206 protein-coding genes, 10 pseudogenes and 1 other annotated feature (1 of these 217 cut by a window edge) are annotated in these 228352 nt (G+C 67.0%); of the genes and pseudogenes, 121 read left to right on the top strand and 95 right to left on the bottom strand.

All coding sequences use genetic code 11. The annotated features are described in order from the left end of the window. From AC1HFH_RS12765 to AC1HFH_RS12775, 3 genes are all read right to left on the bottom strand, one after another. Positions 1-252, bottom strand: partial view of a hypothetical protein gene (locus AC1HFH_RS12765; RefSeq protein ID WP_480247657.1) — the start only. The gene continues 384 nt to the left of window position 1, outside the view; 252 of the gene's 636 nt are visible here — the first part of the coding sequence; it begins with the start codon at positions 250-252; the stop codon falls past the left edge of the window. Positions 253-290: 38 nt separating this feature from the next. Further along, the gene (locus tag AC1HFH_RS12770; protein ID WP_480247658.1) at positions 291-1277 is read right to left on the bottom strand and encodes a DUF2637 domain-containing protein; all 987 of its coding nucleotides are present in this window, start codon (positions 1275-1277) and stop codon (positions 291-293) included. 114 nt (positions 1278-1391) lie between these two features. After that, complete coding sequence (locus tag AC1HFH_RS12775) at positions 1392-1601, bottom strand: hypothetical protein (protein ID WP_480247659.1); 210 nt, start codon at positions 1599-1601, stop codon at positions 1392-1394. 123 nt (positions 1602-1724) lie between these two features. Between AC1HFH_RS12775 and AC1HFH_RS12780 the strand changes: the two genes are divergently transcribed. Then, complete coding sequence (locus tag AC1HFH_RS12780) at positions 1725-2042, top strand: hypothetical protein (protein WP_480247660.1); 318 nt, start codon at positions 1725-1727, stop codon at positions 2040-2042. Beyond that, on the top strand, positions 2035-6456 hold the full coding sequence (gene eccCb, locus AC1HFH_RS12785; RefSeq protein WP_480247661.1) for a type VII secretion protein EccCb: 4422 nt from the start codon (positions 2035-2037) through the stop codon (positions 6454-6456). The genes AC1HFH_RS12780 and eccCb overlap by 8 nt, the downstream gene beginning before the upstream one ends. A 125-nt stretch (positions 6457-6581) precedes the next feature. Here the strand turns inward: eccCb and AC1HFH_RS12790 are convergent, their stop codons facing one another. Continuing rightward, entirely contained in the window at positions 6582-7502 is a 921-nt protein-coding gene (locus tag AC1HFH_RS12790) for an IS3 family transposase (RefSeq protein ID WP_480247840.1), read from the bottom strand. Beyond that, positions 7410-7538 (bottom strand) — a sequence feature (AL1L pseudoknot). (Overlaps the previous gene by 93 nt.) A 76-nt stretch (positions 7539-7614) precedes the next feature. Here AC1HFH_RS12790 and AC1HFH_RS12795 point away from each other — a divergent pair. Beyond that, entirely contained in the window at positions 7615-8355 is a 741-nt protein-coding gene (locus tag AC1HFH_RS12795) for an IS30 family transposase (RefSeq protein ID WP_480247662.1), read from the top strand. A 231-nt stretch (positions 8356-8586) separates the two neighbouring features. Here AC1HFH_RS12795 and AC1HFH_RS12800 read toward each other — a convergent pair. From AC1HFH_RS12800 to AC1HFH_RS12820, 5 genes and pseudogenes are all read right to left on the bottom strand, one after another. Further along, positions 8587-9084, bottom strand: a pseudogene (locus AC1HFH_RS12800) (IS701 family transposase); the annotation flags it as partial. A gap of 84 nt (positions 9085-9168) precedes the next feature. Then, complete coding sequence (locus AC1HFH_RS12805) at positions 9169-15357, bottom strand: hypothetical protein (RefSeq protein WP_480247663.1); 6189 nt, start codon at positions 15355-15357, stop codon at positions 9169-9171. 376 nt (positions 15358-15733) lie between these two features. Beyond that, positions 15734-17023 (bottom strand): annotated as a pseudogene (locus tag AC1HFH_RS12810) (IS1380 family transposase); the annotation flags it as partial. Between the two features lie 522 nt (positions 17024-17545). Further along, positions 17546-17701 (bottom strand): hypothetical protein, encoded by a 156-nt coding sequence (locus tag AC1HFH_RS12815; RefSeq protein ID WP_480247664.1) that lies wholly within the window; start codon positions 17699-17701, stop codon positions 17546-17548. A 210-nt stretch (positions 17702-17911) separates the two neighbouring features. After that, positions 17912-19189: pseudogene (locus AC1HFH_RS12820) on the bottom strand (IS256 family transposase); the annotation flags it as partial. 67 nt (positions 19190-19256) lie between these two features. On the opposite strand from AC1HFH_RS12820, the pseudogene AC1HFH_RS12825 reads away from it, so the two are divergent. Continuing rightward, positions 19257-19549, top strand: a pseudogene (locus AC1HFH_RS12825) (transposase); the annotation flags it as partial. A 17-nt stretch (positions 19550-19566) separates the two neighbouring features. Here the strand turns inward: AC1HFH_RS12825 and AC1HFH_RS12830 are convergent. Continuing rightward, positions 19567-19860, bottom strand: a complete 294-nt coding sequence (locus tag AC1HFH_RS12830; protein WP_480247665.1) for a transposase — start codon at positions 19858-19860, stop codon at positions 19567-19569. Between the two features lie 178 nt (positions 19861-20038). On the opposite strand from AC1HFH_RS12830, the pseudogene AC1HFH_RS12835 reads away from it, so the two are divergent. From AC1HFH_RS12835 to AC1HFH_RS12845, 3 genes and pseudogenes are all read left to right on the top strand, one after another. Continuing rightward, positions 20039-21526 (top strand): annotated as a pseudogene (locus tag AC1HFH_RS12835) (aldehyde dehydrogenase). Then, positions 21514-21930: pseudogene (locus tag AC1HFH_RS12840) on the top strand (SDR family NAD(P)-dependent oxidoreductase); the annotation flags it as partial. The pseudogenes AC1HFH_RS12835 and AC1HFH_RS12840, both read left to right, overlap by 13 nt. Before the next feature lie 97 nt (positions 21931-22027). Next, a complete protein-coding gene (locus AC1HFH_RS12845) occupies positions 22028-22270 on the top strand; it encodes an SDR family NAD(P)-dependent oxidoreductase (protein WP_480247666.1) in 243 nt (80 codons plus the stop codon). 58 nt (positions 22271-22328) lie between these two features. Here the strand turns inward: AC1HFH_RS12845 and AC1HFH_RS12850 are convergent, their stop codons facing one another. After that, positions 22329-22955: a TetR/AcrR family transcriptional regulator gene (locus AC1HFH_RS12850; RefSeq protein ID WP_480247667.1), complete on the bottom strand. Its 627-nt coding sequence runs from the start codon at positions 22953-22955 to the stop codon at positions 22329-22331. A gap of 184 nt (positions 22956-23139) precedes the next feature. On the opposite strand from AC1HFH_RS12850, the gene AC1HFH_RS12855 reads away from it, so the two are divergent. Both AC1HFH_RS12855 and AC1HFH_RS12860 read left to right on the top strand, forming a co-directional pair. Continuing rightward, entirely contained in the window at positions 23140-24225 is a 1086-nt protein-coding gene (locus tag AC1HFH_RS12855) for an NAD(P)H-dependent flavin oxidoreductase (RefSeq protein WP_480247668.1), read from the top strand. A 29-nt stretch (positions 24226-24254) separates the two neighbouring features. Beyond that, complete coding sequence (locus tag AC1HFH_RS12860; RefSeq protein WP_480247669.1) at positions 24255-25157, top strand: HpcH/HpaI aldolase/citrate lyase family protein; 903 nt, start codon at positions 24255-24257, stop codon at positions 25155-25157. A 79-nt stretch (positions 25158-25236) separates the two neighbouring features. Here AC1HFH_RS12860 and AC1HFH_RS12865 read toward each other — a convergent pair whose 3' ends face one another. Further along, the gene (locus tag AC1HFH_RS12865) at positions 25237-26397 is read right to left on the bottom strand and encodes a lactonase family protein (RefSeq protein ID WP_480247670.1); all 1161 of its coding nucleotides are present in this window, start codon (positions 26395-26397) and stop codon (positions 25237-25239) included. Positions 26398-26623: 226 nt separating this feature from the next. Here AC1HFH_RS12865 and AC1HFH_RS12870 point away from each other — a divergent pair, with 226 nt between their 5' ends. Then, on the top strand, positions 26624-27832 hold the full coding sequence (locus AC1HFH_RS12870) for a lactonase family protein (protein WP_480247671.1): 1209 nt from the start codon (positions 26624-26626) through the stop codon (positions 27830-27832). A 67-nt stretch (positions 27833-27899) separates the two neighbouring features. Here the strand turns inward: AC1HFH_RS12870 and AC1HFH_RS12875 are convergent, their stop codons facing one another. The 3 genes from AC1HFH_RS12875 to AC1HFH_RS12885 all read right to left on the bottom strand — a co-directional run bounded on the left by AC1HFH_RS12875 (position 27900) and on the right by AC1HFH_RS12885 (position 31331). Next, positions 27900-28199: a hypothetical protein gene (locus tag AC1HFH_RS12875; protein ID WP_480247672.1), complete on the bottom strand. Its 300-nt coding sequence runs from the start codon at positions 28197-28199 to the stop codon at positions 27900-27902. A gap of 139 nt (positions 28200-28338) precedes the next feature. Beyond that, on the bottom strand, positions 28339-29535 hold the full coding sequence (locus tag AC1HFH_RS12880) for a CaiB/BaiF CoA transferase family protein (protein ID WP_480247673.1): 1197 nt from the start codon (positions 29533-29535) through the stop codon (positions 28339-28341). Between the two features lie 365 nt (positions 29536-29900). Then, positions 29901-31331 carry an aldehyde dehydrogenase gene (locus tag AC1HFH_RS12885; RefSeq protein ID WP_480247674.1) on the bottom strand — a complete coding sequence of 477 codons (1431 nt, stop codon included), beginning with the start codon at positions 31329-31331 and terminating at the stop codon, positions 29901-29903. Between the two features lie 234 nt (positions 31332-31565). On the opposite strand from AC1HFH_RS12885, the gene AC1HFH_RS12890 reads away from it, so the two are divergent. Continuing rightward, the gene (locus AC1HFH_RS12890) at positions 31566-33026 is read left to right on the top strand and encodes an aldehyde dehydrogenase family protein (protein WP_480242996.1); all 1461 of its coding nucleotides are present in this window, start codon (positions 31566-31568) and stop codon (positions 33024-33026) included. A 115-nt stretch (positions 33027-33141) separates the two neighbouring features. Here the strand turns inward: AC1HFH_RS12890 and AC1HFH_RS12895 are convergent, their stop codons facing one another. From AC1HFH_RS12895 to AC1HFH_RS12905, 3 genes are all read right to left on the bottom strand, one after another. Then, the gene (locus AC1HFH_RS12895; protein WP_480242997.1) at positions 33142-34239 is read right to left on the bottom strand and encodes a lactonase family protein; all 1098 of its coding nucleotides are present in this window, start codon (positions 34237-34239) and stop codon (positions 33142-33144) included. Positions 34240-34339: 100 nt separating this feature from the next. Beyond that, entirely contained in the window at positions 34340-35164 is an 825-nt protein-coding gene (locus tag AC1HFH_RS12900; protein ID WP_480242998.1) for an acyl-CoA thioesterase domain-containing protein, read from the bottom strand. 23 nt (positions 35165-35187) lie between these two features. Beyond that, positions 35188-37242 carry an acetate--CoA ligase family protein gene (locus tag AC1HFH_RS12905; RefSeq protein ID WP_480242999.1) on the bottom strand — a complete coding sequence of 685 codons (2055 nt, stop codon included), beginning with the start codon at positions 37240-37242 and terminating at the stop codon, positions 35188-35190. Positions 37243-37300: 58 nt separating this feature from the next. Between AC1HFH_RS12905 and AC1HFH_RS12910 the strand changes: the two genes are divergently transcribed. The 4 genes from AC1HFH_RS12910 (at position 37301) to AC1HFH_RS12925 (ending at position 40073) form a co-directional block, all read left to right on the top strand. Further along, positions 37301-38497 carry a CaiB/BaiF CoA transferase family protein gene (locus AC1HFH_RS12910; protein ID WP_480247841.1) on the top strand — a complete coding sequence of 399 codons (1197 nt, stop codon included), beginning with the start codon at positions 37301-37303 and terminating at the stop codon, positions 38495-38497. A gap of 104 nt (positions 38498-38601) precedes the next feature. Beyond that, a complete protein-coding gene (locus tag AC1HFH_RS12915; protein ID WP_480243000.1) occupies positions 38602-39081 on the top strand; it encodes a MaoC family dehydratase in 480 nt (159 codons plus the stop codon). Positions 39082-39164: 83 nt separating this feature from the next. After that, complete coding sequence (locus AC1HFH_RS12920; protein WP_480243001.1) at positions 39165-39512, top strand: hypothetical protein; 348 nt, start codon at positions 39165-39167, stop codon at positions 39510-39512. Between the two features lie 279 nt (positions 39513-39791). Continuing rightward, positions 39792-40073: an AMP-binding enzyme gene (locus AC1HFH_RS12925; RefSeq protein WP_480243002.1), complete on the top strand. Its 282-nt coding sequence runs from the start codon at positions 39792-39794 to the stop codon at positions 40071-40073. Positions 40074-40228: 155 nt separating this feature from the next. Here AC1HFH_RS12925 and AC1HFH_RS12930 read toward each other — a convergent pair whose 3' ends face one another. The 5 genes from AC1HFH_RS12930 to AC1HFH_RS12950 form a co-directional block, all read right to left on the bottom strand. After that, positions 40229-41425 carry an acyl-CoA dehydrogenase family protein gene (locus tag AC1HFH_RS12930; RefSeq protein ID WP_480243003.1) on the bottom strand — a complete coding sequence of 399 codons (1197 nt, stop codon included), beginning with the start codon at positions 41423-41425 and terminating at the stop codon, positions 40229-40231. 20 nt (positions 41426-41445) lie between these two features. Beyond that, complete coding sequence (locus AC1HFH_RS12935; protein WP_480243004.1) at positions 41446-41898, bottom strand: MaoC family dehydratase; 453 nt, start codon at positions 41896-41898, stop codon at positions 41446-41448. Next, positions 41895-43109, bottom strand: a complete 1215-nt coding sequence (locus AC1HFH_RS12940) for an acetyl-CoA C-acetyltransferase (RefSeq protein WP_480243005.1) — start codon at positions 43107-43109, stop codon at positions 41895-41897. The genes AC1HFH_RS12935 and AC1HFH_RS12940 overlap by 4 nt, the downstream gene beginning before the upstream one ends. Positions 43110-43141: 32 nt before the next feature. Continuing rightward, entirely contained in the window at positions 43142-44302 is a 1161-nt protein-coding gene (locus tag AC1HFH_RS12945; RefSeq protein ID WP_480243006.1) for an acyl-CoA dehydrogenase family protein, read from the bottom strand. A gap of 86 nt (positions 44303-44388) precedes the next feature. Further along, complete coding sequence (locus tag AC1HFH_RS12950) at positions 44389-45015, bottom strand: GntR family transcriptional regulator (RefSeq protein ID WP_480243007.1); 627 nt, start codon at positions 45013-45015, stop codon at positions 44389-44391. Between the two features lie 270 nt (positions 45016-45285). Between AC1HFH_RS12950 and AC1HFH_RS12955 the strand changes: the two genes are divergently transcribed. From AC1HFH_RS12955 to AC1HFH_RS12965, 3 genes are read left to right on the top strand one after another with little or no spacing between them, the layout of a single operon-like run. Next, positions 45286-46761, top strand: coding sequence for an aldehyde dehydrogenase family protein (locus tag AC1HFH_RS12955; RefSeq protein WP_480243008.1), 1476 nt, complete (start codon positions 45286-45288; stop codon positions 46759-46761). Positions 46762-46813: 52 nt separating this feature from the next. After that, complete coding sequence (locus AC1HFH_RS12960; RefSeq protein WP_480243009.1) at positions 46814-47692, top strand: SDR family NAD(P)-dependent oxidoreductase; 879 nt, start codon at positions 46814-46816, stop codon at positions 47690-47692. Then, a complete protein-coding gene (locus AC1HFH_RS12965; protein ID WP_480243010.1) occupies positions 47689-49449 on the top strand; it encodes a class I adenylate-forming enzyme family protein in 1761 nt (586 codons plus the stop codon). The genes AC1HFH_RS12960 and AC1HFH_RS12965 overlap by 4 nt, the downstream gene beginning before the upstream one ends. On the opposite strand, the gene AC1HFH_RS12970 is transcribed toward AC1HFH_RS12965, so the two are convergent. Next, positions 49434-50075 carry a TetR/AcrR family transcriptional regulator gene (locus tag AC1HFH_RS12970; protein ID WP_480243011.1) on the bottom strand — a complete coding sequence of 214 codons (642 nt, stop codon included), beginning with the start codon at positions 50073-50075 and terminating at the stop codon, positions 49434-49436. The two genes, AC1HFH_RS12965 and AC1HFH_RS12970, sit on opposite strands and share 16 nt — an antisense overlap. Positions 50076-50373: 298 nt before the next feature. Here AC1HFH_RS12970 and AC1HFH_RS12975 point away from each other — a divergent pair, with 298 nt between their 5' ends. The 8 genes and pseudogenes from AC1HFH_RS12975 to AC1HFH_RS13010 all read left to right on the top strand — a co-directional run bounded on the left by AC1HFH_RS12975 (position 50374) and on the right by AC1HFH_RS13010 (position 61612). After that, complete coding sequence (locus tag AC1HFH_RS12975; RefSeq protein WP_480243012.1) at positions 50374-50598, top strand: hypothetical protein; 225 nt, start codon at positions 50374-50376, stop codon at positions 50596-50598. Positions 50599-50638: 40 nt separating this feature from the next. Beyond that, the gene (locus AC1HFH_RS12980) at positions 50639-52699 is read left to right on the top strand and encodes a hydantoinase/oxoprolinase family protein (RefSeq protein ID WP_480243013.1); all 2061 of its coding nucleotides are present in this window, start codon (positions 50639-50641) and stop codon (positions 52697-52699) included. After that, entirely contained in the window at positions 52696-54663 is a 1968-nt protein-coding gene (locus AC1HFH_RS12985; protein WP_480243014.1) for a hydantoinase B/oxoprolinase family protein, read from the top strand. The genes AC1HFH_RS12980 and AC1HFH_RS12985 overlap by 4 nt, the downstream gene beginning before the upstream one ends. Before the next feature lie 203 nt (positions 54664-54866). Continuing rightward, positions 54867-56072, top strand: a complete 1206-nt coding sequence (locus AC1HFH_RS12990; RefSeq protein WP_480243015.1) for a CaiB/BaiF CoA transferase family protein — start codon at positions 54867-54869, stop codon at positions 56070-56072. Between the two features lie 395 nt (positions 56073-56467). Further along, positions 56468-57820, top strand: coding sequence for a helix-turn-helix domain-containing protein (locus AC1HFH_RS12995; protein WP_480243016.1), 1353 nt, complete (start codon positions 56468-56470; stop codon positions 57818-57820). A gap of 118 nt (positions 57821-57938) precedes the next feature. Then, positions 57939-59459 carry an aldehyde dehydrogenase family protein gene (locus AC1HFH_RS13000; RefSeq protein ID WP_480243017.1) on the top strand — a complete coding sequence of 507 codons (1521 nt, stop codon included), beginning with the start codon at positions 57939-57941 and terminating at the stop codon, positions 59457-59459. A gap of 254 nt (positions 59460-59713) precedes the next feature. Next, a complete protein-coding gene (locus tag AC1HFH_RS13005; protein WP_480243018.1) occupies positions 59714-60058 on the top strand; it encodes a hypothetical protein in 345 nt (114 codons plus the stop codon). Positions 60059-60699: 641 nt separating this feature from the next. Next, a pseudogene (locus AC1HFH_RS13010) lies at positions 60700-61612 on the top strand (IS982 family transposase). 100 nt (positions 61613-61712) lie between these two features. On the opposite strand, the gene AC1HFH_RS13015 reads toward AC1HFH_RS13010, so the two are convergent. Continuing rightward, entirely contained in the window at positions 61713-62615 is a 903-nt protein-coding gene (locus tag AC1HFH_RS13015; protein WP_480243019.1) for a LysR family transcriptional regulator, read from the bottom strand. Positions 62616-62656: 41 nt separating this feature from the next. Between AC1HFH_RS13015 and AC1HFH_RS13020 the strand changes: the two genes are divergently transcribed. Continuing rightward, positions 62657-63481 carry a GntR family transcriptional regulator gene (locus AC1HFH_RS13020; protein WP_480243020.1) on the top strand — a complete coding sequence of 275 codons (825 nt, stop codon included), beginning with the start codon at positions 62657-62659 and terminating at the stop codon, positions 63479-63481. Positions 63482-63785: 304 nt separating this feature from the next. On the opposite strand, the pseudogene AC1HFH_RS13025 reads toward AC1HFH_RS13020, so the two are convergent. Further along, positions 63786-63956: pseudogene (locus AC1HFH_RS13025) on the bottom strand (IS3 family transposase); the annotation flags it as partial. Between the two features lie 263 nt (positions 63957-64219). Here AC1HFH_RS13025 and AC1HFH_RS13030 point away from each other — a divergent pair. Beyond that, a complete protein-coding gene (locus AC1HFH_RS13030; protein WP_480243021.1) occupies positions 64220-64591 on the top strand; it encodes a nuclear transport factor 2-like protein in 372 nt (123 codons plus the stop codon). Positions 64592-64702: 111 nt separating this feature from the next. Here the strand turns inward: AC1HFH_RS13030 and AC1HFH_RS13035 are convergent, their stop codons facing one another. The 5 genes from AC1HFH_RS13035 to AC1HFH_RS13055 form a co-directional block, all read right to left on the bottom strand. Beyond that, on the bottom strand, positions 64703-65317 hold the full coding sequence (locus AC1HFH_RS13035) for a GntR family transcriptional regulator (protein WP_480243022.1): 615 nt from the start codon (positions 65315-65317) through the stop codon (positions 64703-64705). Between the two features lie 389 nt (positions 65318-65706). Further along, the gene (locus AC1HFH_RS13040) at positions 65707-66159 is read right to left on the bottom strand and encodes a MaoC family dehydratase (protein ID WP_480243023.1); all 453 of its coding nucleotides are present in this window, start codon (positions 66157-66159) and stop codon (positions 65707-65709) included. Between the two features lie 12 nt (positions 66160-66171). Further along, positions 66172-67065, bottom strand: a complete 894-nt coding sequence (locus AC1HFH_RS13045) for an HTD2 family dehydratase (RefSeq protein WP_480243024.1) — start codon at positions 67063-67065, stop codon at positions 66172-66174. After that, on the bottom strand, positions 67062-67808 hold the full coding sequence (fabG, locus tag AC1HFH_RS13050; protein WP_480243025.1) for a 3-oxoacyl-ACP reductase FabG: 747 nt from the start codon (positions 67806-67808) through the stop codon (positions 67062-67064). The genes AC1HFH_RS13045 and fabG overlap by 4 nt, the downstream gene beginning before the upstream one ends. Continuing rightward, positions 67805-68674 carry an HpcH/HpaI aldolase/citrate lyase family protein gene (locus AC1HFH_RS13055; RefSeq protein ID WP_480243026.1) on the bottom strand — a complete coding sequence of 290 codons (870 nt, stop codon included), beginning with the start codon at positions 68672-68674 and terminating at the stop codon, positions 67805-67807. The genes fabG and AC1HFH_RS13055 overlap by 4 nt, the downstream gene beginning before the upstream one ends. 278 nt (positions 68675-68952) lie before the next feature. Here AC1HFH_RS13055 and AC1HFH_RS13060 point away from each other — a divergent pair, with 278 nt between their 5' ends. Both AC1HFH_RS13060 and AC1HFH_RS13065 read left to right on the top strand, forming a co-directional pair. Then, positions 68953-70452 (top strand): aldehyde dehydrogenase, encoded by a 1500-nt coding sequence (locus tag AC1HFH_RS13060; RefSeq protein WP_480243027.1) that lies wholly within the window; start codon positions 68953-68955, stop codon positions 70450-70452. A gap of 48 nt (positions 70453-70500) precedes the next feature. Continuing rightward, positions 70501-71394 carry an HpcH/HpaI aldolase/citrate lyase family protein gene (locus AC1HFH_RS13065; protein ID WP_480243028.1) on the top strand — a complete coding sequence of 298 codons (894 nt, stop codon included), beginning with the start codon at positions 70501-70503 and terminating at the stop codon, positions 71392-71394. A gap of 55 nt (positions 71395-71449) precedes the next feature. Here AC1HFH_RS13065 and AC1HFH_RS13070 read toward each other — a convergent pair whose 3' ends face one another. Then, positions 71450-71677, bottom strand: a complete 228-nt coding sequence (locus AC1HFH_RS13070) for a hypothetical protein (RefSeq protein ID WP_480243029.1) — start codon at positions 71675-71677, stop codon at positions 71450-71452. Between the two features lie 33 nt (positions 71678-71710). Beyond that, positions 71711-72913, bottom strand: coding sequence for an acyl-CoA dehydrogenase family protein (locus AC1HFH_RS13075; RefSeq protein WP_480243030.1), 1203 nt, complete (start codon positions 72911-72913; stop codon positions 71711-71713). A gap of 135 nt (positions 72914-73048) precedes the next feature. Here AC1HFH_RS13075 and AC1HFH_RS13080 point away from each other — a divergent pair, with 135 nt between their 5' ends. The 12 genes from AC1HFH_RS13080 (at position 73049) to AC1HFH_RS13135 (ending at position 86674) form a co-directional block, all read left to right on the top strand. Beyond that, on the top strand, positions 73049-73510 hold the full coding sequence (locus AC1HFH_RS13080; RefSeq protein ID WP_480243031.1) for a MaoC family dehydratase: 462 nt from the start codon (positions 73049-73051) through the stop codon (positions 73508-73510). Positions 73511-73537: 27 nt separating this feature from the next. Beyond that, positions 73538-75478: an AMP-binding protein gene (locus tag AC1HFH_RS13085; RefSeq protein WP_480243032.1), complete on the top strand. Its 1941-nt coding sequence runs from the start codon at positions 73538-73540 to the stop codon at positions 75476-75478. Then, a complete protein-coding gene (locus AC1HFH_RS13090) occupies positions 75475-76650 on the top strand; it encodes an acyl-CoA dehydrogenase family protein (RefSeq protein WP_480243033.1) in 1176 nt (391 codons plus the stop codon). The genes AC1HFH_RS13085 and AC1HFH_RS13090 overlap by 4 nt, the downstream gene beginning before the upstream one ends. A gap of 19 nt (positions 76651-76669) precedes the next feature. Further along, on the top strand, positions 76670-77830 hold the full coding sequence (locus AC1HFH_RS13095; protein WP_480247842.1) for a CaiB/BaiF CoA transferase family protein: 1161 nt from the start codon (positions 76670-76672) through the stop codon (positions 77828-77830). 56 nt (positions 77831-77886) lie between these two features. Continuing rightward, positions 77887-78678, top strand: coding sequence for an enoyl-CoA hydratase/isomerase family protein (locus AC1HFH_RS13100; RefSeq protein WP_480243034.1), 792 nt, complete (start codon positions 77887-77889; stop codon positions 78676-78678). A 155-nt stretch (positions 78679-78833) separates the two neighbouring features. Continuing rightward, the gene (locus tag AC1HFH_RS13105) at positions 78834-79970 is read left to right on the top strand and encodes a CaiB/BaiF CoA transferase family protein (RefSeq protein WP_480243035.1); all 1137 of its coding nucleotides are present in this window, start codon (positions 78834-78836) and stop codon (positions 79968-79970) included. 12 nt (positions 79971-79982) lie between these two features. After that, the gene (locus tag AC1HFH_RS13110) at positions 79983-80426 is read left to right on the top strand and encodes a GntR family transcriptional regulator (protein ID WP_480243036.1); all 444 of its coding nucleotides are present in this window, start codon (positions 79983-79985) and stop codon (positions 80424-80426) included. A gap of 99 nt (positions 80427-80525) precedes the next feature. Then, entirely contained in the window at positions 80526-81674 is a 1149-nt protein-coding gene (locus tag AC1HFH_RS13115) for an acyl-CoA dehydrogenase family protein (RefSeq protein ID WP_480243037.1), read from the top strand. 29 nt (positions 81675-81703) lie between these two features. Beyond that, complete coding sequence (locus tag AC1HFH_RS13120) at positions 81704-82924, top strand: acetyl-CoA C-acetyltransferase (protein ID WP_480243038.1); 1221 nt, start codon at positions 81704-81706, stop codon at positions 82922-82924. Positions 82925-83119: 195 nt separating this feature from the next. Next, the gene (locus AC1HFH_RS13125; RefSeq protein WP_480243039.1) at positions 83120-84112 is read left to right on the top strand and encodes a quinone oxidoreductase family protein; all 993 of its coding nucleotides are present in this window, start codon (positions 83120-83122) and stop codon (positions 84110-84112) included. Positions 84113-84242: 130 nt separating this feature from the next. Beyond that, the gene (locus AC1HFH_RS13130; RefSeq protein ID WP_480243040.1) at positions 84243-85388 is read left to right on the top strand and encodes a low temperature requirement protein A; all 1146 of its coding nucleotides are present in this window, start codon (positions 84243-84245) and stop codon (positions 85386-85388) included. A gap of 77 nt (positions 85389-85465) precedes the next feature. Continuing rightward, on the top strand, positions 85466-86674 hold the full coding sequence (locus AC1HFH_RS13135) for an MFS transporter (RefSeq protein WP_480243041.1): 1209 nt from the start codon (positions 85466-85468) through the stop codon (positions 86672-86674). 249 nt (positions 86675-86923) lie between these two features. On the opposite strand, the gene AC1HFH_RS13140 is transcribed toward AC1HFH_RS13135, so the two are convergent. Next, positions 86924-87397, bottom strand: coding sequence for a hypothetical protein (locus AC1HFH_RS13140; RefSeq protein ID WP_480243042.1), 474 nt, complete (start codon positions 87395-87397; stop codon positions 86924-86926). Between the two features lie 7 nt (positions 87398-87404). Further along, positions 87405-88712, bottom strand: a complete 1308-nt coding sequence (locus AC1HFH_RS13145; protein WP_480243043.1) for an NsdA family TPR-like regulatory protein — start codon at positions 88710-88712, stop codon at positions 87405-87407. Positions 88713-88995: 283 nt separating this feature from the next. Between AC1HFH_RS13145 and AC1HFH_RS13150 the strand changes: the two genes are divergently transcribed. The 4 genes and pseudogenes from AC1HFH_RS13150 to AC1HFH_RS13165 all read left to right on the top strand — a co-directional run bounded on the left by AC1HFH_RS13150 (position 88996) and on the right by AC1HFH_RS13165 (position 91330). Then, positions 88996-89259 carry a hypothetical protein gene (locus tag AC1HFH_RS13150; RefSeq protein WP_480243044.1) on the top strand — a complete coding sequence of 88 codons (264 nt, stop codon included), beginning with the start codon at positions 88996-88998 and terminating at the stop codon, positions 89257-89259. Positions 89260-89365: 106 nt separating this feature from the next. Continuing rightward, positions 89366-89554: a hypothetical protein gene (locus AC1HFH_RS13155; protein WP_480243045.1), complete on the top strand. Its 189-nt coding sequence runs from the start codon at positions 89366-89368 to the stop codon at positions 89552-89554. A gap of 612 nt (positions 89555-90166) precedes the next feature. Continuing rightward, positions 90167-90310 (top strand): annotated as a pseudogene (locus tag AC1HFH_RS13160) (IS701 family transposase); the annotation flags it as partial. A 390-nt stretch (positions 90311-90700) separates the two neighbouring features. Next, positions 90701-91330 carry a hypothetical protein gene (locus AC1HFH_RS13165; protein WP_480243046.1) on the top strand — a complete coding sequence of 210 codons (630 nt, stop codon included), beginning with the start codon at positions 90701-90703 and terminating at the stop codon, positions 91328-91330. A gap of 213 nt (positions 91331-91543) precedes the next feature. Here the strand turns inward: AC1HFH_RS13165 and AC1HFH_RS13170 are convergent, their stop codons facing one another. From AC1HFH_RS13170 to AC1HFH_RS13190, 5 genes are read right to left on the bottom strand one after another with little or no spacing between them, the layout of a single operon-like run. Beyond that, on the bottom strand, positions 91544-93019 hold the full coding sequence (locus AC1HFH_RS13170) for an aldehyde dehydrogenase family protein (protein WP_480243047.1): 1476 nt from the start codon (positions 93017-93019) through the stop codon (positions 91544-91546). Positions 93020-93045: 26 nt separating this feature from the next. Then, positions 93046-94062: an alcohol dehydrogenase catalytic domain-containing protein gene (locus AC1HFH_RS13175; protein WP_480243048.1), complete on the bottom strand. Its 1017-nt coding sequence runs from the start codon at positions 94060-94062 to the stop codon at positions 93046-93048. Positions 94063-94088: 26 nt separating this feature from the next. Then, the gene (locus AC1HFH_RS13180) at positions 94089-96050 is read right to left on the bottom strand and encodes a hydantoinase B/oxoprolinase family protein (protein ID WP_480243049.1); all 1962 of its coding nucleotides are present in this window, start codon (positions 96048-96050) and stop codon (positions 94089-94091) included. Position 96051: 1 nt separating this feature from the next. Then, complete coding sequence (locus AC1HFH_RS13185; protein ID WP_480243050.1) at positions 96052-98094, bottom strand: hydantoinase/oxoprolinase family protein; 2043 nt, start codon at positions 98092-98094, stop codon at positions 96052-96054. Positions 98095-98109: 15 nt separating this feature from the next. Next, positions 98110-98316, bottom strand: coding sequence for a hypothetical protein (locus tag AC1HFH_RS13190; RefSeq protein WP_480243051.1), 207 nt, complete (start codon positions 98314-98316; stop codon positions 98110-98112). A 179-nt stretch (positions 98317-98495) separates the two neighbouring features. Here AC1HFH_RS13190 and AC1HFH_RS13195 point away from each other — a divergent pair, with 179 nt between their 5' ends. Next, a complete protein-coding gene (locus tag AC1HFH_RS13195; protein WP_480243052.1) occupies positions 98496-99485 on the top strand; it encodes an AraC family transcriptional regulator in 990 nt (329 codons plus the stop codon). 56 nt (positions 99486-99541) lie between these two features. Here the strand turns inward: AC1HFH_RS13195 and AC1HFH_RS13200 are convergent, their stop codons facing one another. From AC1HFH_RS13200 to dctP, 3 genes are read right to left on the bottom strand one after another with little or no spacing between them, the layout of a single operon-like run. After that, complete coding sequence (locus AC1HFH_RS13200) at positions 99542-100825, bottom strand: TRAP transporter large permease (protein WP_480243053.1); 1284 nt, start codon at positions 100823-100825, stop codon at positions 99542-99544. Beyond that, the gene (locus AC1HFH_RS13205; protein WP_480243054.1) at positions 100822-101487 is read right to left on the bottom strand and encodes a TRAP transporter small permease; all 666 of its coding nucleotides are present in this window, start codon (positions 101485-101487) and stop codon (positions 100822-100824) included. Before AC1HFH_RS13205 ends, AC1HFH_RS13200 begins: the two co-directional genes overlap by 4 nt. Beyond that, positions 101484-102530 (bottom strand): TRAP transporter substrate-binding protein DctP, encoded by a 1047-nt coding sequence (dctP, locus tag AC1HFH_RS13210; RefSeq protein ID WP_480243055.1) that lies wholly within the window; start codon positions 102528-102530, stop codon positions 101484-101486. Before dctP ends, AC1HFH_RS13205 begins: the two co-directional genes overlap by 4 nt. 570 nt (positions 102531-103100) lie before the next feature. On the opposite strand from dctP, the gene AC1HFH_RS13215 reads away from it, so the two are divergent. The 3 genes from AC1HFH_RS13215 (at position 103101) to AC1HFH_RS13225 (ending at position 105897) form a co-directional block, all read left to right on the top strand. After that, positions 103101-103775 carry an MspA family porin gene (locus AC1HFH_RS13215; protein WP_480243056.1) on the top strand — a complete coding sequence of 225 codons (675 nt, stop codon included), beginning with the start codon at positions 103101-103103 and terminating at the stop codon, positions 103773-103775. 65 nt (positions 103776-103840) lie between these two features. Beyond that, positions 103841-104515 carry an MspA family porin gene (locus AC1HFH_RS13220; RefSeq protein WP_480243057.1) on the top strand — a complete coding sequence of 225 codons (675 nt, stop codon included), beginning with the start codon at positions 103841-103843 and terminating at the stop codon, positions 104513-104515. A gap of 197 nt (positions 104516-104712) precedes the next feature. Further along, on the top strand, positions 104713-105897 hold the full coding sequence (locus AC1HFH_RS13225) for a lactonase family protein (RefSeq protein ID WP_480243058.1): 1185 nt from the start codon (positions 104713-104715) through the stop codon (positions 105895-105897). Between the two features lie 114 nt (positions 105898-106011). Here AC1HFH_RS13225 and AC1HFH_RS13230 read toward each other — a convergent pair whose 3' ends face one another. The 3 genes from AC1HFH_RS13230 to AC1HFH_RS13240 all read right to left on the bottom strand — a co-directional run bounded on the left by AC1HFH_RS13230 (position 106012) and on the right by AC1HFH_RS13240 (position 109943). Next, a complete protein-coding gene (locus AC1HFH_RS13230) occupies positions 106012-107295 on the bottom strand; it encodes an MFS transporter (RefSeq protein ID WP_480243059.1) in 1284 nt (427 codons plus the stop codon). 254 nt (positions 107296-107549) lie between these two features. Further along, entirely contained in the window at positions 107550-108503 is a 954-nt protein-coding gene (locus AC1HFH_RS13235) for a LysR family transcriptional regulator (protein ID WP_480243060.1), read from the bottom strand. A gap of 87 nt (positions 108504-108590) precedes the next feature. Then, positions 108591-109943 carry a phenylacetate--CoA ligase family protein gene (locus AC1HFH_RS13240; protein WP_480243061.1) on the bottom strand — a complete coding sequence of 451 codons (1353 nt, stop codon included), beginning with the start codon at positions 109941-109943 and terminating at the stop codon, positions 108591-108593. A 319-nt stretch (positions 109944-110262) separates the two neighbouring features. Between AC1HFH_RS13240 and AC1HFH_RS13245 the strand changes: the two genes are divergently transcribed. The 7 genes from AC1HFH_RS13245 to AC1HFH_RS13275 all read left to right on the top strand — a co-directional run bounded on the left by AC1HFH_RS13245 (position 110263) and on the right by AC1HFH_RS13275 (position 116365). Next, complete coding sequence (locus AC1HFH_RS13245) at positions 110263-111420, top strand: acyl-CoA dehydrogenase family protein (protein ID WP_480243062.1); 1158 nt, start codon at positions 110263-110265, stop codon at positions 111418-111420. Between the two features lie 36 nt (positions 111421-111456). Then, positions 111457-111960, top strand: a complete 504-nt coding sequence (locus AC1HFH_RS13250; protein ID WP_480243063.1) for a MaoC family dehydratase — start codon at positions 111457-111459, stop codon at positions 111958-111960. Positions 111961-111964: 4 nt separating this feature from the next. Beyond that, positions 111965-113170: a thiolase family protein gene (locus AC1HFH_RS13255; protein WP_480243064.1), complete on the top strand. Its 1206-nt coding sequence runs from the start codon at positions 111965-111967 to the stop codon at positions 113168-113170. Positions 113171-113188: 18 nt separating this feature from the next. Next, positions 113189-113608, top strand: a complete 420-nt coding sequence (locus AC1HFH_RS13260) for a Zn-ribbon domain-containing OB-fold protein (RefSeq protein ID WP_480243065.1) — start codon at positions 113189-113191, stop codon at positions 113606-113608. Positions 113609-113617: 9 nt separating this feature from the next. Then, complete coding sequence (locus AC1HFH_RS13265) at positions 113618-114796, top strand: CaiB/BaiF CoA transferase family protein (RefSeq protein ID WP_480243066.1); 1179 nt, start codon at positions 113618-113620, stop codon at positions 114794-114796. Continuing rightward, entirely contained in the window at positions 114789-115943 is a 1155-nt protein-coding gene (locus tag AC1HFH_RS13270; protein WP_480243067.1) for a CaiB/BaiF CoA transferase family protein, read from the top strand. The genes AC1HFH_RS13265 and AC1HFH_RS13270 overlap by 8 nt, the downstream gene beginning before the upstream one ends. A gap of 140 nt (positions 115944-116083) precedes the next feature. Then, the gene (locus tag AC1HFH_RS13275; protein ID WP_480243068.1) at positions 116084-116365 is read left to right on the top strand and encodes a hypothetical protein; all 282 of its coding nucleotides are present in this window, start codon (positions 116084-116086) and stop codon (positions 116363-116365) included. Positions 116366-116467: 102 nt separating this feature from the next. Here the strand turns inward: AC1HFH_RS13275 and AC1HFH_RS13280 are convergent, their stop codons facing one another. Then, positions 116468-117697, bottom strand: a complete 1230-nt coding sequence (locus tag AC1HFH_RS13280; RefSeq protein WP_480243069.1) for a CaiB/BaiF CoA transferase family protein — start codon at positions 117695-117697, stop codon at positions 116468-116470. Between the two features lie 331 nt (positions 117698-118028). Between AC1HFH_RS13280 and AC1HFH_RS13285 the strand changes: the two genes are divergently transcribed. Continuing rightward, complete coding sequence (locus AC1HFH_RS13285; RefSeq protein ID WP_480243070.1) at positions 118029-118244, top strand: dienelactone hydrolase family protein; 216 nt, start codon at positions 118029-118031, stop codon at positions 118242-118244. Then, a complete protein-coding gene (locus AC1HFH_RS13290) occupies positions 118241-118435 on the top strand; it encodes a hypothetical protein (RefSeq protein ID WP_480243071.1) in 195 nt (64 codons plus the stop codon). The genes AC1HFH_RS13285 and AC1HFH_RS13290 overlap by 4 nt, the downstream gene beginning before the upstream one ends. Before the next feature lie 90 nt (positions 118436-118525). On the opposite strand, the gene AC1HFH_RS13295 is transcribed toward AC1HFH_RS13290, so the two are convergent. Together AC1HFH_RS13295 and AC1HFH_RS13300 are read right to left on the bottom strand one after the other, a co-directional pair. Next, on the bottom strand, positions 118526-119632 hold the full coding sequence (locus tag AC1HFH_RS13295; protein ID WP_480243072.1) for a lactonase family protein: 1107 nt from the start codon (positions 119630-119632) through the stop codon (positions 118526-118528). Between the two features lie 50 nt (positions 119633-119682). After that, positions 119683-119976: a putative quinol monooxygenase gene (locus AC1HFH_RS13300; protein ID WP_480243073.1), complete on the bottom strand. Its 294-nt coding sequence runs from the start codon at positions 119974-119976 to the stop codon at positions 119683-119685. Between the two features lie 417 nt (positions 119977-120393). Here AC1HFH_RS13300 and AC1HFH_RS13305 point away from each other — a divergent pair, with 417 nt between their 5' ends. From AC1HFH_RS13305 to AC1HFH_RS13320, 4 genes are all read left to right on the top strand, one after another. Further along, positions 120394-121947, top strand: coding sequence for an aldehyde dehydrogenase family protein (locus AC1HFH_RS13305; RefSeq protein WP_480243074.1), 1554 nt, complete (start codon positions 120394-120396; stop codon positions 121945-121947). A 66-nt stretch (positions 121948-122013) separates the two neighbouring features. Further along, positions 122014-122169: a hypothetical protein gene (locus tag AC1HFH_RS13310; protein WP_480243075.1), complete on the top strand. Its 156-nt coding sequence runs from the start codon at positions 122014-122016 to the stop codon at positions 122167-122169. Between the two features lie 8 nt (positions 122170-122177). Further along, positions 122178-123662 carry an aldehyde dehydrogenase family protein gene (locus tag AC1HFH_RS13315; protein WP_480243076.1) on the top strand — a complete coding sequence of 495 codons (1485 nt, stop codon included), beginning with the start codon at positions 122178-122180 and terminating at the stop codon, positions 123660-123662. Between the two features lie 61 nt (positions 123663-123723). Next, complete coding sequence (locus AC1HFH_RS13320) at positions 123724-124164, top strand: nuclear transport factor 2 family protein (protein WP_480243077.1); 441 nt, start codon at positions 123724-123726, stop codon at positions 124162-124164. Positions 124165-124330: 166 nt separating this feature from the next. Here AC1HFH_RS13320 and AC1HFH_RS13325 read toward each other — a convergent pair whose 3' ends face one another. The 6 genes from AC1HFH_RS13325 to AC1HFH_RS13350 form a co-directional block, all read right to left on the bottom strand. Continuing rightward, the gene (locus AC1HFH_RS13325) at positions 124331-125230 is read right to left on the bottom strand and encodes an SDR family NAD(P)-dependent oxidoreductase (protein ID WP_480243078.1); all 900 of its coding nucleotides are present in this window, start codon (positions 125228-125230) and stop codon (positions 124331-124333) included. A gap of 395 nt (positions 125231-125625) precedes the next feature. Then, positions 125626-126450: an acyl-CoA thioesterase domain-containing protein gene (locus AC1HFH_RS13330; RefSeq protein WP_480243079.1), complete on the bottom strand. Its 825-nt coding sequence runs from the start codon at positions 126448-126450 to the stop codon at positions 125626-125628. Between the two features lie 63 nt (positions 126451-126513). Further along, positions 126514-127608 (bottom strand): Zn-dependent alcohol dehydrogenase, encoded by a 1095-nt coding sequence (locus AC1HFH_RS13335; RefSeq protein ID WP_480243080.1) that lies wholly within the window; start codon positions 127606-127608, stop codon positions 126514-126516. Between the two features lie 2 nt (positions 127609-127610). Beyond that, positions 127611-129179: a class I adenylate-forming enzyme family protein gene (locus tag AC1HFH_RS13340; RefSeq protein ID WP_480243081.1), complete on the bottom strand. Its 1569-nt coding sequence runs from the start codon at positions 129177-129179 to the stop codon at positions 127611-127613. A 51-nt stretch (positions 129180-129230) separates the two neighbouring features. Continuing rightward, positions 129231-130415, bottom strand: a complete 1185-nt coding sequence (locus tag AC1HFH_RS13345) for a CaiB/BaiF CoA transferase family protein (RefSeq protein WP_480243082.1) — start codon at positions 130413-130415, stop codon at positions 129231-129233. Continuing rightward, the gene (locus AC1HFH_RS13350; RefSeq protein WP_480243083.1) at positions 130412-131863 is read right to left on the bottom strand and encodes an aldehyde dehydrogenase family protein; all 1452 of its coding nucleotides are present in this window, start codon (positions 131861-131863) and stop codon (positions 130412-130414) included. The genes AC1HFH_RS13345 and AC1HFH_RS13350 overlap by 4 nt, the downstream gene beginning before the upstream one ends. Before the next feature lie 242 nt (positions 131864-132105). Here AC1HFH_RS13350 and AC1HFH_RS13355 point away from each other — a divergent pair, with 242 nt between their 5' ends. Both AC1HFH_RS13355 and AC1HFH_RS13360 read left to right on the top strand, forming a co-directional pair. Next, a complete protein-coding gene (locus tag AC1HFH_RS13355; RefSeq protein ID WP_480243084.1) occupies positions 132106-132762 on the top strand; it encodes a TetR/AcrR family transcriptional regulator in 657 nt (218 codons plus the stop codon). 213 nt (positions 132763-132975) lie between these two features. Next, positions 132976-133818, top strand: a complete 843-nt coding sequence (locus AC1HFH_RS13360) for an N-acyl homoserine lactonase family protein (protein WP_480243085.1) — start codon at positions 132976-132978, stop codon at positions 133816-133818. A gap of 464 nt (positions 133819-134282) precedes the next feature. On the opposite strand, the gene AC1HFH_RS13365 is transcribed toward AC1HFH_RS13360, so the two are convergent. Genes AC1HFH_RS13365 through AC1HFH_RS13375 form a run of 3 tightly spaced genes read right to left on the bottom strand, consistent with a single transcriptional unit; the run spans position 134283 to position 137752 of the window. After that, positions 134283-134810, bottom strand: coding sequence for a cupin domain-containing protein (locus AC1HFH_RS13365; RefSeq protein WP_480243086.1), 528 nt, complete (start codon positions 134808-134810; stop codon positions 134283-134285). A 42-nt stretch (positions 134811-134852) separates the two neighbouring features. Beyond that, positions 134853-136247, bottom strand: coding sequence for an MmgE/PrpD family protein (locus AC1HFH_RS13370; protein WP_480243087.1), 1395 nt, complete (start codon positions 136245-136247; stop codon positions 134853-134855). A gap of 23 nt (positions 136248-136270) precedes the next feature. Continuing rightward, positions 136271-137752: an aldehyde dehydrogenase gene (locus AC1HFH_RS13375; protein WP_480243088.1), complete on the bottom strand. Its 1482-nt coding sequence runs from the start codon at positions 137750-137752 to the stop codon at positions 136271-136273. 276 nt (positions 137753-138028) lie between these two features. Here AC1HFH_RS13375 and AC1HFH_RS13380 point away from each other — a divergent pair, with 276 nt between their 5' ends. Together AC1HFH_RS13380 and AC1HFH_RS13385 are read left to right on the top strand one after the other, a co-directional pair. Then, entirely contained in the window at positions 138029-139201 is a 1173-nt protein-coding gene (locus AC1HFH_RS13380) for a CaiB/BaiF CoA transferase family protein (RefSeq protein WP_480243089.1), read from the top strand. Positions 139202-139271: 70 nt separating this feature from the next. Then, positions 139272-139829, top strand: a complete 558-nt coding sequence (locus AC1HFH_RS13385) for a hypothetical protein (RefSeq protein WP_480243090.1) — start codon at positions 139272-139274, stop codon at positions 139827-139829. Between the two features lie 61 nt (positions 139830-139890). On the opposite strand, the gene AC1HFH_RS13390 is transcribed toward AC1HFH_RS13385, so the two are convergent. The 4 genes from AC1HFH_RS13390 to AC1HFH_RS13405 form a co-directional block, all read right to left on the bottom strand. Further along, on the bottom strand, positions 139891-141105 hold the full coding sequence (locus tag AC1HFH_RS13390) for a CoA transferase (RefSeq protein ID WP_480243091.1): 1215 nt from the start codon (positions 141103-141105) through the stop codon (positions 139891-139893). Between the two features lie 180 nt (positions 141106-141285). Next, complete coding sequence (locus AC1HFH_RS13395; protein WP_480243092.1) at positions 141286-142476, bottom strand: PucR family transcriptional regulator; 1191 nt, start codon at positions 142474-142476, stop codon at positions 141286-141288. A gap of 146 nt (positions 142477-142622) precedes the next feature. Further along, positions 142623-142823, bottom strand: a complete 201-nt coding sequence (locus AC1HFH_RS13400) for a hypothetical protein (RefSeq protein WP_480243093.1) — start codon at positions 142821-142823, stop codon at positions 142623-142625. 119 nt (positions 142824-142942) lie between these two features. After that, on the bottom strand, positions 142943-143824 hold the full coding sequence (locus AC1HFH_RS13405) for a helix-turn-helix domain-containing protein (RefSeq protein ID WP_480243094.1): 882 nt from the start codon (positions 143822-143824) through the stop codon (positions 142943-142945). Positions 143825-144016: 192 nt separating this feature from the next. Between AC1HFH_RS13405 and AC1HFH_RS13410 the strand changes: the two genes are divergently transcribed. Then, positions 144017-145627 (top strand): helix-turn-helix domain-containing protein, encoded by a 1611-nt coding sequence (locus AC1HFH_RS13410; RefSeq protein WP_480243095.1) that lies wholly within the window; start codon positions 144017-144019, stop codon positions 145625-145627. Between the two features lie 61 nt (positions 145628-145688). Here AC1HFH_RS13410 and AC1HFH_RS13415 read toward each other — a convergent pair whose 3' ends face one another. Further along, positions 145689-147131 carry an MmgE/PrpD family protein gene (locus AC1HFH_RS13415; protein WP_480243096.1) on the bottom strand — a complete coding sequence of 481 codons (1443 nt, stop codon included), beginning with the start codon at positions 147129-147131 and terminating at the stop codon, positions 145689-145691. A 225-nt stretch (positions 147132-147356) separates the two neighbouring features. Here AC1HFH_RS13415 and AC1HFH_RS13420 point away from each other — a divergent pair, with 225 nt between their 5' ends. Then, positions 147357-148496, top strand: coding sequence for an IS110 family RNA-guided transposase (locus AC1HFH_RS13420; RefSeq protein WP_480243097.1), 1140 nt, complete (start codon positions 147357-147359; stop codon positions 148494-148496). Between the two features lie 112 nt (positions 148497-148608). On the opposite strand, the gene AC1HFH_RS13425 is transcribed toward AC1HFH_RS13420, so the two are convergent. Continuing rightward, complete coding sequence (locus AC1HFH_RS13425; RefSeq protein ID WP_480243098.1) at positions 148609-149670, bottom strand: helix-turn-helix transcriptional regulator; 1062 nt, start codon at positions 149668-149670, stop codon at positions 148609-148611. A gap of 514 nt (positions 149671-150184) precedes the next feature. On the opposite strand from AC1HFH_RS13425, the gene AC1HFH_RS13430 reads away from it, so the two are divergent. The 6 genes from AC1HFH_RS13430 (at position 150185) to AC1HFH_RS13455 (ending at position 158191) form a co-directional block, all read left to right on the top strand. Then, entirely contained in the window at positions 150185-151207 is a 1023-nt protein-coding gene (locus tag AC1HFH_RS13430; protein ID WP_480243099.1) for an ABC transporter permease, read from the top strand. A gap of 44 nt (positions 151208-151251) precedes the next feature. Next, positions 151252-152325: a sugar ABC transporter substrate-binding protein gene (locus AC1HFH_RS13435; protein ID WP_480243100.1), complete on the top strand. Its 1074-nt coding sequence runs from the start codon at positions 151252-151254 to the stop codon at positions 152323-152325. A 3-nt stretch (positions 152326-152328) separates the two neighbouring features. Continuing rightward, entirely contained in the window at positions 152329-154491 is a 2163-nt protein-coding gene (locus AC1HFH_RS13440; RefSeq protein WP_480243101.1) for an ABC transporter permease, read from the top strand. After that, positions 154488-155591, top strand: coding sequence for an SMP-30/gluconolactonase/LRE family protein (locus AC1HFH_RS13445; protein ID WP_480243102.1), 1104 nt, complete (start codon positions 154488-154490; stop codon positions 155589-155591). The genes AC1HFH_RS13440 and AC1HFH_RS13445 overlap by 4 nt, the downstream gene beginning before the upstream one ends. Further along, positions 155588-157093, top strand: coding sequence for a sugar ABC transporter ATP-binding protein (locus tag AC1HFH_RS13450; RefSeq protein WP_480243103.1), 1506 nt, complete (start codon positions 155588-155590; stop codon positions 157091-157093). Before AC1HFH_RS13445 ends, AC1HFH_RS13450 begins: the two co-directional genes overlap by 4 nt. Positions 157094-157267: 174 nt before the next feature. Then, positions 157268-158191 carry an alpha/beta hydrolase gene (locus AC1HFH_RS13455; RefSeq protein ID WP_480243104.1) on the top strand — a complete coding sequence of 308 codons (924 nt, stop codon included), beginning with the start codon at positions 157268-157270 and terminating at the stop codon, positions 158189-158191. Positions 158192-158349: 158 nt separating this feature from the next. Here AC1HFH_RS13455 and AC1HFH_RS13460 read toward each other — a convergent pair whose 3' ends face one another. The 4 genes from AC1HFH_RS13460 to AC1HFH_RS13475 form a co-directional block, all read right to left on the bottom strand. Continuing rightward, on the bottom strand, positions 158350-158778 hold the full coding sequence (locus AC1HFH_RS13460; RefSeq protein ID WP_480243105.1) for an ester cyclase: 429 nt from the start codon (positions 158776-158778) through the stop codon (positions 158350-158352). A 98-nt stretch (positions 158779-158876) separates the two neighbouring features. Next, positions 158877-159104 (bottom strand): WhiB family transcriptional regulator, encoded by a 228-nt coding sequence (locus AC1HFH_RS13465; RefSeq protein WP_480247843.1) that lies wholly within the window; start codon positions 159102-159104, stop codon positions 158877-158879. Positions 159105-159200: 96 nt separating this feature from the next. After that, positions 159201-159407, bottom strand: coding sequence for a hypothetical protein (locus AC1HFH_RS13470; protein ID WP_480243106.1), 207 nt, complete (start codon positions 159405-159407; stop codon positions 159201-159203). 23 nt (positions 159408-159430) lie between these two features. Next, positions 159431-160549, bottom strand: coding sequence for an NDMA-dependent alcohol dehydrogenase (locus AC1HFH_RS13475; RefSeq protein WP_480243107.1), 1119 nt, complete (start codon positions 160547-160549; stop codon positions 159431-159433). A gap of 281 nt (positions 160550-160830) precedes the next feature. Between AC1HFH_RS13475 and AC1HFH_RS13480 the strand changes: the two genes are divergently transcribed. Beyond that, complete coding sequence (locus AC1HFH_RS13480; protein ID WP_480247844.1) at positions 160831-161547, top strand: GntR family transcriptional regulator; 717 nt, start codon at positions 160831-160833, stop codon at positions 161545-161547. A 4-nt stretch (positions 161548-161551) separates the two neighbouring features. Here AC1HFH_RS13480 and AC1HFH_RS13485 read toward each other — a convergent pair whose 3' ends face one another. Continuing rightward, positions 161552-162721: a lactonase family protein gene (locus AC1HFH_RS13485; protein WP_480243108.1), complete on the bottom strand. Its 1170-nt coding sequence runs from the start codon at positions 162719-162721 to the stop codon at positions 161552-161554. A gap of 311 nt (positions 162722-163032) precedes the next feature. Between AC1HFH_RS13485 and AC1HFH_RS13490 the strand changes: the two genes are divergently transcribed. The 4 genes from AC1HFH_RS13490 to AC1HFH_RS13505 all read left to right on the top strand — a co-directional run bounded on the left by AC1HFH_RS13490 (position 163033) and on the right by AC1HFH_RS13505 (position 167339). Then, positions 163033-164169, top strand: coding sequence for a lactonase family protein (locus AC1HFH_RS13490; RefSeq protein ID WP_480243109.1), 1137 nt, complete (start codon positions 163033-163035; stop codon positions 164167-164169). A gap of 80 nt (positions 164170-164249) precedes the next feature. Next, complete coding sequence (locus tag AC1HFH_RS13495; RefSeq protein ID WP_480243110.1) at positions 164250-166520, top strand: sensor histidine kinase; 2271 nt, start codon at positions 164250-164252, stop codon at positions 166518-166520. A gap of 16 nt (positions 166521-166536) precedes the next feature. Further along, on the top strand, positions 166537-166959 hold the full coding sequence (locus tag AC1HFH_RS13500) for a roadblock/LC7 domain-containing protein (protein WP_480243111.1): 423 nt from the start codon (positions 166537-166539) through the stop codon (positions 166957-166959). Continuing rightward, the gene (locus tag AC1HFH_RS13505; RefSeq protein ID WP_480243112.1) at positions 166956-167339 is read left to right on the top strand and encodes a DUF742 domain-containing protein; all 384 of its coding nucleotides are present in this window, start codon (positions 166956-166958) and stop codon (positions 167337-167339) included. The genes AC1HFH_RS13500 and AC1HFH_RS13505 overlap by 4 nt, the downstream gene beginning before the upstream one ends. 15 nt (positions 167340-167354) lie before the next feature. Here AC1HFH_RS13505 and AC1HFH_RS13510 read toward each other — a convergent pair whose 3' ends face one another. Next, on the bottom strand, positions 167355-167996 hold the full coding sequence (locus AC1HFH_RS13510; protein ID WP_480243113.1) for a PaaI family thioesterase: 642 nt from the start codon (positions 167994-167996) through the stop codon (positions 167355-167357). 121 nt (positions 167997-168117) lie between these two features. Here AC1HFH_RS13510 and AC1HFH_RS13515 point away from each other — a divergent pair, with 121 nt between their 5' ends. From AC1HFH_RS13515 to AC1HFH_RS13550, 8 genes are all read left to right on the top strand, one after another. After that, the gene (locus tag AC1HFH_RS13515; RefSeq protein ID WP_480243114.1) at positions 168118-169440 is read left to right on the top strand and encodes an MFS transporter; all 1323 of its coding nucleotides are present in this window, start codon (positions 168118-168120) and stop codon (positions 169438-169440) included. 209 nt (positions 169441-169649) lie between these two features. After that, the gene (locus AC1HFH_RS13520) at positions 169650-170585 is read left to right on the top strand and encodes an alpha/beta hydrolase (RefSeq protein ID WP_480243115.1); all 936 of its coding nucleotides are present in this window, start codon (positions 169650-169652) and stop codon (positions 170583-170585) included. A 144-nt stretch (positions 170586-170729) separates the two neighbouring features. Further along, positions 170730-171839 (top strand): LuxR C-terminal-related transcriptional regulator, encoded by a 1110-nt coding sequence (locus AC1HFH_RS13525; RefSeq protein ID WP_480243116.1) that lies wholly within the window; start codon positions 170730-170732, stop codon positions 171837-171839. A 143-nt stretch (positions 171840-171982) separates the two neighbouring features. Continuing rightward, a complete protein-coding gene (locus AC1HFH_RS13530) occupies positions 171983-174049 on the top strand; it encodes a hydantoinase/oxoprolinase family protein (protein ID WP_480243117.1) in 2067 nt (688 codons plus the stop codon). 10 nt (positions 174050-174059) lie between these two features. Beyond that, the gene (locus AC1HFH_RS13535; protein ID WP_480243118.1) at positions 174060-175982 is read left to right on the top strand and encodes a hydantoinase B/oxoprolinase family protein; all 1923 of its coding nucleotides are present in this window, start codon (positions 174060-174062) and stop codon (positions 175980-175982) included. Between the two features lie 14 nt (positions 175983-175996). Continuing rightward, entirely contained in the window at positions 175997-176257 is a 261-nt protein-coding gene (locus tag AC1HFH_RS13540) for a hypothetical protein (RefSeq protein ID WP_480243119.1), read from the top strand. A gap of 96 nt (positions 176258-176353) precedes the next feature. Then, a complete protein-coding gene (locus tag AC1HFH_RS13545; RefSeq protein WP_480243120.1) occupies positions 176354-177121 on the top strand; it encodes an SDR family NAD(P)-dependent oxidoreductase in 768 nt (255 codons plus the stop codon). Between the two features lie 41 nt (positions 177122-177162). Next, positions 177163-178623, top strand: a complete 1461-nt coding sequence (locus tag AC1HFH_RS13550) for an aldehyde dehydrogenase family protein (RefSeq protein WP_480243121.1) — start codon at positions 177163-177165, stop codon at positions 178621-178623. Positions 178624-178982: 359 nt separating this feature from the next. Here the strand turns inward: AC1HFH_RS13550 and AC1HFH_RS13555 are convergent, their stop codons facing one another. Both AC1HFH_RS13555 and AC1HFH_RS13560 read right to left on the bottom strand, forming a co-directional pair. Then, on the bottom strand, positions 178983-179300 hold the full coding sequence (locus AC1HFH_RS13555) for a DUF1330 domain-containing protein (protein WP_480243122.1): 318 nt from the start codon (positions 179298-179300) through the stop codon (positions 178983-178985). 34 nt (positions 179301-179334) lie between these two features. Then, entirely contained in the window at positions 179335-179919 is a 585-nt protein-coding gene (locus AC1HFH_RS13560) for a carboxymuconolactone decarboxylase family protein (RefSeq protein ID WP_480243123.1), read from the bottom strand. Between the two features lie 137 nt (positions 179920-180056). Between AC1HFH_RS13560 and AC1HFH_RS13565 the strand changes: the two genes are divergently transcribed. After that, positions 180057-180365: a winged helix-turn-helix transcriptional regulator gene (locus AC1HFH_RS13565; RefSeq protein ID WP_480243124.1), complete on the top strand. Its 309-nt coding sequence runs from the start codon at positions 180057-180059 to the stop codon at positions 180363-180365. A 34-nt stretch (positions 180366-180399) separates the two neighbouring features. Here the strand turns inward: AC1HFH_RS13565 and AC1HFH_RS13570 are convergent, their stop codons facing one another. Continuing rightward, the gene (locus AC1HFH_RS13570; RefSeq protein ID WP_480243125.1) at positions 180400-181263 is read right to left on the bottom strand and encodes a LysR family transcriptional regulator; all 864 of its coding nucleotides are present in this window, start codon (positions 181261-181263) and stop codon (positions 180400-180402) included. Positions 181264-181405: 142 nt separating this feature from the next. Between AC1HFH_RS13570 and AC1HFH_RS13575 the strand changes: the two genes are divergently transcribed. After that, positions 181406-182308: an MBL fold metallo-hydrolase gene (locus AC1HFH_RS13575; protein WP_480243126.1), complete on the top strand. Its 903-nt coding sequence runs from the start codon at positions 181406-181408 to the stop codon at positions 182306-182308. Positions 182309-182601: 293 nt separating this feature from the next. Continuing rightward, complete coding sequence (locus AC1HFH_RS13580; RefSeq protein WP_480243127.1) at positions 182602-183372, top strand: HEAT repeat domain-containing protein; 771 nt, start codon at positions 182602-182604, stop codon at positions 183370-183372. Here AC1HFH_RS13580 and AC1HFH_RS13585 read toward each other — a convergent pair. The 3 genes from AC1HFH_RS13585 to AC1HFH_RS13595 are packed head-to-tail and all read right to left on the bottom strand — an operon-like array spanning position 183353 to position 185942. Beyond that, a complete protein-coding gene (locus tag AC1HFH_RS13585) occupies positions 183353-184291 on the bottom strand; it encodes a saccharopine dehydrogenase (protein WP_480243128.1) in 939 nt (312 codons plus the stop codon). The genes AC1HFH_RS13580 and AC1HFH_RS13585 overlap by 20 nt on opposite strands. Further along, a complete protein-coding gene (locus tag AC1HFH_RS13590) occupies positions 184288-185046 on the bottom strand; it encodes an ABC transporter permease (RefSeq protein ID WP_480243129.1) in 759 nt (252 codons plus the stop codon). The genes AC1HFH_RS13585 and AC1HFH_RS13590 overlap by 4 nt, the downstream gene beginning before the upstream one ends. Then, positions 185043-185942 carry an ABC transporter substrate-binding protein gene (locus AC1HFH_RS13595; protein WP_480243130.1) on the bottom strand — a complete coding sequence of 300 codons (900 nt, stop codon included), beginning with the start codon at positions 185940-185942 and terminating at the stop codon, positions 185043-185045. Before AC1HFH_RS13595 ends, AC1HFH_RS13590 begins: the two co-directional genes overlap by 4 nt. Before the next feature lie 104 nt (positions 185943-186046). On the opposite strand from AC1HFH_RS13595, the gene AC1HFH_RS13600 reads away from it, so the two are divergent. The 5 genes from AC1HFH_RS13600 (at position 186047) to AC1HFH_RS13620 (ending at position 189813) form a co-directional block, all read left to right on the top strand. Then, positions 186047-186856, top strand: coding sequence for a class I SAM-dependent methyltransferase (locus AC1HFH_RS13600; protein WP_480243131.1), 810 nt, complete (start codon positions 186047-186049; stop codon positions 186854-186856). 8 nt (positions 186857-186864) lie between these two features. Then, positions 186865-187434, top strand: a complete 570-nt coding sequence (locus tag AC1HFH_RS13605) for an ATP-binding cassette domain-containing protein (RefSeq protein ID WP_480243132.1) — start codon at positions 186865-186867, stop codon at positions 187432-187434. 3 nt (positions 187435-187437) lie between these two features. Then, complete coding sequence (locus AC1HFH_RS13610) at positions 187438-188112, top strand: GntR family transcriptional regulator (RefSeq protein WP_480243133.1); 675 nt, start codon at positions 187438-187440, stop codon at positions 188110-188112. Between the two features lie 114 nt (positions 188113-188226). Next, positions 188227-188952, top strand: coding sequence for a DUF1361 domain-containing protein (locus tag AC1HFH_RS13615; RefSeq protein WP_480243134.1), 726 nt, complete (start codon positions 188227-188229; stop codon positions 188950-188952). A 345-nt stretch (positions 188953-189297) separates the two neighbouring features. After that, complete coding sequence (locus tag AC1HFH_RS13620; RefSeq protein ID WP_480243135.1) at positions 189298-189813, top strand: hypothetical protein; 516 nt, start codon at positions 189298-189300, stop codon at positions 189811-189813. Positions 189814-190043: 230 nt separating this feature from the next. Here the strand turns inward: AC1HFH_RS13620 and AC1HFH_RS13625 are convergent, their stop codons facing one another. Together AC1HFH_RS13625 and AC1HFH_RS13630 are read right to left on the bottom strand one after the other, a co-directional pair. Further along, on the bottom strand, positions 190044-190244 hold the full coding sequence (locus AC1HFH_RS13625; protein WP_480243136.1) for a hypothetical protein: 201 nt from the start codon (positions 190242-190244) through the stop codon (positions 190044-190046). A gap of 210 nt (positions 190245-190454) precedes the next feature. Continuing rightward, complete coding sequence (locus tag AC1HFH_RS13630) at positions 190455-190907, bottom strand: hypothetical protein (RefSeq protein WP_480243137.1); 453 nt, start codon at positions 190905-190907, stop codon at positions 190455-190457. Between the two features lie 241 nt (positions 190908-191148). Between AC1HFH_RS13630 and AC1HFH_RS13635 the strand changes: the two genes are divergently transcribed. Beyond that, positions 191149-191469 carry a hypothetical protein gene (locus AC1HFH_RS13635; protein ID WP_480243138.1) on the top strand — a complete coding sequence of 107 codons (321 nt, stop codon included), beginning with the start codon at positions 191149-191151 and terminating at the stop codon, positions 191467-191469. Between the two features lie 284 nt (positions 191470-191753). Next, positions 191754-192794 carry a serine hydrolase domain-containing protein gene (locus tag AC1HFH_RS13640; protein WP_480243139.1) on the top strand — a complete coding sequence of 347 codons (1041 nt, stop codon included), beginning with the start codon at positions 191754-191756 and terminating at the stop codon, positions 192792-192794. 415 nt (positions 192795-193209) lie between these two features. Here AC1HFH_RS13640 and AC1HFH_RS13645 read toward each other — a convergent pair whose 3' ends face one another. Further along, positions 193210-194103, bottom strand: coding sequence for an SDR family NAD(P)-dependent oxidoreductase (locus tag AC1HFH_RS13645; protein WP_480243140.1), 894 nt, complete (start codon positions 194101-194103; stop codon positions 193210-193212). A gap of 146 nt (positions 194104-194249) precedes the next feature. Here AC1HFH_RS13645 and AC1HFH_RS13650 point away from each other — a divergent pair, with 146 nt between their 5' ends. Further along, a complete protein-coding gene (locus tag AC1HFH_RS13650; RefSeq protein ID WP_480243141.1) occupies positions 194250-194816 on the top strand; it encodes a TetR/AcrR family transcriptional regulator in 567 nt (188 codons plus the stop codon). Between the two features lie 187 nt (positions 194817-195003). On the opposite strand, the gene AC1HFH_RS13655 is transcribed toward AC1HFH_RS13650, so the two are convergent. Then, complete coding sequence (locus tag AC1HFH_RS13655; protein ID WP_480243142.1) at positions 195004-195873, bottom strand: sigma-70 family RNA polymerase sigma factor; 870 nt, start codon at positions 195871-195873, stop codon at positions 195004-195006. Positions 195874-196022: 149 nt separating this feature from the next. On the opposite strand from AC1HFH_RS13655, the gene AC1HFH_RS13660 reads away from it, so the two are divergent. Next, positions 196023-196811 (top strand): alpha/beta fold hydrolase, encoded by a 789-nt coding sequence (locus AC1HFH_RS13660; protein ID WP_480243143.1) that lies wholly within the window; start codon positions 196023-196025, stop codon positions 196809-196811. Between the two features lie 92 nt (positions 196812-196903). Here the strand turns inward: AC1HFH_RS13660 and AC1HFH_RS13665 are convergent, their stop codons facing one another. The 3 genes from AC1HFH_RS13665 to AC1HFH_RS13675 form a co-directional block, all read right to left on the bottom strand. After that, positions 196904-198646, bottom strand: a complete 1743-nt coding sequence (locus AC1HFH_RS13665) for a GMC oxidoreductase (RefSeq protein WP_480243144.1) — start codon at positions 198644-198646, stop codon at positions 196904-196906. 233 nt (positions 198647-198879) lie between these two features. Beyond that, positions 198880-199482 carry a DJ-1/PfpI family protein gene (locus AC1HFH_RS13670; protein WP_480243145.1) on the bottom strand — a complete coding sequence of 201 codons (603 nt, stop codon included), beginning with the start codon at positions 199480-199482 and terminating at the stop codon, positions 198880-198882. 60 nt (positions 199483-199542) lie between these two features. Then, positions 199543-200418, bottom strand: a complete 876-nt coding sequence (locus AC1HFH_RS13675; RefSeq protein WP_480243146.1) for an NHL repeat-containing protein — start codon at positions 200416-200418, stop codon at positions 199543-199545. 105 nt (positions 200419-200523) lie between these two features. On the opposite strand from AC1HFH_RS13675, the pseudogene AC1HFH_RS13680 reads away from it, so the two are divergent. The 5 genes and pseudogenes from AC1HFH_RS13680 to AC1HFH_RS13700 form a co-directional block, all read left to right on the top strand. Further along, positions 200524-200667: pseudogene (locus AC1HFH_RS13680) on the top strand (helix-turn-helix domain-containing protein); the annotation flags it as partial. 168 nt (positions 200668-200835) lie between these two features. Continuing rightward, positions 200836-201654: an alpha/beta hydrolase fold domain-containing protein gene (locus AC1HFH_RS13685; protein WP_480247845.1), complete on the top strand. Its 819-nt coding sequence runs from the start codon at positions 200836-200838 to the stop codon at positions 201652-201654. Positions 201655-202258: 604 nt separating this feature from the next. Beyond that, on the top strand, positions 202259-202714 hold the full coding sequence (locus tag AC1HFH_RS13690) for a hypothetical protein (RefSeq protein ID WP_480243147.1): 456 nt from the start codon (positions 202259-202261) through the stop codon (positions 202712-202714). Between the two features lie 210 nt (positions 202715-202924). Beyond that, positions 202925-203350 carry a hypothetical protein gene (locus tag AC1HFH_RS13695; protein WP_480243148.1) on the top strand — a complete coding sequence of 142 codons (426 nt, stop codon included), beginning with the start codon at positions 202925-202927 and terminating at the stop codon, positions 203348-203350. A gap of 411 nt (positions 203351-203761) precedes the next feature. Beyond that, positions 203762-204055 carry a helix-turn-helix domain-containing protein gene (locus AC1HFH_RS13700; RefSeq protein ID WP_480247846.1) on the top strand — a complete coding sequence of 98 codons (294 nt, stop codon included), beginning with the start codon at positions 203762-203764 and terminating at the stop codon, positions 204053-204055. 74 nt (positions 204056-204129) lie between these two features. Here AC1HFH_RS13700 and AC1HFH_RS13705 read toward each other — a convergent pair whose 3' ends face one another. The 5 genes from AC1HFH_RS13705 to AC1HFH_RS13725 form a co-directional block, all read right to left on the bottom strand. After that, positions 204130-204654, bottom strand: a complete 525-nt coding sequence (locus AC1HFH_RS13705) for a DUF6328 family protein (RefSeq protein ID WP_480243149.1) — start codon at positions 204652-204654, stop codon at positions 204130-204132. Positions 204655-204801: 147 nt separating this feature from the next. Then, entirely contained in the window at positions 204802-205101 is a 300-nt protein-coding gene (locus AC1HFH_RS13710) for an aldo/keto reductase (RefSeq protein WP_480243150.1), read from the bottom strand. A gap of 133 nt (positions 205102-205234) precedes the next feature. Continuing rightward, positions 205235-206056, bottom strand: coding sequence for an NmrA family NAD(P)-binding protein (locus AC1HFH_RS13715; protein WP_480243151.1), 822 nt, complete (start codon positions 206054-206056; stop codon positions 205235-205237). Positions 206057-206105: 49 nt separating this feature from the next. Next, entirely contained in the window at positions 206106-206942 is an 837-nt protein-coding gene (locus AC1HFH_RS13720) for an ABC transporter permease (protein WP_480243152.1), read from the bottom strand. Next, the gene (locus AC1HFH_RS13725; protein WP_480243153.1) at positions 206935-207672 is read right to left on the bottom strand and encodes an ABC transporter permease; all 738 of its coding nucleotides are present in this window, start codon (positions 207670-207672) and stop codon (positions 206935-206937) included. The genes AC1HFH_RS13720 and AC1HFH_RS13725 overlap by 8 nt, the downstream gene beginning before the upstream one ends. Before the next feature lie 897 nt (positions 207673-208569). Here AC1HFH_RS13725 and AC1HFH_RS13730 point away from each other — a divergent pair. The 5 genes from AC1HFH_RS13730 (at position 208570) to AC1HFH_RS13750 (ending at position 212184) form a co-directional block, all read left to right on the top strand. Then, the gene (locus tag AC1HFH_RS13730) at positions 208570-209748 is read left to right on the top strand and encodes a ThiF family adenylyltransferase (RefSeq protein WP_480243154.1); all 1179 of its coding nucleotides are present in this window, start codon (positions 208570-208572) and stop codon (positions 209746-209748) included. Further along, on the top strand, positions 209745-210377 hold the full coding sequence (locus AC1HFH_RS13735; protein WP_480243155.1) for a GNAT family N-acetyltransferase: 633 nt from the start codon (positions 209745-209747) through the stop codon (positions 210375-210377). Before AC1HFH_RS13730 ends, AC1HFH_RS13735 begins: the two co-directional genes overlap by 4 nt. 174 nt (positions 210378-210551) lie before the next feature. Further along, positions 210552-211526, top strand: coding sequence for an AraC family transcriptional regulator (locus tag AC1HFH_RS13740; RefSeq protein WP_480243156.1), 975 nt, complete (start codon positions 210552-210554; stop codon positions 211524-211526). Positions 211527-211724: 198 nt separating this feature from the next. Beyond that, the gene (locus tag AC1HFH_RS13745; protein ID WP_480243157.1) at positions 211725-211955 is read left to right on the top strand and encodes a helix-turn-helix transcriptional regulator; all 231 of its coding nucleotides are present in this window, start codon (positions 211725-211727) and stop codon (positions 211953-211955) included. 16 nt (positions 211956-211971) lie between these two features. Next, positions 211972-212184 (top strand): hypothetical protein, encoded by a 213-nt coding sequence (locus tag AC1HFH_RS13750; RefSeq protein ID WP_480243158.1) that lies wholly within the window; start codon positions 211972-211974, stop codon positions 212182-212184. 70 nt (positions 212185-212254) lie between these two features. Here AC1HFH_RS13750 and AC1HFH_RS13755 read toward each other — a convergent pair whose 3' ends face one another. Further along, positions 212255-213553 carry a M20 metallopeptidase family protein gene (locus AC1HFH_RS13755; protein ID WP_480243159.1) on the bottom strand — a complete coding sequence of 433 codons (1299 nt, stop codon included), beginning with the start codon at positions 213551-213553 and terminating at the stop codon, positions 212255-212257. 213 nt (positions 213554-213766) lie between these two features. Here AC1HFH_RS13755 and AC1HFH_RS13760 point away from each other — a divergent pair, with 213 nt between their 5' ends. The 3 genes from AC1HFH_RS13760 (at position 213767) to AC1HFH_RS13770 (ending at position 216306) form a co-directional block, all read left to right on the top strand. After that, positions 213767-214306, top strand: a complete 540-nt coding sequence (locus AC1HFH_RS13760; protein WP_480243160.1) for a hypothetical protein — start codon at positions 213767-213769, stop codon at positions 214304-214306. A gap of 259 nt (positions 214307-214565) precedes the next feature. After that, the gene (locus AC1HFH_RS13765) at positions 214566-214880 is read left to right on the top strand and encodes a hypothetical protein (protein ID WP_480243161.1); all 315 of its coding nucleotides are present in this window, start codon (positions 214566-214568) and stop codon (positions 214878-214880) included. Positions 214881-214980: 100 nt separating this feature from the next. Beyond that, positions 214981-216306, top strand: a complete 1326-nt coding sequence (locus AC1HFH_RS13770; RefSeq protein WP_480243162.1) for a cytochrome P450 — start codon at positions 214981-214983, stop codon at positions 216304-216306. Positions 216307-216838: 532 nt separating this feature from the next. Here the strand turns inward: AC1HFH_RS13770 and tnpA are convergent. Then, the gene (gene tnpA, locus AC1HFH_RS13775) at positions 216839-217270 is read right to left on the bottom strand and encodes an IS200/IS605 family transposase (RefSeq protein WP_480243163.1); all 432 of its coding nucleotides are present in this window, start codon (positions 217268-217270) and stop codon (positions 216839-216841) included. Between the two features lie 22 nt (positions 217271-217292). On the opposite strand from tnpA, the gene AC1HFH_RS13780 reads away from it, so the two are divergent. From AC1HFH_RS13780 to AC1HFH_RS13790, 3 genes are all read left to right on the top strand, one after another. Further along, a complete protein-coding gene (locus AC1HFH_RS13780; RefSeq protein WP_480243164.1) occupies positions 217293-218438 on the top strand; it encodes an RNA-guided endonuclease InsQ/TnpB family protein in 1146 nt (381 codons plus the stop codon). A gap of 16 nt (positions 218439-218454) precedes the next feature. After that, entirely contained in the window at positions 218455-218961 is a 507-nt protein-coding gene (locus tag AC1HFH_RS13785) for an MmyB family transcriptional regulator (RefSeq protein ID WP_480243165.1), read from the top strand. Between the two features lie 299 nt (positions 218962-219260). Further along, complete coding sequence (locus tag AC1HFH_RS13790; protein ID WP_480243166.1) at positions 219261-219959, top strand: Pr6Pr family membrane protein; 699 nt, start codon at positions 219261-219263, stop codon at positions 219957-219959. 85 nt (positions 219960-220044) lie between these two features. Here AC1HFH_RS13790 and AC1HFH_RS13795 read toward each other — a convergent pair whose 3' ends face one another. Then, positions 220045-220542, bottom strand: a complete 498-nt coding sequence (locus AC1HFH_RS13795) for a pyridoxamine 5'-phosphate oxidase family protein (RefSeq protein WP_480243167.1) — start codon at positions 220540-220542, stop codon at positions 220045-220047. A gap of 291 nt (positions 220543-220833) precedes the next feature. On the opposite strand from AC1HFH_RS13795, the gene AC1HFH_RS13800 reads away from it, so the two are divergent. Next, a complete protein-coding gene (locus tag AC1HFH_RS13800; protein WP_480243168.1) occupies positions 220834-221520 on the top strand; it encodes a histidine phosphatase family protein in 687 nt (228 codons plus the stop codon). 122 nt (positions 221521-221642) lie between these two features. On the opposite strand, the gene AC1HFH_RS13805 is transcribed toward AC1HFH_RS13800, so the two are convergent. Together AC1HFH_RS13805 and AC1HFH_RS13810 are read right to left on the bottom strand one after the other, a co-directional pair. After that, positions 221643-222353, bottom strand: coding sequence for a DUF899 family protein (locus tag AC1HFH_RS13805; RefSeq protein ID WP_480243169.1), 711 nt, complete (start codon positions 222351-222353; stop codon positions 221643-221645). 164 nt (positions 222354-222517) lie between these two features. Further along, entirely contained in the window at positions 222518-223006 is a 489-nt protein-coding gene (locus AC1HFH_RS13810) for a TetR/AcrR family transcriptional regulator (protein WP_480243170.1), read from the bottom strand. Positions 223007-223162: 156 nt separating this feature from the next. On the opposite strand from AC1HFH_RS13810, the gene AC1HFH_RS13815 reads away from it, so the two are divergent. The 3 genes from AC1HFH_RS13815 (at position 223163) to AC1HFH_RS13825 (ending at position 225382) form a co-directional block, all read left to right on the top strand. Then, positions 223163-223990: an alpha/beta fold hydrolase gene (locus AC1HFH_RS13815; RefSeq protein WP_480243171.1), complete on the top strand. Its 828-nt coding sequence runs from the start codon at positions 223163-223165 to the stop codon at positions 223988-223990. Between the two features lie 133 nt (positions 223991-224123). After that, positions 224124-224435, top strand: a complete 312-nt coding sequence (locus AC1HFH_RS13820) for a hypothetical protein (RefSeq protein WP_480243172.1) — start codon at positions 224124-224126, stop codon at positions 224433-224435. Between the two features lie 350 nt (positions 224436-224785). Further along, entirely contained in the window at positions 224786-225382 is a 597-nt protein-coding gene (locus AC1HFH_RS13825) for a polysaccharide deacetylase family protein (RefSeq protein ID WP_480243173.1), read from the top strand. A gap of 183 nt (positions 225383-225565) precedes the next feature. Here the strand turns inward: AC1HFH_RS13825 and AC1HFH_RS13830 are convergent, their stop codons facing one another. Continuing rightward, entirely contained in the window at positions 225566-226717 is a 1152-nt protein-coding gene (locus tag AC1HFH_RS13830) for a low temperature requirement protein A (RefSeq protein WP_480243174.1), read from the bottom strand. Positions 226718-226986: 269 nt separating this feature from the next. On the opposite strand from AC1HFH_RS13830, the gene AC1HFH_RS13835 reads away from it, so the two are divergent. Further along, the gene (locus AC1HFH_RS13835; protein ID WP_480243175.1) at positions 226987-227769 is read left to right on the top strand and encodes an alpha/beta fold hydrolase; all 783 of its coding nucleotides are present in this window, start codon (positions 226987-226989) and stop codon (positions 227767-227769) included. A gap of 48 nt (positions 227770-227817) precedes the next feature. Here AC1HFH_RS13835 and AC1HFH_RS13840 read toward each other — a convergent pair whose 3' ends face one another. Further along, on the bottom strand, positions 227818-228120 hold the full coding sequence (locus tag AC1HFH_RS13840) for a hypothetical protein (protein WP_480243176.1): 303 nt from the start codon (positions 228118-228120) through the stop codon (positions 227818-227820). Between the last annotated feature and the right edge of the window lie 232 nt (positions 228121-228352).

Below are 228352 nucleotides of genomic sequence, written 5' to 3' on the forward strand. Positions count from 1 at the left end.
CTCGTCCGGGGCCCGCCGCAGCCTCGCGGCGAGCAGGCTGGTGGAGGTGGTGTTGATCGTCGACGCTGCGAATACCGGCACCATCCCGGCCGGGGAGAATCCGATGCCGTCGATGTAGTCGGTGCCGGTCACGGTCGCGACACCGGACGCGTGCACCGCGGGCACGTGCTGCACCCAGTCGTCGCGTCCACACGCCGGACACCGGAGGTCCGGGATCATGACCGCGGTGGTCTTCGCATGGTGTGCCCCCATCACTCCGCCCGGAGCTACTTTAGCCGGAGTCGAAACCATCAGGAACCTCCCGTTTCTCCGGCCGTGCGGCCCGTGTCACCGATGTGGTGCGATGCCGGACCCGGTATTGGGGTCGGTGCCACGGCCGGTGTTGCGGCTGTAGTAGTCGGTGGCTCGGGTGGGGTGGTGTGGTGCGCACCGCTCGGCGGCTCCCGGCGTTCGACCTCGGTGGTGGTGCACCGGTGTGCGTCGTGGAGGATGCGGGAGATGGTGGCGCGGTTGCGGTCGACCTCACGGGCGATCTGGGCGGCGATGGCGCCGTCGCGGTGGTGGCGGACCAGGATCCGCGTCACGACGTCGGGGTCACGGCGCCGCGCCGGGTCTCGTGCGCACAACCGCCGCGCGATCTGCGCCCACTCGCCCTCCTCCAGCGGCGTCGCAGGCGACGTGTCGCCGGGCGGCGGGCCCGCCGCAGTGCGAGCGCGGTCGCCGAGTATCGGTGACGCGGCGTCGGGCGATGTGGGTCGCGGGCGGCGAGTACCGGCCGGTCGCCGCCGGGTAGCCGACGCGGACACCGGTGATGGGGGCGGGGTTGTCGTGCTGGTGGTGGGTTGGTCGGCGAGGGCGAGGACGGCCAGGGTGGCTTGGATGGTGGTGCCTTCGATGATGATCGGCAGCAGCCAGCGGGCATCGGGAGCGATGCCGGCGACTCCAGCCAGGGACTGCAACGCGGTGAACGACAACCAGAACGCGGCCACCGCGATCACGAGCGTCACCGCTGTCGCGACCCGATGGGTGAATCCGCGCTGCGGCCGGGTGCGGACGAGCGACGCGGCACTGTGCACGGCGGCCAGAAGCGCAACGGGCGGTATCACCGCCACCGCCGCGGCGATTACCGGTGCGGCGGTGGTGTGCAACACCGCGTGTGTGGCGTTGCCGACCACACTCACCCCTGCCGCGCACACCAGCACCGTCCAGAAGAACACCAGTTGCGCACGCCCAGCCTGGGTACGCGGATCCTGGTTGCGGGAACGAGAATCGGTCATCGGTCGGCTCCCATCGACAAACCTGTGCGCACAACGCAACCGGGAAACCTGCCTGGGCGAGCCCCCGGGCATAGGCGGGGACGCGGATGGCGCTGTGCTTGATCGGGTGTGGTGTCATCGCTGAGCGAGGACTGCTTTCACGCGGCGGACGGGGACCGCGGTGGCGGTGGCGATATCGGTGAGCGATGCCGCGTGCGCGGCGAGTCCGGTGATCGCCGCGCGCATGGCGGTCGTATAGGCGTTTTCGGCGTCGCGGAGGGCTTCGAGTTCCGGTGTGACGGCGACGACGGTGACGTCGATGTGGGCGAGACCCCATGACGCCACCGGTCGTGCGTAGGATCCAGGTAGGGTGAGTCCGGCGTGGTGACCACAGGCACTGGGAAGGATGTTGGGGTGAGTGTTGTTGTTCTGGAGATAGATTCGGGATCACGGCGGGAACCTGCGTGGGTGGACGAGCTCGTTGATGAGCTGCAATCGGACCTCTCTGAGATCCGAGGGGTGGCCGTGCACCGGGTTACAGTCGACGCACGTCCCGGGGAGAAGTCCAGCACTACAGAACAACTTGGACAGTTGCTCCTTTCCGGTGGTGCGATCGGCACCGCTGCATGGGCGATCCGCGACATCACATCACGTTTCCTGGAACGGACTCGGGCGGACTCGGTCACCATCAAGAAGGGGGACCGGGAAGTCACCGTCGTCCGGCCCGAGCTGACCCAGGTCGATGCCCTCGTCGAGCAGATCGCCGACCTGTTGCGTGATGACTAGTCCAACCGGACGGCGTGTCGCGCTTTTCGTAGCCAATGACATCTACCATTTCGACGGTTTGTCTCGACTGTATGCACCTGTCTCTGACGCCGAACACCTCCGTGAATTGTTGCGTGATCCCTCCGTCGGCGAGTTCCGGCCGACAGAGCTACTTATCAACGAGTCCAAGCCGGAGATCGAGCGGAGTATCGAACGACTGTTTCGTGGCGCCGGGCCGGAGGACGTGGTCCTGTTTTACTTCTCCGGGCATGGCCTGCGTACCCGACAGAACCTGTACCTGGCGGCGGGAAACACCGACCCTCAGCTCCTGAGTAGCACAGCGATATCGTCGGCCTTTATTCGTGAGCTGATCAGAGAGTCCGCCGCTGCTGCCAAGATCATCTTGCTGGACTGTTGCTATAGTGGCGCGTTCCTTGGCTCTGACGTGTTGAAAGGACCGCTAACCATCGATGATGTCGCCCAGGATCTGGCAGCTGGCGATGGGGTCTGCGTGCTCACTGCCTCCAGCGCCGTTGAGACTGCCGCCGATGGCCCTGCTGGTGGCGGGGCCGCGCCGCTGTCGGTGTTCACCTCGGCGCTGGTGAAGGGAATCGACACAGGTTTGGCTGACAACGGCAGCGGCAGCATCAGTGCCCACGACCTGTGGACTTATGTGCATGCCGAAGTCCGTCGTCAGACCGACAGCAAGCAGACACCAAACCATTACGGCGCTTTCAAGGATGAGGTGCATATCGCCCGTGTACGGAGGCGGTATGCCAGTCTCGTGGATGCTGGACACCGGGTCCAGCTCGGCGATCTCCTCGGTCGGCTAGAACAGGATTCGGACGAAGCTATACGGGCGATCAACTATCCGGGAGCGGGCCACCTGAGGGTTCCTATTGGCCGCGAGCGGCGCACCGACGGGGAGCCCGGTGAATCGGTGGCACTGGATCTGGCCGGTCCGGACCGGAACCTTTTTGTCGTAGGGCGTGGAGGCTCGGGGAAGAGCACATTCCTACGAACCCTGACGGGAGCGTTGGCTCTCACTCATTCGCCCAATGAGGTCGTGCTGTATGTCTTGGAATCAGGTAACCGCCTTGGCTCGATGAAGGCCCTACCGCATATCGCGGCAGCTGCGGACGACGATGATCGGGAGGAGGTAGACAACCTTCTTCGCGGGCTGGCGGAGGAGATTGGCCGTCGCAAGAGGATGTATCGGGAGTACGGCATCGACTCGCCGGCCAGCCTGCGCGCCGCGCGGGCGGGCCTAGACCAGCCGGTACCCGACATCTTTCTCGTCGTCGACAGGCTTGGAGACTTCCGTGGGCGCTCTGCGGACTTCGACCGCCGGATCCAGCACATCGCTACTGTGGGACCGGAATTCGCGATGCACTTGGTGGTGACCGCCAATGACTGGAACGAGGCACCCAACGAACTGATCGACTTGCTGTCCGCCCACATCGAACTTCGGCTCCACCGCCCGGCCGAATCGCGCCAAAATCCAGACCGTGCTGCCCGCCTGCCTAATGGCTCTGGTTGGGCACTGTTCGAACAGAGGACCTTCCGGATCGCTCTGCCCGATATCAGAGAGCTTGAGCCTGAGATGGTCATAATGCCGCAGACATCTGATGGTGCCGCAGAACTGGTCCGTAAGGTATTGGGCCGCCGACCTCCAACGGATGGCCCCAATCTTCCTCTCATCGCTGGGAACTCCGAGATCGAAACCTGGGCTCAGCTGATGCACCTAGGCGATATCGGGAACTTCAGCCCCGAGCACGCCTGGCAGCCCCGTTATGGCCGTGAGCGGCTGCGGGTGCCGTTCGGTGTCGGTGCCGACGGCTTGCCGGTGGAACTCGACATCAAGGAGGCTGCCGAGAGCGGTATGGGCCCGCATGGTCTGTGCATCGGCGCCACCGGTTCCGGTAAATCCGAATTCCTCCGCACCCTGGTGTTGAGCCTGCTCGCCACCCACTCCCCGGATCAGCTGAACCTGGTGCTAGTCGACTTCAAGGGTGGCGCAACCTTCCTCGGTCTCGACGGCGTACCGCATGTCGCGGCCGTCATCACCAACCTGGAAGAGGAAGCCGACCTCGTCGACCGTATGAAGGATGCCCTGGCCGGTGAGATGAATCGCCGCCAGGAAGTGCTGCGGCAGGCCGGCAACTTCGCCAACGCCTCCGAATACGAGAAGGCCCGCGCCGCCGGTGCCGACCTGAACCCGCTGCCCGCGCTGTTCGTCGTGATCGACGAGTTCTCCGAACTCCTCACCCAGCACCCGGATTTCGCGGAACTGTTCGTGATGATCGGCCGCATGGGCCGCTCCCTGCACGTGCACCTGCTGCTCGCCTCGCAGCGCCTGGAGGAAGGCAAACTGAAGGGCCTGGAGAGTCACCTCTCCTACCGGATCGGTTTGAAGACCTTCTCCATGAACGAATCCCGCGCAGTGCTGGGTGTGCCCGACGCCTACAACCTGTCCGGTGTCCCCGGCGCTGGTTACCTGAAATCCGGTTCTGGCGAGATCAAACGCTTCCAAGCCTCTTACGTCTCCGGCCCATACCTCGGCAGTACCCACGACCTTAATTACGGTGAGGGTGTCGAGCAGCTGTCCAACGTGGGTATGCTCGTCGCTCGGATCCAAGGCCACGGGCGCCCCGCCCACGATATCTGGCTGCCCCCGCTAGACGAGGCCCCCAGCCTCGACCAGCTGCTGCCCCGTTCGATACTCACCGGTGACATCCCGACCGTCGCGACCCTGCGCGCCCCCATAGGCATCGTCGACCGCCCGTACGATCAGGCCCGTGAGGCCATGGTCGTCGACCTATCCGGTGCTCGCGGTAACGTCGCCGTCGTCGGTGGCCCGCAGTCAGGTAAGTCCACCGCCCTGCGTTCGCTGATCATGGGCATGGCGCTCACCCACACCGCCGAACAGGTGCAGTTCTACTGCCTCGACTTCGGTGGTGGCACCCTGACCGGTTTGCAGGGCCTGCCGCATGTCGGTTCCGTCGCTGGCCGCCTCGACGAGGACATGGTGCGCCGCACCGTGGCCGAAATGACCACCATCGTCCGCACCCGCGAAGCCCGGTTTCGTCAGCTCGGTATCGAGTCGATGGCAGAGTTCCGCCGTTTCCGCTCCATGGACCCGTCCTCTAGCCCGGCCGTCGCCGGCGCCCACGAGGACCCCTTCGGTGACGCCTTCCTGGTGATCGACGGATTCGGTTCCATCCGCCAGGATTTCGCCGCCCTTGAACAAACTATTATGAACCTGGCCGTCCAGGGCCTGTCGTATGGCGTCCACGTCGTCATCGCGCTGGCCCGATGGGCAGAGGCCCGCCCCGCCCTCAAGGACCAGATCGGCACCCGAATCGAACTCCGCCTCGGCGACCCGATGGATTCCGACCTGGGTAGCAAGATTGCTGCCCTGGTCCCGCACGGTCGTCCCGGTCGCGGCATGACGCCGGACTGCCTGCACATGCTCACGGCGCTGCCTCGCACAGACGGTGCTTGCGATCAGGAAACCCTCAGCCAGGCAGTGGCTTCCGCGGTCCACCAAATCACCGCTGCAACACCTGGCCGGTCCGCACCGCCGGTGCGGGTGCTGCCCAAACAAATGCCACGTGAGCAGTTGCTAGCGTTGTCCGGGAACTGGATACGTAAGGACCGTGCAGGAAAATGCCTGCGGATACCGATCGCCCTAAATGCAGCAGAACTCGAACCAGTATATCTCGACTTCACCGAGAGCTCGCATTTCATCATCATCGGCGATACCGAATCCGGAAAGACCACACTGTTGCGGTCGATAATGGAGGGCATTGCGGAAGCGAACACTTCGAATGAGGCCCGTTTCGTCGTCGGCGATTACCGGCGTGGTCTGCTGGGTACCGTGCCCAACGGCTACCAGGCAGGCTATGGTCCGACCGCACCAGTATTCACCAACTACATGACGGAACTGGCCGCGTACCTGGAAAAGCGCAGTCCCGGCCCCGATATCACTTCACAACAACTACGTGACCGCTCATGGCTGGCTGGAAAGCCGGAACTGTTCGTCGTCGTCGACGACTACGATGTCATAGCTACCGCGGCCGGCAACCCGATACGAGCGCTGGACCAGCATCTTCCCTTAGCGCGCGACCTCGGGTTCCACATGATCATCGCCCGCAGCTCCCGCGGTGCGAGCCGCGCGATGTACGACCCGGTGCTAGGCAGCATGCGCAACCTGGGTGCGGAAGGTCTCATTCTGAGCTGCAGCCGCGACGAGGGCATTCTCATGGGTAGCGCACGGCACAGCCTGCAACCACCAGGCCGGGGCACGCTCGTAACACGGCGAGGCGATGAACTGGTACAGGCTGCATGGATGCCGCCGATCGAGTCACCGCACAGCCCGCCCGACCACAGGGTTGCTAACCCCCGACCACTAGACGGGAAGTCCGGTCCATGAAGAAGAAACCTCGGCCCACATTACCGCCTTGGCTGACAACTGAGGAAGTGACAGGCGACACCTGATTTGGCTTGCCTTCGGGCGGGCTGGATGAACCGTCACGGGTAAGGGACCGGCTTCAGGTTTCAGACCAGCGCCGGTCGGCGTGGCGATAGTTGAGCGTAGTAGTCGGCTTCGTACTCGGCCGGGGTGAGGTAGCCGAGCCGGGAATGCAGGCGCGCGTTGTTGTACCAGTCGCACCATTCCATCAGCGCGTACTCGACCTCGGATATGGTCTTGAACGGGCCGTGTCGGCGCACGACCTCGGTCTTGAACAGGCCGATGATCGATTCGGCGAGTGCATTGTCGTAGGCATCCCCGACCGATCCGATCGACGGCGAAATACCTTGCAGTGCAATCGATTCGGTGAAGTTTACCGAAACATATTGAGACCCCGCATCGGAATGATGAATCAGCCCGGGCTCGACGGGATGCCCGTAATGGTCACGCAGCCACACGGCCATGTTGACTGCCTTGGACACCAACGGTGTCGTTTTCGACGCCAAGATGTTCCAGCCGACGATCGCGCGGGAGTAGGCGTCGAACACGAACGCCACATACGCCCATCCCGTCCAGGTCGAGACATAGGTGAAGTCGGCCACCCACACCTGGTCCGGCGCGGTCGCGGTGAAGTCGCGGTTGAGCCGGTCACCGGCGCGAATCCCGTCTTCGGCCGGGATCGTGGTCCGATGTCGCCGGCCTCTGACGGCGCCGTTGAGCCCGAGTTCGCGCATGATCCGGTCCACGGTGCAGAACGCCACGTCATGGCCCTGACGACGCAGCCAGCGTGTCATCTTCCGGCGTCCGTAGAGCCGCTCGGGTGCGCCGTCGAGCCCACGCAAGGTGTTCTCGACATAGGCGTCGGCGACATCACGCGCCGAGGCCGGCCGACGGCGGGCTTTGCGGTAGGTCCTGGGCGCGATCTGCACCCCGTGCGCAGACAGCGCGCGGCAGATCGGCTCGACGCCGAAGACCTGGCGGTACTCGTCGATGAATCCGACGATCAGCGGCGTCGCGGGTCGAGTTCCCGCGCGAAAAAAGCTGACTTAGATTCAACGGGTCTGTGCAACGGTGCAGGTGAAGGGCTAGTGATTCGTGGCAAGGGTTGGGCGGCCGGGGATGTCGGATGCGACGAAGGCCGAGTTGTGGCGACGGTGGCGCGCCGGAGAGTCCATCAGCGTCATCTCGCGGGCACTGAGCAAGCCGCCGGGATCAGTGTTCACCGTGCTGAAACACCATGGCGGAATCGCCCCCGCCGAACGTGTACCGCGTACTGAACATCTCACCAACCAGGATCGGGAGGCCATCTCCCGAGGGCTGAGCGCTGGATGGTCGTTCCGCGCGATTGCCGAAACGATCGGTCGTGCGCCCTCGACGGTGAGTCGAGAGGTCGGGCGCAACGGCGGGCGTGATGTCTATCGCGCTGTCGCAGCTCAGGAGCGTGCCGAGGACCAGCGCCGGCGTCCCAAGCCCAGCCTGCTGGCACGAAACGCCCGGCTCCGAGAGCGGGTGCTCGAGCTACTCGGGCAGGAGTGGTCACCCGAGCAGATCGTCGGACGGCTGCGCCTTGATCATCCCGGCGACCCGGAGATGACGGTCAGCCACGAGACGATCTACCGAGCGATCTACACCAGTCGCTGGAAGCTGATTCCCAAGCCGATGAGCAAGAAGCTGCGAACAGCTCGGCCGATCCGAAAGAACAAGCGGCACAGCGTAAAAGGGCAATGGCGCTCGCAGATCATCAACGCGCGACCGATCACCGACCGCCCCGCCGACGCCGAGGACCGGAGCGTGATCGGGCAACCCGGGAGGTTCTCAAGTGCCGAACTGGGACAACGCGAGAGACAAGCTGCGATATGAAGGCACGCCCGAACTCGGAGTCCCCGAACCTGCAGGTCATCCAGCCCGTCCTCCGGCTCACCGAGCCGGACCTCATTGCGGGTCACCGCATCAAGATGATCAAACGCCAGATGTTCGGGCGAGCGAAACCGGACCTCCTCCGCAAACGAATACTGTTGAGCGACTGAGCAACCCAACCAACGAAATCACGAAATATGTGCCAGATCCCGGATTGGCGTGCCGTTGACAGGGCACCGCTGCCTGCCGGCATCGGTCACGGTCGGCGATCCACGACTTCGGCAGATAGAGCTCCCGATCAATGAGCGTACGCCCCTTGCTGCTGGCATAGGCGCAGAACACGCCCAGCTGACAGTTCTCGATCCGTCCTGCTGTTTCCGAGTATTGTCGTTGCACCCCAGCAGAGTTCGTTCCCTTCTTCAGGAACCACGTCTCGTCCACGACCAGCACGCCATCCGGTGCACCCAGGTGTTCGACCGCATAGCCACGGACATCGTCACGGACCCCATCGGTATCCCATGCTGCCTTGTTCAACAGCCGCTGCATCCCGATCGGCGTCAGTTCACCCGCCGCTTCCGCCAGCGTCCACCGATTCTTCCCCGCCAACGGCGCGAGCAACCCACGCACCTACGCCCGCGCCCTCCACCGCGGCTCCGACCGGCAAAACCTGCCCGCCACCAGCGCAAACAGATCATCCAACCCGGCAACCCACGCAGCAAGATCCTCATCCAGCGACACAAGACCCGCACGCTACTTCGAAACACACACGGCCACGCCGGAATCAACAGACCCACATCACGAAGTGATGCTGGAGTACTAACCGTCAACGATGGTTGCCTTCCCGCCTTTGCTGAGGCGGGGCCTCCCCTCTCTACGGTTCGCGGGCAGAACTCTTCGCACAAATACCGTGCGCTCCAATCCAGGGAAGGCCGCTGTGAGTTGCACCCACCCCTGCTCACTAAGTACGACCTGCCAGCCCTCGGCGCAGACCGCATCGGACGGCGGTCTGTGACTTAGCTGGCCCCGGACTCGGAAGACAGTGCGAGCGCGCCAGCCACCATCCGCACCAACCCACTCGAACTGACGTTGACCGAGTGTCCATCCAAGCTCGTGCGCAACTGCCGGATGGAGGGCAAGCCACTCCAGGCGCTCTGCATCGGAGTAGCGCGCACGTCCTTGAACGACAAGCTCGCGATCCGCCCAACTGAGGTCACGGAGCGCCGGGTATCTCGACGCAGCGTCCGCTGTGACCTCCCACGTCGAACCTGAATCTGGAGCGATGAGCGAACGAGGCGGTCGTTCACGATGGTGGGTGCGGATCCAGCGTTCCTCCTCTGGGATTCCCCAGGCGAGCCATCGCCAGCTCGATTGCTCAGCAAGAATCTTGTTGTTCGAAAACTCAGAGGCGTATGAATCAGCCGCGTCCGATGCCTCGTCGCACCAGTCCTCCGACGGATAGTCGTTGTTTCCGGGGTCCCTCCACGGCATCGGCGTTGTCCCATCCAGAGGGAGCGGAGGCGTCCAGTTTGTCGCCTCGTCGATCATGAGATCGAGGAAGAACGAACGTGCACCGCCCGGCAGGACTCGCGCATCGATCAGTTCGGCCAACACCTGCGCACAGCCCCGACGGCCAACCATGTACGCCCAGGGTCGATATGTGTGCAGATTCCCTCGCACCCTCAACCGGTCCGCGTGATCACGATGACCGCCCTCGGTCCATCTATCGGTATCTGCCTTGCCGAGAGCTGCGGCGCGGTGGACAAGCGTCGCAACCGCGACGCCGACCTCGTCGGCAATGGCGTCGAGATACTGGTCGAACGGGCCGATGACCTGCTGCGGGTCGGTAACGTCGACGTACGGTACCCCGTGCTTGTCCAACTCGGGAATGCCGCGTGCCGGTAGGGGCGGCAGGTCCAGGGAGTAAAAAGCCGGAAGGTCGTTTTGCGTCAGCGCGGGTGCCTCAAGATGCTCAAGCTCCAAGAGCCGACGCGCCAACAGTCGAATGATCACGTCCTTGTCCGATGCACTTGCGAGAAGCGCCGAATCCAGGTTCGGGCGCCGATCAAGCCCAGTGCGGTTGCAAACCTCGATCAGTACGTGAAGTGCAGCTTCGGCAGCCCAACCTCCGCGACCAAGCACCTCGGCCAGAACTTCCTGGACCACAGCCCGATGCGACTGATGAGCGGCTGAGAGAACACGGCGTGCTCCGAAATCCATGATCCGAACCGGATGTCCGAGTTGCCGACCCACCCACTCCAATACTTCCACCTCTGGAGTCTTTGAGGTGCGCGTGACCAACTCAGGCAAGGAGTCGATCGCCGGTGCAAACACGTCAAGGTAGGCCCGCACCTCCGACCAGCACTGCGCGACCAGATCCTTGCCACCGAAGAGCTCTGCGAAGCGCCTCAGATCCTTGGGATAGAAGTCACCCCCGATAGCTCTGGATGCAACTAGACCTGCCAGATCGCGAGCAGCAAGCTCAACGAGTTCGTCACCGGCTTGCCGCACCGCTGCCTCGAACAGGGTCACACGCCTGCCTCCGTCATAGTGAAGCATCCAGCCATACGCCTTTGTCCGAGCAAGAATGCGACTCAGTGCTGCTCGTGCTTGCTCGACTGCTCCTGCGCGCGCCGCTAGACCGGCGAACGATGCGACGGTGGTCGGCTCCAGTGCGAGACGCTCTGCCTCGCTCAAGAGTTCGACCGCAAGCAGTCTCGGCACCACACCTTCGAAGCCGGCGATCGTCCGAGACCACAGCTCGACGTTCTCTGGAGTCGTCTCCGAGATCTGCTTGGTGCGCATCTGCCCCAACATCGTTGGTAGCTGAATCACACCCGCATCTCCAGATTCTGGAGATGCCTCCGGCGGCTCTGACTCCGGTGAGGCGTCCGACCTCCCTCCGTCAGGAGCCGACCACAGACGTTTCGCCTGTGTGAACCGCTCAGCTAGTTCGACCGCGTTGCCGCTGCGGCCGACCAGAAGGTCCTCGATACTCGCAGGCGTCTCAGTACTCAACGGCATCAGGAGTTCGGTCAGCACAGATGCCACCAACTCTGGTTCCACCTCCGAGTTCTCCGCTGCACCCTTGACGATCGAAAGCACCATCTTGACCTCGGACAACACCCCGCGATTGCACAGAGACGCACCCATGTCGATGGCGAGCCCCGGGTCGTAGGCGAAGACCGCCTTCACTAAGTCGCCAGCAGCCTCAGAAGCTTGGCCTTGTGCCCCGTCGGTGGCCGATACGAGTCGTCGGGCATACGTCCGAGCTTCGTTCAAGAACGTGTCGCGATCGATCTCCCCGATCTTCGCGGCCTCGACCAGCCATGCCAACCAAGTCACGAGCTGGAAGTCGTCGTGATGCTGCGCCGGGCCCCAACCGTATCGATGTGCGTTGCCAACGGCACTGATGGCCTCGGCGCGATCACCGAGCTCGGATCGCGCCTTCGCGATCTCAAGCCACGCGGCGGCGCTGCCATGGGGATCGTTCTCTTCCCCCATCAGGGACTCTACCGACTGCAGCTCGGCAGCACACCATTCTGCTGCCTCGGCGAAATGGGCGGCAGCGCGAACAACGCCAACGCGCCGACAAATCGACCAGTAGGCACCTCGTTCAAGGCTGTCCCAAGCCAGCTTGAACTGGCCGAGGAGTCGTTCGAGTTGGGCGTAACCTCCGCATCGATATGAGAGTTCGATCAGCCGGGCGTATAGGTCAGGCGCCGCATCAGTGAACAGATACCACCCGGTCCAATCGTGCGTCGTTGAATAGGGAACATCCAGCAGACGAATCACAGGATCGGCCACTGCGGGAACGTCAGGCGCAACCGCCTTACCGAGCGTGCACGCAATCGCTTGCGCTTCGAGTTCGGCCACGCGTGTGAGCGCGGCGGTAAACCGGCGCCGTTCCGGCCCCTGATCCGATCCTGGCGCGGTAAGCCCATCCGCGGGCAGGTGGCCGTAGACCTTGATCCGCTGCGCCAGAGCCCGCATGCGGAACACCCCGAGCATCGTGTTGTACGGAGCCAGCCCTTCAGAACCAGAGAAAGAGGTCGGCCAGGCGGCCTTTGTCTCGGGCGGCAGGAGGCGCGTGAACTCCTCGCTCTCAGCGAGCCCCGCCCTAGCTAGTACCTCCGCCGAAGCAACCCGGAGTGAGAGCGCAATTCGCCTGGATGAAGGTGCGACTTCCTCGTCGTCATCGTCTGGACCGTCGGCCAGGGGACCAACAGATGTCGGCGCCGAGGCTTCCGCTTGAACTGCCTCAAGCGCCAGCATCATCTGTACCTGCCGCAGCACCTCTGCAGTTTCCCCGTCTGCTTGTGCTGACCGGGCGCTGATGACGTGCCTGCGCGCACGCCAGTCGATGTCAGATTCAGTATCAATCCGCTCAGCGACCAGCGACGTAGTCGTTGGATCTCGGACGGCATCCGCCAAGTCGAAGCATCGGGCGTGGACGGCGTTTCGCGCGGCGATAGCTGCCTCTCGGTCCTCTCGGGCTTCGCGCTCCTCTCTAGTCGGGTTCCACCCCGCCTCGTTGTATTCGACTTCAGCGGTCGGGACGGGCAGTAGGTGGTCAAGTTCGTCCAGCACTCGGCCTATGCCCGAGCGGTGACACGTGACCTCAGCCCAATCAGCAACACTCTCAACCCACTCCCGTTGTCTGTTGCTACGTTCTCCGACGAGCCCTCCGAGTCCGCCAATCGCTCGAATGATCGCGTTAGCGTCCTCCAGGGCGTTCGAAGCCGCCAAGGCAGTGGCAACCTTAAGAGCAGGCGCTGTTTCGATCCGGAGGCTCCTGCCTTGGACCGTGTGCTCGACGGCGCTGCCGGGATCTACCTCAGATATGGCCGTTGCGATTTCTTCGGCGCTAAGCACGTAACTCCGCTGGTTCAGTTCATTCAGGAACATCAGCGACCGAAGCAATGCTCGGTAGTCACCCGCTTCAGCCGCAGCTCGGACTGCGACCAGTGCCTGATCACGTACGGCTCCGAAAGGCCTGCCGTCAAAGAGTTTTTGGCGCAGCGTTCCTGGGACAGCTGCTTCCAGCACCAGCTGAAACTGACCCGCGAGGTACCGCTGAGCGAGCTCCTCGTCCCGGTACTGGGGCCAATCGGTGCTCGCAGCGCACCGCTCAGCCAACTGTTCGTGAAGTTCCCGAGAACGCCATTCGCGGAACTCACCGCCAATCAAAGCCGTTTGCTCAACGAGGAACCGCCGGAAGCTGTTGTGAATAAAGGTCCACTCGTTGCCCACACGCCGAAAGAAGGTGTGCGTGCGCTCAACGAACCGCGACACCGCCGCTGGCTCGACCCACGTTTCCAGCCATGCGAGGTCAACCGGGATGCGCAACCGGGACACGGTGCCTAGTACCGACAGAACATCGTCATCGGTGAGCTGAGAGCCCAAGTAGTGCGTGTACCGGCGATCGATACTGCCGCGATAGCCAGATGCGTCCATGAGCATTTGCTCGGCATGGGCTCGGCGCTCGTCAACGTCGCCCATGCTCTCAAGAGCGCGTAGATCCTGAATCATGTACGTCAGGACCAGCGGGTGGCCTTCGCTCCTATCAACGAGGCTTGTCATTTGACCAGGATCAAGCCAGTCTGCGACTCCAGCCAAACTCGCGATCGCCTCAACTTCTCCATCGGACAGCGGCGACACCTCGACGATCCGCTCATCTTCGTTTAGAGCCTCTCGGATCAGAAGCGGAAGAATCGAGGTCGTCTGTGACCCAATCAGAATGCAAACACCATCGGGCAGCGCGGCCGGGGGCGGCAACTCGTCCAACAGCGAGCGCGTTGGATTCTGCTCGCGCGGAATGTGATCCAGCCCGTCGACTATGATTGTGGTGCGAACACCGTCCTGGGCGAAGGAGTCGCCAGCACGAGCGAGCTGATCGAACAATACTTCCCGCTGGCCGAGCAGATCGCTGCCGAAGCCGTTGCGGTATACGCCGGCCTCTTCGAGAGCCAATGAGAGGTCATGCATGAAACTCTGGGCCTCGCCACGACCGCTGAAGGGATCGGGTGCGTCAGGGACAAACGCGTAGTACCTAACGACTCGACCTGGAACTGCCAAACTTTCGACGAGCGTGGACTTCCCCGAACCCGGCGGGCCGATGAGCGCCACGTAGCCGCCCGTATGGCGCTCAAGCACATGCTCAAGCGCCATGCGCGCCGCCATGTTTGCGTGGTATGTCTCCGGGACTGGAAACGTATGAGGGTTCCGGTACTTGACGCGCTCCATCCATCCAAGCCGCTGCATTAGCTCGGTGCGAGTCAGTTCGACGGGCCGAGCAGGATCTACGACAACTGACTGCAGAATGCTTGCTAGGTGACTCAAGTCAGCCGAGTCGCGGGTCGAAACGAGTTCAGAATGATCGAGCGGGACGAATGAGAACTCAAAGTCTCGAAGGAAATCTGCGAACTGGCCCACCGTCAGCCCGGACGAGACCGACAGCGCCTTCCAAGCGTCCGACCATGATGCGACCAGGTCGAGGCTGCTGACATCCGCCCAACAGTGACCTGGATTCAACCGCAGGTACTTGGCCAGCGGCAACAACGAGCGGTTCAAGAACGCTGCGAAGTGCCGTGGCGCAGTTGAGGCAGATGCAAGCGCCGTTCCCGCCTGAGGCGTCGAAGTCGATGGAAAGTTGTTGGTGCACAGGTGGATGGTGAGCGGGCCGTCCCAGCCCGCGCGAAGGCGCTGCCACGCGTTGGCGAGCTCATACAGCAATGACCGGCTCTGCCCGGAAGTCCCTGTCAAGTCGCTCCATGTGAAAGACCCGGGATACTGCGACCACTTGACCTGTAGAGCGTGCCTGCGACCTGAAGCGAGAAACTGAAAGTCATCAGCAACACCGGCATCGGGATCCGCGACCCGGATCCACTCAAGTAGTGGCAGGTGGCGCTGAACGACCTTCGCGGCAAGCGCGAACTGAGCGGTAAACCCGACCAGCGCATTCCGCTCGCCGTCGCTCGGGATTGAGTCATTCGAAACCGTTGACATTGGTCCGTATCACCGTTGGGTTAGAGGTCGTTGACCATCGTGCAGGATCTTCACTCAGATGCGGAAACACCATCTGGCACAACGGCCCTGCCATGATACCACCACGATCAGCCGGTCTATGGAACCTGTCGCGCGACAATCAAATCCATACCGGACCGTCGCCGAAGGTGAGCCAGATCCGGAAAATGCCCAACAGGGCCCTAACCTCGATATTTCATGGGGATGATGTGCTGGCCTGATCCGGTTCGGATTGGTGTTTGCGGCCGGAACGGCCGCAAACGGCAGGACGGGCTGGCCCGTTCAGCGGGTCGGCTGCCGGGTTCCACGGGCCCGGAGGGGAGTCGTCCTTTCGTTTCGGAGGGGTGGTTTGTGCTGGTCAGCCGGGTTGTAGCCGGTCCAGTGCGGTCAGGATCAGCCTGGTGTGGGGCCAGTGGGCGGGGAGTCGGAGGTGGGTTCGGCGGGTGTGGCGGGCGATGCGGGCGGCGAGGTTGAACAGGCGCAGGCGTAGCCGTTTCGGTTCCCAGCGGCGTGCGGGATGGTCGGCCAAGGCGAGCATCTGCATCCAGGTGGTGAGTTCGCAGGCCAGGCAGACGATCTCGATCCAGATCCGGTTCTGATCGAAGCCCTGCAACGGGAGGTTGGCCAGGCCGGTGTCTTTGGCGCAGCGGATCCGGTCTTCGCAGCGGGCGCGGCGGCGGTGGCGTAGTTCCAGATCGGGGAGTTGCCCGCGGCGGGTGTTGGTCGCGAAGGCGGTCAACCTGAGTCCGTCGCGGTCGGTGAACCGTAACTGCGCGCCCGGATGCGGTCGCTCTTTCCGCACGATAAGCCGCATGCCGGGCGGCCAGCCGGTCAGATCGAGAAGTCCGGTCACCTCGGCCACCCACGCACCCTCACGCACGCGCCCGTCGGCGTCGTAGGCGGGTGTCCATGCCCGTGCTGGTAGTAGATCGACTGCGGCAGCGATGGTGTCGTTGAGCAGGAAGCCGACGGAGTATTGCAGGTGCCGCGCGGTGAGGTAGTCGAGGAACTCGTGGGTGCCGCCACCGGAATCGGCACGCACGAGCACTTTGCGGCCGACCCGGTAACCGGGCCGGTCCGGCAGCTGCCGCAACGCCGCAGCCAGGACGTGCCTGTGGTCGGCGGCGGTGTTGGAGCCGGCGTTACCCGGCCGCAGCCCGATGACCAGGGGTTCACCGCTGCCGGCGGCGCCGTGGTCGACCCAGGAGGTCAGCGGGTGATGCCCGAACGTCATTTTGAACGTCGGTCGGGCGTGTTCTTTGTCCGAATGCGCGACCGTGATCGTCGCGTCCAGGTCGATGACCAGTGGATTCTCGGCATCGATGTAGTGATCGGGCCCGTGCTCACCGGCGAGTTCCCACGCCACCGACCTTGCGGCAGCGCGAGCAGATCGTATGGCCGACACTGCTTTCGGCGCGTCAGCGGCCGGCGCGGCGATGGTCCGCGAGACCGTCGGGTCCGATGCCACCGACCCGAACACACCGGGTTCGGCACGCAGCACACCGATATCGGCGAGACAGTCCCCACCGAGCGCGATCGCCACCGCCAGGTCCAGCACGACCTTCCCCGGATCATGGCTGGCGAACCGCTTGCTCCACGGGACCAGGGCCTGCGACAACCTGCTGGTCAGGTCCACTTTCTCCGCGGCGACCTTCAGCAAGCCGTATTGTCGCAGCTCAGAGCACCATTCTCTCGTCAAGGAAGCCGACCCACCATCAACCCGGGTGAAAACCCGAGGTTAGCTGCATCAGGACACGACGTTGGTGACGCCGGTCCGGAGGTAACCGGCCGGGGCGGTCACCGGTGGCGGTGAATCCCCCGACGGTTCCTGCCGCGCTCCCGTCGGGCTTGAGCAGCCCTGGATCGGCTTGTGGGGGCAGGGTCTCGGCAACGCGTACGCGGAGGCGTCTCAATCGACTAGTCTGAACTCGTTTGTGCAGGTCAGGGCGTGGGTGTAATGGTCGAGTCGCCCTACCGATGCCGGTCCCCCACCGAATACGCCGACGCCAACCACATCGACCACCCACCAGCGGTGTATCTACGCGAAGACCAGCTCACCGACCCCCTCGACCACTGGATCGCCACAGCCTTCGCCCCACCGACGATCCAACAAACACTCCAGGCAATCGCCAACGCGCGACCCAGCCACAACGGCACCGCCCTCGTCGACCTACAACGCCAGAAAGCCGAGAACAATCGTAAACTCACTCAATACCGCCAGGCCCTGGAAGCCGGCACCGACCCGATACTGGTCGCCGAATGGACACAGGAAATCCAACGCAACAACCAGCTCGTCGACGCCCAGATCCGACAACTCACCGGCCATGAGGCCACAAGACAACTACGTCCCGATGAAATCGAATACCTGATCGAATCCCTGGGCGGAATCGTCACATCACTCCGAAGGGCCGACCGACGACGCAAGGGCGAGCTGTATCGCCGACTGGGCCTGAAACTTACCTACTGTGACGCCACATGGACGGTGCTTGCGAAGCCGGGAGTATCTCGTTAAGGGTGTTTCCGGCGGTTTCTCACAGTAGGTTTGGGCGTCGGGCCAGCGGTCGGCGAAGGTGATCGTGAACGCGTTGATCGCTGGCTTCCAGCGCATGGTCCATCGTGCCCGACCGGCACCGGTCGGGTCGAGTGAACGGGTCACCAGATACAGGCACTTCAGGGCGGCCTGTTCGCTGGGGAAATGCCCGCGGGCCTTGATCGCGCGCCGGTAACGCGCGTTGAGTGACTCGATTGCGTTCGTCGAGCAGATCACCCGCCGGATCTCGATGTCGTAGTCGAGGAACGGGATGAACTCCTCCCACGCATTCTCCCAAAGACGCACGAGCGCACCATATTTCGTGCCCCACTTCTCGGTCAGATCATCCAGCGCCGCCCGGGCGGCATCAGCGTTGACCGCGGTGTAGATCGGCTTCACATCCCGCTTCAACGCGTCCCAATGCTGCCGCGCGGCCAGCCGGAACGTGTTGCGGATCAAGTGGATGATGCAGGTTTGGACCGTGGCCAGCGGCCACACGTTCCCCACCACCTCCGGCAGGCCCTTCAATCCGTCGCAGACCAGGAAGAACACGTCCTTGACGCCGCGGTTGCGGATCTCGGTGAGCACACTCATCCAGAACTTCGCGCCCTCACCGCCGGAGCCGGCCCACAACCCGAGGATGTCTTTCTCCCCGTCGACGGTGACCCCGATCGCGGCATAGACCGGGCGGTTGGCGACCTGCCCATCACGGACCTTCACCACGATCGCGTCGATGAAGACGGCCACGTAGACCTCGTCGAGCGGCCGGCACGACCAGTCCTGCATCTCCGCAAGGACTTTGTCGGTGATCCGGGAGACTGTCTCCTTCGACACCGACGCCCCATAGATCTCGTCGAAATGCGCCGAGATCTCACCGGTGGTGAGTCCTTTGGCATACAGGGACAACACGATCTCATCGACCCCGGACAGTCGGCGCTGCCGCTTCTTGACGATCTGGGGTTCGAAGCTGCCGTCCCGGTCACGGGGCACCTCGATCTCCACCGGCCCGGTCGTCTCGGTCAACACGGTCTTCGACCGCGTCCCGTTACGCACGTTCGAGGTGTCACGCTCCTCGGGGGCCTGGTTCGGTTCGAAGCCCAGGTGCTCGGTCATCTCCTCGTTCAACGCGGTCTCGAGGACCGTCTTGGTGAACTGTTTCAACAGCCCGCCGGGCCCGGTCAGCGACAGGCCCTGCTCCTTGGCCATCCGAAGTTCCGCCGCTGCCAGCTCCTCAGCCGAGGCCAGCGGCCCCTTCTTCCTCGTCACGCCATCAAGTGTCGCCATCTCGGCACCTTCCCGCTGACCATCGGTCAGCGAATCAGGCCGGAAACACCCTTAGACCCACAGTCCCCACCACGGCCGGATCCGATCCGAATCCGCCTTCGCCAACCTGGCCGGCGTCGCACCACAACCAGCTTCATCAACACCGTCCGCCACCGCCTCAACCGCGGCGGCGACCGCCAACTCAACCGCGCCTTCGACATCATCGTCCGGACCCGCCTCAGCTACGACCCCGATACCCGCGCCTACGCCGAACGCAGTCGCGCACAAGGAAAGTCAGCACGAGAAATCCGACGCAACCTCAAACGCTACGTCTGCCGCTCCGTATTCCGGCAACTCCAAACAACAACCACTCCGGCTTGACAGGAGCCATAGCAGAGTCATTTTCCCGGCAGATCGGCCTGGGCGAAATAGGCGCCGGCGCGTTTCAGGACCTCGTTCTCCTGTTCCGGTAACCGGATCCGCCGTTTCGCCGCCCTCAGCTCGGCCGACTCCGTGGTGCTGGTACCGGGTTTCGACCCCTGGTCCACATCGGCCTGACGCATCCATTTCGACAACGTCATCGGATGGATCCCGAAGTCCGCAGCGACCTGTTCCAGCGTCGTCTCGGCATCGCGGTCACGCGCAACGCGCACGACATCGTCACGGAACTCACGGGGGTAGGGCTTGGGCACAGCAACATCCTCTTAGCCCGCCCACAGGCAAGCCAAATCAGGTGTCACCTACACATGCAGCAGTCCCAAGTCCTCACGGGTGATCAACGCTGCATAGGCGGGGCGATCTGAATACACCCAGTTGTCCTTGGTATCGGTCGACGGCGGGGTTCACGAAGCACCAGGAACGAGGCATGTGATGACACTTGAAGGCGATTACCGACGGCTCTATGTCGACGGTGAGTGGAGGGCTCCGGCGACTCCGGACCTGATCACGGTGATCTCGCCATACACCGAAATGCCGATTGCGCAGGTGCCAGCCGGTTCTATCGCCGACATCGACTGCGCCGTCGCCGCCGCACGCCGGGCCTTCGACTCGGGCCCGTGGTCGCGCACGACCCTCGAGAACGCATCGCGGTCGTGCGTCGTCTGCGTGATGCAGTGCTCGCGCGGCACGACGCCATCGCCGAGTTGGTCACCACGGAGATGGGCTGCACAATTACCCAGTCGCGAGCCATGCAGGCGCCGGGCGCGACCGCCCTGCTCGACATGTTTCTCAAGCACGCGCCGACGCACCCGTGGTCGCAGGTGCGGCCCGGTCCGACGATCAACGCGCTGGTGACCCGCGAGCCCCTCGGCGTCGTGGCCGCCATCGTCCCGTGGACTCGCCGTTCGTGCTGTCGATCCTGAAGATCGCGCCGGCCCTCATCGCCGGCTGCACGGTGGTGCTCAAGCCGTCAGCGGAGGCGCCGCTGGACTCCTTCGTCCTGGCCGAGGCGCTGATCGAGGCCGGGGTACCAGCCGGGGTGGTGAACATCGTCCCCGCCGATCGCGGTCCCAGCGAGTACCTGGTCAAGCATCCCGGCGTGGACAAGGTGTCCTTTACCGGTTCGACTGCCGCAGGTCGCCGTATCGCCGAGCTGTGCGCCGCCGACCTGCGCCGGGTCGGCCTCGAACTCGGCGGAAAGTCCGCCGCGCTGGTCCTCGACGACGCCGATCTGGATGTCGTGGTCGACTCCGTGCGAGCCGTGTCGCTGCGGTACAACGGTCAGGCCTGCAACAACAACAAGACGCGGATCGTTGTCTCACCCCGGCGCCGCGACGAGTTGCTAGCGCGGCTCGAGGCATTGGCGGCCGCCATGCCGGTGGGTGATCCCTTCGATCCCGATACCGCGATCGGTCCGCTGGCCAGCGCCACACAGCGCGACCGCGTCGAGGGCTACATCGCGTCCGGGCTCGCCCAGGGCGCAAACTCGTCGCCGGTGGCGGGCGTCCGGAGCGCCTCGAGCACGGCTGGTTCGTGGAGACCACGGTCTTCACCGATGTCGACCCGAAGATGACCATCGCGCAGGAGGAGACCTTCGGTCCCGTCCTGTCGGTCCTCACCGCGCGGGACGAGGACGACGCGGTGGCCATCGCCAACGACTCGGTCTACGGGCTCAACGGATCGGTCTTCTCCGCGGATGAGGAGCACGCGCTCGCGGTGGCGCGCCGGATCCGCACCGGCACCGTCGAAGTGAACGGGCGCTCGGCCGGCTTCGGTACCCCGATCGGTGGCTTCAAGCTGAGTGGCATCGGCCGTGAAGCAGGCCCCGAAGGTTTCGACGAATACATCGAATTCGCTCTCCGCCACCCTGGCGGACAAACTCGGCTGACACAGCAAGAAGGAGCTTCATGGACAGGCTGAAGGACAAGGTCGCGCTCATCACCGGCGCGGCATCCGGGGATGGGCGCCGCCGACGCGCGGCTCTTCGGCGCGAGGGCGCCAAGGTCGCGGTGTCGGACCTGCGACTAGACGCGGCGGAGAAGGTGGCCGCCGAGATCACCGAGGCGGGCGGCGAAGCGCTGGCGCTCGGCCTCGACGTCACCGATCCCGAACAGTGGCGGGCCACGACGGAGAAGACCGTCGAGGAGTTCGGTGGCCTCGACATCCTGATCAGCAACGCGGGTCTGCCGGGGGCTCCGACCACGTGGGACGATGCGTCACTGGACGATTTCAAGAAGGCCATCGACCTGAATGTCTACGCCCACTTCCACGGCATCCAGGCGGCGCTGCCGCATCTGCGCGCACGCGGGGGTGGTTCGATCGTGGTGCTGTCCTCGATCGCCGGGCTGATCATCTGGCCGAATCTGCACCCGTCGTACTCCGCCCAAGGGGGCGAGCCGGCTGCTCGGCAGGAACGCGGCCGTGGACCTGGCCAAGGAAGGGATCCGGGTGAACTCGGTGCACCCCGGCATCATCCACACCCCGCAGAGCGACTACCTGGTCTCCGATCCCGAAGTGCTGCCCGCCCTGCTCGCCGGCATCCCGCTCGGTCGTGTCGGAAAGCCGGAGGAGGTCGCGAATCTGGTGCTTTTCCTGGCCGGTGACGAGTCTTCCTACATCACCGGTCAGGAGTTCGTGATCGACGGCGGCTATACCGCGATGTAGTGCGCGAGTGGCGTCGGGGCTCTCGGAGGGGTTGCCCCGAACTGCTTGTCGTCGTAAATCATTCGCTGCGCGGGCCCGCAAGTCCGTGCAGCATCAACTGGAGCACGACCTCGCCGGTGTCGGCGGAACGTGCCGAGGCAGGCCAGCGGGCGATCTGTTCGGACGTGTGCACCGCGAACAGATGCAGGATGCGCGGATCCACGTCATCGCGGATCTCGCCGGATTCGACGGCGGCGACGACGAGTTCGTCCCACAACTCGGAGAAGGCTTCCAGTTCCGGCCTGAGGCGTTCGCGCATATCGCCCGGCAGGTCGTGGTAGTTGCGGCTGTGCGCGGAAGATACGGCGCCGATCTCGAGCCGGACGGCGATGAAGGCTCGCAGCGCCGCCGACAGGCGCGCACCGGGGGAGGCATCGGGCATCGTCTCGACCACACGGCGGACCCGACGGTGTGCATGGTGGACGCCGTCGCCGAGCACCTCCTCGACGAGCTGTTCCTTGGAGTCGAAGTAGTAGTACAAGCTGCCGGTCTGCATGCCTGCCTCGGCCGCGATGGCGGTCAGACGAGTGTGCCGATAGCCGTACTCGGTCAGGACCTTGCCCGCCGCGGCGACGATGCGCGCCCGCGTGGTCTCCGATTTCGACGTCCGCGGCAGGACGACGTCGTCGGGCTCGGTCGTGGTCATGTCACTCCTCGTTGCAGTAGTCGTCGACGACCCGATTCTGGCACCCGGCCGGCCCGTTGGTCGCGGAGCGGTGTCCAGGCAGCAAGCCGTTTTACATTCTTGAGATTATAGATAATATAATCTAACGTGGCTTTAGACAACGCTCCGTTCGGGGCATGCGATTCCGCCATCCAAGGAGAACACCGTGGCCATCTTGAAGACCGATCTGTGCGATCTGCTGAACATCGAGTACCCGATCTTGCAGGCGGGCATGGGTGGCGTGGCCTTCGGTCCGCTGGCCGCGGCGGTCTCGAAGGCAGGTGGTCTCGGCACCATCGCCGCCATCTCGCCCTCACCCGAGCGGGTGGAGGAGGAGATCGAGTACGTCCGCAGCGTGACCGACAAGCCGCTGTGCGTAGATATCGGTTTTCCGCCGCGTGCCCCGCAGAACCCCGAGCCCGTCCCGGCCGACGAGATCCCGGAACCGATCAAGGAACTCGAAGCCGAGATGCGCGCGCTCGGCATCGATGTCCAACCTGTCGACGACAAGGCGATGGGCATCGACGACGCCAAGCGCAAGATGCAGATCTGCCGCGAATACGGCGTGGAGGTGATCGCCTGTGCGCTGGGTACCCCCGCGTGGGCGGTCGACGAGGCGCACAGCTGGGGCGCCAAGACGATCTCTATGGTCGGTCGCGCCTCGCACGCGAAGCGGGCCATCGCCAACGGCACCGACATCGTGGTCGTGCAGGGCACCGAGGGCGGCGGCCACACCGGTGACGTCGGCCTGATCACCCTGCTGCAGGAGGTCCTCGACTTCGCGACAGTCCCGGTCGTGGCCGCGGGCGGCATCGTCACCGGCGACCAGATCGCCGCGGTGCTGACCCAGGGCGCGCAGGGAGCGTGGATCGGTACCCGGTTCATCAACACCGTGGAGTCCAGCGTCGGCCCGAACTACAAGCAGTCGATCGTCGAGGCCGACCACGACACCACCATCCGGTCGCTGATCTTCGATGGCCTGTACGTGCGGCAGCTGCAGAACCGCTTCACCGATGTGTGGAAAGGCCGTGAGGCCCAACTGCTTCCGTACCCGCACCAGCGCGTCGCGATCAGCCCGGCGCGTTTCGCCGCCGCTGCTGCCGACCTCAAGGACCAGCAGGCGCTTCCCGCCGGGCAGGGTTCGGGGCTGATCCGTGACGTCGCACCCGCGGCGGAGGTGCTCGAGCGTCTCGTCGCCGAGACCGCCGCCGCCCTCGACGCGGCCAAGGGCCGTATCCGCTACGGCAGCTGACCACCTGTCGACCGAAACTGGAGATTCCCGTGAAGCCTTACCGTTCCATGCTCTTCATCCCCGGCCACAAGGCGGCCTGGGCGGACAAGGGCGTCGCCTCGGGCGCCGACGCCCTGATCCTCGACCTGGAGGATTCGGTGCCCCCCGCCGACAAGGTCGCCGCGCGAGATGTTGTCGCCGCGACCATCGACCGGCTCACCGCCGAGGGCGCCCGGCCCGACCTGTGGGTGCGGGCGAACCCGGACGAGACCGGTCTGATGTCCGGTGACCTCGAAGCGGTCGTCCGGCCCGGCCTGAAGGGGCTTTTCCTGGCGAAGATCTACAACGCGCGCGATATCGTGCGCCTGGATGCGGTGCTCAGCCACATCGAACGCCTGCGCGGCATGGCCGACGGTACGGTTCAGCTGTTCGTGTGTTTCGAGACGGCGCGGTCGATGGCCGACTGCGAGGCCATCGCTGCCGCGAGTCCGCGCGTCGCTTCGCTGCTCGGCGCCACCGGCCCGAACGCCGATGCCGGACGCGAGCTGGGCATCGAGTTCACTGAGGAGGGGCTGGAGACGCTGTACATGCGCAGCCGGATCGTCTTGGCTGCACGGTCCAACGGCCTGGATCATCCGATGGTGGGTGTGTGGCAGGACATCCGCAATGTCGACGGATGCCGGCGGTTCTGTGAGGACAACCGTCGCCTCGGTTACCGCGGTCTGGTGGCCATCCATCCGCTGCACGTCGCGGTGGCCAACGAGGTCTTCGCGCCGTCGCCGGCGGCGGTGGATGAGGCGCGCCGGTTGATCGCCGCGTTCGAGGAGGCCGAGGCCGCGGGCAGCGCGGCGGTCGACTTCGAGGGCCAGCACGTCGACATCGCGCATGTCAAGACTGCCCGGGCACTGATCTCGCTCGCCGAAGCGGTCGGGGTCGGGGTCGGGGTCGGCTGACCGTCCACAGATCACGCCGCCCCCGTCCGCGACTGTGCGGACGGGGGCGGCGCTGCATCGGACGGTCGGTGTGGATCGGTTACTTCGTCTTCACCATCACGGGGCCGTCGGAGAAGAGCGTTCCGGTGTCGACCGTGGGCAGCGAGGAAGGAGCCAGGCTGCCGTCGTCGCGGACGTCGTAGATGTGGACCTTGGTGGTGATTCCGGTGGTGAGGACATCGGCGGCGTAGAGGTGCTTCTGGTCGTCGCTGAGCAGAACCCAGCCGGGTCCCGAACCGAGCGGGGTGTTGTAGGGCGAGCCCGGCAGGGGCGAGAGTGCGCCGTCGGCGCCGACGGCGAAACCGCTGACCTTGCCCGCGGCGACCGAGGGGATGTAGACACGGCGCCCGTCGGCGCTGACCTCGGCGTTGTGTGGCATAGCGGGGACGGCATAGGGCGAGCCCGGTGTCGGTGTAAGACTACCGTTCCCGCCGATCGCGTAGCCCGACACCGCCCCGCCCTGCTCGTGGCTGACATAGACGAAACGACCGTCAGGTGTGTACCCAGGATTGACCGCCAGCAGCCCGACCGGCGTCGAATCGCCCAGCACGGCCAGGGACCCGTCGGCGTGGATTGCGAAGCTGGTGACGTTGCCGTCGAGCGCGCTCGTGAACCGCAGATAGCGGCCGTCGGGGTCGATGGTGACCATCGGCAGCATCCCGGCGCCTGCCCCGGGCACCGGGGCCGAGCCCGCAGGAGTCAGCGCACCCGCGGCGGAGACCGCGAACGTATCGATGCGTCCGGGAAATCCGCCGACTCCGACGAACAACCACTTGCCGTCCGGAGTAATCGCCGACGTGATCGGCATACCGTCCGCGATCGGAGCTTCTCCGCCCGCTACCGGCCGGAGCGTCCCCTGTTCGTCGAGGTGGTACCCGGTGACCTTCTGCGTGGCTGCCTGGGTGGCATAGACGATCCGGCCCTGGGGCGCGAGCGCCACCGAGAACAGGCCGAGATCCACATCGAACGGAGAACCCGCGACCTTGCTCAGTGAGCCGTCGGCATTCATCCGCAGTACCGCGATACTGCCGCTGGCGGTGCCGCCGACCAACATGAACTGCGGCATCGTCGTAGCGGCGGCCTGCGGTAGAGGAGATAGCGTCCAGCCGGCCGAGCTGAGCACGATTGTGGCGACCGAGACGGCCGCCTTGTGGAATCCGCGGCGACGGAATCCGGATCGGCGGGAGGGAGATGTCGTCATCGACGTACCTTTCGCAAAACGGAGCATCGGTGCCCCTGGCTTCCACCCCTGGGCCACAACGAATCGGTGGCTGCTGTACGGGGGAGAAGTGAGCTGGACGGTACCGACGAATCGGTGCCACGAATGTCCAGGAATCCGGACACGATGAATCCGCTACCGTCGCACCTTCTTGGGGACGCGGACGGTGTGTATCCGGGGAGAGAGGCGTCCGGATATTGGACAGTTCGTGTTCGGTACCGCGTCGTACGGTCCTTTTATGGCATCTGATTCAAAGTCGACAGGTGAGCTCGTGCCCCTGATTCCCGAGTTCTTCCGCGGCGGGGCCCGTCGCCGGGCAGGCTGGATCGTGGCGCTCGCGGCGGCCGTCCTGCCCGGTTTCGCGGTGGCTGCTCCCGCGGCGGCCGACGAGACCGGCTACTTTCTCTACGCGCACGGCTTCTTGAGCAATGGGATCGTGGGATACAGCGCCTCCGATACCGGTCAGCCGGTACCGGTTCCGGGGCGTGCGGATTCGGGCATGCCGAACTGGCCGCAGGCGGCCACCCCGGACGGCCGGTTCCTGTTCGTGGCCCCGACAACCGAACGTCGTCTGATCACCTACGCGATCGGTCCCGATGGTGGGTTGACTCCGGGCGCGACCCTGGCCTTGCCGGATGTGCCGATCGATATCGCCTTCGCCCCCAACGGCCGCGACGCCTATGTCGTAGTCGGCTTGGTGAACGCCAAGGTGGTCCCACTGCGAATCGGCGCCGATGGTGTTCCGGCGCTCAACGGCGAACCGATGCCGTTCGGGCAGGCCACCGACAGCGTGTCGACGGTATCCGTCGCGCCGGACGGCGAAAGCCTGTTCGTGACCTCGCTGTTCACGCGCGAGCTCCTGCACTTCGACATCCATGCCGACGGCACCCTGTCGCCGGCCCGCCAGCGACTGGCGACCGGCGTCAATCCGATCTTCCCGACGCCCACGCCGGACGGGCGGGCAGTCTACGTGATCAACGAGCTGACCGCGGACGTGTCGGCCTACCACCGCGCACCCGACGGCACCCTGACCGAGATGGCCGGCTCGCCGTACCCCGCCGGGCTGCTCCCGCATGTCCCGAGCATCACCCCGGACGGGCGCTATATGTACGTGCCGAACATGGGCTCGAGCTTCATCAGCGCCTACCGGATCGAGTCCGACGGAGCGCTGAGCCCGCTGCCGAACGCTGATTTCGCGCCGGACAAGTTCGGTGTGTTCGCCGAATCCTCGGTCATGTCGCCGAGCGGAAAGACCCTGTGGGCCTTGGGAACCGACCCCGCGCGAGGCGGCGAGGAGATACTGCGCCGGTTCGCGATCGGTCCCGACGGCACACTCGACCTCGACGAGTCGACGACGATCTACACCGGCACCACCGTCGCGGATGGCCGCACGATGACTCTGGTCCCGCGCCGCTGATCCGGTGCGCAGACCGGTGGGCCGGGTGTGTCACGGCACACTTGGCCCACCGATCGGTGCCCGCTGATCAGGCTGCCAGGTACTTGTCGAAGAAGGTGGTCAGCTCGGCGACGGCCTGTGCGACGTACTGCTCGACGTCATAGAGGTCGACGTGGGTGGCGCCCTCGGCCTCGGTGCCGGCGATCATCAGCAGCGGGCGTGGACCGAACTTGGCGACACCGGCGTAAGCGTCGAACTGGATGCCGAGCACGCCGATACAGTCGGCGTCCACGTCGTCGCGGGTGCTCAGGTAGGTGACCGCGGCGCGGAAGTCCTCGGCCCCGCTGGAACGGGTCCTCCAGGCCGCGGGGCTGCCCCTCGCTCTCACCCCGGTGACGGCGTCGAAGGCCAGCGTGACGAAACCGCGTTCGGCCAGTCGACGGGCATAGAGGCCGGCGGTCTGCTCTTGACACCGATCATCGGATGACCGACGACGATCACGGGCAGTCGACCCTCCACGACTGGGGTTACCCGTCGGCGACCACGCTGGCGTGGACGAGTTCATCCACTGTACCCGACGTGCAACCGATTTCATCGAGTAGTGCGCGGGTGTGCTCCCCGAGCGCGGGAACCGATCCCATCGCGGCTTCGACATCGGCGAAGGTGGCCGGCGGCAGGAGCGCGGTCACTGGGCCGGCGGGGGTTTCGACTCGTCGCCACCGGTCGCGCTCGCGCAATTGCGGATGCTCGGCCAGGCCGGCCAGATCGTTGACACGTGCGGCGGGAACTCCGGCGGCGGCGAGTCGCCGATCGAGGTCCGTGGTGCTGAAGCGGCGAGTCTGCTCGGCCACCGCGTCGTCGCAGGTTTTGCGGTGCGCCACCCGAGCCTGGTTGGTGGCAAATTCGGTGCAGTCGGCCAGTTCGGGCCGGTCGAAAACGTCGGTGACGAGGGTGCGCCAGCCACGGTCGTTCTGCACGCCGATGAGGATCTCGCCGTCTGCCGTCGGGTAGCTGTCGTAGGGGGCGATGGCCGCGTGGCCAAGGCCGAGCCGCGGAACCTGGACTCCGGCGTAGAGCCACATGTACAGGGGATGGCCGAGCCACTCCGCGGTGGCGTCGAACATCGAGACATCGATCAGTGCGCCGCGGCCGGTGCGTTCGCGCCGGAACAGTGCGGCCAGCACTGCCTGAGAGGTGTGCAGACCTGCGGCGATATCTGCCGTGGGTACCCCTGTCTTCGTCGCCTCATCCGGCGTTCCGGTGACCGAGATCAGGCCGGATTCGGCCTGGATCAGCATGTCGTAGGCCTTGCGGTCGCGCAGCGGGCCCGCTGTGCCGTAGCCGCTGATGCAGCCCAGGACCAGCCGTGGATGTCGGGTATAGAGCTGGTGCGGGTCCAGTCCGAGCCGGGGCAGGACGCCGGGCGCGGTGTTGTGCACGAAGACATCGGCGCGAGCGACGAGCTCGCGGGCCACCGCCAGACCGCGGTCATCCTTGAGGTCGACGGCGATCGACTCCTTGCCGCGGTTGAGCCAGACGAAGTGCGAGGCCTGCCCGAGGACGGCGGCGTCGTAGTTGCGCGCGAAATCGCCCTCGCCGATGCGTTCGATCTTGATCACCCGGGCACCCAGGTCGGCGAGCTGCCGGGTGGCCAGGGGGGCCGCGACAGCCTGTTCGACGGCTACGACGGTGATGCCGTCGAGGGGTAGCGATGAAGTGCTCATGCGTCGGATGCCTCCTGGGCCGGGATAGCAACTGCCGTGGCGAGCGTCACGTAGGTGACTGCACAAATAATATATTGCACTTTATTTGTTAAGTCGCAATCGGATCGGCGGCGCGGTACCCGGAAGCCGCGTGTTCGAGAGGAGATCTGATGAGGTAGCCCAGGACGGGCTCCCGTAGCCCGGCAGACGGGGATGACCGTCAGGTACGGCACCGAAACGCCGCAGCGTGAAAGTTCCGGTAACAGCGCGCTCCCCAGCGCAGGCGCCCATCACGGTGGCGAACCAGAACAGCGACGCCAGATACACCCGGGGCGCACCGAAGCGCACGGCAGGGGAGCCGTCGCGGCGGCTCCCCATTTCGTTGTTCAGCCGGCCCGGAAAATGGTCTTGAGCTCCACGTAGGCATCCAGGCTGCCCGGACCCAGTTCCCTGCCGATGCCACTGTTCTTGATGCCGCCGAACGGCGCCTGCATCGGGAATGACGCGGTGTTCACACCGACGGTGCCGGTCTCGATGCGGCGGGCGATGTCGGTAGCGCGTTCCAGATCGGGGGAGAAGACGCCACCGCCGAGGCCGTAGTCGGAGTCGTTGGCGATTGTCACAGCTTCCTCGACGGTGTCGTAGGCCAGCACCGAGATCACCGGACCGAAGATCTCCTCGCGGGCGATCCGCATGTCGTTGGTGACGTCGGCGAAGACCGTCGGCTCGACGTAGTAGCCGCGATCGAACCCCTCCGGCCGGCCACCGCCGAGGACGATCCGCGCGCCCTCCTGATTGCCGAGCTCGAGGTAGGACTCGACGCGCGCACGCTGCTGGGCCGTCACCAGGGGGCCGTAGAACGTCGACGGGTCGGTGGGGTCGCCCAGTGGCAGCGCGCGCACGGCGTCGACGATCGCCTCGACGACCTCGTCGTAGCGGGCCCGCGGCGCCAGTACCCGGGTGAGCGCACGGCAGGTCTGGCCGGTATTCGGCGTGCACGCCGAGGCCACGAATGGCGTGAACGTCGCGAGGTCCACGTCGTCGAGCAGGATGGCCGCGGACTTGCCGCCGAGCTCGAGGGTGACCCGCTTGAAGTTCTGCGCACACGCCGTCGCGATGGCCTTGCCCGCCGCTGTGGAACCGGTGAAGGCCACTTTGCGGACCAGCGGATGCTCGACCAGTGCGGCGCCGGTCTCCCGGCCACCAGTGACGATGTTCAGGACTCCGGCGGGAAGACCCGCCGCCGTGGCGATCTCGGCTAGCAGGAATGCGTCCAGGGAGGTCTCCGGTGACGGCTTGACCACCGCGGTGCATCCCGCCGCGAGGGCGGGCCCGATCTTCCAGGCGATCAGCGGCTGCGGGCCGTTCCACGGGGTGACCGCGGCGATAACGCCCACCGGCTCCCGCCGCACGATCGCGTCACCGGTCGCGGTGGTGATAGTCGACTCGCGCGGCGTCGCCTCGGCCAGATCGGCGAAGTAGCGGTAGTTCAGCGGCACCTGGGACTGCATCGCGCGCGCGATCGAGATCGGCGTGCCGTTCTGCCGGCTGACCAGTTGCGAGATCTCCTCGGCGCGCTCCTCGAATCCGTCGGCGAGGGCACGCAGCAGCCCCGCGCGCTCGACCGGTTCGGTCGCCGACCATGCCGGTCCGGCGGCGGCGGCCGACCGGGCGGCGTCGTCGACGTCGGTGACGTCGCCGTCGACAACGGAGCCGAAGACTTCTTCGGTGGCCGGATCGACGACCGCGCAGCGGCCGCTGGAATGTGCGGGACGCAGCCGGCCGTCGATGTAGTGGGAATCGTAGGTGGTGGTCATGGTCGCCTCCTGAACCCGGCCACTGCGGGTGGCGGGGTGGTAAATCGGCTCGGCGGTGGCCCGCCTCGGACGGATTGTGCATAATGTATGAAGTGTGATTCACGATACATGCTGTCGTGACGGTTACGCGAGTCACATCGGACCCGGAGTCCGGTGAATCCGTCCGCCTGGCCTTCACCGCCGGGACGGCGATCATTCAGCACCCGCGACGCGGGGTATTCCAGGGAGTGAACGATGAGTTCCCATTCCAGAAACGCAGCCTGCTATATCGACGGTGTCTGGCACGCCGGTCGGGCCGAGGAGATCACCTCGATCAACCCCTCCACCGAGCAGGTTCTCGCGGTCACCACCGCTGCGGACGCCGGTCAGGTCGCCGACGCGCTGGCGGCAGCTCGGCGGGCCTTCGACGGTGGGCCGTGGAGTCGCCTCACCGCCTCGGACCGGGCAGCGTTGCTGCATCGGCTCGCCGAGCTGATAGAGCGCGATCGCGACCGGCTGACCGCGCTCATCGCCGCCGAGGTCGGTACGGCGATCAGCACCGCCGAACAGCAGGTCATGGGCCCGGCGGGATTTCTGCACTGGTTCGCCGACGCCGCGGTCCGCGGCCCCGCCGACGGCCTCGAACAGCCACTGCCGCTGCACCACGAGCCGGTGACCACCAGCAGCATGCTGCTACGGGAGCCACTCGGTGTCGTCGCGGCGGTCACGGCCTACAACTACCCGATCATGTTGTGCGCCTGGAAACTCGGCCCCGCGTTGGCCTCGGGCTCCGCCACGGTACTCGTGCCCTCACCCAAGGGACTGCTGTGCACGATCGCGGTCGTTGAGCTGATGGCCGAAGCCGGGTTCCCGCCCGGCGCGGTGAATCTCGTCTTCGGATCGCCCGCGGTGACCGAGCAGGTCGCGAGCGCGCCGGAGGTCGACATGGTGAGTTTCACCGGCTCGGCCGCAGTGGGCAGTAAGATCATGGTGCTGGCCGCGCCCACCCTGAAGAAGGTGGTGCTCGAACTCGGCGGAAAATCACCCAACATCCTGTTGCCCGGCACCGACGTCGACGCGACGATCACGCCGTCGGCACTGCGCTTCTGCCTCAACGCCGGTCAAGCCTGCGGTGCGACGACCCGTTCACTGGTCCCGGAGGGCCTCTACGAGGAGTTCGTGGCGAAGTCCGCCGCCTATATGCGGACGTTGACCGTCGGTGACGCCGCCGATCCCGCGAGCGTGGTCGGCCCGCTCATCACCGACGCGCATCGCCGCGGCGTGGAAGGCTGTCTCGCCCGTGCCGTGGAGGCGGGTGCGATGCTGGCCACCGGCGGCGGTCGGCCGAGTGGACTGGAACGGGGCTACTTCCTCGAACCGACGTTGGTCACCGATGCGGACAACGACTTCGAGATCGCCCAGGAGGAGCTGTTCGCTCCGGTCGGCGTGGTGATCCCCTATCGCGATGTCGACGACGCGGTACGCATCGCCAACAGCTCGAAGTACGCGCTCAACGCCAACATCTGGGGTCCGGTGCCCGAGGCGATCGCCGTGGCGCGCCGCCTGCGATCGGGCACGGTCGCGATCAACGGAGGCGGCGGCCGTCGTCTGGACGCCCCGTGGGGTGGCCCGGGATATTCCGGCGTCGGACGCGAATGCGGCGAGGAAGGATACCGCGAGTTCTTCGAGGTCAAACACGTCCAGTGGCCGCTGTGACCGCCCGCCGACCGGTTGAGCACGCCTGGCGGTGACCGGCCTCGCCGGCGGTGACGCCCGAATAGACGACAGCCCGGAGCGGAATGCTCCGGGGCTGTCGTCGATCTGCGTCCGGTCAGCCGACAGGGAGCGCGATGGCGCTGGGGCCGTCGGCGAATTGCAGACCGGTCGGGGCGGGCTCGTGCCCCGATGGCGACAACGAGCCGTCGTCCTGGATGCGGTAGCCGGTGACCACGACGTGGGAACCCGCTTTGAAGATCGGGGACGAGACCAGGTACAGCCAGGTGCCGTCGGTGGACCGGGTGACGGTGGCCGGCCCGACCGGCGTGGCGAACGGAGAGCCCGGCACCGGAACGAGATCGCCGTTCGCCTGGACTTCGTAGCCGGTGATGTTGTCGGAGAACGTGTTCGCGAAGTAGACGAAACGGCCGTCCTTGCTGAACACGGGGTTGTGTGGGATCTTCCCGGTCGGATAGGGGGAGCCGGGCAGTTCGGTGAGGGAGGCGTCGTCGCCGACCCGGAAGCCGGTGATCGACTGCGAGTGCTCGTTGGCGACATAGAAGTACTGCCCGTCCGGGGAGAACACCGGAGTGATCGGGAAGACGCCGGTCGACAGTGTGCGTGCCACCGGCTCGGACAGGCTGCCGTCGGGGCGGATCTCCAGGCGCACCACGGCCTTGGCGATGGCGCTGGCCACGTACAGGCTCCGTCCGTCGGGAGAGATGATCGGTTGCGCCGCACCGTCGACGAATCGGCCCAGGCGGACCGGATCGCCGCCCTGGGTGGGAACACCGTCCTCGTCCAGGCGGAAGTGCGCCACGCCGCCGCCGAAGAACCCGGCGGGCCCACGGCCCACACCGAGGTAGAGATTGCGTCCGTCCTTCGACACGACCAATGACACGGGGGTCGACAGCCGCGGCAGCGGCAGCGAGGCGGCCCGGTGGAGCGTGCCGTCCTCGCGGATGTCGAAGGTGATCAGCTCCGGGGAGAAGGTCTGGCGGATGCTGAACGGCGTGCCGAGCCCCATGCCCGCCGCCACATAGAGGCGGCGCCGGTCGGGACTCGCGGTGACGCAGAAGGTACCCGCCCCGGTCGGAAAGGGCGACCCGGTCAGTGGTTCGAGCGAACCGTCAGCGAACCGGTCGAAGGCGGCGATGCCGCCGCTCTGTGCCACCACGTAGAGGCGATCGAGGGGAGTGTGCTTCTCCGTCATCGTTGGTGCTGTCCGTTCTGGTCGAATGCCGCTGTTGTCACGAAACATAGAGTTCGCCGACGCGGGGAAATGTCCACGTTTTCGGACACTCGGATGCCCGTCACCGTGTCAGGACGTTCGCCGCCGCCAGGTCTGCCGACAGCGGCGCTGTCAGTGCGGCGACGGTGGCGCTACCGAAGGCGCCGTTTCGGTCGTAGAGGGTCGCGGTGCCGATCGAGATGCCGTCGCGTTCGTGGCGGTCGGTCGCCGACATTCCCATCTCATCGCCGTAGGGCAACCGGACCAGGGCCACGGTGACGTCGGCGTTGATGTACTCCAGGCCCGAGCTGCCGAGATTGGCGACCACATTCGACACATCGGCCACGGCGCAGGCGAACTGGAACGGTGTCGGCTCCTCACCGGCGAGGACGGCTACGGGCCGGTGCCAGATCCGGTTGCGGCTGCCGTTGTGATGCTGTGTGGCGTCGGCATCCCAGCCGGCGTCACCGCTGTAGTACAGGCGGTTCGACACCGGATCGAGGGGCCAGGTGCGCGGTGGCGGGGGTGGTGCGCCTGCAGTCGACCAGCACCGGCCCGACGGGCTCGTGCCGGGTGCGAGGAACAGCCCGCGGGCCGCGGCCACTGCCCTCCCGTCTTGATCCAGCCACGCGTCCACCAGGCACAGCCGCCGTCCCGAGCGCACGACCTCGGTCCGCACGGTGCACGGTGCCATGGCGACCGGGCGGAAGAGATCGAGCGTCCAGCGGCTGGGCCGGAGCTCGCCCTGGCCACGCTCGGCCACCTGGTGCTCGACCGCGCGGGCGAGCACGGCGCTGATGGCCATGCCACGCATCTGCCCGCTCGCCCATCCGCTGCCCGCGGCGGGCAGTGGGACGAGGAGCTCGGGAAACGCCGGGTCGGTGGCGAAGAATGCGGTCTGGCGCATCGTAATCCTCTCGGAGAGTGGGGCTATTTCGCCAGATGGGCGGCATGGATGGCACGGGCCGGATCGTCGAACACCGGAATACCGGCCTCGCGCAGCAGGCCGAGTCCCCGGGGGGCCAGTTCGCCGGCGATGGTCCACGAGACGATGACCGGCTTGTCGGTCGCGGCGACCTGGCGGGCGACTTCGCGGGCGATCTCCTCGGCCATCGGGTCGGCCACGGTGGTTACCAGCACGGCAGCGGCGTCGACTTCCGCCGAGGCCAGGATGGCGGCCAGGGCGCGACCGTAGATCGCCGGTTCGGTGGCCACGCGGCCGGTGACATCGACGGGATTGGCGATGGCGGCGAAGGACGGCAGGATGTCGCCGAGCTGTGCGCGCAGGTCCGCGGAGAAAGTCGGCACCGCGAATCCGTACTGGTCGCACAGATCGGCGATCATCGAGCAGGCCCCGCCGGAGGTGGAGACGATGCCGATCCGCGCCGACGGTGGCAGCCGGTGTCCGGCGTCGCGCAGCGCCAGCGCGTCGAGCAGTTCGGTGATGGTATCGACGGGAACGGCACCCGCACCGGCGAGCAGTGCGCGGTACACGGTGTAGTCGCCGGCCACGCTGCCGGTGTGCGACTGCACCGCGCGCGCACCCGCTTCCGTACGGCCGACCTTGAGCACAAACACCCGCTTGCCCGCGGCGGTCACCGCCTCGACCGCGTCGAGCAGTGCAGCGCCGTCGCCGACACCCTCGAGAACCACCGCAACAGTGTCGGTCTGCGGATCGCCCGCGAGGTAGCGCAGATAGTCACTGGTGCCGAGCGCAGCCTGATTGCCGACGCTGACGAAGCGGCTGATGCCGATGCCGCGTTCCCACGCCTGCGAGGCGAGGCTGCCGCCGAGGGCGCCGCTCTGTGCGACGAGGGCCACCCGGCCGGTGGGGATGGTCGTCATCGATTGAGCCTGGCTGAAGCACACGTGTACCCGGCTGCCCGGGCTCATCAGCCCGACCGTATTGGGTCCGCACAAGGCGATGCCGTGCTTGTTCGCGACGGCGGCGAGCTGACCTTCGAGTCCGTCGTTGCCGACCTCGGAGAATCCCGAACTCAGCACGACAGCGGCAGGAACACCGATGCGGCCGCAATCGTCGAGGACCTCGGTGCACGACGCGGCGGGGACTGCCACACACACCAGGTCGATGGCACCGTGTTCGAGATCGGTGATCCGGGCGACTGCGGGGTAGCCGTCGATCTCCGTTGCCGTGGGATGGGAAACCACGACCTGCCCGGTATAGCCATGTGCGCGCAGGTAGCGCAGCACCAGGTTGCCCGGGAGCACCGCGCCCCCGGCGCTCGCGCCCACCACCAGCACCGAGGACGGCTCCAGCAGCGCGCCCAGGTCGACCGGGGCGGGCAGGGGAGTGGGGTCCATCGCGACCACGGCCGGGTCCGCGACGGCCAGACGGGCGTCCACGACGATCGGTCCGGACGACGTCACCACGACCGGGTTCAGATCCGCTTCGAGCAGATCGGGCCGAACGGTCGGCAGCTGGGAGGCTGCCGCGATCACGGCGGCGACCTCGTCGACGACATCACGCTGGCCCCGGTAGCCGCCCAGTACCGTGCCCATCGGGATGGAACGCAGCAGCGCGGTGGCCTGATCGACGTCGACCGGGCAGCGTGCGAGGGCACGATCGGGCAGCAGTTCGACCAGGCTTCCGCCCGCGCCCACGACGATCACGTGGCCGAAGGTCTCGTCTCGTTTGATGCCGACGAACACCTCCGCGCCGCCGTCGCGCACCATCTCCTGCACGAGGATCTGCCAACCCGCTGATTCCAGTGACAACTCGGCGGCGAGCTCCGTCAGGCGCTCGGCGGCCGCGCGGGTGGCCTCGGCGCCGACGAGATCGAGCACGACCGCACCGACGTCGGCTTTGTGCACCAGGGCCGGGCTGACCAGCTTGAGTACCACAGGGACACCGAACTCCTCGGCGGCCGTCACCGCGGCGGACGCGGTGGTGACCAGGCGTTCGCGCACCAGCGGGACACCTGCCTCGGCCAGGCAGCGCGACAGGGTGTCGTAGGGGAGCAGCATGAATTATCTCCTTCGGCTGGATGTTCAGTATCGCATCCCGGTCCCAACTTTAAACATTATGTATTATGTTGAAGGCAAGCGGAACAAACGGAGGCATCGGATGAGCGGTCCGCTCGTGGGAGTGAAGGTCGTGGAGGTGGCGTCGATCGGGCCAGGGCCCTGGTGTGCCATGATGCTCAGCGACATGGGGGCCGAGGTGATCCGGCTCGACCGGGCCGACGATGTGCGCTCCTACCGGCCCGAGGCGGTGTCCTTCGAGACGGTCACCAAGCGTGGCAGGCGCTCGGTCGGCGTCGATCTCAAGGCCGAGGGCGGTCCCGAGGTCGTGCTGGCCCTCGCCGAACGGGCCGACATCCTCATCGAGGGGTTCCGTCCCGGCGTCGCCGAGCGGCTCGGAATCGGTCCGGCGCAGGCGCTGGCCCGAAACCCGCGGCTGGTCTACGGTCGTATCACCGGTTGGGGTCAGGACGGACCGTTGGCTCAGGTTCCCGGCCACGACATCAACTATCTGGCTCTGACCGGTCTGCTGCACACCATCGGTCCGGCCGGCGGCAGGCCGCTTCCCCCGCTGAACCTCGTCGGGGACTTCGGTGGCGGCGGTCTGATGCTCGCCTTCGGCGTCGTGTGCGGCTACCTCGAAGCGCAGCGTTCGGGCCGGGGTCAGGTCGTGGACGCCGCCATGCTCGACGGTGCCACCCTACTCGGCGCGATGGTCCACGGACTGCGCCAGCTGGGTCAGTGGACCGAGCAGCGCGAGTCGAACCGGCACGACGGTGGCGCGCCGTTCTACGGCACCTACGAGACCTCCGACGGGCGCTACGTCGCCGTCGCAGCCAATGAACCGCGCTTCTACCGGGTCTTGGTCGATGCGCTCGGCCTGTCGTCGGACGAACTTCCCGAGCAAGGGGATCGCGGGTCCTGGCCCGTCGTGCGAGAGCGCTTCGCGCAGGTGTTCAGGACCCGGACCCGCGACGAGTGGGTGAAGCTGATGGCCCCGCTCGAGACTTGCTTCGCGCCCGTGCTGACGCTCGATGAAGCCCGCGAGCACGAACACAATGTGGCCCGCGACCTGTTCGTTCCCAACGACGGCATCCTGCAGGCCGCGCCCGCTCCGCGTTTCGAACGGACGCAGGCGCGCATCCAAGGACCTGCCGCGCGCCCTGGCCAGCACACCGCGGAAGCGTTGCGGGACTGGGGTTTCGGTGCGGACGAGATCGATCGGCTGACCGGTTCGGGTGCCGTCGTGCAGGGCTGATCATCGGCTCGATTCCGCTCCGCCGGATCGCGATCACAGTCACAACATCATGCGCAATCGAGGCGCTCGTCGTTGCGGGCGCCGCACAGGTAAGGAGAGAACCCATGGCCGGTCTGTATTTCGAGGAGTTCGAGCCGGGTCTGGTGATCGAGCACCCGACCCGTCGTACCGTCACCGAGGCGGACAACACTCTGTTCAGTGTGATGACGCTGAATCTGGCGCCGTTGCATCTGGATGCGGAGTACTCGAAGAACTCGGTCTATGGTCAGCGTCTGGTGAACAGTTTGTTCATTCTGGGCCTGGTGTCGGGGATCACGGTGCCGGAGACCACCCAGGGCACCACCCTGGGCAATCTCGGCTATGAGAACGTGCGATTTCCGAAGCCAGTGTTCCACGGCGACACCATCCGGGTGCGCACCGAGATCGTCGCCAAGCGCGAGTCCAAGAGTCGTGACGATTCCGGCATCGTGACGTTCCTGCACCAGGGCATCAATCAGCGCGATGAGGTCGTGTGCGAGTGTACGAGGGCGGGCCTGATGCTCAAGCGCTCCACCGTGGCGCAGGCGGTCGCCGCAGAGTCCTGATCCGGCGGACCCCTACTGCAGAGAGGAGCCGCCGATGCTTCACTGCTCATCGTCGCGGGTCTGCAACTGAACTGGGGTCGACGGTGGTGTTCACCGAGGGCGTGCCCGACCATCCCGACGCGAACCGGCTGTGGGAGCTCGTGGAACGCAACCAGGTGACGCTGCAGGGCATCGCCTCCACCGCGGCGCGGCTGGTGATGGCGGCCTCCGGCGGCGCGGCCCCCACGGGGGGCGAAAGCCGGCGGAGGTTCGCTTCGACCGGCGAGGCCTGGGACGAACCTACCTGGCGATGGCTGTTCGAGACCGTGGGCGGGAAACGGTGTCCGATCGTCAACTACACCGGTGGGATCGAGGCCGGCGGCGGGTTGCTGATCACTATCCGTTCCTGCCCATGGAACCCGCTTCGTTCAACGGCCCGTTACCCGGTGTGAACGTCGCGGTGTGCGACGGGGGCTGGCAGGCCGGTCGTCGGTGAAGTCGGCGAACTGGTTGTGGGCAACACCTTCCCCGGCATGACCCACGCCTTCTGGCAGCCGTTGGGAAGGTCTCTGGGTACACGGCGACCTGGCCAGTGTGGACTCCGCGGGCACCTGGCACGTGCACGGACGTTAGGACGACACCAGCAAGGTCTCGGGACGCCGGGTGGGTCCGGCCGAACTCGAGGCGCGCTGCTGACCGATTCTCGGATCGTCGAGGCCGCGGTTGTCGGGGTGCCCGACGAGCAGCGGGGCCAGCGCGTGGTCGCGTTCATCGTGGTGCGCGACAAGGCCTGCACCGGTACGGAATACGACGACCTGTTCGCGGCCGCCGTCGTCAATGTCGGCCGATCGTTCGCCCCTACGGTGCATGTCGTGAACACCCTGCCCAAAACCAAGAACGGCAAGATCATGCGCTGGGCCATCCGGTCGCAGCACCTGGGCCAGGCCCAGGGCGATCTGTCGTCGCTGGACCCGGCCACTCCGATCGAGGCGATCCCTTCGTCGGACATGTGACGCCCAGCCGCGTACGCGGCCGAACCAGCGTTGAGCCCCCTGCCGGATTCCGGCAGGGGGCTCAACGCTGCCCATGACTGCCGGATGCCCATCGCACACGACAAGGCCCGTGCCACCGGAATCGCTGGTGGCACGGGCCTGGCCCGACGGCGCGGTCAGCCGCGCGACTTGTACTCGCGCAGCAACCCGCGGCTGATGATGGTCTTCTGGATCTCGCTGGTGCCCTCGCCGATGAGCAGGAAGGGAGCCTCGCGCATGAGGCGTTCGATCTCGTACTCCTTGGAGTAGCCGTAGCCGCCGTGGATACGGAACGCGTCCTGGGTGACCTCGGCGCAGAACTCCGAGGCGAGCAGCTTGGCCATGCCCGCTTCGACATCGTTGCGCTGCCCTGCGTCCTTGAGCCGGGCGGCATTGACCATCATCAAGTGGGCGGCCTCGACCTTGGTGCCCATCTCGGCGAGTTTGAAGGCGATGGCCTGATGCTCGGCGATGGGCTTGCCGAAGGTCTTGCGCTGCTGGGCGTATTCCACCGCGAGCTCGAAGGCACGGATGGCGATACCGCAGGCGCGGGCCGAGACGTTCACCCGGCCGACCTCGACGCCGTCCATCATGTGGGCGAAACCGCGACCCGGAGCACCGCCGAGGATCTGGTCGGCGCCGATGCGCATGCCGTCGAACACCGCTTCGGTGGTGTCGACACCCTTGTAGCCCATCTTGTCGATCTTGCCGGGAATGGTCAGTCCGGCCCGCACCTCACCGAAGCCGGCGGGCTTGTCGACCAGGAAGGTCGTGAGGTTGCGATAGGGGGTGTCGGCGCCCTCGTCGGTCTTGGCCAGCAGGGCGATCAAGGTCGACGAACCACCGTTGGTGAGCCACATCTTCGATCCGTCGACGACGTATTCGTCGCCGTCGCGCCGCGCCCTGGTCTTGATCGCGGCCACATCCGAACCCAGGTCGGGTTCGGACATGGAGAACGCGCCACGGATCTCGCCGGTGGCCATCTTCGGCAGGTAGTGCTGTTTCTGCTCGGCGGTGCCGTGCTGGCGCAGCATGTAGGCGACGATGAAGTGGGTGTTGATCACGCCGGACACGCTCATCCAGCCGCGCGCGATCTCCTCCACGACCAGCGCGTAGGTGAGCAGTGACTCGCCCAGACCCCCGTACTCCTCGGGGATCATGAGTCCGAACAGGCCCATCTCCTTCATACCGTCGACGATGTCTTGGGGGTAGGTGTCGTCGTGCTCGAGGTGCTGGGCGTGCGGGATGATCTCCTTGTTCACGAAATCGCGGACAGTGCGCAGAATCTCGGTCTGCACATCGGTGAGGCCGGCGGTCTGGGCGAGGCGGGTCACTGGTCGTTCTCCCTCGGGGGTCAGGGCAGGAGCAGGGTCAGCGTCTCGGCGACGCAGGCGGGTTTCGTGGCATGTTCGATCTCGATCGTGTAGCGGGTGGTCAGCAGATCACCCCGGGACGCGGATTCGAATGCCAGGAACTCGGCGTGGGCGCGCAGGCGCGCACCCACCGGCACCGGACTGGGAAAGCGGACCTTGTCGAGTCCGTAGTTGATGCGCGCGCTGCCGAATTCGACGCGGAACAGCAGCGCGCCGAAGCGCGGGACCAGCGACAGAGTCAGCAGCCCGTGCGAGATGGTGCCACCGAACGGACCGGCGGCGGCGCGTTCGGTGTCGACGTGGACCCACTGGTGATCCTCGGTGACATCGGCGAACCCGTCGACGCGGGCCTGTTCCACCGGGAACCACGGTGTGGGACCGAGTTTCGCACCGACGGCGACCGAGAGCTGCTCGGCGGAGGTGAACACCGTCATGCGGTGACCCGTTCGAAGATCGCGGTCAGGCCCTGGCCACCGCCGATACACATGGTCTCCAGGCCGTAGCGCGCCTCGCGCCGCTGCATCTCCCTGGCCAGCGTGGTCAGGATGCGGGTACCGGTGGCACCGACCGGATGGCCGAGCGAGATCCCGGATCCGTGCACGTTGAGCCGCTCGAAATCGGCCTCACCGAAACCCCATTCGCGGGTGCAGGCCAGTGCCTGGGCCGCGAAGGCTTCGTTGAGTTCGATGAGGTCGATATCGGTGAGTTTCAGGTCGGCCTTGGCCAGCGCGGCCTCGGTGGAGGGCACTGGGCCGATCCCCATGATGTTCGGGGCGACGCCGGCGACCGCCCACGACACCAGCCGGACCAGCGGGCGCAGGCCCAGCTTCTCGGCGTGCTCGCGTGAGGTGACCACGCACATCGAGGCCGCGTCGTTTTGCCCGCTGGCATTACCCGCGGTGACTGTGGCCTCGGGGTCCTGCTTGCTCAGTACCGGGCGCAGCGCGGCCAGGGATTCGAGGGTGGCGTCGGTGCGCGGATGCTCGTCGGTGTCGACGACGGTATCGCCCTTGCGGGAGGTGACCGTCACCGGCACGATCTCCTCGGCGAATATTCCGGAGCGCTGCGCGGCCACGGCGCGCTGGTGCGAGGTGACGGCCAGCTGGTCCTGCTCCTCGCGGCTGATGCTGTAGGTGCGGCGCAGGTTCTCGGCGGTCTCGAGCATGCCACCGGCGACCGGGTAGTCCTTGCCTCCTGCGGTCACCCGGCCCCGGACCAGCCCGTCGTGCAGCTGCACCCCCGAGCCTTTGACGCCCCAGCGCATCTCGGTGGTGTAGAAGGGCACATTGCTCATGCTCTCGGCGCCGCCGGTGACGACGAGGTCGGTGACGCCCAGGCTCACCTGCATGGCGCCCTGTAGCACCGCGTGCAGGCCCGAACCGCAGCGCCGGTCGACCTGCATGCCGGGCACGGTGACCGGCAGGCCCGCGTCCAGCGCGATCACCCGGCCCAGGGCGGGGGCCTCGCTGCTGGGGTAGCAGTTGCCGACGATGACATCGCCGATCTCCTGCGGGTCGAGTCCCGTGCGGTCGAGCAGGCCGCGCAGTGCCACGGCGCCGAGCTCGGCGGTGGTGAGCGACTGCAGCGCGCCGCCGAAGCGGCCGATCGGGGTGCGAACGGGTTCGCAGATGACGACATCACGCATGTCGGCGATACCTTTCGGGGGAGTGGGCCGGGTCAGGCACGCTGATCGCGCAGCAGGTTGGTGCCGATGATGAGCTTCTGGATCTCGCTGGTGCCCTCGTAGAGGCGCAGCAGCCGCACATCGCGGTAGATCCGCTCGACCGGCACTTCGCGCATGTATCCGGTGCCGCCGTGTACCTGGACCGCCAGATCGGCCACCTGACCGGCCATCTCGGTGCAGTAGAGCTTGGCTGCCGAGGGCGCCAATCGGCGGTCCTCGCCGGAAACGTACTTGGCGGCGGCGTCGCGCACGAGCGCGCGGCCCGCGGAGACGCCGGCGAACTGCTCGGCCAGCATGGCCTGCACTAGCTGGTGGTCACCGATGGGCATGCCGCCCTGGGTGTTCACCGCGGCGTAGGCCACCGATTCGTCGAGGGCACGCTGGGCTTGCCCAACCGCCAGCGCGGCGATGTGCACGCGACCGCGCACCAGCGAGACCATCGCGGCCTTGTAGCCCACATCCTCGGCGCCACCGACGAGCGCCGAATCCGGTACGCGCACACCGTCGAAGTGGACGTCGGCGGTCCACGCGCCCTCCTGGCCCATCTTCGCGTCCTTCGGACCGACGCTCACACCGGCAGTGTCGGCCGGGATGAGGAACACCGCGATGCCCGGGTCGCCCTTGACGGGTTCTCGGGTGCGGGCGAAGGTGACGAACAGGTCCGCGACCGGTGCATTGGTGATGAAGCGCTTCTGCCCGTCGATGATCCAGTCGTCACCGTCACGGCGGGCCCGCGTGCGCAGACCCGCTGGGTTGGATCCGGCACCGGGTTCGGTGAGAGCGAAAGAAGCCACGACTTCGCCGGTTGCGATCCGCTCGAGCCACTGTTTGCGCTGCTCGTCGGTACCGTAGTTGACCAGCACCTGCCCGGCGATGCCGTTGTTGGTGCCGAACATCGACCGCAGGGCGAGGGTGGTGTAGCCGAACTCCATCGCCAGCTCGACGTCCTGGGACAGGTTCAGGCCCAGACCGCCCCACTCCTGCGGGATGGCGTACCCGAACAGACCCATCTGGGCGGCGGCGTCGCGGATGTCGTCGGGCATCCGGTTGGCGGCCATGATCTCGGTCTCCCGGGGCACCACGGCGGTACGGACGAACTGCTTGACCTGGGCGAGGATGTCCGCGAAATCCTCGGCGTCGACTGTGCTGCTCATGGTCACCAATTCTTCGAGTCTCGGGGAGTGGAGTCCAATACCAACTCCCGCACCATTTATGCAACATTATATATAATGTCTGGAGCCTAGTGCAGGCCGAGTGCCCCGACGACGGCGTCCGCGTTGTCGAGGATGTGGCGCTGGGTGATGGATCTGGCGGCGTCGGCGTCGCGAGCGGTCAATGCTTGTACCAGCTCACGGTGGTCGTCGCGTGAGGTGGCGACGTGGGCTTCCATCGATGCGTAGAACCTGTTGGGCAGGCGTTTGACGACACTGTCGAGCAGCACTGTCAGCTGGTGCGATGCGGCGGCGAGATTGATGACGCGATGGAATTGGTGGCCCAGCTCGGCCACCGCCCGGGTGTCGCCGTCTGTCGCCGCTCGCTCGAACTCCTCGTTGACCTTCAGGAGCTCGGCTAGTTGCTCGCGGCCGATCGTGCGCGCGGCTCTGGCTGCGAGTTCCGAGGCGAACAGTGCTTGGGACCAGAACAGATCGCGCACATCGTCGCGTGAGACCGGTGCCACGAGAAAGCCGCGCCGGGGGACGAGTTCGATGAGGCCCTCGCCGCGCAGGGTCAGCAGGGCTTCGCGCACCGGGGTATTGCTCACCCCGAGCATCTCCGCAATGGGCTCGGGCCGGATGTGCTCGCCGCCGGTGATCCGGCCCGACATGATCAGCTCCCGGACGTAGGCGGCGACCTCGTCGAGGAGCAACTGATTCCGCCTGTCCGGCGGGAAGTCGAGCCATCGGTCCACCTGAGTCTCCCTACTCGTCGCGCCACGCTGAATGCTTAATATATCCGATTCTATGTGTGCGAAGCTCTTAAAATCTACGAGTAATTAGGTTAAGGTCGCTTTATCGCACGGAGCGCTCCACATCTCCGCAGCTCACAATCATCAGAACAGTCGGTGATCAGTTAGAAAACTGATCTTGCCGCCCATCTGCCCTAGGCGGCCTCCGGCCGTACGCAGGCGAGGAGTCACATGACAACGAAGACCATCGCAGCCGGTGACGGGGTCGGCTTCCCGATCCCACGACCGGACGCAGTGCTGATCGGCGGGTCCTGGCGACCGTCTCGCGGCGGCCGGTGGTCGCCGGTGATCTCGCCGGCGACCGAGCAGCCGGTCGCCGAGGTTGTTCTACCCACGAAGGCCGATGCCGAGGATGCCGTTTCTGCGGCCACGGAGGCTTTCGCGGCGGAGTGGCCCCGCCTGCCGGTGCGTCGCCGCGTCGAGGTGGTGGCCCGATTCGCGGACCTGCTCGAGCAGCGTCTCGACGAGCTGACCGGGCTCTGGGCGGTGGAATCCGGGATGCCGGTGCGCTGGGGCCGCACGTTGCACAAATACGCCGCCGTCACCGCCTGGCGCACGGCGCTCGACGCCGCCGAGTCCGCTCTCACACCACAGGCCAGGCAGACTCCGGTGGGACCGGTCTCGATCGAGTACGAGGCCGTGGGACCGGTGGTGGCGGTGATGCCGTACAACGGACCCCTGCCCACCCTGGGATGCAAGGTGATCCCCGCGCTGCTGGCGGGTTCCACGGTGGTCGTGAAGGCCGCACCGGAATCCGCGCTGACCATGCGGGTGATCTCGGGATGCGCTGTGGCCGCGGGCTTTCCGCCGGGTGTCCTGAGCATTCTTGCAGCCGGCGTGGACGTCTCGGCCCACCTGGTCGGTGACCCGCGCGTGGAGATGATCTCGTTCACCGGGGGACCGCGCGGTGCGGCCGAGATTCTGCGGCAGACCGCGCAGAATCTGCCCCGCACTGTTTTCGAGCTCGGCGGGAAATCGCCCGCGGTACTGCTAGGCGACGTCGACCTCGGTAGCTCCCTGCGGGCACTGGTCGCGGGCGCGATGAGCGGGGCGGGTCAGGTGTGTGCGGCGCTTTCTCGCATCGTCGTTCCCGCGTCCAGGCACGACGAGGTCGTGGCGGCACTGGCCGGGGCCTACCGCGGGATGCGCATCGGCGACCCCAACGCGCCGGATACCGACCACGGCCCCCTGGCCACCCGGGCCGCCTACGACCGGACCGTCGAGATGGTCGAGAACGCTGTCGCGGTGGGCGCCGAGATCGTCTGTGGCGGACAGCGGCCCGCGTCGCAGCCGACCGGCTGGTTCTACGAGCCCACGCTGCTGACCGGGGTGGACCCACGGGACCGGATAGCGCAGGAAGAGGTGTTCGGGCCGGTCACGGTAGTCCTGCCCTATGACGACCTCGAGCAGGCGATCCACCTCGCCAACGACACCGGATACGGGCTGGCGGCGAGCGTCTTCACCGCCGATCGCGCCCGGGGTCTCGAGGTCGCGCGCCGACTGCGCGCCGGGTCGGTCGCGCTCAACACCTTCGGACCGACCATGGCGGCGCCGTTCGGCGGGGTCAAGCGGTCTGGTTGGGGTCGGGAATGCGGGCCGGAGGGGATCAGGGAGTTCGCCGCGACCAAACAAGTCCTGCTCGGCTGATCAGCCGGTAGTCGAGAAGTCTTCCAGCAGAAGAGAAAACAAGGAGTCAACGATGACACAGCAGACCGCCCTCGTCACCGGCGGAGCGAGCGGCATGGGCCGGGCGAGCGTGGCCCGTTTCCTCGATCGCGGCTACACCGTGGTGATCGCCGACCTCAACGAAGAGGTCGCCCAGCGCGCCGTCGAGGAATTCACCGCACAGGGCGCGGGCGATCGCGTGCGCTTCGTCCGCACCGACGTGAGTCAAGAATCCGATTTCGAAGCGGCGGTCCACGAAGCACAGCGCGCGTTCGGGAAGATCGACGTCCTGGTCAACGCGGCTGGTGTCGGCGGCGCGTTCGGTCCACTGACCGAGATCGAGGTCGGAGACTGGGACTACACCTTCGATGTCGTCCTGCGCAGTGTGTTCCTCGGCATCAAACACGTGGCCCGGGTCATGCGCGAACAGGGCACCGGTGGCGCGATCGTGAACTTCGGATCGATCGGCGCCCAGGCCGCGGGGATCGGGGTCCAGGCGTATTCGGTGGCCAAGGCCGGTGTCGAGCATCTGACCCGGATGGCCTCGCTCGAATTCGCGCCCGATCGAATTCGGGTCAACGCGGTATCGCCCGGCATCATCACCACTCCGCTGATCGGGATGACACCCGAGGACCTGGCCCCCGTGCTCGGCACCATCCAGCCGCTGCCCTACGCCGGCGGCGCCGACCATGTCGCCGCGGTGGTGTCCTTCCTGGCCAGCGCCGACGCTGCGTTCATCACGGGTGAGGTGATCACCGTCGACGGTGGCATGATGGCGGCAGGGCCACAGCTCGGCGACCTGGTGAACAACAACCCGGCCCTGCGCGGCCTGGTCGGCGTGAACCGGGGGAGTACCGGTGCCCGGTCGACCATCCACCGCAAGGTCGAGGTACTCGCGGAAGGCGCGCGATGACCACTGCGCACACAGCATCCCCCGCGCATCGTCGCGCGGCGCTCGAGGCGGAGTTCGCCCCCTGGGTGCCCCGGACACTGGACCAGCAGTTCGATCACGCCGTCGAACGCTTTCCGGACCGGCCGTACATCATCGCCGGCGATCTCGTCCTGAGCTACCGGGACGTGCAGCGGCGCGCACGGCGCCTCGCGGACGGCCTGGCCGCGCTCGGTGTGCGGCCCGGCGACCACGTCGGCCTGATCATGGCGAATTTCCCCGAGTACACGCCGCTGAAGCTGGCGATCGCTCGGGTGGGCGCGGTGGCCGTACCTCTGAACTACCTGTATCGCACCGATGAGCTGGGTTACGTTCTCACCCAGTCGAGTTGCCGGTTCCTGATCACCATGACCGGCTTTCGCGACATGGACTACCTGGCCATGCTCGACGACCTGGCGCCCGGATGGGATCGTACCCGCCGACCGGCGATCGGCGCCCTGGAACAGGTCGTCACCGTCGACCCCTCGGGCGGTGGGACGATCCGCGACGGTGTCGCGGACCTGCGCGATCTCGAGCGACTCGGTGAGGAGAACGTCGGGCTCGCCCCCGGCGGACTGCGGAGCCCGGACGACCCTTCCGACATCCTCTACACCTCGGGCACCACCGGCAGCCCCAAGGGCGTGCTGCTCACCCACGACGCGCTGCAACGCACCTCCTACGGGTCGGCCTATTGTCGCGCGCTGCCCGACGGCAACCGGGTGGTCTTCGCCTTGCCCTGCTATCACCTGTTCGCCTACGAGCACGCCATCCAGGCCGCACTGTTCGTCGGGGGCGCGATCCTGCCGCAGCCGAAGTTCGAACCCCTGGAGTACTTCGCCGCGATCGAGCAGCATCGTGTCACCGACCTGCTCGGCGTGCCCACCATGAGTGTCGCCCTGGTGCAGCATCCGGAGCGGGACCGCTTCGACCTGACCTCGCTCGAGCGCATGCTCTCGGGATCGGCGGTGGCACCGAGCTGGTTGTGGGATCGGATCGGCGAAGTCCTCGGCGTCACCGAACTGACCACCGCCTACGGTATGACCGAGATCGGTGCCACCGTGATGACCCTGCCAGAGGAACCGGTTTCGGTGCTGACCAGGACCGTCGGCCGACCCAAACCCAGTGGGGCGGCGGGGCTTCCGGAAGTCGGTGGTGCCGTGGCGGAGTATCGAGTGCTGGACCCGGTCACCGGGGAGGAAGTATCGGACGGGCAAGAAGGAGAGCTCGTCTCCCGTGGTCCGTCGACGATGCTGGGCTACTGGAACCGGCCCGAAGACACCGCCGCGGTCCTGCGCGACGGTTGGCTCCGTTCCGGTGACGTCGGCCGGTTCCTGCCCGACGGTTCCCTGGTGATCACCGGCCGGTCCAAGGACCTGTACAAGAGCGGTGGCGAGCTCGTGATGCCGAAGGAGGTCGAGGATCTGCTCACCCGCCAGCCGGGGGTGAGTCAGGCGTATGTGGTCGGCGTGCCCGACGAGCTCTGGGGCGAATCGGGATGTGCCTTCGTAGTTCCCGATCCGGGCGTCACCCTCGATCCCGACGACCTCGTCGCGGTGTGCCGGGCGGGGCTGGCCAGGTTCAAGGTGCCACGGCACGTGTTCATCACCCGGGTCGAGGACATCCCGCAGACCAGTACCGGCAAGATCCAGAAATTTCGGCTCGTCCCGATCGCGCAGCGACTTCTCGAACCGGGCAGCGGGCTGACGACCGTGGCGAAGCTGAGTTTTCACGAGGGCGGATAGCTGCCGCCGACTCCGCGGAACAGGAGCGCCCGCATGGTCGCTCCGACATCGTCGGCCGACCGCCGGGCTTTCTCCGGCCATTCGGGTACCTGCTCGAGGGTGTGGACGATGAACAGTTGCAGCACATAGGAATCGATATCGGCCCGCAACTCCCCGGAATCGACCGCCGCGTCGACGAGTTCCTCCCACAACCGGCCGAAAGACTGACGGATCGGTCGCAGGCGGTCCTGGATCTCGGCCGGTAGCTGCCGGTAGCTGCGGATGTAGGCCGGCGACATGTACCCGAGTTCCAGGATCGCCGCGACGAACCCGTCTACCGCCGCGGCGAGCCGCTGACCGGCGGTAGCCGTCGGTGGCAGTTGGTCGACCACCACGCGGACCTGGCCGTGGGTGTACTGAATGCCGTAGCGCAAGACCTCCTCGATCAGGTCCTCTTTGGAACTGAAGTGGTAATAGAGGCTGCCCGCCTGCAAACCGGCCTCGTCGGCCACATCCGACAAGCGGGTCCCGCTGTATCCGTGGGTCACCAGCAGCCGGGCAGCGGCGTCGATGACCCGGCGGCGCGTGGCCGCCGACTTGCTCAACCCGCCCGCGGCTCGTGCGGAGGAGGTACTCGGCCGTGCCATCTGTCCTCGTTCCCGTCTGTGGGTATTTCTAACAGAACAAAGAATACATCGTATGCTAGGCCGCTCAGCGCCGCTGCGGCTGTGTCGACTTCATGGCGGGGCGATTAGGTTTTCCCAGCACAGATCGCAGTGAAAATAAACCTTCTGTGGCCTTGCGCACATGTGAAATGCGTTATATTTTTTCAACAACCAATTAGATTCTTGCCTCGGTTCGTATCCCCGAGTGCTTCGCGGTACCCCGGCTTCCGACGCCGTGGCCGGCGCCGCGGTTCTTCCACAACGACGTAGAGGAGAAATCATGACCATCGCCCATCCCCGGCCGAGCGAGCCGACGCTGTCGGTGCCGCGCGAGAACGTGCCCGGCCCGTGCCCGCGCTGCGCCGCCGAGCAGGTGCAGAAATACCCGGTGCTGTCCGAAGGCGGCTGGTTCGACGTCGTGAAGTGCGCGAACTGCCTGTACTCCCTGCGCCGCGACCCCGGTCCGAAGCTCGGGCCGATCGAACTGCTGGCCGACCGGCTTTAGCCGGACGCCGCACACCACGCAAGACGAAGGGAACGAAGCAGTGCCGAACACATCAGGCATGATCGGCGTCGACGTCGGCGGAACCTTCACCGACATCGTGTCGGTGAAGGACGGCCGGATCGAGACGGTCAAGGTCGCCACGAACGTCGTCGAGAGCGACCGAGCCGTCCTGGAGGGCGCCGCCGAGGTCGGCGTCACTGACGCATCGGTCTTTAACCACGCCAGCACGCACGGGCTCAATGCGATCATCACCCGCCGCTTGCCCAAGGTCGCCTTCCTGACGACCGAGGGGCACCGCGACATCCTCGATATGGCCCGCGCGCAGCGCCCCGCCCACGCCAACACCGACCCACGCTGGCGGCGTAGCTTCGGCGACGTCACCGCGCCGATCGTGCCGCGCTACCTGCGTCGCGGCATCCTCGAACGGATCGGCGCCGACGGGTCGGTGGTGATTCCGCTGGACGCCGAGCAGGCGCGCGCCGAGTTGCGCGTCCTCGCCGGGTGCGGCATCGAGGGCGTGGCCATCTGCCTGCTCAACTCCTACGTCGACGGCGCCCACGAACGACAATTGCGCGAGCTGGTCCGCGAAGTACTGGGGGATATCGCCTGCTCGATCTCGAGCGAGGTGTCGCCGCTGGCTCGCGAGTATCCGCGTGCCTCGACCACCGTGGTCGATGTCCTGATGAAGAAGATCTACGGGCCGTACGCGGAGAAGCTCGAATCCGGGCTCACCGCAATGGGTTTCACCGGAGACCTCAACTTCGCCGACTGCGCCGCAACGCTGGCCCCGATCGACGTCGCCCTCGAACGGCCGTCTCGCATCGTGTTCTCCGGCCCCGCCGCGGGAACGGTCGCGTGCGCCCGCTTGGGCGCGATGATCGACGAGCCCAATCTGCTGTGTGTGGACATCGGTGGGACCTCGGCCGACATCAGCCTCGTCACCGGCGGCGATCCCTTCGTCAACACCACCTTCGAACTCGAACACGATCTGCTGGTCAACACCCTGTCCAACGAGATCGTCAGCGTCGGGGCCGGCGGCGGCAGTATCGTGAGCATCACCCCGACCGGCGAGATCCAGGTCGGTCCCGAAAGCGCGGGCGCCGACCCCGGCCCGGCTTGCTACGGCCGCGGCGGCGCGGTGCCCACCACCACCGACACCTTCCTGCTGATCGGCATCCTCGACGGCACGCGTTTCGCGGCCGGACGCTCGACTCTGGACCCGGCGCTGTCCGAGGCGGCCTTCGCCCGGCTCGATACCAAGGCCACACTGTCGGAACGGGTGCGCTTCGCCTACCGGATGGCCGTCAACAATGTTGCCGAGGGCATCCTCGACGTCATCATCAAGGACGGCATCGACCCGCGCGACTACGCGATGGTCTCCTTCGGCGCGGCGGGTTCGATGATGCTGCCCGCCCTGCTGGACCTGATCAACCTCAAATCGGTCATCGTGCCGCCGTATCCCGGCCTGTTCTCGGCGCTCGGCCTGGTCAGCGCCGACCAGGTCCACGCCGACAGCCGCACCTCGTACACGATTCTGTCGCTGGAGGCGGCCGACGAGATCGACACCGTCTACCGCGAGATGGAAGACGAGATGCGCCGCGAACTCGGCGCCGACGCCGACGCGGTCACCTTCGTGCGCACCTTCGACGGCCAGCTCATGGGGCAGGTCTGGGAGACGCCGTTCGTCGAGGTGCCCGGCGGTCCGATCACCGCCGAGGCGATCGCGCAGATGATCACCAACTTCCACGACGGGTACGAGAAGCGCTCGGGCAACCGGTTCGAGGCAATGCCGGTCCAGGGCGTGACCTATCGGCTCACCGCCGTCGTCCCGACGGTCAAGGTCGAATACCCGCGCCCGGCCCGGCGGCCCGAGGGGCAGCGCCCGGTCCCGACCGGCACCGTCACGCTGCGCCATCTCGAGGAAAAAGACATCGTCGCCGACGAATACGAGCGCGAGCGATTGCTACTCGACGACGTGATCACCGGGCCCGCCGTGATCCGTGAACCGCTGTCGACGACCTTCGTCCTGGCAGGCCAGACCGCCCGGGTCGGCAGCGTCGGCGAAATCGTCATCACTCGCTCCGAGGAGAACCGATCATGAGCACCCCCACACTCGCCGTCACCGCCGGGTTCGATCCGGCACCGACCCTGCTGCGGGATCTGACCGACGAGGAGTTCACGACCCGCTACGACTGCGACCGCTTCACCGCCGGCGTGGTGGCCAATCGGCTGCGCTACTCGGTGCAGCACGTCACCACCGGTCTGCTGCACCGGGCATTCTCGCCGATCATCGCCCTGTGCTACGACTTCGCCGCCTGCATCTGCGCACCGCCCGAGCAGGACTACGCCATGAGCGCGGTCACCAACGGGCTGTCGGTCTTCCTCGGCACCATGTCCGACGCGGTGCGCGTGACAGTCGAGGAATACGGTCCCGAGCGGCTGGTGCCCGGCGACCTGTTGGTCTGCAACGACGTCTACCGTGTCGGAAATCATTACAACGACGTACTTTTCGTCCGCCCGGTGTTCCACGACGAGAAGATCGTCGGCTTCATGGCCCTGCGCGCCCATCAGCTCGACGCGGGCGGCATCTTCCCCGGTGGCTTCTCGGCCATGAAGCACAACATCTACGAGGACGGCATCGTCATCAGCCCGCGTCTGCTCTACCACGCGGGTGAGCCGGTGCGCGAGACCTTCTCGCTGATCTTCGACAACGTCCGGCTCGGCGAACTGATGCTGCCCGACTTCAAGACCATCCACGGGTGCTGCACGCTCGGCGAACGACTGATCCGCGAAACCATCGACCGCTACGGCATCCAGGCCTATCTGGGCAGCATGCGCTACGCCTGCGACGCCTCGGCCGAACGGATGCGCAGCGCGTTCGCGGCGCTGCCGGACGGTGACTACGGCGGATCGGGGCGCCTGGACGCCGACGGGGTCGACGAGGTCGAGGAATATGTCGTCCGGCTGAACCTGCGCAAGCGGGGGAGTGCGGTCGAGGTCGACTTCAGCGGGTCGTCCCGGCAGGCGCGGACGTGTATCAACGCCGGTGCCCTGGACGTGAAGACGGCGGTGGGCGTGGGTCTGAAGATGGTGCTCTCGCCCGACAGCGAGTTCACCTCGGGCACCTTCCGCGACTTCGACATCCTGGTTCCACCGGGGTCGCTCACCAGCGCGCTGCCGCCGGACGGCGCGGTGTTCTGCTACTACGAGGTGCAGTCGTTGATCGTCACCATCCTGCTGCGGGTCCTCGGGCCTGTCCTCGGCGTGGACGCGATCGGCGGCGACTTCGGTGCCGCCTATGTCCACAATGCCAACGGCGTCGGACCCGACGGCACGCCCTGGTTCTGTTCGGCGATGGCCGGCGGTGAACACGGGCCGCGCGGCGGCTCGAAGGAGGGTGACGGCGACGGGTGTTCGTGCGCCTACATCTTCAATCTGATGTCGCCGTCCACGGAGTCGCTGGAAGCGGACTTTCCGCTGCGAATCATGCGGCGCGAATTCGTCGCCGACACCGCGGGGCCCGGTGTCGCGCGTGGTGGCGCCGCGATCGTGAAAGACATCCAGTACACCAGGCCCGGGCAGCATCAGACCGTCCCGCTGCGATTCCGTGAGGCCAGCGGGGTGGGGGTGCACGGCGGTCGCGACGGTGCGCTCGGGGGCGTGTGGATCTTCGGCCAGGACGGCGCCGAGGTCACCGGACCGCAGGCTCTGATCGGATTCGGGCCCTCGGCCTATGCCGGATCGGTCGCGGTGGCGGGCACCCTGGACGCCCAGACGCAGATGCCCGATCCCGGCGGCGAGTTCTTCTATTACGGCCGAAACCCGATCTGGTCGACGGCAACTGGCGCGACCTGGCGCTATCTGACCAACGGAGGCGGCGGGTGGGGGGATCCGTTCGCCCGCGACCCCGACATGGTCAAACGGGATGTGCGCGATGAGTACGTCACCATCGAGGGCGCAGCCCGTGACTTCGGGGTGGTGGTGATCGGTGATCCACACGGCGACCCCGAAGGCCTGCGCGTCGACATCGCTGGCACCGAGGCGCTCCGCGCGGCACACCGCTGAGTTCACTGTCCCATGCCGCACCCACCTGGGGTGCGGCACGGGGCACCTCCATGAACTGTGCACTCCGATTGTGGGCTGCGACACTTTACGTATGATATATTGTGCTCGACACTGCGGTGCAGGCCGCAGCGGCTCAGGAACGGGAGTGCGACGTTTTGACCGAATCGACAACACCGCACACGCAACCACTGGCGGGTGTGCGTGTGCTGGACCTGACAGTGGCGCTGGCGGGTCCGTACGGCACGTTGCTGCTGGCCGGCCTGGGTGCCGAAGTCATCAAGATCGAATCGCCGGACGGCGGCGACATCGCCCGGTTCAACCCGCCGTTCCACGGGCCGGACGGGATCCACTTCGGCGCACTGTCCGAAGGCGATGTCTCGCTGTCGATCCTGGCCCGTGCCCGCGCGAAGAAGTCGATCACCCTGGATCTGAAGACGGACGAGGGGCGGGCGCTGTTCCATCGGCTGGCCCAGGACGCCGACGTGGTGTTCGAGAACCTCAGCGACGGCACCGTGCGGCGGCTGGGGGTGGACTACGAGTCGATCCGGGCCGTGAACCCCCGCATCGTCTACTGCTCGGTCAACGGCCTGGGCGCGCCGAGCCTGTTCCCCGGAGTCAAGGCCATGGACATCACCGTCCAGGCGCTCAGTGGACTGATGGACACCACCGGGTTCGCTGACGGCCCGCCGGTCCGTACCGGCGTCGCCATTTCCGACATGCTGGCTCCGCTGTACGCGGTCATCGGTCTGCAATCGGCTCTGTTGCAGCGCGCGGTCACGGGGGAGGGGCAGCACGTGCAGGTCTCGATGCTGGAGTGCCTGACCTCGCTGTTGCCGTTCGAGCATCCGGATGTTCTGCAGCGCCACGGTTTTCCGGCCCGGTCGGGTAACCATCACAACCGGTTGGCGCCGTTCGGCATCTATCCGACCAGCGACGGGCACGTGTCGATCGCCGCGGCCAGTGACGCCTGGATGCGATCGATCTTCGAGGCCATCGGGACTCCCGAACTCATCGAGGACGAGCGGTTTTCCGGACGTGGGCCACGTGCGGTCAACGCCGACGCACTCAATGCACTTCTCGAAGCCTGGACGGTGCAGCACAGTACCGAAGAGGTCATCGACGAACTGAATGTGCGGCGGGGAGTGCCGTGTGTTCCGGTGCGCACCGCGCTCGAGGCGCTGTCGGACCCCGCCTTGTTCGAACGCGGTGCGCTGCAACAGCTCGAACATCCTCGGGTTGGCCGGATCGACGCCGTCGCGGGCGGGATTCCCATCCACATGTCCAGATCGCAGGTCGGGCTCGACCGGCCCGCCGCCGAGCTCGGCACCCACAATGACGAGGTGTATCGCGAACTGCTCGGTCTCGGCGACGACGAGCTCGAGGCGCTGAAGGTCAAACGCGTCATCTGACGCCCGCCGGCAGTTGTTCTCCGGAGTGTGAGGTGCGGTCCGCAGCACCGGAGGCTTCCGATTGATCCAGTTCGACACTCCGGGCCGCCACCGCACGACGCGCGTCCGGAGTCCGCGAGACAAGGTGGTGTCGCGTGCCCAGTACTACGCCCAGTGTGGAAAAGTCCTCGTTCCAAAGTGATATCGCGACGGCGTGGCGGCGCTCGCGTCTCCACGGGATCCGCGACGATGTCGTGTTTCCACGCAGACAACCGCCAGGCCTCAACGACAGCTTGGGCCGCGCCGCGTTGCCCGTGCTCGAACGCGCTGTCTCCGATTTGCATGGCGCCCCGCTGGCGGTGGTGCTGGCCGACCGTAGTGCTTGCTTGGTGGACGTACGCAGCTCCGATTCGGCGGTGCGGCAGCCCCTTACCGAGCTCGGTCTGGTTCCCGGCGCTCAGCTGGCCGAAGAGCGGATCGGCACCAATGCGGTCGGCACGCCACTGGAAACCCGCAGCGGGCTGCTGGTCCAAGGCCCCGAGCATTTCAACCGTGCGCTGCACCGGTTCACCTGCTACGGCCATCCGATCCTGCACCCAGTGACGGGACGACTCATCGGCGTTCTCGACGTCGGCGGCCCCACCGGCGCCGACCACCGGCTCTTCCCGCAGCTCGCCCGCCGGATAGTGCGGGAAATCGAGGAGCGGATCCAGCGCGACTCGCAGCAGACCCAGCTGCGGCTGCTCGATGTGTTCCAGCAAGCAACGAAGCGGCGCGGGCGGCCGGTCGTCGTCCTTGGTGACGAACTCGTGTTGGCCACCCCGGCCGCGCTGGGACTTTTGGAGCCGGCCGATCACGCGACTCTGCGCACCTACGCGGAACTCACACGCGCGGGCGGCAACAGCAGCCACCGGCTCACCCTCACCTCCGGTCGGGCGATCGAGGTGGCATGTTCGCCCATCGACGACACCGACGGAGCCCTGCTCGACATCACCGCAACCGAGAAGACCCCGACACTGACCCGGCGCACCGTAGCTACTCCGGCTCTCGCCTGGCCGCTGTTGGTGGTCGGCGAGCCGGGATCCGGCCGCACCACCGAGGCCAGGGCTGCCGCAGGTCCCGGCGCCGAGATTGTCGATGCCGCCGATGTGATCGCCCTCGGGGAAGACACCTGGGCCGCCACCATCGCAGAGGTGCTGCGATCGGCGGGGCCTCCCGTCGTCGTCGAACACGTCCATCTGCTGTCGGAGGCCATGGTGACACTGCTGTCACGGTCGTTGCGTACGACCACACGTCGAGTCGTGCTTACCTGCGCCCCGGAGGAGCGCTCCACTCGGGCACACGACCGACTGATGGCGCTGTGTGCCGGTCATCGGGAACTGCTGCCGTTACGCAGACGCCCTGCGGAGATCCCTCTGCTGGCCCAGCGCATGTTCGACGCGGTCGGCGGCAGCAGCCGTGCACACATGACACCGGAAACACTGCGGGTACTGGCCGATCAACCCTGGCCGGGCAACCTCACCGAACTGAAGCGTGTGGTGCACGCGATCGCGGGAACACGTACGGCGGGCGACATCGTGCCCGCCGATTTGCCGAAATCCCACCGCTTGCGCCGCCGCGGGCCGAACTCGCCGCTGCAGCGGGCCGAGCGCGAGATCATCGTCAGCGCTCTCGAGGCCGCGGGCGGCAACCGAATGAAAGCGGCACGGGCCATCGGTCTGAGCCGGTCGACCTTGTACAACCGCATGCGCGCGCTACACATCGACTGAGTCGCGCGCCGGAACCGTCCAGGATTCGGACATCTCATCCCCGGTCGCGGATCGTAGCGTCGTCAACGGGCGACGGCCCACATCACAATCCGGCTAATCGCAGAACAGGTTGAAAAGTATGGGACACAACGACGTAGATACTCGCCCTTCGCTCGCCCCCGACCGGGCACTGCTCGACTTCGCATTCGGCACCGGAGCGGAGCGCGGGCGGCTGCTGATTGACGGATCCTGGCAGGACACCACCTCCGGAACCACCCTCGCGGTGATCGACCCGGGCACCGGCGAGGTGATCGCGCAGCTGGCCGACGCGAACGAGGCCGATGTCGAGTGCGCGGTCTCCGCCGCCCGGCGGGCATTCGACGAACAACGGTGGCTGCGCTTGTCCGCAGCGCAGCGCGGTGTGATCCTATGGCGCGCTGCCGAACTCATCGAGGCCGATCTGGAGAACTTCGCCCGGCTGGAGAGCTTGGATGTCGGCATGCCGGTCACCCAGGCCCGGCTGATGGTGAGCGAGGCGGTCAACATGTTCCGCTACTTCGCCGGCTGGACCGACAAGATCCACGGCCGTACCGCCGACATCGGCACGGCCGAAATGCGGTTCCAGGGCCACACCTACAAGGAGCCGGTCGGGGTCGCGGGACTGGTCGTGTCCTGGAACGCGCCGATGGTCGGGATCGCGATGAAGCTGCCCGCCGCGCTGGCCGCCGGATGCACCTGCGTGCTCAAGCCGTCGGAGAACGCGTCGCTGACCGCGCTGGCTCTGGGCCGGTTACTGCTCGAGGCGGGCGTCCCCGCCGGCGTGGTCAATGTGTTCACCGGTGGTGGTGTCGCCGGAGCAGCGTTGGTTGCACACGATGATGTCGACAAGATCAGCTTCACCGGCTCTACCGCGGTCGGCCGCAAGATCGTGCGGGCGGCGGCGGGCAATCTGAAGAAGCTGTCGCTGGAACTGGGCGGCAAGTCGCCGGTTATTGTGCTCCCGGACGCCGACCTGGATCAGGTGATCCCCGGCGTCGCGAAGGGCATCTTCTGGAATTCCGGACAGATCTGTACATCCGGAACCCGGCTGTTCGTGCACCGCAGCGTCTACGAGCGTGTTGTCGAGGGTGTTGCGGCCGAAGGTCGTGCCCTGCGCCTCGGCTACGGCACCGACCCCGACGCTGATCTCGGGCCGCTGATCTCCCAGCAGCATCTCGACCGGGTCCACGGCTACGTGTCCACGGCTGTCGCTGACGGGGCGAGCGTCCTCAGCGGTGGGCGGCGCCAAGGCGATCGGGGCTACTTCTATGAGCCGACCGTGGTCGCCGATGTCACGCCGGAGATGAGCGTCGTGCGCGAGGAGATCTTCGGTCCCGTCCTAGGCGCCATGTCCTTCACCGACCTCGAGGAGGCCGTCGCCGCGGCCAACGCGACCGAATACGGTCTGGCCGGCAGCGTCTGGACCCGCGATGTCGCCGTCGCCCAGCGCACCGCGCGCCGATTGCGGACCGGCCGGGTGGGCATCAACGTCCACCGCGCGGGCGGTGCTGCCATGCCCATCGGTGGGTTCAAGCAGTCCGGCTGGGGCCGCGAATGCGGTCCCGACGGTGTGGAGGAATACCTCGAGACGAAATCGGTGATCACCCTGCTCGATCGCTGAGTTTCCGCGCGACCGAACCACCCTCCCGTGCCCGGGAGCCCGGCGCACGGGGATTCGGCGTGCCCATTTCTTACCTACGTGTCTCGGCGGTGGGCTGTCTCGACCCTCCGCACCGAAGAGAAACAGTTGGATATATTGTACATAATCGGCTCGGTGTGTTGTAGGGCGGGCGCGGGACGGAGTGTGTCGGGGGCTGACCGTCCTGGACTTTCAACACTCCTGCTCGATGCGATGAAATGGAAGGAAGGAAAGCAGTGGCCAGATATCAGTACGTCGTTCTCACCAATCCGGTCGAGGGCCGCGAGGACGAATTCAACGAGTGGTATACGAACACGCACGTGCACGACGTTCTGCGTATTCCCGGATTCGTGGCGGCGCAGCGGTTCGAGCTCAGTCGTGCAGGTCAACGCGCGCCGGAACCACACCCTTGGCGGTACTTCGCGCTCTACGAGATCGAGACCGAAGATCTCGACTCGGTTCTGAGCGAGCTGGCCCGACGGTACGACACTGCCGACATGGTCATGAGTCAGGCATTGGCTCCGGAGCGGCTCGGACTGATCTTCGAACCGATCACAGACCTGGTGGTGAAGGGCGAGTAGAGGTAGTTCTACGCGTGCCGAGCGATTGGTGCAGTGGCGCCCGGTGACGACAGGACTGTTGTCCGGTCGTCACCGGCTGCGTCTTCAGTTCGAACGAAGCGGATAGGCCGGACCTCGTCGGCTCCGCGGCCGATGGGGCGACCGTACTCGACACCGGCCGACCCCTTAGGGTGCGCCACCGCTGCCAGCGCGCACCCGATCGAGTCGAGAACCAGTCGTTGTCCGTGCACGATCCATACCTCGCCGATATGTCCACGTGGTCAACAGCGCTCGACAACGACGCTGATTTGATGAACGACGCATTGCGGTCCCCGTCATCCGCTTTGAGGCGGGCCCTAGATGAGTTATTCCAAGGTGCGCCGTTAGAATCCGGGTATGGCTCGGCGACGGTACGTGGCACGCGGCGTGCTGGGCGGATATTGCGTATGGGACAACAAGGCTTGTCGCTGGCGGGGCGAGGTGTATGAGTTGTGTCCCGACGAGCTGGTGGCCGAGCTCAACAATTCTCGCCGCCCCGACCGGATCACTGAGCTCACCAGGCAGGCTCGGGCACGCAAGCGTTGAATGCTGTTCGCTGGAGTCGTGGGCAGTTGAGGGGTTCGGTCGCACGTGTACCGGGCAGCTGCCGGGTTCCGTCGGTTGTGAGCAATGACATCGACACCCTCGCCACTGCACTCTATGTCACCACCGACGACCTGTTGAAGCTTCGCCCGGATCTGGCTCCCCGGCGGCCCGCGGTCGGATTCGCCCCGGTTGACCGACGCCGAACTGGTGACGCTGGCGGTGATGCAGGCCCTGCTCGGGTTCACCTCCGAGGCCCGCTGGCTGCGGTATGCCCGCACACATCTGCGGCATTTGTTCCGGTACCTGCCGAAACAGCCCGGCTACAACAAGCGGCTGCGCGGTGCAGCCGGCCTGATCCAGGTGGTGATCCGAGTACTGGCCGTCGATACCACGCTGTGGACCGACGACGTGTGGGTGGCCGATTCCACCCCGGTCGAATGCGGCCGGTCCCGCGAAACGGTCAAACGCTCCGACCTGGCCGGATGGGCCGAGTACGGGTACTGCGCCTCGCATTCACGCTATTTCTGGGGCCTGCGCCTGCATCTGATCGCCCCCCTCGGCCGGCTGCCGATCGGGTTCGCGCTGACCGGCGCCAAGGCCGACGAACGCCGGACCCTGCAGGGCATCCTGGCGGCTGACCCTGGTCTGGTCAGCGACCGGCCCGGCCGGACACTCATCGCGGACAAGAACTATTTCGGCGCCGAGTTCGAAACCGAACTCGCCGACGCGGGCCTGCGGCTGCTGCGCCCGGCCCGCAAGGGCGAGGCCGAACGAGCGGGTCATCACCTGTTCAAACCGTTACGCCAAGTTGTCGAATCGATCAATCAGACCCTCAAAGCCCAGCTCGACCTCGAACGCCATGGTGGACGCACTCCGGCCGGTGTCGTCGTGCGCGTCCTGCAACGACTCCTCGCCCTCACCACCGCGATCTGGCACAACGACAAGACCGGCGCACCGATCCACCGATCACTGACCGACTACGACCACTAACGAATCCGATCTGTGTGCTGGCCGCTCCGCGACCCGCACACCCCTTGGAATCAATCATCTAGGCGGCGATGCGCCGGAACCTGCGCCAGCGCATCGCTGTTCAGGTTACGGAGGGCAGGATGTGCTCCGACAAGTCGAGAACCCGAGCGAGCGTGGGGTCACGGTCACCTTGCCGCCACACCAGGTAGCAGAGCACCGGGCGGATGGCGAGGTCGTCGGCGAGTGGGATTATCCTGACCCCTTCGGCGGGCATTTGCCGGGCTGCCGCGTCGGTGGTGAAGTGCAGCCCGACCCCGGCCGCGGCCAGGGCCACACAGGTCCAGGAGTCAGGTGCGGTCTGCACGATGTCGGGCTCGAAGCCGGCGGTGTGGCACGCTGCGGTGAACACTGAACGGACCACGGAGCCTGTCCCCTCTGGCAGGGTAATGAACGGCTGCCCGCGAAGCGCGGTGAGTGAAGCGAAGTTTTGTCCGGCTATGGGGTGCGAAGCGGGCACCACCAGCACCCCGTGCTCTTTGGCCACCGGTCGGCACTCGACCTCGTCGGGCGTGCAGGCGAACCTGGCGATGGCCAGATCGGTCGACCTGTCGAGCAATTCCTCCAGCGCTGTCGGCCCGTAGCGGCCCGGGCGGACGGCCAGCTTGATTCCGCCGTGCTTTTCCCGGACGGCGCGTGCCAGCCGCCCGACCATCGCTTGCGACGACGGTCCCGCGAAGCTGAACCGCACCGTGCCGGCCTCGCCCCGATGCGCGGCACTGACATCGCTGCGTGCCCGCGCCTCGATCCGCAACATCGTGGTGGCGGATTCGAGCAGGACGTGGCCTGCGGGGGTGAGTTCCACCCGGCGTGTGGTGCGGTCGAACAGCGGCGCACCGAGGTCGGCCTCGAGCGCGCGGATGGTCCGGCTGAGATAGGGCTGAGCCAGATGCAGCCGCTCGGCCGCGCGGCCGAAGTGCAGTTCCTCGGCGACGGCGCAGAAGATCTCGAGTCGCCTCAGGTCCATGGCAGTATTATATACAATCTATGGCGAGAGGAGGAGGCTGGATGACATCAATATCGGGGTCACCGCCCACCATGAGCGATTGGCAACGACTGGGTTCGGTGTCCAAGGAACGTAGACCGTTGCCCGACGAGGTAGCTGGTCATCTCCGTGAGTTGATCATGTCCGGCCAGCTCCAGTCCGGCGAGTTCATTCGCTCGGACGCGATAGCCGAGACACTCGGTGTCAGCAACACCCCGGTTCGCTCAGCCCTGGTGATGCTGCAGGGAGATGGCTTCCTGGAATTGGTTCCGCGCCGTGGGTATCGAGTCGCGGAGCTCACCCGCGAGGATGTTCGCGACATGTTCTGGTTGCGGGCGACGCTGTCGGGCGAACTCGCCAACCGTGCGGCGGAGCGGATAACCATCGAGCAGCTCGACCACCTCGCCAGCGTGATCGAGGCGCATGCCCGGGCTGCTGCCGAGCCGGCCGCTGACGTCGAGCACATCGTGGCGTACGGTCACGAATTCCACCGAGTGGTCAATCATGCGGCGAACTCCCGGCGATTGGCATCCGCCCTCGGCGCGAGCGTGAGGCAGGTCCCCAACCGCTTCTACTTCGGCATCGAAGGCCACGGCGCCGACGCATTACGCGACCACCCAGCCATCCTCGAAGCACTCCAGCGGCGCCGCGGTGAGTCGGCGAACAGCATCATGCGCGAACACATCATGGCTGGGGCCGAGGAGTTGATCTCGATGCTGGAGAACCGCGGAATGTGGGCGGATAGCGGACGATCGAAGGCGTTGGACAACTTGCCGGCCGAAGTTGCCTGGCAATCGGGTGGCCGCGCAGGGGCCAATGCGCAGGAGCACGATGATGAATCTTATTGACAGTGCCAGTGTGAATGCCCGGATCCGCGCCGAGCTCACTGGTCACCCCCGAAGTTCGGCCGATCAGCCGCGTCGCGTAGTCAGAGCAAGCCGGGCCGAGGTCGACCGCTCGGCTCGGACCCTTCGACGAGACCTTTCGGGTGCTGACATCGGTCGTCCCCAGAACAGCAGGCTAGGCTGCGGTGAGGACGAAAAGACGCCAGGGACTGCTGCGCGATCGGGTGACAGCGGTTAGGCAGCGTGAAGAGCTGGTGTGGTCATGATGGTCTCGTATTCGATCGGGTGTCAAGTATCTCCGTCAGTTCTATAGGGACATCGGGATCAATTCGCCGAGCCTGGCCTGGCGCCGACGCCGGTGGTAGGTCCGTTCGATCCAGGTGACGATCGCGATTCTGAGCTCGTCACGGGTCGCCCATGACCGGCGGTCGAGGAAGTTGCGTTGCAGCAACGCGAAGAACGATTCCATCGCCGCATTGCAACGACGCAAAGGGGCGTGCCGTCGCCGCACCGTTTCACGCAGGCACGGTCAACGTCAACGTTCGATCCGGTCGTTGGCAGCAGATGTCGACCGTCGCTCGTATCTCGCGGGGCGAGCCTGTAGCGCGAGCGACAACCGTCGTGGGGAGGACGACGCGGCTTGTGTCCAGAAACTTGGACACTCGGTCTGCCTGTTCACGCGCAGTATGGGTGGTGCAGGACACACTCTGCAGCAACCGGACAGGAAGGCACCGTTCAACGATGAGCAGCACCCCAGATCAGGCCACCAGAGAGCTCGCGGAAAGCTGGGTGAAGGCCCTCACCGATATCGATCTCTTCGTCGAGATCAGTCACGACGACTGCCTCGTGTGGCACAGTGCCGACGACAAGTGGGTGACCGTGCCCGACGCGGTCGCTGCCGTGTACGAGCGTTCCGGAGTAGGCGGTATCCCGAAGTTCGAGTCCGTCGGCATCACCTATACCGAGAACGGTTTCTTCCACGAGTGCACCACCGAGGTGTCCATCAGCGGTCAGGAGATGAAGCTGCACCTGCTGCAGATCGTCGACGCCCGGGACGGGAAGGCCGCGCGGGTCCGGGAATACATCGGCCCCGAGATGGGCGTTCAACCCTGAGTCGGGTTGCGCACGTGCGGCCGGTGACCGTGACGCAATGGGCGTGCGATCGCCGGCCGTTTCGTTCGTCGGGCTTCGGAAGCTCCGGGCAGTAGTAGCGTCGGCTCGGGGTCAGCCGGCTGCTGCCTCCTCGGCCCACAATCCGCGCTTCTCCAGCATTTCGATCACGAAGTCGGCACTCTCGTAGATGTGTGCCTCGGTGATCTTGCGGGCAGCCCGGGCATTGCGTTTACGCAAGGCCTCGATCAGCTGTTCGTGTTCGGACGCCATGGTCTGAACGTGTGCCTCGATCGAGGCGTAGAAGTGGTTCGGCAGGTGGTTGACGATGGTCACCAGCAGCCGGGCCAGCCGATCGGAATTCGCGGCCAGGTTGATGGTGCGGTGGAACTCGTGCCCGATCCGGCCGATTTCGTCGATATCCTCCCGGGCCCGCGCCGTTTCGCCTTCGGCGACCAGGTCTGTCAGCCGGTCGAGTTCGGCCGCAGTGATCCGCTTGGCAGCGCGCGCTGCGAGTTCGCCGGAGAGTTTGCTCTGCGCCCAGAACAGGTCACGAATGTCTTGCCGAGTGAACTCGGCTACCACGAAACCCCGGCGCGGGACCAGGGTGACGAAGCCCTCCGCGCTCAGCGACAGCAGGCCCTCCCGAACCGGGGTGATGCTGACCCCGACCGCCTCGGCGATCGGCTCCATCCGGATGAACTCGCCGGGCCGCATGGCACCGGACATGATCTGCTCCCGTACATATGCCGCGACCTGGTCGGGCAACTGCTGGTGCCGAGCACGGGCTCGGGGAGGAAACTCGGTCCTGGTCGTTTTCACTGGTTGCGCCTCCTTCGACGGCCGCCTGCTGCCCGGTTCGCGCCCATGTGAGCGGCGAATGCTCGCAGGTACAATATATCGCTGCCGGGCGCTGGTGTCGTGTGCGGCGCGGTCGCTCCTGTGAAAGCGGCAGTAGCGTTCCAGGCCGTTCTCGGTCGCGCCCGGCCCAGAACCCGTTCGGCCGCCGCAGGCGACGTACTACACCGTATGCCGCGCCGGAGGAGGGTGAAGGATGTGCGGATGCGGTCCTTGCGGCCGGGCGCGTTCGGTGGCCGGTGGGATGCAGGGCCGGCTCGTCAGCCGACGACGAGTACCAGAGTTTCCGCCGCACAGGCGGGTTTCTCGGCCCCGCAGTCGATTACGTACTTCGCCGTGATCACCGCACCGGTCGGCGTCTCGGTGACGTCGGTGAGGGTGCCCGTCGCCCTGAGTTCGGTGCCGACGCGGACCGGGGCGGGGAAGCGGACTTTGTTCACACCGTAGTTCACCCGTGCGGAACCGAAATCGAAGCCGACCAGCTCGCGGGCGAAACAGGGGATGAGCGACAGCGTGAGGTAACCGTGCGCGATGGTCGCGCCGTACGGTCCGTCGGCGGCGCGGGCAGGGTCGACGTGGATCCATTGCCGGTCGCCGGTTGCCTCGGCGAAGGCAGTGATGCGGTCCTGCTCCACGAGCAAGGGTGCGCTGGGGCCGATGGACTCGCCTATGGCGGCACGGACATCGTCGAGTGAAGTGAACACCCGGGTCACGGTTGGCTCCTTCTAACGGGTGGTGAGGTGGACAGTGGCATTCGGTCCGGCTTCGGTCCCGCCGGGACCGTGCAGTTCGAGGGCGATCCCGTCGTGGCGGGTTTCGGTGCGCAGTCGGGCGGGCTGCCCGCAGAACAGCGGTGCCCGGCCGCGGTGGCGCAGTTTCGCCACGGGGGCGCCGTCGGCCAGCCGGTGGGTTTCGGCGAGGGCGAGGGCCTGCAGCGGGCCGTGCACGACCAGGCCGGGGTACCCCTCGGCGCGGGTGGCGTACGGCCAGTCGTAGTGGATGCGATGGGCGTTGGCGGTCGCCGCGGAGAACCGCATCAGCAGGGACGGGTCGGTGCGGAACTCCCACTCGGTGTCGGTGATCTTGTGCAGTGGCCTGGTGGGCGTGCCCGGCGTGGGTGGTGGCTCCACTGCCGGCCCGGTCGGTGTGGCCGCGTCCCGATAGACCAGGTCCTGGGTCTCCTCGGCGGCGAGGACTCCGGTGCGGCCGAACAATCGGATCCGCACGGTCACGATGACGAGGGTCCCGGATCGGCCGTTTTTCTCGGTCACCGAGGTGACGTCGGCGACCCGCATGACCTCCTCGCCGACGATCAGCGGTGCGTGCAGTTGCAGCTCACCGCCGGCGAACATCCGTCGTGGCAGGGTGACCGGCGGCAGGAAGCTACCGCGCTTCGGATGGCCGTCGGTGCCGAGCAGACCGGATGCTGCCCATCGGGGCACGGCGACCCAATGCCACAGTGGCGGTAGTTCGTCCCCGGGCTGCGGGGTTTCCAGTCCGTCGTCGAACAGCGTCGCCAATGCGGCGACCGGCGCCGGGTCGAGCAGTTCGACGGTGGTTTCGGTGTGCGGCCGCCAGTCGGCCGCCGGGTCGAGGTGGGATACGGCGAACTCGCTCACATGTACCGCCCGCCGGTCACTTCCAGCACGGTGCCGGTCATGTACGAGGACAGCTCGGAGGCCAGGAACAGGGCCACCTTGGCGATTTCGTCGACTTCGCCGGCCCGGCCGAGCGGGATCTCGGCCATCTTCTGATCCCATACCTTCGCCGGCATCGCCTCGGTCATGGCAGTGCGGATCAGGCCCGGCTGGATTGCATTGACCCGCACACCGAGGTGGGCGAGTTCCTTGGCAGCGGCTTTGGACAGGCCGACGATGCCGGCCTTGGCGGCGGAGTAGTTGGTCTGGCCGGGCAGTCCGATCTTGCCGGACAGCGAGGACATGTTGACGATCGTGCCGCCACCCCGCTGTCGCATGCTCGCCCCCGCGAGCCGGGTGCCGTTCCAGGTGCCCTTGAGGTGCACACCGATCACCTGGTCGAACTGGTCCTCGGTCATCTTCCGCATGGTGGCATCGCGGGTGATCCCGGCATTGTTGACCATCACGTCGACGGGGGAGAAGGCGTCGGCGGCGGTGTCGAGCAGTTGCTGTACCTCGGTGGCGTCGGTGACGTCGCAGCGCACGCCGCGGGCCACGACCGGACCGCCGAGCTGTTCCGCCGCGGTCGCTGTGGCGTCACCGTCGATATCGCCGACGACTACACGGGCCCCCTCGGCGATGAATCGTTCGGCGATCGCGTAGCCGATGCCCTGGGCGGCGCCGGTGATCACGGCGGTCTTGTCCTGCAGCAGTGGGCCGGTCATGAAATATCCTCACGGTAGTCGGTTTCCGGTGTGGTGCCCGTCTGCGCCAGGATGCGCCGGGCACGATCGACGACGGGCTTGTCGACCATGGTGCCGTCCACGACGGCGACGCCCTGGGTGGTGTCGGTGGCGGTGATGATTCGCTGCGCCCAGGCGATATCGTCGTCGTTGGGCAGCAGGGCGGCGGCGACGGGCGCGAGCTGGCGCGGATGGATGCACAGTTTGCCGGTGAAGCCGAGCCGTTTGCCGTATTCGGCGTCGTCGGCGAGCTGGGTGGCGTCGTCGACGGCCGCTGTGACGCCGTCGATCGGGCCGGGCAGGCCTGCGGCCGCTGCGGCCAAAACCAGGCCTTGCCGGGTGAGGCCGAGCGCGTCCCGGTCGGCAGGGTCGATACCGAGTTCGGCGGCGAGGTCGAAGGTGCCCAGAGCCAGGCGGTGGACGCCCGGAGCGATCGCGATCCGGGCGGCGTCGAGCACCCCGAGCGCCGTTTCGATCAGTGCGATCACCGGGATATCGGGCCCGAGCACGGCGGCGACCCGTTCGACGGCGGCCGGCTCCTCGGCCTTCGGCAGCATCACCGCACATCCGGTACCGGCGAGGTCGGCCAGATCGGCGTCGTGCCAGGGGGTTCCGGTGGAATTGACCCGTACGGCACACGGGTATCCGGCCTCGGCCCAGTCCACGGCGTGGCGGCGTGCGCACTCCTTGTTCGCCGGTGCCACGGCATCCTCGAGGTCGAGCACGACGAGGTCGGCACCGGCGGCGGTCGCCTTGGCGAAGCGCTCCGGGCGGTCGGCGGGAACGAACAGCACGGTTGCCGCGGTGCGCACCCGCTGGGTGATATCGGTGCTGACACTGGTGCTCATCGCCGGCGGACCTGCCGGTTGATCCGTGTGTTCACCGTGGACACTACGAACACTGACGACTCCTTCGTTCGAGGTCGGGGTTGCCGTACGATAAAATATAATATACCTACCATAGGGTGGTGTCCGCCCGGTGGTGTGCCGAGGTGGGGATGGTCGGGGCGGAGTGTGGCCGGAGTCGGTCGATCTGCCGCCGATCTGCCCGTTTGGAATATAGTATATTTAATTGCCTGTTGTCGGCGTCACAGTGATGTGGCGGCCCCAATAACCGAAGGGCTTGTATGACGGAGTCAGTAGTGGCCGGTGCGTTGCCGGCCCACCCCGAAACCGCCTATATAGGTGGAGACTGGGTGCCGGTTTCCTCATCGGTCGGCTTCGACGTGCTGAACTGCAGCACCGAGGAGGTCGTGACGAGAGTCGGCGCAGCGGGCGTCGCGGACGTGGACGCCGCTGTGACGGCCGCCCGCCGAGCCTTCGACACCGGCCCGTGGCCGCAACTGGCCCCCGCCGAGCGGGCGGGGTATCTCCGCGCCATCGCGGCCGAGCTGACCGCCCGCGGTGACGACTTCGCCCGGCTGTGGTCGATCGAGTCCGGCATCGCGTACGCGCTGGCGCGGACCCGGCTGCCGTTGTTCCTGTCCGGCGCGTTCGACGCCTATGCCGACCTGGCCGAGTCGTTCACCTTCCGTGAGCCACACACCCCGATGTCCGGGGGCGCTGGGTTGCTGGTCCGTGAGCCGGTGGGAGTCGTGGCAGCCATCGTGCCCTGGAACGGGCCGGCGGGGCTCATGGCGTACAAATGCGCCCCGGCTCTGATGGCGGGGTGCACGGTGGTACTGAAGATGCCCCAGGAGGCGCCGACCTCGGCCTATCTGTTCGCCGAGATCTGTGAGAAGGTCGGGCTGCCGCCCGGTGTCGTCAACGTGGTGACGGCGGATCGCACCGTCTCGGAATCGCTCGTCCGGCATCCGGGCGTCGACAAGGTGACCTTCACCGGGTCCACCGCCGCCGGCCGCGCCATCGGTGCGATCTGCGCCGACCGGATGGCGCGCTGCACCCTCGAACTCGGCGGCAAGTCGCCCGCGCTCATCCTCGACGACTACGACCTCGGTACCGCGGCGAAAGTCCTGGCGGGCGGCATCAGCTACCTGGCCGGCCAGGTCTGCCACAGCCTGACCCGCGTCATCGTCAGCGAGCACCGCCACGACGAGTTCGCCGAGGCGCTCGGTGCGGCGATGAGCGCACTGCGGGTGGGCGACCCGTTCGACGAGTCCACGAATATGGGACCACTGGCATCGGCGCGGCAGCGCGAACGCGTCGAGGGATATATCGCAGCCGGTACGGCGGATGGTGCCCGCCTGGTGACCGGCGGCGGCCGGCCAGCGGATCTGGATCGGGGCTTCTTCGTGGAACCGACCGTGTTCGCGAATGTCGACAACCGGTCGGTGATCGCCACCGAAGAGATCTTCGGTCCGGTGCTCACCGTCATCCCGGCCCGGGACGAAGGGCACGCCGTCGAGTTGGCCAACGACAACCCGTACGGCCTCAACGCCTCGGTCTTCACCACCGACACCGACCGCGCCTACCGGGTTGCAAGGAAGCTGCGCACCGGCACGGTGGGCCAGAACGGTCCGCGCACCGACTTCTCGATCGCCTTCGGCGGGTTCAAGCTGTCCGGAATCGGCCGCGAAGGCGGCACCGAAGGCCTGCTGCCGTTCCTCGAAAGCAAGACGGTGGTGCTCGACGACGAGCCCACCGCCACCTCCGGCTTCGGTAACTGATCCGCCGGTACCGCACCGCTCGATTCAACTCACCAAGGGAGACAAACGATGAAACCGTACCGTTCGATGCTCTTCGTTCCGGGGCACAAGGCCTCATGGGCGGACAAGGGTGTCGCGTCCGGTGCCGACGCGCTGATTCTGGACCTGGAGGATTCGGTACCGGCCGCCGACAAAGTCGAGGCCCGGGCGACGGTCGCGGCGACGATCGACCGGCTCACCGGCGCCGGTGTGCGCCCCGACCTGTGGGTGCGGGCCAATCCCGAGGTGAGCGGCCTGCTCGGCGGCGACCTCGAGGCCATCGTCCGGCCGGGCCTGGCCGGACTGTTCCTGGCGAAGGTGTTCACCGCCGCCGAGATCGTGCGTCTCGACGCGGTACTGAGCCATCTCGAGCAACGCGAAGGTCTCGCGGCCGGCACGGTACAGCTGATCGTGTCGTACGAGACGGCCACCTCGATGGCCCAGTGCGAGGAGATCGCGGCAGCCAGCCCGCGGGTCGCCTCGCTGCTCGGTGCCACGGGGCCCAACGCCGACGTGGGTCGCGAACTCGGTTTCGAGTTCACCCCCGGCGGGCTGGAGACGCTGTACCTGCGCAGCCGGATCATTCTTGCGGCGCGTGCGAACGGATTGCACCATCCGGTGGCCGGCGTGTGGCAGGACATCAAGGATCTCGACGGAGCACGCCGCTTCTGCCTGGACAACCGGCAGCTGGGCTACCGCGGTCTGGTGGCGATCCATCCCTCGCATGTGGCAATCGCCAACGAGGTGTTCTCGCCGTCACCGGAGGCGGTCGACTTCTACCGCCGGATGATCGCGGCCTTCGAGGAGGCCGAGGCCGCCGGTAGCGCCGCGGTCGATTTCGAAGGTCAGCACATCGATCTCGCCCACGTCAAGACCGCGAAGGGGGTCATCGCCCTGGCGGATGCGCTGTCGGCGAACGCCTGACGACGAAGAAAGGGAGGGAGTGGCCACGGCCACTCCCTCCCTTTTTGCGCCGATCCTATGTCCGAGGGCCCAGGAACAGTCGTTCGTTCGGCAGCCGCGGCAGCAACCGGCCATCCCGGACGGCGTCTCCGACCCATTCGATCGTGTACCAGCACCGGCGGTGCCAATCGTGGATCAGGTTGCGGGCCGCATCGGCGGTGCATGCATAGTCGAAGGCGATGCCGTCCAGCCAGATCCGGAGGTGCACATCACCTTCGGATGGCGGCCGTTGTTCGTCGACCATGACGATGACTCCTCGGGCGCCCGTCGGCTGTGGTCAGGCGCGTTTCTTCGCGGCGCGCACGAGTCCGCCACCGATGATCAGCCGCTGGATCTCGCTGGTGCCTTCGTAGAGGCGCAGCAGGCGAACATCGCGGTAGATGTGTTCGACGGTGACCTCTCGCATATAGCCGCTGCCACCGTGGATCTGCACCGCGTTGTCGGCGACCCGGCCGACCATTTCGGTGCAGAAGAGCTTGGCCGCCGACGGCGAGATCCGGCGGTCCTCGCCGGAAACGTACTTGGCGGCGGCGTCGCGCACCAGGGCGCGCCCGGCCAGCACTCCGGTCTGCATATCGGCGAGCATCGCCTGCACCAGCTGGAAATCGCCGATGGGTGTACCACCCTGGGTGGCGGTCGCGGCATAGGCGACCGATTCGTCGAGTGCGCGCTGGGCGGTGCCGACCGAGAGGGCGGCGATGTGCACGCGCCCACGGGACAGGGAGGCCATGGCGGCCTTGTATCCGACGTCCTCGGCGCCGCCGACCAGCGCATCGGCGGGGACCCGGACATCGGTGAAGGTGACGTCGGCCGTCCAGGAACCTTCATGGCCCATTTTGGCGTCCTTGGGGCCGATCTGCACGCCGGCGGCATCGGCGGGGATCAGGAAGACGGCGATTCCGGGATCGCCCGCGGTGGCTTCCCGGGTGCGGGCGAAGGTCACGAACAGATCGGCCAGGGGAGCGTTGGTGATGAACCGCTTCTGGCCGTCGATGATCCAGTCGTCGCCGTCGCGCCGGGCGCGGCTGCGCAGGCCGGCCGGGTTGGAACCGGCACCGGGTTCGGTGAGCGCGAAGGAAGCGACCACCGCACCGGATGCGATGCGCTCGAGCCATTGCTTCTTCTGTTCCTCGGTGCCGTAGTTCACCAGCACCTGTCCGGCGATCCCGTTGTTGGTGCCGAACATCGAGCGCAGCGCGAGGTTGGTGTAGCCGAGTTCCATGGCGAGTTCGACATCCTGGGTGAGATCGAGGCCCAGGCCGCCCCATTGCTGCGGGATCGCGTAGCCGAACAGGCCCATATCGGCGGCCTGACGCCGGATGTCGTCGGGTATGGCGTCGGTGGCCAGGATCTCCGCCTCGCGGGGGACCACCTTGGTCCGCACGAACTGGCGGACCTGGGTGCAGATCGGTGCGAAGTCCTCGGCACTCACGTCGGACACGGTCGGCTCCTTCGGGTCGATGTCCACGGCCGCAGCCATGATAAAATATATGATACTCGGAAAGGGTGGTTCCCGGGCGATCGATCAGGGGATGTTGTATGCATAATATATTATCGTATATCGTATGGTTCACACCCCGCGGCGCCGACGCCGCGCGTCAGAAAGGAACACGACATGCCGGGCCTGTACTTCGAGGAATTCGAGCCGGGGATGGTCATCGATCACCCGACCCGCCGCACGGTCACCGAGGCCGACAACACCCTGTTCAGCGTGATGACGCTGAACCTGGCGCCCCTGCACCTGGATGCCGAGTACAGCAAGAACTCCATCTACGGTCAGCGCCTGGTGAACAGCCTGTTCATCCTCGGCCTGATCTCCGGAGTCAGTGTTCCGGAGACCACCCAGGGCACCACCCTCGGAAACCTCGGCTTCGAGCAGATCAAGTTCCCGAAACCGGTCTTCCACGGAGACACCATCCATGTCCGCACCGAGATCGTGACCAAGCGGGAATCCAAGAGCCGCAACGACTCGGGAATCGTCACCTTCCGTCACCTGGGTCTGAACCAGCGGGACGAGATCATCTGCGACGCGGTGCGGGTCGGCCTGATGCTCAAGCGGCCGGCCGAACAGGCCTGAATGGCGACCAACGAAGGAGGACACGTCATGGTGGACGTGGATCCGGACAGCACGGCCTGGAATCCCGGTGCGGCCGTACGCGAACGCAGTCGGCTGCTGGCCGCACTACGCGGCTGGGGATTCGGCGACGATGCCGCCGCCGTGGCCGATTTCCAGCGCCGATCGGCCGCCGACCCCGAATGGTTCTGGCGGGCCGCGGTCGACGACCTGGGTGTCGAATTCGCGGCACCGTTCGAGCAGGTGCTCGACGAGTCCGCGGGTAAACCCTTTCCGCGCTGGTTCCCCGGCGGCCGGCTCAATGTCGCGGCACTGGCGGTGCAGCGGCACGCCATCGGCCCGTCGGCCGAGCGGACCGCGGTGGTGTACGAGGGCGACAGTGGACAGCGCCGCACCCTGACCTTCGCCGAACTCGACACCGAAGTGCGTCGCTTCGCTGCCAACCTGACCCGTCTCGGGGTACGGCGCGGTGACCGCGTGGTGCTGTTCATGCCGGTGGTACCCGAAGCCGCCGTGGCTTTTCTCGCGATCGCCATGATCGGTGCGGTCTCGGTGCCGACATTCAGCGGCTATGCCCCCGAGGCGCTGGCCACCCGGCTGCAGGACTCCGAAGCGGTGCTGCTGGTGACCGCCGACGGCACCACCCGGCGCGGAAACCGCGTGGACATGAAGGAGACCGCCGACGCCGCACTGGCCATGTCGCCGTCGGTGCGTTCGGTCGTCGTGGTCCGCCACCTGGGTATCGAGGTACCCATGCAGGCAGACCGGGACATCTACTTCGACGAACTCGACCGTGACCCGGCCCCGGTCGAGACCGCCGACACCGAAGCGAACGACCCGCTCACCATCGTCTACACCTCCGGCACCACCGGCCGGCCGAAGGGAATCGTGCACTCGCACGCCGGTTTCGCCGTCAAGACCGCGGTCGACTTCGGGTACGGCTTCGATGTGCACACCGGCGACGTGGTCTCCTGGATCACCGACCTCGGCTGGCTGGTCGGGCCGATGCTGATGACCGGGCCACTGCAGCTGGGCGCGACCATCGTGATGATCGAGGGCCTGCCGGTCCACCCTGCCCCGAACCGGATGTGGGAGGTCATCGAACGCAACGGTGTCACCGTCGCGGGTATCGCACCCACTGCGGCCCGGGCGATCAAAGCCGGTGGCGAACCCGCACCGCCCATGCCGACACTGCGGGAGTTCGTCTCCACCGGTGAGGCCTGGGACGAACCCACTTGGTGGTGGCTGTTCGAGCAGGTCGGTGGCCGCAGCCGCCCGATCGTCAACTACAGCGGCGGCACCGAGGTCGGCGGCGGCATCCTGATCGGGTACCCGTTTCTGCCCGCCGCCGCAGCCGCGTTCAACGGCCCGCTGCCGGGTGTCGACGCGGCCGTTCTCGACGACGCCGGCACCTCGGTCACCGGCGCGATCGGGGAACTCGCCGTCCGCAACACCTTCCCCGGCATGACCCACGCCTTCTGGCAGGACCGTGACCGTTACCTCGAAACCTACTGGGACCGGTGGGACGGGGTGTGGGTGCACGGCGACCTGGCCAGCGTCGACGAGCACGGCATGTGGCGCATCCACGGCCGTTCCGACGACACGCTGAAGCTGTCCGGACGCCGGGTCGGGCCCGCCGAGATCGAAGCGGCCTTGCTGCGTGACTCCCGGATCGCCGAGGTCGCGGTGATCGGTGTCCCCGACGAGCGGCGGGGCCAGCGAGCTGTCGCCTTCGCGGTGCTGCGTGCCGGCGGCGCGGCACCCGACGATCTGCAATCGGTCGCGACCGATCATGCGGGCCGATCGTTTGCGCCGACGGTGTATGTAGTCGACACGTTGCCCAAGACCAAGAACGGCAAGATCATGCGCCGGGCCATCCGGTCCCGGTTCCTCGGAGCGGCTGCCGGCGATATGTCCGCGCTCGATCCGGCCACCCCACTCGAAGACATTCCCGTAGGAGAACTGCCATGACCGCAGCCCCCGACACCGATACCGAGAGCAACGTCGAGATCGTTCGCCAGGCCACCCGCGAGCTGGCTCGCAAGTTCGACAACGACTACTGGCTCGACAAGGACCGCAAGCACGAATACCCCTGGGAATTCGTGAAAGCCTTCGCCGCCGGCGGCTGGCTGGGCGCCATGATCCCCGAGGAGTACGGCGGCATCGGCCTCGGCCTCGAGGAGGCCGCCGTGATGATGGGGGAGATCTCCGCCTCCGGTGGTGGGATGAGCGGTGGTTCGGCGGTCCACTTCTACGTGTTCCCGCCCGCGCCGATCGTGAAATACGGGTCGGAGGCGATGAAGCAGGAGTACCTGCCGAAGCTAGCTTCCGGCGACCTGCTGATGGCCTTCGGTGTCACCGAACCCACCGCCGGCGTGGACACCTCGCGGATCAAGACCAAAGCCACCAAGGTCGACGGTGGCTGGGTGATCAACGGGCAGAAGGTGTTCATCACCAATGCCCAGAACGCCCACAAGATTCTGCTGCTGGCGCGTACCTCGCCGCGCCGCGAGGACAAGCCGCTGTGGGGGATGTCGCTGTTCCTCGCGGATATGGATCGAACCAAGATCACCGTCCGTGAGATCGACAAGCTCGGCCGGGCCGCCATCGACACCAACGAACTGTTCATCGACAACCTGGAAGTCGCCGACGATCGCCTGGTCGGTGAAGTCGACAAGGGCTTCTACTACCTGCTGGACGGGCTGAACCCGGAACGCATCGTCGTGGGCATGGAAGGGATCGGCCTGGGGCGCGCGGCCCTGGAGATCGGTGCCGAATATGCCAAGAACCGGGTTGTTTTCGACCGGCCGATCGGACAGAACCAGGCTGTTGCGCATCCGCTCGCCGACTCCTGGATCCGTCTGGAAGCGGCCGAGGGCATGGTGATGCGGGCCGCGAAACTGTTCGATGCGGGAAAGCCGTGCGGGCCGGAAGCGGCCGCGGCGAAATACCTCGGCGCCGAAGCCGGATTCGAGGCCTGCGACCGCGCATTCTCCACCCTCGGTGGGTATGCGTATGCCAAGGAGTACCACATCGAGCGGCTCTGGCGGGAGGTGCGGCTGCTGCGCAACGCGCCGTTCTCGCAGGAGATGGTGCGCAACTACATCTCCCAGCAGGTCCTCGGCCTACCTCGGTCCTACTGAGAACAGGAGAGTGGCGATGGTGACGGGACCCCTGGCCGGAATTCGGGTGGTGGTGCTGGCGGGTATGGGCCCGGTGCCGTACGTGTCGATGCTGCTGGCCGATATGGGCGCCGACGTGGTGCGGGTGGTGCGTCCGGCGCACCGGTCCGCGCGAGCGCTGAGCCAAACCGCAGGACTCGCAGAGGAGACCGATGTCGTCAACCGCGGCGTCGGCTCGGTCGCGCTGGATCTGAAGGATCCGGACGGACGGGAAGCTGTACTGAGGCTGGTCGATTCGGCCGATGTGTTCATCGAGGGCTACCGGCCGGGCGTCACCGAACGCCTCGGTCTGGGCCCCGACGATCTCCGCGACCGAAACGCGCGCCTGGTCTATGTCCGGCTCACCGGATACGGCCAGACCGGGCCGCGGTCCCAGGACGCCGGTCACGACATCAACTACGTGGCCCAGTCCGGCGCCTTGCACGCCCTCGCCCGAGCCGGGGATGCGCCACGCCCGCCGATCAACCTGCTGGGTGACTACGCGGGCGGCGGCGCCATGAGCGCGTTCGGAATCGCCTGCGCGCTGGTCGACGCTGCGCGGACCGGCCGGGGCCAGGTGATCGACGCCGCCATGGTCGACGGGGTCGCCGTCCTCACCGCGAAACTGCAGGGACTGCGGGCAGCGGGGCTGTACTCGGACGAACCGGGCACCAACTTCCTCGACTCGGGGGCACCGTTCTACGACACCTACCGGTGCCGAGACGGACGGTATCTCGCCGTCGGGGCCCTGGAACCGGACTTCTACCGCGAGTTCGTGGACCGGCTCAACGTCGACACCTCCGGATGGCCCGGTCAGGACGATCGTGACGAGTGGCCACGGCTGCGCGAACTGATCGCGGCGGCACTGGCCCGGCGCACCCGGGACGAATGGGCACAGGTGTACCGCGGAACCGACGCCTGCGTGACTCCCGTGCTCACCTTCGACGAGGCGGCCGGCGACCCGCACAACGCCGAACGTGGCCTGTACCGGCGAGTCGGCGACGCCCTGCAGCCCGCCCCGGCACCCAGGTTCGGCCGCACCCCGGCCAGGGAACCGTCGGTGCCGCCGGTCGGGACGCAGGAAGTCGCCGAGGTGGTGGCGCGGTGGTCGGCGGCCGATGCCGTCGCCGCAGGCGCCGAATCAGGATCCCCGGCAGGGTGATTCCGGCAGTGCCCGCACAGGTCGAGCATTCATCCAGGTAGAACGAGAGGAACATCGTGTCCGCTTATGCAGACTTCCCGTCACTGACGATCGACCGGCCCGCCGAGGGCGTGCTGCGGATCGTGCTGGAGGCGCCGAATCTCAATTCGGTGGGCCCCGAGATGCATCGCGAACTGGCCGACATCTGGCCGGTGATCGCCCTGGACGATTCGGTGCGTGCCGTGCTGGTGCGCGGTGCAGGGGAGCGGGCCTTCTCCGCAGGCGGCAGTTTCGACCTGGTCGAAGACATGATCGGCGACTACCGGGCGCGCACCCGGGTGATGCGGGAGGCCCGCGATCTGGTGCGCAACATCATCGAGGTGCCCCAGCCGATCATCTCCGCGATCAACGGGCCGGCGGTGGGTGCCGGACTGGTCGTGGCCATGCTGGCGGATATCTCCGTCGCCGGCCGCAAGGCCAAGATCGTCGACGGCCACGTCCGCCTCGGTGTCGCAGCCGGGGACCACGCCGCGATCTGCTGGCCGCTGCTGGCCGGAATGGCGAAAGCCAAATACCACCTGCTCACCAACGAGGTACTGACCGGCGAGGAAGCCGAACGCATCGGCATGGTGTCGCTGTGTGTCGACGACGATCAGGTACAGGACCGGGCGATGGCCCTCGCCGAGCGGCTCGCTGCCGGTTCCCGGACCGGCATCCAGCACACCAAGATGGCGCTCAACGGCTGGTACCGGCAGGCGATGCCGATCTTCGACGCCTCGCTGGGGCTGGAGTTCTACGGCTTCGGCGGACCCGACGTCGTCGAGGGCGTCGGTTCGCACCGGGAGAAGCGGGAGCCGAAGTTCTCATGAGCGCACCACATACCGGCGAACCGCCGGTTCACGCCGGATCGGCGGACCCGGGAGGATCGGCCAGGGCCACAGGGGCGTCGGGCAGCAGCGAAACCTTCCGGGATGCCCCAGCTTCGGTGACTTCCGGCGCCTCGGGTGCCGCCGAGCGCCCGAGGATGCCTGCCGGCCCGTTGGCCGGGATCACCGTCGTCGGTTTGGAACAGGCGATCGCTGCACCGCTGTGCACCCGGCACCTCGCCGATCTCGGCGCCCGGGTGATCAAGGTGGAACAACCCGGCTACGGGGATTCGACCCGGCACTACGACACCGTGGTCGGTGGTCTGTCCGCGCATTTCACCTGGCTCAATCACGGCAAGGAATCGGCCGCCCTCGACCTCAAGGACCCCGGCGATCAGGCGGTGCTGCACGGCATCCTCGCGGCCGCCGATGTCCTGGTGAGCAATCTGGCGCCGGGCGCCCTGGACCGGCTCGGTTTGAGCGTCGGCGAACTGGCCGAACGGTTTCCGCAGCTGATCATCGTCGACATCTCCGGGTACGGCCGGGGTGGCCCCCTCGATCACAAACGTGCCTACGACCTGCTGATCCAGGCCGAAGCCGGGTCGTGCAGCATTACCGGCGCCCCGGGGCACCCGGCCAAACCCGGAATCCCGGTCGCCGACATCGGGACCGCGCTCTATTCGTATTCCGCGGTCCTGGCGGCACTCTACGACCGCGAGCGCACGGGTCGCGGGGCCGTCGTTCCCGTCGCCATGCTCGATGTGGTGTCGGAGATGATGGGCTTCGCTCTCAACCAGGTGCTGCATGCGGGCACCGAACCGGTACCGGTCGGCATGGGCTCACCGATGATCGCCCCGTACGGCGCCTATCCGACCTCGGACGGGCAGACCGCGGTGCTCGGCACCACCAGCGACCGGGAATGGCGCCGACTGAGCGAACTGATGGGCCGCCCGGAACTGGCTGTCGATCCGCGGTACACCCACAACGACGACCGGGTCGCCCGGCGCGACGAACTGGACGATCTCGTGGCGCAGTGGTGTGCGCAGCGCACTCTGGCCGAGATCCAGGACGCCGCTGATACCGCCGGGATCGGCAATGCCCGGCTCAACGGGGTCCGTGACCTGGCCGAGCATCCGCAGTTGCGGGAGCGGGATCGTTGGCGCGAGATCGGCACCCCCGCAGGCCCGGTCGCCGCTCTCCGGCCTCCGGGCATCGCCAGGGACTGGGCGATCCGCAACGGTGCGGTGCCGGCGCTGGGCGCCGACACGGCCGCCATCCGAGCGGAATTCGGGTGAGAGGAATCGGCCATGGCACCGCCCGCCAGTCTCAAGACCGCCGCCGCGCAGGAGATCCGGCGCCGGATCTTTTCCGGGGAACTGCGTCCCGGTGACAAGATCGACCAGGATGCCATCGCGGAATACCTGGGCACCAGCAAAGTGCCCGTGCGTGAGGCGCTGATCTCCTTGGATATCGAAGGGGTGGTGGATCTGCCGCCGCGTCGGGGCGCCTTCGTGGCCACCATGACCCCGGACGACGTCCGTGACCACTATTGGATCCTGGGCGTGGTTTCCGGTCTGGCCGCGGCCCGGGCTGCCTTGGCGATCTCGGACGCCACCCTGGACCGCACCGAAGCGCACTTCCTGCGCGGCGCCAATCACGCTGTCAGCCGGTGGAACTCGAAGTTGAGCAACTCCCGCTCCGAGCTGATCGGCGACTCCTCCATCCGCACCAGCAGCCGATCCAGCTGGTAGCCGGTCCACGGCGCCGGTCCGGCCACCGCTCGGGCACCCACCTCGCACGTATGATATTTTATTTTTTATACCGAGATCAAGAAAGGGGTGCGGTCCGATATGAGCCTCACGACCGACGAGCAGCAGATGGTGGATCTGGTGTCGGAATTCGTGGACGAGCGGGTGAAATCCCGGGTCCGCGACTTCGAGGAAGACGACATCTACCCCGAGGCGTTCATCGAGGAGATGAAGACGCTCGGCTTCTTCGGCCTGCTCGCCCCGGCCGAATGCGGCGGTGTCGACGTCAGCACCGCCTGCTTCGCCCGAGTCACCGAGGAACTGGCGCGCGGCTGGATGAGCCTGGCCGGGGCCATCGGCGGCCACTCGGTGATCACCTACCTGATCCGCACCTTCGGCACCGACGAGCAGAAGGCGAAGTACCTGCCGAAGATGGCGGAGGGCTCGATCCGCGCCACCATGGCGCTCACCGAACCCGGCGGCGGCAGCGACCTGCAGGCCATGCGCACCACCGCGGTGCGCGACGGCGACCAGTGGTCGATCACCGGGTCGAAGACGTGGATCTCCAACGCCGCGCACTCGGGCCTGATCGGGCTGCTGTGTATCACCGACCGCGAGGCGCAGCCGGCGCACAAGGGCATGAGCGTGATCCTGGTGGAACCCGGTGATGGGCTGGAGATCTCGAAGAAGCTCTCCAAGCTCGGCTACCGTGGCGTCGAGGCGTGCGAATTGGTGTTCGACGGCCGCCGCGTCGGTGAGGACGCGATTCTCGGGGGAGTCCCGAACAAGGGCTGGTCGCACATGATGCGCGGGCTGGAAGTCGGTCGCATCCAGGTCGCCTCGCGGGCCCTCGGCGTCGGCCAGGCGGCCCTGGACGCCGCGGTCCGGTACGCCCAGGAGCGGCAGTCGTTCGGCAAGCCCATCTGGAAGCACCAGTCGATCGGCAACCTACTCGCCGATATGGCCACCAAACAGCGCGCCGCCCGACTGCTGACCCTCGACGCCGCGCAGAAGCTGGATGCGGGGGAGCGGGCCGATATGGAGGCCGGCATGGCCAAGCTCTACGCCTCCGAGACCGCCATGCAGATCGCCCTCGACGCGATCCGGGTGCACGGCGGCTACGGCTATTCCAAGGAGTACGACGTGGAGCGTTACTTCCGCGACGCCCCGCTGATGATCGTCGGCGAAGGCACCAACGAGATCCAGCGCAATGTCATCGCCGCCCAGTTGATCGCCCGTAACGCGATCTGATCCGGTTGCCATACAGAACGGAAACTGCTGTGACCGAAACGCTCCGCCGAGCCGCCCTCGTCGCCCCGACCCGCACCCCGGTAGGGGCCTTCGGCGGCAGTTTGCGCACCGTCCCCGTCGAGGACCTGGGCGCCACCGTCGTCGACGCCGTGGTGCAGCGGTCGGGCATCGACCCCGAACGCATCGACGACGTGGTGTTCGCCCAGTCCTACGCCAACTCCGAAGTCCCGTGTGTCGGCCGCTGGCTGGCGCTGCATGCCGGGCTGCCGCTGTCGGTGCCCGGCATGCAACTCGACCGCCGCTGCGGCGGCGGCCTGCAAGCGTTGACCACCGCGGCCATGATGGTGCAGACCGGTGCCGCTGATGCAGTCCTGGCCGGCGGCGTCGAATCGATGAGCCGTATCGAGTACTACTCGACCGCCACCCGCTGGGGCGCCCGCGCCGGCACCGTGCAACTGTTCGACCGTCTCGACCGGGGCCGCGAACGATCCCAGCCGGAAGCCCGGTTCGGCAAGATCTCGGGGATGATCGAAACGGCCGAGAATCTCGCAGCCGACTATCACCTGACCCGCGACGAAGCAGACTTCTATGCGGCGCGCAGCCACCAGCGAGCAGCCGCCGCGTGGAACGCGGGCCGCTTCGCCGACGAGGTGGTGCCCGTCTCGGTCCCGCAGCGCAAGGGTGACCCGGTGGAATTCACCACCGACGAAGGCGTGCGCCTCGATGCGACTCAGGAATCGCTCGCGAAACTGCGCACGCTCGCCCCCGGCGGCACCGTGACCGCAGGCAACGCCAGCCAGCAGAACGACGCCGCCGCCGGGATGCTCGTCGTCGCCGAAGACCGCCTCGAAGAACTGGGTCTGGAACCGATCGGCTACCTCACCGGCTGGGCGGCCGCCGGTTGCGATCCCGCCCGGATGGGCATCGGCCCGGTACCCGCCGTCGCCAAGCTGGCCGAGCGGCGCGGCACCGACACCGTCGCCCTGCTCGATTCCCTCGACCTGGTGGAACTGAATGAGGCGTTCGCCGTTCAGGTCCTCGCCGTTCTGGAAGGCTGGGGCTGGCGCGACCACGACCGTCTCAACGTCAACGGCTCCGGTATCTCCCTCGGCCACCCCATCGGCGCCACCGGCGTCCGCATGGTCACCACGCTGCTGCACGAGCTGCGTCGCCGCGGCGGTGGCCGAGGCCTTGCCACCATGTGCATCGGTGGCGGTCAGGGGCTCGCCGCCACCTTCGAGACCGCCTGAGAACCAGGCACAGCCGATCGGCCGGGGCCGAGGTCGTCGAACAGACGCCCCGGCACCCGGCCGATCGTTCGTGTTCGTGCTGGTACGCGCACACTCGGACCCAGGGCGACCACCGGACCCACGTGGCGCATGCCCACCGAAGAACCACGACACCCCGGCGTGGTCCCGCCGCGCCCGACATCGACAGGAGTACCGATGACCGACATGATGCGTGCGCTGGTCGGCGGCCTCGGCCCGAACTGGGTGCTCGAACAGCGGCCGATCCCGCAGCCGGCGGCGGGGCAGGTCCTGATCCGGATCCGGGCCGCGGCCACCAACAACGCCGATCTGCCGATGCTCGCCGCAGCCGACCCCACCCACGGCGGCCATGGCAAACCCTTCGTCGCCGGATTCGAATACGCCGGGGAGGTCGTCGCGCTCGGCGACGGGGTGGCAGGCCGGCAGGTCGGTGATCAGGTGATGGGGTCGATCCCGGCCTCGTTCGCGGACTACGCCGTCGCCGACCACCGATTCGTCCTGCCGCGCCCCGACGGTCTGGACGCGGCGGTGGCGTGCGCCTTGCCGACCGGACTGCTCACCGAACACGGAGCGCTCACCAGCGCCGGGTTCACCGCAGGCCGGAGCGTACTCATCACCGGCGCCTCGACGGGTATCGGCCTCATCGGCACCCAGCTGGCCAAGGCGCTGGGCGCCGCCCAAATCATCGGCACCACCCGCAGCAACAGCAAACGGGACCTGCTGGCCGATGCCGGTGTCGACACCGTGATCGTCACCGACGAGCAGAACCTCACCCAAGCGACCCTTGCCGCCACCGGCGGCCGGGGCGTGGACATCGTCCTCGACCACGTCGGCGGATCGACCTTCGCGCAATGCCTGCCCGCGACGAAGGAAGACGGCCACGTCGTCAATATCGGCCGGCTCGCCGGACCTGCCTCGACCATCGACCTGGATTCCCTCTCCTACCGCCACCTGACCGTCCACGGGGTGTCGTTCGGCTTCACCCGGGATCAGGAGATGACCGACGTGATCGCCGGGCTTCTACCCGAGGTGATCCCCGCCGTGGCCCGAGGGCAGATCAGGCCGGTCATCGACCGGACCGTCGACATCACCGTGTCCCAGCAGGCGATCGACCGGCTTCGCTCCGGCGACGCCGTCGGGAAAGTCGTCCTGATGCTCTCCGATCAGTGACACCCCTGGCGCCGTCGAGGGCGACACGACTTCCGGCGCGCCCCGGCCGACTGGATCCCGGCGTAATCTGCACGCGCAACACCTCGGGCACCCGGGGGTTCGCCAGGTTGGGTACTGCCGAGGAGGCATGATGTCCGTCCACGACCCGCGAGGTCTTCAGCGCGCGGTCTCGCCGCTGGAGCTCTTCTTCGATCTGGTGTTCGTTCTGGCGATCGGCCAGCTCACCCATCACCTGGTCGCGCATCTGGACTGGCGTGGTGCCGCCGAGGTGGTGGTGCTGCTCGTCGCGGTCTGTGGCGTCTGGGTGTTCACGACCTTCGAGGTCACGCTGCTCGATATCGAACGCAGTACCACCCGGGTGGTGACGATCGTCGTGATGGGCCTGGGCCTGTTCATGAACGCCGGTATCGCGCATGCGTTCGACGACAGCCCGTGGCTGTTCGTCGTGCCGATGGTGCTGGCGCTGATCGGACCGGGCGCCTATGCGGCGGCGACTGCCCGCACCCCGGAGTTGCGGCGCCACTTCGGCCATGTACTGATCTGGTTCGCCGCCTCCACTCCGTTCTGGGTCGCCGGTGCCGCGGTGGACCCCGAGCAGCGGCTCTGGTGGTGGGCGATCGGCGCGGCGATCGATCTCGTGGGCACCTTGACGGCGCATCCGGTGCCGGGCGGCCGGATCCGCACCCGCCACTTACCCTTCGACGCCGAGCACATGCTCGAGCGGATGCGGTTGTTCCTGATCATCCTGCTCGGCGAGACTGTGCTGAGTCTCGGCCGGGTGATCAGCGAACACCATTCCGATCCACTCACCCTGGTCCTGGCCGCCGGGTGCTTCGTTGCTCTCGTCTGCCTCTGGGTGGTCTATTTCGGCCGTGCCGAACAATTGGTGGCCGATCATCTCGCGGCCACCGAGGATCCGATCCGATCCATGCACATCGGCATCAACGTGATCTACGGAGTCGTCGCCGGACTGATAATGTTCGCCGCGGGCGGGGAGATCCTCCTGGAGGACGCCCAGGCGGAGCGATCGGGGATCGCCGGGGTGCTGCTGCTGGCCGGGCCCGCACTGTACCTGCTTTCGCACGCCCTCTATTTCGGCATCGCCACCGGCGCAGGCTGGCAGACCCGCGCCGTCGGCGTGGTCTGCTTGGCGGTCGGCGCGGCTGTGGCCGCATGGTTACCGGCCTCCGTCGTGGTAGCCCTGCTCGTCGTCATCCTGCTTGCCCTGGCCGCACAGCTTTCCCGAACACCTCGAAGTGCTCCGGCCGGGACCTGACTCCTGCACGATCGCCTCGCTACCCGGAGCGCACATGCCGAGCATTGCATAGATAAAGCAACATATATAATCCCTTTGTGAAGCAACTGCCGAGCTACGCCAGACCACTGATCAACACCACCGCAATGGCGACGCTCGGAACCACACCGCCTTTTCTGCTCAGCGTGCAAGCGGTGCCGATCCGGGCCGAACTGGACTTCGGTGCGGCCGAGTTCGGCCTCTTGATCAGCGGATTCTTTGCCGCAGCGGCACTGGTCGCCATGCTGAGCGGGCCGCTGTTCGACCGGATGGCACCTCGCACCGCCACCGCGGCGTCCGGTGGCCTCGCCGTGCTCGGCAGCCTCGGCGTCGCCGCGCTGGCAACCGACTACGCACTCCTGGTCGCCGGGGCGATCGTGCTGGGCAGCGCACACGCGGCAACCCAGATGACGGCGAACACCTCCGTCAACGGTGTCATCCCGGGCGGCCGGCAGGGTGTCGCCTTCGCGATCAAACAGGCTTCGGGGCCGCTCGGCCTACTGCTGGCATCGCTGGGCGCCTCGCTGATCGGCGCGCCCTTCGGCTGGCGCTGGACCTTCGTCGTCACCGCCGGTCTCGCCGCCGTAGCGACGGCCCTCACTGTGCGGAACACGCCGACGGCGCGCCCTTCTAGGCGGCATCGCACCACCGGCCGCCGGAGACCACCCCTACCGCCGCTGTTGACCGCCGTGGCAGGGATATTCCTGGCCTGTATCGCGGCCACCGCCATGAGCGCCTTCGTCGCCACCTGGGGGATCGAAGTGGGCCTGAGCGGGGCGCAGGCGGCCTACGCACTCGCGGTCGGCAGCGTGCTGTCCGTCGTCACCAGGCTGGTGGGCGGCATCCTCGCGGACCGGCGGGCCCGCGCTCATCTGCCTGCCGCCGCGATGCAGATGCTCGTCGGCGCGGCCGGACTGGCGTTGCTGGCCGTGCCCAGCCCCGCGACCTACTGGCCGGCGATCCTGATCGCGTTCACCATCGGCTGGGCCTGGCCCGGAATCTTCATCATGGCGCTGATGCGGCTCTCGGAAGACACCCCGGGCACCGTCTCCGGCTTCATCCAGGGCGGAATGTTCCTGGGCGGTGCGCTCGGCCCGGCCGTCTTCGGCTTCGCGGTCAGCGCGGCCGGCTTCTCGGCTGCCTGGCTCGCCGCGGCCTGCCTGCTGGTAGCGGGTGCCGCCCTGCTGGTCCTATCGCGGCGAATGTTCCTGCGCGATATGCGCCGCCGGGGAGTGCTGCCGCCGGTGCCAGCGGCAGCGGAGACGTAGCCGATGCCGTGGCGTGCCGTATCCTCCGTTGCTTTCACCAGGCGAGTAATTTGTACGGATTGATGTTGTCGATCTTGCCGCAGCCAACACAGCCACCAGATGACATGCCGACGCTGTGACGCACTGGTGGCATGGCCGCCGATCACCGACCACTGCCGGGGTGCTGCCCGATAGATAGATGTAGCTACGGCCGCCACGCGCAGCGGGAGCGTGGCGGCCGGGCAAGTGCGACGGTGTCGCAAAGCCAGCCTAGCCCTGTCGTTCGGCGCCCCGCGGCCACACGACATCGACCGGTACCCCGGATTCGCGGGCCAGTTCGACGACTGTTCCGGTGCCACCGCGTTGGCTGACCTGGCCGTCCCACACGGCGATCAGCCGGTCGGCTTCCTGGACCAAGACCGCGTTGGCGGCCTCGTAGGCTTCCCGGCCTGCGGTGTCGTGCGGCATCTCCCGCACCGTCACGGCCTTGCCGAGCAGGCGATCGAACTGCTCGATGTGGTCCGGCTTCACCTTCGCGTCCCGGTAGCCGCGGCAGGGAAGCACTACTTCGAGCTGCCCGCCGGTCGAGAGAACTGCTTCCGCGAACACGCTGTCGGCGCCACGAGCGATGCAGGACACCCCGACCAGGTCCGGCATGCCTGCCAGCATCCGATCCAGCTCCGCTCGCACCAGCGTGGCGGTGTCGGGGGTGATGTCCATGTGTCCGGTGACGCTGATCCTCATGCGCCCATCATGCCGACGGCAACGCCACCGGTTCCAGCAGGTCCCGCAGTTCGGCCGCTGCGTGCGAGTCACCGCATTCTCCGGCGCAGGTCCATACTTCGGTGACCTTCGCACGTACCCGGTCGGACTTCGTCTGCCCTACCGCTTCCAACGCCAGCACACCCAGGCGGTGCGCCTCCTCGTGTTCGCCCTGGATCAGGCGAGCCTCCGCCGTGCCCAGCCGGTCCAGCGCCGACGACCGCCACCGGTTGGGTGCTCGGGTTGCGATGGCCCGATCAATCGCCTCCGCCGCCTCCTCGGCATATACGGGTTGTTGGCGCGCCAACTCCAGCAGCCGACCGCCGATTGTGCCGTCGAGCTCTGCGGCATCGAAGTAGTGCAGCCAGTACGGGTCTTCGCCGCGGTCCGCGCGGGCGAACTCGGTGCGGGCCTTGTCGGCCGCGCGCCGGAATGCTGATGGACGGCCGAGCGCCGCATACGACCACGCTTCCCGGATTCGGAGCAGCGCCCGCATGGTCGGCGTGACCTGGTCGGCGAAGTGGTCTTGCGCGACCCGCACCAACTCCAGAGCATCCGCGGCCCGTGCGTGCCGGTAGGCGGATCGTTCCTGCACCGACCCAGGCATATCGAGGGTCAGCATCTGCCGTGCCATGCCGGCCATCGCGTTGGCGCACAGTGCCGGCTCGGCAGCCTCGTGCCCCGAGCGGACTGCGAGCATGTAGTAGCCCTGCGCGGTGTGCTGGTCTCCGGAATCCCATGACATGGTGGCCGCGGTTTCCGACAGCAACGACAGCACCCGATGCAGCCGCACCCGCACCGCCGTGCTGGAGGCGCTCCGGATCAGGTCGTTCACTTCGTCGAGCTGACCCACAACCGCCTTACGTCGTAGCCCGCCGCCGAACGTGTCGTCCCATTCGCGGAACAGTCGTGCAGCGTGTTCGAGCTGGTCGATATCGGGCATCGAGGGCTCCACCGTTCGCGGCTCGGTGCCGGATGTTCGGCCGAGCCACCTTTCCAAGGGTTCGAGCAAGCCCACGCCGACGACCACCCCGAGTAGGGTGGTCGATGCGGTCCGGCGATCCACCATCAGGTCCTTTCGCGCCATGTCGTGTGCGATGGACGCGGCGTCAGCGGTCCAGATCGGTGGATCGGTGTCGGCCACGGTGTCCAGGGCCACCACCGGCGCGCGAAGCCGCTCCCATCGAGCCTGCTGCCCGGGGGTGGCGGCTTCCAGCATCGACTGCATGAGCCCGCCGAAGAACTCCGGAAGCGTGACGGTGTCCTTGCGGCGAGCCCACTTCTTGACCGTGCTCAATCCGACACCGGCACGGGCTGCGAACCGCGATTGCGATAGCCCGAGAGCGTGCCGGAGCGCGGTCGCGTCAGCCCCTGTCCACACGTCAGTCATACCCCTCACCTACCCGTTGGTGGGCCCCTGAGTAACCCGGCGTAGACCGAGCGTAGACCACCGTGCACCGTCGTGACCTGTTGTTGACCAGCAGGTTCGCGTGAAGTTGAGGACAGACCCGGCGCCGGGATGTTTCCTCATTGGCCTCGGCGCCAGGGTCCTTTCAATCCTGACCACGCAGGGGACACGCATGCAGACGACACCGGCCCGCCTGATGGCGGCACTTCGCGAGGCTGAGACCGCGCTCACCACGCGGCAGATATCCGCCTGGACACGACTGGAACCCGGCACCGTGTACGAGAACGCGACGGCGCTGGTGCGGGACGGCCTGGTGGAACTGGTGGGCTCGCGGTGGCGCATGTCGCGGCGTGGCCGTACCTGGGCGGCCAGCCGGGCGGGCCGGGCCGCGCTCGATCTACCGGCGGTGTGGGCACCGAGGGAGCCAGCCGCGTGACCCGGCCGACCGCCATGGGGTGGATCAGTCACGAGTGCAGCCGGGCCCCCGAGTGGGACCGCGCCCAGGTGCGGCGGCTGGCCGGGCGTCTCGGCTATCGGCTGGTGTGTCGTGCGACCTGTCCGTCCTTCCGATCGCGGACCAGGCCCGCAACGCCGACGTGGATGCCGTGATCCTGCCGGCACCGGACCACATCAGTGTCATCGAGCTGAACAACGTGATGGGCGTCGCGGATGTGGAGACCGTGTTACCGCGATTGTCGTTCGCACGCTGGGGATTGGCGGCGGCGCGATGACGTGGGGGACGGTCGCCGGACTCGCAGCCGCAACAGGGCTACCCCTGTTGGTGCTGGCGTGTGCGATCTGGTGGCCGCGACGAGATGGCTTGATCGACACGGACGACGAGAGGAGGTGAGACAAGTGCAGGAGGTCCTGACCAGCGGCCAGGACGGTAACTCGGGCGAGAATCAGGCGGATATCCGCAACAGCGACACCGTGGCGGACCGCAAGGCTCAGTCCATATACCGCGTGGCAGCCGAGATGCCGTCGCCGCCTAGGCGCTTCCGGTGGCCGGGCCCGCCTTCGACCACGCCGCCTATAGGAGCCGGACCGTGGTCGAATGGGCCTTCAACAAGGCCAAACACTGGCGCGGGGTCGCCAGTCGCTACGACAAGCGCGCCCTCACCAACCGCGCTGGGGCCGTCATGCGCTCGCCGTCGAATGGTTCGGACCATTAGTACTGCAACGACACTCGGGTGAAGCGGTGCTGGTAGATCTGTGGTGTGGTGTTGGATCGTGCTGTGGCCGAGTTGGATTCGTTGATGACGGGGATCGGTGCCCGGTTCACGCGGTCGGAGCCGCGGGCTCGGGCGCGGGAGTATGTGTCCGGGACTGGTCGCGGGTTTGGAGAGGCCGGACTCGATCACTCCCAGGTCCGCAGCTACCGGGCCTGGTATGCCCACATCACCTTGTCGATGCTCGCCCTGGCCTGGCTCGCTGCCACGAAAGCGATTGCGATAAAAGGGGATACACCCATCCCGGCGAAGACATGATCGCTCTTACGCTACCGGAGATCCGTCGCCTCCTCATCGCTCTGGTCCTGCCCCGACACCACGACCCCGGCCACGTCTGGGCATGGTCACGATGGCGCCGCCGCCGGCAAACACCAGGCCCGGCTATCCCACTACCGGCGACGAGGCCACCCACTCACATGAGTGTCGTTGCAGTATTAGGAGACGCGGACTAGACCAGTCACGGAGCCCGTGCAACGATGTGCGCGTGCAGAGAGTTGGCTCAGCCATTACAGGTAGGGCGGGCGTATATCAGGTGGGTCTCACCATCGAGAGCGACCTGAACTGGATCTTCCGCTGAGTGGTTCGATCGTTGCTGGCGCTGAACCGGATCCAGGGATCCTAGCGTGGGCGGGCTCGGCCTGGTACCACGTGAGTGCCGAGGACTACGACGATGAGGACTATCCGGAACCCAACCGGCCTCCCAGGTGGGCGGCCGCGGTCACCAGAGGGTATGCGTTGTCGCTGCGAGACCTGGATGAAGACTACGCACACTGGAAAGTTCTGACCATGAACGGCGTGGTGGTCGACCCGTACCTGACGTCTGGCTCCATACCAAGCGAGCTGGATGGAATGTCTGCCGACTACGGCTCGCTCGCCCGCATATTCAGTGACAATGTGCTACATCCGGATCTCCTCGAGATGGTCGAAGGTGTTGGCAGTCGGGCTGTCCTGATCGACCGTGTCCAGATGGCGGCGAAATGGAGGGGGCTCGGCGGTGCCGGCCGTCTCTTGCTCAGCCGGATCCTGCGGATGATCACATCCGATGTCGGCGTGGTGGCGACGATCCCCTTTCCCGTCGATCTGTACGAGGAATGCGAGCATCCCCACGATATCGACCGGCATCTCCGCTTCGACGAGGAACGTCGACGTGTGCGAAGAACCTGGGAATCAATCGGATTCCGCCATTACAAGGGCGAGGTTTGGGTGATGGACCCCGCAAAAGTCCACCACGACAATGCCGTTCGCGAGTGCGAGGCACGCCTTCCGGGACGGCTGTGAATCGAGCATGCGCGCCTCGACAGCCATGGACCGGCCCCGCAGACAGGGGAGCGCGACGAGTCGCCCTGGAATGAAGCTCCCTGCAGGTCGTCAGACTTGAAATCCTCAGCACAGATCGGAAGTCGATCGCCGCGCGCCGTCGTCACTCATCGCAATACACGTGCTCCGCACGCGGGATATGCGTGCGGAGCAGATGCGCAATGCCGGTCGGGATCAGTCGAGGTTCATGTACACGGCCTTGTGGTACAGGTAGCTCTCCACATGCTCCCGGGCACCCTTCCAGCCGTATCCGCTCTGTTTGGTCCCACCGAACCCGACGGCGGGGTCGAGGACGCCGTAGCAGTTGACCCAGATGGTGCCTGCGGTGATTCCTCGGGAGACCTTGTGGGCGGTACCGAGGTCCGTCGTCCACACGCCGCCGGCGAGTCCGTACGGGGTGTCGTTGGCCAGGTGCAGTGCTTCATCGAGGTCGTCGAAGGGGATGACGGTGGCGACCGGGCCGAAGATCTCCTCCTGGGCGATGGTCGTGCTGTTGGTGGCGGAGGCGAAGATCGTGGGTTCGACGAAGTAGCCCGAGGCGTGCTCGCCGTCCAGTCGTCGGCCACCACTGACCAATTCGGCCTCGCCGGCGCCGATATCGATGTAGTTCAGGACGCGGTCCAGCTGCCGTTGCGAGATCAACGGGCCCAGCTGCGTGTTCGGGTCGAGTCCGTCGCCGACCCGCACGGTCTTGCTGAACTCGGCCATGCGCTCCACGAATTCGTCGTGGAGCGGTCGCTGGACGAAGATCCGGGTGCCTGCCACGCACACCTGCCCGCTGTTGGTGTAGACGCCCATGGCTGCACCGGGGACCGCCCGGTCCAGATCGGCATCGGCGAAGACGATATCGGGGGACTTCCCGCCCAGCTCCAGTTGCAGCCGTTTCAGATTGCCGGCCGAGGCCCGCACGATGGTCCGGGCGGTACCCACCGATCCGGTGAAGGCGATCCGGTCGACTCCGGGATGTTCGGCCAGCGCCGAGCCGGCGTCCTTGCCGTACCCGGTGACCACATTGATCACGCCGTCGGGCACCCCGGCTTCGGTCATCAGTTCGGCGACCCGCAGGACCGACAGCGAGGCGTCCTCGGCGGGTTTGAGGACCGCGGTGCAGCCTGTCGCCAGCGCCGGGCCGAAGATCCACCACAATCCGATCAGCGGACCGTTCCACGGGATGATGCCGCCGACCACGCCGACCGGTTCCTGGTAGCGCAGGGTGAGGAAGTCGCCGGGCAGCGAATTCGGTGCGGCGGCCACGGTTCCGGCGTCGGCCTGCGATGCGAAGAACTGGAGCACTTGCGAGGTCCACTCGCGCAGCCCGTTGGTGCGGGCCAGCGGTGCACCCATGTCGAGGGTTTCGATCATGGCCAGCTCGTCGAAGTTCGCCAGCACCAGATCGTGGATTCGCAGCAGTAGCGACCGCCGTTGATGCGGCGTCCAGCGGCTCCATTCGCCTTCGAACGCCGCACGCGCGGCCGCGACTGCGGCGTCCACATCAGCAGCGCCACTCGCGGCGATGGTGCCTAGTGCGCTGCCGGTGGCGGGATTGATGACATCGATGGTTCCGCCCGACACGGCCGGTACCCAGCTGCCGCCGATCAGGTTGCGCTGGGTACCGCCGAGGCAGGCAGGGGTGGGAGGGATTGTGGTCATTTCGGTCTCCGATCACCGAGGGCCGGTCAGTCGAACAGGAAGACGCCTTTGCCGGCGTCCTGTTTGTCGAACCACCGGTAGGCCTCGTCGGCCTGTTCAATGGTCCAGGTGTGCGAATACAGCCGATCGATCGGAAGGCCGTGCGCGACCGTGTAATCGGCGCACCGGGCCTGCTCGATCATCGACATCGTCCAGGAGGTCTGGATGGTCCATTGCTTCTTGTAGACGCCCTGCGTGGTGAATCCGACGTCACCGGGCAGGCCGGTGAATACCGCGCGGCCGAAGGTGCCGAGCACGCCGAGGGCATCGTCGCTCGCTCGCCCCGAGGTCTCCATGACCACCTCGGCCATGCGCCCACCGGTGTGGTCGGCGACGATCTCGGCCAGGGACTGCTCGCGCGAGTTCACGACGACGTCGGCACCGAAGTCCGCGCTGTTCGCCAGGCGTCGGCTGTCGATGTCGACGGCGATCACCCGCGCACCCATCGACGCGGCGAACATGGTCGCCGAGAGTCCCACCGGCCCTTGGCCGATGACTACCGTGGTGGTGTCGGCCACGCTGCCGAGTCGTTTGATCGCGCCCCAGGCGGTCCCGGTGCCGCAGCCGACCGCGGCGCCGCCCGGGAACGACATGCCCTCGGGCAGTGGAAGCAGCGCGGTCACCGGCACCACGGCGAAGGGTGCGTGACCGCCGTCGACATGGACGGCCATGGTCTTGCCGGCGCCGTTCTCGCACATCTGCGGCCAGCCCGCCCGGCAGCGGCGGCAGGTGGTACAGCCGAAATAGTGACTGATCATCACTCGATCGCCGACCCGGGCCTGCGCCGCATCGACGCCGGGGCCGGTCGCGTACACCTCACCGCACGGCTCATGCCCCTGGATCACCGCATGGTCGAACTCGAAGGCGCCGTGATAGAAGTGCAGGTCCGAGCCGCACATTCCGGAGGCGCGGACCTTCACCAGGACCTCACCGGGGCCGGGCTCGGGGTCGGGGAAATCCCGTACCAGTGTTGTTCCGTCCCCCGGGAACACGATCCCTTTCATGACATTCTCCTCGGCATTCTCGGCTGCTATCGGGTTTCGGAAGATCGGCGCGTGCGGATCTTCTCGGTCGCTTGCGTATCGACGCGGAGTCCTTCGGGATCGGTCCGCGGGTCACCCACCACGACGACGCCGTAGTCGCGGGCTGCGCCGCCGATGCTCACGTACTCATCACGGACGTCGGCGAGTACCCGCTCCGGATCCCGCTGCCACGGATCACCCCATCCGCCACCACCGTTGGTCAGGCAGCGCAGGACCGTGCCGGGTTCGGTCGACCACACCGGCCGGCCGGCGAAGTAGTGGTACCGGCCGTGTTCGGGGTCGAGCGCCTTGGACTCCGGGTCGAGGACCCCCGCGACGGGCGTGCTGTCGGCATAGGCATCGGTTCCGGTGCCGATGAGGCCGCGTACCGGGCCGGTGTCGTCGGGTGGGAACAGCCACATCGCGCCGGTGTGCCCGGCGCGGCCGCCGTTGGCCCCGACACCTGTGGCCCGCTTGGTGCGGAACGGTGACAGGTGGTGCTCACCTGCGGTGAGCCACAGGGTGTCCTTGAGATTCGCCGCCCCACCTCGGAAGGTGCCGGCACCGCCGGTGTCGATGGCGTGTTCCTTGCGCAGCATCACCACCGGTGAATCGCGTTCGATCGTCTCGGTGGCCGGATCGAGGTTGTTGAGCGTGAACAGCACCGTGTAGCTGTCGCCGTCGCCCGCCCGGGAGGCGCCCCACGGTCCGTGCTCCCCGCCGCATTGGGTGGCCGAGGTCCACGGTGTCCCGTCGGGGCGCCGCCCGGAGGCGTTGTGGGTGTTGGTGGAGCCGTAGTCGCCGCCGACACCCTGCGCACCGAGTACCGGGTTGAGCGCGTCGAAGATGGCCGATGCGACCGCGCCCGACGCCTCCCAGAACATCATGATCCCGCCGTCGGGTGGCAGGGAGGAGACGATCGTGCCCGGTGGCGCCGTGATGTCGATGTGTCGCCAGGTGCCGGAGGTGAACGGCACCTGCGGGTCGAGGAGCATCGTCAGGGCGACCCCGACCGCGGTCTTGGTGTCCAGGACTCCGCAGTTGATGCAGGTTCGTGCCTGTGTCGAGGTGCCGGACAGGTCGACCTCCAGCTCGGTGCCGCGCTTACGGATGCACACGCGCACTGTGTAGTCGACCGTGTCGTCGAGCCCGTCGGCATCGATGAGCGCCGAACCGGTGTAGTCACCGTCGGGCACCCGCGCGATCGCATCGCGCATCCGCTCGGCGGAGGTGTCGCAGGCGTAGTCCAGAGTGCCGAGATATGCCTCGAGCCCGTACCGGTCGATGTTGTCGCGTACCAGCCGTTCGCCGAGCTTCAGTTGCTGGAAGATGCTCTTGAAGTCGGGCAGCAGCATGGCGCCCCACCGGGTGTTGTCGAAGATCAGGCTGAAGGTGGAGCGCACCGGCCGGTCCTGCGACCAGAGCAGCATCGGCGGGACGACGAGGCCGTTCTCGAACACGTTGGCCTTCGTCGCGGAGAAGCCGCCCGGCACCGTGCCGCCCATATCGAGCTGGTGCGCGCACAGGGTGACATAGGAGACGATTTCGTCGTCGACGAAGACCGGGCGGGTGAATGCCACATCGTTCACATGCCGGCCACCGCGATAGGGATCATTGCAGATCAGCACGTCGCCGGGCCGCAGGTTCTCGGGCCCGAACTCCTCTACCGCGTTGCGGACGGCGTCGCCCATGGTGCCGAGGAACACGACCAGGCTGTTGCTGACGACCGCCATCGGGTAGCCCTTGTCGGCGGGGCCGCTGATCGTGCAGGCGAAGTCGTACCAGTCGCGGATGATGGGGGAGAATGCCTCGCGCATGAAGCCGGCCGACATGTGTTCGACCGCGTAGCGGAGCCGGTTGGTGATGACGGCGGCGCTGAACCGGTCGCAGTCGTACCGGTGGGAGAACTGTGCGTCGCTGAGATCGCGCAGCCGTGGTTCGGCCGCGGCCGGGATGGCAGGGGTGGACATGTCACTTCCTCCGGATGATGATTTCGCCGTACTCGCCGACGGTCGCCTGCTGCCCGGCGCCCACGTGGGTGGTGGACAGTTCCTCCTCGACGATCGCCGGGCCGGTGAAGGCGTCGCCGGCCCGTAGATCGGCCCGCCGGTAGACTCCGGCCCGTTGCGCGCCGACGCCGTCGGCGGCCAGGTCGCCGAGGTAACGCAAGGTCACCGTGCGGGCAGGTGTGAGTGGCCCGTCGTCCGCGCTGCGGGCCGGCGCGGGGGTGTATTCGACCTTCGGGGTGTCGAGGACCGCGCGGACCCGGAAGGTGACACCTTCGACCGGCATGGCCTGGAATCGGTTGCCGGAGCGGCCTTCGTAGGTGTCGTGGAAGGCGGCAACCATCGCCTCGACGGCGGCGGCGTCGATGGCGCCACCCGGCACCGGTACGAATGGCGTTTCCCAGCTCTGGCCCACCAGGTGCGCGTCCATACTGCGCCGGATCGTCGCGGTGGGGTCGCCGATCTGCGCGCGCAGATCGGCCTCCATCTCGGTGAACAGGGCGTCGATCGTGGGGGCCGCCGCATCGGTGAGCACGACGTAGGCGCTGCGGGCGACGGTGAACACCTGGTCGGCCGAGAGGAGCCCGACAGCCGAGAACAGTCCCGGATCGGGCGGCACGATCACCTGTTTGCAGTGCACGGTGTCGAGCACCGCGGGCAGCAGCATCGGGCCGGCGGCGCCGAAAGCGACGAGGCTGTAGTCGCGCGGATCGACCCCGTTCTTGATGGCCACGTTGAACACGCCCTCGGCCATGTTGCCGACGGCCATCTCGTAGGCGTAGCGGACACGGCGGGCCGTATCGAATTCGGTGTCGAGGGAGTCGAAGGCGCGTTGCGCCGCGTCGCGGTCGAGTTCCAGCTCGCCGCCCGCGAAACCCTCGGGGTCGATGATGCCGATCATCAGGCAGGTGTCGGTGGTGGTCGGTTGGGTGCCGCCGCGGCCGTAGCAGGCGGGTCCGGGCTGCGCCCGGGCGCTGTCGGGGCCGACCCGGATCTCGCCGGTCGGGCCGATGGCTACGATGCTGCCGCCGCCGGCGCCGATGCTGGTGATGTCGTTGGCGAGTGCATTGACCACCAGGTCGTGCTCGAGTTCGAAGGTGGTGTCCACGAATGGCTTTCCATCACTGACGACGCTGATGTCGCAGGAGGTGCCGCCGACGTCGGCGCACAGCAGATCGTTCGCACCGATGAGGGCACCGAAGTGCGCGGATGCGACGGTTCCGGCGGCGGGCCCGGAGAAGACGATCCGGAACGGCTGTGCCATCGCATGGCTGGACGGGACGAGCGTTGCCGCGCAGTCGGCGAAATTGAGCTGACCGGTGAAGCCGAGCTCGCTCAGTCCCTTTTCCAAGCCGGCCGTGTAGTCGGTGTAGATGATCTTCATCAATGTGTCGACCACGGTGGTCGAGGCGCGTGCGTACTCCTTGGCAAGGGGCGAGACCTCGCTGGAGATCGAGCACGGTACATCGCCGAGCACCTCCCGGACCAGCTCCCGGAGCCGCAGCTCATGGACGGGGGTGAGGTAGGCGTTGATCAGGCAGATCGCCACACCGGTGACTTCGCATCGGCGCAGTACCTCGAGTTCGGTGCGGGCCTGGTCCTCGTCGAGCGGGAACAGCACGCCGCCGTCGGCGGTGATCCGTTCACGGATGCCGCGGCGCAGATAGCGCTGCACCAGCGGCCGGGATGCGTCGCCGAAGCTGCGGCGCCAGTGCGGGTCGAGAATCGCCTCGGCAGGCCGCCACACGCGGCCCATGTCGAGGATGTCGCGGTGCCCCTCGGTGGTGAGGAACCCGATCTTGGGCAGCTGCCGGGTGATCACGGCGTTGAGACCGTGGGTGCTGGCGTGGTTGAAGACCGTCGCGTCCTCGGCACCGAGCAGTTCGGCACCACGCAGTACCGGGCCGGTGACCTCGGCGTAGTCGGTGGATACCTTGGCGGTGTGGATCCGGCCGTCGCGCCAGGCGACGACGTCGGTGAAGGTACCGCCCACATCGACTGCGATCATCGTTGTCTCCTCGGTTCAGATCAGATCGGCGAGCAGCTGGATGGGTCCGAGGCGGTGCCAGGGGTTCCGCTCGACGGAGTACAGGCATGCCTGGCACTTGACGATCTGAACCCAGCCCAGTTCGGCGATCACGGGGTAGGCGTACAGCTCGGTGGTGCCGCATCGGGGGCAGCGACCTTCCCGGTGTTCGCGATGCAGTACAGGGGACGGTGCGTCGGGCATGGCGAGACCTCCTGTGGGGATGAGATGTTCGGCCGAACGCCGTGCAGACGACGGTAGAAGTGGCGAGACGGGCGTCACAATCCGCGAAGCGAAGGGGAATGTCCGGCAAACGAAGGCTGGCCAAGTCGTAATATTGTATTTTATTATTGTGATTCCAGACACGCCGGAAGGAGAGTGCAGTGTTGTCTCCGGCATCGGCACAGATGGGCGTGCGCGCCTTTCGCACGACGGATCCGGCGGCCGCGCACGACTACGTCTCCACCACGTTCGCCCGCCATGACCTGGATGTCGACGAGACTCACGGGATCGACTTCGTTCTCGAGACGGCCGGCTCCGAGCGGTTGACGGTCGGCCGGATGGCCTACGGGGGCGCGGCCCGGATCGCGGGGCCGCCGATGCGGTCGTGCTATCACGTGAACTTGGCTGTCGCCGGACGCAGCACCGTCGCCCAGCGCGGCGAGCGGAGCTCGTTCGGCGCCGGCCAGGCCGGCGTCGTCTTCGGCCCCGACGCACCGGTGCTGATCCGATGGAGCGCCGATGCCGAGCAGTACCACATCAAATTGCCCCGCGACGCCTTCGAACGGCATGCGGGGCGGCTGCTCGGTTCGCGGGACACCCAGCCGATCCGGTTCGACCTCACCTTCCCGGTCGACGGTCCGGCCGGGCGGGCACTGCTGGCCAGTACCCGCTTCGTCTTCGCGGAACTGGCGCGCGAGGGCGGGGTGTCGACCATGCCGCTCGCGTGCCGGGAACTCGAATCCACGTTGATGACGCAGCTGCTGCTGACCGCGCCGAATCGGCTGACGCCTGGGCTCACCGGTTCGCCGCCGAGTATCGGTTACGCGCGGGTGCGCGAAGCGATCGCCTATATCGAGGCATGTCCCGACGCCGATGTGTCGACCGGTGAGCTCGCCGCCCGGGCCGGTGTCACCGCCCGTGCTCTTCAGTCGGGCTTCCGCGACGTGGTCGGAATGACCCCCAGTGCCTATGTTCGTGCGGTCAGGCTGGACCGGGTCCGCGACGACCTGTCCTCGGGCCACGCCCATTCCGTGAGTGACACCGCCATGCGATGGGGGTTCTTCCACCTCGGCCGCTTTGCCCGGCTGTACCGGGAGCGATTCGGCGAGCGCCCGTCCGAGACGTTCGGCCGCCCGGACTCCGGTCGCTGAACCGACGAGGGCCGGGGCCGAGCGGTCGGAACCCGCCCGGCCCCGGCCCTCGGCCGTCATCTCGCGTTCGGCAGCCAGGTGACCACGTCGGGCCACAGAATGAATCCGACGGCCACGATCACCATGGCGAGAGCGTACGGAGCGGCGCCCCGGAACACTTCGACCGTGTCACGGCCGGTGGCGCGCGCGACGACGAAGACGTTCAAGCCGAGCGGCGGCGATATCAGGCCGATCTCGCCCATGAGGACCACGAAGACGCCGAACCAGATGGCGTCGTAGCCGATCGTTTCCACGAGAGGCAGCACGATCGGGACGGTGATGGCGATGATCGCGATCTGATCCATGAAGAAGCCGAGCACGATGTACATCAGCAGCAGCACGATCATGATCGCGATGGCCGGCAGCGGTAGCCCCTCGACCCAGGACACCATCGACGCCGCCACCTTGGTCTGGGCGAACGCATACCCGAATACGTGCGCGGCGATGACGATGGCGAAGATCATGGCGCTGGACTTGACCGCATCGATCACCGCATCGACGAGTCCGGGCACCGTCAGCTTGCCGCGCACCGCCACCAGCAGGAACGCGACCGCACAACCGATGGCCGCCGATTCGGTGGGCGTGACCACACCGAAGTAGATCAGTCCGACCACCGCCACGAAGACGATCGCGATGGGGAACGCCTCCACGATCGCCTTGATCTTTCCGATCCAGGACGACCGTTCGCCCAGCGGCATGCTCGACCGATCTCGCAGGGCGGGCAGGAACATGGCCACCACCAGTGCCGCCGCGATGATCAGCCCGGGAACGAGGCCGGCGATGATCATGTCTCCGACGCTCGCCTCTGCGGTGACGGCATAGAACACCAGGATCACGCTGGGCGGAATCATCCCGCCGAGCGTGCCGACCGAGGCGACGATCCCGGTCGCGGTCGTCGGTCGGTAGCCCTCGGCGATCATGCGTTTACTGGTCGTCTCGGCGAGTGTCGCCGCAGCGGCCGTCGACGAACCGGAGATTGCGGAGAATCCGACACCCGCTGCGGTGGAAGCTATTCCGGTACCACCCGGGATCCGGCCGAACATGGTCTTGCCGGCATGGAACAGCGAGTCCATCATCCCGGACAGCAGCATCAGATGTGCCATCAGGATGAACAGTGGGATCGCCGACAGGGACAGGGACTGGATCGACCCCATCGGGACTGCTTCCAGTACACCGATTCCGGCGCCGAGCGGCAGTTGCAGCAGCAGGCCGGCCAGTCCGGCGCCGAGAATCGCGAACGACACCGGAACCCGCAGCGCGATCAATGCGATGAGCAGCACCGCCATGACGAGTGCGATCATCGGAAGCCTCCTGCGATATCGGTCCCGGAATCAGCCGGGGCGTCCCCCGATTCGTCCCGGTCACCCGGGTCGTAGTCGGTGGCCGTGACGGTCCACGGTGCGGTGATCTCGCGTCCCAGGTCGATGAGGACGACGACCATGCCCAGCAGCATCGCTACCGGCATGATCGCGCGCATGACCCAGCCGGGAATCAGCAGCTCCGACGATCCGCGCATCGGCCCCTCACCGATACCGATCGCGAATGTCAGGCCCTCGATCCCGGCGATGAACAACGCACCCATGCCGATCAGCAGGACGCCGTAGCCACCGAGCAGCAGCACCTTCCGCCGCCGCACATCGAGCCGGTAGAACAGGCTGGCCACCGCGACATGCGCGCCGCTTCGGTAGGCGGTCACCAGACCGAAGAACGCCACCACGGTCAGCAGGTACATCTCGATGAACGCGACCGACCAGCCGAGGGTGACGGAGAAGAAGGTGCGCAGTGTGACGTCGACCAGGGTGAGCCCGACGATCGCCACGATCGCGACTGCCGCCAGGACGCCGCAGACGGCGGATATGCCGTTCTGAATGCGATCCAGCGTCGGATGTTCCGGCGTCAGATAGCCGAACCTGGTGCGTTGTGCCGTGCCGTGCCGGAACGGGTGGACGATGGCGCCGCTCATTCGGCCACCTCCACGATCCTCGCCTCGATCGCGTCGAGTACTTCACCCGCGTCGAGCCCGGCCGATTCCAGATCACGAACCCACTCGGCCCGGACTCCGTCGAGTGCGGCATCCCAGAGCGGCCTGGTTTCCGGCCCCACCTCGGAGAACCGGATACCGGCTTCGCGCATTGCCCCGGTAGCTTTCGCATCGGCGGCGGCAACGGATTCGCAGGCACCGGTACTCGCGACATCGGCGGCTTCTCGGAGCACCTGCCGCTGCGGCTCCTTGAGTTCGCGCCAGGCATCGTCGTTGATGCTGAACCAGATGCTGCTCGAGCCGAGATTGGCCCGCAGCGAACCGTATCGCAGCACCTCGTCGACGCCGTAGGCGAGGACGGCGTAGCGCGGCAGCAGCGCACCATCGATGGTCCCTCGGGACAGCGCCTCGTACATGTCGCCGATCGGCATGGCCACCGGAGCCACGCCGAGGCCATGGGCGACGCGATCGCCGACACCGCCGGGGGAGCGGATCAGCATGCCCGCCAGGTCATCGGGCCGGGTGGGTGGTGTGCCGGAAGTGAAGATCTCGATGCCGGAGACGGCCGTACCCCACAGCGGTACGACGCCGCGCTGCTCGATCTCCTTGTCGTAGATGATTCCACCGGGCTTCACCAGGGGATCGAGCACGTCGGCGGTGACGCACGGGTCCTCGGTCAGGCCCGGCAGGTCACCGACACCTGTGAGGGGGAGTTCGTCGGCGAGGTACGCGGGCAGTACGAACCCCATATCGACCGCGCGCGTCCGCAGCAGCGTCAGCATCTCCTGCGGTTTCCCCAACTGGCCCGCGCCGTAGTAGTTCACGTTCAGGCCGACCTCGGGTCCGTGCTCTCGGAGATACTCGAGGAACGCCTGCGAGCCGCCCTTACCGACCGGATGTTTGGCGGAGAAGGTGTCCGCCAGGACCAGCGTGACGCTGTCGGGGTCCGATTTCGTGCCGGAACAACCCACAGTTGCCAGCAGGATGGCGGCCAGTGCCGCCACCAGCGGTTTCGTACGCGACATCAGCGCCTGCCTTCGTGTGCAGGGGTTCGGTACAGCGTGCCGGCCCGGTGGTCCGGGGGCGTGATGTGGTCGGAATCCACGTTGATTCTTCTCCTTCTGTGCGGGTTGCCGAGGCGGTCGCCTCTGCGGCGGAGTTCGGGACGGGGGTGGCGCAGTCGGCGGCATGATCAGGGCAGGCACCCTCGTCGGTGACCGACCGGGGCGTGCCGTACACACCGGCAGTGATTGTATATAAAATAGTTTATCAGTTTGTGTGCTGAGTCACTGCCCAGTTCCGCGATGGGTTTCGATCGATCTCGAGTCCGGTCGATCCTCCCCGGCCTCGCGGTCGCATGTCCGGTCGGTACAGCGGCCTTCTCGAGCCTGATCGATGACTGGATGCCGGCAGTGTTGGAGGAGATGGTGGGCGCCGAGGGGGTCATTGCCGGTTGACGATCTTCGTTAGCTGGACGCTTGCCTTTGGTTGCACATTATATATGATGCGTAACACCGTTGGGTGGTGTGGATCACTTCCGGCGGTCTTGTCGGTCGGACGTGCCGACATGGCGATATCAGAGAGTGGGAGAACAGATGAGGGTTCACCAGATGGCCGGGTCCGGCCTCGGTTTCCGGACCGCCGGTGTGGCGGCGGCCGCGGTCGCGGCCGCCGGCTTCTTCGCGCCGGGTGCGGCGAATGCGGATACCTTTGTGCCGTTGCCGGACGGTCACAAGGCGGGTCCGGGTGGCACGATCACCCGGACCGGGGAGAGTGCGCTGATCTCGCCGTCGCTGGCCGCCAATGGCGCGGGCCGGGTCGTATGGGTGTCGGGCCAGGTGGTCGCCGATGTCACCGCCACCCCGGAGGTCGAGGCGGCCGAGCACGTCGGGCCGAGTGGCCGCGACGGTAGCAACAACTCCTCGACGCACGGTGCGTCGCAGGTCAACCACGGATACATCGTCGGTTGCCAGGTCAGCATCGCCGACGACGCGATCTCGGCGGGTGCCTCCGCGGGATTCAGCACGAACGGTGTGGATGCGGGTGGCTCGATCGGGCTGAAACTCGGCCCGGGCGAGGTGAAATGGGTTGCGGTGGAGAAGGTGGATATCGAGAAGCCCGGCCTGTACACGATCGACTACCAGGACATCGAGATGGAGGTCCAGGGTTGTGCGGGCTATGCGCAGGCGCGGGCGTACACGAACCTGGAGATCATCGGCGACCACTACTCGAAGACGACCCTCTACGGGCAGCCGTTCAGCATCGGCTGATGCCGCCGGTCAGATCCAATTCTCCATTCGCTGAAGGCGATTCCACCTCACAGAGGGACTCCATCATGTTCAACCGCAAGAATCTGTCACGCCTGGCCGGGCTCGGCGCCGCGACGGCGGCGGCGGTCGGCCTGTTGTCCACCGGTGCCGCGCATGCCGACACCTTCATTCCGCTGCCGGGTGGCGAACTCACCCGGACCCTGCCCAATGGCACCCAGCTGACCGTCCGCATCGTCGGGGAGTCGGCCACGATCAGCCCGTCCCTGGGCGGCACGCCCCTGCATCGCAACACCTGGGTCACGGGCAGCGCCCAGGTGGACCTGGCGGGTCCCGGTTCCGAGGATGTCAAAACCAAGATCGCCCCCGGGTACATCGTGGGGTGCCAGGTCAACATCGCCGGTGGTGGCGGTGGCGGCACTGTGCAGGGCAGCTCGAGCTGGGACGGGGAGAAGACCTCGGCCGGCGCCGGCGGTAATGCCAACCTCACTCTGGGGCCGGGGCAGACCGCGCGGCACATGATCCTCGATCGCGAGGTTCCGAATGCCTACGGTGAGGAGACCCACTCCAGCAACAACGGTTTCACCGGTGGCTCCGGCAGCGTGTCCTGGGCCGACACCACCATCGCGGTGAACGGTTGCGCCGGGTATGCCCAGGCGCGGTCCTTCGCGATCGTCAAAGTCCGGGGTGATTTCGGGGTCACCGCCGTGACTCTGTGGGGTCAGCCCTTCAGTCTCGGCTGAGCCGGCGACACTCCCTTTCCGGGCGATGTGCCGGGAGGCCGGTGTTCTCCCGGCGTTCCCGGGCGGAGGGACCGTGCCGGACGCGGATCACGCCGCGCTGCGGTCGCTACCGCTCGCCCGGAAAGGAGCGCACGAAGCCGGATAAGTGTCCAGATCATGGACAGTCCGACCACGGCACCGGATCGTACGGTCCGATGATGGCATCTGATTCAATGACGACAGGTGAACCGGGAATGCCGCACCCGGTGATCACTCCCAGGGCGGGCCGGGCACGCCGCAGGGCGGGCTGGATCCTGGCTCTCGCGGCGGCCGTCCTGCCGGGCTTCGCAGTGGCGCAACCGGCAGCCGCGGAACCCGCCGACTACTTCATCTACGCACACGGCTTCCTCAGCAACGGCATCGCCGGGTACAGCGCCTCCGACACCGGGCAGCCGATGCCCATTCCGGGCCGGGTGGATTCGGGCCTGCTGAACTGGCCGCAGGCCGCCACCCCCGACGGTCGATTCCTGTGGGTGGCACCGGGGTCCGAGCAGCGGCTGCGCACCTACGCCATCGGCGCCGAGGGCGAACTGACCCCTGGGCCGTCCATGCCACTGCCCGACGTCCCGGTCGATATCGCTTTCGCGCCGAACGGCAACTATGCGTATGTGGCCGTCGGTCTGGCGAATGCACAGGTGGTGCCGGTGCGGATCGGAAGCGACGGAACGCCGACCCCGAACGGCCCGGCAGTTCCGTTCGGTGAGCCGTTGGACGGCATCTCGTCGATGTCGGTGTCCCCGGACGGCACCAGCCTGTTCGCGGCGTCCCTGCTGCCCCAGCGGCTGCTGCACTTCGACATCCGTGCCGACGGCACGCTGTCCGAGGCCGGACAGCGCCTGGAAACCGGGATGAATCCGATCTTTCCGGTAGCCACTCCGGATGGTCGCGCGGTGTACGTGATCAATGAACTGACCGCCGACCTGTCCGCATTCCATCGGGCCCCCGACGGCACGCTGACCGAGATGGCGGGCTCGCCGTACCCCACCGGCCTGCTGCCGCACGTGCCGAGCATCACCCCCGACGGCCGCTATCTGTATGTGCCGAATATGGGTTCGAGCTTCATCAGCTCCTATCGGATCGAGGCGGACGGTGCGCTGACTGCGCTGCCGAATGTGGATTTCGCCCCGGAGAAGCCGGGCACGTTCGCGGAGTCGTCGGCGATGTCGCCGAGCGGAAAGACCCTGTGGGCGTTGGGTACCGATCCTGCACGCGGCGGTGAGGAGCTCCTGCGCCGCTTCGCGATCGGGCCGGACGGTGTGCTCGACCTGGACGAGTCGACCGCGATCTACACCGGCACGACCGTCGCGGACGGCCGGACCATGACGCTCGTTCCGCGGGGGTAATCAGGAGGACGTTCGAGGGCCCGGCCGGTATCCCGGCCGGGCCCTCGGTGGTTTCGGAGATCATGCGGCTCGTAGCCGATCCCGGTCAGGGCAGGTCCTGATGTCGTCCGTGACTCACGAGTCGGTGATCGTGGCCTCGATGTCCCGCACGGGGGGTGTGCCGGCGCCGACCCTGCGGCTGATGCGCATCAGGGCCACCGCCGTGATCGCCGCGATCGTGAGGGGAACGATGACCGCGAGGTACATTGTCCGCGGCGTCAGCACGCTCAACGCGTACCCGGCGATGATCGGTGACAGAATCGCACCGGCCCGGCCGACACCCATCATGGCGCCGTACCCCTTGGCCCGCGCGAGTACCGGGTAGACCGCATTGGATGTCGCGGTGTATCCGGTGAGCGCGGCGAAGGTCGCGGCACCGAGCACGACCGCCATCGCCAGCGCGACGGGCCCCTGCAACGTCACTGCGAACACCGCGATGGCGGCTGCGGCAATCGCCGCAGTCGCCGCGGCGATGCGGGCGCCGGGGAACCTCAGCCCGACTGCGCCGTAGACGGTTCCGCCGATGACCGCACCCAGTCCGAGCATGATCCCGGCCCGTGCGCCGTTGCCGGTGTCACCGCTGGCATCCGAGATCAGCTGGGGCGTCCACGTCCCGATGAAGTAGTAGGCGGCCGTCAACATCGAGTAGCCACCGGCCAGCAGCAGCGTTCGCACACGCAGCTCCTGACCCAGCAGCCATGTCGTGGACGCGGGAGCCTGCTGCTGCACCCGCTGCGCTTCGGTCCGGCGGACAAGATAGTCGCCGGACTCCCGGAGAAATGCGGCGGTGATCACCAGCGACACCCCGCCGAGTGCCGCGCCGATCCAGAACATTCCCTGCCAGGCGCCGCCGACCCAGGCGGCGAGTCCGGCGCCGGCGAAGCCCGCGAGCATGGTGCCGATCGGGTACCCGATCATCACGATGCCCAAGGCGACACTGCGGCGGTTCTCCGGGGCGCTCTCCTGGCCCAACACGATGATCACCACGCTGATCGTGCCGATCGCAATACCGGTGACGAAGCGCGTGAACAGCAGCGATTCGAAGTTCGTGGACAGTGCCGAGGCTGCCAGCCCTACCGTGTTTACCGACAGGCCGACCAGCAGAATGCGCCGCCGCCCGTAGACATCGGCGAAGCGGGCGAGGCCGATCGCACCGACCGCCATACCGGCCAGTGCGGCGCTCACCAGGTAGCCCTTCTGGGCGTTCGACGCGAACCCCTCCGGTAGATGTGGCATCGCGAAGCCCATGACCAGGATGTCGTAGCCGTCCAGCATGTTCAGGAAGGCGCAGAACAGGACCACAGCGATCTGGGCGGGGCGCATACCGATTCTGGTGGCCCATGTCGTCGGTGAATTCATCGGATCTCTCTTGCTCGGGTGAAGGGCGCGCTCCCCGGGACCCGCTGCGGGCGGGTTCACGTCGGGTTCGAAGGGGAGTGGCGGTTCGGGACGGACAGCCCGGTCACTCGAAGGGTGACCGTGTGGGCGTGTTCCTACGCCGATGAGGGCGTGACGCCGGGCGCTTGCGGCTACTGCATCGGCCGCTGATCCGATCGTAACGACGCATAATATTTAATGCGTGAAAATGGGTGAATTGCTTCTTTCGAGCGCGCTCAGGAATCGGCGGTGAGCCCGAGCGTGTCTTCGCCTCCCGTGGCGGCCCCGGCGAGCAGGTGCTCGACGAACAACTTGGTGGCGGGACTGTATTCGCGCCCGCGCGGGGTGGCCAGGTGGATGCGGCGCTCGGCCCATGGCTCGTCGAGGTCGAGTACCGCCACTCGGCCCGACCACTCGTACCCGACCAGGCATTCGGGCTGCACGGTGACGCCGAGCCCGGCGTGTACGAGACTGATCGCCGTGCCGCCGCTGCGCAGCACGTGGACGGGTTCGTACTCTTCGCCGGCCCGCTGGGCGGCAGCGCGCAGCGCGCCGACGAGTGCCCGCGGCGCGATGAGTTTCTCCGGGAGCAGATCCCGGATGGTGGCCGCGTCCCGCTCGGCCAGCGGGTGGCCGAGCGGGGTCACCACCACCAGCCGGTCACGGCGATACGGGGTGACGTCGACACCGTCGAGGTCCAGGCCGTAGGCGGAGGCGAAGACGCCGAGATCGGCTTCGCCGCGGGCGACCTCCGGCACGATGTCGGAGTTTTCCACCTCGTGCACGATCAGGTCCACCAGCGGGTACTCGCGGTTGAACTCGCCGAGTTCGCGGGCGAGGAAGGGCACGATCACCGAGCGGGCCGATACGACCCGGAGCTCGCCCTGCACGCCCTCGGTGAGTGAGGTGAACTCCGATCGCATGTCGTCGAGGCTGTCGAAGATCCGGCGCGCGTGCCGAGCCAGGATCGCGCCGGCGGGGCTGGGGGCAACACCCTTCGGGGTGCGGACGAGCAATTCGACACCGGCGATGTTCTCCAGCACCTGGATGCGTTTCGTGGCGGTGGACGCGGCGATGTTCTCTCGGATCGCGGCCAGTCCGATCTGCCCCTCGTCGATCGCCGAAAGGAAAAGCCGCAGCGTGAACAGGTCGATCTGGCGGATCAGGTGCAGGCGGTTGAATGCGGTCATCTCACCTTCGCGATCGTGCGGCGGCCGGTGACCCACATCATACCGCAGAATATATTGTGCATGGACGTTGAGGTGGGTTCGGGTCGGTCAGGAGTCGACGCGTTCGACCAGGGCGACCTTCACGTGGTCGGGTCGTTTCAGTGTGCCGTCGGGAACCAGGTCGACGATCGTCTTGACATTGAGCGCCGAACGCACTCGATGTTCGATCGTGGTGCGCAGCTCGGCACGCTCCTGGTCGCTCAAATGTCGGCCGTATTCCACCACGAGCGGGAGCGGCTTCTGCGTGGAGTGTCCCTCGAAGTCCGCGCGGATCCGCATCTCGCCGGTCGTCGCAGGGGCGAGTTCGGTGACGAGCTCCTTCACCGCCGAGGGGAACAGGTTGATTCCGCGCACGATCAGCATGTCGTCGGTTCGGCCCACACAGCACACCTTGTATCCGGTCCGGCCGCAGGCGCAGTCGGTGCCGGTGACCACCACGTGGTCGCGCGTCCGGAAGCGCAGCAGTGGTGAGGCCTGCCGGCGCAGGGCGGTGTAGACGAGCTCGCCTTGGGCGCCGGCGACCGGATCGACCTGCTCGCCGGTCTCGGGGTCGATCAACTCGGCGACCATCAGATCGGGCGAGAGGAAGTGCATGCCCTCGCCTGCTTCGCACTCGCCCCAGTAGGTGCAGGCGATGTCGGTGCCGCCCAGCATCTCCCGGGACGTGGCGCCCCAGAGTGTTTCGAGCTTCTCGCGGACGGCGGGCAGTCCGCCGCCGGGCTCACCGCCGACGCTGATCGAGCGCACGCCCAGCTCGTCGGCGGTACGGCCGACGATCTGCGGCGCCTGCTCGGCGAGGTGGATCAGGAAGTACGGTGTGCCGACGAGGCCCTCGGGGCGCTGATCGGCCTGAACCCGCAGCAGCCGCTCGGCACCGGCTTCGGCGCCGATGGGGATGTCGACCACGCCCATGTACTGCAGGATCTGGATGATCGGCAGGCCGCCGACGAAACCCTTGCTCATGCCGAAGCCGTGCAGCACCCGGTCACCCGGCCGGAATCCATTGGCGTACAGCGCTCGGGCGCCGAGTTCGCACCAGGTACGGATATCGGGTTCGGTCAACCCGACATAGGACGGCGAGCCGGTCGTTCCCGAGGACGCCTGCACCTGGACGATATCGGCGCGCTCGGCGGCGACGTGCGCGCCCAGCGGAGGGTGGGCGGCCAGGCTGTCGCGCAGCTCCTGCTTCTCGGTGAACGGCAGGCCCGCGAGGTCGGCGACCGTGGTGACCGCATCGACGTCGACGCCGTGTTCGGCGAACTTGCTTCGATAGAAGGCGCTGCTGTCGGCCAGGTAGGCGAGCTGCTCCCGCAGCCGTTCATCCTGCACGCGGCGGGCCTGCACGGCCGGCAGCGACTCGACTGCGCTCCAGTGCCGCGCCGAGAACGGAATATTTCGCATCATCACTCCTGAATGGCCGATTCGCCGTCACCGGAGCAATCTCGATGTCCGGCGGAATTATCTCGACCATAGATCGGCCGCTTCGATGATTCAATTCGCAATCGGTGAATCGGTGCTTCACTATCGATCACTTGATATCCGTCCTGTGGTGCGGCAATCTCGAAATGTCGCCGGTTCTCCCGTCCCGGCGACCCGGTATCGCACCAGGTCACCATCGTGTTCTGCCCGGCATGGCACACGCGGTGACCGGGCGTACCGGCCCGGCCCGGCCCCTGCCGTCCGCCGAGTATCGCGAAGAATCAATCAATGGAGTACACGCATGAATTCCAATTTTCTGGACGAGTCGCAGGCGGCCTGGCTCGACGTCGTGAACAAATTCATGGACGAGGAGATCACCGTCGAGTACGTCCGGCACTGCGATATGAACCGGGAATACCCGTACGAGGCATACGAGAAGATCGCCGCGCAGGGCTGGCTGGGTATCCTCATCGACGAAGCCGACGGCGGCTCGGGCGGTGACATCTTCGACTACTCGCTGATGGCCGAGGGCCTGGGCAAATTCGGTTTCGACTTCGCCTGCTCGGTGCTGGTGCCCACCTTCACCGCCATGAACATCCTGAAGTACGGCACCGACGCGCAGAAGGCGCGCTACGTCAAGGCGTTCATCGACGGTTCGATCCGGTTCTCGGTGTCGATCTCCGAGCCCGACGCCGGTTCCGACGCCTCCAACACCAAGACCCGTGCCCGCCGCGACGAGAACGGTGACTGGGTCGTTTCGGGGCAGAAGCTGTGGTGCTCGGGCGCCGCCGCGAAGGACACCGTCATCGCCATGCTGGTACGCACCGACACCGAGGACAAGCACGGTGGCCTGTCGGTGCTGTTGATTCCCAACGACACCCCGGGCCTGGACATCCGCAAGCTGCCGACCCTGTCGCGGCATGCCACGGGCACCACCGAGATCTTCCTCGACGAGGTCCGGGTGCCCGCCGACGCGCTGCTGGGCGAGGTCGGTCAGGGCTGGCAGATCATCACCGAGCACCTGGAACTGGAGCGCTGTGCGGTCGCGGCGGCCTACGTCGGCAATGCCCAGCAGGCGGTGCACGCGGCCAACAAATATGCACACGAGCGCGTCCAGTTCGGCAAGCCGATCTACGAGTTCCAGGTGCTCAAGCACATGCTGGCCGAGAACCAGACCCGCGTGGATGCGGCCCGGCTGCTCTGCTATCGCGCGGCGAAGATGAAGGCCGCCGGCCTTCCTGCCCCGCGTGAGACCTCCATGGCGAAGCTGTCCGGCTCGGAGACCCTGAAGCAGTGCGCCCTCGACGGGATGCAGATTCTCGGTGGCTACGCCAACCTGCCCGAGGCCGATATGGAGCGCTACCTGCGTGAGAGCGTGCAGTCCACCATCGGCGGTGGCACCTCGCAGATCCAGCGCACCATCATCGCGAAGTCGATGCGCCTGCCGTCCGGCGCGTGATCCGCAATTCCGCACGAGTTTCCAGGAGGACCACCGATGGCCACCATCAACAACCGCATCGATATGCCGCTCGACGAAATCGAGGTCGGCACGGTATTCCGCTCCGGCGGGCGCACCATCACCGAAGCCGACGTGGTGAACTACTGCGCGCTGACCGGTAACTGGATCGAGATCCACTCCAATATCCACTACGCCGCGCAGACCCGCTTCGGCGAGCGCCTGGTACAGGGCTCGCTGACCTACTCCCTGATGACCGGCCTGATCCAGTTCGGGCCGTCCATCCAGGCGAACTACGGTATCGACAACCTGCGCTACCTGAAGCCGGTACTGATCAACGACACCATCTACGTCACCGCCGAGGTGATCGGCAAAAAGGACAAGGACGAGAAGTTCGGCGTCGTCACCTTCCTGATGAAGGCGCTCAACCAGCACGGTGACGTGGTGCAGCGCAGCGAGTGGAGCCTGCTCATGCTGCGCAAACGCGCGGACCTGGACGAACTCGTCGGCGCCTCGCTGCCGACCGAAAAGGTGCGGGGCTGAAACCATGAGCGCACAACCCGTCGCCGCGATCGTCGGCATGGGCGATGCCTATGCCACGCGCGACAATCGCAAGGATCCCCTGCAGCTGGCGGCCGAAGCCACGGTGGCCGCACTGGCCGACGCGGGGATCACGAAGAACCAGGTGGACGCGCTGTTCACCGGTCGTTCCCCGTGGGCCGACAAGCGTTCGCAGTGGAGCAATATCTTCGCCTCGCATATGCAGATGCCGCTGGCGTTCACCAGTGAGCTCACCCTGCACGGCGCCGGCCTCACCGCCACGCTCGCGCAGGCGTCACAGATGATCGCCGCGGGCACTGCCGAGTACGTGCTCTGCCTGCAGAGCGATGCGACGGAGTTGTTCGTGGATGCCGTGGCCATGGGTGCCGAGGCCGATGCGGATCCGCAGTACGAGGTGATCTACGGACCCACGATCCCGTCCCTCTACGCCCAGGCCGCCCGCCGGTACTTCCACGAATTCGGCATCACCGAAGCCGATCTGGCCGAGGTCGCCGTCGCCAATCAGCGCTGGGGTGCCCGTCATCCGCACGCGGCCAAGGCCAAGCACGGCGAGATCGATGTCGCCACCGTGCTCGCCTCGCCGTACGTGGCGACGCCGCTGCGCCGGTGGATGTGTTCGACCTGGGGTGGTGGCACCGGCGGCGCGCTGGTCGTCACCGCGCCCGACAATGTGCGTCCCCATCAGCAGCCGGTCTACCTGCACGGGTACGGATCGGCCACCACGCACGAGTACCTGTCGGACCGGATGAACATGCGCACATGCAAGTTCGCCGACTTCGGCACCCTGCCCAACCTGACCCATACCGCCACCATCGAAGCGGCCAGGCAGGCCTATGCGATGGCCGGACTCGGCCCCTCCGATATCGACATGATCCAGATGTCGGTGAACTTCGCGCACATGGGCCCGATCGTCATGGAGGACTTGGGCTTCGCGAAGAAGGGCCGGGGCATCGACGTCTATCGCGAGGGCCGCACCGGCACCGACGGCGACCTACCGACCGACACCAACGGCGGCTGGCTGTCCTTCGGCCAGCCCGGCATCTCCTGCAACATGGACACCCTCATCGAGACCGTGCGCCAGCTGCGCGGGCAGGCGCTGGGGCTGGTGCCCACCCACAAGCCGGAGACCGCGCTGGTCCAAGGGGCGGGCGGCATGCTGGCGGCGGGCAGCGTCCTGGTACTGGCGGCCTGAGCGGAATCGGAGACGAACATGAGCGAGACCACACCCAACGACTGGCCGCAGCCGTACCGGTTGCTCGATGCCGCACCCTACTGGGCGGCGCTGGACGAGCAGCGCCTGACCTTTCAACGCTGCGCCGACTGTGCCGAAGCCGTCTGGCCCGCGCATTCGTATTGCCCCTACTGTGCATCGTCCGCACTGAACTGGGCGGAGTCGACCGGGCGCGGCACGGTCTACTCCTTCAGCACGGTGATGCGTGGCCCGACGCCGGTATGGGCGTCGATCACGCCCTACACGGTCGGGTTCGTGCAGATGGCCGAGGGCTACATGCTCTTCGCCCAGATCGAAGGTGACCCCGAGGTCATCGCGATCGATCAGGACGTCACCGTCCGGTTCGTCGAACGCGGTGCTCAGACCATCCCCGTCTTCACCGCCGCGAAGCCCGGATAGAGGTACGTCATGAACCAGCAGAGCGAACTTCCGCTGTCCGGAATCGTCGTGGTCGAACTCGGCGACAGCGCCTCGGCGCCGTTCACCGGCAAGATCCTGGCCGAACTCGGGGCCGAGGTATGGAAAGTCGAACGACCGACCGGTGATTCATCGCGCGGGTGGGGTCCGAGCATGTGGAAAGGCAGCGGCGCGGCGTTCCACGCGCTCAACCGCGGCAAACAGTCCATCAGTCTCGACATCAAGGACCGCGAACAGCTCGCGCTGCTGCACCAATTGATCGCCGAACGCGCCGACGTGTTCCTGCACAATCTGCGACCAGGCTCCGCCGCGAAGTATGGTCTGGACGCCGAAAGCCTCCGGGTCACCAAACCCGAACTCGTGCATTGCGAGGTCGGCGCGTTCGGGCACGACGGGCCGATGAACAGCCTGCCCGGCTACGACCCGCTGATGCAGGCGTTCTCCGGCATCATGAGCATCACCGGCGAACACGCCGGCCCACCGGTCCGCGCGGGAGTGTCGATCATCGACTTCGGCACCGGAATGTGGGCGGCCATCGGCATCCTCGCCGCACTCCATCGGCGCCGATCCAAACTGGACGGTGCCGCGGTGAACGCCTCGCTGCTGGAAACGGCGATCGCATGGATGTCGATCGGCGTCGCGGGCTACCACGCCGACGGCGCCCCCGGTGAACGCCACGGCTCAGGTGTCGCGTTCATCGTCCCGCACCGCGCCTACTCGGCCGCCGACGGTGATCTGATCATCAGCTGCGGCAACGACGGGCTGTTCGCTCGCCTGAGCCAGGCGCTGGACCGACCCGAATGGGCGAGCGACGACCGGTTCGCGACGAACACCGCTCGGCTGGCCAACCGCGCCGAGATCGACCGCTCGATCGGAGACCGGCTGGCGGAGCACTCGCGCGAGCACTGGCAGAAACGGTTGCAGGACTTCGGTGTTCCCGTGGCGCCCGTGCAGACGACGGCCGAGATGGTGGCCCACGAGCAGACCAAGGCGCTCGGCATCATCGGTGCGCCCACCGGGGACGAGATCGGGGTCGTCGGACTGCCGCTGTCCTTCGACGGCAAACGACCACCCCCCTTGCCTGCCGCGCAGGATGTCGGCGGCGCCGACGAGCGGTTGCGCGGTGTTCTCGGACAGCGACGTGGCACCGACGGTAACAGCGATGGCTGACGGCAGTGGCCCGCTGACGGGCATCCGCATCGTCGAACTCGGCGGGGTCGGACCGACACCCTTCGCCGCGATGCTGCTGTCGGACCTGGGCGCCGATGTCATCCGGTTGGACCGGCCGCCGGGTTACGACGGCGGCGCATCGGTAGACGCGAAGTTCAACCTGCTCAATCGGGGCAGGCGCAGCGCCGTGTTCGATCTGAAGAAGCCCGCTGCGGTCGAGGCCGTGTTGCGGCTCGTCGGCGAGGCTCATGTGGTGCTCGAGGGGTTTCGGCCCGGGGTCGCGGAGAAACTCGGCCTCGGCCCCGAGGAATGTATGGCTGTGAATCCGGCGCTGGTGTATGGCCGGATGACCGGGTGGGGCCAGCACGGGCCGCTCGCGCGTGACCCCGGACACGACCTCAACTACATCTCGTTGACCGGGGTGCTGCATTCGGTGGGCCGCGCGGGTGAACCGCCCGTCATCCCGCTCAACCTGGCGGGTGACTTCGGCGGTGGATCGCTGTACCTGGCGCTGGGGGTGGTCTCCGCTCTGCTGGAGAGTCGTTCGTCGGGCCGGGGGCAGGTCGTCGACGCTGCCATGGTCGACGGCTCGGCATCGCTCATGACGCTGTTCTACGGCCTGTTCGCCGCGGGTTACTGGAGTGACGAGCGCGGCGTGAACCGGCTCGACTCGGGCGCACCCTGGTACAACGTCTACGAAACCGTCGATGGCGGATGGATCAGTGTGGGCGCCAACGAATCCCGCTTCTGGCGCAATCTGCTGCGGGTCATGGGTATCGACGAAGCGGAGCTGCCCGGCCAGCACGACAAATCGCACTGGCCCGCGATGCGGGAAAGGTTCGCTGCCGTGTTCCGCACCAGGACCCGCGACGAATGGTGTGCTCTCGCAGCCGGCCAGGAGGCCTGCCTGACTCCGGTGCTCTCGCTCACCGAGGCACCGAGCAACCCACACCTGCGGGCGCGCGGCACCTTCGTCGATGTCGAGGGAGTCGTCCAGCCCGCTCCCGCGCCACGCTTCAGCCGTACCCCCGGTGCGATCCAGCGACCGCCGGCCGAACCCGGTGAGCACACCGATGGGGTACTGAGCGACTGGGGATTCACCCCGGCCGAAATCACCACCCTGCGAGAACGGGGCGCGATCGGCTGACTGCAGCGTGCCGAAACGACAAGGGCTGGGCGGATTTCCGCCCAGTCCTCGTGCTGCGTGACTTGGACGTCACCGACGACTAGGCCTACGCCGAGGCGGCGGTCGCAGGCACCTTCGGCCCCCGCACCCAGGTGCCCGATGTGGCTGGGGAGTACTTCCAATTCGGGCAGACCCCGGTGAGGAGCACTCGCCGAGACGCGACCTGGCGGTATCTGACCAATGGCGGCGGCTGGGGTGACCCACTCGACCTCGACCCGGAGCGAGTCGAGCTCGACGTTCGCGACGGCTACACGACCATCGATGGCGCCGAACGCGAGTTCGGTGTCGTGATCACGGGCGATCCACACTGGGACCCGGAAAGCCTGCGGGTCGACGTGGCGGCGACCGAGGCGCGGCGCGCGGCGGCCCGCGTGTCGAGGTGAGCTGAATCGACGAATGCCCGGCCGGATCATCCGGCCGGGCATGGGGCCGATGTAAACCGGCGTTGATTCCTGCCAGGGCCCGCGCTCGTTCCATCCCTACACTCACTCGGTCACCGACGCCGATCGGGCGCGCAGTGTCTCCGGCGTGTACGCCGCACCCGCCGCCACCAAGTGCTCGATCTCGTCGTTGCCGAACCCATACTCGCTCAGGACCTGTACCGAGTGCTCTCCGAGCCTCGGTGCGGGGTAACGCAATTCGGGGGCGTCATCGCTCCACCGCTGCGGGATTCCCAATGATCGCAGGAGGCCCTCGGTCGGGTGCTCCTCCTCGATGAAGAACCCGACGTCATTCATGTGCGGATCGTCGAGGAGGGTTTCGGGGGTGTTCATCTCGATGGCGGGGATGTCGGCTTCGGCGAGGATCTGTACCCACTCGGCCGTCGTCTTCGTTTCGAGTACTTCGGCGAGGAAGCGGTAGAGCAGCCCGATGTTCTCGGTGCGGCCACCGATATCGGCGAAACGGGGGTCCTGGGCCATCTCGGGCCTGCCGGCCAGGACGAAGAATCGGTGCCAGTGCTTGTCGTTGTAGACGTTGACGCCGAGGTAGCCGTCGAGGGTGCGGTACGGGCGGCGGTCGGCGTTCATCATCCGGGCGTAACCGGAGGTGCCGATCGACGGGATGAAGGTGTGACCGTAGAGGTGGTCACCCATGGCGAACTGGGCGAATGTCTCGAACATCGGGACCTGCACCTCCTGGCCGCGTCCCGAGCGTTCGCGGCGGTAGAGGGCGGTGGTGATGGCGTTGGCCGCGGCCATGCCGACGACGCGGTCGGCGATCGCGGTGGCGATATAGGTCGGCTCACCGGTTTTGCGGCTCTGCAGGACCGGCATGCCGGCGGCGGCCTGGATCAGGTCGTCGTAGGCGGGCCGGTCCGCGTAGGGGCCGTTCTGTCCGAAACCGAAAGCGCCGCAATAGATCAGGTGTGGATTGCGCTCACGGACCTGCTCGTAGGCCAAGCCGAGGCGTGCCATCGACTTCGGCCGCAGACTGTAGAGCAGCACATCCGCCGAGGCCGACATACGGTGGAGTGCGGCGTTGCCGTCGGCGGACTTGAGATCGAGCACAACGCTGCGCTTGTTGCGATTGAGATGCAAGAAGATCGCGCCCATACCGGGATTGCGGCGTGGACCGACACCACGGGTGGTGTCGCCGGCCGTCGACTCGATCTTCACGACATCGGCGCCCATGTCGGCCAGCAGCAAGGTCGCGAACGGGCCCATGAAGTTCGAGGTGAGGTCGAGGATGCGCACGCCGTCGAGCGGTCCGGTCATGTTCGTCTCTTTTCGTGATGGGGGAACACGGCCGGGGCAGCTCACCGGCAGCGATCGTGAATCGTGCCGGGAGAACCCGAGGCCCGGTCACCGGTTGTCCTCATCGTAGGTCGCTGAACTGCTCGAACCCAGTGACATGTTCCGAAGCGGGAATTCGCGATGGTCGAATCGCCGGGCGACAGGGGCTATTACTGGGCCGAGGGTTATTGGGAAGAATCTTTCCCGTTGTCGGCCGATTCTGCCGGAGAGAACGCCATCACATCGGCTTCGAGCCGGAACAGATCATCGAAAGGATCGTGCCCGATGCGCACAAGCGTCACCTTCCCGAGCAATGGCCTGCGCCTGGCGGGCATCCTGTTTCACCCCCGACAACCGCGCCGGCGAGCGCCTGCCCGCCGTGGTGGTGTCGCACCCCGGCGGCGGTGTCAAGGAGCAGACCGCCAGCGTCTACGCGCAGCGCCTGGCCGACAAGGGCTACGCCGCGCTCGTGTTCGACGCCGCCTATACCGCATCGCCCAGTTCGACGCCTACGCCAAGATCGCCATGATCTCGCCGCGTCCGCTGCTGATGATCGTCGGCTCCCAGGCCGACACCGCCTACTTCAGCGAGGAGGTCATCGCCGAGGCCGCCGAGCCGAAGGAACTGTTCGTGGTCGACGGCGCCAGCCACATCGACCTCTACGACCTGGACCGGTACGTCACCCCCGCCGTGGGAAAAGCTCGACGAGTTCTTCGGTAAGGGTCTGGCCGGCTGATCCCGGTCACCGTTCACACAGACGTCTGCCCTGCACGGGCAATCCCCGGTGCGGGGCAGACGTGTGTTAATCGATCAGGGTGTCTTCACCAGGATCGGTCCGTCACCGAAGATGGTTCCGGTATCGACGGACGGCAGCGCGGAGCGGCTCAAAGTGCCGTCGCCGTTGACGTCGAAGACATGGATCTTCGTCGTCACCGTCGCGGGTAGACAGTCGGCGACGTAGAGGTGGCGCTCGTCGTCGCTGAGTTTCACCAACCCGGGGAAGGACCCCGCAGGCGCCCTGAACGGTGAGCCGGGGAGCGGTGTCAGTGCCCCGTCGGAACCGATCGAGAAGCCGGCAACCGCCCCGCCGGCGACCTCGGGAACGTAGACGAAGCGGCCATCGGAAGTCACCTCGGCCGCGTGCGGCATTCCGCCGGTGGGATAGGGCGAACCGGGGGTGGGTGTCAGTCGGCCGTCGTCACCGATGACGAAACCCGAGACATTGCTGCCTTGCTCGTTGCTCACGTACATGAACCGGCCGTCGGGGGAGTAGCCCGGATTGACCGGCAGTCTCCCGCCGGACACCGGGGCACCGAGGGCGGTCAGCTCACCGTCGGGACCGATGGCGTAACTGTGGATCTTCGCATCTGCAGCGCTGGTGAAGTGCAGGTAGCGACCGTGCGGGTCGACGGTGACCATCGGGAACACGGCGAATCCGTCGACTGTGATCTCGCGCTGGAAGGTCAGTGCGCCGGCGGACGAGACCGCGTATGTGCTGAGCCGCCCGGGAGACCCGCCCGCACCGATGAACAGGAATCGTCCGTCGGGCGTCACAATCGATGTCACCACGGGGCCACCGCTGAACGAGACCTCGCCGCCCGGGATCGGATGTGCCGTGCCGTTGTTGTCGAGGTGATAGCCGGTGACGCGTTGCGCACCCACCTGGGTGACGTAGACATTGCGGCTGTCCGGTGCCGCGGCCACCGACAGGACCCCCGGCCCCGCGCCGAATGGTGAGGCACCGACGGGGGACAATCCGCCGTTGTCGGCGATGCGCATGACCGCGACATTGCCGGTCGCGGTGCCGCCCATCAGCAGGAACTCGGAGTCCTGGCCGGGCGCCGCGGCTGCGGCGCCTGCCGCCCAACCGGCGCCGAGGAGTAGTGCCGCCAGCGCGGCGGCCGGTCTCCGGAACATCCTGGCGCGAAAGCCCGCACGGGGTCCTACGAATGTCGTCACCGTTCTCGTCAGACGCCCAGGAAATCGTGGTAGCGGAAGGTGATTTCGCCGTCGAGCATCTCGAGGAGTTCGGCGATCACACCGGACTCGTGGCGCCACGCGAGGTAGGCCTCGAAATCCGAACGCTTGTCCCACTTCTCGACGAACAGGATGCGGGTGGGCTCATCCTGATTCCGCGCGACCTCGACGCTGATGTTGCCGGGGAAGCTGCGGGTGCCCGGCAGGTTCTTGACGAACCACTCGCGCAGATCATCGAACCGGCCCTCTCGGGCCGACATGTCGATTGTCACCTGAATAGCCATGGAATTCGGACTCCTGTCAAGGAATGGGATTGTTCGGCGGAATTCGGCAGCAGCGAACGAGACGACCGTAACCTACATCACATCCGATGCCAATTGACGTTTCGGAAATCGGTGATTCGAGTCGGGTGAAGAGTGTGCGCGCCCAAGGTTTCGGAGTGGGCGAAGCCGGCCCGACACCGGAAACCGGGCCGCCGATCGGCACCGGGCTACTGTTTCCGCGGCATCGATGCTGGTAGCCGGTCGATAGCAGTTCGCGCGCAGTGAGTGTCCAAGAATCTGGACACTCATGTGATCTGCATTTACCTACGGTCGAACAGTGCCGCTACGCATCGGCAACATTTGCTCGGCGGACGACCGAACCATTCACACATTCCCGCCCGGCCGGATATTCCGGCAACTCGATATATAAGGTGAGAAATGACTGCCACCCTCCCCGAAACCGCGGCTGTCGACCGTGACGGTGTGCCGCACTACCGGCTGTTCATCGATGGTGCGTGGGTCGATACCGACACCACGATTCCGGTGATCGACCCGGCCACCGAAGAGGTCGTGGTCACCGTCGCGCAGGCCGACACCAGCCACGTCGACGCGGCGGTCGCCGCCGCCAAGCGGACCCACGAGTCCGGTGTCTGGCGCAACACTCTGCCCGCCGAGCGGGCCGCCGTGATCGACCGCGTGATCGCCGCACTGAGCGGCAAGATGGATGAGCTCGCGGTTCTGAGCGCCAGGGAGACCGGCATGCCGGTGCGGCTGGCCGGCGCCATCGGTGTCGGCTTCCCACTGATGCACCTGGGTCACTACGCGGAATTGACCCGCACCTACGAATGGGAACGCTCGGGACCTGTTGCCGGACAAGTGCTTTCGGCGAGCTTCATTCGCAAGGAGCCGGTCGGTGTGTGCGCGGGTATCGTGCCGTGGAACTTCCCGGCGGTCATCGCCGTGTGGAAGTCCATTCCGGCCCTGGCCGCGGGCAATACCGTGGTCCTCAAGACCGACGAGAAGACTCCGATCTTCGCCCTCGAGCTTGCCCAGCTGCTGAAGGAAGCCGGATTGCCCGACGGCGCGCTCAACATCGTCGTCGGTGACGGCCCGACCGTCGGCGCCCACCTGGTGAAGCACCCCGACGTGCGGCTGGTGTCGTTCACCGGCTCCACCGCCACCGGCCGTCAGGTGATGGCCGACGCCTCGGGCACCGTCAAGCGCGTGCTGCTCGAGCTCGGTGGCAAGGGCCCCAACGTCGTGCTCGACGACGCCGATCTGACTGCGGCGGTGGACGGTTCGATCTATGCCTTCCTGCTGCACGCGGGTCAGGCGTGTGAGTCCGGCACCAGGCTGCTACTGCCCGCGTCGATCCACGACGAGTTCGTCGCGCGCCTGGTGGAGCGGCTGAAGACACTGAAGATCGGGTCACCGCTGGATCCGGCCACCGACATCGGCGCGGTGATGAACAAGACCCAGCACGAGCGGATCCTCGGCTACATCGAGAAGGGCAAGGCCGAGGGCGCCACCATCGTCGCCGGGGGCGGCGTGCCGACCGGCGCAGGTTTCGAGAAGGGCTTCTGGGTCGAGCCGACGGTGTTCACCGGCGTCACCAACGACATGACCATCGCCCGCGAAGAGATCTTCGGCCCCGTGCTCTCGGTGCTGAAGTACGAGTCGGAGGACGAGGCGATCAAGATCGCCAACGACACCGAGTACGGCTTGGCCGCCGCCGTGTGGAGCCGCGACAACCAGCGCGCGCTCGAGGTCGCCCGTCGGATCGAGGCCGGTTCGGTGTGGATCAACGACTACCACAACATCTCCCAGTACCTGCCGTTCGGCGGCTTCAAGCAGTCCGGGACCGGCCGTGAGCTCGGTCCGGACGCACTCGACGAGTTCACCCAGGACAAGGGCATCACCCTCGACCTGTCCGGGGACGTCAGCCGGCGCGCCTACGGCCTGGTGCTCGGCACCCCGCCCTCGGCCGAGTAGCTGTACCCGCAGAACCCGCGCGCCCGGACATCGGGCTCGTATTCGAAAGATCCAACGGAGAATCTCATGATCAAAGGTCACTTCACCGATTCCGTGCTGATCGTGCGCGATCTCGGAGGCTATCCGGTCGGGCTGGTCACCGGTGAGCCGAATGCGGTGCAGAGTCCGCCGCCGGGCACGAAGATCCCGGATTCGGCTCCCTGCGTCCACGCGCACGCATGAACTCGCGGATGGAAGCGGAGACTGCCGTACGGCCCGCCTTCGGCTCCAGTGCGCCCGTCGGTCGCCTGCTCATCGACGGTGAGTGGGTGCCCGCCGCCACTGGCGCGACATTCGATGTCGTCGATCCGGGCACCGAAGTGGTGGTCGGTCAGGTCGCCGAGGCGTCCGCGACCGATATCGATGCCGCGGTGCACGCGGGGCGGCGTGCGTTCGACGAAGAGCGCTGGTTGCGCTTGTCGTCGGCGCAGCGCGGTGTGGTGTTGTGGCGGGCCGCCGATCTGATCGAGGCCAGGTCTGCGGAGCTGGCCCGGCTGGAGAGCCTGGACGTCGGAGTTCCTGTCTCGCAGGCGAAGCTGATGGTCGCCGAGGCCGTCAACCAGTTCCGCTATTACGCGGGCTGGGCCGACAAGATCCAGGGCACGACCGTCGATATCGGCCCCGCCGAGCGCCGCATGCACGGCGCCACCTACCGGGAGCCGGTCGGGGTGGTCGCGATGATCGTGCCCTGGAACGCGCCGCTGATCGCCGTGTCGATGAAGCTGGCCCCCGCGCTGGCTGCCGGGTGCACATGCGTGCTGAAGCCGTCGGAGGAAGCGCCGTTGTCGGCACTGGCGCTGGGGCGGATCCTGCTGGAGGCGGGTGTCCCCGCCGGCGTGGTCAATATCGTCACCGGCTTCGGGGTGGCGGGTGCTGCGATGGCCGAACATCCCGGTGTCGACAAGATCAGCTTCACGGGGTCCACCGAGGTGGGGCGCAAGATCGTCGCGGCGGCCACCGGCAACATGAAGAAGGTGTCGCTGGAACTCGGTGGCAAGTCGCCGGTGATCGTGCTTCCCGATGCCGACCTGACTGCCGCCGCAGCAGGTATCGCGCTCGGCGTGTTCTGGAACTCCGGACAGATCTGTACGTCGGGTACCAGGCTCTTCGCGCACGCCGACATCTACGAGGAACTGATCGAGGGGATCGCCGAACAGAGCCGCGCCATGAAGATGGGCTACGGCACCGACCCGGATGTGGTTCTGGGACCGCTGATTTCCCGACGACAGCTCGACTGCGTCGCGGGCTATGTCGACGGCGGAATCACCGCGGGCGCCCGGGTGATCACCGGCGGAAGACGTGTCGGCCGGACCGGCTACTTCTACGAGCCGACCGTGGTGGCGGACGCATCACCGGAGATGGCGATCGTGCGGGAGGAGATCTTCGGACCGGTCCTTGCCGCGCTCTCGTTCACCGACCCGGACGAGGCGATCGCAGCGGCCAACGACACGGAATACGGTTTGGCAGGAAGTGTCTGGACCCGCGATGTCGCGCTCGCGCACCGCATCGCCCGGCGTCTGCGCGGTGGTCGGATCGGCGTGAATATCCATAGGGCGGGTGGTGTCCAGATGCCCGTCGGCGGATTCAAACAGTCCGGCTGGGGTAGGGAGAACGGCCCCGACGCACTCGAGCAGTATCTCGAGACCAAATCGGTCGTGACACTTCTCGACCGCTGATCGCGCAACGGGCATTGCTACTTCACCCCGATTCGAACGAACTGAAAGTCGGTCCAACGTCATGACGAATTTCGATACGGGACTGGGTCAGAAGATCCAGTGGGTCGTCGATCTCGAGGAAATCAAGATGCTGATGGCGAAGTACTGCCACGGCATAGACAAGAAGGACGAAGAGACCTTCATGAGCATCTGGTCCGAGGATGCGGACTATGTGCTGCCCCGCGGGGAAGGCCACGGCATCGCCGGCGTCCGTGACCTGGTGCGGAAGGTGTGGCGCGAAGTTCCACGCTGTCACCACCACATCACCAATCCGATGATCGAGGTCCAGGGTGACACCGCGACAGCGGCTACCGATGTGTTCTACTTTCGTCTCACCGCGGACGGTACTCGCGTACTCCTGTCCGGCACGTATGCGTTCGAGTTCGTCAAACGCGAAGGGGAGTGGAAGGCGCGAAGTCTGGCTTTCGCAAGCTTCGTGACAGACAGTCCGTCCTTCGCATAGCCGCGTCGCGCGTCGAACGTGTAGGGCCCGCCGATCACTATCGGTGGGCCCTACACGAGTATGTGGGCGGGCACCGCTGCTGCGGTGCCGACCGCTTGTCGGAGTTGCTCCCGGCTGGGAGACCATCTTCCCCGGGGCGGTGGTCCCGGGGAAGATCTGCGTCGGCTCAGTCGAACAAGTCGAGTAGCGAGCCCTCGTTTTCCGAGCCGATGATTCCGACCGGCTTGCTGCTGGTGTCGTCGAGGATTGCGTCGAGGTTCGCTTGGATGTCCTCCGGGGTCGGCTCGGTGTTCTTGTAGCCGTCGTTCATCGTGAGCGCGAAGCGCTGCATCAAGCCTCCCTGGCTGAGCAGTGTTTCGCCGGTGATGGAGCAGTCCTCGTGTGCGAGGTAGGCAACCGTCGGGGAGACCATTGCGGTGGTCATGGTGCTCTCGAGCGTCTTCTTCAGATCGTCGGGGATCTCCGCCTCCGCCGCCATTCGCGTGTAGGCGGTGGGGGCGATCGCGTTCACGCGGATACCGGCCTGGAGCGCTTCCATGGCGAGGGTACGAGTGAACGAGAAGACGGCGCCCTTGGAAGCCACGTACGCGCTCTGCTGTTCGAAGCCGACCAGCGTAGGCGACGCGGTATTGACGACTCGCCCCGCGCCGGACTCGACGAGATGGGGCCATGCAGCAGCGGTCACGGCTGCGGTGCCGAGGAAATTGACCTCGATGTGCCGCCGGATGCCCTCGATCGCCTCCGGGCCGAAGGGTGTCATGTGGTTGATGCCGGCATTGTTCACGACGATGTCGAGACGCCCGAATGCCTCGATCGCGGTCTGCACGATCGCCTCGGCACCGGTCGTCACACTTTCGTGATTCGCGACGGCCCTTCCGCCTGCCGCGGTGATTTCGGAAACCACGTCGTCGGCCGGCGAGGTATCGGACCCGTGCCCAGCGGCAGAAGATCCGAAGTCGTTGGCCACGACGGATGCTCCCCGTGCGGCCAGCAGCAGCGCGTGCGAGCGGCCGAGCCCTCGGCCGGCGCCGGTGACGATCGCGACCTTTCCGTCGAAACGCAACATGGTCTCTCGCTTCCTTCCATGCACGGCATGGACGCAGATCGACGGGCCGCTGGGCGACCCATCGGGTTGAAAATATATTTAATAGTATATCCCCTCTGTGGTGTGGTAACGCAACAGAGTGGGCGAATTCAGTCGACTGCCTACCGTCGTCGACAGCCCGCGGCTGCGGCTGTGGTGATGAAGGAGGTTTACCCGGGTGAGTTGGACCTTACGGACGGTTCGGCTTCGGAAGTGTCCAAGAATTCGGACACAATCGGCTGAACCATGGGAAGTGCGGTACGCGGGTCGGCCGCCGGCGTCCCCATGTGCACGGGTTCGTCTCGAGGAGGGTGGCAGTGGCCGGGGTTGTCTGCCACTGCTGGAACAGCCGGATGCCCGACCGCTCAGGCATCGGCTCAGGGACGGGCGGCGGCGATCACCTGCAGGTCGGCCGAAATCTGCGCCGGCAAAGCGGTGACGGTGGATCTCCCGAAAACTCCGGCCCGGTCGTAGAGCAGCCCGGCGCCGATCGAAATACCATCGTGTTCCAGGCGAGCCGTTGCCGAGATGCCCAGTTCGTCGCCGGCCGGCAGCCGGCTGAACGCGACGGTGACGTCGGCGTTGATGTGCTCGAGGCCATGGGTGCCGAGGTTGGCGACCACATTCGACACATCGGCAGCAGCACAGGCGAACTGGAACGGCGTCGGCTCCTCTCCGACGACGACCGGGACGGCCCCGTGCCACACCCGGTTGCGGCTGGCATTGTGGTGCCGAGTCGAATCCGGGTCCCACCCGGCGTCGTCGCTGTAGTAGATACGGTCGGCCACCGAACAGTCGCGCCAGGATCGTGAGGGTGCGGGCAGCGTCGTATCAGCCGACCAACTGGTTCCGGCCGGGATATCGCCGGGGGCGAGGAACAGCGCGCGAGCTGTGGCCACCTGTTCACCCGCTTGACGCAGACGTGCGTCGATCAGGCACAGGCGCCGGCCGGTGCGGATGATCTCGGTCTCGACCGCGCACGGCTGCATGGTGACCGGGCGGAACAGATCCAGGGTCCAGCGGGCGGGCCGGAGGGCGGTCGTGGCGAGTTCGGCCAGCCGGTGCTCGACCGCGCGGGCGAGTGCCCCACTGATCGCCATGCCGCGCAGCTGACCTCCGGTCCAACCGCTGCCCGCAGCGGGGCGGGGCAACAGGACCTCCGGTTCCCCGGAAGCGGTGTCGAAGAATGCGGAGTTCCGCATCGAATTCCTTTCTGAGCTCGAGTGGTGCCGGGTCGGCGGCACCTCGAACCGTTGGGCGCCGGATCAGGAAACGACGACGGCGCGGGCCCCGTTCTCACCGGCGCAGTAGTCGACTGCCTTACCGACTTCATCGAAGTCGAACGTTTCGGTGACGAGCTGGTCGAGCAGCAGCCGGCCGCTGCGGTACAGATCGACCAGGCGGGGGATATCACGATGAACGTCGGCGGATCCGTAGAGACAGCCCTTCACCGTCTTCCCTGTCATCACCAGGTTGTTGAACACCTCGTCGACGCCGATGCCGGGTCCGGCCCCGACGAGGACGGTGGTGCCGCCGCGGCGCGCCATGGCGACGGCCTGGTTCACGGTTTCCTGCCGGCCGGCCACCTCGATCACGACATCGGCACCGCGGCGGCCGGTCAGCCGGTGCACCTGCTTGACGGCATCGGGGCCGGCGGTCACAGTGTGGGTTGCCCCGAGATCGACGGCCAGGTCGAGGCGTTCGGCATGGACATCGATGGCGATGATGGTGGTTGCCCCGGCTATCCGGGCACCCTGGATGGCATTGAGTCCCACCCCGCCGCAGCCGACCACCGCCACCGAATCGCCGACGTGGACACCACCGGTCTCGACCGCCGCTCCGAAGCCGGTGAGCACGCCGCAGCCCAGCAGGGCCGCCGAGGCGATCGGGACCTCGTCGGCGATTCGTACCGCGGCGCCGACGGGGACGACAGTGCGTTGGGCGAAGGTGCCGAGCCCACAGAATTGCCGTACCGGCTTGCCATCCAGGCTCATCCGAGTGCTGCCGTCGGGCATGGTGTGTGCACCGAGCATGGTCCGCGGCGTGCCGCACAGGTGCTGCTCGGCCCGTCGGCAGTAGTAGCAGTTACCGCAACTGGCCAGCCAGGACAATACGACATGATCACCGACGGCGAGATCGGCCACACCCTCGCCGATCTCCGACACGACACCGGCGCCTTCGTGACCGAGTACCAGGGGCAGCGGTGCGGGTAGTTTGCCGGAGAATACCCCGACATCGGAGTGGCAGACCCCGGTCGCCCGTACCTCGACGGCGACCTCGCCCGGTCCCGGTGTCGCCAGGTCGATCTCGGCGATCCGCAGGGGTGCTCCGGCGCTCTCGAACAGTGCGGCTCGTGTCATGGCTACTTCTCCGTCGTCTGGTTCTGCTCGTAGTCCGCGCGCAGAACGGTTTTCAGGACCTTGCCGTTGGCGTTGCGTGGCAGCTCGCCTACGACGTGGAAATGTCTGGGAACCTTGTATTTGGCGAGGCGTTCGATCAACCAGGAACGCAGCGCCGCGGTGTCCACGGTGCGGCCCTCCGCGGGGACGATCATGGCGGCGCCGACTTCGACGAAGCGGTTGTCGGGGACTCCGATGACGGCGGCGTCGGCCACATCGTCATGTCCGGTCAGCACCATCTCGATCTCGGCGGGGTACACGTTCTCCCCGCCGCTGCGGTACATGTCCTTGGCCCGCCCGGCGATGGTGAGGAAACCCGCTGCGTCGATGCGTCCGAGGTCGCCGGAGTGGCACCAGCCGTCGACGAAAGTGGCCTTGTCGGCCTCCGGGCGGTTCCAGTACCCGATGCTCACCCCGCCGCTGCGCACGCAGATCTCGCCGACCTCGTCGACGTCGGTGAGCGTTCCGTCGGGCCGGATCACCTTGATCTCGGTCATCGCCTGCGGTCGGCCGATGCTGCTCTCGTGCCCCCGGGCCTGGTTGAACGCCAAGGCGGTGCTCACCGCGCCGCCTTCGGTCAGGCTGTAGGACTGGACCAGCTCTACGCCGGGCAGACGCCGTTCGAGCTCGTCGTATACCCAGGGCATCACGATGTCACCGCCGGTGACGATACGCCGCGTGGCGGACGGAACCAGGGGAGTGAGGTCCGCACCGCCACGGAGCAGATCGAAGAGCATGAACGGGTACAGCAACAGGTCGGTGGATCCGTGCTGCCGCGCCACGTCCAGAAAGCCGGTGAGCGTGAAGTTCCCGGAGGGGAAGCTCACCGCCGTCCCGTGCGCGACAAGGGCAGGTAGCAGCAAGACCTCGAACCCGCCGGCGTGGAACAGCGGACCACTGGTCTGAGCCACGGTGCCGGCGTCGATACGCCATCGCTGGCATTGGATCGAGGCCGTCCACAGTGCGTTTCCATGTGAGAACAGCGCGCCTTTGGGGCGGCCGGTCGTGCCCGAGGAATACATCAGCGACACGGGGTCCTCGGACGACACCATGGGAAACCCCGTGCCATCGGAGTCTTCGGACGCGAATTCCGTCAGTGGAGTGGCTCCGTCGAGGGCGTCTGCGGAGCCGCGGACGACGAAGCCGGTGACGGGGACATCGTCGCGGACGGCGGCGATGGTGGGTGCGAACTCGGCGTCGAGAACGAGGACCACGGGTGCGGAGTCGGTCAGCGCGAACTGCAGTTCCGGTGCGGTAAGGCGCCAGTTGAGCCGCACCGCGATCGCACCGACCCGCCCGATGGCGAGATAGAGCGCGACATAGTCGGTCGAATTGCGCAGGAGCAGCCCGACCCGGTCGCCGCCAGCGACCCCGGCCTTCTGCAGTGCGCGCGCGTAGCGTAACTCGGTTGCGCGCAGCTCGGCCCAGCTGAGCGCCGGTTCGGCGCCGAGTGCCACCGCCGGGCGGGCAGGGTCGACCGCGGGCATCTGTGCCGCGACGGCGTCGGTGATGAAGTTCAGAGTCAGCCCCATGGGATGCTCCTGCAGGTGAGACGGCATCGGCTCATATCGTGTCCTTGTCGGCTAACAGATCGCCCCGGCAGTGCGGAGCGCATCGATTTCTTCCTGGGCGAATCCCCAATCGCTCAGGGCTTCCGTGGTATTCGCTCCGGCCGGCACCGCGGGGCCCTGGACCGAGCCGGGGGTGCGGCTGAACCGCGGCGCTGGCGCCGGTTGCAGGACCCCGTCGATCGGAACGAAACTGTTGCGGGCGACGGCCTGCTCGTCGTGCAGGGCTTCGTCGAGATCCAGAACCGGTGTGGTGCAGGCGTCCCGGCGGCCGAACTCCGCAGTCCACTCTGCCCTGGTCCGGGTGCGGAATCGGGCGGCGATGCGGGCGCGCAGGTCAGGCCAGCTCGCTCGATCCCATTGCTGCGCAGTCAGTTCCGGTTCCAAGTCCAGCACGTCGACGAGTTCTGCGAAGAACGCGGCTTCGATCGCGCCGACTGCCATCCAGCCTCTGTCGGCGGTCTCGTACACCGTGTAGAACGGAGCACCGCCGTCGAGCATGTTCGTCCCGCGTTCGAGACCGTGCATGCCCGTCTGGCGTTGCCCGTAGAACACACCACCCAGGAGGGCGATGCCGTCGATCATCGCCGCGTCGACAACCTGACCGTATCCGCTGCCACGTGCCTCCCACAGGGCGGCGAGCAGTCCGGCGACCAGCATCAGGCCACCGCCTGCATAGTCGCCGAGGAGATTGAGGGGTAGCGACGGCGCACCGCCCGCCGGGCCCATGGCCGCCAGCAGGCCGGTCCGCGACAGGTAGTTGATGTCGTGGCCGGCGGTGTGGCTGAGCGGGCCGTGCTGTCCCCACCCGGTCGCGCGTCCGTAGACGATGCGGGGGTTACGTTCGTGACAGTCCTCGGGACCGATGCCGAGCCGTTCGGCGACACCCGGTCGGTTGCCTTCGATCAGCATGTCGGCCTGTTCGACGAGCTGCAGGACGGTCTCGACGCCGCGCGGGTTCTTCAGATCGATCGCCACCGAGCGCCGGCCCCGGTCGTTGACGAACGCCGGTTGGCGGCCGTTGCTCGCACCGAGATCGGTACGCAGCGTGCCGACGGCCGAGGGCCGGTCGATGCGCAGTACCTCGGCGCCGAGATCGCTGAGCAACATGCCGCACCAGGGCCCGGGGCCGAGACCGGCGAGTTCGATGATCTTCAATCCGGCCAGCGGACCGGACGCTGCCGCTGGGGTGGCTGTCATAGCTGCCCCACCAGGATCTGCTTGCCCTCGGTGAAGCCGAGGATCCCCTCGGGACCGGACTCTCGTCCCCAACCGGAGGCTCCGACACCACCGAACGGAGCGCTCATGGCCGGACCGAAGGAGTTGACCGCCACGGCGCCGGAGCGGATCCGGCCGGCGACCTCGATCCCGGCGGCGGTGTCCGCGGTGAACACTGCACCGGACAACCCGAACGGCGTCCCGTTGGCCAGGCGGATCGCGTCGTCGAGGTCCCGGTACACCTGGATCGCGGTGACCGGGCCGAACACCTCGCTGCAAATCAGATCGGAGTCTTCGGCGGCATCGGTGAAGAGGGTGGGTTCGTAGTACCACCCACCTGTCGTGTGTGTCGGTCGCCGTCCGCCGGTGATCAGGCGTGTTCCGGAGGCGACGGCCGTGGCCACGAAGTCTTCGGTGCGCTGGAGCGCTGCGGCGTTGATCAGTGGACCCAGGTGTGTCTTCGGGTCGAGCGGGTCGCCGATGATCAGCCGCTGCCACCCGGCGGTGAGCTGCTCGACGAGCTCGTCGTGGCGGCGTTCGGAGACCAGGATCCGGGACAGCAGCGCACAGACCTGGCCGGTGCCGTTGGTCGCACCGGGAATCAGCGCACGCATGGTCCGGTCCAGCGGGGCGTCGTCGAGGATCACCGCCGGCGACTTTCCGCCGAGTTCGAGCTGGGTGCGCGCATATCGCTCATGTGTCGCCGCGAGGACGTCCTGGGCGGCGGTGTGCCCGCCGGTGAGTGAGACCATGTCGACGCGGGGGTCGCGGGTCAGCGCTTTACCGACCTCGACCGGTCCGCAGACGATGCTGACCACGCCGGCAGGGAATCCGGCCCGGCGGGCGGTGTCGGCCACCAATGCCATTGTCAGGTGTGATTCGGGGGCGGCCTTGATCACCACGGGGCAACCCGCCAGGAGCGCCGGCACCACCTTCGACGCGACGGTGACCACCGGGCCGTTATAGGGCAGGATTGCGACCACGACACCGACCGGTTCCCGGCGCAACAGGACGTCGCCGAGCTGTGACGGGCGCCGCTGCTCGGCGAGGATTTCCTCGGCGCCGTCCAGTGCAGATCGCCAGGCAGCCACGGTGCCGAATCGGTACAGCGCCCGCCCGTGCCGTAACGGCATTCCGGCCTCGACCGCCCACACGGTGTCGAGGTCGTCGGCGGCTGCATCGATCAGTTCGAACCATCGCGCTACCGCACCGATTCGGTCCTTCAGTGGCGTATCGGCCCAATTCGTACGCGCGCCATGTGCCGCCTCGACTGCTGCCGTCGCCTCCGCGACCGACGCCTGTCGCACGGTGGCGACCGGCAGGCCGGTGGCCGGTGCGACGACGGTGTAGCGATCTCCCGTCGCGGGGTGCAGGACACCACCGACGAGCACCTGGTCGGTGTGGGGGACGGTAACTCCGGAAACTTCCACGACTTCACCTTCTGCCGGCGGCCCAGCGCACAGCGGGGCCCGAATGGGCACGACTCGTGTACAGAAATTCTAGTGGTGGATAGATTATATATAGTGCTGTAGAACTTGCAAGGACGGCCGCGGACCACCGTGTGTGGCCGCGGCCGCACACGGTGTTGGTGAAGGTGCCTCGGTCGTCACTAGAATCGCCGGGACGGTGCGTCGGGCCGTCGGCGTACGGAGTCGGATCGGGAGGTCTGGAGATGAGCGCGCCCCGCGCAGGTACCGGTTCGAGCCACGCCGGGGGGCGGGTCGCCGGTGAGAGCCGTGCCATGCGCAAACGTGCGAGCCGTATCCGCCTGATCGAGCACACGGCGGCCGGTCTGTTCGCCGAGCACGGGTACGACGCGACGAACTTCGAGGCGATCGGCGCCGCGCTGGACATGCGTGGTTCGAGCCTCTACTACTACTTTCCGTCCAAAGAGGAGCTCTTCCTCCGCTGCATGGAGCACGCGGCGGCCGAGGTTTTCCCCCGGCTGCGGGTGATCGCCGATTCCGATGACCCACCGCTGCGGCGGCTGCACCGGATGTTCCGCGAAGAGGCCGTCATCACCTTGCGGGAGTATCCGGAGTTCATCCCCTTGTTCGTCAAGATCCAGGTGCCGGTCGCTGCGCTCGGGCGGCGGCGTGACGAACTGCGACGCGAGCAGACGCTGATCTTCCGTGGTGTGGTCGACGAGCTCGTCGCCGTCCCCGGCGTGATCGCCGCGGATCGCCTGCACCTCACCCTGAATCTGGCCCTCGGTGGTCTGGCGCTGATCGGCGAATGGTTCACCGCCGACAGCGGCCTCGGGGTCGAGGATTTTGCCGATCAGGTCGCACAGACCTTGGTCAGGATGTTCATCACCGATCCGGAGTAGGGCGTCGGTTTCTGTGCTCCTACGCGCCTCTGGTCGGCCATTGAACCAGGTCGCGCTCCTTTCTAGAGATGTGTTGAATATCAACACCGGTGCGGATATCATTCTTCGCAGCATGTGATGCATAACATACTTAACACATGCATAATATTTAATGCTGAAGCAGTATCGGCCGATCCGCTCAGCACCTCGACCCGGTAAGACATTGGAGTCCCCATGGCTGCAACCAAGACCGTACGGCGCGTGTGGGCGCTGGACGCACCGACTTTGACCGTCGACTGCGGCATCTTGATGCTCGGTACGGGCGGTACGCAGGAGACGATCCCGGCACCGACCTTTCTGATCGAGCACGACGAAGGCCTGATGGTCTTCGATTCAGGGCTGGCCACCATCGGTGCGGGCGACCCCGCGGCCGCCTACGGTGAGCTCGCCACCGCCTTCTCGATCGAGTTCCCCGAATCGTTCCGGCTGGACCGGCAGATCGAGTCGATCGGTTACACCGCACGCGACGTGCGCCGGGTTGTACTGTCGCACATGCATTTCGACCATACCGGTGGCCTCGACCTGTTTCCGCACGCCCAGGGTTTCATCGGCGCCGGAGAACTGCGCTACGCCAGGACCCCGTCCAAGCTCGACGAAGCGTTCTTCCGGGAGGAGGACATCGAGGCCGCACAGAAAATCACGTGGAACGAGGTACCCGTCGGCTACGACCACGATCTCTTCGGTGACGGCAGTGTCGTACTGCTCTCACTGCACGGCCACACGCCCGGTACACTGGGACTGAAGCTGCGTATGCCCGACCAGAGCACATTGATCCTGACCAGCGATGCGGCGCACACCAGGGCCAATGTCGACCTCACGATAGGCATGCCATTCGATGTCGATCGCCTGAACAAGAACAGCTCTTTGCAGAAGATCAATCTGCTCGGTACCCAGCCGGGAACCACCGTGTGGATCAGCCACGATCCGCAGGACTGGGATCAGTTGCGTGCCGGTGGTGCGGAGATCACCAGTGCCGCGACGCTCCGCCGTGCCGATTCCGAATCCGTCCCGGCATGAGGTGGCCGATGACGGACTCCGTCCCTGACCGCGCCGAAGGCGAGCCCGGCCTCACGAATGGTCGTTTGAAGTTGGGCAGCCTCGGCACCGGCCATGGTGAGTCACCTCGGGTTCGGTGGGGAGTGCACCTGGCGCTGGGCTGAACCGGCCGCTCCTGGCTGAAAGAACGAACGCGTCCTCGGGGCTCGTGCAAGCGCGAGCCCCTACGCCGGCGGCCTCTCTCGGCGCAGTGTCGAAAGCCCTCCACGTATCTGTAGCCGACCTCACCGGCCGGTCGTATACGCTGCCGGCCCGCCCGATACCGAAGTACCCACCGCGGTTGCCGCAGGTGTCGCGCTTGCCCCGGGGTCGTGGGTGCAACCGACGAGATCGTTGACCACGACGTCCGCGCCGCATCAGCGACTCGGCGTGCGACGCACCCCGCCGCACGCCGAACCGGTGACCGCGGCGCCGCGTGCGTCGAATCAGTCCGTTGCGGGCAGCATGACCGCGACCATCGTCACGGGCTTGTCGGAGCGGTTGCTCCAGGCGTGTTTGATGCCACGGTTGATCACCGTGTCACCGGCCCGCAGCAGGGTCTCGCCGGTCTCGTAGAGTGCGTAGATCTCGCCGTCGAGAATTGTGGCGATGTCGATCGTCTCGGTCGCGTGTAGTCCGACGATGCCTTCGTTCTCGGAATGGGCGTCTTCACCGTGCAGGTTTCCGATCGACTCCGCGTACACGGCGGGGTCGATCTCGCTGTCCGGCGGGAAGGTGGCCAATCGAACCACCAGCCCGTTGGCCGGTGGGTCCAGCTCCACCTCCGATGCGAGAGTGTCGTCTTCTCGGTATCTGCCGGGCAGGGAGTCCACGCGCCATACGTCGTTGACCGTGAACGCCGGAAGGGCTACCCGGGTGGCCGTGTTCTCGTCGGTTACGACGGTTGAACGGCCCTGTGCGTCCAGCCCCGCGATCACCCGCCGGGCGGTTTTGTGTAGATGTTCCCCGCTCATGAAGTTCCTTTCCGTAGAAGCGTCCGTGCTTTGGGTCACTGTTCAGTTACGTAGCAGTGCAGCCAATTCCGATACCGGCCGGTCCGGATCGGACCCGGTGATCGCCTCCAGCAACTTCATGCTGCGTTCCGCACCGAGGGGGTCCGCGGTGAGGTCGCGGAACTTCGCCTCCAGATCCGCCGGCGACATCGGGTTCTCCGCGGTGCCGCGTGGGTTCTCGACGAATACGTGCTCGGTACCGCCGTCGCGATACGTGACGGTGATGTCGGCGATCCAGCGGCCGGGATACTCGGCATCCAGCGCCGGGTCGACCTCGATCTTCACCCGCTGTGCCAGGTCTGCGACCTCGCCGCCCGCGTTCAGATCCAGTGTCCCGTTCCGAAAATCGGAATGAGTGCGGAACCCGTTGCCCCGGCCGAGGAGGGCGAGGGCGAACTGGAACGGGAGGCTGTACTGCAGATGCTCGATGGTCTGCGGTGCGTACGCATGCGCGTTGCGGTTGCCGATGATCACATCTCCGCCGGATTGGATGCCCAATCGCACGGATTCGATATCGCCTGCGCGTGGTGCCAGCTGTTGTGCGCCGTCGATGTAGGCGTGGTTGATTCCGCAGCAGCAGTACGGCTTGATCCAGATCCGGGTGATCTCGAACGGCGTGTCCGGTGCGAACCGTTGTGCGGCGGTCTCGTCGACCGCGCGCCCGACGAACGCCGGATAGAACCCCTTGCTGCCGGAGAGGAAGGTGGTGGGGCCGGTGATTCCGGCGGCGGCCATTTCGGCGGCTCGGATGCCGTTGCGGGTGCCGATACCGGCGTGCAGGCGTTTCACCGAACCGCCGGAGGAGGTGTATTCGGTGGTGCCGGCGCTGTGGCTCATGGCGATCGACAGCGCGTGCACGGTGCGTTCGGTATCGAAGCCGTGCATCTTGGCGGTCACCGCCGCCGCGCCGAAAGTGGAGAGCAAAGCATGTGGGTGGAAGCCGCGTTCGAGCAGTTCCGGTGCGGCCAGCACGCCGATCCTGGTGTAGACCTCGAACCCGGCGACGATGCCGGTGATCATCTCGCCCACGGTCGCGCCGAGTTCCTCGCCGACCGCGAGCGCGGCCGAAACCACGCAGCTGCCCGGGTGGCTGGAACTGGCCCGGTGGGCGTCGTCGTATTCGAAGCCGTGACCGTAGGTGGCATTGACGAAGGCCGCATCGGCGGCGCTCATCGTGTCGTCGGCGGCGGTCACGTGCGCCCGCCCGGGAGCATGAGCCGAACGGGCGAGGTCGAGCACCGTCCGGCTCCAGGGCAGCGAGGAGCAGCCGATCTGCACGGCCAACTGATCCTGCAGCAGGCGGCGGGCACCGGCACGGGCCTGTTCCGGGATGGTGTCGTAGTCGAGGCCGGTGACCAGCCGGGCTACCGCGGCCTCGAGCGGGGGAATGTTCGTCATATCGGGCCTTTCGCGGGTACCGGTCAGTGCAGGGTGTTCAGCAGGGTTTCCGGCAGCCCGTAGGACTTGAGCTCGGTGTAGGCGTCGAAACCCTCGGGACCGGCTTCGCGGCCGATGCCGCTGTTCTTGAAACCGCCGATCGGGGCGTGGAACCCGACCGGGCTTCCGTTGAGTTCGACAGTGCCGGTGCGGATGTGCCGGGCGACCGCGAGGGCATGTTCGGGGTCGGCGGCGAACACCGAACCGTTCAGGCCGTAGACGGAGTTGTTGGCGATCTCGATCGCTTCCGCTTCCGTCTCGAAGGTGTGCACCGTCAGTACCGGGCCGAAGACTTCCTCCTGGGCGATCGTCGCGTTCGGGTCGACGTCGGTGAAGATCGTCGGCTCCACATACCAGCCCCGGTCGAGCCCGGCCGGTCGGCCGCCGCCGACGAGCAGGTCGAGCCCGGCGGACTCGGCGGCCGCGACATAGCCTTCGACTCGGTCCCGTTGCACCGCGCTGACCAAGGGGCCGATCTCGGTGGCCGGGTCGAACGGGTCACCCACCGGCATCGAGTCCACCATGGCCCGCAGCCGGTCGTACAGCTCGTCGCGCCGGGACCGGGCGACCACGATGCGGGTCTTGTTGGAACAGACCTGCCCGCTGTTGCGCAACGACAGCGCGCGGATGGCGGGTACGGCGACGTCGAGATCGGCGTCGTCGAGCAGTACGGCGGCCGACTTGCCGCCGAGCTCCAGGGTGACCCGGCGCAGGTCCTCACCGCAGATCGCGGCGATCCGGCGGCCCGCGGCGGTCGAACCAGTGAAGGACACCTTGTCTACGCCGGGATGCCGGACGAGGTGCTCACTGGCCTCGCGGTCGGCGACCACGACGCTGAGGACGCCCTCGGGCAGGCCCGCTTCCCGGAAGATCTCGGCGAGCAAGTAGGCCGACAGTGCCGTGTTCGGCGCGGGCTTCAGAATTGCGGTGCAACCGGCCAGCAGGGCCGGGGCGAGCTTGATCATGCTGATCAGCAGGGGCGCGTTCCACGGCACGATCGCGGCGACGACGCCCACCGGTTCCCGGGTGACCAGAGCGTTGCCGGTGATGGATTGCCGGGTGTCGGACCACCGGTACTGCTGGGCCAGCTCGATAAAGGTGTCGAGCAGCATGCGTGGACCGGCTGCCTGCATCTTGGTCGACAGGGTGATCGGGCAGCCCATCTCGGTGGTCACAAGTTCGGCCACCTCCTGTTGCCGGGCAGCGAGTGTTTCGCTGACCCGGCGCAGGACGGCGATTCGTTCAGCCAGCTCCATGCGGGGCCATGGGCCCTGGTCGAAGGCGGCGCGGGCGGCGGCGACCGCGGCATCGATATCCGCATCCACACCTTCGGCGACCCGGGCGATCACCTGCTCGGTGGCCGGGGACACGACGTCGATGCGGCGGTCGGACGCGGGCTGCACCCACTGCCCGCCGATGAAGATCCGGTCGTAGCGTTCCTGCCGGAGCGCGGTCTGTGCACCCATCGGTGACTCCTAGATTGTGCTCTGCCGCGGCATACCCGCAGCGTACGTGCCGGCCGACCGGGCGGGCGGAAGATAGCCGAAGCACCGCGCCGTGAGCCAGTTCATACAAAGTATATAATGTGATCTGTTGGTGACAAGGTGGGTCCCGGTGGTCCGAGTCATCCCGTCCGCGTTGCCCGCCACCCGGGTGGTGGATACCCCCTGTTTCGATGGTGTGACGGCCACCACCGTCGAGGTGATGATATATAATATGAGGCCAAGATTGGGAGGCAGGCAATGCAGCACAAGCCACTCGACGGATTCCGGATCCTGGAGCTCGGGGGATACATCTCCCTGCCGTTCGCGACCTCGTTCCTGTGCGCGCTGGGCGCCGAGGTGGTCAAAGTGGAGCGCCCGGTCACCGGCGAGGACTTCCGTCGTCATCAGAACGACGAAAGCCCGTACTTCCGCCAGTACAACACCGGCAAGCGGAGCCTGGCCGTGGACCTGAAGCGCCCGGAAGGTGTCGCGCTGGTGAAGGCGCTGGTGCCGCATTTCGACGTAGTGCTGGAGAACATGCGCCCCGGCAAGGTGGCGGCGATGGGCCTGGGGCCCGACGACTGCCGCGCCCTGCGTCCGGACATCGTCTACGGTTCGGTCACCGGCTTCGGTAACGGCGGCCCGCTCGCGAACCGGCCGGCCTACGACACCATCGGCCACGCCTTCGGCGGCCTGTACTCCCTGTTCGGTGACGAAGGCCATCCGCAGCTGGCCGGCGGACTGAGCGCCGATCTGGTGACCGGGTTGAGCACGGCTGCCGGTGTGCTGGCCGCCCTGGTCGGGCGCCTGCGCACCGGCGCGCCCCAGCACGTGGAGACCTCCATCATGGAGGCGGTCAGCGTGCTGACCACCGACGGCGTCACCCAGGCGTTCGAACTCGGCGCCGACCCCAGCCGGGAGAGCCGGCACCCGCAAGCACAGAACTTCTGTGTGCAGACCGCGTCGGGGGAATTCCTGGCGATCCACCTCTCCTCGTCGCAGAAGTTCTGGCACGCCCTGTGCCGGGCGATGGACCGGGCCGACCTCACCGAGGATCCCCGGTTCGCCGAGTACCGTCCGCGCGAGGCGCACTACTTCGAACTGGTGAAGATCGTCGAAGCCGAATTCGAGCTCCGGACCTTCCAGGAGTGGGAGCAGGTGCTCACCGCCGAGGACGTCCCGTTCGCGCCGGTGCTCTCCATGACCGGCTACACCGGACACGAACAGGTCGAGTGGCTGCAGATGGTCGAACCTCAGAACGACGACCTGGCGCTGCTGCGCCCACCGTGGCGGTTCGACGGGGAACGTCCCGACCGGCCGGGTGTCGCGCCCCGGGTGGGGGCGGACACCCGATCGGTTGCCGCGGAGGTGTATTCGGACGAGGAGATCGCGCGATTGGTGGATGCCGGGGTGTTGTACCTCGAGGGGTAGGGCGCTTACGGTTGGTCCGGCAGTCGCCTGTGCCGCGCGGAGCGTGAGACGGCGTTGAGGGAGGACGGCGGTGGACGGCAAGCGTAAGCGGGAAAAGGCACGCGGTCCGGGTCTGGGGGTGGCCCGGCTCCGCCGCTACACCGAGGCCTTCGACCGGGTGACGGAATGTATCGAATCCGGTCACTATCTCGAGGCCGTCACCGTGCTCGATTCGCTGATCGGTGATCGGCTGGCCAGCCGCGTATCCCATGTGCGTCGCGAAGAACCGTCGTCCTTCGCACTGGGCACGCTGTGCAGCGCCCTCTTGCACGGACACGACACGGCATCGAACCCCCGCAAGGAAACGGACGAAGACTTCCGGGCGGTCATCGAAGAGGTCCGGTCCTGGTCGAAGCGCCGTAACGCGGCAACCCATGCGACAGCGCGAATCTTCGGAAACGACGATCCCACCGTTAGCTTTGCCGATGTACTGGGCGCACATCGCAGCACTGCCCTCGATGGCGTCGAGCTGTTGCAGCGCTTGGATGCGCTCGACACCGAAGAGCGCCGTGCCCACGGGCGCCGACCCGGAACGTATCCGAACGCGTTCTTTCCGGACCGATCCCCGCGCGCCCGTCTCACGAGGTGATTCGGTTCGACTCGGGTCGATGCCGCCTGCCCGTACGGTGTGTGCTGTCGTGCGGACAGGACTATTCCGAATCGCCGATGACCCCTGCGTCCCGCAACCGGCCGAGCTCATGGGAGCCCAGTCCGAGAACGTCGGCGAACACCTGGTCGGTGTCGGCGCCGAGCGTGGTGGCGGGCTGTACCGGGCCGTAGGTGTCGCCTTCGCGAATCGGGCTGTGCGCGGAGATCACCGGGCCGACGCCAGGTTGGTCCAGTTCGGCCAGTACGTCGCTGGTCGTGCCGGCGGCGAAGTCGGCGACGACATCGCTCATGGTGCGGTAGCGGCTCCACAGGACGCCCGCGTCGGTGAGTGCCTCGCTGACGGTGTCGATTCCGCGGGCGGCGAACCAGGGGCGCATCACGGCGGCAAGGGTTTCACGGTGCAGGTAGCGGTGGGATTCGTCGGTGAAGTCCACCGACAGGGTCTCCTCCAGGGCGGTGATCACCTTCGTGGTCTCGGTGGCCGTGCACAGGGCCCGCCACTGCCGCGGGGTCAGGGCCACGATCATCACTCGCTCGTCGTCGGCGGTCACGAAGTCGGCGCCGAAGGAGCCGTACATGTAGTTGCCGTGCCGGGGGCGGTCGCCGCGTTCGCGTACCTCGCTGAGCCACCCGAGGTTGGCGACGCCGGCCAGGGCGACGTCGGCGAGCGCGATCTGCAGGTGGGCGCCCGACCCGGTGCGCTCACGGCGGTGCAGTGCGGCGAGCAGGGCAGTGGTGGCGGTCATCCCGGCGATCAGATCCCAGGCGGGCAGGACGTGATTCACGGGCGTGCGGGAATCTGCGGGGCCGGTCAGATCGGTGACGCCGACCTCGGTGTTCACGGTGTAGTCCACCGCTGGTCCGCCGCCGGCCCGGCCGCCGATGTGAACCTTGATCACGTCCGCGCGGCGTGCGGCGAGCGCTTCATAGGAGAACCACGGTCGGCCGACGGCATTGTCGACCACCAGCCCGGCGTCCGGTCCCGGCGCGGTGGCGAGGGCGAGGAGCAGCTCTCGTCCCTCGTCGCTGCGAACATCGACCGCGACCGATTGTTTGCCGCGGTTGAGGGAGGTCCAATAGAGGCTCTCGCCGCTGTCGCGGGCGACCGGCCAGCGATGCCGGTCGGGTCCGCCACCCAGCGGGTCCACCCGGATCACCTGAGCGCCGAGTTGCCCCAAGGTCATGCCGGCGGATGGCCCGGCGACGAAACTTGCGAACTCGACGACCCGCAGCCCGTCCAAGGGTTGATCGCTCATGCCTGGGCCTCCTCGATCGGGCGGGAATCGGTTCGATCCGGCCGGTGACCGGGCTCGCCGGGGTTGTCTGCTCGTCGCAAGGTGTCGTTCCGTTCGTCAGGAGTCGGGGTAGCGTGGGTGCGAACCCGAAACAGAATATATTATACGTTCACTCTGTCGGTTCCGGACCACGGCCGAAACTCATGCGCTGCCCTTGATCGGAATCGCTTTCGGCCGTGGGGGGCGCTGGTTCGGTCCCGGGGGAGCGGTGCGGTGACTGCGTGCGATCAGTGCCGATCGCAGATACCACAGGCCGGCCGCACGAGTGACATCCAGCCCGGTGAGCTGAGCGATGCGCTTGAGTCGGTAGTCGACCGAGTTGGGGTGCAAATGCAGTGTCTGAGCGGTGCGTCGCCGGCTGAGGTCGTTGGCGATGTGGCACTGCAGGGTCTGCATCAGGTCGGGCTGGTCCTCGAGCGGGTCGAGCAGGGCGCTGAGTCGCTCCAGGCCCGGCCCGGGCCGGGTGAGCTGGTACTCCAGCACCAGATCGGCGAAGCGGTGCAGGCCTCCCGTCGATCCGAGGCGGTGCACCAGATCGAGGAGTTCGTGCGCGAGTTCGGCGCTGGTCGGGATGTCGGCGGTCGCCGACCGGATGACGGTGGCGGTCACGGGAACGTCCGCAGCGTGGCCGAGGTCGTCGACCAGATCGTTCAGCTCCTCGTCGGTGACTGCGGTAGCGGGCAGCAGCACGGTGCCGCCCTCGAACGACAGAATCGGCAGTGCGGTGGTGCGAAACCGGTTCGCGAGTTCGGCTCCGATGCGCCGGAACGGCGGCTCCTCGGAACGGCGGGCCGCGGCTTCTCTGGCGGAGGTGGCCGGGCGGCGGTGGATGGTGACGGCGAGGGTCCAGTACTCGTCGGCGATGTCGATGCCGTGATGCCGGGCCAGGGTGGCGGTGGGTTGGCCGTCGAGCAATGCCCACGCCACCGAATGGGCGGCCGGTTGCTGCTGAGGCCGGGGCGCGACAGGCGGTTGGGTGTAGCCGCGGGCGACGGTTGCCGTCACGGTGTCGAGCAGTCCGAGCACGATGTCGGAATCGATGGCGCGTACGTCGTCGAGTGCCCGGCCTGCATCGACTCTGCTGCCGACCAGTTCGATGCCGAGCCGGACGCCGTCGTGGACCAGTCCGAGGATGTTCGCAATCGGAATCCCGGCCCGTGCCCATTGGGCTGCTTCCTGTTCGAGGCGGCGGATCTGTTCGGGACGTGCCTGGCCGTCGAGAATGCAGATCGATAGTTCGACGCAATCCTGTACCGCGCTGACCAGGTAGTCGTCGGCCAGGCTGGCCTGTTCGGTGCTGTGGTCGGCAGGCGCCGGAGATCCTTTCGGCATCGCTGGAATCCTGTTCGGTGAGTGCGGTGACGGTCCGGTCACCGGGTCCCGGCCCGCGCCGAACATCGTGAACGTTTCGATCCTAGAGCCCGTTCGGAGGGGAGGGTGTCCAAGAACTTGGACATCGCAGCTGTGCTTCGCCCGGTTCAGCGTCCCGGTGCGGTCATCCGGGTGAGCGGCACGGGAGCCCGCCAGCCACAGGGCAGAGCGTAGGTGGCGATGACCTCGTGCTGGGTGGTGCCGTCGGCGCAGCGGTGCGAAAGCACTGATGCCGTGGCGGGGTAGTCGCAGTTCTGGCAGCGACCGTAGTAGTCGAGGATCTCGGTGACGTCGGTGGCGATACGCACTGGTTCACTCCGGTGGGGTGCGGGGCGGCCTACGGCGTCGAAGGAACCGCCAGTTCCAATACTACGTAGTATATAATATAATCGAAGAAGGTGATCGACCGGAGTTCCGATGGTGTGGCTCAGTCCGGCCGGGTCGGAGCCGGGTGTCCGGACGGCCGGGCCGACCATGAAGTGAGGATGCGCAACTTCTCGTGCGCCGGCGTGCCGGGTTCGGCGGACCAGAGGACGAGTTGCTGGTCGGGGTCGCCGGCATAGCGGAAGGTGTCCCAGTCCAGGGTCAGATCGCCGACCTCCGGGTGGTGCAGTGTCTTGGTACCGAACTCCTGCCGGGCGACGGTGCGCGCGGCCCACCATTGGCGGAACTGGGTATCGGCGATCGAGAGCTCACCGACCAGCGCTGACAACTGGGGATCGTTCGGGCTCTCGGCCGCTTCCATTCGCAGAATCGCTACGCAGGTGCGTGCGACGCTCTCCCAATCGGCATACAGCGTGCGCATTGCCGGATCGGTGAACACCATCCGCACGTAATTGCGTTGTCGCGGCGGCATCTGGTCGAAATCGGTGATCAGCGCCGCGGCGAGCCGATTCCACGCCAGGATGTCCAGATAGCGGCCGAACACCAGTGCCGGGGTATCGGTGAGCTGTTCCAGTAATCGATGCAGTTGCGGGCGGACGGTCTTCGGCCCACGCGTGGCGGGCGTGCGGCGTCCGGATTGTGCCACCAGGCTGGTCACGTAGATGCGCTGGTCGTCGTCCAAGCGCAGGGTGCGGATCAGCGCAGCCAGAACCGGTTCCGAGGGGGCGAGGCGGCCCTGCTCGATCCGGGTGTAATAGTCGGTGCTGATCGCGCACAGCTCGGCGACTTCTTCCCGGCGCAACCCGCTGACCCGGCGGGGTGTGCTGCTGCGCACGGGCAGACCGACCTCGTCGGGGGTGAGTTCGCCGCGCCGGGCCTTCAGGAAGCCACCCAGCTCGCGGAGATGGGGCGCTTTGTCGGGCATGCGTCCACGGTAGTCCCGGATTTACCGGCAGTGCCTGGGAGGAATCCTTCCCATGCTCAGTCGGCGTGGCGGCTATACGCTGCGAAGGCAACTGCGTGCTACGTCACATGGTTGCGTATAAAATGCAGTATTCGGAGTATGTTGACCGATCGTCGACCGTGCTGGATCACGCGTCGGAACAGGTGGTGTTTGGTGCCCACGATCTCGCCACAGGCGCACAGGACAGCGAATCGGCCCGATATCGTGGCGTCCTGGCGGCGTTCACGGTTGAACGGGCTGACCGAGGACGCCGAACCGCGGCTCGGTCCCGGCCCGCGGTCCGGCCCGGCGGGGGCCCTGGCGAGGGCGGCGGCACCGGTGCTGGCACGCACGATGGCCGAGCTGGACGGCAGTGCGGTGTCGCTGGTCGTCGGCGATCAACTGGCGCGCGTCGTCGATATTCGCTGTACGACCGGTCCGATCCAGGAGGCAATGGCCGGACTCGGTCTGGTACCGGGTGCGTGGCTCGGTGAGGAACGGATCGGGACGAATGCCTTGGGCACACCCGTCGAGATCCGTCGAGGTCTGCTCGTGCGCGGCCGCGAGCATTTTCTGTCGGCCTTTCGCGGATTCACCTGTTATGGGCAGCCGATCTTCCATCCGGTGACCCGGCGGCTGGAAGGTGTGCTCGCGATCGGCGGGCAATTCGACGTCGACCACCGGTTGTCCGCACCGCTGGCCCGGCGGCTGGCCGGGGAGGTCGAGGACCGGTTGCAAGCCGATTCGCCCCGGGCCCGGAACCGGTTGATGAGCGTGTTCCAGATGGCCGCCGGGCGGCGCGGCCGCCCCGTGGTGGTGCTCGGCGAAGGCCTCGTCCTCGCGACGCCGGCTGCACTCGACCTGCTGGAACCGGCGGACCACGCAGCGGTACGCGCGTGTGCCGAGGCAGTGGCCGGCGGCGCGGCGCAGGACTATCGCCTCGTGCTGGTGTCGGGGCGCACAGTGCATCTGCACTGCACACCCATCGAAGGCGCGGACGGAGTGCTGGTGGACATTGCCGACGAATCGGATGCCGGACGTGGCGCCACCACAGCACTATCCGCTCCGTGCTGGCCGCTGCTGGTTGTCGGTGAGGCCGGTACCGGGCGCAGCAGCGAGGCGCGTAGCGCTGCCGGTCCCGGCTCGATCGTCATCGATGCCACCGAGGTGGTGCTCCGGGGAGAACGAGATTGGGCCCGAGCTGTGGAAATGATGTTGACTGGCCCGGGTCCGGCCGTGATCGTCGAGAACATCGAACTGCTTTCCGAACCGCTGACCGCCCTGCTCACCCAGCTGATCCGGGAGGCGATGCGGCCGGTGGTTCTCACCGCCACCCCCGGTGCCCATCTCGATGCGGTGCATGCGCCGTTGGCGACACTGTGCAACGAGCGCCGGGAACTACTTCCGCTGCGTCGCCGGCGCCACGAGATCCCGCACCTGGCCCAACAGCTGCTGGCCGAGGTCACCGGACACACCCGAACCCGGCTCACCGCCGAGACCTTGCGGGTGCTGGCGACGCAGCCGTGGCGCGGCAATATCGCCGAACTGCGGCGGGTGATCGAGGCGCTGGCAGCGGCCCGGTCGGCCGGTGACATCATTCCCGCCGACCTGCCCGAGATCTACCGGGCGGGTCACGTTCCTGCCTCGCCGCTGCGGGAGGCCGAACGGGAGGTCATCGTGGCCGCCATCGAGGCGGCGGGCGGAAACAAGCTGCAGGCGGCACGGGCTCTCGGAGTGAGCCGGTCCACGCTGTACAACCGCATTCGCGCGTTGCGGATCGCCTGAGAGTTGCTTCGGGAGAACGAAACCCCGCTTGCCGGAAGTGCGAGCGGGGTTCCGGTGATTCTCAGGCGGCGCCGCGACCGGTGCCGTTGGGGGCGAGCAACCGCATCACGGTGCCGAAATCGTCGATCTTGTCGAGTTCCAGGACCCGCTCGACGATCTGCTCGATGCGGTCGTCCGGCAGGACCGGTCCGGCGTTCACCCGGAACTTCTCGACGAGCTCATCGGTGGTCATCAGGGTTGTCGGGTCCGGGGAGGGGCTGCCTTTCGGGAAGGTCCGTTCGGCGCTGAAGGTGGTCCCGCGGGCGTCCACCTCGATCCGGGTGGGGCGTGCGGACGGGTGGGCGGACAGCTGTGCGAAGTAGTCCGGATGCGGCTGGAAGGTGACTCGGTCCATCAGTCGCCGGACCGAATCGCTGAAGACCAGTTCCGGGTCGTGCCAGGCCTTGCTGGGCAGCACGCGGTGGGCGCCGACGGCGAGTCCGTGGGCGATGTCGAACTGGGCATCGTGCGGCTTTTCGATGATGCGGCTCTGCCACAGCGGGTGCATCACTGCGGCTTCGCCCCAGCAACGGATGGCATCGATCTCGTCCGGGGCCAGGTCGTGGGCGGCCAGGATCTCGGTCAGCGCGTGCAGTGGGGCGTGCAGAATACGGCAATGCGGGTAGGGCTTGTAGGACTGTTCGGCGATGAAGCGCCATTCGTTGCCGAGTTCCGTGGTGATGGCGTCCGGCTCCCATCGACGGGTGCCGATGAACCGCCGGTAGCCGACCTCGGCGTCGTCGAGGATCAGCCGGTCGCCTCGGTGACCGAGGCCCGCCATGTGCACGGCGGTCAGGGCCGACTGGGTCAGGGTGCCCGCGAGGAGGTACTTGATCGTCGCGCTCGGTGCGTGGGCAATCCAGGGCCGCATGGAGTTGACCGGTGAGACGGCTGCGGCGATGCCGAGCGTATCGGCCAGGGTGTCGGTGGACTGGCCGGCGAGTTTGCCGGCGGCCGCGGCGGCCCCGAACACGGTGACGCTGTAGCCGATCACCGGTGAGAGGTCCATCGAGTCGTTCTGGACGTCCCGCAGATAGTCCATCCCCTTGTAGAAGCGATACGACATCTCGTGTGCGAGCGCCACCGCCGCGAGGACGTCCTGGCCGGATCGGCCGCGGCTTTCACCCAGGGCCATCGTCGTCGGCAGCACATAGGGCGAAACGTGCCCGGGTGGCAGCACGGCATCGAAATCGAGGGCGTTGATCAGCTCGCCGTTGGCGAACGAGGCGCCGAAGATCGATACCCGGTCGTCGGTGCCGATGATGGTGGCGTCGCCGTCCGTGCCGCCGGTGAGCTTGCCGTAGTCGATACCGATCCGGCCCTTGGGCTCGTCCACCGCGCCGAGCGCACAACCCATCGCGTCCAGCAGCAGCCGTTTGGCTTCGGTGACGACATCCGCGGGAAGCGTCGCATAGTCGGCTTCGGTGGTGAAGCGGGCCAGCCGTTCGACGAGTGTTTCGGTCATGGAGTGTCCCTAAGTTTGTAGGTGTCTGGGGTTGGTGCCCTGGATGCCCAGAGCGGTGGGGTGTAGCTGATGGCGTTTTGCCTCGGTCGAGGCTCGAAAGGACTGGCTGCCCCGTCGCGCTGGACGCTCCGGCTGCTGATCGAGAGCTTGTTGCGGTCGTCGCTGGTTAGGGATCTGACGGCGGGGTCGTCCACGGGCTGAAACTGCGAAGTCAGGAGCACGTGGGTGACAACTCGCCCTCAGATCTGGGTCGGAATCGATGTCGGCAAGCATGCCCATCACGCGTGCGGGATCGACGGCACCGGAAAAACGGTGTTCAGCCAGAAGTTCGGCAATGACCAAGCCGCGATCGAAGCGGTGATCGCGCGCGCCGGTCAGGCCGCCGAGCAGGTGCGGTGGGCGATCGATCTGACCAGCCCGATGGCGTTGCTGCTGATCACGGCACTGCTGGCCGCCGATCAAGCAGTGACGTATGTGCCGGGCCGAGTTGTGAACTCGATGACCGGCAGCTTCCGCGGCGAGGGCAAGACCGACGCCAAGGACGCGCGAGTGATCGCCCAGAGCGTCCGCCTGCGTGAAGACCTGAACCAGGTCGTGATGCCCGACGAGCTGGTGGTCGGGCTGACCCAGCTGACCAGCTACCACACCGACCTGATGGCGGATTGGGTGGCCGGGACCAACCGACTCCGTGCGCTGCTCGGGTCGATCTTCCCCGCACTGGAAGCCGGACTCGACGGTGTCACCACACACCTCACCGACAATGGGGCATGGAAGCCGGGCATCGCCAAGACTGCCGCAACCGCCCTCGACGCCGCCGGCCGCCAGAGTCTGGCCCTGCCCGGCGAAGCCGACACCGCGATGCTGGTCAAACGCATCGCGCGCAAGCTCCTCGACCTGGATCGCGAGATCAAGGGCACCGACAAACTCATCACGACCCGATTCCGGGCGCACCCATGGGCGCGCATCATCGAGTCCCTGCCCGGCATGAGCCCCGGACTCGGGGCGGAATTCCTCGTCGGCACCGGCGGTGACCTCGCCAATTTCGCCAGCGCGGGTCGGTTGGCCTCCTATGCCGGCCTTGTCCCGGTCCCCCGCGACTCCGGCCGGGTCAACGGCAACCTGCACCGCCCGAAACGCTACAACCGGCGCATGCGGCGGGTGTTCTACATGGCGGCCCTGTCGAGCCTGCGCTACGACAACGGACCCTCGCGACGGTTCTACGACCGAAAACGCGCTGAGCGACTCATCCATACCCAAGCCCTCTTAGCCCTGGCCCGGCGCCTGGTCGACGTGTTGTGGGCACTGCTGCGAGACGGCCACGAATTCACCCTCGACACACCGGCCCCGGCAGCCGCTGCGGCTTGACACGGTCATTGAGAGTCCTCTCGGTGCGGGCGGGATCGGAGTGTCCGACCGGGGCCAGGTAGTGAATATCATATATTCTATTGCACACGCTTCCGCCGTGGTTCGGCCGCGGTCACCGGGCCGGGGCCCGGAGCCAGAGTGCGACGGCCTCGGCCCGGTTCGCGGCGCCGAGCTTGCGCAGGATGTGGGTGATGTGGGTTTTGACAGTGGCCTCGGAGATGGCCAGCTGCCGGGCGATTTGCCGGTTGGCCCGGCCGGCGGCCAGGAGGTTCATCACTTCGGCCTCCCGGTCGGACAGTGGCGGGGCTGGGGTGGTGGCGGGTGCGGCCGGACCGGGGTCGGTGAGCCGGTCGAAGTCGGCCCGCACGGCGGTGAGGCCATCCAGGAGGATCGCGCCGGTGAGTGCGTGACTCAGTCCCTCGGCGAAGACGGCCAGCATGGCCTGGGCGGTGGCATCGACCTCCCGGCGCTGGTGATAGAAGTCGCCGTGGACCAGCCCGGCGACTGTGCCGTTCACGATCAGCGGGGCGATCGCATAGGAGCTGGAGCGGGTCAGTTCCACCACGGGCCGGATCACCCGCGGATTGTGCTGGACATCGAAGACCAGGCCGGGTCGGCCGCGGGTGACGATATCGCTCTCCACGAGCTGGCCGTCGAGCGTCGGCGCCGATTCGCGGCCTGCGGCGAGGATCTCTTCGGCCCATCGGGGATCGCGGGCGACGTACATCGTGTGCATATGCCAGGCCGCGCCCTCGGTTGTCGAGACGAGTGTCCGGTCGAAGCCCATCGTGGCGAGTGCTTCCGGAGCTCGGGTGAGCAATTCGTCGACAGTGCGGGCGCCGCGGAGCCGGGCCATGGCCCCGGCCGCGCAGCGCAGCTGATGCTCACCTGCGCCGGTGCGCTCCGCCAGGATCTCGGCCTCGGCGGCCCGGATCCGGGTCAGTAGTGCGGCGACGCGCTCCAGGTCGGTGCTACCGGTGGTGTGCGGCAACACTGCGACGGCCGCGTCCCACAGTCGGCCGAGCAGGGTCAGTGCGCTGTCGGGATTCCGGCGGGGTGGCTCCGGGATCTGCCGGCCGAGGATCTCGGCGGCCTCGGCGATCAGGCTGTACCAGAGGCCGGCTGGCCCGGGTGTACCTGCCGGGACTTCGTCGATTGTCGTTCTGATGACCACGTGCCGCTCCAGTCCATACCACTTGCATACATAATATTCAATGTCTGAACGCCTGGGGGAGGGTTGGCCGAAACGTGTCCTCCGGCCTTGCTCGTCGCGGGCATCCGCCGTCGGTCGGAGCCGCATACGACTTTCTGGTGACTCCGCGGCGGAAGCCTTGTGAGCTGCCACACTCGCTGTTTAACGTACTGCCACGGCCCGGAATGGGTGATGTGGATCTCATCCGCCGTGGAAGCGGCCGGTATCTCGGAATGTGATGCAGAACCTGTGCGACATCGAGATATATCAAACATCATGCATGTCTCCGACCGGTACGGGCTCTCGCCCTGCTCGGTAAGGACTGGGACGGAAAGGGCCGATGCACTATGCGAGGTGTTGTGTTGAACGGCGAATGGAGGCTCGAGTTCGCCGCGTTCGACCGCCGGCGTCTCGCCGACGTCGCTCGGGCATATGGGGAGTCCGACAAGCAGGCGAGCGGCGAAGCCGTCATCGAGTTCTGAGAAAGAGGAGCATCATGACGACGACAGCGACAGCCCCGACCACCGCGCCGCGTTCGGGCCTACTGGACCGGCTGGGTCGCTCCGAACAGGCGTATTTCGTCCTCGGCCTCACGGTGCTGTTGTGTGTGGCAGGCGCCCTCACGACACCGGGATTCCTCACCGCCGGAAATTTCGCCGGGCTGCTGCGCCTGTCCGCCGCGTTCGGGATCCTTGCGGTCGGCGCGGCCCTGGTGATTCTCGGCAAAGGGATCGACCTGTCCATCGCCGGCGTCGCGCTCGGCTGCGCGCAGGCCACCCTGGCCCTGATGTCGCGCGGCACTCCCGAATGGCAGGCGATCGCGATCGCCGCGACGATCGCCTTGGCGGTGGGGCTGGTCAACGGCGTCCTGGTGGCTTACTACGAGGTGCCGGCGCTGTTCGTCACGCTCGCCACCGGCCTGCTGGTGATCGGTGGTGTCGACATCCTGGTGCTGGACAGCAACTTCTACCCACTGCCGGCCGGATCCTGGATCGCCGAGCTCAGCGCCGGATCGGTGTTCGGCGTCCCGCGTCCCGTGCTGATCGCCGCGGTCGTGTTCGTCCTGGCGTGGTTGTTCGTCACCTTCACCACGGCCGGTCGGCTGATCCGGGCGATGGGTGACAACTTCGCGACCGCCCGCGCTACCGGCGCGCCGGTCCGGCCGCTGCAGGTACTGACCTATGTGATCTCGGCCCTGCTGGCGCTGCTCGCCGGCTATGTGACGGTCTCGATCCAGGGCAGCGTCCAGACCACGGTCACCTCATTCGATCCGCTGCTGTTCACCGCCCTGACCGCGGTCGTGATCGGCGGCATTTCTCTGGCGGGTGGCCGTGGCTCGATTCTCGGCGTATTCGCCGGCGCTCTGTTCATCGGCGTACTGAACAACCTGCTGGTGCTGCACGGCCTCACTGCCGCGGTGCAGGACCTGATCCGCGGCGGCGTCCTGATCGCCGCCATCGCGCTGGACGCCTGGCTGCATCCCCGCGACGAGGAGACCGCCAAGAGCGGCGAACTGTAGCGCCCACCGATCCGAATCACTGTACGCACAAGGAGTCTTCGACGATGAAGAAGCAACTGACCACCCTCGCCCTCGCCTCGGTGTCCGCCCTGGTGATCGCCGGCTGTTCCACCGGCGGCGGTGCCTCCACTGCCGGCCCGGCCGCCGACGGCGAGCAGACGTTCGGCGAGAACGTGCAATTGTTCGACGCCACGGACATGGTGCACGAATCCATGGCGGGCAAGCGCATCGCTTTCGTGCCCATCCTGTACAAGGGCTACAACCTGACGATGAACTGGGGCGCCTCGATGGAGCGGGCCTTCGGCAACCTGGGCGCCGAATTCGAGGTCTACGATGCCAATTTCGATACCGACAAGATGACGCGGATCCTCAGTGACCTGGTTGCGCGCCGCGCGGTGGACGTGCTGATCGTGCACAACCCCGATGTCGGTGTGCTGAGCAAGCAGATCGAAGAAGCCCAGCAGGCCGGTATCTACACGATCGTGGTGAACATGATCTCCAGCCGTCTGGGCGATGCGTTCATCGGGGTCGATGCGGTGCACGCCGCCGAGGACATCACCCGGCGGGCTGTCGCGGACTGCGACGGGCGCAACGGTCCGAAGCGGTTCGCGATCATCGACGGCCCGGGCAACGACGCCGCCTCCTTGCAGTGGGACCGCGGTGTGCGCACCGTCCTCGACGAAGCCGGCTACGAAGTGGTGACCACGGCGCACACCCAGTGGCAGAACGCCGCGGCACAGGAGGCGGCCGAGTCGATCATCCAGCAGCAGAAGGACAATTTCTGCGGCTTCCTGGTGACCTACGACCTGAACTCGATCACCGTCGGCGATGCCGTGCGCAGCGCCGTCGACCGTGGGGTGGTCCCGGCCGATTCGCTCGGCGTCTACACCATGGCCGCCGACACCCTGTGGTGTGATGCGTTGCGGCAGGGGAAGGTCACCGCGTCGGCGTCCTATGACGTGCAGGGTGTCGGCACCTCGGCGGTGGTCACCGCCCAGCAGCTCATTCAGACCGGCGCACCGGCCGGGAGCAGCCACACGGTTTCGTTCGTTCCGCACACCGTGGTCGACCGCGCCAACGTCGACGAAACCACGATCGCCTGCTACAAGGGGCAGTGACCCATGGCTGCACGTTCCCGGGGAATCGATGCGTTCCCCCTGACCGGAGGCCGGTGGCGGGATCGCCTGGCACCGGCCCGGACCCTGTCCGATCTGTTCGAGAAGCGCTGGATGGAAGGCGCCGTCCCGCTCGGCCTGGCCCTGCTGCTGAGCCTAGGTTTCGTCCTGGCGACTCCGGTCGGTCCGGCCGACACCCCGATCATTCTGGACGAGGTCTCCGAGAAGGGCCTCCTCGCGATTGGGTTGACGGTGGTGCTGGTGGCCGGCGGAATCGACCTGTCGATCGGATCGATCGTCGGCCTGACCGCGATCGGCGCGATGGTCGCGTTCCGGGCCTGGGACTGGCCGATGGCCGTGGTGGCACCGGCCACCGTGGTGTTCGGCGGCCTGCTCGGCGCTGTCAACGGCTACTTCATCGCCTACCGCAGGATGCGCCCGTTCATCACCACCCTGGTCACGCTGGTGGCCTTCAGTGGTGCTGCGGCGGCGTTGCAGGGCACATACAGCTTCGAATTGAGCATGCCGAAGCCCGATATCGTCTGGGACTTCCTCGGTGAGGGCAGTATCGCACTGATCCCCACCGGCTGGTTCTTCTTCGGCTGCGTCCTGCTCGCCGTGCACCTCGCCCTCACCCGGTCGCGATGGGGCTGGTGGGTCGCCGCGGTCGGCAGCGACCGCCGGTCCGCACGGCGCAACGGCATCCCGGTCGACCGAGTGACCTTCTTCGTCTACGTCCTGTCGGGCAGCCTGGCGGGCCTGGCGGCGCTGCTCACCTCCGCCCGGGTCGGACGCACCGACCCGGAGGTCGGCTTCGGCTGGGAACTCGTCGCGCTCACCGCAGTGGTGCTCGGCGGCGTAAGCCTGAAAGGTGGGCGGGGATCGGTGCTGCGGGCCACGGTGGGCATCCTGGTCGTCCAGGTGATCCAGCAGGCCACCATCGCGATGCGGCTGGATGGCTCCTACTACACCATTATCCTGGCCGCCGCACTGCTGGTGTTCGCAGTGCTGGACCTGCAGTGGGGCAAGTACCGGCAGCGGACGGCGGAGAAACTGAAGATCGACCCGGGCCGGATAGCGCTCGGGCCGCTGGTGGACGTCACCGAACCCGGCACCGTCTGGACGATCAACGACAAACTCACCGCGGCGCCACCGATCGGACTCGGCAAGATCGAGGGCGCCGAAGACTGCGCCGTCGATCCCGAGGGCAATGTCTACTGTGGCGACCGGCGCGGCTGGGTGTGGCGGTTCCGCGCCGACGCACCGGACGAGGGTGAGATCTTTTCCCGCACCGGCGGTTTTCCGCTCGGGCACGGCTGGGACCGGGACGGCCGCTTGTTGGTCGCGGTCGGCGGAATGGGTATCTACCGCCTCGGGCCGGACGGCGAATCCGAGCCGGTCGCCACGAAGGTCGCACGGAGCCGGTTCTCGCTGCTCGACGACTCCGGTCTGCGCGCGGTCGACGATCTCGACGTGGCCCCCGACGGTTCGATCTACGTGTCGGACTTCTCGACACGCAGCAATGCCGCCGAGTATCTGGTCGAGCTGGTGGAATCGCGGGCCAACGGCCGCGTGGTGCGCATCGACCCGGACGGCGACACCGAGGTCGTGGTGTCCAACAGTGTGTTCCCGAACGGGATCTGCACGGCACACGACGGACAGTCGATCCTGATCGCGAGCACCGGGCTGTGCCGGGTGGACCGCCTGTGGATCGCCGGACCGAAACAGGGACAACTGGAGACGGTCCTGGAGAACCTGCCGGGCAATCCCGACAACCTCAACCGCTCCTCCGACGGCAACTACTGGCTGCCCTTCGTCTCCATGCGTACCCCGATGTCGGATCTGCTCAACCGCTATCCCGCGGTGCGGCGCCGGATGACCCAGGAGGTACCTCTGGACAGCTGGATCGTGCCGCAGCTCAACGTCTCCTGCGTGATGAAGTTCAACGACCGCGGCGAGGTCCTGAACGTGCTGTGGGACGAGTCTCTCGCCAACTATCCGATGGTGACCGCAGTCAAGGAACGGGCCGGACACCTGTACCTGTGCGGAGTCAGCAACAACCGGATCGGGCGGCTCGAGCTCGACCCGAGCGAGGTCGGCACGGTCGATCCGGCGCAGGTGCCGGGGCTGCCGGCCCGGGACCGGACCCTCGCGGAGGTGGACCGATGAACCGCACACTCAGCGCCGTGCAGGAATGGCTGAACCCCGCCTGGGGGCGCTACCGAACGGTGCCGCCGTTCGAGGCGGGCCTGCGGGCGAATCGCCGCCTGGACGAGGCCACCGTCCTGCTCCGGCCCGGTGCTTTCGAACCGGACGACGTACTGATCACCGCGGCGGGGGACATCCTGTTCTCGGCCGGTGACCGCATTCATTCGGTGACCGACGCAACGGTGTCGACGATCGCTGCCCCGGGCGGCCGGGTCGGCTGCCTTCTGTCCGGTGACGACGGACTGATCGCCGCCGTCGAAGGTGTCGGCCTGGTGACGGTCGACCCATCGGGCGCGGTCCGCGACCTGTGCACGGACCCGGCGGTCACGGCCGCCGTCACCGACCTGGCCCGGTTGCCCGGCGGGGATCTGCTCGTCGCGGTCGGTTCGGCACATACCCCTGACTTCGGGCGCGCTCTGGTCACCGCTGATCGAACCGGCCGGATCGTGCGCGTCCACGACGGGCAGGCCCGCGTGGTGGCCGACGGTCTCGGCTGGCCCGCCGGGCTCGAGCTCGACTCGGACACCGAGGTGCTGATATCGCTCGGCTTCGACCACTGCATCGAACGCCGCCCGATCGATCGGCTCGACCGCAGCGGCACGTCGGTCACCCCGAACCTGCCGGTCTACCCGGGCCGGATCGTGGCGATCGGCGACGACCGGTGGGTGGCCGCACCCTACGCCCGCAACCGGTTCACCGAACTGTTGCTCGACGAACCCGAGCTGTTGGCGGAGATGACCGAGACGATCCACCGTGACCAGTGGTTCGTGCCCCGGCTACGCTGCGCCGACCCCTACACCGACACCTTGCAGCTCGGACAACTGCGGGTGCACGGCGTGATCAAACCGTGGGCGCCGGCCCGGTCCTACGGCCTGGCCTTCCGAATCGGCCGGAGCGGCCGGATCGAAGCAAGTATGCACTCCCGGGCCGACGGCGACCGGCACGGCGTGACCGGTGTGGCCGCCCGGGACGACCGGATCGTAGTGGCGGCCTGTGGATTCGGCGCCCTGCTGGAAACCGCTGCACCGGAACGGGAATCGACCGAGAGGGGATTGGCATGACACAGCCCGGAAAAGCCGAGCCGGTGATCCGGCTGACGGGTGTCAGCAAGAACTACGGTGGCACCTATGCGCTGCGCGAGGTCGACTTCGAAGTCCGGCCGGGCGAGGTCCACGCCCTGCTCGGTGAGAACGGTGCGGGCAAATCGACGCTGGTGAAGGTGATCTCCGGCGCCATCGGTCACGACGCCGGCACCCTGACCGTGGACGGCCGGGAGCGCCGGTTCGGCACGCCGAGGGAATCCGCCGAAGCCGGTGTGGCCATGGTGTACCAGGAAGGCTCGCTCGTCGAATCCATGACGGTGGCGCAGAACCTGTTCCTGGGGCAGGAGAAGCCGTTCAACAACCTGTCCCGAATGAATGTTCTCGCCCGGGAACTGCTGGAATCCCACAACTTCCACATTCGGCCCGATGCCACTGCCGGGGCGTTGGGAATCGCGCAGAAACAGATGGTCGAGATCGCCCGTGCCGTGCACCGGAATGCGAAACTGGTCATTCTGGACGAGCCGACCGCGTCGGTGACCCCGGAGGAACGGTTGCAGCTGTTTCTGTCCATGCGCCGGCTGAAACAGCACGGTATCGGCGTCGTGTTCATCACCCATATGCTCGACGAGGCCTTCGACGAAGCCGACCGCATCACCGTGCTGCGCGACGGTGAGGTCCAGGGCACCCTCGACCGGTCCGCGTTCGACCGGGCCGAGGTGGTGCAGATGATGGTGGGCCGCACCGTCGAGCACCGCCGGGTACCGCCGGGTCGCAACCCAGCCCCGGCGCCGATCCTGGAAGTCGACGATGTCACGCTGCTGCCCATCGTGCGCAACATGTCGTTCTCGGCGCACCCCGGCGAGATCGTCGGCATCTACGGACTCGTCGGCGCCGGGCGCAGCGAGACCGCGATGATCATCGGCGGAATACTGAAACGCCGTCGGCTTCGGGGCGGCACGATCCGGTTGAACGGTCGCGAAGTGCGCTTCCGCACTCCACGGCATGCCCGCCGGGCCGGCATCGTCTACATCACCGAGGATCGCAAAGCCTCCGGGATCTTCGGCCACTTCTCCATCGCCGACAACATCTACTTCGGGCACCTGTGCAGCGCGGCCCGGCTCCCGCTGCTGGTCCGGCCCGGCGAGCGGAGATCGGTCGCCCACCGGTTCGTCGAACGGTTCCACGTGCGGACCCTGCAACCGAACCGGGCGAAGCTGGAGGAACTCAGCGGCGGCAATCAGCAGAAGGTGGTGCTGGCCAAAGGGCTGACCCGGCAACCGCTGGTCGCGATCATCGACGAGCCGACCCGCGGGGTGGACCTCGGCACCATCACCGAAATCCACACGATGATCCGGGCGCTGGCCGACGCCGGGGTGGCGGTGGTGGTGATCTCGTCGTACCTGCCGGAGATCCGTGCAGTTTCGGACCGCATCCTGGTCGCCAAACAGGGCAGCATCGTCGCCGAATTCGATCCCGGTGAGGCCGACGACAGCAAGCTGATGTTCGCTGCCGTGCATTGAGCCCGGACGCCGCCGCAACGGCCACCGGGACCGTCAAGGGGGGAAGAATCTCTCCCTGGCGGGTCGCCGGCATTCGCGAGATGCTCGATCCTGCACGAGTGCGACCTGTGCGGTCGACGGCGCTGCGCCGCCGCCCTTCAAATGAGACACATCATTCGATAGGGAGTGCAAAACATGGAAACTGTGCAATTCAAGAATCGCAATCTCGACGTGGCCGCCGACCTCCGGTTTCCACCGGATTTCGATCCGTCGAAGAAATACCCCGCGATCATCTGTGGCCATCCGATCAGCAGCTGCAAGGAACAGACGGCCGGCAGCATCTACGGTGAGCGGCTCGCCGAGATGGGCTACGTGACGCTCGCCTTCGACGCCACCTACCAGGGCGCCAGCGGTGGCGAACCACGGTTCCTGGAGGATCCCGCCGCCCGCGTCGAAGACTTCCGGTGCGCGGTGGACTACCTGGTGACTCTCGACTATGTCGACGAGGACCGGATCGGCTGCCTGGGTGTCTGTGGTGGCGGTGGTTACGCGGCCGCTGCGACGATGACCGAGCATCGGATCAAGGCGCTCGGCACCGTCGTCGCCGCCAACTACGGCCGGTTGATGCGGGAAGGCGACATGTCGCCGGATGCCGCGGTGACGACGCTGGAGGCGATCGGCAAACAGCGCACGGCCGAAGCACGGGGAGCCGAACGTTATCTCACCACGTATATCCCCAGGTCGGTGGAGGAACGGGAGCAGGCCGGCATCACCGATATCGACATCGTCAACGCGGTCGAGTACTATACGACACCGCGTGGGCAGGCCGCGGGCTCGCCCAACAAGCTGCTGTTCTCCGGGTTGTCGGCGGCCGTCGGCTTCGACGCCTTCCATCTGGCCGAGCTCCTGCTCACCCAGCCGCTGATGATCATCATCGGTGACATCCCCGGTGGGTTCGGGTCCTACCGGGACGGCTACGAGCTGTACGACCGGGCCCGGTCGGAGAAGAAAGAACTGGTGGTGGTGCAGGGCGCGAGCCACTACGACCTGTACGACAAGAAGGAGTACACCGATCAGGCCCTGGAACGGCTGAAGGTGTTCTACCGCGACAATCTGTAGGCGGCTGCTACGGGGTCCCTCGGAATCCCGCGCTGTTCTCCCGTGTGAGGTACTCGGGCGGCGGCTGATGGAATGGCCGTGTGCGGGCCGAAACCCGCGCAGTGAGTGCTGTCGGGGCGCACTGCAGAAAGTATGCGGCGAGCCCCGACAGCAATCGGTCAGGCCTGGGAGGGGTCCGGCAGCAAACCCAGCTGGGTCAGGAACCCGGCGTTGTCCCAGTAGACGCGGTGTTCGGCAACCTTGCCGTCACGGGCGGTGAAGATGTCGATCAGCGGGAAGCTCACCGCCCGGCCGGACGGCGGGACCTCGCCGTCCGCGGTGGCCAGGGGGCCGGTCTGAGTTCCGGAGAACGACACTTCGGCGACAGCGGTGTCGCCGTCCTGCCAGACATGGCGGCGGTCGATCTTCATATCCGGGAACGCGGTGATGAATGCCTGGATGGTAGCCCGCAACGCGTCGATACCCTCGATCGGGCCGGTCGGGAACTCGGCCGCGACGTCGTCGCTGAACGGTCGTGCGGCGAGGTCGAGGTCGCCGGCGTCCAGGCCGTCGTAGTGGGTGTGGACGAGGTCGAGCAACTCGCTCATTTGAAACTGCCTTTCGAGTGGAGAGGGCCCCTCGAATCTGCGAGGGCGGTATACATAATATATGACAACCTCGTATTGTCCTGGAAGTCTGATGAAAACTATTGGTGTGCCGAGGAATTCGCACTCTGATGGGTCGGGAGTGGTCGAAGGTGGCGCCACCGGTGTCGGACACGTTCGGTCGGGGTCATGCCACCCCAGATCCCGTGTGGCTCGCCGGCGGTGATGGCGTAGTCCCGGCACCGGTCGAGAACCGGGCAGCTCGCGCAGATCTGTTTGGCGGCGAGGGTCTTCCGTGGTTCGTTGCCGGTGTCGTAGAAGAGGTTCACATCGTGGGAGCGGCAGCGGGCGTGCAACTGCCATTCCCATTCCTCGGCGCGCGGCGCGGGTAGGATCGCGGGTCGGTCGCGGGACAACGTCGCGGGTTACTTCGCCGCGCCGGCCAGGCGCAGGGCGTGGTCGCGGGCAATGGTGGCGTACTCACGTTCCTGGGCGCTGTCGGGCCCGCCGAGGGCCGCCAGATGGTCGTGCATCCGGGCCTTGGTCGCATACCACGCCGCGAGCGCATCGGTGCCGGTGTCCCGAGTCGGTCGGGTCAGGCACAGTCTGGTCATTTCGATCAGTACGTTCATGGTCGGTCCTCGGCGGGAGTGGGTCAGTCGTAGACGACGACACCGCGGAGATTGCGGCCGTCGTTCATGTCCGCGAACCCCTGCATGATGTCGTCCAGGCGGTAGCGGGTGGTGACGAGCTTGTCGAGCTCCAGGGCGCCCTGCTGGTACAGCGCCAGCTGGGCCGGGATGTCCGCGGTGGGGGAGCTGGCGCCGAACAGTGATCCCTGCAGCCGCTTCTGGTACAGGGTCAGTTCGTGCAGGTTGATGTCGCCGTCCCGAACGGTCGCGTCGCCGAGGCCGACGGCGACGCAGGTGCCCGCCTTGCGGACGGCCTGCAGGGCCTGGCCGATGTGGCGGCCGCTGGTGATGCCGACGGTGACGATGGCGGCATCCGCGCCCTGGCCGTTGGTCATCGACCGGGCCAGTTCGGCGGCTTCCTCGATGTCGGGTACCGCGTGGTTGGCGCCGAAATCCAATGCGGCTGCGCGTTTGCCAGGGAACGGGTCCACGGCGATCACGGCTGCGGCACCGGCGTGTACCGCACCCTGGACGGCATTGATGCCGATGCCGCCGATGCCCATGACGATCACCACCTGTCCGGGCCGGACCTGTGCTGAGTTCACTGCAGCGCCCCATCCGGTGCCGACACCGCAGCCGGTGAGGCAGGCGATGTCGAGTGGGATCGAGGGGTCGATCTTGATCGCCGAGACCGCGGAGACGGTGGTGTATTCGCAGAACGTGCCCAGTCCCGCGAGCTGTCCGACCGGTGCTCCGTCCAGCGAGAGCCGATAGGAGGTCGGATCGTCGAACCGCGCGCCGGTGGCCAGAAACGCGCCGAGGTCGCAGAGGTTCTGGTGGCCGTGGGCGCACCAGCGGCAGCGGCCACAGACCGGAAGGAACGAGAACACCACATGATCGCCCTCGGCGAAGCCGCGCGTGCCCGGACCTACGGCCTCCACCACACCGGCGCCCTCGTGTCCGCCGGCCAGCGGGAGAATCCCCGGTGTCTGTGTGCCGACGGCGAAATGATCGTCGGAATGGCACAGTCCGCTGGCCGCCATCTTGACCCGGATCTCGCCGGGGCGGGGATCCTCGACCTCCAGTTCGACCACTTCATAGCGGCCGGGTGACTCGCGCAGGACAGCTCCTCGGGTCAGCATGCCGATACCGTCCGAGCGGTTCGCAGTGCTGTGTCGTCGGGTGCCGGGGGTGATGTCGGCGTCGTCATGGTGACCGCTCCTTCGGGTGACCGCGATGTCGCTCCGCGTGGAATGATATTTGACATAAAATATTATTCCGCGGTGTCGTGTAGGTCAACCGGAAGTCGGGTCGGTCCTGGTGTGGGGTCGTCGGCGAGCCAGGGCGCGCGTAGTCGGACAGCACGGCGGAGGCCGAAGAGTGGAATGCGATGATTTCGCTCGGTGTGTATGAGGCATAATGCATACCCGTGCACAGTGGAAACCAGCCACGCCGGGCGGCCCCCCGGCGGCAGCAGCTGTCCGAGGATGTCGCGTCCTACGTCCGCGAGCTGATCATCACCGGGCAGGTGCAGCCGGGGGACTTCCTGCGCGCCGAGCCGATCGCCGAGGCCGTCGGGGTCAGCAACACGCCGGTCCGGGAGGGCCTGCTGCTGCTCACCGGCGAGGGGTTCGTCGAATTGGTGCCGCGCCGAGGGTTCGTCGTGGCCGCCTTCAGCCGGCAAGACGTCCGCGACCTGTTCTGGGCCCAGGCAACCCTGGCCGGTGAGCTGACCGGCCGGGCCGCGAAACGGATCTCGGCCGCCGAACTGGCCCGCCTGGCGGATATCGTCGCCGACCACGAGAAGGCGGTCGCCGAGGGCGACGACTCCGAGGCAATCATCCGGCTCGGTCACGAGTTCCACCGGGTGATCAACCTGGCGGCCGGCTCCCGGCGGCTGGCCATGCTGCTGGGCTCGATCGTCAAACAGCTACCGAACCGCTTCTACGGCAACATCGAAGGGCATGCCAACGGCACCCGGCACTACCACCCGGCGATCCTGGAAGCACTACAGAAGCGCCGGGGAAAGGCTGCGGCCACGGCGATGCGCGAGCACATCATGTCCGGGGCTGACGAACTCATTGCGATGCTGGAGAAGCAGGGAATGTGGGCGGAAGCGGAGCAGAAGTCGAGCGCATAGCGTGCTACGGCGTCATGGCGACCACCGGCCCGTCGGCCATGAACACGCCGGTATCGACCGGACCGTGTCCGGTGGGGGTGAGGCTGCCGTCGGGCCGGATCGTGTAGGTGTGCACTCGGCTGGTGCCGTGTGCGGTCAGGACGTCGACCAGGTACAGGTGCCGACCATCCGGGTGTAGTGCCACCTGGCCCGGCAGGGTCGCCGCCGGGCCCGGATACGGTGAGCCGGGCAGTGGGGTGAGCGCGCCGTCGGCGTGGACGGCGAACCCTGCGATGGAATCGATTCCGGCCAGCGCCGGGCCGACGGCATTCGGCACGTACAGCCGGGTGCCGTCCGGGGTGAGTACGGCACCGTGCGGTACCCCGCCGGTCGGATACGGCGAGCCCGGGGTGGGGGTGAGCTCGCCGGTCGGGCCGACGGCGAAGCCGGACAGGCTCGTGCCGAACTCGTCACTCGAGTAGAGGAACCGGCCGTCCGGGGTGTGCGCCGGGGCGACCGGTCCGAGTCCGACCCGTGTGGTCTCCAGTGGGGTGAGCTCGCCCGCCGGCCCGATGGCGTAGCTGGACAGGGTGTTTCCGAGGTAGGTCGCCACGCGTAGAAACCGCCCGTCCGGATCGACCCGGGCCATGCCCACCGCGCTCAGCCTGGCCACCGGAACCGACGGTGCACCGGTCGGGGTGAGGGCCCCCGAACCGGTCACGGCGAAGGAGGTGACTCGGCCCGGAAGGCCTCCGGTCACCACGAACAGGTGGGCTCCATCAGGGCTCAGGGCCGCCGCCGTCGGTGGTGCGTCGAGGCCGATCTCGGCGCCGGGGATGCTGTGCAGCGCTCCGTCGTCGCCGAGGCGGTAGCCGGTGACGGTCGAGTTGCCGGCCTGCGGTACATACACGGTTCGGCCATCGGGTGCGACGACGAGCGACAGTACCCCGAAGCCGGTGGGGAACGGGCTCCCGGGTACTTCCGTCAGGGATCCGTCGGCACCGGTTCGGAGGACGCTGATGCCCATCGATGCGGTTCCGGCGGTGAGCAGGAAGTGATCGGCCGCCGGCTGGGCTGTGGCGGTGGGGGCGATGGTCGAGCCGGAGACGCCGAGTGCTGTGACAGCCGCTGCTACGGCACGTCGAATTCGGCCGCAGCCGGCTCGGGGTGGGGTTGGTGGGGGTGAATCTGTCATCGGGTGATCTCCTCGTCCAGAACGTCGGTGGTCGTGCGGCTCGGAGCCGCGCTGCAGAATGGCATAAAATATATGTGGCCGCAAAGGTTCGGCAGGCGTTCTGCAGTGGCGGCACCGGACTTCGGCTGGTTCGGGTCCCGGGGTGCGGCGGATTGGTCCGGGTGCGGCCGTGTGAGGCCGAAAATGTGGCCGGACTCCGATCGATTTGCCGGAAAGTGTCGACCTCCTCCTGTGATGTGGTGCACACTATATTGTGCATAATGTGGCAGACGTTGCTGTCTGCCGGAAGTACACGGAGGTATCGGCACCTGATGTTCAGGAATGCTCGGAAGAATCCGCGGCGCATCGCCCTCGGGCTCGCGGCCGCACTGGCCCTGTCTGTTTCGCCCGCACTGGCGCACGCCGAACCCGGCGCGGCGCCGCGGTATCTGATGGTCGGAGGGACCGGGTCGGCGAACATCGGCGTGCTGCGCATCGAGCCGGACGGGGCCCTGACCGAGGTGCCCGGGTCGCCGTTCGCCAGCGACACCGGCTCGCTCACCCTGGAACTCACCCCCGACGGTCGTCGTGCGTACGCGGCGCACGTCGTCTCGGGGTCGATCATCGGGTACGACCTGGCAGCCGACGGATCGATGACCGAGATCCCCGGGTCGCGGATGGACCTCGGAGCGCCGGTGATCGGGCTGGTCGGCACTCCCGACGGCTCGCGGATGTTCGCCACGATCGGTGGAGCCGTCAACGAGGTGCGGTCGTTCGACGTCGGCGAATCCGGCAGGCTGGTGCCCACCGGGGCGCCGGCGACGCGCGTGCCCGGGCTCAGCGGCATGAGCCTGCCTGCGATCACGCCGGACGGGCGCACGCTGGTGGTCAATAGTTTCGTCGCTGCTACCGTGTCCAGTTTCGCCATCGAAGCAGATGGTTCGCTCACGCAGGTCGGGCAGCCGCTGCCGGCCGGTGACCGGTCCGCGCTGCCGGAAATCACGCCGGACGGCCGGTTCGTCTACGTCAGCAACGAAGGCAGCAGCAGCGTCTCCGGCTACGCGATCGGCCCCGACGGCGCGCTGTCGCCGTTGCCGGGGTCTCCGTATCCCACCGGCGGCACACCGCACGGTACCGAGATCACGGCCGACGGCAGCCGGATGTATGTCCCGGCATCGACCGGGCTCCGAATCGACGGGTTCGCGATCGGTGCCGATGGTTCCCTCACCCCGCTGCCGGGCTCGCCGTACTCGACTCCGCCCGGCGCCATGCCCGGCCGCGTGGTGCTCGGTCCGGGGGAGCGGCACCTCTACGACATCGACACCCTCACCGTGCACGGCACCGCCCAGGTGCACATCTACGACATCGCTGCCGACGGCAGCATCGCCCTGTCCGGCCTGCCCGCCGCCGACACCGAAGTGCTGTGGCACGACGGCCCGTCCGGCCACGTGACCCCGGTCCGCCGCTGACGGCCGGGTGGGCCGACTTCGGTCGGCCCACCCACCGGCAACGACACGATTCGTCACCGTCGACGATCCGAGGAGATGCAGTGACAACGGCCGAATCCGAGACCCCCCATGCCGAGAATCCGCCGGCCGCAACCGGCCGGGGTTCGCTGCGTTCTCGACTCGGCGCCAGCGTGCGTACCCGGGTGCTGGCTATCGCGCTCATACCCAGCCTGGTGCTGTTCGGCACCGGTGCTGTGGTCGTCACGGTGCTGGGGCTGCGTGCGCACTCGGTGAAGGAATGGTCCGAATACCGGGGCACGGTCATCGATCCGATGCTCGGCTTCGTCACCTCGGTGCAGTCGGAGCGGCTCGACGCGATGCCGGGACGAGCCGGCGCGGCGGACCGATCGGCGGTCCGGGCGGATACCGATCGCGCCCTGGCCGAGATCGGGCGGATCGCTGCCGGAGCGCAGGCGATCGACCAGGACACCGGCGCCGAATCGACGCGGGAACTGATCGACCTGCTCACTCGCATCCCGGAGGTGCGCGGATCCATCGATGCGGGGGGAGCCACGGTCTCCGAGATCGACGACTACTACTCCGCGATGATCGGTGCGACGATGGCGTCGGGATACGAGAGCGCCCGGTTCAAGTCGTCGGACACCACGACCATGGATGCCGAGCTGACGGCGATGGATCTGCTGCGCGTAGCTGAAGGCCACTCTCGGGTGGTCGCTCTGCTGGCGGCGAATGCCGGGGACGGTATCGAAGGGGCGGCGCAGCGCCGCCGGCTGGCCGAGCTGATCGGCGCCTATCGCCAGCCACTCGAGATAGTGACCGACCGTCTGGCGCCCTCGGTGCGAGCCGGAATGCAGGCGCTGACCGGCAGTCCCGAATGGCGTACCGCCACGGCTACCGAGACCGCGTTGACCGAACGTGGTGCGGCCGCGGTTCCGCTCGGCGAATGGTTTGCCGCCGAACAGGCGGTCGATACCCGGCTGGCGGAGCTTACCGGCGACCAGTTCCGGGTATCGGTCGGGATGACCCGAGACGCCGCCGACCGGATGCTCGACCGGCTCCTGCTGGCCGCGGCCGGGATGCTGCTGTTGACACTCGTAGCCGCAGCGTTCTCGCTGGTGCTGGCCAATCGGCTGCTGCGCCGACTGCGGGCGCTGCGGTCGGCGAGCCTTGCCTCCCGGGAAAGGCTGCCCGACCTCATTCGCCGGATCCATCGCGGCGATCCGGTCGACGTGGCAGCGGAGACTGCGGTGGCCGACCGCAGCCGAGACGAGCTCGGGCAGGTCGCCGCCGCCTTCGCCGCCGCCCAGCGCACCGCCATCGACACTGCGGTCGGTGAGGCCCGCACCCGGGAGGGCTTCAACAAGGTCTTCCTCGACATCGCCTTCCGCAGTCAGGCATTGGTGCGCCGGCAGCTGGCAGTTCTCGACGCCGCCGAAGCCCGGCAGACCGACCCCGACGATCTCGACCTGCTGTTCCAGCTCGATCACCTCGCCACCAGGGCGCGCCGCAATGCCGAGAACCTGCTGATCCTCGGTGGCCGCCGCCCGGGACGGCGCTGGCGTGATCCGGTGGCGTTGTCCGATATCGTCCGCGGCGCGGTGTCGGAGACCGAAGGGTATGCGCGGGTGAACATCCACCGGATTCCTGCGGTGAACGTGCTGGGCGCCGCGGTCGCCGATCTGATCCACCTGCTGGCCGAGCTGGTCGACAATGCCACCGCATTCTCGGCACCGGAGACCCCGGTCACGGTGCACGGGACCGCCGTTGCCAAGGGGGTGGTCATCGAAATCGATGACCAGGGACTGGGGATCGGCTTCGAGGACCGCAGCCGGTGGAATCGGCTATTGGACCGCCCACCGCGCTTCCACGAGATGGCACTCGCCGACCATCGGCATCTCGGTCTCTTCGTGGTGAGCCGGTTGGCCGGGCGGCACCGTATCGCCGTCACTCTCGAAGAATCGGCCTACGGCGGTGTCAAAGCTGTCGTCCGGGTGCCCTGGTCCGTCCTCGAACAGGTCGAGCAGCCGACCGAAACGCACAGGGTACGAGCACTTCCGGATACGGACGGATCCATGCCCCTGTCGGCGCCGGTGATCACCCAGACCTCGGTGATCATGCAGACCTCGGTGCACGCATCGGCCTCGGCGCCTGCCCGTATCCCGGTCGAACTCGAATCCGGTCCACTACGGCGGACCCGGCCCGGCTCCGCGGTGGTCGATGCCGTGGCACCGGGTCCGGATCGGTCGGGTTCGGGCGCTCCGGGCCGAGCACCTTCCGACATCCGCAGCGCCATGGCGGCATTGCAGCGTGGTACCCGGCAGGCACGCCACGATCGCCCCTCCCGCCAGTGAGATGAATGGTCAGGACATGAACAACGAAACGACAGTGCGGCCGGCTCCGGCCGGCACGCTGAACTGGCTCGCGACCGATCTGGTTGCCCGCACCGACGGCGCGGAATGTGCGGTCGTGTTGTCCGCCGACGGCTTGGCCCTCGCCGCATCGGACGGCCTGGTTCGTGACGACGCCGAACACCTCGCGGCGATGGCGTCCGCGCTGCACAGCCTCGGCCGCGGTGTCGGGGATCGCTTCGGCAAGGGGGCCCTGCACCAGACGGTGATCGAGCTGGCACACGGCTATCTACTCGTCACCGAGGCCGGGTCCGGCACCTGCCTGGCGCTGCTCGCCGGTGCCGAGGCCGACCTGGGCCTGGTCGCCTACGAGATGAACGTGATCGTCGAACAGGTGCGGGAACACCTCGCAGCGACGCCCCGAATATCGCATCGGTCGTGAACGAGCGCCCTGATCCGGGGTGGGCGGATGCCGAGGATGATCCGGGCCCGCTGGTCCGACCGTATGCGGTGACCCGGGGCCGGGTCGGTCGGGATCTACCGGACCTGGACCTGCTCACGCTGGTGATCTCCGCCGGTTCGGCGGCCGACGCGGCCGCCTTAGATCGCGAATATGCCGAGATCTACCGGCGCTGCCTGGTCCGGCCGCTGTCCGTCGGTGAACTCGCCGCCCATCTGGATCTGCTGGTCGCGACGGTAAAGGTACTGGTCAATGATCTGATCGAGGCAGGCTATGTGCAGTACCGGTCACCGCCCCCGCCCGACGTCGGCCCGGACCCTGCCCTACTGGCGGCCGTGCTGGACGGTCTCCGCAAGCTCTGACGGGATTCCCGGGTGTCAGGGCTGTCCTGGGCGCAGAGCGACCAGCAGGGCGTCGCAGTCCGCCACGATGGTGCCGTCGCTGCGGGTCAGCCGGGCCTCGACATGCATTTTCCGGCCTTCGACCCGAGTTATTTCGCCGGACAGCGTTATCGGCTCGTTCACCGGGGTGACCGCGCGATAGTTGACGTGCAGATACGCCGTGCGTCCCACCGGTAGACCGCGGCCGTAGAGGATCCAGCCGACGTGCTCGTCGAACAGGTGCGCAATGACGCCACCGTGCGCGGCCGAGTTGCCGCCGACATGGAACCGGCTGAGTCGGATCGTGCTGCGAATGCCCGCTGCGGTGATGCTGTCGAGACGCGAGGGCGTGTTCAGCAGGCTGCCCCGGCCGGGGAGGTCGGCGGCCCGGTTGGCCGGGCCGTGTCCCTCCTGGCGTTCAGGGTGCGGCGCAAGGGTTTTCGTCACGGCTTCCACCTGTCGTGCGGCCCGTTCGTAGACGTCGTCGGACGCGTCCGTCGAGACGGCGAGATCCATGAGTGACCGCATTGCCGCGACGAACTCTCCGAATGTCGGCGGTGGCTCGATCGAGCTGAACTTCGGGAACTCACCACGTCGGTCGACGATCTGCGCGGGGTGGCCGTCGGGGGAGGGTGACACGGACACTTCCTTTGCTCTGCGATATGGGAAACGTCACACATAATATATTGTACTGCCGTACTCTCCTCGTTGTCCGGATGCGATACCGGACGTTCGACAGCAGACAGAGAGGGTCGGCACGGTGAGCACCACGCCCGAAACACGTCCCGCCACCATGCGGCGCATCGCCCTGGCCAGCGGGATCGGCACCGTCATCGAGTACTACGACTTCTTCATCTTCGCCACCGCTGCGGCCCTGGTCTTTCCGAAGGTGTTCTTCCCGGCTCTGGGAACGGCCGCCGGAACAGTGGCGTCGTTCGCGACCCTGGGCGTCGCCTTCGTCGCACGGCCGGTCGGATCGGTCGTCTTCGGTCACTTCGGCGACCGGATCGGCCGGAAGCAGACCCTGGTCGCGACCCTGCTGATCATGGGACTGGCCACCGCCGCCGTCGGTGTCATGCCGACCGCCGATCAGATCGGGGTGATCGCGCCGATCCTGGTCGTCGTGCTGCGGTTCCTGCAGGGTCTCGCGGTCGGTGGCGAATGGACCGGTGCGACCCTGATGGCCGCCGAGAACGCGCCGCAGGACAAGCGCGGGTTCTGGTCGGTCTTCGGTTCGTTCGGCGGTTCGATCGGCCTGGTGATGGCCAGCGGTACCTTCCTGGTCACCGGCGCCACCATGAGTGACGAGACCTTCGAGACCATCGGGTGGCGGATTCCCTTCCTGACCAGCCTGCTGCTGGTCGTGGTCGGCCTGGTCGTGCGGCTGCGGATCGACGAGACGCCGGTGTTCACCGAGGAGACCGGCCGACACGGCACCGCCCGGATTCCGCTGCTCGAGGCTGTGAAACGGCAGCCGCGCGAAGTCCTGTTCGCCTCCGGCGTGCTGGTGATGGTGTTCGCGTTCTACTACCTCGCCGTCAGCTATTTCCTCAGCTACGGGACCACGCACCTGGACCTGAGCCGCACCACCGTGCTCGCGATCAGCATCGTGTCGGGGACGGTGTTCGGGGTCGCCATGATGCTCGGCGCATGGCTGTCGGATCGGATCGGCCGCAAGCGGATTCTGGTGACCGCCAACGCAGTCGCGGTGGTCTGGGCACTGGTGCTGTTTCCGATCGTCGACAGCGGCGGAGTGGTGACCTATGCCGTCTGCGCCTCGGTGACCACACTGATCGCCGGCGCCGGATACGGCCCGGTCGGCGCGTTCCTGCCCGAACTCTTCCAGACCCGGTACCGGTACACCGCCAGCGGCGCCACCTACAACCTGGCCGGCATTCTCGGCGGCGCGATTCCACCGCTGCTCGCCGCCGCGATCACCGAAACCTACGGCGGCTTCGCCTTCGGCGTCTTCCTCTCCGCGCTGTGCCTGATCAGCCTGTCCTGCTTGCTCGCCCTGCCCGAGACCCAGCACACCCGGATGGATGCGGTGGGCGTCGATGCCGAGGACATCACCGTGCGCTGACCCCTCCCCATCGTGGTTGCCGACGTGGATCGATCTGCCCCAGGTTCGTATTCGTCGAACGATCGACTGTCCCGCCACGGCAGAGGTGTCATCTTTCCAACTGGGAAGGATCTTTCCTAGGCACGTTTCCGGCCTATTCGGCATGCGGGAGCGCTCATACATTGGCCTTGTAGCCAGAGAGTAGCCAGAGAACAGGACGGGAAAGATTCATGGCAGTAAGCAGCAAGACGGTGGCGGTCAAGGGCTGGGCCTGGGACATCGCAGCGGACATCTACTTCCCCCCGGGGTTCGACGAGTCGAAGGTGTACCCGACGATCGTCTCCGCCCACCCGACTGGCAGCTGCAAGGCGCAGACCTCGGGCAATGTCTACGGTACGGCGCTCGCCGAGGCGGGATTCGTGGTGGCGGCGTTCGATGCGAGCTTCCAGGGTGACAGCGGCGGCGATCCGCGGTCGGTCGAGGACCCCGGTTTCCGGACCAGCGACTTCAGCTTCGTGATCGATCACCTCGTCACCCTGCCCTACGTCGATGCCGACAACATCGGTGTGCTCGCGATCTGCGGCGGTGCAGGGTATGCGGTGGCGGCCACCAAGATCGACCGCCGGATCAAGGCGCTCGGGACCGTGGTCGGGAGCAACGTCGGCCGGCTGATGCGCGAGGGCTTCTCGGAGTACAACCCGATGGGGATGCTGGAGGCCATTGCGGCGCAGCGAACTGCGGAGGCCCGCGGGCAGGCCCAGGTGATCAACGATCTGCTGCCGCCGTCTGTCGATGCCGCGCAGCAGGCGGGTATCACCGATATCGACGTGGTCGAGGCCACCGAGTACTACAAGACCGATCGTGGTCAGGCTCCCGGCGGCAAGACGAGCTTCAACTTCGGCCGCCAGGCCGCCCTGGCCGACTGGGACGCATACGACCGCGTGGAGGTCTTTCTCACGCAGCCCCTGTGCGTCGTGATCGGCGACAAGGTCGGTGCCTTCGCGTCCCAGCGGCTGAGCATGGAGCTGTACGGTCGCGCCGCGTCCGAGGAAAAGCAGCTCGTGGTGGTGGCGGGTGCGTCGCACTACGACCTGTACGACAAGCCGGGCCCGACCGGTGAAGCACTGGAGAACCTGGTGCCGTTCTACCGCAAGCACCTGAGCTGATCGGCTCGACACAATGGAGCGAGGGCAGCCGGAACACCGGCTGCCCTCGCTCTTGTCGTCGGACGGTGTGAACGTCACTGTGGGCCGAATCAGCACCCATACGATATATTGTGCATAAGTGAGTCGGGTCACAGGAGTTCGGATATGGGTAATGCCGCCATGCGCCGCGACGTCGCGGAGCTTCGGGACGTCGTCGTCGATATCGCCGAGACCACGAACCGATTGCTCGATCCGGACGCTGCCGGGATCCGGCCGACCGGCGACCACCCGCAGTCGGAACAGACCCTGGACGACCTCTGGGACCTGGTGGCCACCGAACTGCTCCGGGAGACGACCGCGGGGGACCCGGCATCCAGCAGGATGGCGGAGCTGGTCGGACTGCTCGATCGAATCAGGACTGCCGAGGTGCGGCGGGCCCGCCTGCAGCTCACGGACCGCACGCGGGCGCTGACGGAGCTGCGGGCCGCGTTGGCCGAACTCGGTGCGCAGGACACCGTCGACGGACTCCTCGCGCGAACCCCCGAAGCAGCGTGCCGACTCGGGTTCGACCGGGCACTCGTATCCACCGTCGACGGGTCCTGGCGGTTGCACACGATGTGTGTCGTCGCCGATCCCGGCTGGGCCGAGGAGATCGTCGCAGTGGGCCGGGAGAATCCGCCCGTCCTCGACCGCACTCTGGTCGAGAACGACTCCGTGGTGGGTGCCCGGGCAACCCTGGTCCAGGATGTCCAGGAGAATCCGCGGGTCAACCGACCGCTCGCCGAGATCACCAAGTCGTCGTCATACGGCATCGCACCACTCCTGGTCGACGGGGAGGTGGTCGGCCTGGTGCACGGCGACTACTACCACCAGCAGCGCGTGCTCACCGAGGCGGACCGCAGTCTGTTGTCGTCTTTCGCCGCCGGACTCAGTCAATGCCTGGCCCGGGTGACACTGCTGGAGGGGATGACGGAGATCCGAACGCAGCTCGACGGCCTGTCCAGGTGGCGCACGCCCGGCGCTGCGGTCACCGCATCGGTCACGGCCGGTCGTGACGACGACGCCGTGCTCACCCGGCGCGAAGTGCAGATTGTCCGGTGTCTGGCCGCCGGTGATTCGAACGGCAGGATTGCCCGGCGCCTGACTATCACCGAGGGCACTGTCAAATCTCACATCACGCGCATCCTGCGCAAGCTCGGTGCCGCCAACCGGGCGGAGGCGGTATCGATCTGGTTGCGCAATGCGGCCGCGCCGGCCGTCCTCCCACGCGCCTGATCCGAACCCGAGCCGAAGGTCGCAAGAACTTCACACCCGCGTCAGATGTCCTCGCCCCCCTCCGCGCGGGATGGTGATCCGTGACACACGAGCGGCCGGTGACCGATCAGTCGCAGCGGCACACGGAGACGAAAGGCGCAGCAATGACGCAGGGTGAGCGGGTGGCCGACTGGATAGTCGGCATCGATGTGGGTGGCACGTTCACCGACATCATCGGCCTGAACCGGGGCACCGGAGAGATCCGCGACGGCAAGGTCCTGTCCACGAAGGAACAGGAGAACGGTGTACTGCAGGCACTGTCGGCGATCGACGTCGTGGTCCCGGAGGTCGCCGAGATCGTGCACGGGCACACTGTCGGGATCAATGCCCTGCTGAGCCGGACCGGCGAACCCACCGGCCTCATCGCGACCCGCGGCCACCGGGACCTGCTGGACATCGGGCGAATGCACCGCGAATTCGGTGACCGATTCTACGACCCCACCTGGCTGCGCCCGCACCAGGAACGCCCCATCGTCGCCCGCGAATCGCGGTTCGGTGTGCCGGAACGACTCCGCTACGACGGCACCGAACTGCTGGCCCTGGACGAGGATGCCGTTCGCCGGGCCGTCCGGGACCTGGCGGAGCGAGGCACCCGATCGGTGGCGGTCTGCATGATGAACTCCTACGTCGATGCCGGCCACGAGCGCCGGGCCGCCGAGATCGTCGCCGAGGAACTTCCGGACGCCTACATCCAGACCTCCGCCCTCTATCCGGTGACCAGAGAGCACGAACGGACCGCGACCGTCGCTCTCGACGCCTACGTAGGCCCGGCGGTGGTCGGCTATCTGAATCGCCTGATGACGCGGCTGTCCGAGCAGGACTATCAGGGCACGTTGTGGATCATGATGATGAACGGCGGCGTCGCGACGTTCGCCGACGCCGGCCGCGCGCCCGTATTCCAGCTGGTATCGGGGCCGGTCGGGGGAGTCAGCGGCAGTGTCAAACTGGCCTCCGACAGCGACGCGCCGAATCTGCTGACCATCGACGTCGGCGGCACCAGCACCGACGTCGCCGCGATCCGCAACGGCAAAACGCCGCTCACCGACACCTGGACCCTGGAAACCGGACTGACACTCACCATGCCGCTGGTCGATGTCGAGAGCATCGGATCCGGCGCCGGCAGCCTGATCCGGCCCAGCGCACTGGGCACCGTGGCAGTCGGTCCGGCCTCGGCGGGCTCGAACCCAGGCCCGGTCTGTTACCGGCGCGGTGGCGGCGAACCCACGCTGACGGATGCCTGTGCCGCACTCGGGATCCTGCAACCCGACCTGTTCGCCGATGGTGCCATCCGGCTGGATGTCGCGGCCGCGGTCGAGGCACTCCGCACGACCGGTGAACAGTGGGGAATGTCGGCCACCGAGCTGGCTTCGGCCGCCTACGAGATCGCCTGCCAGGATATTGCCGCCAAGGTACGCAGTATCTCGGTCTACCGGGGCCTCGACGTCCGCGAGTTCGCGTTGCAGCCCTCCGGTTCAGCCGGGCCGATGCTCGCCGACCGGGTGGCCCGGATTCTCGGAGTGGACAAGGTGATCGTGCCGCGTAGTCCCGGGCAGTTCTCCGCGCTCGGCCTCCTGCGCAGCGATCTGATGGTCACCCGGGCGCAATCGATCATGACCCCGCTGGCTCCCGAGTACGCCGACGACATCGAAACCGCCTACGCCACCTTGCAGGACCGCATCCGGGACGATCTGAAGCGCCAGGGAGTCGACGTGACGCGGCTGCGCTTCGACCGGGCATTGTTCGCGATGTACCGCGGACAAACCTGGGACAACCGCATGCCGATCGACGCCGCCGCGCTCACCGCCGACGCGGTCTCGGCCCTGATCCCCGCCTTCCACGAGTTCTACCGGGAGTCCTACGGGTTCGCCGCCACCGAGATCCCCGTCGTGGTGTCGACAGTGGAAGTGACAGCCGTGATTCCACGGGAGAACAGCAGTGCCGCACCCGTTCCGGAGGACGGCGATTCCTTCCTGCGGACAACACGACTGTCGGTGCCGGGCACCACCGAACCCACGGAGGTGGCCATCCACATCCGCGAACGGATGGCAGCACACGAGTCCGTACCCGGTCCCGCCCTGATCGCCGAGAAGTTCGCCACCACCCTGGTCCTGCCGGGCCGCCGGGCCTACGCGGACGACGACCTGAACCTGATCATCGAGCCGCTGCGCTGAGGAGCCGACCATGACCACCACCGAACCCGAGACCATCAGCCCCGGTATCGATGTCGAGATCGACATGCTCCGCTACGGGCTCACCGAAGTGGCCCGCGAAATGCTCGACTCGCTGATGCGCAGCGCATTCTCCCCGGTCTGCCGCGACATCCTGGACTGCACCAGCGCCATCCACATGCGGACCGACGACGGCTGGGAGACCGTCGCATTGTGGGAGGGGTGCATGCAGCACGCGTTCACCGCACCGCACATCGCGAACTTCGTGATGGACGACTGGGACATCGACACCATGCAGCCCGGTGACGTGATCTTCGTCAACGATCCCTGGCGCGGCACCATCCACCAGTCCGACGTCAACCTGTTACGCCCCGTCTTCGTCGACGGCCGCGTCGAGTTCCTGCTCCATTCCACCTCGCACCTCGTCGATCTCGGCGGTGCGATCCCCGGCGGTTTCGCCAACGGCACCCAGACACATTTCGAAGAACAACTGAAACTGCCACCGACGCTGCTGTACGCCGGCGACGTTCCGGTGCGCCCGACCTTCAACTTCCTGCTGGAGAACAACCGGGTTCCTCAGCTCGTTCTCGGCGATCTGCGCGCCCTGCACGGCTGCCTGGTCGTGGGGGAGCGGCAGCTGCAGGACCTGATCGCGCGCAGCAGCCTGGAGAAGGTGCGGGCGGCCGGGCGGTACGCCGTCGAAGCGACCGAGGCGAGCATGCGGCGCGGGATCGCGAACATCCCCGACGGCGATTACACCGCCGAAGACTTTCTCGACGAGGACGGGGTCGGCGACGAACCGATCCCGGTGGCGGTAACTGTGAAGGTGCGCGGCGATTCCATGGAGATCGACTTCTCCGGTTCGGGCCGCCAGCCGCTCGGAAACTGCGGTACCGCCTGGTGTGAGGCCACCCGCTGCATCGAGGCGGTGAAACTCATGGTCGACCCGTCCACACCGGTCAACAGCGGAACCCTGCGGCCGATCGAAACGCTGCTACCGGCCGGCAGCGTCGTTCAAGTGCTGCCGCCGTCGAGCTGCTCCAACCACGCCGACATCGGCGCGCGCGGAATCAACGTCGTCACCCAGGCACTGAGCAAAGCCACCGACGAGGCGTTCGCCTGTGACACCGGAACAGCGGTCGTCGTCAGCCTGGGCGGCATCGACACCCGCCCCGGCCACGAGGGAATTCCGTGGGGCGCCTTCGCTCTCGCCGGTGGCGGATGGGGCGGCACCTGGAAGGAAGACGGCGTCTCCTTCTGCGTGATCCCGATCGGCAACTGCCGCACCTCGGTCCAGGAACACCTCGAGATCGAAAGCCCCCTCGTGGTGGTCCAGCACGAAATGGTGATCGACACCGCCGGCGCAGGCGAATTCCGCGGCGGCATGGGCTCGGTGTACTCGATCTACGCCGAATCCGACACCATGGTCACCATCACCGCCGACCGCGTCCGGACCGGCGCACCCGGCTCCCTCGGCGGCGGTGCTGGTGCACCCGCATTCGGCTGGTACATAGCGAACTTCGACCTCGCCCGGCACGGCGACGCCCTGGATCTCCGTGGCGCGGAACCGCTGTTCGGGATGTTCGACGACGAGGGACGCCCCGATCCGAACCACGGTGAATTCGGCAACGGAGCCCGGTACCGGACCGGAAAGTTCTCCGGACTGACCCTGAAGGCCGGAGATGCCCTGCGCTTTGTGATCGGTGGTGGAGGCGGCTGGGGCGACCCGCTCCGGCGGGACCCGGACCGCGTCGCCGCCGACGTCCGGGGCGGGCTGGTCAGCACGGAATCCGCGGCGGCCGCCTACGGCGTGGTCGTCACCGACGGCACGGTCGACCAGTCGGCAACGGAATCCCGCCGGGCACAACTGGCCGGCCGCCGCGCCCGTGCGGAGTGGCAGGTTCCGGTGGCCTGCCCCATCACCTGGACCCTCTGAACGAAAGGCATCTCATGGCAGTCGATCGACTTCTCTTTCCCCGCCCCGAAACACCCCGCGTCCATGTCGAACGCACTCCGGTCGAGGGCGCATGCCCGGCATGCGGTGCGGCAGACCTGGCCCGCTATCCGGTCGCCAACTTCCTCGGCCCGCGCATGGTCGTCAAATGCCAGGCGTGCTTCCACCACGTGTCGGTGACCCGGCCCGAACCGGAAGACAACTGGCCGGCCTGGCGGGCCCCGGCCCGGGACTGGCCCGCCTCCCGGGTCGGCTGACCCGGCCCGGACCCGTGTTGCGGGACTACCCGGACGAGCCGAAGAACGCGCCGTGCTCGGCACCGGCGCGGTGAAAAAACCGAAAGGACACACCACATGTCAGGACAGCTACTCGACAGGAAAGTCGTTCTCATCACCGGCGCGGCCGGCGGAATCGGGCGAGCGACCGCTGTGCTGGCCGCCCGTGAAGGTGCCCGGCTCGCACTGAGCGACGTCGCCGAAGCCGGTGTGAAGGAAACCGCCGAGCACGTGCGGGCCGTCGGCGGCGAGGCCCTCGCTCTGCCCGCAGATCTGACTGTCGCCGACTCGGTCGAGGCGATGGTCGCGGCCGCCGGCGAGCACTACGGCCGCCTTGACGGTGCGTTCAACAACGCCGGTGTGAGCGGCGGACAGCTCGGCCAGGGCGGCCGCCGCGTGCCCGAATGGGACGAAGCGGCATTCGATCAGGCGCTCGCCGTCAACCTCAAAGGGGTATGGCTGTGCCTGCGCGCCGAGCTCCCCCGGATGGCGGCACAGGGTGGCGGTGCCATCGTGAACACCGCCTCGCTGGCGGGGCTCACCGGGTTCAAGACGACGGCCGGATACTCGGCGGCCAAACACGGTGTGGTCGGACTGACCAAGACCGCCGCAATCGAATACGCACCGACCGTCCGGGTGAACGCGGTCTGCCCCGGCTACACCGACACCGACCTCATGAAGGACGCCAAGAAACGCAGCGGCGACACGATCATTGCGCGAATCCCCTCGGGGCGGCTCGCCCGGCCCGAAGAGATCGCGGAGATGGCGTGCTGGCTGCTGTCGGATCGAGCCGGCTACGCGACCGGCGGCGAGTTCGTCGTCGACGGCGGATACATGGCCAGCTGAGGCGCGGATCACGGATCGAACACTGTCGAAAGGATCATGTCATGACAGCGACCATCGGTGCTGCACACTATCTCGACGGCCGCTGGGCCGACGGTGACGGTTCGCCGATCATCTCCGTCGCCCCCGCCACCGAGCGGCGGATCGGGGAAACCCCGGCGGCCGGCCCGGAACAGGTCACCACCGCCGTCCGGGCGGCTCGGCACGCCTTCGACGAAGGGGAATGGAGTCGACTCACTCCCGGCGAGCGAGGTGCCCTGCTGCACCGGCTGGCGGACCTGCTCACCGGGCACCGTGAGCAGCTCGTCGACATCGCCGCCACCGAGATCGGGACCCCGATCTCGGCCGGGCCGACCCTGCACGTCGACCTGCCGGCCAAGTTCTTCCACTGGTTCGCCGATGCGGCGGCCAGGGGCCCGCGCGACGGGTACGAGCAGCCGCTGGGCCTGGACCATGATCCGATCACCACCAGCAGCATCCTGTTGCGGCAGCCCGCCGGAGTGGTCGGCGCGATCGTCGCCTACAACGTGCCGATCATGATGTGCGCGTACAAGCTCGGTGCCGCACTCGCTTCAGGGTGCTCTGTGGTGCTGGTGACCTCCCCGAAATCGATCCTGTTGACATCGGCGTTCATGCGGCTCGTCGAAGAGGCCGGCTTTCCGCCCGGCGCCGTGAATTTCGTCTTCGGGCCACCGGAAGTCACCGAGGCGGTGGTAACGGCGCCCGAGGTCGACATGGTGACCTTCACGGGTTCACCCGAAGTCGGCAGCAAGATCCTCGCCCTGGCGGCGCCGACATTGAAGAAGGTGGTCCTCGAACTCGGGGGCAAGTCGCCGAACATCGTGCTGCCCGGCACTGACCTGGACCGGGCGGTGCCCGCCTCGGCGCTCCGGTTTACTCGCAACAGTGGCCAGGCCTGCGGGGCCACGACCCGGACCTTCGTGCCCAGCGAGCTGTTCGACGAATACGTCGAACGGTCGGGGAAGTTTCTCACCGGATTGACCGTTGGCGACCCGCACCGTGGCGACACGGTTCTCGGGCCGCTGATCACCGGCGCACACCGGGACGCTGTCGAAGGCCATCTGGCGCGTGCCCGTGAACAGGGCGCGGTGGTGCCTGTGGGTGGTGGCCGACCGGCCGGGCTCGACGTGGGTTTCTACCTGGAGCCGACGCTGGTGACGAACGTGCCCAATACGGCCGAGATCGCACAGGAAGAGCTGTTCGCGCCGGTCGGAGTGGTGATTCCGTATACCGACACCGACGAAGCCGTTCGTCTGGCCAACGACGTGAAATACGCCCTCAACGCCAATGTGTGGGGTCCGACCGCGGAGGCCGTCGAATTCGGTAGGCGGATCCGTTCCGGCACCGTCACCATCAACGGCGGCGGTGGCATGCGGGCCGACGCTCCGTGGGGCGGTCCCGGTCACAGTGGTATCGGCCGGGAAGGTGGTGAGGAGGGGTTGCGCGAGTTCTTCGAGGTCAAGCATCTCCAATGGCCGTTGTGACCCAGGCGCCGACACGGCTGGGCAGATGTGGTTGCCAGACCCGTCTCCCAGCCCGGGGAGGGGCCGACGCCCACCTGAGACGAGCGCCGGCCTTTTTCGCGCAGCTCAGCTGCGCTCGGGTATCTACCGAGTCAACGTGAACGTGTTTGTGCAGGTCAGGGAGTGGGCGTAATGGTCGATTCGCCCTCCGGACACAGTTTCTGCAATACCCGAAAGCCTCCGGTTCACCCGGAGGCTTTCGCGGTTGGCTGTGCACGGACTCGTCGATGTGAGACAGTCATTGCCTACTCGCAGACTCCATCCTCCCTCAACAGATGAAGCGAAAGTCCGCCCACGATTCCACGGTTTTCACCGAGACGCTATGACTCTCCGGCCCCTGGTCGGTCGATGCCTTCGACAATGCGGAAGTCGCGCTCGAAGCCACGGGGGAGTTCGGCCAGTGCCTTCTGGTAGGCCGCGCTCGCGCGTGCGGCGACCGCCTGTTCGAAGCTGTCGAACTCGACCAGGACGACGCGGGCGGCGATACCGGCTTCGTGTGCGTCGACCCGGTTGCCGATGCCGGCGAGCACTCGCCCGCCCGCGGCCGCGACGGCCAGACCGGCCAGTTCGTTGTAGGCATCGAGCCGCTCGGGGGCCTCGATGGCGGGGTAGACGCTGACCCAGTAGCCCTTGGTCATGGAAACCTCCGGTGTCGGGATCGGTAGATATGGCTTACGGGTTGGTTTCGGTCGGGCTCGGGAGGAAGTCGGCGAAGCGAGGCGCGCCGGGCTCGTGCGGCACGCGGGCAGCGCGTGCGGCGAAGCTGATGGCGTGATACCACCCGCACAGAAGTAGCATGTCGAGCAGTTCGAGTTCGTCGAAGACCGACGCGAGCCGTGCCCACAGCGCGTCATCGATGTCGGAACGCTCGTGCAGTGTGTCGACAGCGCGGAGTAACAGCCGGTCCCGGTCGGAGCCCCAGCACCGGTCCGCGGGGCCGCCGTGCACCAGGGACGCCGACTGTTCGCGGGTGAGCCCGACGCGTTCCGCGAACATCATCATGTGCACGCCCCATTCGTACTCGCAGCCGCACAGCACGCAGGTCCGGTCGATGACGATCTCGCGCTCCCGCATGGTCAGGGTCAGTTCTCGGCCCAGCTCATAGCGCCCCCACTCGTGCATCGCACCGGCCATCGGGAGGTTTCTGGCGAAGAGCCGGAACAGCCCGATCGGCGGCGTGTCGCCGGGCATCATGCGCGCGAGTAGCGCGCCGGCCTGGTCGGTGTACGGCGGTTCCAGCAGGTCTATTCGCGACATCGGTGCTCCCCTCGAGGTGTTTCGAAATCAGAAACACGAACGGATGCTAGTGTTTCTAAAAACGAAACACAAGGAGGGTCATGCCTGTACCGCGCCCCGGAGCACCGGTTCGTGGATCGAGCACCGGCCGTCCGATCATGGCCGCGCTGGACCTCTTCGGCCGTCGGTGGGCGTTGCGAATTCTGTGGGAACTGCGTGCGGGCCCGCTCGGTGCGCGCACGCTGCTGACACGCTGCGCAGGTCTCTCCTCCAGTGTCCTCTATCAGCGACTTCGCGAACTCGCCGCGAGCGGCATCATCGCCTCCTCCGCCGATGGCTACGAACTCACTCAGCTGGGGGCAGCACTCATTCGCGCCCTCCGGCCGCTCGACGAATGGGCGACCACCTGGGCGCAGGCACAAGAGCGCAACTCCGCAGAGGCAGAAGGTCGCGGGGTAGACCCCTGAGAGTAGGGACGAACCTACCGAGCCGGTGGTACGGTCATGGCCCAAATATTGCGGCGGCGACGCGTATGAACGAGTGGATCAGCGGGTCGGTGTTCGTGCTGTTCCAGGCGACGACCAGCGGGCTGGGCGGCATATCGGCGAGCGGGACGGCGACCAATCCCTCGGGCATCGGGTGGCCGAGCGGAGACAGTCCGATCGTGCCGTTCCACAACACAGCTTGCAGACACTCCTGGATGGTGCGCACCTCCGGGCCGTCGCGGTCCCGTGTTCCACGCGGTGTGGCGTTCCAGAATGCTCGCCAGACGGGGTCGGTGCCCTCGGGAAGCCGGAACCACGGACGATCGTCGAGATCGCGCACGCGCAGAATGCCGCACCGGGCCAGTGGATCGTCGGCACGTAAGACCACACCGATCGGATCCTCGCGCAGCACATGGGTACTGATTCCTGCGTCCTCGAACGGCATTCGCGTGAGCACGACGTCGACCCGTCCTGCACGTAACCCGGCGGTGGGGTCACCGAGGTCTGTCTCACGCACGCGGACGCGGACAACCGGGTGGCGCTCGCGGAAGGCGGCCACCAGGCGGGGTCCGGCCTGTTCGGCGCTGTCGGAGAGCGTGCCGACCGATAATGTGACGGTCCCGGCTGCGGCCGCGACTCTGGCCGGGATCTGATCTGCCTGCTCCAGCAGGGAGCGCGCCTCGCGGTACAGCGCCTCGCCCGCCGCGGTCAGCGATACACCGCTCGCCGAGCGGCGCAGCAGAACTGTGCCGAGGTCGGCTTCCAACGTCTTGATCGCACGGCTCAATGGTGGCTGGCTCATGTGCAGGCGTTCGGCTGCGCGCCGAAAGTGGAGTTCCTCGGTGACGGCTACGAAGTAGCGGAGCAGGCGCAGATCCATTACCGCCGACGATACCCGCACGGTATCACCCTTGCGCAACGGATCTTGGACAGCCGTGATCATCCATTGCTGAACTGACATCGATCGGTTCGGCCGCGTCGGACCTCAGGGACCCGCGGCACCCCCAACACTGGAGTCGACCATGCCTGAGGACACCAATCCGGATCCTGTCGTCGAGATCGGGAATGTGCGGGAGATCGGCCACGACCTGCTCGTGATTCCGAACCGTCGCGTCGACCTCGTGCCCAATATCGGTGTGATCGGCGGGACGCACTCGGTGCTGGTCGTGGAGACCGGCATGGGCCCGCACAATGCGGAGAAGGTGCTGACCTTCGCCGCTGAACAAGCCAAGGGCCGCAGGATCTTCCTGACTACCACGCACTTCCACCCGGAGCACGCGTTCGGTGCGCAGGTGTTCGCCGGCGAGGCAACCTATCTGGTCAACCAGGCGCAAGCCGAGGACCGTGCCCAGAAGGGTGAGAGCTACCTGGCGATGTTCGAACAGCTCGGAGAACCAGTGGCGCGCCAGCTCGAAGGTGTCACGCTCACTGCGCCGGATGAGGTTTACGATGGCAGGTACGAGCTGGATCTCGGCGGCCGGGTCGTGGAGTTGCGCCCGACCGGCCGCGCGCACAGCAGGGGCGACCAGGTCGTTGCCGTCCCGGACGCCGGCGTGCTGTTCACCGGCGATCTCGCCGAGGCCGGCCAGTTTGCGATCTTCCCGTGGTTTCCGCCCTACGACACCGACGTCTCCGGCTTGCGCTGGATGGACGTGATGGAGAAACTCGCCACCGAGGCTCCACGCGTAGTCGTGCCGGGCCATGGCGAGATCGGCGATACCCAACTGCTCGTCGACGTGCGTGACTACCTGCGTGAACTGCGAGATGAGACCTGGCGCCGCCGGGACTCGGCCATGAGCGAGGAATCCATCATCGAGGAGGTCCGCGCGCTGATGATCGAGCGGCATCCGGACTGGACGATGCGGGAGTGGATCGAGCGCGGCGTCGGTTGCCTGTGCGCCGAACACCCGCACGCTGTCGCATGAGCGATCGGTGCGGCGGCGGACAACCAGAAGGAGCATGATGAATGAGGTCGGCACCGACTGGGCCGCCGAGGATTCCACCGAGGTCAGACGCATACCGGGGCACCGACCAGGGTGGTCCATCTGGAGTTGGCGCGGACCTCACCGGATCAGGCCTGCTGGCAGGTGGTCTCATGGGTGGGGTGCACGACGTCGTCCACCCGACGGGCCGAGGAGATTCCGGTCGGTGATCGACCTGTTCGGAACCTGCTCGGAAGGCGCGGTTCAGTTGATCGGGATGGAACTGGATAACAACGATGAACATCGAGTATGTACGCATGCCGCGTGGCAGCCGCGATGGTGGGACCGCCTGGATGGCGGATCTGCCGGCCCGCTATGTCCACGGTGAGCGCGGGTTCGATCGCCGCATCATGGAACAACTCGCCGCGGTCGGCGTGCCCTGCTACACACTGACCGACCTGTCCAACGGGCCACGCACCATCCCCGCCGGTATCCCGATCTTCATCGATTGGCTCGCCCACCTCGAAGAACGCATACCGGGTCCGGAAACTCAGCATCGCTCGGCGATCCGTTCCGGCCTGATCCGCAACCTCATCGATCCCGCCGCACGCGGCAATCAGGAAGCGATCGATCTGCTCATCGCTCAGGTCCGCCACCGGCCGCCGCTGCCGAAACGGCAACAGGACTGGGCCTGCACCGCTCTCGGCTTGATCGCCACACCGAAACACTTCCCCCAGATCGCGGGTCTGCTCGCCGAACTGCCCGACGACACCCAGCAGGTCCCGCTCGTGAAGTACCTCGGCAAGATCAAGACGCCCGCGGCCCGCGACCTCGCCGTGCAACGCCTCGACGGTGTCGCCCGCGCGGCCGCGATCAGGGCACTGGTGCAGATGAAAGCCACCGGCGTCCGGCATCTCGTCGAACCGATGGTCGACGACCCCAACCCGGACATCCGCAGACTCGCACGGCAGGCCCTGGCCAAGCTGCCTCCAGTCGAGTGCGCGGGGAGAGATCGGCTGACCGGTCGTCGACGGGCTGCGCGTGATGTCACGAGCGTGTCAGAGTGATACCCAGGTCGGCTTTCGCGATGTGATCGAGCGTCAGCAGGTCGGCAGACGTTGTCGTCGGCGCGGCGGTTGCGTCGGCAGCGGCCAGGGCTGCGAGTGCGGTGAGCCCACCGGTGGTGCGTGACTGGCCGACGCCTGCCGCGGACAGGGTTTCGCCGGTCCGGCGGTTCATTGCGGTGAGTGACCAGCGTTCGCTGCCGAGGTGGGGGGCACGGCTGATCAGGGGTGCGAGCCTGGGAAATCGGCCGACGAGTCCCAGTGCAGCGGTCGTGAGTGGGCCGTCGGTTGCGAGGTAGGAGCGCACGGCGACGTCGCGTGAGTGTCCGATCAGGAGGTTGTCGGGGAAGTCCGCGCGAAGGCAGGTGCGGATGCGGCGCCCGGTGGGCAGGCGGCGGCGTTCCCGCAGGTTGACGACGGTGTGGTCCTCCGGTGGTTCCCAGATCTGGTGGCCCGCGAGCCCGGCGGTCCATTCGACGGCGGCGGCGCCGTGTGCTTCACCGCCGCCGAGCATGATCGCGAGGTCGACGTCATCGCCCGCCGCACCGGCGACGGCGGCGACGAGCAACGTGCTCAACCCGGGAGCGAGTCCGACGCCGATTACCACCCGCTCGGCATCGAGCCGAGCTGCCTGCGACAGCCGCGCGAGGTATGCGGCGGTGGCGGACGGGTCGACCAGAATCGCTCCGGACAGTCGTGTCACGATGCGTGGATCCTCGACGCCGGAGGCGTTGACAACGATGCGGTGGTCGGGTGCCGCCTCGCCCAGCGCGTCGAATCCGGTGTCGGAGGCGAGGTCGACAGCGATGCCGTCGGTGGGGGCGGTCCGGCCTGCCGGGGTCACATCGTGCCCCGCTGCCTGCAAGGCGGTCGCGGTGGCGCGCCCGACGGCGCCGCGGGCGCCGAGTACGAGGATCTTCATGTTCTTCTCCTGTTCTTCGAATCTCGGCGAGCAGTGCGCGCACCGAGTACATGGTCGGCGGCGAGGGCGAAGCCGACGGCGAGGAGTGCCCACGCGAAGACTTCAGCGGTGAGTAACAGTGATCGTGCATAGGTGAGGCGCGCGCCGACACCGGTCCCGACCGCGAAGACCTCGGTCATCAGGACGACACGCAGTGCTCCGGCCGTGACCACGCGGCTCGCAGAGCCGATCTCGGCGGCGACGAGGGGTGCGGTGATCCGGCGGAACACGGTCGATGGGCTCAGACCGAAAGCGCGGCCCATGTCCTGTAGTTCGCGGGACGCGTGGGTGAACGCGGTCTCCGCTGCCGCGGCGACGGTGGGGAAGAGCACCAGGACTGCGACGGCGATGGCGACCCGTCCGTCCGCACCCCACCAGAGCATGGCGACGACGGCGGCCACGACGGGCGGGATACCGGCTCCGAGGCCACGCAGTACCGAAACCGCTCCCGACAGCATTGCCGACCGGCTTGCCGACCAGCCCAGCGCGGTTCCGCGAAATATTGCGATGGCCGCTGCGGCGACGGCTCGGGCCGTCGTCGAACTCGCGGCGACGACGAGCTCGCCGGTCTGTGCAAGTTCGGCCAGCGCGGCGCCCGTCTGGATCGGCGACGGGACGAGCACCTCGGGGAAGACGGCCGAAGTCCACTGCCAGCAGGCGAGCAGGCAGCCGACGGCAGCAGCAACGCCGATGCCGCGACGACGAGCCGCGGTCACCGAACGTAGAAGTCGTCGTCGGGAAGGGTGCCACCCGCGATATCTGGATTGCGTTCGATGAGCGCGCGGAGATAGTTCTCGACCGAACCTTGCGCTGTCGCACCGTCGAGGTACCTCGCGCCCAGACGCGCCGCGACGTCGGTCGCGAAGCTCGGATCCACTTCGGCGAGTCGTGCCACCCGGGTGTTGGTGTCGGCCGGGATCTCTTCCGCGGCAAGGGCGTCCGCCAGGGTCGCCCTGAGGTCGTGCAGGCGGCCGCTGGAATCGTCGGCGAATGCTGCCGTCGCGACGATGGCGATCTGCGGGGCCTCCGCACTTGTCACCGCCATCCACTCGTCACGTAGATCAGCGATGCTGTCCAGCCGCCCCGCCGAACTTTCGGTTGCGCGGGTTGCGAAGTGCTCCGGCACTACGGCCGCGTCGATGTCGCCGGTCGCGAGCCGGGAGAGGATCTCCGGAAGCGTCGGGTGGTACGTGATATCGACGTCCAGGTCGCGTGCTGCGAAGACGGTTTGCGCGATCTGATCAGCGGTATCGCCGGGAAACGCGATGTGGATCGTGTCCAGATCTTCGAGTGTGGCACCGGCCGGTGCCACGACATGCAGCAGGCTCAGGTCGAGCGCTCCGATCAGCCTGATGTCGAGGCCACCGTTGTAGAGGGCGCCGGCGGCCTCGGTCGGCATGACCGCAACGTCGGCCGAGCCCGAAGCGAGCTGGGCGCGGAGGAAGTCGGGATCGGTCCCGAGGCTCACCTCGTAGCGACTCGGATCTGCGCTGGTCAAGGCAGCTACGGGGAGAAGCGGGGGGACGCTCTGGGCGGCGGCGATGCGCACCCCGCCGGTGTCGGTGCCGGCAGTGGCGCATCCGGTGAACAGTGCGGCGATCAGCGGTGCCACCGCGAACAGGCGGACGGATTTTCTCATGGTGCTCCCAGCGATCCGGTTCGGAAGTTAGTATGTCCTAATCTAAACTGTATACAAAAAGGATCGAAGGAGGGGGCGTGAACGCGCCACGTTTCGAAGCCGCCGCGTATCGGCCGATGTCTGCGCACCTGGGAGCTGCTGCCGAACGTTTGGTGGACAGGCTCACGACCACGCCGGGGCCGGATGGCCGCCCTGTCTTGGTCGACATCGGATGCGGCGACGGCAATCTCACCCTGGCGGCAGCCCGGGCCGGTTGGCGGGCGATCGGAATCGATATCTCGCCCAGCCAGATCGCCGCAGCCCGGGTACGGGCATCCGGTGCAGCATTGCTGGACGACGTGGAATTCCGCGTCGAAGACGAACGCGACACCTCGGTCGCCACTGCTGCTGCCGATGCGGCCGCCAGCAGTTTCGGTGTCATCTTCGCCGCCGACCCGGATGCGGCCGTGGGGCGGATGGTTCGACTGGTGCGCCCGGGCGGACAGGTCGGCGTCACTGCGTGGGCCGAGCCGACGGCATCCGCCGTGCTGCGGCGCACCCTGGCGAAGATCATCGACGCAACGTCGGACGTTCCCGGCCTGCCGGTGCCGTGGCGAGGGCTGCCGGAGATTCGCCGGACGTTCGAACAGGCCGGCCTGGTGGAATCGGTTGTCACCGTCGAATCACTGGATACGGCGGCGGCCACTTTCTCGGCCGCCCTCGACATCTTCTGCGATCGTGCTCCCGTTCTCGGGGATCTGTATGCGCGCGCCCGCGATGTCGCGTCTCGCTCGGATATCGAAGGGGTCTGCCGGGCGGCCCTCGACGAGGCGGAGCTCGTGACGCTCGGCGCACACGTCGAGGTAGCGGATCGGTATCTGCTCGCGACTGGGCGCCGCGCCGGATGATTCTGCAGGTGCGCGACTTCGTCGTCGCCGGCCGCACACCGGCGAAGCGGGCGCTCGGGTTCACGGTTGCGGCCGGCGAGATCGCGGCGCTGGTCGGACCGTCGGGGGCCGGGAAATCGACTGTTCTCGATTGCGTGGCAGGCGTCGGGCCACGGTACGGTGGTGAGGTGATTCGGCCGGCGCACGGCATCGGTGTGCACTTCCAGACGCCGAGACTATTGCCGTGGCTGAGCGCACGCGACAACGTGCGCTTTCCCCTTCGGGCGGCCCGCAGGTCGGAGTCCAGCCCCGATGCCACCGCGGTGTTGGCGGCGCTCGGAATCCGGGACCACGACGCATTGCCCGCCGAGCTGTCGGGTGGCCAGCGCAACCGTGTCTCGCTGGCCCGGGCCATGCTCGCCGCCGACGTACTGCTCATTGCCGACGAGCCGTTCGCCCACCTCGACGCCGACAGCGCGGACGCCGTCGAGAACGCGCTTCGAGCGCGGGCGGCGGCCGGATGCGCGGTACTCGTGGCTGCGCACGAACCGGACCGCGTGGCTTGCCTGGGGGCGTACGAGATTCGGCTGGGGGGCTGATACATGGCACGAACGCCGGAGGTGACGGTGCCGCGGATCGTGGCGGAGATCGTCGATCAGATACTGGATGGCCGGTTGAAACGCGGCGCGAAGCTCAGCACGGCGCACATCGCCGACGGGGTGGCGGCGTCTCGCCTGCCGGTGCGTGAGGCGCTGCGCGAACTCGCAGTACTCGGCGTGGTCGACTATGTGCCGAATCGTGGATTCCGGGTGCCGCCGATCCCGGCGGCACCCGAGCTGACGGCGCTGCTCGACGTACGCGAACTACTCGAACCGGAGGTGCATGCCCTCGCCGCGGAACGCGCCACCGACGCCGAACGTGCCGAAATTCTGGCTGCCTTCGAGCGTGGCGCGGCTGCTGAGCAGGCCGGTGCCTACGGGCACGCAGCTCAACTCCATCACCGCGGTATCCGGGCGATCGTCGATGCGGCCCATCACGCCGAGCTGCAGCGCTCGCTGACGCCCCTGATCATCCGTAGCGCGCTGCATTTCCCGGCGATGCGAGCTGCCGCCGACTTCGAAGGCTGGGGACAGCACCGGAGCAGCGCCGAGGCGATCGCTGCCCGCGATCCTGTTGCAGCGAAAGCGTGTGCCGAGGAGCACCTGGCGTTTCTGCGCCGACTTGTCGAGACGGTTGTGGCGCGCGACGATACCGGAGCGAACCGACCGGAAGCGTGACGCCCGCCAGAACCTGCCGGTGTCGTTCGGGCACGGTGGCCGGGCTCATCGTTCGCGGCTCACCCGGCGTGTCGTGCCGCCGGGCGTCACCTGCGGTCCGGCTACATTGCCACTGTGTCTCCCGGAGGGCAGCTGCTGCTGTACACCATTGCGCTGAACGGCTACGCGTTCCTGTTGATCTATCTGCGTTCGTGGGTGTATCGGACACCGGTGTACCGGCCCATGGTGAAGAATTTCTTCCTCTCGATCTTGCCTCTGATCCTGCTGTTGGCGGTGCTGCTGGTCATCGGTGTCACCGAGGCGACAACCACCCGCACCGTCACGATCATCGTCGGGATCTTCGGATTCGGGGCCTGGTTGCTGGCACTGCCGAATTCGGGCTATCTGATCACCGAGCTGAACCTGAACCATCGACGTGACGACGAGCAGGTTCCGCTGTGGTACGACATCATCGCCGTGCTGGCGTTCGCAATGTCCGGTGTGATCAATACCGTCCTCGGCGTCTTCGCGGTGCACGTCGCCTTCGCGCTCACCATCTACGGCGAATCGAATCAGGATCTATGGGATATGCCGCTGCGGTTGCTGACCGGGACCGTGCTCCTGCTGGTGTCGGTGGGTATCTACTTCGGGCGTTATCTGCGTCTGAACAGTTGGGATGTCCGGGCGCCCACTCGGATGTGGGCAAAGCTGCGGCACCACTTCGACTCTCGGGCCGTGCTCGGGAACTTCGTGCTCTTCTGCGCCACCCACACAGTCTTTCTGTGGCTGATCTACGGTGTCGTCATTCTCCCCGTGCTGGCAGCGATCATCGATACGCCGGATCTCGAACTGGTGGACTGACTCAGCACTCAGTCGGATGCGACAGCGGGCTGTCCGGGGCGAGTTGTGTGGCGTTCGAGCCGTCGCTGTCCTGCACCATCCTTGGTTTCTCCTGGGTGCGAATGTGCCTGAGCCAGCTCGCCGGACTGCTGGGGAGCACTTCCCGGACTCGGCCGTGGCCGCCGAGATGCGTGGCACCCTGGATGTCTACTCCACTCGGTCGGAACCGGCCCAGCCTTGTGTGGCCTTGGCCAGGGGAACATCCAGTCCGAGCCACGAGGCAGTTCGGTACGCGGGTAGGGCGCACGCTGAAATCCGGGAATCGAGCTCGCGTCCTGGGATCGGAAGTGAGGCATCATGGCTGTCATGCATGACTGGCCTGAACGTGACGCCGGTGAGATCCCGACCCCGGAGTTGGTCGCCTCGTGGGTGGTGCTCGACACTGTCCCGGCCGAACGGATCCCGCACTGGGGAGCGCATTGGCTGGTTCAGGGCTATGCCGGTGAAGCGCTCACGACATTGGCTGGGTTGAGCGGAACGGATACTCATGAGGTCCACGACCTGCTACCCGAGGCGCTGACCGAATGTAATGCAGCCATCCCGGACTCGGACGCAGCCGCGGCCCAGGTGACGTTCGCCGGCCTCGCACGAATGTACGCCGACAACCGAGCATCCGAGAGATGGGTACTGGACAAGGTGCGCGAGGTCGTCGGCTGTTCCGGCTACGCCGCCAGTGTCATCGCACTCCCACTCGGTCGGATCTTCGACATCGAAGACAAGTGGGGAGCGGGCTGGGGTCGACCCGAACTGCAACTTGCCGAGGAAATCCGGAACGCATGCAGAGCTCAGCTCGCCGTCTGCTACGCCGCATACGAATTCTAGCGTTCCAGGTGTAGAACGTGATCTTTGCGCAGTGCCGGGTCGGACCGGCTGACCCGCGTTGTCGGGTGTGCCCCAAGCATCTGCTCTCCCCCGGCTGTTGCGATGGCCTGGAGGACCGGCGACGTGATTGGTACCCGCAGTCCTGCCCGCATTCGAGCGGGTGCCCGGACGCCCCGAATGGTCACGGGGATGCAGGTGCGGCCCCGTGTGGCGGGGCCGCCGCGGCACGGTCAGAGGCACTGCCATTCGTGCTGGAAGCTGCCGGTGCAGAGTGCTTCGAACGGTTTGGTCACCAACAGGTTCCAGAGGGCGTGGTAGGTGTTGTCGATGGCCGCGCTGCCGGTGGGGTAGGTCCGGTCATCGATAGGCTGAACCTGCGTGGGAGCCTCGAGTTCCACGGGTTCGGCCGATGCCGTGGCGGGGGCGATCACCAGTACAGAACCTACGGCTAGGGCAGCGAGTGATTTACGCATCATGGTGGAGTAGAGTACCTTCCGTTTGGAGTTGATCTTTCTTCTCTGTTTCGATCGCTTTGGTCGCCTGTGTGCGTTAACGTACGCTGGCCGTTGTCGGCGGCGTACCTGCTTGCCGACCTACTGACGGAGCGGAACCACGCGAACTCGTACCGGGCGATGAGCCGGTCAGATCAACCACATCATGGTCGCGAGCGTGACCATGATGGCAAGGCCGCACCCGGTACCGAGGAGTGTTCCGACGATCGCCGCGCGGCGGGCGGTGGGCCAGGTGATCGGGTAGGCCCGGTTGGTCGAATAACTCACGTGCACACTTACTTCGGATCCGATCGGGTACCGGCCGGGAACCGGTTGGCGGTGGGGCTGAAAGTCGGCACCTCGGTAGTCCACCACCGTGCGCCGGTGCCGAGGCGGGCAGCGGCACAGGGTCGGTTCATGGTCGTCCTTGCAGGTATGGGCGATGACTCGGGCAGGGCGTCGACCGGTGAATCTGGGGCCGCCGTGGGCGCGTAGCCCTTCGTGCAGCGGAACGAGCAGATGGTGGTAAGCCAGTCCGTAGAGGAATCCGAACACCGTCGTTGCCGCCAGACCTGCAAGCATGGGCACCACCAGGTCGATCACGCCTGGGATCCTACGCCGACGTGGCTCGCGGCAGCGGTACGCTGCGTGGGGAGGTGCGGATCCGGGCAGCAATGATTTCGTATTCGCGTCGCGGGCGGCCCGGCTGTCCACGCGCCTCCGGAAGCGCCCGGTCCGAATTGTGGGACTTCAGTGCTGTGTGCTGTGTTGAGCGTGCACAGATCGGCGAGAATGCCCCGACGACGGTTCCTGGCCGGTGCAGGCGTGGATACGCTGCGCAGTCATGGATCCCATCGACCTCGAAGTACCGATATCGGTGCCGCCCGGAGACCGGGGGCTGGTTCTCGACGTCGAGCGCGTGGCACTGTGGAACCCGTTGGCGCTGCCGGGGGAGGAATCCTTCGCATACATTCGCGAACCCGACGGCACCTGCCGGCGGCTGCCCGACTCGTTGAAGCATTGGGCGACCCGAGTCCTGGCCGACCACTACGCGCGGTCGGAAGCCGGTGTGCGGCCGGTGTTTCCGTGCCGCATCCGAATCGAGGCCCGCGACGATGCGGTGACCGCTCATCTGTTGGCTGTCGACGAACAGCCCGTGCCCTGATTCCGCCTGTCCTGGACTGGCCGCGGAGCGCGCCGAGGGACGCATCACGGCGCTACGAGTGCATGTGCAACACCAGGGCGCGGGCCGCTGGTAGTACTCCCGTAGGGGACCCCATCGAACGTAGCTCTCGTCGGTGAGGCGCGGCCAGGCCCGGCCTTCCTAGCATCGGCCCCATCGATCGAATGGAGGGCGACATGACGGGGTTCGCACGATGGCTGGGCGCGATGTGCGCTACCACGGCTGTACTGGTGACGGCATGTGGGACCGAGGACTCGAGAGCCGGTGTGGCCTCGACTCGGTACGAGGACACGCGGGCGATCCTGCAGCGCCTGACCGCCGAAGACGGGGTGCCTGGGGCACTACTCGAGGTCACCGGGCCAACCGGGTCGACAGTACTGACCAGTGGGGTCTCCGATGTCGAGTCCCGCGCACCGGTCGCGGAGGACAGCCGTTTCCGCATCGGAAGTATGTCGAAGATCTTCGTCGCCACCGTGGTGCTCCAGCTGGCCGCCGAACAGCAAGTTGCGTTGGACACGGCGGTCGAGCAGTATCTGCCCGGAGCGATCGCGGACAACGGTCACGACATCACGGTCCGCCAGCTGCTCCAGCACACCAGCGGCCTGCCCGACTACGTCGATTCTCTGGACCCGAGACACCACCTCTTGGCCGCCCCGCTCGCACACCACGATCCGGAGGATCTGGTGCAGCTCGGCCTCGAACGGCCACCGGAGTTCGCCCCCGGGGCCGGGTGGGAATACTCCAACACCAACTACATCGTGGCAGGAATGCTCATAGAGCAGGTCACCGGCCGCCCGTATGGCGTGGAGATCGCCGAGCGGATCATCGGCCCGCTGCAGCTCCGGGACACCTCGGTCCCGGGGGACGACCCGAGCATCGGCCGCCCGCATCCCCGGGGCTACGCCGCACCGAACGGGGCCGAACTCGTCGACGTCACCGAATTCAACCCCACGATCGCCGGTGCCTCCGGTGGCCTGATTTCGAGCGCGGCGGATATGAACACCTTTTTGGGCGCTCTCCTGAACGGCGACCTGCTGCCCCCGGCGCAACTCCGGGAGATGATGGACACCACGCCCACCGGCAACCGATTCGGTGACGCCTACGGACTGGGGTTGTGGAGTACCCCCTTGCCGTGCGGCGGGACCTACTGGGGCCACGGTGGCGGCATCTTCGGCTTTCTGACCATGACCGGTGCCACCACCGACGGGCGCCGCGTCACGGTGATGACGAACCGCCAGCCCGGCGACACTGCACAACAGGACGACGTCCGCTCCGCGGTCTCCGAGGCACTCTGCGAAAGCGACTGACCACGAGACCCGGGCCGGACCAGCGCCACGCGTGTGGAGCGGTCATCGGGCCGTTCCAACGGACGCGACGCAGGAACGATCCGGCCCGCTCGTACGGTCCTCAGTTGCAGGTGATTCCGTCGTAGACAGTTCCGGTGCACGGCGTCTGATCGACGTCTGCCGAGTCGTTGCCCAGAATGTCGAGGGTTCGAGCCGGCCCTCGAGCCGAGCCGGTGGCATCGGACTGCGCGGCCGCTGCCCCGAACCCATCAGTGCGACGCCGGCCGCGGTGGTGAAGTGGAGGCATCCTGAATCCACCGGACGGATGCTCCGCCTCGTGCCCGACTCCGAGATGGCTGACCGGCGTGAAGTGATTCCTTGGTCGGTCGGTACCCGGAGAGCACCGAAATCACGAGGTTGTTCGACCCCAGCGCGGCTACCGGTTCACCGGTTGCCCTGTCAGTCGTGCGCTTTCGTCCCACAGACGGTTGCACCGGTCTATGTCTGTGGTGTGGTCAGCGGTGGTGACCGGGGTACGTCGGACGAAGAATTCTCCGGTGACGCCGGTGGTTTCGGGGGAGGTGGCGACCCAGACCGGGGTGTCGGCGCCGTCGTCGGGGCCGGGGCGTCGGGGGTTCAGTTGCAGGATGCGGGTGTAGAGGCGGAGAAGTCCGCGTTGGACGTCGAGGCCGAGCCGGGTGCCGTCGGTGACGATGCCGGGGTGGGCGCCGTTGACGGTGATTCCGGCGCCGGACAGGTGGCGCGCGAGGCTGTAGACGAACATCGCGTTCATGTTCTTGGTGCGGGCGTAGGACAGGAACGGGCGGAAGCTCGGCGGTAGTCCGCGTGCACGGAGCCGAGCAGCGCCGAGGTCGTCCAGGTCGACCGGTGTTCGGCGTAGTCCGCCGGGGTCGCCGCCGACGACGACGAATCGTGCGGATCGGCCGGCTGTGACGAGGGATTCGCCGAGTGTCCGGAGGAGGAGATAGGGGGCGAGGTGGTTGGTTGCGAGCATGCGCTGGATGCCTTCGGTGGTGTGGTCGTCGACGTCGGTGATCACCGCCGCATTGCTGACGACTACGTCGAGGGGCGTGTCACGAAGATTCTCGGCGAGCGCGCGGACCTCGGTGATCAGCGACAGGTCGCACAGTTCGGCGCGGAGCCCGGCGCCGGGTACCGCGGCGCGGATCCGTTCCTGTGCTGCGCTCATCCGGGCGCGGTCGCGGCCGACCATGATCACGGTGTATCCCCGGGCGGCGAGGGAGCGGGTGATCGCTTCACCGATTCCACCGGTAGCTCCGGTCACGACTGCCGTGTTGTTGCGCTCCATCTCGTCCTCCAGGCGCCTGATTGGTTGACGACGTCAACCATATTTGCGTGGTTGTCGCTGTCAACCTTGGTGTGGTGCGATGCCGGAGCGATCCGGCGGGACGAATGCCTGCCGGTCGGGGAGTCGGTGCCAGCTAGTGTCGTGGGATGGTGACCGGTACTCGTGAGGCGCTCATCGACGCAGCGGCAGGGCTGCTGGACCGTGGCGGTGTCGATGCGGTGACGCTGCGGGAGGTGGGCCGGCAGGCGGGTGTGTCGCACAACGCGCCGTACAAGCATTGCGCGTCGAAGGAAGCCCTGCTGGCTGCGGTGGCGGCACGTGAATTGCGGGAATTCGGCGACCGTTTGGGCGGTGAGCCGCCGGAGGGTGCGCTACGGATGTTGCTGCGGGCCTACGTGGCATGGGCGCTCGAGTCACCCGCGCGGTTCCGGCTGGTGTTCGGAAAATGGTCGGTGGAATCGGATGAGCTCGGTGCAGCCGCGGATGCGGCGGAGGCGACGATGGTCGGTGTCGTCGAAGCGGCGCAGCGCAGTGGTGAGCTTCCCGAAGGTGATCCGGTGCGGCTGGCGTCCCTGGTGCGTGCCCTTGCCCACGGCGCCGCCGATCTTGCCGCGGCGGGGCATCTCTCCGCCGAGGGCAAAGGGCACGCCGGACCCGAGCAGCTCGTCGATGATCTGCTCGACTACCTCGCGGTGGCTGCCCGAACCGCCTGACCGGGCCCGAGTCAGTCCAGAGGTGGGCGTCGCGCGGACGGCCGTGAAGGTCGAGCCCATCAGACATCGGGACAACGTCGGCACTGGTCGCGGATCCGACTTCCGTGAAGCGGTCGTCTGGCGCATCCGGTGGGGCCGGGAGGTTTGTGGTGGGGTTGCGCCGCCCGAGTCGGCGGTCCGGGATGGTTCAGCGGTTGAGGTGGCCGAGCTTGTCCGGGTTCCCGACTGCTCGGATCGCGTGGATCAGCCGGCCGTCGGTTTCCAGGCCGATGACCGCCATGACCTGCCCGGTCATCGACACCACAACCCCGGGTCGGCCGTTGATATCGGCAACCGCGAAGTCGGCGCCGGCCCCGAACAGGGAGTGTGCGAGCACGACGGACACCAGTCCGGACCCCACCTGTGGGCTGTGCGGCGCTCCGGCGATGCGGCCGCCGGAATCGAATTCACCCACCACGTCGGGGGCGAGGACCGCGGCCAGCCGGGCGAGGTCGCCGGTGCGGCAGGCGGCGGCGAATGTGTCCGCGACGGATTGGGCTTGGGCGGGTGTCACGTCGAACTCGGGTTCGTCGTCGTTGCGGATGGCGTGACGGGCACGGCTGGCGAGCTTGCGGGCTGCCATCGGGGTGCGTCCGACGATCTCGCCGATCTCGGCGTAGGACGTCCCGAACACGTCGTGGAGTACGAAGGCGACCCGTTCGGCCGGGGTGAGGGTGTGCAGCACCGCCAGCAGCGCTGTTCGGACGCTGTCGTCGAGGGTCACGCGGTCGGCAGGGTCGACGGCCGCGGTGTCGACTATCGGCTCCGGCAGCCACGGGCCGATGTATTTGCGACGTGTCCGGCCCGCTCGGAGGATGTCCAGGCACACCCGGCCCGCCACCGTCACCAGCCAGCCCTCGAGATTCACGATCTCGTCCGCCTCGGTGCGTGCCAGCCGAAGGTAGGTTTCCTGCCGGGCATCCTCGGCTTCGCTCAGCGTTCCGAGCATGCGGTAACAGACGTCGAGCACCCGCCGACGGTGCGCCCGCCAGGCTCGGTCCACGGTCGTATCGGTCATATCTGCAAGGACGGATCACCGGCGGCGAGTGTGACGGTCACATTCGGGTGGGGTGGCACGTCCTCGACGGTATGGATACTCACAACACTACTGTCGCACTCCGGCCCGACTGGCTCCCGGAATCGGTCTGGCCTTTTCCGCTGTACGAGATGAGGGTCGCCGAGGCCCGCATGGTCTACACCGATACCGGTGGTGACGGCCCGGTCGTCGTACTCGTCCACGTCGGGCTGTGGTCGCTGCTGTGGCAGGGCCTGATCGGGGAACTGGCCGCCACTCATCGCTGCATCACCCTCGATGTCCCGGGATCGGGCCTCTCCGATGCCGGACCGGCATCGCTGGCATCGGCTTCGGACGCGATCGGCCGGCTCATCGAACAACTGGATCTCCGCGACAGCACACTGGTGGTCCACGACACCGGTGGATGGGCAGCGATGGCTGCCGTCGGCTCCCGGCCCGGGCTCGCCGAGCGGATCGCCCGCCTGGTGGCCGTCAATACCTTCGGGTGGCGGCCCCGAGGCGTCCTGCGTCTCGCTCTACGCGTCATGGGTTCGGCGCCGGTCCGGGAGACCACCACCTGGACCGGCTTCCTCGCCTGGGCCAGTGCGACATCATTCGGTGTCGGGCGGCACTTCGACACCGACACCAAGACGGCGTGGCGGCGGTGCCTGCACGACCGTTCCAAACGACGGTTCCTCCATCACATGTTCACCGGCGCCGCGCACGACCGGATCGTCGCGAGCGCGGCCGAACGGGGCCTGGCAGCACTCGCCGACCGGCCCACACTGACCGTGTTCGGCCAGTTCGGCGACTACTTCCGCTTCCGCAGCGGATGGCGCCGTATGCGGCCCGCCATGAACGAACTGACCGTCCGGCGCGGCCTCCATTTCCCCCAATGTGACGACCCTGCGTTGGTGGCCGGAGCCATCCGGGAACTCTGATAAGACGACCGGATCGGCGATATCGGCAACAGTGTCACCGGTCGTTGTGCGAGAGGTGACGACGAGGTCGGCCGGGAGTCTTGCCGCGTTGATCAGGTCGTGCCGGCATCCGCAATGTGACGCGATCCGTGCGCGATATCCACGATGGGCAGTGCGAGCGCGGCCGGTGAATGTGCCGGTACCACTGGGTGTTCCGGTGCGACTGGTGGAATCTGCCGATACGGTCGGCCCGCGGGCGGGCGTGGATCCGCCTGCCCCTTGTTGGGCCACAGCGCTGCGGCTCGTTCGGCTTGTGCGGCGATGGTCAGCGAGGGGTTCACGCCGAGATTTGCGGATATCGCCGAGCCGTCGACGATATGCAGTGTGGGGTATCCGTGCACACGATGGTAGGGGTCGATGACCCCCTGTGCGGCATCGGCGCCGATGACGCAGCCGCCGATGAAGTGTGCGGTCATCGGTATCCCGAACAGGTCGGGCCAGGTGGTGCCGGCACTGGCACCGATCTTGTCCGCGACGCGGCGGGTGGCGTCGTGGCCGGGCGGTATCCATTTCGGGTTCGGGTCGCCGTAGCCCGGTTGGCTGGTGTACTTCCGGCCGAACAGGCCCCGGCGGGTGTAGGTGGTGATCGAGTTGTCGAGGCTTTGCATGACGAGCAGGATCAGGGTGCGCTCACTCCACCGTGTCGTACGTAGAAGTCGGAGGGTGCGGACCGGGTGGGCGAAGGCGATCGGTAGCACCCGCAACCACCGTGGTGTCCGTCGGTCGCCGTCGACCAGGTAGGTGTTGAGCAGGCCCATTGCGTTGGAACCTTTGCCGTATCGGACCGGTTCGATATGGGTGTCCGGGGTGGGATGGAACGAGGAGGTGATGGCGACACCGCGGGTGATGTCGAACTCGGGGTCCACGGTGGTGCGTCCGGCGCCGAGGATGGCCTCGGAGTTGGTGCGGGTGAGCACCCCGAGGCGTGGTGACAGGTTCGGCAGTACCCCGGAATCGCGCATCTCGAACAGCAAATGCTGGGTGCCCCAGGTTCCGGCGGCGAGGACGACCTGGCCGGCCGTCAGCGTCCGGCGGCCCCGCCGGATGTGCGGACCCGTCCGCCGCGTGTCGACGTGCCAGCTGCCGTCGGGGCGGGGGCGCAATGCGGTCACGGTCGTCAGTGGCAGGACCTGTGCCCCGGCGGCTTCCGCCAGCCCGAGATAGTTCTTCACCAGGGTGTTCTTTGCCCCGTGCCGGCATCCGGACATGCATTCGCCGCATTCGATGCAGCCCTTCCGGTCGGGGCCCACGCCGCCGAAATACGGGTCCGGCACTTTCTTTCCCGGGCTCCCGAAGTACACCCCGACGGGGGTGTGCACGAAGGTGTCGCCGACGCCCATATCGGCGGCGACCGCGGAGATCACTTCGTCCGCCGGAGTGCGGTGTGGGTTGCGGACCACGCCGAGCATCCGTCTGGCCTGGTCGTAGTGCGGGCGGAGTTCGGCTTCCCAATCCGTGACCTCGGCCCATTGTCTGTCGTCGAAGAAGGCGCGGCCCGGTTGGTAGAGCGTGTTGGCGTAGTTCAGCGACCCGCCACCGACACCCGCGCCGGCCAGGATGAAGCAATCCCGCAGCCGGTGGATGCGCTGAATTCCGTAGCAGCCCAGCCGTGGCGCCCACAGGTAGCGGCGCAGGTCCCAGTTCGTCGTGGCGAAGTCGTCGTCGGCGAACCGGCGGCCGGCCTCCACGACAGCGACCCGGTAGCCCTTCTCGACCAGCCGCAGCGCGGTGACACTGCCACCGAACCCGGAACCGATGATCAGCACGTCGAAATCGAGCTCACGCTCCGCTGCCATGCGCACCTCCGGCAGGGAACGTAGCAGTCTCGACGATCGGCAGGGCCGAAACTGTGTCGAGCATCAGCGCCTGTTGCTGCCGGGTGGGACTGGTCACATTGTTGCCAGTTTGCCTTCGAAAGCGTGGTTGCAGCACCGACGACAGCGCATTCGACTATCAGGGCGGATCACCATCGAGGTGGAAGGTGCGATCGATCGGGCATGGTTGCTGTGGGTGGATGGAATGCCTCGGGTCAGGAGATGCCGGAGGACGGGTCGTACTGGATGTAATGGCGGACAGTGTTGGCACGTCCGGTCCCGGCGAAGCGCTGTACCAGGTGGAGAGCCATGTCGATACCGGCGGATACCCCAGCGGCAGTAACGAGGTCGCCGTCGTCGACGAAGCGCCCGGTGCGGCGGACGTCGATGGAGGCGTCCAGTTCGGCCAGCAGGTCGAGCGACGCCCAGTGGGTCGTGGCGGGGCGTCCGGACAACAGTCCTGCTGCAGCGAGGAGGAGTGATCCGGTGCAGACGCTGGTGATCAGGTCGGTTCCGGTGCGTTGGGCTCGGGCCCATTCCAGTTGCGCGGTGTCGGCCAGCATCGGGCGAATGCCACGACCGCCCGGGACCAGCAGGACGTCTCGGTGCGGTGCGGTGGCGAAGGAGTGCTGCGGCTCGACGGTGAGGCCTTTGGCGCAGGTGAGTGGTGCGCCGTCGGCGGAGAACGTGAAGACATCGAACCCGTCGTCGGGGAAGTGCTCGGTCCAGGTCGCGAGTACTTCCCACGGTCCGATCGCGTCGAGTTCCTCGGTGCCGGGGAACAGGAGTATCCCGATGTGGCGTGTTGCAGCGTCCACCTGGCTGACCCCCTGAGTACTGGTCGACTGCCGATAATTGTGCTGACTGTCAGGGCCTCGTCAACCCAGTGTGACTCGCAGTACCGTGCCGCTGAGGGTGCCGACGAGCAGTTCTTTCGGGGTTGTTGCGATGGCGGCCGTCATCGGTTCGGCGTGCAGGACGGTGCAGGTCGTGCCGGTGGCGCGGTCGACTCGGATCAGTGTGCCGGTGCTTGTCGTGACATAGAGAGCGCTGCCGATGGCCACCAGGTCGTCCGGCAGTGGGTAGCTTCCCGGGGCGCCGAGTTCGGCGAGTACGTAATGGGTTTCGGGTGCGGCGATCGGCACCGCGACTACATCTCCGGTGCCGCTGCGGAAGCGGGTCGTGTAGACGATGCCGTCGGCGATGGCTACCCCGTTGACGTCGGGCATCACGGTGTGTGACGACCACTCCCGGTCTATCGAACCGTCCGGCCGTATTCGCAGCAGACCGTCGGCGCTGTTGGCGACGTACAGATTGCCTTCTGCATCGAAGGCGGCGCCGTTGGCCATGCCGAGTCCGGCGGCGAAGGGTTCGGGTCGTGGTGTCGGGGCGGCCGGGTCGAACCGGACCACGCCACCGCCGGGACTGCCCGGAAGCTGGTTGAGTGGGCTGTTGCCATAGGTGACGTAGAGGAGACCGTCGGATCCCAGTCGGACGGCTCCCGGGGACTGCACCGACACACTGCCGGTGACCCGACCGGAGGCGTCGAGACGTTCGACCGTGTTTCGGGCAAGCCGGGAGACCCACACATCCCCGGACCGATCGAGTCCGAGATTCTCCGACCAGTCGATCCCCGGAATCCGCGCCGGAGCGAAGACATTGGTCGTTGCCGTCGAACAGGGTTCGGCCGTGGCGGCCGGCATGCCTACCGCGGAGAGCGTGAGAGCAATGACGATGAACCATGGGCGTTTCATGCCAGCAGGGTCTCAAGCAACAGGGTTGATCGGAAGTGTTCGGCGATCATCACAGTAATTACCCGAACGCATCACCACGGGGGACATCGCGCCGATACTCGAGCGGTGATCTCGGCACCCGACGGCATCGAACTGCGGCATTTGCGGGCGTTCCTGGCGGTCGCCGAGGAGCGGAACTTTCATCGAGCCGCGCAGGCCCTGTACCTGAGTCAGCCGGCAGTCTCGCGGCGCATCCGTGCGCTGGAAGGCCTGGTCGGGTGTGAATTGTTCCATCGCGACACCCACACTGTGCGGCTCACTCCGGCCGGAGGCGAGCTTCTCGAGCACGTTCGCGGACTGCTCGCCGATCTCGATACCGCCGTCGAGGCGAGCCGAGCAGCGGCCGGCGGCTTGCACACGCACTGGGCTGGGGATTGGATGCCCATTGCAGCCCTGCTCACCGAAGACGGGAACATGGATCGACTGCGAACCGCGTTCGAGAACGTGTGCGCACTCTTCCCCGTCGACGACCGGGTGCAGGTCCGACCGGCCAACGCCGACGGCATCCCCGGCTTGCTGCTCACGCCACCGGATCGAACGGACTCCGTGGTGCTGTATGTCCACGGCGGCGGTTTGGCCTGTGGGTCCGCATTCGGCTACCGCGGTGTGGCCGGTGCGGTTGCCGTCGCCGCCGGCGCGCTCACGATGATCCCGGATTATCGGCTGGTCCCGGAACATCCGTTCCCCGGCGCCGTCGACGACATAGAACGTGCCTACTGCTGGCTGCTCGATCGCGGGACCGCAGCAGAAGATATTGCGCTGGTGGGCGATTTCTGTGGGGCGACGTTGGCCCTCGCGGTTGCACTGCGATTACGCGAGCGCGGGATCGCCCTGCCGGGTTCGCTGGTACTGCTCTGTCCCGCGCCGGCATTCGATGTAGCGGCGGCGACGAGAACCGATCCGATCGACGTCTTCCTGCCGGGGTTTCAGCTCGCCGCGAGTGGCCCACTCGGTGACCCGTTCGCCACCGATCTCGCCGGACTGCCATCGATGCTGGTCCACGCGGCAGCCGGTGACATCTTCCATCGCGGAGTTGCGGCGATGGTGCGGCGGGCCCGGGCACAGGGAGTCGACACGCGATTGCGAATGTTTCCGGTCAAGCCGCATGTGTTCCATGCCCTGTGGACCCAGTTGCCACAGGCCCGGGCGACGCTCGGTGACGTCGGTGCCTTCATACACCGACCGGGCCGGTCGTAACTCGGGGCGTTCGGCGACCGGCCGGCGTCCCCGCCGCGTCGTCGCTATCGGCTTCAATCGAAGCGCCGCTCAGGATCGTCGAAATGGTGACGTGCATTCTCGACCGGCAAACGGAAATCACCCGGCCTGTGCTGACGTCCGACCGGGGTCCGAGCCGGCACTTTCGCTTGTCACCGAAAGCCGCTGAGGTGTCAGTGGTGAGCGCGAACTTTGTACGAGTAGTGCCCTGTGTCGGCGGGGCCTGAGTACGATTTTCCTGGTCGGGTCATTGTCGGGGTAACGTCACCGGCGAACCACGAAGGACAGGGTGTCGGATGAGACCACCACAAATGTCCAGTGTCGTCGAGCGGCGTCTGCTGGTGAACTACCGAGTCGACCCCGAGGTTGCCGCGAACATGGTGCCGCCGCCGATGCGACCTCAACTGTGAACGGTTTGGCGATTGCCGGTATCTGCCTGATCCGCCTCGGGCGGCTCCGGCCCAGTCGGTTACCCGGCTGGGCCGGGCTGCGCAGCGAAAACGCAGCGCATCGCATCGCGGTGGAGTGGGATGGTCCAGGAGGACGCTGCACGGGGGTATTCATCTCGCGTCGGGACAGCGGCTCGGTGATCAGTGTTCTTGCCGGTGGTCGACTGTTCCCGGGGGAGCACGGTTCGGCGCGGTTCGATGTGCGGGAGACGCCGCACGACCTGCACGTTGCCTTCGAAAATCAGCGCGAGGCGGTCGCGGCAAGTGTGGATGTCCGGACCGTCGAACAGTTCCCGGGAAGTGAACTGTTCGCCGACCTGGCGCAGGCATCGGAGTTCTTTCGATGTGGCTCGGCCGGATTCTCGGACACGCGCGGCGGTCGACGCCTCGACGGGCTCGAACTCCAGACGGACTCCTGGCATGTGGAGCCGGTCGAGGTCCGCACGATTCGGTCCACGGTCTTCGATGACCCGAAGCGGTTCCCGCCGGGCAGTGTGGCACTCGACTGCGCACTGCTGATGCGTGGGATACCGGTGAACTGGCGCCCCCTTCCGCCGTTTCCGGTCACTGCCGGATCCACCGCGTCGACCTGACCGCAGGTGAACCGCCTCCCAGTTCGGGCTGAGCCAGGACCGATCACCATGCTGATGGGGCGAGCGCATCGCCGACCGGTTCGGCCCGCGCACATGGTCAGCGATCGGCCAGGCCGCCCGCCACGTCGGGCCGCCTCGAGTAGCGTATCCGGGAGGGATAGGTGATGATGAACGGTTCGTTCGTTGAGCTGTCGAAAGTTGTTGTTCCTCATGCATCCTGTCGCCCGAGTCTTCCAGATTCTGTTTCTGCTGGCCGGTACGGTTCTCGTCGTGGCGGGGATGCTCATGTACTACGAGGACTTTCAGCAGAGTACGACCGTCAGCGGGGCATGGACCTGTGAGATGCAGGGCGAGGAGCAGGTGTGCCGGATCGATCACGGTGCGATGAACCCGGGCCCGGGGACCGAAGCCTTCGTCAACCTGGTGGCCGGTGTGGCGATGATGATCGGCGCGGTCGCCGTTTCCGCCGGTGGGCGGCGCCGTCCGCCGGCAACGGGGCGGGCTCCGGCGCCGGGCGTGGCTGTCCCGGGCGCCGCGGTTCCGCAGCCGGGTCCGGTCGGATCGTTTCCTCCACCCGGAGCCCCGGTCCCGCCGGCCGGCCCCCCGGTCTCGCCCGCGGGGCGGCACAGTCGCTGAGCCGATGCGGCGGCGAGCCTGATCGAGCGGCTCCTGATCGCGCCCACTGCGCCCTCCCGATCCGCATACGAAGTGTTTCGTCGCGGGTGATTGTGAGCCCGGATCCGCCATTCCGAAGTCGGCATGGCGATCGCAGCCCGATCGCGAGATCGGCATCATCTATCGCGCCAGCGGTCAAACCCTGGCCGATATTCTCGAGGTCGTCTCCGCGACTTGGCCGCCCGGGTCGGTGTGAGTCCGGAGTTCGACCGACTCGATTGACGTCGCGCGCGGCTCGTTTCGCCCGCACGGCCCTCGAGACGATGCCCGCCGGCGCCGTCGGCGTGAACCAGATCTCCGATACGCCGATCAGTGCTCTGGTTATCGCGAATCTGGACTCGACACGGCAATTCGTCTGGCGGGTCCTCGGTGGTGTGCTCACCCTGCCCCTGCGACGAACGCAGCACCCGCCTCGCCACTGCCCGGGCCTGGCTGGATGCCCACGGTTCGGCCGCCCGGGCTGCGAGCGTCCTGTATTGCCACGAGAACACCGTTCGATATCGCATGCGTCGGCTGGAAGAGCGGCTGGGCTGCGCACTGTCGAGCCCGACCCGGCTCGCCGAGTCCGTCGCCGCACTGCAGGCGATCAACACATTTCCCGACCTCGCCTCGCACCCGGCCGACGAATCGGCGGCGGGCAGGGCAGCCGCGTCCCCGTTGCCGTGAGCCCGACCAGAGTTAGATTTGTCCGGTTCTGACGTGACGACAGTTCGCCTGGCGGTCGACGCGGGCTACGGAACTCAGCGCGACGCGCGAGCGGATCGGCACCGGAAGCGGCCACTGCGGACGACGAACTGCGGTCCGGCAACCCATGCCAGGAGGAACACGAAGGCCAGGCCACCACCGGTGGCGATACCGGCGGCCGGGCCGGCGATCACGCCCACCACCAGCACCGCCACGCCGCTGAGCGCGCCACCCAGCAGCAGGACCCCGAGGATGGCGCACCAGTGGCCGACGGTGACGAGCTGGGCCAGCATCCGCCGGCGAAACAGGTTGCGGTGCCATGCCACGGGCGCGACCAGAAACACCGTCGCGCCGACCGCGGACGCAAAAGTCGCCAGGTAGATGCCGCGCATCAGCGTGGACAGGTCGTCGAAACCGGATTGGAAGGGCAGGATGAGCAGGAAACCGGTGAGCAGTTGAATGCCGGTCTGCACCACCCGCAGCTCCTGCACGAGCTGGGTCCAGTTGCGATCGAGCCGCTGCACCGGCGTTTCCTGCCGGACCCGCCAGTTCCACCCGGGTCCGGACTCCTCGCCGCTCATTGCTCGTCCACGGTAGGCCGTGCCATCAGTGCATTGTCCCTCGATACGGCCGTTCGTCGCCATCCGCTGAAGTTCCGCCGGGCACCGTGGTTGCGCATGCCTCCCGAACGGCCTGCAGTGGCTCGCTCGATGGCCGGTGTGCGGAGATCACGTGCTGATGCTGTCCAGCTCCGCGACATCGTCGGCGGACAGGTGGAGGGCGGCGCCGCTGATGTTCTGCCGGAGATGTGCCACCCGGGAGGTGCCCGGGATCAGCAGGATGTTCTCCGAGCGTTGCAGTAGCCAGGCGAGCGCCACCGACATCGGCGTCGCATCCAGTCGGGCGGCCACCGACGACAGCGCGTCCGCCTGCAGGGGAGTGAAGCCGCCGAGTGGGAAGAAGGGGAGGTAGGCGACGCCGTCCGCGGCGAGTCGGTCGACGAGATCGTCGTCGTTCCGATGCGCCAAGTTGTACATGTTCGGTACGCAGACCACGGGGGCGATCTTCTGTGCGTCGGCGACTTGGCCCGGCTGATGTGATTTCCGACGGCTGCTGGTCCGTCGGCGGAGCCTGACGGCCGTGGCCGGGCCGGCCGTCAGTTCAGTGTGGGGCCTCGGTGAAACGTGCCGCGTTGTCGAGGGCCCAGCGGGCGAATGTCGTGGCGGGCCGGCCGGTGATCTCGGCGACGCTGGTGATGGGCAGCGTGCTCGGGTCCGGGTCGTAGCCGGTGAGGACGTTGTCGACATACCATCGGGCCCTCACGCCCATGGTGGGTGTCAGTGCAGCGACGGTTTCCTCGGGCGTGGCCTGCTGGAAGTCGACCGTTCGGCCGAGCGCCTCGGCGAGGTGGCGGACGAGGTCGGTGCGGGTGAGGATCTCCGGTCCGGCCAGCGGATAGGCGCGGCCGAAGTGCGCGTCGTCGAGCAGGGCGGTGGCCGCGACGGCGGCGATGTCCGTCATGGCGATGGGCGCGGCGGCTGCCTCGGGGCGCGGTTCCCGGACGGTGCCGGTGTCGCGGATCTGCTGCGCCCAGATCAGGGTGTTCTCCATGAAGTCGGCCGGCCACAGGTGGGTCCAGGCCAGGCCGCTGTCCTCCACGGCGCCGGAAACGCTGCCCCACCAGCTTTCCGGCTCGCCGGACAGGTCGACGACGTGGCGGACCCCCGCTGCTCGGGCGAGGTCGAGGACCTCACCGATGCTGTCCGGCGCAGGTGCCAGATACATGCGTTCGATGCCGTCGAATGCCGCGGACAGAGTATTCGGTCGTCGGATGTTGCCCTGTACCACCTCGACGCCGGCCGGCAGTGCCGCCTTCTGCGGATCAGCGGTGAGTGCACGGATATCGGTAGCACCCCGGGCGAGGAGCTGATCGACTACCTTGCGTCCGATATTGGCGGTGGCTCCCGTTACCAGAATGGTCATCGCACCATCCTGCCCACCGAATCCGAAGCGCGCACATGGTCGGGAGAGTTCAGCCCCCGGCGCCTTGGTAGTGGCGGATTCCGCTGCGCCACAACCATGCCGCAATGATCCAGACCCACATCGCCGCGACGGGCGTGGTCCAGGCCAGCCAGCCGGGGAGTCCGCCCGGCATGGGGAGGTCCAGAAGTGCGAGGGTGGGAAGATAGGCGGTGAAGGCGACCGGGATGATGCCGCCGAACACGAGCCGCAACGGTGCGGGAAAGATCGTCGTGGGCTGGCCGGCGGCAGAACGGGCGCCGTAGGTGAAGGCGTGGGTGAGTTGTTCGCCGTTGACGAGGAAGAACTGGACGCCCGCGGCGCTGACGAAAAGTCCGGTGAAGATCGCGATTCCGGACGCCAGAGCGAGCACCAGCAGCGTGGACGTTGCCGGATCCCAGGCGATGGGGTTGACGAGCAATCCGATGATGAGCACGGTGGCGGCGACGATCAGGCGGGCGACCCGGCGCAGGGCGATATCGCTGGTGATCAGTTGCGCCAGCAGGGGGAGGGGACGCAGATAGAACGCATCGATCGTGCCGAGCCGGATGTAGGTGGGCAAGGTGTCGATGTGTCCGGCGACGAGATCGGCGATCGTGTAGCCGGTGTTGCAGAGCCCGAACAACAGCAGCATCGCGGTGAAGTCCAGTCCTGCCAGCGCGTCGATCTGGGTGAATACGATCCACAGTTCGGCGAACTCGGCGGCCCCGATCAGCCCGGCCGCGGCGACGTCGAAAGCGAACGAGGTCGGGTAGGCGCATTGGGCACGGATTCTGGAACCCCACAACGCCCGGTATGGGGTGAACCAGGTTCCGGACCTTCTCCCGACCGGCCGGAAAGGTTCATCCACCTTGGATCTCCAGCCTGCGGCGGCCCGCGCGCATGATCACTCGGCCGCAGAGCGCCGCGGCCGCGACCCATCCGGCCTGGATCCCGACGGCGGTGACAGCAGCTGCGCCGATGACGTGCCCGGACAGCACGTCGATGGGTGTCTGCAGCATGGAGGGGAACGGAGTGGCGTGCGCGAATGCGGCGAGCCGATCGGGGAATACGTGTACCGGCACGTACAGGCCTGCGAGGAACGGGCCGACGATGGTGTAGAAGGAACGGACACCGCGGGTCTCGACGAGCCAGAAGCCGCTCAGCGCGACCGCGAACATCACCAGATGCGACAAGACCACCGCCAGCACCAGACTCACCGCACCGAGTACGTATGGGGCAGGTGTCGTGGGCATGCCCAGCCCGAAGGTGAGTGCACCGATCAGGACGACCGGCAGAGCACGGGGCAGCAACGCGAACCCGGCACGCCCGAGGTCCGTGGCCACGGAGGCCGCTTGGATGTCGACCGGGCGAAGGAAGTCGACGGCGATATCACCGGACTTGACTCGATCGGCGACCTCGGGCAGCGGCCCCATCGGCAGCACCAGTGCGAGCATCCCCTGCCCGAGCCACACATAGGCGCCGATCTCGCCGGGACCGTATCCGCCGAATGTGCCCTTCTCGGCGACCGCGGCGTCCATCACCGAAGCGCGGACGAAGCCGAACACGGTGTTCGTGACCAGCCCGGCCAGCATCGCCATCCGATACCTGGATTGCCGGGCGAACCCCGCCGCAACCAGCCGGGTATACAACCACAGCCAACCGCGCGCCGCCCTTGTGAACACCGAGACGGACAGCCGTCCCCGTGATACCGGATCCCCCTCGCAGGCCATCGACACCCAACTCCCTCCCTGGCCATCGGCCCCTGAACGACATGCTCACCGGCATGAGACAGCTTCGACGCCTGGACCGGCGGTGCTGCGGCGTGCACGTTCGAACTGTTCGTGTGCCGGACGGTCGCACCCGGTGACCGTCACCCTGTGCTCGTGCCGCGTCGGCCGTCGGAGCGGCGGCTGAACGTCGGTGTCCGGAGCCGATCATCCACCTTAGGATGTCGTCGCTGCCGTCGGACAGAAATGCTGCTGTCAGAGGCCGGTACCAGCGTGACGGTCCGTGATCTCGCCCATCGCCCCTGGTTTCCGAGATCGCTCCGCCGGACGCTCTGGAACAGCAGCACATCCGGCAAACGTCGGAACGGCTCGCCGTGGACGAAGTGTCTAGCCCCTCGCGGTCAATCCGCAAGCTCGAACCATTCCTGCCTGCAGGCACCGGCCGATGACCGTGCTGTTGGTGCTCCGCGGCCTGCCGGAGTGCGTCCAGGGAGAGCCATACGGAGGGGGTGAAACCGTCGGCATCGAAGGCCCGACGCCCAGGCTTGCGAGATCATTGCGATGTGGCAGGACTCGGGAAGACCGGCTCGCCCGGTGTGGTGCACGAATCTGGTCAAAGTCCCAGTTGGGATGAGATATAGCCACGCCATGCCGATGGACCGAAGGTCGGTTTGCTAGAAGTGTGCTGTATGTATCCTTTGCTCGTCCTGGTCGGCAGTGGCGGACGGTCGTCCGTTCGCCTCATGAGGGTCGGAGGTTTGTGCGCACATGGTTCGGCATCGTTCGGTTCCGCGTCCGGCGGTACTCACGCCCGGCGCTGCGACATCGCTTTTCCGCCCGGTGCTGCTCGATGCGTCGAGCCCGGAGGGGTTGCGTGACCTGGAGGCGCTGGCAGCGTCGAGTTCTGTCCGGGCAGTGCACGACACGATCGGCGAGCAGCTCGATGAACTGATCCGTTGCGAGGACCCTGCCGTCGCCCATTCGGCGGCTTCACTGGTCGCGGCGCGGGATCGGATCTGTGCCGGAACTCCGTTGTGGCGGTGGGGAACATGGGTGTTCTATCCGTGGAACGGCAGGTTGGTGCATGTGCTGCCGCGCGAAGAGTTCCAGCGGGTCCGGACCGACCGGAATCGCAACAAGATCGACCGGACGCAGCAGCGCGGGCTGCGGCAGCGGCGGATCGGTGTGGTCGGCCTGTCGGTGGGCAACAGTGCGGCGGTGACCCTTGCCATGGAGGGGGTCGGCGGATCGTTCCGGTTGGCCGACTTCGACACGGTCGGTTTGTCGAATCTGAACCGGCTGCGGGCCGGGGTGGGTGATCTCGGGACTGCCAAATCCGTGCTGGCTGCGCGCCAGATGTTCGAGATCGATCCCTATCTCGATATCGAGGTGTTCGTCGGCGGGCTGACCGAGGAAACGATCGAGCCGTTCTTCGATGGCGAGTGCGGTTCCCGGCCGCTCGATCTCGTGGTGGAGGAATGCGACACCATGTGGGCGAAAGTCGCTACTCGCGAGTATGCGCAACGCCGGACGATCCCGGTATTGATGGACGCCAATGATCGCGGCTTGCTGGATGTGGAGCGTTTCGATCTCGAACCCGAGCGCCCGCTGTTCCACGGTCGTACCGGTGGGATCACCTCATCCGATGTCGCGCGGATGAACCGGAGCGAGCAGCTGGCGCTGCTGCTGGCCGTGGTCGATGAGCAGCGGCTGAGTCCGGTAATGCGGGATGCGGTGAGTGAACTGGGGCGGAGCCTGTCCAGCTGGCCGCAGCTGGCCTCCGGGGTGATGCTCGGTGGCGCGTCGGTGGCGGACACGGCCCGCCGGATCCTGCTCGGCGCGCCGATCCCGTCGGGGCGGACCTATCTCGACCTCGACGAGCTCATCCCTGCGGCGGGGGCGGACCGTGCGCCGGAGTTCGTGCGGGTGATGGAGGCGGTCCGTTGACGATCGATCTGCGCAATGTGGAACTGATCGGCACCCGACTGCGGTTACGTGACCTCCGTGCCGGCGACCTGGGGGTATACCAGCGGATCTTCACCGACCCGCACCTGACCCGCTACATGGGCACCGACAGTATGGGTGTCCAGGCGGCCGCGGCATCTTTCGACACCGCGCTGCGTTCCCGCGGCGAGAGCCCGCGGCGCAAATACACTCTGGCGATCACGGCACCGGGCCAGGACACCATGGTCGGCACCATCGGTCTGCTGGTGGAAGACTTCGGCAGCAATGCGATGATCGGCGGACTGGTCATGGTGCCGGAAGGAGCACTGCGCGCCGGAGGAATCGAGGCGGGGCGGCTGCTGGCGGCATTCGCCTTCGGTCCGCTCGGGATCCACCGGGTCTGGGCGGGGCACCGGCACGATCATCCGGTGATGGACACGGTGATGTCGGGAGTGGGCTTGACGCCGGAAGCACGACTGCGGCAGCTGTACCGGACCCAGGGGAAGTGGCACGACGTGTGCACCTACGCGGCCGTGCGACCGGAATGGGCTGCGACGGCGACAGCTACCGAGCGTCGCATCCTGGCGCTGCGGCCCACCACGGCGAGGGAGCGGGCTGCCGCAGGCCGGTGAGTTCGGTGGAGAAGCTTGGCGAATCGGGCTCCGAGCGGGCGTCGGCGCGATAGCATCGCCGATTACAGGCCCCCGTGCAATCACCTTTGCCCGATTTGCCACCACCCGAAACGCGCAGCGGCCGGCGACGGGAGGGACTCCACCGCCGGCGAGAACCCGAAGTGGAGATCACCGATGGCAGTGCTGATCGACTCCGACTACTTCACGCCGGCGGACCGGCCGGAGGCGGTCACCGCGATTCTGCAGGAAGCCGACATCGGGGCGAACCTGCGGCTGTGGGATTCGCCGGCCGAGGTGGTCAGCCGGCACCATGCCTGGATGCTGGGGCCGATCGCGCTCACCCGCTCGGAGGTCTCCGGGCACCAGGTCTGCCGGACCAGCCGGCACGAGCGAACCACGCCCAGCGACACCCTGACGGTCACCGTGCAGACCGGGCAGCTCCGCAGGCACGAACAGTTCGGTGGCCAGACGCTGATCGAACCCGGTGCCTGTGAGGTGATCGACCTGGCCACCACGTTCGCCTCCGGCTGGCACGGTCTCGGTGGAACGCTGTGCCTGCAGTTGTCCAGGGAACGCCTCGGCGTTTCCGTGGAAACTGTCGTCGCGGCGCACGGACGGCTGGCGGCATCGCCGCTGTACCCGATGGTCACCGCGCAGATCCGGCACCTCGTCGGGATCGCGGACCAGCTCGAAGCGGATCCGGCCGCCGCGACGATGGGGGAGTCGTGCCTGGAAATGGTGCGGGCGCTGTTGATCTCGGCCGCCGGTCGCGGGCCGGGTGACGGCGGCGCGATTCCCGAGCAGTTGCTGATCGAGCAGATTCTCGGATATGTGCGGACCCACCTGTCCGATTCGACATTGAAGATCCCCGATATCGCCGCCGCCAACAACATCTCCGTGCGGCACCTGTACAAGGTGTGCGCACAGTCGGGTATCAGCCTCGAACAGTGGATCATCGAACAGCGTCTGGTCCGGGCCCGCGATATGCTGACCGACCAGGGCTACGCTCACCGGTCCATCGCTGCCGTAGCCGGTGCGGTGGGTTTCCGCGACGCCACCCATTTCGCCCGGCGTTTCCGCGAAGCGTTCGGCATGACCCCACGTGATTGGCGCCGCACTGCCACCGATCCGGACCCCTCGTCTACGTAGTCAGGGTCGGGGCCCGGCTGCATGCACAAATGTGCGTGCAGAGTCGGGTGACGTGCAGCGACAGTCTCCATCACCGCCGCATTCCTCGTTATCGTTCGAATGCGGCTGCGTGAGACCGCTTCAGGAGTCCGAGTGTTCAGTGACGGGCACCCGCGCAGATGCAGTCCGTGCCGAGGACTTCGAGAGAGAGGGGAGACCATGTCCACCACGATCGGCAAAGCCATTCGGGCGGCAAGAATGGCCTCCGGTTTCACACAGGCGGAGCTGGCCGACTGGATCGGGATCACCGACGGCAACCAGATCAGCCGGTGGGAACGGGGTGTGGTGACACCGAGCCCTGACAATGCCGGCGAGTTGGCGAGAGTGCTGGGGGTGCGTCTCGACAACACCGATGAATCACTCGGCCGGCGTCCTGCCACTGCCCGGTGACACAGCTTTCCTCGTAGTGCCGCCGCCCGTCGGCCTCACCACGGAGCGCCAGCTGTTTCACCGCGCGCAGATCCGCAGCGGCCGGTACATGCAGCGCGACCAGGTCGAACCGGGCAAGCACTTCGCCTTCGACACCCACCAGAGAAGACGCGTCCAGCACTGCTGCCTTCCCGGCTCGGCGCCGGCAGATCCGATCGGGATGATGCGGATCGTCCAGTTTCCGCGTTGACAGTCGTCGAGGCCCGAGCCGGTGCACGGTCGGTACGTGTCTGTCGTGGGCACGCGGCTCGGTAAGGCCTTCACGTTCGGTTCGGCGTCGGCGCTATCACTCCCGCGAGGTGGTCGTAGGCGATATGGCAGTGCAACCGCACTCCGGTGGCGAGAGTGTCGTCGTCGGCATAGAAATGCGGATTGTGGTTCATGTACAGGCCGCGGCCGCCTGCGGTGGGGCGTGGGTTACCGGCATGGTCGAGCTCGACGTCCTGGACGCCGAGGGTGACGTAGAGTCCGCCGTATGTGTTGACGAATTCCGAGACGTCGTCGTACCCGAGGGTCGCGCCGGTCTCGGCCAGTCGGCCCGGTCCGACGACGCGTTCGAGAGTCGGCAGGGCGGCGTCTACCCAGGGCTGCAGGTTGTGGACGGCCGGGACGTCCTGGAGGTAGTCGACGGTGGCGGTGCAGCCGAAGGCTTCGGCGGTTCCGGTCGCGAGGGTGGTCAGCCGCTTCCGGACATCGGCCATGTCCGATTCGACGGCGCAGCGGATGGTGCCCCATAGGGTGGTGGTTCCGCCGATGATATTGAAGCGGCCGACGTCCTCGATATGCCCGATGGTCACGGTGATCGGGTGGAATGCGTCCACCTGGCGGTAGAGCTGTCCGATGCCGGTGAGGATCGCGCCGACGGCCGGCATGGTGTCGATGCCCATCCAGGGCGTGGAACCGTGCACCTGCTTCCCGGTGATCTCGATCCTGATCAGGCTGGAGGCACCGAACTGGTTGCCGATCCGGTAGCCGACGAAACCTCTCGGCAGCGGCACGACATGGAATCCGAACGCCATAGTCGGTTTCGGATCGGCACAGGCACCTTCGAGGATCATTTCCCTGGCGCCGCCCTTCTCCGCCACCGGAGGCCCCTCCTCGGCCGGCTGGAAGATGAACAGTACGGTCCCCGGAAGCGATTCGCGTTCGCCGGCGAGGACGGTGGCGGCGCCGAGGAGCATCGCGGTGTGGCAATCGTGCCCGCAGGCATGCGAGACCGGGAACGGGCCACCGGGATAGTCGTCGTCGACAACCTTCGAGGCGAAATCCACTCCGCATTCGTCGGGCACCGGCAGCGCGTCGATATCGGCGCGCAGCGCAACGACGCGTTCACCCGGGCGGCCGCCTCCGAGCACGCCGACGACACCGTGCCCGGCGATACCGGTACGCACCTCGTCCAGGTCCAGAGACCGCAGATGATCGGCGATCAAGGCTGCGGTGTTCCGCTCGCGATTGGACAGTTCCGGATTCCGGTGCAGGTGGTGGCGCCAGGCCACGACCTGGTCGGCGACAGCTGCCGCGGCCGCATCGAGCCGGTCGTAGATCGTGTCGTCGGACATGAACGCACTCCAACCTGATCGGCCGCCGGGGCGGTGTCGTGTCGGGCATGAGATCCGTCCTCTATTGAATAGCTGATTATTCGCCGAATGGCGCGCATCGTGGCCGATTCGTAGCCGGAATCGCCGTACGGCCAGGTCCGCACGAGGCCGCCGGAGTAGAGGTGGACCGAATCCGATTGACCGGCCTGCCGCAACCGGCGCAGGGTGGCGGGTATGGAGACGCTGCGCGAAGTTGCCGACCGATTTGCGGTGGGGGAGTGCGCCGGAGAGGAACTGCCGATGCTCGCGGCGGAGGCGTTGGCACGGGGCGTGGATTCGCCGGCTCTGGTCGAACTGGCCTGCCTGCATCGCACGGACTGCCGTGACGCTCCGGACCTGTTCCTGAATGCACTGCACGAGCTCGACCTGATCGAGGGGGTCGATGATCACTGGCCGACTCGGGAGCGCGAGGTGCTGCTACGCCGGGCGCGGCAGCAGGCGGAGCGACTACTCACCGGGGACGGCGATCTGATGATCCGTGCGAGTCGGATCGCCGCGCTGCTGTGCCGGTTGGAGCACACAGGCGAGCCGACCGTTCCCGGACTCGCGGATCTGGCAACCGATATCGAAGTGCTCAACGCGCTGTGGTTCGAGGGCTACGGCCACCCGGACACGATCGCGGCGGATATTCGGCTGGTATGCCGGAACCTGCTCGATGGGCCGCCTTTTGCGCCGGGGCTGTCGCGTGCGGACCACCGTGCGCAGCGCCGGTAGCGGGTCGATCAGCGCCGGGTGGTACCGGTGGACCCTGGCTGCGGCCTAGCGAGTGGGCAAGACTGGTGGCACGCCCGAGGCCACGGAACACCTTGCCGCTCGGCGCCGCATGCCGAGTGCCTGGAGAGTGATCCGGCAACCGGTGCGGTTCGATTCGGAACGGAAGGAAGCATAGCGAATGAGTGATATCGGCGGTTCCGCGTCTGTGTGGTCGATCGGGCTGCACCCCGCATCTCTGGACCACAGTCGGTTGCCCGGCTTGGACGAAGAGACGCTCACCGCGAGAATCGCTGCGGGCCACCGGATGCTGCAGGAAGCCGGGTTCGAGGTCGAGTTGTGTATGGTGCCGCTCGACCCCGATGCCGCCGAGGCAGAGCTGCGCAGGTGTGCTGCCGGTAAGTCGTTCGGGGTGGCGATGATCGGCGCCGGAGTCCGGACCGATATCGAGCACACGTTGTTGTTCGAGCGGGTGGTGAATGTGGTCGGCGAGGTCGCGCCGGGGGTGAAGTTCTGTTTCAACACGTCTCCGGAAACCACCGTCGACGCGATCAGCAGGTGGGTGAGCCCGAAGTAGCCGGTCACGGGCATGCGGGGCACCGGCGTAACGTGGTCCTGTCATGACCGATCCGGTGAGTACACCACGGTCACCGCGACTGTGGTGGCCGCATACCGTCATGGCGGGACTGGATGTGGGCCGGTACTTCCGGTGGCGGCGCGCCCGCGACGGCGATCCGTTCCGGATGCGGCTCCCGGGAACCGGGGACGTCCTGTTCACCGGGCATCCGGACGGTGCCCGGGACGTGCTGCGCATCGTGACCGACGCGCCGGTCACGACCCCCAATGTGATCGCGCCGATGGTCGGTGAGAACTCGGTGCTGCTGGCCGTGGGGGAGTCGCACACGCGGGGACGTGCACTGTTGATGCCGCCCTTCCACAGCGCAGCCATGCGTGCCCACGGTGCGACGATCCAGGAGGTCGCCCGCCGCGAAGTGCAACGGTGGCGCCCCGGCACCCGGCTGGATTCCCGTGCCGCAGCCAGATCGGTGACCCTGCAGATCATCCTGCATGTGGTGTTCGGGGTGCCCCTCGACGATACGACAGCGGATTCGGGATTCTCGACAGCGCGGATGCTGCCGCTGATCGCCGACTTCACCGATTCCTACATCGGTCCGCTGATGTTGCCGGCACTCCGGCGCAGCCTGTGGGGGCTGTTGCCGTGGGACCGTTTCGTCGCCGCGCGGTCCCGGGTGGATGCCGCCGTTCTCACGGAGATAGCCCATCGGCGGCACCGGCTCGCGGACGGAGCCGCCGGCCCCTCGGATGTGCTGAGTATGCTGCTCGCGACCCGGGACGAAGCCGGTGCCGGCATCCCGGACGCGGAGTTGGTCGAGCAGCTGCGGATGCTGACCGTCGCGGGACACGAAACCACCGCCACCGTGCTCGCTTGGGCGCTGTACCACGTGTACCGCTCCGACGACCTGCTCACCCGGCTTCGGTCGGAGATCGGTGCACTGGGGCCGGACCCACGCCCGGCGGACCTGTTCGCGTTGCCGTTGCTGGATGCGGTCTGCCGGGAAACACTGCGAATGCATCCGCCGGTGCCCCTGTTCGTCCGTCGGCCTGCCGAACAGACGACGGTCCGGGGTGTGGTGGTCGAACCGTCGGACGCCGTCGGAATCGTGCTGCCACTGCTGCATTCCGATCCGGACCGGTGGCCGGATCCCGAGCGGTTCCGCCCGGAGCGATTCCTGAACCGCCGCTACCGCGGCCACGAATACGCGCCCTACGGTGGCGGCCACCGCCGTTGCCTGGGATCCGCCCTGGCCGACTACGAACTGCGCATCGCTCTGGGCACCATCGTCTCCCACGCCGATCTCGCCCTGTCGTCCCGGGATCTGCGTCGTCCGATGCCCCGGGCGGTCGCGCACAGTGTCGTCGCCGGTCCACGTAAACCGATCCGGTTCGACATCACATCGGTCCACCCGCCGCGGAATTGCTGAGCGTCTGTCCGTCGGCAACCATAGGAGCGGCCACTGCGCGTCACGCTGCACACGGCGGTATTCCCGAACAGACGCAGGTTCAGCGTGATGCTGCCAAGGGTGCAGGGTTGACGGAATCAGCCGGTTCTAGGATGTTTTCGTGTCCCATTCCGAAGACCCGGCTCGGTTCGAACCCGTACCGGACCCGCGCCCCATCGATGAGCCGTGGCCGGAACTGGCGTGGCCGATTCCCGACGATGTGGAACTCGTGGCCGATGTCGTCAGGCTGACGACCGCCGACCCGGCGACCGATGCCGTCGAGCTGTTCCGGGCGTTGGATCGAGACGAGGTGTGGACACACGTCCCGCTGCGCTCCCGCGACGCAGTCGAACTCTCGGATCAGCTGGCGCGCTGGCGAGCGGATCCGGAGTGGCATCCATGGATCGTTCGCCTGTGTCGAACCGTTCGCGGTCTGCCCGCCGGATCGATCGTCGGAATGACCGGGGAACGTAGCGCGCAAGCCCGGTCCTTCAGGGCTGGGTTAGCGCATCGACTACCTTCCTGCCGCGCCGCTGGGTCGTTGCTGCTGCTCGATGTACTGCCGGACGATGCTGATCGGCGCTCCGCCGCACGATGCGGCGAAGTACGACGGCGACCACAGGTGCCCGTTCATCGAATGCTGGTTCACCCAGCTGCGGAACTCGTCGCGTAGTCGGCGGGCGGAGACGCCTTTGAGGCTGTTCACCAGCCGCGATACCGCGATCTTGGGTGGGTATTCGATGAGTAGATGAACGTGGTCGCGTTCGCCGTTGAACTCGATCAACTCCGCGTCGAAGTCGGTGCAGACTTTGTGCATCACGGTTTCGCAGTAGGTCAGCATATCGTCGGTGAGCAGGCCACGCCGGTACTTGGTAATGAAGACCAAATGGACGTGCATGGCGGAAACAACGCTGCGACCTCGCCTGTAATCCGCCGATTCTGTCATAGACCAATGGTACCCTGTGGGTGTGCAGCTCCGGTACAACTACCGCGTCTACCCGACGTCCGGACAGCGGAACAGGCTGGCTCGGGCGTTCGGTTGCGCGCGGGTGGTGTTCAACGATGCGCTGCGCGCCCGCCGGGACGCCTACGCTGCTGGGGAGAAGATCAGCGATACCGAGGTGCAGCGGCGGGTGGTCACCCACGCCAAACGGACCGCCGAACGGGCATGGCTGGCCGAGGTCGCCAGTGTGGCGTTGGTGCAGGCGTGCCAGGACGCGCGGGCCGCGTACCGCAACTGGTTCGAGTCGATGTCCGGCAGACGCCGGGGCCGCAGGGTCGGCGCGCCTCGGTTCCGGTCTCGCAAGGATCATCGGCAGGCGATCCGGCTCACCCGCAACGGATTCACACTCCGACCGAACCGGAAGCTGTATGTGGCCAAGGTCGGCGAGATCGAGGTGCGGTGGTCGCGGGAGCTGCCGTCCGTGCCGTCGTCGGTCACGATCGTCAAGGACGCGGCGGGGCGCTACTTCGCGTCGTTCGTGGTCGATGTCGACTCCGCTGTGCTGCCGGAGACCGATTCCGAGGTGGGGATCGACCTCGGATTGTCGACGTTCGCCGTGTTGTCGGACGGCAAGACGATCTCGTCTCCGAAGTTTCTACGCCGTGCGGAACGCAAGCTCCGCAAAGCGCAGCAGAACCTTTCCCGCAAGCAGAAAGGCAGCAACAACCGCGCCAAGGCTCGCGTGCAGGTGGCGCGGGCGCACGCCGAAGTCAGGGATGCCCGCACCGACTGGGCGCACAAACATTCCACGGCGATCGTCCGCGACAACCAAGCGGTCTACGTCGAGGACCTGTGCGTGGCCGGGCTCGCGCGAACGAGGTTGGCGAAGTCGGTCCACGACGCCGGATGGGGTCTGTTCCTGCGCATGCTGGAGGACAAGGCCCGCCGGTACGGACGGATGTTCCACAAGATCGACCGCTTCTATCCGTCGAGCCGAATCTGCTCGACATGCGGAGTGGACGACGGACCGAAACCGCTGTCGGTGCGGGAATGGACATGCGCCTGTGGCGCGGTCCACGACCGCGACCTGAACGCGGCCCTCAACATTGTCGCGGCCGGACGGGCCGAGACTCGAAACGCCTGCGGAGGGCCGGTAAGCCCTGCCGCTTAGCGGAAGGCACGGCCCGATGAAACAGGAACCCACTCCAACGGCGCACAGCGTCGTTGGAGGAATCCCGGTCCTTCATGGCCGGGAGGACGTCAATTCTCGGCATGGCCACCGACGGAATCTGGTCCGGCATCAGTTCTCGGGCCGTCTACCGCAGCGGGTGCGTTACACGGCCGCTGAGGCCGACGACGCCGACCACTTCACCGTAGCCGACCTCCGCGCTGCCAGGGCCCGCTACCCACACGATCCCGGCCTTGCCGAGTTGATCGCCGAGCTACGCCGCAGCAGTGCAAGATTCGCGCACTGCTGGGACAACCCGCGACCCGGACGACGGCGCAACAGCACGAAGACGGTCGTGCACCCCGATCACGGTGAACTACTCCTCGACTGCGACACCCTGCTGGTACCCGAATCCGATCAGACCCTGATCGTCTTCTCCGCCGCGGCCGGTTCCCGTGCGGCCTCGGCACTGGAACTGCTGCGGGTCACGGGGCTCGAGCAGTTCCGTGTCGGCCCGCCAGGCTGACGGTGAGGCGCTCGCCCGGCAGACCGGGCTCCTGGACGTCCGCGGGCGGCCGTGTCGAACGTCAGCACCCGGGCCGATCTGTGGGCGATGGCCCACGCCGAACGGCAGGCAGAACAGGATGGTCGCGACCACCAGGACGCCGCGGTGCGTGCCGGCGGCGCGGCGTCCGGCAGCGTCCGGACGTCGTCCACCCGAACCGGGTTGCAGCGAGTGCGGCAGTCACCGGGCCCAGACCGCGCAGGGGGACATCCTGCGCGCTGTCCACGGATTCGGAGTCGGCGGTGGCATACTCCGCAAGTATGCAGCGAGTGGCCTCCTGGTGGCATGGCGGGACAGCGGCGGCAGCGATCACGGGCCTGCTGATCTCGTTCGTCCGGCTGTTCACCGACCCGGCCGAGCCCGCCGAGGGGAATGCCGAATTGGGCTCGGTGGCGGAGCGGGTGGTGGGGTTCTTCAGCTTCTTCACGATCCAGAGCAATATTCTCGTTGCGGCCGTGGCGGTCACCTTGATGGTGCGGCCCGCCCGGGACGGGCGGGTGTGGCGGGTACTGCGTCTGGATGGTCTGCTCGGCATCCTGGTCACCGGCCTGGTATTCGTCACGGTCCTGCTGCCCGACACCGAGGTGCACGGCTGGGGCGCCGTGTCGAATGCCCTCCTGCACTACGTGACGCCGCTGCTGGCGCCGATCGGCTGGCTGTTGTTCGGTCCCCGGCCGCGCATCGACCCCGGTACCTACTGGTGGGGACTGCTGTGGCCGGTGCTCTTTCTCGGCTGGACCTTTCTGCACGGTGCGTACGCGCAGTGGTATCCGTACCCGTTTCTGTCGGTGAACCTGCACGGATACCCCAGGGTGCTGCTCAACAGTGCCGCTGTCGTGCTGTTCGGGTTGCTGGTATCGACGGTGTACCGGGCCATGGACCGGCTGCCGGCCCTGCTCGGTGCGGGCTCGGCCGGGTCCGTCCCGGCCACCGACGTCCGCGGCGTGCCCCGGAAATGAGACGGTGGCAGATCCGGCGTGTGGGCAAGCAGCGGGGACGACGGCAGGGCGTGAGTCCGGACCCGCCGCACTCGGTGCAGCGGGGTCACGCACCTTGCCGCTCGGCCCGCTGCCGGATCAGCTCCTCGACTGCGCTGGGGAGGGTGGTGTCGAAGTCGATCAGCTTCACCCATGTGGGGGTGATGACGATGCGGACCATGCCGTCGTAGAGTGAGCGGATCTCGGCCTCCCACTCGACGCGCTGCTCAGGGGTCATCTCGTAGGTGCCGTTCATCTGGAGGTATTCCTCCGGGATCCCGTCCACCACGTCCAGCTCTGCCCGACCGCGGACGAGCAGGATCTTCGGTGGATGGACTTCGGTGTCGATCGTGAGCGCGACCTCTGGTCGGTGCCGCAGGGCGGGCAGCTTCGGGGCGTTCTTCGTCGTGCAGACCACGACCTCGGCGCCGTTCCAGGTGAAGGCGATCGGGATATTGCGTGGTGTGCCGTCCTCGGCGACATAGGCCATACGGAGTATGTCTCGGGCGAGGAGTTCCCGGCTGATCGGCAGGTTCAGGATCCTGGTGATCTCGTTCGGTCGCATTGTGCCTACTCCTTCGTCGGTGTCGTCGAGCCGGTTCGGCTGCTCGTATTCCTGGGACGTAGCTGTTCCCGGGTTCTCGACATCCAGGTTCGGGCCCGACCGTCGGCGCGCTCGGCCGGACGTTCGACAGCTGACAGTGCGGGTCGAGCAAAGTGTGCCGCTCATCGGGAAGTTACCTGGCGGCCCGTCGAGGGCGCCCCTACCGTCGGCGAATCGGGCCGACCAGCCCGGAGCCGTCCCATTGTCACCGAGGGAGTCCCTGTGCAAGTAATTGTGTCTCGTCTGTCCGCGATGTTCGTGACGATTGTTGCCGCAGTGGCGGTCGTCATCGCCGGCGCCGGCACCGCGGCGGCTGCGCCGCAGACCGGCGAAATGTTCCTCACCTTTGTCCGCCACGGCGAATCGGCCGGAAACACGTCCGGATTGATCGATACGTCCATCCCCGGTCCCAGCCTGACTGACAAGGGCTCGGAGCAGGCTGGTGCGGTGGCTGCGCTGCTGGACAAGTGCAAGTTCGACGGGATTTACGCATCCCTGATGGTCCGGACTCAGGAAACGGCGAAGCCGCTGTCGGAACAGTGCGATCGTCCGGTCGTCGTCGAGGAGGGCTTCCACGAAATCGAAGCCGGTATCTACGAAGGTACTCCGGAAGAGGATGCGGTCGATACCTACCTGGCCGCGCCGATTCAGTGGCTGCAGGGAAATCTGGACGCCCGCATCCCCGGTTCGATCGACGGCCATGAGTTCAAGCAGCGCATGGACGATTCCATCCAGGACATCAAGGATCGCGGCGACAAGCGTGCGGTGATCTTCTCCCACGGCGGCGCCATGATGATCTGGACGCTCATGTCCGTCGCCGACCCGGATATGAGCAAACTGCAGACCGACCCGATCCACAACACCGGACGCGTGGTGGTGAAGGGCACGCCGTCGAAGGGCTGGAAGCTCGTCTCCTGGGAAGGCAGCTCCGCAGCCTGAGTGGGGCAACACTCGATGCTCTCCGCCCGGTCCGCCCACGTGTGCGGACCGGGCGGAGACGCTTCTCGGGGCGCTGGAGAACCTGGATCTTGCCGTGATGCCGAGGTGACGGCGGAGCCGGCTCAGTCGTGCAGTGCATCCGAATGGCCGTCGGCCAGTCGTGGCCAGTGGGGGATCGGCCGGCCGTTCATGTTCCCGCCCGCGTGGCGCCACTCGTGTTGTGGCCACCCGGCAGGGACGTCCTGCCAGGTTTCCTGACGGCCGTACGGTGTCAGGTCCATCAATGCGTAGCTGTTGTCCAGCGCCTCGATACCCCGCCGGGTGGTCCAATAGGTTTCGAAGACACGATCACCGGAACGCAGGTAGCTGATCAGGTACATCATCCGGATATCGCGGTCGACGAGCAGTGTTTCCCGCGTGTCCCGAGGTACCCCGTACCAGGGGATCTGCCAGCCGAGGAAATCGCGGTAACGCACGCTCTCGGCGTAGGGCCCCTTGCAGAAGATAGCGTAGGTGATATCGCGCGAGTGCAGATAGGACAGTTCCTGAACCTGACTGCCACACCAGGTGCAACCGCCACATTGCTCGGCAGCCGGCTGCCCGTCGTGCCACATGAAGAAGTAGGCGATGAGCTGCCGCCGCCCTTCGAATGCGTCGATCAGCGGTACCGTTCCGTGCCGGGTTTCGAGTGGCGCAGTCGCGTCCACCTCGACCATGGGCAGCCGGCGGCGGGCCGCAGCGATGGCATCGCGTTCGCGCGTGTTGGCCTTCTCCCGGGCCCGTAAGTCGTCGATCCGACGCTGCCAGTCGGCCCGGTCCGTTATCGCCGGCATCGGCCAATTCGTATCGTTCATGTTCGGTCCACGCAATCGTTGTTGTCGCGTTCGGCGAACTCGAATGCGAGCACAGATCCGGTTCCCGTCACCGGCAATGTGCTGCCTGCCCGACGATAGTGGCGGTGTTTTCCGGGTGCAAGACGGTCCGCGACCGGGATCCCTCATGGTGTGCGGGCGAATTCGGCGAGGGCGGTTCGCAATGCGTCGTCGCGACCGCCGGTGGTCACCTCCGACAACGCGACCTCAGCGACCAGCCGCACCCACAACCACGCGCTGTGGTCTGGATGAGCGGCACCGAGGTGCCGGAAATCCGGGACACACAGATCGGCGGTGCGCCGGGAGCGCCGCTGGACCGAGGCGACGACCCCGGGCTCGGCCCGGGCTTCGGCCAGCAGGGCACGCACACCGCGGTCCCGCAGGCAGGCATCGAGGTATGCGGCCGAACCGACGATCAACCGCTCCGTACCTGGCGGCATCGTGCCGACAGCAGTGTCGATCTCTCGCTCCAGCCGGTCGTGGAACCTGTCGTGCAGCGCCACGAGATAGTCGGCGCGAGTGGGGAAGTGGTGGAAGAACGTGCCCTTGGACACTCCCGTCTCCGCCACCACGGCATTCGCACTGAGCTTCTTCAGCGGCGTGGTCTCGGCCAAGCGGAAACCCGCATGGAGGAGCTCATCCCTCGTGCGTGCGGCTGCCGCTGCGCGCCGGGTACCGGATTCGGGCTTCGCCGACACAGTGACTCCTTCGATATTCGGGCGTACAGTTCAACTGACCGACCGGATGGTCAATGAATGTTAGGGGTTGTCATGCACGGTTCGATCAGCACCCGCCTCGGCCGCGTCGCCTACCGGGAGACCGGCACCGGTCGTCCCATCCTGTTGCTGCACGCGAACCTGCACGACCACCATGATTTCGATTCCATCATCGGGCCGCTGGCTCGCCGATACCGGGTGATCGCTGTCGACTGGCCGGGGCACGGCGCGTCGGAGAGTCCTGCCGAGATCACCGCCGCGCTGCTGGCCGACACGCTCGAAGACATCGTCGACGGGCTCGGGCTGGAACCGGCCGTCGTGATCGGCAATTCGGTCGGCGGGTTCGCGGCCGCCCGGCTGGCCATCGCCCACCCCGAGCGGGTCGCCGGCCTGGTGCTGGTCAACACGGGCGGATTTGCCCCGTTGAACGTCGTCACCCGTGGATTCTTCCGGTTCCTGGGGACACCTGCGATCACTCGCCGCCTGCTGCCCATCCTGGTCCGCTGGTACATGCGACCGCGCAACGACGCCGACCGTGCGATCGGTGCCCGCGCAACCGCCCGGGCTGCCGGCGTTGCGGGCGCGGCGACCGGCGGTGCGCTGTGGCGCAGTTTCGCGGACCCGGCCGCCGACCTCCGGCCCCGGGCGGCGGAACTCGCGGCACCCACACTGCTCGTGTGGGGCACCCGGGACCTGATCGCACCGCTGCCCTACGGCCGTGCCGTCGCCGGGCTGATCCCGCACGCAGCTTTCCACACGCTCCCCACCGGACACGTGGTATTCGCCAGCGCACCCGAGGAGTTTCTCGCGCTCGTGCTGCCGTTCATCGAGTCGCTCCCGGTCGATCCCGCCGCAGCCCGCCGGCCGGGGCATCCGCACTGAGGTTCCGGGGGCGGCCACTCGAACGGCGGGATACGGCCGGCCTGGGAACAAGGCCATCGGCGTGCGGAAAAGTTTCGGGCGTATTACGGCAAAGCTCTGTTGTCTGGAGGGTTGCTGTCCTACTGTTTTCGGTATGGACGACATCGAGCTGGATTTGCCGACTGTCATTTCCGGTGAGGGTGGGAAACAGGTACTCGAGATTGCCGGTATCGGCCTGCGTAACCCGCTGCCGGTCGACGGTGAGGACACCTACGCCTACATCCGCGGTACCGATGGCATCGACCGCCGACTGCCGGAATCGCTGCGCGGCTGGGCGACCGAGACGCTTGCCGCTCACTACGATCTCCGGGCAGCGGGGTTGCCGTCGATCTTTCCCCGCCGAATCGAGTTCGGCATTCGCGACGGCGCCACCTACGCTCGGCCGGTCCCGACGGTAGCCGGCTGAGTCACAAGAGGGTGGGCCGACCGCGTCGGCCTCCGCCGGTCACGTTCGCAGACTCGGCACGGGGGCGTCACCGAGCCGGATTCCCGGGCTCGTCGACCACTTCGACGGTCGCCGGATCGGCCTCCAGAGCCCGGCGCGGAGCATCTGTGGAAGGTGTAGCGCGCGGGCCCCGCTCGCCGTCTTGCATGCCGGGACGCTCGTTGCACTCTCGGGGTGTGCCCGGGCGGAGGGCGGCACCGCAGTCGGTGCGGAGGGCGCTGCCGGTCCCGCACCCGAGGTTGCCGAACCCGCTGCGCTGCTGCCCCCCGACCGGGTCCAGGACGCCTATCCCGCCGGGAACGATCACGGCGTTGCCCGGGCACGGTGATCGGCTGGCGCTCACCGTCGACGACGGGGCGAGCCCGGACGTGGTCGGCGCCTACATCCAATTCGCGCGGGACACCGGCGCGCGGTTCACCTTCTTCGTCACCGGCTCCTTTCCGTCCTGGACCGAACACCGGCACGAGCTGCGGCCACTCGTGGAATCGGGCCAGATCCAGCTGGGCAACCACACCTGGGACCATCCGGCACTCACCCAGCTCAACGCCACGGGAATCGCCGAACAACTGCATCGGACGAGGACCTTCCTGCGGAAAACCTTCGGAGTCGACGGCACGCCGTTCTACCGGCCGCCGTTCGGCTACCACAACGCCACCGTGGACCGAATCGCCGCCGACGCCGGATATACCGTCGCCACCATGTGGGAGGGCTCGCTCTCGGATTCCGGCCTGATCACCGAGGAATACCTGGTGCAGATGGCACGGGAATGGTTCCGGCCGCAGGCCATCGTCATCGGCCACGCCAACTTCCCACCGGTCACCCGCCGCTACGGCGAGCTCGTCGAGATCATCCGCGAACGTAACTTGGCCATGGTGACCTTGAACGACGCCCTGGAAGTCGTCACCTGACCTGCGCCGGTCATCGAGGGCTGCGATCCGTCGTGATCGGAGAGGAAATGTCCGAAGTGGTCAGCGGTGAACTGGACTTCTCAGCCCGGACCGACTCGTCGCTCCGCCCGCGGCGCAGCCGATGGGCTGTGGGATCCGACGATCTGAGGGAATCCGACCTGCCACCACTGCCCGCGGAGTGAACTACGCCCGGCGGGCCCTGTCGTAGGCGGTGGTGGCCGCCAGGGTGGTCGTCACCGCCAGTACTGCCAGGCTCAGCACGATGATCGGCAGGGTGTCGGCGGTGAGCAGCCCGATCGCGCCGATCACGACCAGTACTGCGGCGGCCAGTATTCGGGAGCGGGCGAGCCGGCCGAACCGGGACCGGAGGAACAGCAGGTTCCCGGCGAGGTAGATCAGCGGGCCGGCAACGGTGACGAGCGTGATCGCCGGAGTGAGGTGGTCGTGGGACAGACGCAGTTCGATGGAGACTGCGACCAGGATTGCGCCGAGGACCATCAGGGCGTGAGCGTAGGCATAGGCGGAGCGCAAGGCCGCGGTGGAGCCGTCGCCGCCGCGGGTGTCCGGCCCGGCCAGTGCGAAGTAGTTCCACCACAGTACGAACAGGGAGGCGAATCCGACCAGCAGGCTGACTGCGAGCGTGGTGGTCAGGTCCCCCTCGGAGACGATTGCGCCGCCCATCAGCAGGATCGATTCGCCGAGCGCGATGATGAACACGAGCCGGTTGCGTTCGGCGAGGTGTTCGGCATCGGTGTCCCACATGCGCATCGGTGCCGAGCCGAGGCCGGGCACCCGGAACTGAGTCATCGGTGCGGCATAGTCCACCACCACAGCGATCGCCCAGACCGCCAGTCGCCATCGCGGATCCAGGAAACAGCCCACGATCCAGAACACTCCGGCGGCCAGCGACCAGCACAGCAGCATGCGGTAGTTGTGTGCGAGCTGCTGCCCGCGGAACGCCACCATCATGAACACCGGCCGCAGCACACCCATGAACAGGTAGCAGGCGACGAACAGCCAGGCCCGGTCGCCGAAGGCATCCGGAATGGCGACCGACATGCCCAGCGCGGCCAGCATCAGTACCCCGGTGAACAGCTGCACCACCGTCCGTGTCGGGTCGAGCCAGTTCATCGCCCAGGCGGTGTAGTTCCAGCCCCACCACACCGCAGCGAACACCACCAGGGTCTGTGCGGCGCCCTCCCACGACAGGTGTTCGAGCAACAGGTGGGACAGCTGGATGATCGCGAACACGTACACCAGGTCGAAGAACAGCTCGACCGGTCCCACTTCGGAACGAGCGTGACCGGTGCGCGCCAGCGGGGCGGTGGAAGTCATGCGGCACCTTTCTGCTTGCGATGCGTGCGACTGCACAATCGCATACATCCTCGAACACTGGGCGACCATTTCACGGTGTGCCGTCTCGTCCTGGTAACAGGTGCGGTGCGGTAACGGGTGCCGAGGCGGGGCCGCCTACTGCTGCAGCCCCACCTCGGTGATAGTCTCGTTTCGAGACTGTTTTCTGGAGGGGTTCGATGACTTCGCGGCACGAGTGGATCGATGGCGGGAGTTGGCTCACGCTCGGTGGCCATCGCATATTTCACCGGGTGGACGGTCCACCGGACGGTCCATCGGTGGTACTCGTCCACGGGTATCCGACGTCCTCACACGACTGGTCGCTGGTGGTCCCGGAGTTGGTGGATGCGGGCCTGCGGATCACGACGCTGGATCTGCTGGGTTTCGGGGCCAGTGACAAACCGCGCCGCGCCTACCGTACCGCCGAGCAGGCCGACCTGGTCGAGGAGTTGCTGTCCGCCTGCGGAATCGAACGCACTGCTGTCGTCGCGCACGACTACGGGGTTTCCGTCGCGCAGGAACTTCTTGCCCGTTCGCCGGAGCGCATCACGCGAGTGGCGTGGCTGAACGGCGGGCTCTACCCCGACCTGCATCGTCCACTGGTGCTGCAACGTCTGCTCGCCGGCCCCGCCGGCCCGCTACTGGGACGGTTGACCTCCGAATTCACCTACCGAACAGCTGTGCGGAAAGTACTGGGCCGTCCGCTTTCCGTGGATCTCTTGCACGATATGTGGCTGGCGACCTCCAGTGGTGGGGGAAGACACGTCCAACACCGGCTACTGCAATACATCGCCGAGCGTTCCCGCTGTGCCCCCCGCTGGCAGCAGGCAGCCGAATCCTATTCGGGGCCCACGGCGTTCATCTGGGGTCCGGCGGACCCCGTGAGTGGAGGACACGCGCTCCCGAGGCTTCGGCAGCGGTTTCCGACGGCCGAATTCACGGTGCTGGACGAGGAACCTCCGGTCGGCCACTTTCCGCAGTTGGAAGCTCCCGTAGCGGTTGCGTCGGCACTGCGGCAGTTCCTGACCGCGTAGCCGCGACCCGCCGCGGGAAGGGTGTGGGCCGGTCGGTGGCCGCGTCGTTCAGCCGTCCGGTTCCGGGGCGAGGTCGATGTCGGTCCCGGCACCGAGGACGCCGGTGATCCGGCGCAGCAGCCAGGTGGGGATATCCGGTGTGCCGAGTAGTTCGGCGAGCCAGCTCGCCGGTACCTGGACGCGGGCGGCGAGTTGCTCCAGGTCCCACCCGTGGTGCCGTAGCACGATGTGCACCATCTCTTCGAGAGCGCAGGCAAGCCGGTCCGCTTCGAAACGTTCGGTGTCGTCGGGTTCATTCGAACCCGCTGTGCTGCCGTAGGTGTCGCTGTCGGGTTGATTCGGCAGGGGCATGATCACGCTCCTCACTCTCGGCTCGACAACGAGGGCCTCGCGCTCCGGTTCGTGCAACCCTACCCGGCGGTGGCAAATATTCAGCAATCATCCTGCATTCGAGGCGGTCGTGTCAGCACGAAGCTCCGATGAATCGCCCCCGGGTGTGTGGGTCAGGCGTTGCGGCGGCGTGTCTCGGTGCGTGTGCGTTCGACGTACCGACGGCTACGACCCTCCGCCGCAGCCACCGCCA

The organism is Nocardia sp. KT25-26 (genome assembly GCF_056627695.1).

Bases quoted from the DNA above. Each gene is read 5' to 3' on its own strand.
- AC1HFH_RS12770 (WP_480247658.1), bottom strand. From the start codon at position 1,277: ATGACCGATTCTCGTTCCCGCAACCAGGATCCGCGTACCCAGGCTGGG.
- eccCb (WP_480247661.1), top strand. From the start codon at position 2,035: ATGACTAGTCCAACCGGACGGCGTGTCGCGCTTTTCGTAGCCAATGAC.
- AC1HFH_RS12795 (WP_480247662.1), top strand. From the start codon at position 7,615: ATGTCGGATGCGACGAAGGCCGAGTTGTGGCGACGGTGGCGCGCCGGA.
- AC1HFH_RS12805 (WP_480247663.1), bottom strand. From the start codon at position 15,357: ATGTCAACGGTTTCGAATGACTCAATCCCGAGCGACGGCGAGCGGAAT.
- AC1HFH_RS12815 (WP_480247664.1), bottom strand. From the start codon at position 17,701: ATGGCCGGTGAGTTGTCGGATCTGGGCGTCGACGAGCTGGTTGTTGCG.
- AC1HFH_RS12850 (WP_480247667.1), bottom strand. From the start codon at position 22,955: ATGACCACGACCGAGCCCGACGACGTCGTCCTGCCGCGGACGTCGAAA.
- AC1HFH_RS12865 (WP_480247670.1), bottom strand. From the start codon at position 26,397: ATGACGACATCTCCCTCCCGCCGATCCGGATTCCGTCGCCGCGGATTC.
- AC1HFH_RS12880 (WP_480247673.1), bottom strand. From the start codon at position 29,535: ATGAGCACTTCATCGCTACCCCTCGACGGCATCACCGTCGTAGCCGTC.
- AC1HFH_RS12885 (WP_480247674.1), bottom strand. From the start codon at position 31,331: ATGACCACCACCTACGATTCCCACTACATCGACGGCCGGCTGCGTCCC.
- AC1HFH_RS12890 (WP_480242996.1), top strand. From the start codon at position 31,566: ATGAGTTCCCATTCCAGAAACGCAGCCTGCTATATCGACGGTGTCTGG.
- AC1HFH_RS12895 (WP_480242997.1), bottom strand. From the start codon at position 34,239: ATGACGGAGAAGCACACTCCCCTCGATCGCCTCTACGTGGTGGCACAG.
- AC1HFH_RS12900 (WP_480242998.1), bottom strand. From the start codon at position 35,164: ATGCGCCAGACCGCATTCTTCGCCACCGACCCGGCGTTTCCCGAGCTC.
- AC1HFH_RS12905 (WP_480242999.1), bottom strand. From the start codon at position 37,242: ATGCTGCTCCCCTACGACACCCTGTCGCGCTGCCTGGCCGAGGCAGGT.
- AC1HFH_RS12910 (WP_480247841.1), top strand. From the start codon at position 37,301: ATGTATTATGTTGAAGGCAAGCGGAACAAACGGAGGCATCGGATGAGC.
- AC1HFH_RS12915 (WP_480243000.1), top strand. From the start codon at position 38,602: ATGGCCGGTCTGTATTTCGAGGAGTTCGAGCCGGGTCTGGTGATCGAG.
- AC1HFH_RS12935 (WP_480243004.1), bottom strand. From the start codon at position 41,898: ATGACGGTGTTCACCTCCGCCGAGCAGCTCTCGGTCGCCGTCGGTGCG.
- AC1HFH_RS12940 (WP_480243005.1), bottom strand. From the start codon at position 43,109: ATGCGTGATGTCGTCATCTGCGAACCCGTTCGCACCCCGATCGGCCGC.
- AC1HFH_RS12945 (WP_480243006.1), bottom strand. From the start codon at position 44,302: ATGAGCAGCACAGTCGACGCCGAGGATTTCGCGGACATCCTCGCCCAG.
- AC1HFH_RS12955 (WP_480243008.1), top strand. From the start codon at position 45,286: ATGACAACGAAGACCATCGCAGCCGGTGACGGGGTCGGCTTCCCGATC.
- AC1HFH_RS12960 (WP_480243009.1), top strand. From the start codon at position 46,814: ATGACACAGCAGACCGCCCTCGTCACCGGCGGAGCGAGCGGCATGGGC.
- AC1HFH_RS12965 (WP_480243010.1), top strand. From the start codon at position 47,689: ATGACCACTGCGCACACAGCATCCCCCGCGCATCGTCGCGCGGCGCTC.
- AC1HFH_RS12970 (WP_480243011.1), bottom strand. From the start codon at position 50,075: ATGGCACGGCCGAGTACCTCCTCCGCACGAGCCGCGGGCGGGTTGAGC.
- AC1HFH_RS12975 (WP_480243012.1), top strand. From the start codon at position 50,374: ATGACCATCGCCCATCCCCGGCCGAGCGAGCCGACGCTGTCGGTGCCG.
- AC1HFH_RS12985 (WP_480243014.1), top strand. From the start codon at position 52,696: ATGAGCACCCCCACACTCGCCGTCACCGCCGGGTTCGATCCGGCACCG.
- AC1HFH_RS13000 (WP_480243017.1), top strand. From the start codon at position 57,939: ATGGGACACAACGACGTAGATACTCGCCCTTCGCTCGCCCCCGACCGG.
- AC1HFH_RS13015 (WP_480243019.1), bottom strand. From the start codon at position 62,615: ATGGACCTGAGGCGACTCGAGATCTTCTGCGCCGTCGCCGAGGAACTG.
- AC1HFH_RS13020 (WP_480243020.1), top strand. From the start codon at position 62,657: ATGACATCAATATCGGGGTCACCGCCCACCATGAGCGATTGGCAACGA.
- AC1HFH_RS13030 (WP_480243021.1), top strand. From the start codon at position 64,220: ATGAGCAGCACCCCAGATCAGGCCACCAGAGAGCTCGCGGAAAGCTGG.
- AC1HFH_RS13035 (WP_480243022.1), bottom strand. From the start codon at position 65,317: ATGTCCGGTGCCATGCGGCCCGGCGAGTTCATCCGGATGGAGCCGATC.
- fabG (WP_480243025.1), bottom strand. From the start codon at position 67,808: ATGACCGGCCCACTGCTGCAGGACAAGACCGCCGTGATCACCGGCGCC.
- AC1HFH_RS13055 (WP_480243026.1), bottom strand. From the start codon at position 68,674: ATGAGCACCAGTGTCAGCACCGATATCACCCAGCGGGTGCGCACCGCG.
- AC1HFH_RS13060 (WP_480243027.1), top strand. From the start codon at position 68,953: ATGACGGAGTCAGTAGTGGCCGGTGCGTTGCCGGCCCACCCCGAAACC.
- AC1HFH_RS13065 (WP_480243028.1), top strand. From the start codon at position 70,501: ATGAAACCGTACCGTTCGATGCTCTTCGTTCCGGGGCACAAGGCCTCA.
- AC1HFH_RS13070 (WP_480243029.1), bottom strand. From the start codon at position 71,677: ATGGTCGACGAACAACGGCCGCCATCCGAAGGTGATGTGCACCTCCGG.
- AC1HFH_RS13075 (WP_480243030.1), bottom strand. From the start codon at position 72,913: ATGGCTGCGGCCGTGGACATCGACCCGAAGGAGCCGACCGTGTCCGAC.
- AC1HFH_RS13080 (WP_480243031.1), top strand. From the start codon at position 73,049: ATGCCGGGCCTGTACTTCGAGGAATTCGAGCCGGGGATGGTCATCGAT.
- AC1HFH_RS13085 (WP_480243032.1), top strand. From the start codon at position 73,538: ATGGTGGACGTGGATCCGGACAGCACGGCCTGGAATCCCGGTGCGGCC.
- AC1HFH_RS13090 (WP_480243033.1), top strand. From the start codon at position 75,475: ATGACCGCAGCCCCCGACACCGATACCGAGAGCAACGTCGAGATCGTT.
- AC1HFH_RS13105 (WP_480243035.1), top strand. From the start codon at position 78,834: ATGCCTGCCGGCCCGTTGGCCGGGATCACCGTCGTCGGTTTGGAACAG.
- AC1HFH_RS13110 (WP_480243036.1), top strand. From the start codon at position 79,983: ATGGCACCGCCCGCCAGTCTCAAGACCGCCGCCGCGCAGGAGATCCGG.
- AC1HFH_RS13115 (WP_480243037.1), top strand. From the start codon at position 80,526: ATGAGCCTCACGACCGACGAGCAGCAGATGGTGGATCTGGTGTCGGAA.
- AC1HFH_RS13125 (WP_480243039.1), top strand. From the start codon at position 83,120: ATGACCGACATGATGCGTGCGCTGGTCGGCGGCCTCGGCCCGAACTGG.
- AC1HFH_RS13130 (WP_480243040.1), top strand. From the start codon at position 84,243: ATGTCCGTCCACGACCCGCGAGGTCTTCAGCGCGCGGTCTCGCCGCTG.
- AC1HFH_RS13140 (WP_480243042.1), bottom strand. From the start codon at position 87,397: ATGAGGATCAGCGTCACCGGACACATGGACATCACCCCCGACACCGCC.
- AC1HFH_RS13150 (WP_480243044.1), top strand. From the start codon at position 88,996: ATGCAGACGACACCGGCCCGCCTGATGGCGGCACTTCGCGAGGCTGAG.
- AC1HFH_RS13170 (WP_480243047.1), bottom strand. From the start codon at position 93,019: ATGACCACAATCCCTCCCACCCCTGCCTGCCTCGGCGGTACCCAGCGC.
- AC1HFH_RS13175 (WP_480243048.1), bottom strand. From the start codon at position 94,062: ATGAAAGGGATCGTGTTCCCGGGGGACGGAACAACACTGGTACGGGAT.
- AC1HFH_RS13180 (WP_480243049.1), bottom strand. From the start codon at position 96,050: ATGTCCACCCCTGCCATCCCGGCCGCGGCCGAACCACGGCTGCGCGAT.
- AC1HFH_RS13185 (WP_480243050.1), bottom strand. From the start codon at position 98,094: ATGATCGCAGTCGATGTGGGCGGTACCTTCACCGACGTCGTCGCCTGG.
- AC1HFH_RS13190 (WP_480243051.1), bottom strand. From the start codon at position 98,316: ATGCCCGACGCACCGTCCCCTGTACTGCATCGCGAACACCGGGAAGGT.
- AC1HFH_RS13200 (WP_480243053.1), bottom strand. From the start codon at position 100,825: ATGATCGCACTCGTCATGGCGGTGCTGCTCATCGCATTGATCGCGCTG.
- AC1HFH_RS13205 (WP_480243054.1), bottom strand. From the start codon at position 101,487: ATGAGCGGCGCCATCGTCCACCCGTTCCGGCACGGCACGGCACAACGC.
- dctP (WP_480243055.1), bottom strand. From the start codon at position 102,530: ATGTCGCGTACGAAACCGCTGGTGGCGGCACTGGCCGCCATCCTGCTG.
- AC1HFH_RS13215 (WP_480243056.1), top strand. From the start codon at position 103,101: ATGAGGGTTCACCAGATGGCCGGGTCCGGCCTCGGTTTCCGGACCGCC.
- AC1HFH_RS13220 (WP_480243057.1), top strand. From the start codon at position 103,841: ATGTTCAACCGCAAGAATCTGTCACGCCTGGCCGGGCTCGGCGCCGCG.
- AC1HFH_RS13225 (WP_480243058.1), top strand. From the start codon at position 104,713: ATGGCATCTGATTCAATGACGACAGGTGAACCGGGAATGCCGCACCCG.
- AC1HFH_RS13230 (WP_480243059.1), bottom strand. From the start codon at position 107,295: ATGAATTCACCGACGACATGGGCCACCAGAATCGGTATGCGCCCCGCC.
- AC1HFH_RS13235 (WP_480243060.1), bottom strand. From the start codon at position 108,503: ATGACCGCATTCAACCGCCTGCACCTGATCCGCCAGATCGACCTGTTC.
- AC1HFH_RS13240 (WP_480243061.1), bottom strand. From the start codon at position 109,943: ATGCGAAATATTCCGTTCTCGGCGCGGCACTGGAGCGCAGTCGAGTCG.
- AC1HFH_RS13245 (WP_480243062.1), top strand. From the start codon at position 110,263: ATGAATTCCAATTTTCTGGACGAGTCGCAGGCGGCCTGGCTCGACGTC.
- AC1HFH_RS13250 (WP_480243063.1), top strand. From the start codon at position 111,457: ATGGCCACCATCAACAACCGCATCGATATGCCGCTCGACGAAATCGAG.
- AC1HFH_RS13255 (WP_480243064.1), top strand. From the start codon at position 111,965: ATGAGCGCACAACCCGTCGCCGCGATCGTCGGCATGGGCGATGCCTAT.
- AC1HFH_RS13260 (WP_480243065.1), top strand. From the start codon at position 113,189: ATGAGCGAGACCACACCCAACGACTGGCCGCAGCCGTACCGGTTGCTC.
- AC1HFH_RS13265 (WP_480243066.1), top strand. From the start codon at position 113,618: ATGAACCAGCAGAGCGAACTTCCGCTGTCCGGAATCGTCGTGGTCGAA.
- AC1HFH_RS13270 (WP_480243067.1), top strand. From the start codon at position 114,789: ATGGCTGACGGCAGTGGCCCGCTGACGGGCATCCGCATCGTCGAACTC.
- AC1HFH_RS13280 (WP_480243069.1), bottom strand. From the start codon at position 117,697: ATGACCGGACCGCTCGACGGCGTGCGCATCCTCGACCTCACCTCGAAC.
- AC1HFH_RS13285 (WP_480243070.1), top strand. From the start codon at position 118,029: ATGGCCTGCGCCTGGCGGGCATCCTGTTTCACCCCCGACAACCGCGCC.
- AC1HFH_RS13290 (WP_480243071.1), top strand. From the start codon at position 118,241: ATGATCTCGCCGCGTCCGCTGCTGATGATCGTCGGCTCCCAGGCCGAC.
- AC1HFH_RS13295 (WP_480243072.1), bottom strand. From the start codon at position 119,632: ATGTTCCGGAGACCGGCCGCCGCGCTGGCGGCACTACTCCTCGGCGCC.
- AC1HFH_RS13300 (WP_480243073.1), bottom strand. From the start codon at position 119,976: ATGGCTATTCAGGTGACAATCGACATGTCGGCCCGAGAGGGCCGGTTC.
- AC1HFH_RS13305 (WP_480243074.1), top strand. From the start codon at position 120,394: ATGACTGCCACCCTCCCCGAAACCGCGGCTGTCGACCGTGACGGTGTG.
- AC1HFH_RS13310 (WP_480243075.1), top strand. From the start codon at position 122,014: ATGATCAAAGGTCACTTCACCGATTCCGTGCTGATCGTGCGCGATCTC.
- AC1HFH_RS13315 (WP_480243076.1), top strand. From the start codon at position 122,178: ATGGAAGCGGAGACTGCCGTACGGCCCGCCTTCGGCTCCAGTGCGCCC.
- AC1HFH_RS13320 (WP_480243077.1), top strand. From the start codon at position 123,724: ATGACGAATTTCGATACGGGACTGGGTCAGAAGATCCAGTGGGTCGTC.
- AC1HFH_RS13325 (WP_480243078.1), bottom strand. From the start codon at position 125,230: ATGTTGCGTTTCGACGGAAAGGTCGCGATCGTCACCGGCGCCGGCCGA.
- AC1HFH_RS13330 (WP_480243079.1), bottom strand. From the start codon at position 126,450: ATGCGGAACTCCGCATTCTTCGACACCGCTTCCGGGGAACCGGAGGTC.
- AC1HFH_RS13335 (WP_480243080.1), bottom strand. From the start codon at position 127,608: ATGACACGAGCCGCACTGTTCGAGAGCGCCGGAGCACCCCTGCGGATC.
- AC1HFH_RS13340 (WP_480243081.1), bottom strand. From the start codon at position 129,179: ATGGGGCTGACTCTGAACTTCATCACCGACGCCGTCGCGGCACAGATG.
- AC1HFH_RS13345 (WP_480243082.1), bottom strand. From the start codon at position 130,415: ATGACAGCCACCCCAGCGGCAGCGTCCGGTCCGCTGGCCGGATTGAAG.
- AC1HFH_RS13355 (WP_480243084.1), top strand. From the start codon at position 132,106: ATGAGCGCGCCCCGCGCAGGTACCGGTTCGAGCCACGCCGGGGGGCGG.
- AC1HFH_RS13360 (WP_480243085.1), top strand. From the start codon at position 132,976: ATGGCTGCAACCAAGACCGTACGGCGCGTGTGGGCGCTGGACGCACCG.
- AC1HFH_RS13365 (WP_480243086.1), bottom strand. From the start codon at position 134,810: ATGAGCGGGGAACATCTACACAAAACCGCCCGGCGGGTGATCGCGGGG.
- AC1HFH_RS13370 (WP_480243087.1), bottom strand. From the start codon at position 136,247: ATGACGAACATTCCCCCGCTCGAGGCCGCGGTAGCCCGGCTGGTCACC.
- AC1HFH_RS13375 (WP_480243088.1), bottom strand. From the start codon at position 137,752: ATGGGTGCACAGACCGCGCTCCGGCAGGAACGCTACGACCGGATCTTC.
- AC1HFH_RS13380 (WP_480243089.1), top strand. From the start codon at position 138,029: ATGCAGCACAAGCCACTCGACGGATTCCGGATCCTGGAGCTCGGGGGA.
- AC1HFH_RS13390 (WP_480243091.1), bottom strand. From the start codon at position 141,105: ATGAGCGATCAACCCTTGGACGGGCTGCGGGTCGTCGAGTTCGCAAGT.
- AC1HFH_RS13395 (WP_480243092.1), bottom strand. From the start codon at position 142,476: ATGCCGAAAGGATCTCCGGCGCCTGCCGACCACAGCACCGAACAGGCC.
- AC1HFH_RS13405 (WP_480243094.1), bottom strand. From the start codon at position 143,824: ATGCCCGACAAAGCGCCCCATCTCCGCGAGCTGGGTGGCTTCCTGAAG.
- AC1HFH_RS13415 (WP_480243096.1), bottom strand. From the start codon at position 147,131: ATGACCGAAACACTCGTCGAACGGCTGGCCCGCTTCACCACCGAAGCC.
- AC1HFH_RS13430 (WP_480243099.1), top strand. From the start codon at position 150,185: ATGACGACGACAGCGACAGCCCCGACCACCGCGCCGCGTTCGGGCCTA.
- AC1HFH_RS13435 (WP_480243100.1), top strand. From the start codon at position 151,252: ATGAAGAAGCAACTGACCACCCTCGCCCTCGCCTCGGTGTCCGCCCTG.
- AC1HFH_RS13440 (WP_480243101.1), top strand. From the start codon at position 152,329: ATGGCTGCACGTTCCCGGGGAATCGATGCGTTCCCCCTGACCGGAGGC.
- AC1HFH_RS13445 (WP_480243102.1), top strand. From the start codon at position 154,488: ATGAACCGCACACTCAGCGCCGTGCAGGAATGGCTGAACCCCGCCTGG.
- AC1HFH_RS13450 (WP_480243103.1), top strand. From the start codon at position 155,588: ATGACACAGCCCGGAAAAGCCGAGCCGGTGATCCGGCTGACGGGTGTC.
- AC1HFH_RS13455 (WP_480243104.1), top strand. From the start codon at position 157,268: ATGGAAACTGTGCAATTCAAGAATCGCAATCTCGACGTGGCCGCCGAC.
- AC1HFH_RS13460 (WP_480243105.1), bottom strand. From the start codon at position 158,778: ATGAGCGAGTTGCTCGACCTCGTCCACACCCACTACGACGGCCTGGAC.
- AC1HFH_RS13470 (WP_480243106.1), bottom strand. From the start codon at position 159,407: ATGAACGTACTGATCGAAATGACCAGACTGTGCCTGACCCGACCGACT.
- AC1HFH_RS13475 (WP_480243107.1), bottom strand. From the start codon at position 160,549: ATGCTGACCCGAGGAGCTGTCCTGCGCGAGTCACCCGGCCGCTATGAA.
- AC1HFH_RS13485 (WP_480243108.1), bottom strand. From the start codon at position 162,721: ATGACAGATTCACCCCCACCAACCCCACCCCGAGCCGGCTGCGGCCGA.
- AC1HFH_RS13490 (WP_480243109.1), top strand. From the start codon at position 163,033: ATGTTCAGGAATGCTCGGAAGAATCCGCGGCGCATCGCCCTCGGGCTC.
- AC1HFH_RS13500 (WP_480243111.1), top strand. From the start codon at position 166,537: ATGAACAACGAAACGACAGTGCGGCCGGCTCCGGCCGGCACGCTGAAC.
- AC1HFH_RS13520 (WP_480243115.1), top strand. From the start codon at position 169,650: ATGGCAGTAAGCAGCAAGACGGTGGCGGTCAAGGGCTGGGCCTGGGAC.
- AC1HFH_RS13525 (WP_480243116.1), top strand. From the start codon at position 170,730: ATGGGTAATGCCGCCATGCGCCGCGACGTCGCGGAGCTTCGGGACGTC.
- AC1HFH_RS13530 (WP_480243117.1), top strand. From the start codon at position 171,983: ATGACGCAGGGTGAGCGGGTGGCCGACTGGATAGTCGGCATCGATGTG.
- AC1HFH_RS13535 (WP_480243118.1), top strand. From the start codon at position 174,060: ATGACCACCACCGAACCCGAGACCATCAGCCCCGGTATCGATGTCGAG.
- AC1HFH_RS13540 (WP_480243119.1), top strand. From the start codon at position 175,997: ATGGCAGTCGATCGACTTCTCTTTCCCCGCCCCGAAACACCCCGCGTC.
- AC1HFH_RS13545 (WP_480243120.1), top strand. From the start codon at position 176,354: ATGTCAGGACAGCTACTCGACAGGAAAGTCGTTCTCATCACCGGCGCG.
- AC1HFH_RS13550 (WP_480243121.1), top strand. From the start codon at position 177,163: ATGACAGCGACCATCGGTGCTGCACACTATCTCGACGGCCGCTGGGCC.
- AC1HFH_RS13555 (WP_480243122.1), bottom strand. From the start codon at position 179,300: ATGACCAAGGGCTACTGGGTCAGCGTCTACCCCGCCATCGAGGCCCCC.
- AC1HFH_RS13560 (WP_480243123.1), bottom strand. From the start codon at position 179,919: ATGTCGCGAATAGACCTGCTGGAACCGCCGTACACCGACCAGGCCGGC.
- AC1HFH_RS13565 (WP_480243124.1), top strand. From the start codon at position 180,057: ATGGCCGCGCTGGACCTCTTCGGCCGTCGGTGGGCGTTGCGAATTCTG.
- AC1HFH_RS13570 (WP_480243125.1), bottom strand. From the start codon at position 181,263: ATGGATCTGCGCCTGCTCCGCTACTTCGTAGCCGTCACCGAGGAACTC.
- AC1HFH_RS13575 (WP_480243126.1), top strand. From the start codon at position 181,406: ATGCCTGAGGACACCAATCCGGATCCTGTCGTCGAGATCGGGAATGTG.
- AC1HFH_RS13580 (WP_480243127.1), top strand. From the start codon at position 182,602: ATGAACATCGAGTATGTACGCATGCCGCGTGGCAGCCGCGATGGTGGG.
- AC1HFH_RS13585 (WP_480243128.1), bottom strand. From the start codon at position 184,291: ATGAAGATCCTCGTACTCGGCGCCCGCGGCGCCGTCGGGCGCGCCACC.
- AC1HFH_RS13610 (WP_480243133.1), top strand. From the start codon at position 187,438: ATGGCACGAACGCCGGAGGTGACGGTGCCGCGGATCGTGGCGGAGATC.
- AC1HFH_RS13620 (WP_480243135.1), top strand. From the start codon at position 189,298: ATGCATGACTGGCCTGAACGTGACGCCGGTGAGATCCCGACCCCGGAG.
- AC1HFH_RS13635 (WP_480243138.1), top strand. From the start codon at position 191,149: ATGGATCCCATCGACCTCGAAGTACCGATATCGGTGCCGCCCGGAGAC.
- AC1HFH_RS13645 (WP_480243140.1), bottom strand. From the start codon at position 194,103: ATGGAGCGCAACAACACGGCAGTCGTGACCGGAGCTACCGGTGGAATC.
- AC1HFH_RS13650 (WP_480243141.1), top strand. From the start codon at position 194,250: ATGGTGACCGGTACTCGTGAGGCGCTCATCGACGCAGCGGCAGGGCTG.
- AC1HFH_RS13655 (WP_480243142.1), bottom strand. From the start codon at position 195,873: ATGACCGATACGACCGTGGACCGAGCCTGGCGGGCGCACCGTCGGCGG.
- AC1HFH_RS13660 (WP_480243143.1), top strand. From the start codon at position 196,023: ATGAGGGTCGCCGAGGCCCGCATGGTCTACACCGATACCGGTGGTGAC.
- AC1HFH_RS13665 (WP_480243144.1), bottom strand. From the start codon at position 198,646: ATGGCAGCGGAGCGTGAGCTCGATTTCGACGTGCTGATCATCGGTTCC.
- AC1HFH_RS13675 (WP_480243146.1), bottom strand. From the start codon at position 200,418: ATGAAACGCCCATGGTTCATCGTCATTGCTCTCACGCTCTCCGCGGTA.
- AC1HFH_RS13685 (WP_480247845.1), top strand. From the start codon at position 200,836: ATGCCCATTGCAGCCCTGCTCACCGAAGACGGGAACATGGATCGACTG.
- AC1HFH_RS13695 (WP_480243148.1), top strand. From the start codon at position 202,925: ATGCATCCTGTCGCCCGAGTCTTCCAGATTCTGTTTCTGCTGGCCGGT.
- AC1HFH_RS13705 (WP_480243149.1), bottom strand. From the start codon at position 204,654: ATGAGCGGCGAGGAGTCCGGACCCGGGTGGAACTGGCGGGTCCGGCAG.
- AC1HFH_RS13715 (WP_480243151.1), bottom strand. From the start codon at position 206,056: ATGACCATTCTGGTAACGGGAGCCACCGCCAATATCGGACGCAAGGTA.
- AC1HFH_RS13725 (WP_480243153.1), bottom strand. From the start codon at position 207,672: ATGGCGATGCTGGCCGGGCTGGTCACGAACACCGTGTTCGGCTTCGTC.
- AC1HFH_RS13730 (WP_480243154.1), top strand. From the start codon at position 208,570: ATGGTTCGGCATCGTTCGGTTCCGCGTCCGGCGGTACTCACGCCCGGC.
- AC1HFH_RS13740 (WP_480243156.1), top strand. From the start codon at position 210,552: ATGGCAGTGCTGATCGACTCCGACTACTTCACGCCGGCGGACCGGCCG.
- AC1HFH_RS13745 (WP_480243157.1), top strand. From the start codon at position 211,725: ATGTCCACCACGATCGGCAAAGCCATTCGGGCGGCAAGAATGGCCTCC.
- AC1HFH_RS13755 (WP_480243159.1), bottom strand. From the start codon at position 213,553: ATGTCCGACGACACGATCTACGACCGGCTCGATGCGGCCGCGGCAGCT.
- AC1HFH_RS13760 (WP_480243160.1), top strand. From the start codon at position 213,767: ATGGAGACGCTGCGCGAAGTTGCCGACCGATTTGCGGTGGGGGAGTGC.
- AC1HFH_RS13770 (WP_480243162.1), top strand. From the start codon at position 214,981: ATGGCGGGACTGGATGTGGGCCGGTACTTCCGGTGGCGGCGCGCCCGC.
- tnpA (WP_480243163.1), bottom strand. From the start codon at position 217,270: ATGACAGAATCGGCGGATTACAGGCGAGGTCGCAGCGTTGTTTCCGCC.
- AC1HFH_RS13785 (WP_480243165.1), top strand. From the start codon at position 218,455: ATGAAACAGGAACCCACTCCAACGGCGCACAGCGTCGTTGGAGGAATC.
- AC1HFH_RS13790 (WP_480243166.1), top strand. From the start codon at position 219,261: ATGCAGCGAGTGGCCTCCTGGTGGCATGGCGGGACAGCGGCGGCAGCG.
- AC1HFH_RS13795 (WP_480243167.1), bottom strand. From the start codon at position 220,542: ATGCGACCGAACGAGATCACCAGGATCCTGAACCTGCCGATCAGCCGG.
- AC1HFH_RS13800 (WP_480243168.1), top strand. From the start codon at position 220,834: ATGTTCGTGACGATTGTTGCCGCAGTGGCGGTCGTCATCGCCGGCGCC.
- AC1HFH_RS13805 (WP_480243169.1), bottom strand. From the start codon at position 222,353: ATGCCGGCGATAACGGACCGGGCCGACTGGCAGCGTCGGATCGACGAC.
- AC1HFH_RS13815 (WP_480243171.1), top strand. From the start codon at position 223,163: ATGCACGGTTCGATCAGCACCCGCCTCGGCCGCGTCGCCTACCGGGAG.
- AC1HFH_RS13820 (WP_480243172.1), top strand. From the start codon at position 224,124: ATGGACGACATCGAGCTGGATTTGCCGACTGTCATTTCCGGTGAGGGT.
- AC1HFH_RS13830 (WP_480243174.1), bottom strand. From the start codon at position 226,717: ATGACTTCCACCGCCCCGCTGGCGCGCACCGGTCACGCTCGTTCCGAA.
- AC1HFH_RS13840 (WP_480243176.1), bottom strand. From the start codon at position 228,120: ATGCCCCTGCCGAATCAACCCGACAGCGACACCTACGGCAGCACAGCG.